Annotated in this window: 211 protein-coding genes, 1 tRNA gene and 1 riboswitch (2 of these 213 cut by a window edge); of the genes, 84 read left to right on the top strand and 128 right to left on the bottom strand. The window is 63.4% G+C overall.

Annotated elements, in window-relative coordinates; genetic code table 11:
* The 4 genes from CK215_RS05900 to CK215_RS05915 form a co-directional block, all read right to left on the bottom strand.
* Positions 1-1,212: the 5' portion of an ABC transporter ATP-binding protein gene (locus tag CK215_RS05900; protein WP_095800339.1), read on the bottom strand. The gene continues 405 nt to the left of window position 1, outside the view; the window shows 1,212 of its 1,617 coding nt (coding positions 1-1,212); it begins with the start codon at positions 1,210-1,212; the stop codon falls past the left edge of the window.
* 17 nt (positions 1,213-1,229) lie between these two features.
* On the bottom strand, positions 1,230-2,354 hold the full coding sequence (locus CK215_RS05905; protein WP_095830383.1) for an ABC transporter permease subunit: 1,125 nt from the start codon (positions 2,352-2,354) through the stop codon (positions 1,230-1,232).
* Positions 2,347-3,270, bottom strand: coding sequence for an ABC transporter permease subunit (locus CK215_RS05910; protein WP_095830384.1), 924 nt, complete (start codon positions 3,268-3,270; stop codon positions 2,347-2,349). The genes CK215_RS05905 and CK215_RS05910 overlap by 8 nt, the downstream gene beginning before the upstream one ends.
* A 174-nt stretch (positions 3,271-3,444) precedes the next feature.
* Entirely contained in the window at positions 3,445-5,037 is a 1,593-nt protein-coding gene (locus CK215_RS05915) for a peptide ABC transporter substrate-binding protein (RefSeq protein WP_095777925.1), read from the bottom strand.
* 291 nt (positions 5,038-5,328) lie between these two features.
* Between CK215_RS05915 and CK215_RS05920 the strand changes: the two genes are divergently transcribed.
* Together CK215_RS05920 and CK215_RS05925 are read left to right on the top strand one after the other, a co-directional pair.
* Complete coding sequence (locus CK215_RS05920; protein ID WP_095830385.1) at positions 5,329-5,775, top strand: TadE/TadG family type IV pilus assembly protein; 447 nt, start codon at positions 5,329-5,331, stop codon at positions 5,773-5,775.
* Positions 5,776-5,798: 23 nt separating this feature from the next.
* Positions 5,799-7,592 (top strand): pilus assembly protein TadG-related protein, encoded by a 1,794-nt coding sequence (locus CK215_RS05925; RefSeq protein WP_348628585.1) that lies wholly within the window; start codon positions 5,799-5,801, stop codon positions 7,590-7,592.
* Positions 7,593-7,598: 6 nt separating this feature from the next.
* On the opposite strand, the gene CK215_RS05930 is transcribed toward CK215_RS05925, so the two are convergent.
* The 10 genes from CK215_RS05930 to CK215_RS05975 form a co-directional block, all read right to left on the bottom strand.
* Complete coding sequence (locus tag CK215_RS05930; protein ID WP_095830387.1) at positions 7,599-9,242, bottom strand: alpha-glucosidase family protein; 1,644 nt, start codon at positions 9,240-9,242, stop codon at positions 7,599-7,601.
* Complete coding sequence (gene glgX, locus CK215_RS05935) at positions 9,242-11,242, bottom strand: glycogen debranching protein GlgX (RefSeq protein WP_095830388.1); 2,001 nt, start codon at positions 11,240-11,242, stop codon at positions 9,242-9,244. The genes CK215_RS05930 and glgX overlap by 1 nt, the downstream gene beginning before the upstream one ends.
* A gap of 196 nt (positions 11,243-11,438) precedes the next feature.
* The gene (locus CK215_RS05940; protein WP_095830389.1) at positions 11,439-13,067 is read right to left on the bottom strand and encodes an alpha-D-glucose phosphate-specific phosphoglucomutase; all 1,629 of its coding nucleotides are present in this window, start codon (positions 13,065-13,067) and stop codon (positions 11,439-11,441) included.
* A 3-nt stretch (positions 13,068-13,070) separates the two neighbouring features.
* The gene (glgA, locus tag CK215_RS05945) at positions 13,071-14,516 is read right to left on the bottom strand and encodes a glycogen synthase GlgA (RefSeq protein ID WP_095830390.1); all 1,446 of its coding nucleotides are present in this window, start codon (positions 14,514-14,516) and stop codon (positions 13,071-13,073) included.
* Positions 14,517-14,582: 66 nt separating this feature from the next.
* A complete protein-coding gene (gene glgC / locus CK215_RS05950; protein ID WP_066997781.1) occupies positions 14,583-15,848 on the bottom strand; it encodes a glucose-1-phosphate adenylyltransferase in 1,266 nt (421 codons plus the stop codon).
* Between the two features lie 14 nt (positions 15,849-15,862).
* Positions 15,863-18,097, bottom strand: a complete 2,235-nt coding sequence (gene glgB, locus CK215_RS05955; protein ID WP_095830391.1) for a 1,4-alpha-glucan branching protein GlgB — start codon at positions 18,095-18,097, stop codon at positions 15,863-15,865.
* A gap of 115 nt (positions 18,098-18,212) precedes the next feature.
* Positions 18,213-20,675 (bottom strand): glycogen/starch/alpha-glucan phosphorylase, encoded by a 2,463-nt coding sequence (locus CK215_RS05960; protein WP_095830392.1) that lies wholly within the window; start codon positions 20,673-20,675, stop codon positions 18,213-18,215.
* A gap of 147 nt (positions 20,676-20,822) precedes the next feature.
* On the bottom strand, positions 20,823-21,605 hold the full coding sequence (locus CK215_RS05965; protein WP_066997791.1) for an ATP-binding cassette domain-containing protein: 783 nt from the start codon (positions 21,603-21,605) through the stop codon (positions 20,823-20,825).
* Between the two features lie 2 nt (positions 21,606-21,607).
* Positions 21,608-22,672: an ABC transporter permease gene (locus CK215_RS05970; RefSeq protein WP_066997793.1), complete on the bottom strand. Its 1,065-nt coding sequence runs from the start codon at positions 22,670-22,672 to the stop codon at positions 21,608-21,610.
* Positions 22,673-22,833: 161 nt separating this feature from the next.
* A complete protein-coding gene (locus CK215_RS05975; protein WP_066998169.1) occupies positions 22,834-23,868 on the bottom strand; it encodes a sugar ABC transporter substrate-binding protein in 1,035 nt (344 codons plus the stop codon).
* A gap of 212 nt (positions 23,869-24,080) precedes the next feature.
* On the opposite strand from CK215_RS05975, the gene CK215_RS05980 reads away from it, so the two are divergent.
* From CK215_RS05980 to CK215_RS05995, 4 genes are all read left to right on the top strand, one after another.
* Complete coding sequence (locus CK215_RS05980) at positions 24,081-25,307, top strand: ROK family transcriptional regulator (RefSeq protein WP_095781659.1); 1,227 nt, start codon at positions 24,081-24,083, stop codon at positions 25,305-25,307.
* A 2-nt stretch (positions 25,308-25,309) separates the two neighbouring features.
* Positions 25,310-25,756 carry an RbsD/FucU domain-containing protein gene (locus tag CK215_RS05985; protein ID WP_066997799.1) on the top strand — a complete coding sequence of 149 codons (447 nt, stop codon included), beginning with the start codon at positions 25,310-25,312 and terminating at the stop codon, positions 25,754-25,756.
* Positions 25,753-26,676, top strand: a complete 924-nt coding sequence (locus CK215_RS05990) for a carbohydrate kinase (protein WP_095830393.1) — start codon at positions 25,753-25,755, stop codon at positions 26,674-26,676. The genes CK215_RS05985 and CK215_RS05990 overlap by 4 nt, the downstream gene beginning before the upstream one ends.
* A gap of 252 nt (positions 26,677-26,928) precedes the next feature.
* A complete protein-coding gene (locus CK215_RS05995; protein ID WP_066997804.1) occupies positions 26,929-28,071 on the top strand; it encodes a DegT/DnrJ/EryC1/StrS aminotransferase family protein in 1,143 nt (380 codons plus the stop codon).
* A 20-nt stretch (positions 28,072-28,091) separates the two neighbouring features.
* Here CK215_RS05995 and cysQ read toward each other — a convergent pair whose 3' ends face one another.
* From cysQ to cysD, 3 genes are read right to left on the bottom strand one after another with little or no spacing between them, the layout of a single operon-like run.
* Complete coding sequence (gene cysQ / locus CK215_RS06000; RefSeq protein WP_170950252.1) at positions 28,092-28,877, bottom strand: 3'(2'),5'-bisphosphate nucleotidase CysQ; 786 nt, start codon at positions 28,875-28,877, stop codon at positions 28,092-28,094.
* 10 nt (positions 28,878-28,887) lie between these two features.
* The gene (gene cysN / locus CK215_RS06005) at positions 28,888-30,825 is read right to left on the bottom strand and encodes a sulfate adenylyltransferase subunit CysN (protein WP_066997807.1); all 1,938 of its coding nucleotides are present in this window, start codon (positions 30,823-30,825) and stop codon (positions 28,888-28,890) included.
* A gap of 2 nt (positions 30,826-30,827) precedes the next feature.
* Entirely contained in the window at positions 30,828-31,733 is a 906-nt protein-coding gene (cysD, locus tag CK215_RS06010; protein ID WP_066997810.1) for a sulfate adenylyltransferase subunit CysD, read from the bottom strand.
* Positions 31,734-32,187: 454 nt separating this feature from the next.
* On the opposite strand from cysD, the gene CK215_RS06015 reads away from it, so the two are divergent.
* Both CK215_RS06015 and CK215_RS06020 read left to right on the top strand, forming a co-directional pair.
* On the top strand, positions 32,188-33,477 hold the full coding sequence (locus tag CK215_RS06015; protein ID WP_095830395.1) for an O-antigen ligase: 1,290 nt from the start codon (positions 32,188-32,190) through the stop codon (positions 33,475-33,477).
* The gene (locus tag CK215_RS06020) at positions 33,474-34,409 is read left to right on the top strand and encodes an NAD-dependent epimerase/dehydratase family protein (protein ID WP_095830396.1); all 936 of its coding nucleotides are present in this window, start codon (positions 33,474-33,476) and stop codon (positions 34,407-34,409) included. The genes CK215_RS06015 and CK215_RS06020 overlap by 4 nt, the downstream gene beginning before the upstream one ends.
* On the opposite strand, the gene CK215_RS06025 is transcribed toward CK215_RS06020, so the two are convergent.
* The 14 genes from CK215_RS06025 to CK215_RS06090 all read right to left on the bottom strand — a co-directional run bounded on the left by CK215_RS06025 (position 34,397) and on the right by CK215_RS06090 (position 51,961).
* The gene (locus CK215_RS06025; protein WP_095830593.1) at positions 34,397-34,891 is read right to left on the bottom strand and encodes a sugar transferase; all 495 of its coding nucleotides are present in this window, start codon (positions 34,889-34,891) and stop codon (positions 34,397-34,399) included. The two genes, CK215_RS06020 and CK215_RS06025, sit on opposite strands and share 13 nt — an antisense overlap.
* Before the next feature lie 45 nt (positions 34,892-34,936).
* On the bottom strand, positions 34,937-35,848 hold the full coding sequence (locus tag CK215_RS06030) for a glycosyltransferase family 2 protein (protein WP_245418616.1): 912 nt from the start codon (positions 35,846-35,848) through the stop codon (positions 34,937-34,939).
* Positions 35,849-35,934: 86 nt separating this feature from the next.
* On the bottom strand, positions 35,935-37,971 hold the full coding sequence (locus CK215_RS06035) for a nucleoside-diphosphate sugar epimerase/dehydratase (protein WP_170950233.1): 2,037 nt from the start codon (positions 37,969-37,971) through the stop codon (positions 35,935-35,937).
* A 300-nt stretch (positions 37,972-38,271) separates the two neighbouring features.
* Positions 38,272-40,062, bottom strand: a complete 1,791-nt coding sequence (locus CK215_RS06040) for a sulfotransferase (RefSeq protein ID WP_095830398.1) — start codon at positions 40,060-40,062, stop codon at positions 38,272-38,274.
* A 5-nt stretch (positions 40,063-40,067) separates the two neighbouring features.
* Positions 40,068-41,555 carry an ABC transporter ATP-binding protein gene (locus CK215_RS06045; protein WP_095830399.1) on the bottom strand — a complete coding sequence of 496 codons (1,488 nt, stop codon included), beginning with the start codon at positions 41,553-41,555 and terminating at the stop codon, positions 40,068-40,070.
* Entirely contained in the window at positions 41,545-42,336 is a 792-nt protein-coding gene (locus tag CK215_RS06050) for an ABC transporter permease (RefSeq protein WP_095830400.1), read from the bottom strand. Before CK215_RS06050 ends, CK215_RS06045 begins: the two co-directional genes overlap by 11 nt.
* Positions 42,333-43,259: a class I SAM-dependent methyltransferase gene (locus tag CK215_RS06055; RefSeq protein ID WP_170950234.1), complete on the bottom strand. Its 927-nt coding sequence runs from the start codon at positions 43,257-43,259 to the stop codon at positions 42,333-42,335. Before CK215_RS06055 ends, CK215_RS06050 begins: the two co-directional genes overlap by 4 nt.
* 35 nt (positions 43,260-43,294) lie before the next feature.
* Positions 43,295-44,986 (bottom strand): rhamnan synthesis F family protein, encoded by a 1,692-nt coding sequence (locus tag CK215_RS06060; RefSeq protein ID WP_170950235.1) that lies wholly within the window; start codon positions 44,984-44,986, stop codon positions 43,295-43,297.
* Complete coding sequence (locus CK215_RS31600) at positions 44,979-47,645, bottom strand: glycoside hydrolase family 99-like domain-containing protein (RefSeq protein WP_210201666.1); 2,667 nt, start codon at positions 47,643-47,645, stop codon at positions 44,979-44,981. Before CK215_RS31600 ends, CK215_RS06060 begins: the two co-directional genes overlap by 8 nt.
* Positions 47,642-48,544, bottom strand: coding sequence for a dTDP-4-dehydrorhamnose reductase (rfbD, locus tag CK215_RS06070; protein WP_095830403.1), 903 nt, complete (start codon positions 48,542-48,544; stop codon positions 47,642-47,644). Before rfbD ends, CK215_RS31600 begins: the two co-directional genes overlap by 4 nt.
* Positions 48,541-49,707, bottom strand: coding sequence for a dTDP-glucose 4,6-dehydratase (gene rfbB / locus CK215_RS06075; RefSeq protein ID WP_245418639.1), 1,167 nt, complete (start codon positions 49,705-49,707; stop codon positions 48,541-48,543). Before rfbB ends, rfbD begins: the two co-directional genes overlap by 4 nt.
* Positions 49,708-49,718: 11 nt before the next feature.
* Positions 49,719-50,273: a dTDP-4-dehydrorhamnose 3,5-epimerase gene (gene rfbC / locus CK215_RS06080; protein WP_095777944.1), complete on the bottom strand. Its 555-nt coding sequence runs from the start codon at positions 50,271-50,273 to the stop codon at positions 49,719-49,721.
* On the bottom strand, positions 50,266-51,156 hold the full coding sequence (rfbA, locus tag CK215_RS06085; protein WP_095778025.1) for a glucose-1-phosphate thymidylyltransferase RfbA: 891 nt from the start codon (positions 51,154-51,156) through the stop codon (positions 50,266-50,268). The genes rfbC and rfbA overlap by 8 nt, the downstream gene beginning before the upstream one ends.
* 214 nt (positions 51,157-51,370) lie before the next feature.
* Positions 51,371-51,961, bottom strand: a complete 591-nt coding sequence (locus CK215_RS06090) for a biotin transporter BioY (protein WP_095823927.1) — start codon at positions 51,959-51,961, stop codon at positions 51,371-51,373.
* A 201-nt stretch (positions 51,962-52,162) separates the two neighbouring features.
* On the opposite strand from CK215_RS06090, the gene CK215_RS06095 reads away from it, so the two are divergent.
* Complete coding sequence (locus CK215_RS06095) at positions 52,163-53,071, top strand: MBL fold metallo-hydrolase (RefSeq protein WP_095781674.1); 909 nt, start codon at positions 52,163-52,165, stop codon at positions 53,069-53,071.
* A gap of 1 nt (position 53,072) precedes the next feature.
* Here CK215_RS06095 and CK215_RS06100 read toward each other — a convergent pair whose 3' ends face one another.
* Together CK215_RS06100 and CK215_RS06105 are read right to left on the bottom strand one after the other, a co-directional pair.
* A complete protein-coding gene (locus CK215_RS06100) occupies positions 53,073-53,858 on the bottom strand; it encodes a DUF1499 domain-containing protein (protein WP_095781961.1) in 786 nt (261 codons plus the stop codon).
* 79 nt (positions 53,859-53,937) lie between these two features.
* Complete coding sequence (locus CK215_RS06105; RefSeq protein WP_095830404.1) at positions 53,938-55,566, bottom strand: fatty-acid--CoA ligase; 1,629 nt, start codon at positions 55,564-55,566, stop codon at positions 53,938-53,940.
* Between the two features lie 195 nt (positions 55,567-55,761).
* Between CK215_RS06105 and CK215_RS06110 the strand changes: the two genes are divergently transcribed.
* Together CK215_RS06110 and CK215_RS06115 are read left to right on the top strand one after the other, a co-directional pair.
* A complete protein-coding gene (locus CK215_RS06110) occupies positions 55,762-56,118 on the top strand; it encodes a hypothetical protein (RefSeq protein WP_066997860.1) in 357 nt (118 codons plus the stop codon).
* Positions 56,119-56,278: 160 nt separating this feature from the next.
* Positions 56,279-56,668 carry a DUF427 domain-containing protein gene (locus tag CK215_RS06115; protein ID WP_095830405.1) on the top strand — a complete coding sequence of 130 codons (390 nt, stop codon included), beginning with the start codon at positions 56,279-56,281 and terminating at the stop codon, positions 56,666-56,668.
* A 75-nt stretch (positions 56,669-56,743) separates the two neighbouring features.
* Here the strand turns inward: CK215_RS06115 and CK215_RS06120 are convergent, their stop codons facing one another.
* From CK215_RS06120 to ppdK, 3 genes are all read right to left on the bottom strand, one after another.
* The gene (locus CK215_RS06120; protein WP_170950236.1) at positions 56,744-57,490 is read right to left on the bottom strand and encodes a polysaccharide deacetylase family protein; all 747 of its coding nucleotides are present in this window, start codon (positions 57,488-57,490) and stop codon (positions 56,744-56,746) included.
* Positions 57,491-57,642: 152 nt separating this feature from the next.
* Entirely contained in the window at positions 57,643-58,932 is a 1,290-nt protein-coding gene (locus CK215_RS06125; RefSeq protein WP_245418617.1) for a glycosyltransferase family 9 protein, read from the bottom strand.
* Entirely contained in the window at positions 58,868-61,552 is a 2,685-nt protein-coding gene (gene ppdK, locus CK215_RS06130; RefSeq protein ID WP_095830407.1) for a pyruvate, phosphate dikinase, read from the bottom strand. Before ppdK ends, CK215_RS06125 begins: the two co-directional genes overlap by 65 nt.
* Positions 61,553-61,769: 217 nt before the next feature.
* On the opposite strand from ppdK, the gene CK215_RS06135 reads away from it, so the two are divergent.
* The 4 genes from CK215_RS06135 to CK215_RS06150 all read left to right on the top strand — a co-directional run bounded on the left by CK215_RS06135 (position 61,770) and on the right by CK215_RS06150 (position 64,437).
* Positions 61,770-62,114, top strand: a complete 345-nt coding sequence (locus CK215_RS06135; protein ID WP_095830408.1) for a VOC family protein — start codon at positions 61,770-61,772, stop codon at positions 62,112-62,114.
* Positions 62,115-62,285: 171 nt separating this feature from the next.
* A tRNA-Gln gene (locus CK215_RS06140) sits at positions 62,286-62,360 on the top strand.
* A 360-nt stretch (positions 62,361-62,720) separates the two neighbouring features.
* Complete coding sequence (locus CK215_RS06145; RefSeq protein ID WP_245418618.1) at positions 62,721-63,668, top strand: ABC transporter substrate-binding protein; 948 nt, start codon at positions 62,721-62,723, stop codon at positions 63,666-63,668.
* Between the two features lie 133 nt (positions 63,669-63,801).
* Positions 63,802-64,437: a TetR/AcrR family transcriptional regulator gene (locus CK215_RS06150; RefSeq protein ID WP_095830597.1), complete on the top strand. Its 636-nt coding sequence runs from the start codon at positions 63,802-63,804 to the stop codon at positions 64,435-64,437.
* A gap of 61 nt (positions 64,438-64,498) precedes the next feature.
* Here the strand turns inward: CK215_RS06150 and CK215_RS06155 are convergent, their stop codons facing one another.
* From CK215_RS06155 to CK215_RS06165, 3 genes are read right to left on the bottom strand one after another with little or no spacing between them, the layout of a single operon-like run.
* A complete protein-coding gene (locus tag CK215_RS06155; protein ID WP_095830409.1) occupies positions 64,499-65,170 on the bottom strand; it encodes a 4-carboxy-4-hydroxy-2-oxoadipate aldolase/oxaloacetate decarboxylase in 672 nt (223 codons plus the stop codon).
* A gap of 36 nt (positions 65,171-65,206) precedes the next feature.
* A complete protein-coding gene (locus CK215_RS06160; RefSeq protein ID WP_095830598.1) occupies positions 65,207-66,229 on the bottom strand; it encodes an amidohydrolase family protein in 1,023 nt (340 codons plus the stop codon).
* Between the two features lie 19 nt (positions 66,230-66,248).
* Positions 66,249-67,343: an alcohol dehydrogenase catalytic domain-containing protein gene (locus CK215_RS06165; RefSeq protein ID WP_206517803.1), complete on the bottom strand. Its 1,095-nt coding sequence runs from the start codon at positions 67,341-67,343 to the stop codon at positions 66,249-66,251.
* A gap of 239 nt (positions 67,344-67,582) precedes the next feature.
* Between CK215_RS06165 and CK215_RS06170 the strand changes: the two genes are divergently transcribed.
* Positions 67,583-67,936: a DoxX family membrane protein gene (locus CK215_RS06170; protein ID WP_066997887.1), complete on the top strand. Its 354-nt coding sequence runs from the start codon at positions 67,583-67,585 to the stop codon at positions 67,934-67,936.
* A 28-nt stretch (positions 67,937-67,964) separates the two neighbouring features.
* A complete protein-coding gene (locus CK215_RS06175) occupies positions 67,965-68,504 on the top strand; it encodes a cupin domain-containing protein (RefSeq protein WP_095777956.1) in 540 nt (179 codons plus the stop codon).
* A gap of 56 nt (positions 68,505-68,560) precedes the next feature.
* Here the strand turns inward: CK215_RS06175 and CK215_RS06180 are convergent, their stop codons facing one another.
* Positions 68,561-69,460, bottom strand: coding sequence for a LysR family transcriptional regulator (locus CK215_RS06180; protein ID WP_095830411.1), 900 nt, complete (start codon positions 69,458-69,460; stop codon positions 68,561-68,563).
* Positions 69,461-69,567: 107 nt separating this feature from the next.
* On the opposite strand from CK215_RS06180, the gene CK215_RS06185 reads away from it, so the two are divergent.
* The 3 genes from CK215_RS06185 to CK215_RS06195 all read left to right on the top strand — a co-directional run bounded on the left by CK215_RS06185 (position 69,568) and on the right by CK215_RS06195 (position 72,853).
* On the top strand, positions 69,568-70,947 hold the full coding sequence (locus CK215_RS06185; protein WP_095777958.1) for an aminomethyltransferase family protein: 1,380 nt from the start codon (positions 69,568-69,570) through the stop codon (positions 70,945-70,947).
* Positions 70,948-71,103: 156 nt separating this feature from the next.
* On the top strand, positions 71,104-71,952 hold the full coding sequence (gene purU, locus CK215_RS06190; RefSeq protein WP_095781685.1) for a formyltetrahydrofolate deformylase: 849 nt from the start codon (positions 71,104-71,106) through the stop codon (positions 71,950-71,952).
* A 16-nt stretch (positions 71,953-71,968) separates the two neighbouring features.
* Positions 71,969-72,853: a methylenetetrahydrofolate reductase gene (locus CK215_RS06195; RefSeq protein WP_095830412.1), complete on the top strand. Its 885-nt coding sequence runs from the start codon at positions 71,969-71,971 to the stop codon at positions 72,851-72,853.
* Between the two features lie 183 nt (positions 72,854-73,036).
* On the opposite strand, the gene CK215_RS06200 is transcribed toward CK215_RS06195, so the two are convergent.
* Positions 73,037-73,621 (bottom strand): YceI family protein, encoded by a 585-nt coding sequence (locus tag CK215_RS06200; protein WP_095827120.1) that lies wholly within the window; start codon positions 73,619-73,621, stop codon positions 73,037-73,039.
* A gap of 34 nt (positions 73,622-73,655) precedes the next feature.
* The gene (locus CK215_RS06205; protein WP_141245457.1) at positions 73,656-74,393 is read right to left on the bottom strand and encodes a hypothetical protein; all 738 of its coding nucleotides are present in this window, start codon (positions 74,391-74,393) and stop codon (positions 73,656-73,658) included.
* Between the two features lie 443 nt (positions 74,394-74,836).
* On the opposite strand from CK215_RS06205, the gene CK215_RS06210 reads away from it, so the two are divergent.
* The 7 genes from CK215_RS06210 (at position 74,837) to CK215_RS06240 (ending at position 81,027) form a co-directional block, all read left to right on the top strand.
* Complete coding sequence (locus CK215_RS06210; RefSeq protein WP_066997917.1) at positions 74,837-75,631, top strand: ABC transporter ATP-binding protein; 795 nt, start codon at positions 74,837-74,839, stop codon at positions 75,629-75,631.
* The gene (locus tag CK215_RS06215; RefSeq protein WP_095830414.1) at positions 75,628-76,338 is read left to right on the top strand and encodes an ABC transporter ATP-binding protein; all 711 of its coding nucleotides are present in this window, start codon (positions 75,628-75,630) and stop codon (positions 76,336-76,338) included. The genes CK215_RS06210 and CK215_RS06215 overlap by 4 nt, the downstream gene beginning before the upstream one ends.
* A 1-nt stretch (position 76,339) precedes the next feature.
* Complete coding sequence (locus tag CK215_RS06220; protein WP_095830415.1) at positions 76,340-76,627, top strand: hypothetical protein; 288 nt, start codon at positions 76,340-76,342, stop codon at positions 76,625-76,627.
* Positions 76,624-77,505, top strand: coding sequence for a branched-chain amino acid ABC transporter permease (locus tag CK215_RS06225; protein WP_095830416.1), 882 nt, complete (start codon positions 76,624-76,626; stop codon positions 77,503-77,505). Before CK215_RS06220 ends, CK215_RS06225 begins: the two co-directional genes overlap by 4 nt.
* Positions 77,502-78,503, top strand: a complete 1,002-nt coding sequence (locus CK215_RS06230) for a branched-chain amino acid ABC transporter permease (protein ID WP_095830417.1) — start codon at positions 77,502-77,504, stop codon at positions 78,501-78,503. Before CK215_RS06225 ends, CK215_RS06230 begins: the two co-directional genes overlap by 4 nt.
* A gap of 8 nt (positions 78,504-78,511) precedes the next feature.
* Complete coding sequence (locus tag CK215_RS06235; RefSeq protein ID WP_245418619.1) at positions 78,512-79,726, top strand: ABC transporter substrate-binding protein; 1,215 nt, start codon at positions 78,512-78,514, stop codon at positions 79,724-79,726.
* Positions 79,727-80,037: 311 nt separating this feature from the next.
* Positions 80,038-81,027, top strand: a complete 990-nt coding sequence (locus CK215_RS06240; protein ID WP_095830419.1) for a membrane dipeptidase — start codon at positions 80,038-80,040, stop codon at positions 81,025-81,027.
* A 43-nt stretch (positions 81,028-81,070) separates the two neighbouring features.
* Here CK215_RS06240 and CK215_RS06245 read toward each other — a convergent pair whose 3' ends face one another.
* From CK215_RS06245 to CK215_RS06265, 6 genes are all read right to left on the bottom strand, one after another.
* The gene (locus CK215_RS06245; protein ID WP_245418620.1) at positions 81,071-81,697 is read right to left on the bottom strand and encodes an aspartate/glutamate racemase family protein; all 627 of its coding nucleotides are present in this window, start codon (positions 81,695-81,697) and stop codon (positions 81,071-81,073) included.
* 64 nt (positions 81,698-81,761) lie between these two features.
* A complete protein-coding gene (locus tag CK215_RS06250; protein ID WP_245418621.1) occupies positions 81,762-81,974 on the bottom strand; it encodes a hypothetical protein in 213 nt (70 codons plus the stop codon).
* A gap of 336 nt (positions 81,975-82,310) precedes the next feature.
* Positions 82,311-83,642, bottom strand: a complete 1,332-nt coding sequence (locus tag CK215_RS06255; protein ID WP_066997938.1) for an HlyD family type I secretion periplasmic adaptor subunit — start codon at positions 83,640-83,642, stop codon at positions 82,311-82,313.
* Entirely contained in the window at positions 83,635-85,368 is a 1,734-nt protein-coding gene (locus CK215_RS06260) for a type I secretion system permease/ATPase (protein ID WP_170950237.1), read from the bottom strand. Before CK215_RS06260 ends, CK215_RS06255 begins: the two co-directional genes overlap by 8 nt.
* A gap of 261 nt (positions 85,369-85,629) precedes the next feature.
* Positions 85,630-85,830 (bottom strand): hypothetical protein, encoded by a 201-nt coding sequence (locus CK215_RS30640; RefSeq protein WP_128373525.1) that lies wholly within the window; start codon positions 85,828-85,830, stop codon positions 85,630-85,632.
* Positions 85,831-85,954: 124 nt separating this feature from the next.
* The gene (locus CK215_RS06265; RefSeq protein WP_095830420.1) at positions 85,955-87,337 is read right to left on the bottom strand and encodes a calcium-binding protein; all 1,383 of its coding nucleotides are present in this window, start codon (positions 87,335-87,337) and stop codon (positions 85,955-85,957) included.
* A gap of 924 nt (positions 87,338-88,261) precedes the next feature.
* Between CK215_RS06265 and CK215_RS06270 the strand changes: the two genes are divergently transcribed.
* Positions 88,262-89,974: an HAD family hydrolase gene (locus CK215_RS06270; RefSeq protein WP_066997949.1), complete on the top strand. Its 1,713-nt coding sequence runs from the start codon at positions 88,262-88,264 to the stop codon at positions 89,972-89,974.
* A gap of 30 nt (positions 89,975-90,004) precedes the next feature.
* Here CK215_RS06270 and smc read toward each other — a convergent pair whose 3' ends face one another.
* The 3 genes from smc to CK215_RS06285 all read right to left on the bottom strand — a co-directional run bounded on the left by smc (position 90,005) and on the right by CK215_RS06285 (position 94,950).
* Entirely contained in the window at positions 90,005-93,463 is a 3,459-nt protein-coding gene (smc, locus tag CK215_RS06275) for a chromosome segregation protein SMC (RefSeq protein WP_095830421.1), read from the bottom strand.
* A 60-nt stretch (positions 93,464-93,523) separates the two neighbouring features.
* Positions 93,524-94,252: a DsbA family protein gene (locus CK215_RS06280; protein ID WP_067327871.1), complete on the bottom strand. Its 729-nt coding sequence runs from the start codon at positions 94,250-94,252 to the stop codon at positions 93,524-93,526.
* 197 nt (positions 94,253-94,449) lie between these two features.
* The gene (locus CK215_RS06285; protein WP_067327870.1) at positions 94,450-94,950 is read right to left on the bottom strand and encodes a DUF721 domain-containing protein; all 501 of its coding nucleotides are present in this window, start codon (positions 94,948-94,950) and stop codon (positions 94,450-94,452) included.
* Between the two features lie 31 nt (positions 94,951-94,981).
* On the opposite strand from CK215_RS06285, the gene mutY reads away from it, so the two are divergent.
* Positions 94,982-96,115, top strand: a complete 1,134-nt coding sequence (mutY, locus tag CK215_RS06290) for an A/G-specific adenine glycosylase (protein ID WP_095781695.1) — start codon at positions 94,982-94,984, stop codon at positions 96,113-96,115.
* A gap of 10 nt (positions 96,116-96,125) precedes the next feature.
* The gene (locus tag CK215_RS06295; RefSeq protein WP_095781696.1) at positions 96,126-96,737 is read left to right on the top strand and encodes an HAD-IA family hydrolase; all 612 of its coding nucleotides are present in this window, start codon (positions 96,126-96,128) and stop codon (positions 96,735-96,737) included.
* A gap of 45 nt (positions 96,738-96,782) precedes the next feature.
* On the opposite strand, the gene CK215_RS06300 is transcribed toward CK215_RS06295, so the two are convergent.
* Complete coding sequence (locus CK215_RS06300) at positions 96,783-97,916, bottom strand: site-specific DNA-methyltransferase (RefSeq protein ID WP_095781697.1); 1,134 nt, start codon at positions 97,914-97,916, stop codon at positions 96,783-96,785.
* Between the two features lie 175 nt (positions 97,917-98,091).
* Here CK215_RS06300 and CK215_RS06305 point away from each other — a divergent pair, with 175 nt between their 5' ends.
* Complete coding sequence (locus tag CK215_RS06305) at positions 98,092-98,781, top strand: HAD family phosphatase (protein ID WP_095827108.1); 690 nt, start codon at positions 98,092-98,094, stop codon at positions 98,779-98,781.
* 30 nt (positions 98,782-98,811) lie between these two features.
* On the opposite strand, the gene CK215_RS06310 is transcribed toward CK215_RS06305, so the two are convergent.
* Entirely contained in the window at positions 98,812-99,549 is a 738-nt protein-coding gene (locus tag CK215_RS06310) for a hypothetical protein (RefSeq protein WP_095830422.1), read from the bottom strand.
* A 128-nt stretch (positions 99,550-99,677) separates the two neighbouring features.
* Between CK215_RS06310 and thrC the strand changes: the two genes are divergently transcribed.
* From thrC to CK215_RS06330, 4 genes are read left to right on the top strand one after another with little or no spacing between them, the layout of a single operon-like run.
* Entirely contained in the window at positions 99,678-101,075 is a 1,398-nt protein-coding gene (gene thrC, locus CK215_RS06315) for a threonine synthase (RefSeq protein WP_095830599.1), read from the top strand.
* 14 nt (positions 101,076-101,089) lie between these two features.
* On the top strand, positions 101,090-102,382 hold the full coding sequence (locus CK215_RS06320) for a pitrilysin family protein (protein ID WP_095781699.1): 1,293 nt from the start codon (positions 101,090-101,092) through the stop codon (positions 102,380-102,382).
* A 16-nt stretch (positions 102,383-102,398) separates the two neighbouring features.
* Positions 102,399-102,995, top strand: a complete 597-nt coding sequence (locus tag CK215_RS06325; RefSeq protein WP_066997979.1) for a GNAT family protein — start codon at positions 102,399-102,401, stop codon at positions 102,993-102,995.
* A 3-nt stretch (positions 102,996-102,998) separates the two neighbouring features.
* Positions 102,999-105,887, top strand: coding sequence for an EAL domain-containing protein (locus tag CK215_RS06330; protein ID WP_095830423.1), 2,889 nt, complete (start codon positions 102,999-103,001; stop codon positions 105,885-105,887).
* A 139-nt stretch (positions 105,888-106,026) separates the two neighbouring features.
* Here CK215_RS06330 and CK215_RS06335 read toward each other — a convergent pair whose 3' ends face one another.
* Positions 106,027-106,635: a YqgE/AlgH family protein gene (locus CK215_RS06335; protein WP_095830424.1), complete on the bottom strand. Its 609-nt coding sequence runs from the start codon at positions 106,633-106,635 to the stop codon at positions 106,027-106,029.
* Positions 106,636-106,762: 127 nt separating this feature from the next.
* Here CK215_RS06335 and CK215_RS06340 point away from each other — a divergent pair, with 127 nt between their 5' ends.
* From CK215_RS06340 to CK215_RS06350, 3 genes are all read left to right on the top strand, one after another.
* Positions 106,763-107,569: a protein-disulfide reductase DsbD domain-containing protein gene (locus tag CK215_RS06340; protein ID WP_095830425.1), complete on the top strand. Its 807-nt coding sequence runs from the start codon at positions 106,763-106,765 to the stop codon at positions 107,567-107,569.
* 139 nt (positions 107,570-107,708) lie between these two features.
* Positions 107,709-108,191 (top strand): peroxiredoxin, encoded by a 483-nt coding sequence (locus CK215_RS06345; RefSeq protein WP_095830600.1) that lies wholly within the window; start codon positions 107,709-107,711, stop codon positions 108,189-108,191.
* Positions 108,191-108,667 (top strand): DUF2938 domain-containing protein, encoded by a 477-nt coding sequence (locus tag CK215_RS06350; RefSeq protein WP_095830426.1) that lies wholly within the window; start codon positions 108,191-108,193, stop codon positions 108,665-108,667. The genes CK215_RS06345 and CK215_RS06350 overlap by 1 nt, the downstream gene beginning before the upstream one ends.
* 13 nt (positions 108,668-108,680) lie before the next feature.
* Here CK215_RS06350 and rnhA read toward each other — a convergent pair whose 3' ends face one another.
* The 11 genes from rnhA to coxB form a co-directional block, all read right to left on the bottom strand.
* Entirely contained in the window at positions 108,681-109,214 is a 534-nt protein-coding gene (gene rnhA, locus CK215_RS06355) for a ribonuclease HI (protein ID WP_095830427.1), read from the bottom strand.
* The gene (locus CK215_RS06360) at positions 109,211-110,173 is read right to left on the bottom strand and encodes a homoserine kinase (protein ID WP_095830428.1); all 963 of its coding nucleotides are present in this window, start codon (positions 110,171-110,173) and stop codon (positions 109,211-109,213) included. Before CK215_RS06360 ends, rnhA begins: the two co-directional genes overlap by 4 nt.
* Before the next feature lie 6 nt (positions 110,174-110,179).
* Positions 110,180-111,184: a 4-hydroxy-3-methylbut-2-enyl diphosphate reductase gene (ispH, locus tag CK215_RS06365; protein ID WP_095781704.1), complete on the bottom strand. Its 1,005-nt coding sequence runs from the start codon at positions 111,182-111,184 to the stop codon at positions 110,180-110,182.
* Positions 111,185-111,257: 73 nt separating this feature from the next.
* Positions 111,258-112,013, bottom strand: coding sequence for an SURF1 family protein (locus tag CK215_RS06370; RefSeq protein WP_164748251.1), 756 nt, complete (start codon positions 112,011-112,013; stop codon positions 111,258-111,260).
* Positions 112,010-112,396, bottom strand: coding sequence for a DUF983 domain-containing protein (locus tag CK215_RS06375; protein WP_066998004.1), 387 nt, complete (start codon positions 112,394-112,396; stop codon positions 112,010-112,012). Before CK215_RS06375 ends, CK215_RS06370 begins: the two co-directional genes overlap by 4 nt.
* A gap of 81 nt (positions 112,397-112,477) precedes the next feature.
* Positions 112,478-113,359 (bottom strand): cytochrome c oxidase subunit 3, encoded by an 882-nt coding sequence (locus CK215_RS06380; RefSeq protein ID WP_066998007.1) that lies wholly within the window; start codon positions 113,357-113,359, stop codon positions 112,478-112,480.
* Between the two features lies 1 nt (position 113,360).
* Complete coding sequence (locus tag CK215_RS06385; protein ID WP_095830429.1) at positions 113,361-113,987, bottom strand: cytochrome c oxidase assembly protein; 627 nt, start codon at positions 113,985-113,987, stop codon at positions 113,361-113,363.
* A 7-nt stretch (positions 113,988-113,994) separates the two neighbouring features.
* Positions 113,995-114,177: a hypothetical protein gene (locus CK215_RS06390; protein ID WP_095830430.1), complete on the bottom strand. Its 183-nt coding sequence runs from the start codon at positions 114,175-114,177 to the stop codon at positions 113,995-113,997.
* Positions 114,174-115,118, bottom strand: a complete 945-nt coding sequence (locus tag CK215_RS06395; RefSeq protein WP_095830431.1) for a heme o synthase — start codon at positions 115,116-115,118, stop codon at positions 114,174-114,176. The genes CK215_RS06390 and CK215_RS06395 overlap by 4 nt, the downstream gene beginning before the upstream one ends.
* A 69-nt stretch (positions 115,119-115,187) precedes the next feature.
* Positions 115,188-116,837 (bottom strand): cytochrome c oxidase subunit I, encoded by a 1,650-nt coding sequence (ctaD, locus tag CK215_RS06400; protein WP_066998019.1) that lies wholly within the window; start codon positions 116,835-116,837, stop codon positions 115,188-115,190.
* A 38-nt stretch (positions 116,838-116,875) separates the two neighbouring features.
* On the bottom strand, positions 116,876-117,748 hold the full coding sequence (gene coxB / locus CK215_RS06405; protein WP_245299655.1) for a cytochrome c oxidase subunit II: 873 nt from the start codon (positions 117,746-117,748) through the stop codon (positions 116,876-116,878).
* 339 nt (positions 117,749-118,087) lie between these two features.
* Between coxB and CK215_RS06410 the strand changes: the two genes are divergently transcribed.
* From CK215_RS06410 to CK215_RS06425, 4 genes are all read left to right on the top strand, one after another.
* The gene (locus CK215_RS06410) at positions 118,088-118,621 is read left to right on the top strand and encodes an invasion associated locus B family protein (RefSeq protein ID WP_066998026.1); all 534 of its coding nucleotides are present in this window, start codon (positions 118,088-118,090) and stop codon (positions 118,619-118,621) included.
* A 131-nt stretch (positions 118,622-118,752) separates the two neighbouring features.
* Entirely contained in the window at positions 118,753-120,165 is a 1,413-nt protein-coding gene (gene tldD / locus CK215_RS06415; RefSeq protein ID WP_095830432.1) for a metalloprotease TldD, read from the top strand.
* Positions 120,166-120,244: 79 nt separating this feature from the next.
* A complete protein-coding gene (locus tag CK215_RS06420; protein WP_095830433.1) occupies positions 120,245-120,520 on the top strand; it encodes an AbrB/MazE/SpoVT family DNA-binding domain-containing protein in 276 nt (91 codons plus the stop codon).
* 256 nt (positions 120,521-120,776) lie between these two features.
* Entirely contained in the window at positions 120,777-121,370 is a 594-nt protein-coding gene (locus CK215_RS06425; RefSeq protein ID WP_245418640.1) for a transglutaminase-like cysteine peptidase, read from the top strand.
* Between the two features lie 155 nt (positions 121,371-121,525).
* Here CK215_RS06425 and CK215_RS06430 read toward each other — a convergent pair whose 3' ends face one another.
* From CK215_RS06430 to CK215_RS06440, 3 genes are all read right to left on the bottom strand, one after another.
* The gene (locus CK215_RS06430; RefSeq protein ID WP_245418622.1) at positions 121,526-124,237 is read right to left on the bottom strand and encodes a caspase domain-containing protein; all 2,712 of its coding nucleotides are present in this window, start codon (positions 124,235-124,237) and stop codon (positions 121,526-121,528) included.
* A gap of 144 nt (positions 124,238-124,381) precedes the next feature.
* Positions 124,382-125,623, bottom strand: coding sequence for a class I SAM-dependent RNA methyltransferase (locus CK215_RS06435; RefSeq protein WP_095777987.1), 1,242 nt, complete (start codon positions 125,621-125,623; stop codon positions 124,382-124,384).
* A complete protein-coding gene (locus CK215_RS06440; RefSeq protein WP_095830435.1) occupies positions 125,620-126,393 on the bottom strand; it encodes a TlyA family RNA methyltransferase in 774 nt (257 codons plus the stop codon). Before CK215_RS06440 ends, CK215_RS06435 begins: the two co-directional genes overlap by 4 nt.
* 114 nt (positions 126,394-126,507) lie before the next feature.
* On the opposite strand from CK215_RS06440, the gene CK215_RS06445 reads away from it, so the two are divergent.
* The gene (locus tag CK215_RS06445) at positions 126,508-126,909 is read left to right on the top strand and encodes a GFA family protein (protein WP_095777989.1); all 402 of its coding nucleotides are present in this window, start codon (positions 126,508-126,510) and stop codon (positions 126,907-126,909) included.
* Here the strand turns inward: CK215_RS06445 and CK215_RS06450 are convergent.
* From CK215_RS06450 to CK215_RS06475, 6 genes are all read right to left on the bottom strand, one after another.
* Positions 126,906-127,190, bottom strand: coding sequence for a hypothetical protein (locus CK215_RS06450; protein WP_095781712.1), 285 nt, complete (start codon positions 127,188-127,190; stop codon positions 126,906-126,908). The two genes, CK215_RS06445 and CK215_RS06450, sit on opposite strands and share 4 nt — an antisense overlap.
* 150 nt (positions 127,191-127,340) lie before the next feature.
* On the bottom strand, positions 127,341-129,254 hold the full coding sequence (gene dxs, locus CK215_RS06455) for a 1-deoxy-D-xylulose-5-phosphate synthase (RefSeq protein ID WP_095830436.1): 1,914 nt from the start codon (positions 129,252-129,254) through the stop codon (positions 127,341-127,343).
* A 132-nt stretch (positions 129,255-129,386) separates the two neighbouring features.
* Entirely contained in the window at positions 129,387-130,307 is a 921-nt protein-coding gene (locus CK215_RS06460) for a pirin family protein (RefSeq protein ID WP_095777992.1), read from the bottom strand.
* Between the two features lie 8 nt (positions 130,308-130,315).
* On the bottom strand, positions 130,316-130,582 hold the full coding sequence (locus CK215_RS06465; protein ID WP_066998050.1) for a DUF2277 domain-containing protein: 267 nt from the start codon (positions 130,580-130,582) through the stop codon (positions 130,316-130,318).
* Positions 130,583-130,773: 191 nt separating this feature from the next.
* Positions 130,774-131,025: an exodeoxyribonuclease VII small subunit gene (locus CK215_RS06470; protein WP_095778033.1), complete on the bottom strand. Its 252-nt coding sequence runs from the start codon at positions 131,023-131,025 to the stop codon at positions 130,774-130,776.
* Between the two features lie 3 nt (positions 131,026-131,028).
* Complete coding sequence (locus CK215_RS06475; protein ID WP_095830437.1) at positions 131,029-131,955, bottom strand: histone deacetylase family protein; 927 nt, start codon at positions 131,953-131,955, stop codon at positions 131,029-131,031.
* Between the two features lie 114 nt (positions 131,956-132,069).
* A riboswitch (cobalamin riboswitch) is annotated at positions 132,070-132,248 on the top strand.
* Between the two features lie 42 nt (positions 132,249-132,290).
* Between CK215_RS06475 and bluB the strand changes: the two genes are divergently transcribed.
* Positions 132,291-133,028, top strand: coding sequence for a 5,6-dimethylbenzimidazole synthase (bluB, locus tag CK215_RS06480; protein ID WP_066998056.1), 738 nt, complete (start codon positions 132,291-132,293; stop codon positions 133,026-133,028).
* A gap of 30 nt (positions 133,029-133,058) precedes the next feature.
* Here the strand turns inward: bluB and CK215_RS06485 are convergent, their stop codons facing one another.
* On the bottom strand, positions 133,059-134,039 hold the full coding sequence (locus tag CK215_RS06485; protein ID WP_066998059.1) for a hypothetical protein: 981 nt from the start codon (positions 134,037-134,039) through the stop codon (positions 133,059-133,061).
* Positions 134,040-134,183: 144 nt separating this feature from the next.
* Complete coding sequence (locus tag CK215_RS06490; RefSeq protein WP_066998060.1) at positions 134,184-134,774, bottom strand: TetR/AcrR family transcriptional regulator; 591 nt, start codon at positions 134,772-134,774, stop codon at positions 134,184-134,186.
* Between the two features lie 121 nt (positions 134,775-134,895).
* Here CK215_RS06490 and CK215_RS06495 point away from each other — a divergent pair, with 121 nt between their 5' ends.
* Positions 134,896-136,119 (top strand): MFS transporter, encoded by a 1,224-nt coding sequence (locus tag CK215_RS06495; protein ID WP_095830438.1) that lies wholly within the window; start codon positions 134,896-134,898, stop codon positions 136,117-136,119.
* Between the two features lie 25 nt (positions 136,120-136,144).
* Here the strand turns inward: CK215_RS06495 and CK215_RS06500 are convergent, their stop codons facing one another.
* From CK215_RS06500 to aroC, 3 genes are all read right to left on the bottom strand, one after another.
* Positions 136,145-136,681 (bottom strand): GNAT family N-acetyltransferase, encoded by a 537-nt coding sequence (locus CK215_RS06500; protein WP_095830439.1) that lies wholly within the window; start codon positions 136,679-136,681, stop codon positions 136,145-136,147.
* Between the two features lie 32 nt (positions 136,682-136,713).
* Positions 136,714-137,814 carry a 3,4-dihydroxy-2-butanone-4-phosphate synthase gene (ribB, locus tag CK215_RS06505; RefSeq protein WP_095830440.1) on the bottom strand — a complete coding sequence of 367 codons (1,101 nt, stop codon included), beginning with the start codon at positions 137,812-137,814 and terminating at the stop codon, positions 136,714-136,716.
* 101 nt (positions 137,815-137,915) lie between these two features.
* The gene (aroC, locus tag CK215_RS06510; protein ID WP_066998072.1) at positions 137,916-139,016 is read right to left on the bottom strand and encodes a chorismate synthase; all 1,101 of its coding nucleotides are present in this window, start codon (positions 139,014-139,016) and stop codon (positions 137,916-137,918) included.
* A gap of 212 nt (positions 139,017-139,228) precedes the next feature.
* On the opposite strand from aroC, the gene CK215_RS06515 reads away from it, so the two are divergent.
* Positions 139,229-139,486 carry a DUF1344 domain-containing protein gene (locus tag CK215_RS06515; RefSeq protein WP_066998075.1) on the top strand — a complete coding sequence of 86 codons (258 nt, stop codon included), beginning with the start codon at positions 139,229-139,231 and terminating at the stop codon, positions 139,484-139,486.
* 207 nt (positions 139,487-139,693) lie between these two features.
* Here the strand turns inward: CK215_RS06515 and CK215_RS06520 are convergent, their stop codons facing one another.
* The 4 genes from CK215_RS06520 to CK215_RS06535 all read right to left on the bottom strand — a co-directional run bounded on the left by CK215_RS06520 (position 139,694) and on the right by CK215_RS06535 (position 142,750).
* Positions 139,694-140,281 carry a histidine phosphatase family protein gene (locus tag CK215_RS06520; RefSeq protein WP_095800309.1) on the bottom strand — a complete coding sequence of 196 codons (588 nt, stop codon included), beginning with the start codon at positions 140,279-140,281 and terminating at the stop codon, positions 139,694-139,696.
* A gap of 52 nt (positions 140,282-140,333) precedes the next feature.
* Positions 140,334-141,152 carry an enoyl-ACP reductase FabI gene (gene fabI / locus CK215_RS06525; protein WP_059186698.1) on the bottom strand — a complete coding sequence of 273 codons (819 nt, stop codon included), beginning with the start codon at positions 141,150-141,152 and terminating at the stop codon, positions 140,334-140,336.
* A gap of 107 nt (positions 141,153-141,259) precedes the next feature.
* A complete protein-coding gene (locus CK215_RS06530) occupies positions 141,260-142,186 on the bottom strand; it encodes a J domain-containing protein (protein ID WP_095830441.1) in 927 nt (308 codons plus the stop codon).
* A gap of 99 nt (positions 142,187-142,285) precedes the next feature.
* Positions 142,286-142,750: an RT0821/Lpp0805 family surface protein gene (locus CK215_RS06535; RefSeq protein WP_067327836.1), complete on the bottom strand. Its 465-nt coding sequence runs from the start codon at positions 142,748-142,750 to the stop codon at positions 142,286-142,288.
* A gap of 40 nt (positions 142,751-142,790) precedes the next feature.
* On the opposite strand from CK215_RS06535, the gene pdxH reads away from it, so the two are divergent.
* On the top strand, positions 142,791-143,408 hold the full coding sequence (gene pdxH / locus CK215_RS06540; protein ID WP_095830442.1) for a pyridoxamine 5'-phosphate oxidase: 618 nt from the start codon (positions 142,791-142,793) through the stop codon (positions 143,406-143,408).
* Between the two features lie 22 nt (positions 143,409-143,430).
* Here the strand turns inward: pdxH and CK215_RS06545 are convergent, their stop codons facing one another.
* Positions 143,431-144,183: a crotonase/enoyl-CoA hydratase family protein gene (locus tag CK215_RS06545; RefSeq protein WP_095778004.1), complete on the bottom strand. Its 753-nt coding sequence runs from the start codon at positions 144,181-144,183 to the stop codon at positions 143,431-143,433.
* 27 nt (positions 144,184-144,210) lie between these two features.
* The gene (locus CK215_RS06550) at positions 144,211-145,977 is read right to left on the bottom strand and encodes an acyl-CoA dehydrogenase (protein WP_095830443.1); all 1,767 of its coding nucleotides are present in this window, start codon (positions 145,975-145,977) and stop codon (positions 144,211-144,213) included.
* Positions 145,978-146,229: 252 nt separating this feature from the next.
* On the opposite strand from CK215_RS06550, the gene CK215_RS06555 reads away from it, so the two are divergent.
* Positions 146,230-147,390, top strand: coding sequence for a glycoside hydrolase family 25 protein (locus CK215_RS06555; protein ID WP_095830444.1), 1,161 nt, complete (start codon positions 146,230-146,232; stop codon positions 147,388-147,390).
* Between the two features lie 12 nt (positions 147,391-147,402).
* Here CK215_RS06555 and CK215_RS06560 read toward each other — a convergent pair whose 3' ends face one another.
* Positions 147,403-148,245, bottom strand: a complete 843-nt coding sequence (locus CK215_RS06560) for an AraC family transcriptional regulator (protein ID WP_095830601.1) — start codon at positions 148,243-148,245, stop codon at positions 147,403-147,405.
* 251 nt (positions 148,246-148,496) lie between these two features.
* Between CK215_RS06560 and CK215_RS06565 the strand changes: the two genes are divergently transcribed.
* The 6 genes from CK215_RS06565 to CK215_RS06590 all read left to right on the top strand — a co-directional run bounded on the left by CK215_RS06565 (position 148,497) and on the right by CK215_RS06590 (position 157,478).
* A complete protein-coding gene (locus tag CK215_RS06565) occupies positions 148,497-149,963 on the top strand; it encodes an alpha-glucosidase/alpha-galactosidase (protein WP_095830445.1) in 1,467 nt (488 codons plus the stop codon).
* 107 nt (positions 149,964-150,070) lie between these two features.
* The gene (locus CK215_RS06570) at positions 150,071-152,155 is read left to right on the top strand and encodes an ABC transporter substrate-binding protein (protein ID WP_095830446.1); all 2,085 of its coding nucleotides are present in this window, start codon (positions 150,071-150,073) and stop codon (positions 152,153-152,155) included.
* Positions 152,156-152,267: 112 nt separating this feature from the next.
* Positions 152,268-153,275 (top strand): ABC transporter permease, encoded by a 1,008-nt coding sequence (locus tag CK215_RS06575; RefSeq protein WP_095830447.1) that lies wholly within the window; start codon positions 152,268-152,270, stop codon positions 153,273-153,275.
* Positions 153,276-154,409 (top strand): ABC transporter permease, encoded by a 1,134-nt coding sequence (locus CK215_RS06580; protein WP_095827087.1) that lies wholly within the window; start codon positions 153,276-153,278, stop codon positions 154,407-154,409. It begins immediately after the preceding gene.
* 10 nt (positions 154,410-154,419) lie between these two features.
* Positions 154,420-156,090 carry an ABC transporter ATP-binding protein gene (locus CK215_RS06585; RefSeq protein ID WP_095830448.1) on the top strand — a complete coding sequence of 557 codons (1,671 nt, stop codon included), beginning with the start codon at positions 154,420-154,422 and terminating at the stop codon, positions 156,088-156,090.
* A 20-nt stretch (positions 156,091-156,110) separates the two neighbouring features.
* Positions 156,111-157,478, top strand: coding sequence for an alpha-glucosidase/alpha-galactosidase (locus CK215_RS06590; protein ID WP_095830449.1), 1,368 nt, complete (start codon positions 156,111-156,113; stop codon positions 157,476-157,478).
* A gap of 101 nt (positions 157,479-157,579) precedes the next feature.
* On the opposite strand, the gene purD is transcribed toward CK215_RS06590, so the two are convergent.
* Positions 157,580-158,860: a phosphoribosylamine--glycine ligase gene (gene purD / locus CK215_RS06595; protein ID WP_095830450.1), complete on the bottom strand. Its 1,281-nt coding sequence runs from the start codon at positions 158,858-158,860 to the stop codon at positions 157,580-157,582.
* A gap of 405 nt (positions 158,861-159,265) precedes the next feature.
* Between purD and ubiA the strand changes: the two genes are divergently transcribed.
* Positions 159,266-160,249 carry a 4-hydroxybenzoate octaprenyltransferase gene (ubiA, locus tag CK215_RS06600; RefSeq protein WP_095830451.1) on the top strand — a complete coding sequence of 328 codons (984 nt, stop codon included), beginning with the start codon at positions 159,266-159,268 and terminating at the stop codon, positions 160,247-160,249.
* Between the two features lie 163 nt (positions 160,250-160,412).
* Here the strand turns inward: ubiA and CK215_RS06605 are convergent, their stop codons facing one another.
* The 3 genes from CK215_RS06605 to CK215_RS06615 form a co-directional block, all read right to left on the bottom strand.
* Positions 160,413-160,979 carry a DUF6101 family protein gene (locus CK215_RS06605; protein WP_095776209.1) on the bottom strand — a complete coding sequence of 189 codons (567 nt, stop codon included), beginning with the start codon at positions 160,977-160,979 and terminating at the stop codon, positions 160,413-160,415.
* Between the two features lie 184 nt (positions 160,980-161,163).
* The gene (locus CK215_RS06610; protein ID WP_095830452.1) at positions 161,164-162,594 is read right to left on the bottom strand and encodes an FAD-binding oxidoreductase; all 1,431 of its coding nucleotides are present in this window, start codon (positions 162,592-162,594) and stop codon (positions 161,164-161,166) included.
* Between the two features lie 79 nt (positions 162,595-162,673).
* Complete coding sequence (locus CK215_RS06615; protein WP_170950240.1) at positions 162,674-163,636, bottom strand: L-threonylcarbamoyladenylate synthase; 963 nt, start codon at positions 163,634-163,636, stop codon at positions 162,674-162,676.
* A gap of 276 nt (positions 163,637-163,912) precedes the next feature.
* Here CK215_RS06615 and CK215_RS06620 point away from each other — a divergent pair, with 276 nt between their 5' ends.
* Positions 163,913-164,395, top strand: a complete 483-nt coding sequence (locus CK215_RS06620; RefSeq protein ID WP_066998986.1) for a hypothetical protein — start codon at positions 163,913-163,915, stop codon at positions 164,393-164,395.
* Between the two features lie 57 nt (positions 164,396-164,452).
* Here CK215_RS06620 and glyS read toward each other — a convergent pair whose 3' ends face one another.
* Positions 164,453-166,765, bottom strand: a complete 2,313-nt coding sequence (glyS, locus tag CK215_RS06625; RefSeq protein ID WP_095830454.1) for a glycine--tRNA ligase subunit beta — start codon at positions 166,763-166,765, stop codon at positions 164,453-164,455.
* A 69-nt stretch (positions 166,766-166,834) separates the two neighbouring features.
* The gene (locus tag CK215_RS06630; RefSeq protein WP_095781736.1) at positions 166,835-167,236 is read right to left on the bottom strand and encodes a DUF559 domain-containing protein; all 402 of its coding nucleotides are present in this window, start codon (positions 167,234-167,236) and stop codon (positions 166,835-166,837) included.
* 253 nt (positions 167,237-167,489) lie between these two features.
* Here CK215_RS06630 and CK215_RS06635 point away from each other — a divergent pair, with 253 nt between their 5' ends.
* Positions 167,490-167,672, top strand: a complete 183-nt coding sequence (locus CK215_RS06635) for a hypothetical protein (RefSeq protein ID WP_095776214.1) — start codon at positions 167,490-167,492, stop codon at positions 167,670-167,672.
* Here the strand turns inward: CK215_RS06635 and CK215_RS06640 are convergent.
* Positions 167,669-168,613, bottom strand: coding sequence for a glycine--tRNA ligase subunit alpha (locus CK215_RS06640; RefSeq protein WP_082954005.1), 945 nt, complete (start codon positions 168,611-168,613; stop codon positions 167,669-167,671). The genes CK215_RS06635 and CK215_RS06640 overlap by 4 nt on opposite strands.
* Positions 168,614-168,785: 172 nt before the next feature.
* Here CK215_RS06640 and CK215_RS06645 point away from each other — a divergent pair, with 172 nt between their 5' ends.
* Positions 168,786-169,247, top strand: coding sequence for a GNAT family N-acetyltransferase (locus CK215_RS06645; protein WP_066998995.1), 462 nt, complete (start codon positions 168,786-168,788; stop codon positions 169,245-169,247).
* Positions 169,248-169,297: 50 nt separating this feature from the next.
* Here the strand turns inward: CK215_RS06645 and CK215_RS06650 are convergent, their stop codons facing one another.
* The 5 genes from CK215_RS06650 to CK215_RS06670 all read right to left on the bottom strand — a co-directional run bounded on the left by CK215_RS06650 (position 169,298) and on the right by CK215_RS06670 (position 174,281).
* Positions 169,298-171,073: a tetratricopeptide repeat protein gene (locus tag CK215_RS06650; RefSeq protein ID WP_095830455.1), complete on the bottom strand. Its 1,776-nt coding sequence runs from the start codon at positions 171,071-171,073 to the stop codon at positions 169,298-169,300.
* A 187-nt stretch (positions 171,074-171,260) separates the two neighbouring features.
* On the bottom strand, positions 171,261-171,677 hold the full coding sequence (locus CK215_RS06655) for a DUF1284 domain-containing protein (RefSeq protein ID WP_066999000.1): 417 nt from the start codon (positions 171,675-171,677) through the stop codon (positions 171,261-171,263).
* Positions 171,674-172,282 (bottom strand): biotin transporter BioY, encoded by a 609-nt coding sequence (locus tag CK215_RS06660; protein WP_095830456.1) that lies wholly within the window; start codon positions 172,280-172,282, stop codon positions 171,674-171,676. Before CK215_RS06660 ends, CK215_RS06655 begins: the two co-directional genes overlap by 4 nt.
* Before the next feature lie 212 nt (positions 172,283-172,494).
* On the bottom strand, positions 172,495-173,160 hold the full coding sequence (locus CK215_RS06665) for a GntR family transcriptional regulator (protein ID WP_066999005.1): 666 nt from the start codon (positions 173,158-173,160) through the stop codon (positions 172,495-172,497).
* A 107-nt stretch (positions 173,161-173,267) separates the two neighbouring features.
* Complete coding sequence (locus CK215_RS06670) at positions 173,268-174,281, bottom strand: polyprenyl synthetase family protein (protein ID WP_066999009.1); 1,014 nt, start codon at positions 174,279-174,281, stop codon at positions 173,268-173,270.
* A 162-nt stretch (positions 174,282-174,443) separates the two neighbouring features.
* On the opposite strand from CK215_RS06670, the gene CK215_RS06675 reads away from it, so the two are divergent.
* From CK215_RS06675 to moaB, 6 genes are all read left to right on the top strand, one after another.
* The gene (locus CK215_RS06675; protein WP_066999078.1) at positions 174,444-174,668 is read left to right on the top strand and encodes a DUF2007 domain-containing protein; all 225 of its coding nucleotides are present in this window, start codon (positions 174,444-174,446) and stop codon (positions 174,666-174,668) included.
* On the top strand, positions 174,668-175,462 hold the full coding sequence (locus tag CK215_RS06680; RefSeq protein WP_170950241.1) for a methyltransferase: 795 nt from the start codon (positions 174,668-174,670) through the stop codon (positions 175,460-175,462). The genes CK215_RS06675 and CK215_RS06680 overlap by 1 nt, the downstream gene beginning before the upstream one ends.
* 108 nt (positions 175,463-175,570) lie before the next feature.
* Positions 175,571-176,428 carry a S49 family peptidase gene (locus CK215_RS06685; protein ID WP_066999014.1) on the top strand — a complete coding sequence of 286 codons (858 nt, stop codon included), beginning with the start codon at positions 175,571-175,573 and terminating at the stop codon, positions 176,426-176,428.
* An 83-nt stretch (positions 176,429-176,511) separates the two neighbouring features.
* A complete protein-coding gene (locus CK215_RS06690; protein ID WP_066999017.1) occupies positions 176,512-176,697 on the top strand; it encodes a hypothetical protein in 186 nt (61 codons plus the stop codon).
* Positions 176,698-176,723: 26 nt separating this feature from the next.
* A complete protein-coding gene (locus CK215_RS06695) occupies positions 176,724-177,605 on the top strand; it encodes a 4-(cytidine 5'-diphospho)-2-C-methyl-D-erythritol kinase (protein ID WP_095830457.1) in 882 nt (293 codons plus the stop codon).
* Positions 177,605-178,153 carry a molybdenum cofactor biosynthesis protein B gene (moaB, locus tag CK215_RS06700; RefSeq protein WP_095830458.1) on the top strand — a complete coding sequence of 183 codons (549 nt, stop codon included), beginning with the start codon at positions 177,605-177,607 and terminating at the stop codon, positions 178,151-178,153. Before CK215_RS06695 ends, moaB begins: the two co-directional genes overlap by 1 nt.
* A 14-nt stretch (positions 178,154-178,167) precedes the next feature.
* Here the strand turns inward: moaB and CK215_RS06705 are convergent, their stop codons facing one another.
* Both CK215_RS06705 and CK215_RS06710 read right to left on the bottom strand, forming a co-directional pair.
* Positions 178,168-179,142 carry a hypothetical protein gene (locus CK215_RS06705; protein ID WP_095830603.1) on the bottom strand — a complete coding sequence of 325 codons (975 nt, stop codon included), beginning with the start codon at positions 179,140-179,142 and terminating at the stop codon, positions 178,168-178,170.
* Positions 179,143-179,337: 195 nt separating this feature from the next.
* Positions 179,338-179,841 (bottom strand): glycosyltransferase, encoded by a 504-nt coding sequence (locus CK215_RS06710; RefSeq protein WP_095827074.1) that lies wholly within the window; start codon positions 179,839-179,841, stop codon positions 179,338-179,340.
* Between the two features lie 148 nt (positions 179,842-179,989).
* Between CK215_RS06710 and CK215_RS06715 the strand changes: the two genes are divergently transcribed.
* Together CK215_RS06715 and CK215_RS06720 are read left to right on the top strand one after the other, a co-directional pair.
* Entirely contained in the window at positions 179,990-181,144 is a 1,155-nt protein-coding gene (locus CK215_RS06715) for a PA0069 family radical SAM protein (protein WP_141245458.1), read from the top strand.
* A gap of 254 nt (positions 181,145-181,398) precedes the next feature.
* On the top strand, positions 181,399-182,097 hold the full coding sequence (locus CK215_RS06720) for a ribonuclease HII (RefSeq protein WP_095776222.1): 699 nt from the start codon (positions 181,399-181,401) through the stop codon (positions 182,095-182,097).
* A 219-nt stretch (positions 182,098-182,316) separates the two neighbouring features.
* Here the strand turns inward: CK215_RS06720 and CK215_RS06725 are convergent, their stop codons facing one another.
* The 7 genes from CK215_RS06725 to CK215_RS06755 all read right to left on the bottom strand — a co-directional run bounded on the left by CK215_RS06725 (position 182,317) and on the right by CK215_RS06755 (position 187,934).
* Positions 182,317-182,808 (bottom strand): F0F1 ATP synthase subunit B, encoded by a 492-nt coding sequence (locus CK215_RS06725; protein ID WP_095830459.1) that lies wholly within the window; start codon positions 182,806-182,808, stop codon positions 182,317-182,319.
* Between the two features lie 10 nt (positions 182,809-182,818).
* Positions 182,819-183,400, bottom strand: coding sequence for a F0F1 ATP synthase subunit B (locus tag CK215_RS06730; RefSeq protein ID WP_066999038.1), 582 nt, complete (start codon positions 183,398-183,400; stop codon positions 182,819-182,821).
* 62 nt (positions 183,401-183,462) lie between these two features.
* Entirely contained in the window at positions 183,463-183,687 is a 225-nt protein-coding gene (locus CK215_RS06735) for a F0F1 ATP synthase subunit C (RefSeq protein ID WP_066999040.1), read from the bottom strand.
* Between the two features lie 79 nt (positions 183,688-183,766).
* Positions 183,767-184,528: a F0F1 ATP synthase subunit A gene (locus tag CK215_RS06740; RefSeq protein ID WP_066999043.1), complete on the bottom strand. Its 762-nt coding sequence runs from the start codon at positions 184,526-184,528 to the stop codon at positions 183,767-183,769.
* A gap of 65 nt (positions 184,529-184,593) precedes the next feature.
* The gene (locus CK215_RS06745; RefSeq protein WP_066999046.1) at positions 184,594-184,986 is read right to left on the bottom strand and encodes an AtpZ/AtpI family protein; all 393 of its coding nucleotides are present in this window, start codon (positions 184,984-184,986) and stop codon (positions 184,594-184,596) included.
* 289 nt (positions 184,987-185,275) lie between these two features.
* Positions 185,276-186,457, bottom strand: a complete 1,182-nt coding sequence (locus CK215_RS06750; RefSeq protein ID WP_095781745.1) for a cell wall hydrolase — start codon at positions 186,455-186,457, stop codon at positions 185,276-185,278.
* Between the two features lie 88 nt (positions 186,458-186,545).
* Positions 186,546-187,934: an MFS transporter gene (locus tag CK215_RS06755; protein WP_245418623.1), complete on the bottom strand. Its 1,389-nt coding sequence runs from the start codon at positions 187,932-187,934 to the stop codon at positions 186,546-186,548.
* Between the two features lie 52 nt (positions 187,935-187,986).
* On the opposite strand from CK215_RS06755, the gene CK215_RS06760 reads away from it, so the two are divergent.
* Complete coding sequence (locus tag CK215_RS06760) at positions 187,987-188,904, top strand: LysR substrate-binding domain-containing protein (protein WP_095830604.1); 918 nt, start codon at positions 187,987-187,989, stop codon at positions 188,902-188,904.
* A 108-nt stretch (positions 188,905-189,012) separates the two neighbouring features.
* On the opposite strand, the gene der is transcribed toward CK215_RS06760, so the two are convergent.
* Both der and CK215_RS06770 read right to left on the bottom strand, forming a co-directional pair.
* Positions 189,013-190,443, bottom strand: a complete 1,431-nt coding sequence (der, locus tag CK215_RS06765) for a ribosome biogenesis GTPase Der (RefSeq protein ID WP_095830460.1) — start codon at positions 190,441-190,443, stop codon at positions 189,013-189,015.
* 6 nt (positions 190,444-190,449) lie between these two features.
* Entirely contained in the window at positions 190,450-191,115 is a 666-nt protein-coding gene (locus CK215_RS06770; protein ID WP_066999055.1) for a tetratricopeptide repeat protein, read from the bottom strand.
* A 202-nt stretch (positions 191,116-191,317) separates the two neighbouring features.
* Here CK215_RS06770 and CK215_RS06775 point away from each other — a divergent pair, with 202 nt between their 5' ends.
* Complete coding sequence (locus tag CK215_RS06775; RefSeq protein ID WP_095830461.1) at positions 191,318-192,322, top strand: polysaccharide deacetylase family protein; 1,005 nt, start codon at positions 191,318-191,320, stop codon at positions 192,320-192,322.
* 69 nt (positions 192,323-192,391) lie between these two features.
* Here the strand turns inward: CK215_RS06775 and sbmA are convergent, their stop codons facing one another.
* The 3 genes from sbmA to CK215_RS06790 form a co-directional block, all read right to left on the bottom strand.
* On the bottom strand, positions 192,392-193,651 hold the full coding sequence (gene sbmA / locus CK215_RS06780; RefSeq protein WP_066999060.1) for a peptide antibiotic transporter SbmA: 1,260 nt from the start codon (positions 193,649-193,651) through the stop codon (positions 192,392-192,394).
* A gap of 122 nt (positions 193,652-193,773) precedes the next feature.
* On the bottom strand, positions 193,774-194,934 hold the full coding sequence (locus tag CK215_RS06785) for a YbfB/YjiJ family MFS transporter (protein ID WP_095830462.1): 1,161 nt from the start codon (positions 194,932-194,934) through the stop codon (positions 193,774-193,776).
* Between the two features lie 72 nt (positions 194,935-195,006).
* Positions 195,007-195,204, bottom strand: a complete 198-nt coding sequence (locus tag CK215_RS06790; protein WP_066999065.1) for a hypothetical protein — start codon at positions 195,202-195,204, stop codon at positions 195,007-195,009.
* Between the two features lie 96 nt (positions 195,205-195,300).
* Between CK215_RS06790 and CK215_RS06795 the strand changes: the two genes are divergently transcribed.
* From CK215_RS06795 to CK215_RS06805, 3 genes are all read left to right on the top strand, one after another.
* Positions 195,301-196,215 (top strand): LysR substrate-binding domain-containing protein, encoded by a 915-nt coding sequence (locus CK215_RS06795; protein ID WP_095830463.1) that lies wholly within the window; start codon positions 195,301-195,303, stop codon positions 196,213-196,215.
* A gap of 140 nt (positions 196,216-196,355) precedes the next feature.
* Complete coding sequence (locus tag CK215_RS06800) at positions 196,356-197,612, top strand: aminopeptidase (RefSeq protein WP_066999089.1); 1,257 nt, start codon at positions 196,356-196,358, stop codon at positions 197,610-197,612.
* Positions 197,613-197,634: 22 nt separating this feature from the next.
* Entirely contained in the window at positions 197,635-197,982 is a 348-nt protein-coding gene (locus tag CK215_RS06805) for a DUF488 domain-containing protein (protein WP_095830464.1), read from the top strand.
* Positions 197,983-198,178: 196 nt separating this feature from the next.
* On the opposite strand, the gene CK215_RS06810 is transcribed toward CK215_RS06805, so the two are convergent.
* The 9 genes from CK215_RS06810 to CK215_RS06850 all read right to left on the bottom strand — a co-directional run bounded on the left by CK215_RS06810 (position 198,179) and on the right by CK215_RS06850 (position 207,254).
* On the bottom strand, positions 198,179-198,526 hold the full coding sequence (locus tag CK215_RS06810; RefSeq protein ID WP_095830465.1) for an ArsC family reductase: 348 nt from the start codon (positions 198,524-198,526) through the stop codon (positions 198,179-198,181).
* 184 nt (positions 198,527-198,710) lie between these two features.
* Positions 198,711-199,064, bottom strand: coding sequence for a nuclear transport factor 2 family protein (locus CK215_RS06815; RefSeq protein WP_066988871.1), 354 nt, complete (start codon positions 199,062-199,064; stop codon positions 198,711-198,713).
* A 107-nt stretch (positions 199,065-199,171) separates the two neighbouring features.
* Complete coding sequence (locus CK215_RS06820) at positions 199,172-200,149, bottom strand: 2-dehydropantoate 2-reductase (protein ID WP_095830466.1); 978 nt, start codon at positions 200,147-200,149, stop codon at positions 199,172-199,174.
* Positions 200,149-201,678 (bottom strand): acyl--CoA ligase, encoded by a 1,530-nt coding sequence (locus tag CK215_RS06825; RefSeq protein WP_095830467.1) that lies wholly within the window; start codon positions 201,676-201,678, stop codon positions 200,149-200,151. Before CK215_RS06825 ends, CK215_RS06820 begins: the two co-directional genes overlap by 1 nt.
* Positions 201,679-201,728: 50 nt before the next feature.
* Positions 201,729-203,315, bottom strand: coding sequence for a gamma-glutamyltransferase (ggt, locus tag CK215_RS06830; protein WP_095830468.1), 1,587 nt, complete (start codon positions 203,313-203,315; stop codon positions 201,729-201,731).
* 24 nt (positions 203,316-203,339) lie between these two features.
* Positions 203,340-204,140: an ABC transporter permease gene (locus CK215_RS06835; RefSeq protein ID WP_067327792.1), complete on the bottom strand. Its 801-nt coding sequence runs from the start codon at positions 204,138-204,140 to the stop codon at positions 203,340-203,342.
* Complete coding sequence (locus CK215_RS06840; protein WP_095830469.1) at positions 204,137-205,060, bottom strand: ABC transporter permease; 924 nt, start codon at positions 205,058-205,060, stop codon at positions 204,137-204,139. The genes CK215_RS06835 and CK215_RS06840 overlap by 4 nt, the downstream gene beginning before the upstream one ends.
* Positions 205,057-206,139 carry an ABC transporter ATP-binding protein gene (locus tag CK215_RS06845; RefSeq protein ID WP_095781972.1) on the bottom strand — a complete coding sequence of 361 codons (1,083 nt, stop codon included), beginning with the start codon at positions 206,137-206,139 and terminating at the stop codon, positions 205,057-205,059. Before CK215_RS06845 ends, CK215_RS06840 begins: the two co-directional genes overlap by 4 nt.
* Before the next feature lie 74 nt (positions 206,140-206,213).
* Positions 206,214-207,254 (bottom strand): ABC transporter substrate-binding protein, encoded by a 1,041-nt coding sequence (locus CK215_RS06850; protein ID WP_095830470.1) that lies wholly within the window; start codon positions 207,252-207,254, stop codon positions 206,214-206,216.
* Between the two features lie 226 nt (positions 207,255-207,480).
* Here CK215_RS06850 and CK215_RS06855 point away from each other — a divergent pair, with 226 nt between their 5' ends.
* A complete protein-coding gene (locus CK215_RS06855; RefSeq protein WP_066988885.1) occupies positions 207,481-208,182 on the top strand; it encodes a GntR family transcriptional regulator in 702 nt (233 codons plus the stop codon).
* 9 nt (positions 208,183-208,191) lie between these two features.
* Here CK215_RS06855 and CK215_RS06860 read toward each other — a convergent pair whose 3' ends face one another.
* From CK215_RS06860 to CK215_RS06885, 6 genes are all read right to left on the bottom strand, one after another.
* Positions 208,192-209,277: an ABC transporter ATP-binding protein gene (locus tag CK215_RS06860; RefSeq protein ID WP_095830471.1), complete on the bottom strand. Its 1,086-nt coding sequence runs from the start codon at positions 209,275-209,277 to the stop codon at positions 208,192-208,194.
* A complete protein-coding gene (locus tag CK215_RS06865; RefSeq protein ID WP_066988889.1) occupies positions 209,267-209,869 on the bottom strand; it encodes a cupin domain-containing protein in 603 nt (200 codons plus the stop codon). The genes CK215_RS06860 and CK215_RS06865 overlap by 11 nt, the downstream gene beginning before the upstream one ends.
* A gap of 205 nt (positions 209,870-210,074) precedes the next feature.
* Entirely contained in the window at positions 210,075-211,145 is a 1,071-nt protein-coding gene (locus CK215_RS06870; protein WP_095830472.1) for an ABC transporter substrate-binding protein, read from the bottom strand.
* 27 nt (positions 211,146-211,172) lie between these two features.
* Positions 211,173-211,994 (bottom strand): ABC transporter permease, encoded by an 822-nt coding sequence (locus CK215_RS06875; protein ID WP_067327787.1) that lies wholly within the window; start codon positions 211,992-211,994, stop codon positions 211,173-211,175.
* Positions 211,991-212,878 (bottom strand): ABC transporter permease, encoded by an 888-nt coding sequence (locus tag CK215_RS06880; RefSeq protein WP_095776234.1) that lies wholly within the window; start codon positions 212,876-212,878, stop codon positions 211,991-211,993. The genes CK215_RS06875 and CK215_RS06880 overlap by 4 nt, the downstream gene beginning before the upstream one ends.
* A 96-nt stretch (positions 212,879-212,974) precedes the next feature.
* Positions 212,975-214,255, bottom strand: coding sequence for an FAD-dependent oxidoreductase (locus tag CK215_RS06885; RefSeq protein ID WP_245418624.1), 1,281 nt, complete (start codon positions 214,253-214,255; stop codon positions 212,975-212,977).
* Between the two features lie 194 nt (positions 214,256-214,449).
* Here CK215_RS06885 and CK215_RS06890 point away from each other — a divergent pair, with 194 nt between their 5' ends.
* From CK215_RS06890 to CK215_RS06910, 5 genes are all read left to right on the top strand, one after another.
* A complete protein-coding gene (locus CK215_RS06890) occupies positions 214,450-215,607 on the top strand; it encodes a fumarylacetoacetate hydrolase family protein (protein ID WP_095830473.1) in 1,158 nt (385 codons plus the stop codon).
* A gap of 551 nt (positions 215,608-216,158) precedes the next feature.
* A complete protein-coding gene (locus CK215_RS06895) occupies positions 216,159-217,091 on the top strand; it encodes a substrate-binding domain-containing protein (RefSeq protein WP_095830474.1) in 933 nt (310 codons plus the stop codon).
* Between the two features lie 104 nt (positions 217,092-217,195).
* On the top strand, positions 217,196-218,182 hold the full coding sequence (locus CK215_RS06900; RefSeq protein WP_095830475.1) for an ABC transporter permease: 987 nt from the start codon (positions 217,196-217,198) through the stop codon (positions 218,180-218,182).
* Between the two features lie 5 nt (positions 218,183-218,187).
* On the top strand, positions 218,188-218,982 hold the full coding sequence (locus CK215_RS06905) for an ATP-binding cassette domain-containing protein (protein WP_095830605.1): 795 nt from the start codon (positions 218,188-218,190) through the stop codon (positions 218,980-218,982).
* A 58-nt stretch (positions 218,983-219,040) separates the two neighbouring features.
* Positions 219,041-220,063 carry a LacI family DNA-binding transcriptional regulator gene (locus tag CK215_RS06910; RefSeq protein WP_095827056.1) on the top strand — a complete coding sequence of 341 codons (1,023 nt, stop codon included), beginning with the start codon at positions 219,041-219,043 and terminating at the stop codon, positions 220,061-220,063.
* 392 nt (positions 220,064-220,455) lie between these two features.
* Here the strand turns inward: CK215_RS06910 and CK215_RS06920 are convergent, their stop codons facing one another.
* Positions 220,456-221,037: a TetR/AcrR family transcriptional regulator gene (locus CK215_RS06920; protein ID WP_066989382.1), complete on the bottom strand. Its 582-nt coding sequence runs from the start codon at positions 221,035-221,037 to the stop codon at positions 220,456-220,458.
* Between the two features lie 251 nt (positions 221,038-221,288).
* Here CK215_RS06920 and CK215_RS06925 point away from each other — a divergent pair, with 251 nt between their 5' ends.
* The 7 genes from CK215_RS06925 to CK215_RS06955 all read left to right on the top strand — a co-directional run.
* On the top strand, positions 221,289-221,525 hold the full coding sequence (locus CK215_RS06925) for a hypothetical protein (RefSeq protein WP_095830476.1): 237 nt from the start codon (positions 221,289-221,291) through the stop codon (positions 221,523-221,525).
* Positions 221,519-224,713 (top strand): multidrug efflux RND transporter permease subunit, encoded by a 3,195-nt coding sequence (locus tag CK215_RS06930; RefSeq protein WP_095830477.1) that lies wholly within the window; start codon positions 221,519-221,521, stop codon positions 224,711-224,713. Before CK215_RS06925 ends, CK215_RS06930 begins: the two co-directional genes overlap by 7 nt.
* A 14-nt stretch (positions 224,714-224,727) precedes the next feature.
* Positions 224,728-225,882: an efflux RND transporter periplasmic adaptor subunit gene (locus CK215_RS06935; RefSeq protein ID WP_095776656.1), complete on the top strand. Its 1,155-nt coding sequence runs from the start codon at positions 224,728-224,730 to the stop codon at positions 225,880-225,882.
* A 160-nt stretch (positions 225,883-226,042) separates the two neighbouring features.
* Positions 226,043-226,735, top strand: a complete 693-nt coding sequence (locus CK215_RS06940) for a GntR family transcriptional regulator (RefSeq protein WP_095827052.1) — start codon at positions 226,043-226,045, stop codon at positions 226,733-226,735.
* A 27-nt stretch (positions 226,736-226,762) separates the two neighbouring features.
* The gene (locus CK215_RS06945) at positions 226,763-227,866 is read left to right on the top strand and encodes a mandelate racemase/muconate lactonizing enzyme family protein (protein ID WP_095830478.1); all 1,104 of its coding nucleotides are present in this window, start codon (positions 226,763-226,765) and stop codon (positions 227,864-227,866) included.
* Positions 227,867-228,191: 325 nt separating this feature from the next.
* Complete coding sequence (locus tag CK215_RS06950) at positions 228,192-229,856, top strand: ABC transporter substrate-binding protein (RefSeq protein WP_066988912.1); 1,665 nt, start codon at positions 228,192-228,194, stop codon at positions 229,854-229,856.
* A 70-nt stretch (positions 229,857-229,926) separates the two neighbouring features.
* Positions 229,927-230,686: the 5' portion of an ABC transporter permease gene (locus tag CK215_RS06955; protein ID WP_082980280.1), read on the top strand. 194 nt of this gene lie beyond the right edge of the window; the window shows 760 of its 954 coding nt (coding positions 1-760); the start codon lies at positions 229,927-229,929; the stop codon falls past the right edge of the window.

Raw genomic sequence — 230,686 nt, forward strand, 5'->3', positions numbered from 1 at the left:
GGCACGCTGGTCGCGCTGCTTGCCCGTCAGCGAAGGCTCGTGCACCAAAAGCCCTTCGGTGATGACCTGGCCAACCGTCATGCGCGGCGACAGCGAGCCGAACGGATCCTGGAAGACGAGCTGCAATTCGCGCCGCAGCGGCCGCATCGCGTGGCGGTCGGCCTCTGAGATGTCGCGGTCGCCAAAGCGGATGACGCCGTCGCTGGGGAGCAGCCGCAGCAGCGCGCGGCCGAGCGTCGATTTGCCGGAGCCGGACTCGCCGACGATGCCGATCGTCTGGTTGCGCTTCAGCCGGATCGATATCTTGTCGACGGCCCGCAACATCAGCGGCTCGCCGCCGAGAAAACCACCGCCGATCTTGAAGACGACCTCGACGTTGCGGCCTTCGAGCAACACGGGCGAATTGGCGGGCGCGGCCGCCTTGGTGCCGGTCGGCTCGGCGGCGAGCAGCATCTTGGTGTAGGCGTGCTGCGGATTGGCGAAAAGCGCTTCCGCCTCGCCCTCTTCCACCACCTCGCCCTGGCGCATGACATAGACGCGGTCGGCGAAACGGCGGACGATGCCGAGATCATGGGTGATGAAGACGATCGCCATGCCGAGCTTGCGCTGCAGTTCGGCAAGCAGCATCAGGATCTGCGCCTGAATGGTGACGTCCAGCGCCGTCGTCGGCTCGTCGGCGATCAGAATATCGGGATCGTTCGCCAAAGCCATCGCGATCATGACGCGCTGGCGCTGGCCGCCCGACATTTCGTGCGGATAGGATTTCATCCGCCGCTCGGGATCGGGGATGTGCACCAGTCTCAACAGCTTCAGCGCCTCTTCACGCGCGGCCTGGGCGCTCAGGCCGCGATGGCGGCGGATCGGCTCGATGAGCTGGTTGCCGATGGTGTAGAGCGGATCGAGCGAGGTCATCGGCTCCTGGAAGATCATGCTGATCTTGCGGCCGCGAACCTTGTTGAGCTCGCTCTTGGTCATCTCCAGGAGGTTGCGGCCGCGGTAGTCGACCTGGCCGGTCGCTTCGCCATTGGAGGAAAGCAGGCTCATCGCGGCCATCATCGTCTGGCTCTTGCCGGATCCGGATTCGCCGACGACGGCGACGGTCTCGCCGGCATTGACCTTTATGCTGATGCCCTTCACCGCCTCGACGGTGCCGTCGAGGGTCTGGAAGCGGACGCGCAGGTCCTTGACGCTGAGGATCGTTTCGGAAGCCATGTCAGCGATCCCCATCCTTATCGATCTTTGGGGTCGAGCGCGTCGCGCAGGCCGTCGCCGACAAAGTTCAGCGCGAACAGCGTCGAAACGAGGAAGAAGGCCGGGAACAACAGCAGCCAGTTGGCATAGCCGATGTTCTTGGCACCGACCGAAATCAGCACGCCCCAACTGGTCATCGGCTCCTGCACGCCAAGCCCGAGGAAGGACAGGAAGCTTTCCAGGATGATGACCTGCGGCACCAGCAGCGTCATGTAGATCACCACCGGCCCGAGCAGGTTGGGGATGACGTGGCGCACGAGGATGCCGCGCTGGCCGACGCCCATCGCTTCCGCCGCCTGAACGTATTCTTGCCTGCGGATCGACAGCGCCTGGCCGCGCACGATGCGCGCCATGTCGAGCCACAGCACCGCCCCTACCGCCAGGAACATCAGCACGAAGTTGCGGCCGAAGAACACCACCAGCATGATGACGAAGAAGATGAAGGGCAGCGAGTAAAGCACGTCGACGATGCGCATCATCACCTCGTCGACCCTGCCGCCGGCAAAGCCGGCCGTCGCGCCGTAGATCACGCCGATGACGCCGGCGACGACACCGGCAAGCAGGCCGATCGCGAGCGATATGCGCCCGGCCATCAGCGTGCGAGACAACAGATCGCGCCCGGTGTTGTCGGTGCCGAAGAAGAAATATTGCTGCTTGACGGCCGAGCTCATGGTCATCTCGAGCCCATCGGGCGACTTGCTCTCGATCTTCGTGTCGTCGAAGGCGTCGGAGCGGTCGAGATAGCGGATATTGCGATCGTCGACCGGCTTCTTGGAGGTGACGGTGACGACGACGCGGCTGCCGTCCTGGTGCCACTCCTTGATGTCGACGCGCATGCGTTTGATCGCGTCGCTCAACGCGCCCTGGATCATGTCGGGCTTTGGATAGGCCGACAGGCTCGGCGGCGTGCGCACATAGTCGCCGTAGATGGTCGTGTATTCATGCGGCACGACCATAGGGCCAAATACGCTGGTGACGGCAATGAATGCCAGATAGTAGAGGCTGAACATGGCGGCGCGGTTGCGCTTCAGCCGCGCCCAGGCATTGCCCCAGAGCGAGCGGCCGACGATCGGCTCCGGAGCGGCTACGGCAAGCTCAGTCATAGCGCACCCTCGGATCGACGACCGCATAGAGAAGATCGACGATCAGGTTGAAAACGATGGTGAAGAGCGCGATCACCACCACGGTTCCCATGACCAGCGTGTAGTCGCGGTTGAGCGCGGCGTCGACGAAGTAGCGGCCGACGCCTGGAATGGAGAAGATGGTCTCGACGATGATCGAGCCGGTGAGCAGCGCCGCCGCCGCCGGACCGGTGAAGGAGACGATCGGCAGCACGGCGCCGCGCAACGCGTGCTTGACCACCACCGACCAGTCGGAGAGGCCGAGCGCGCGGGCGGTGCGGATGTGGTGCGAGCGCAGGCTCTCGATCATCGAGCCGCGCATCAGGCGGGCGACGATGGCGATCTGCGGCAGGGCGAGCGTCAGCACCGGCCCGACCTTGTTGATTAGGGCGCCGTCGCCCCAGCCGCCGATCGGCAACAGCTTCCAGGAAAGCCCGAAGACGAGCTGGATCACCGGCGCGGTGACGAAGGTGGGGATGGTGCTGCCGGCGGTGGCTAAGGCGATCACCGAATAGTCGACTATTTTATTTTGGTTGAGCGCCGCGATCGTGCCGAGGATCGAGCCCAGCAGCAGCGCCAGCACCAGCGCCGAGGTACCGATCTGCACCGAGATCGGCAGGCCCTTGGCGAAGAGTTCGGTGACGGTGAAATCCGGCAGGTTGTAGCTCGGTCCGAAACTGCCGCGCAAAAGATTGCCGAGATAGTGGAGATATTGCAGCCAGAGCGGATCGTCGAGGCCGAACTGGGCTTCGAGATTGGCCCTGATCTCGGGGCTCAAGCCCCGCTCCTGGTTGAACGGGCCGCCTGGCGCGACGCGGATCAGGAAGAACGCCACCGTCACGATGACGAACAGCGTCGGGATGGCGGTCAATAGCCGCCGGAAGACATAACGCAGCATCGGCGCCCCGCTTCAGCCAGGGCGACGGCTCTCCAGACGAGATCGTGGCGCGCTGGCATCTCTGATCTTCGCACCGCGATCGCCGAAAATCCAATGCGACTTTCGGCCCGGCACGACGACAGACCGCGGCCGCCGTTCCCTAAAAGAGAGCGGCGGCACGGCCAAGGTTCCTTGTCAGTCCTTGGAGATGAAGCGAGACGGATGAATGTCCATGACATTGTCCTCGAAGCCATGCAGCTTGGAGGAAACGATATCGTGGTAGCTGTAGTAGAGCAGCGGGATCTGGCCGACATCGTCGACAAGGATGCGCTCCGCTGCGGCGAGGTCCTTCATGCGCTCCTCAGGCTTGCCGCCGGCGGCGGCTGCCTTGTCCATGGCGGCTTCATAGGCAGGGCTGTTGTAGTTCGAGTAGTTGTTGCCGCTCGCCTTGCGCGAGATGCCGAGGAAGGTCTCCGGATCCTTGTAGTCGGCGATCCAGGCTGCGCGGGCGACGTCGTAGTTGCCCTTCTGCTCGAGGAAGCCATAGTGGGTCTTGGTGTCGGTGTTGAGCAGCGTCACCTCGATGCCGAGCGGCTTCAGCTGTTCCTGGATGGCGACCGCCGTGTTCTTGTGGTTCTCCGAGGTGTTGTAGCGGATCTCCATCTTCAACGGATGCTCGGGTGTATAGCCCAGCTTTTCCAGCACTTTCTTGGCCGCATCCTCGCGGTCGATCTGAGACATGTCGGCGTATTTTGCCAGTGCCGGCGTGTAGCCGTCGATGCCCGGAGGAACCATCGAATAGCCGGGCAGCATCGAGTTCTGCCAGACCTTCTCGGCGAGGAAGTCGCGATCGATCGCCATCGAGATGGCGTTGCGCAGCTCGACGTTGTCCCAAGGCGCCTTGTCGGTCTTGACCGCATAATAATAGGTGCCGAGATATGGCCCCACACGGATCTGGTCACCGAATTTGGTTTTGAGATCGGCGAGCTGTTCGGTCGGCAGGTCGCCATAGCTGTCGAGTTCGCCGGCCTCGAAGCGCTTCATCGCGGACGAGCGATCCTCGGTCGGGATGTAGTTGACCACGTCGAGCTTGACGCTCGCGGCGTCCCAGAACTTCGGGTTCTTGACCAGTTTCATGTGGTCGTTGGGAACCCACTCCGCCAGCGTATAGGCGCCGTTGGAGACCAGCTTGCCCGGTTTGATCCAGTCGGCGCCGAGCTTGTCGATCGAAGCCTTGTTGACCGGATAGGTCGCCTGGTGGGTCAGCATCTCCAGGAAGTAGGGCGTCGGAGCCTTCAGCGTGACTTGCAGGGTGTTGGCGTCGATCGCCTTCACGCCCATATCCTCGGCCTTGCCTTTCTTGGTGTTGAAGTCCTCGGCGCCTTTCACCGGATAGAGCATCGAGGCGTATTCTGCAGCGGTGGCCGGGTCTTCCAGCCGATGGAACGAGTAGACGAAGTCGTCCGCCGTCACCGGGCTGCCATCCGACCACAGGCCGTCCTTGCGCAGCTTGAAGGTGTAGACAGTGCCGTCGTCGGACACCGTCCAGCTTTCGGCGGCGCCCGGAATGAGGTTCGTCTTCGGGTCATGCATGACGAGGCCCTGGAACAGGTCGCGTATAATATCGGCCTCGTAGACGGTCGACGTCTTGTGCGGATCGACCGTCTCCGCCTCGGCAGCGGATCCGCGATTGTAGACGGTCTCGGCAAAGGCAGGCGTGTAGAAGGCACCGGTCGCCAAAGCCATCGTGGTGGCGAACACGGTCGCCTTCAGCAGGTTTTTCAGCATGAAGTTTCTCCCTTTGGGCGCGGCCCCTCAACCACGCCTTGAGTGTTGACGCCCCGGAACCGTCAACGGGTCCCTTTTTGAGCGCGCCGCCGGTTCCCTTCCGGCGGCTGGTGGCGGGAGACTAGACAGAGGAATATCTTATTTCAACTGCCCGCTGCTTGACGTTGAGTGAGCAGCGTTTCGCTAAAACAGCGATATCTAAAGCTTAGGCGTCCCGTTCAACTGTGTGCACCTTTCGGTTGTTCCAGCTGTTTTCTGTTTTTGCAAGCAGGTTTTGGCATTCTCCGGCCCATGCTGAAGGACCGAAATTTCCTTGCTCCTTGGTTCCGTTTCCGGACTGACGCCGCGGGCACGTCGGCGGTCGAATTCGCCATGCTGGCGCCGATCTTCATCCTGCTATTGCTCGGAATGGTTGCATACGGAATCTATTTCGGCGCCAGCCATTCGGTCCAGCAGATCGCCGCCGACGCGGCGCGAACGGCAATCGCCGGCCTCAACCAGACGGAGCGCCAGGCGCTGGTCACCGATTTCATCACCCATGACGTCGCGGGCTATGCTTTTGTCGACCCGAAAAAGCTGACGGTCGACGCCAAGGACAGTACCGTCGACGGCAGCCAGTTCATCGTTTCAGTCAGCTATGACGCGCGCGACCTGCCGATCTGGAGCCTGTTCCGGACGCTGCCGTTGCCGGGCACCACGATCCAGCGCCAGTCGACGATCCGGGTCGGAGGCATATGATGCGATACTCCGCGGGGAGAGTGATGGACGCTGCGCGACGGCTGATCGCCGATGGGCGCGCCAATTTCGCGGTTATGACCGCGCTCTGCACGCCAGTGGCGCTGACGCTGACGGCGTTCGCGATCGATGAGGGCTCGCTCTATAACGAACGCCGCGCCGCGCAGTCGATCGTCGACCTCGCCGCGATCACCGCCGCCGCCAACATCAACAAAGCCCAGCAAGCCGTACTGACGACGTTGAAGGACAACGGAATCACGTCCGTCGCCGTGCAGCAGCAGGGCACCAACATCGTGCCGACCGCCAGCAAGGCGGTTGTCGAGGTCGTGCCCGGACGCTATTCGGGGGTCAGTTCCATCGCGGCCGGCAGCCGCTTCGAAGCGGGCAAGCTGCCCTACAATGCCGTCCAGGTGTCGATGAAGAAGCTCGGCACGCTCTATTTCGCCGCTTCGGTGATGGCCCCGCCGGTGATCGGCACGAGAGCCACCGCAAGCGCCCAGCCCGCAGCAGCATTCTCGGTCGGATCGCGGCTCGCCAGCGTCAATGGCGGCGTCCTCAACGCGCTGCTCGGCGCGCTTCTGGGCGGCAACCTCTCGCTCAGCGTGATGGACTACAATTCGCTGATCTCGGCCGATGTCGACGTGCTCTCCTTCACCGATGCGCTGGCGACGCAGCTGCGTCTGACCGGTGTTACCTATTCGGACGTGCTCGGCTCGAAGGCAACGGTCGGCCAGATCGCCACCGCGATGGCCAACGTGCCCGGGCTCGACCGCACCGCCAAGCTCGCGCTGCAGACCATGGCCTCGAGCGCCACCAACTCGGTCAAGGTCCCGCTTGGCCATCTCGTCGACCTCGGCTCGGTAGGCAGTCTGGGGCTCGGACAGAAGCCCGCCGGGCTTTCGGTCAGCGCCAGCGCCATGAGCATGCTGAGCGCAGCCGCGGCGCTCGCCAACAGCACGAACCAGGTTACGGTCGACCTCGGGGCGACGATACCGGGACTGACATCGACGACGCTCCAGGTCGCCGTCGGCGAACCCATGCAATCGTCGCCATGGCTGGCGGTGGGAGAATTGGGCACGGTGGTGCGCACGGCGCAGACGCGCATCAAGCTCAATGCCAGCGTCGGGATTGGGAACGGGAACAACGGCAATGGCTTTGGCAACGGCACCGGAAATGGCACAGCCGGAATGAATTTGGGGGGCGGCGTCAAGCTGCTTGCCGTCAACCTGCCACTCAATATCGAGGTCGCCTATGCCGAAGCCAAGCTGACCGACATCAGCTGCCCGACCGGCCCCTCCAGCATCAAGGTCTCCATCGCCGCGCAGCCGGGCGTCGTCGCGGCCCATCTCGCCGACAGCAACGCCAGCGGCTTCGCGGATTTCGGCAAGCCGCAATCCTTCAGCGACGCCGACATCGCCGACGTCAGCCTCAAGATGATGCTGGCCAACCTCAATCTCCTGCAGATCAAGGGATCGTCGGCCTTCTCGGTCACCAACATGGCGCCGACGAATCTGACCTTCAGCGCCACTGAGATCGCCAACAAGGCTATCAAGACAGTGTCGACCAAGAACCTGACGCAGTCGCTCACCACCTCGCTGGTGAACAACCTCTCGCTGACGGTCAACGCGCTCGGCCTCGGCCTCGACGCGACCACGCTGCTCGGCACGGTGAAGCCGGCGGTGACGACGCTGCTCAATGGCGTCACCGCGCCGGTCGACAACCTCGTCTACAATGTGCTTGCGGTGCTTGGCGTGCATGTCGGCGAGGCCTATGTGCGGGTCACCGGCGCGACTTGCGGACGCTCGGTGCTGGTGCAGTAGCGACCGTCAGCCAATTCTCCCGACGAAGTACCCTACAGGCGGCAGCGCCAGCGCAGTTTCTCCGAGAACACCGCCAAGAACGCCGGCGACGTCTACGGCAAGAACCGTTATCTCGACATCGCTGATCTCGGCCGGCAGCGTCCAGTTCGCCGGCTCACCAGCGAAGTTGAAGACGCATAGCAAGTTCTCGTTTTCGCGCTGACGGATGAAAGCAAGCACATCGCCCTCCGCCCCTAGGAACCGGATCGAGCCGGCGATCAGCGCCGGATGGCGCTTGCGAAAAGCCAGCATCGAGCGATAGGCGGCAAGGACAGAACCGTCCTCGCCCCCCTGCACATCGACCGCGCGGGCGCGATGCGACGGCGGTACCGGCAGCCAGGGCTTACCCGCGGAGAAGCCACCAATTTCGGCCCCGGCCTCCCACACCATCGGGGTGCGGCAGCCGTCCCTGCCCCTCACGCCCGGCCAAAAACGGATGCCCAGCGGATCGCGCAGGTCCTCATAGGCAAGCTCAACTTCCTCCAGCCCAAGCTCCTCGCCCTGGTAGAGGCAGATCGAGCCGCGCAAGCAGGACAGCAGCGCGATCGCGAATTTCGCTACCGCATCAGGATTTTCGCCGGGCTGCGTCCAGCGGCTGACATGGCGCATGACGTCGTGGTTGGAGAAGGCCCAGCAGACCCAGCCGTCGGCAACCGCGTTCTCGAACGCCTCGACGCAGCCGCGCACATGGGCGGCCGAGAATTGCGGGCCGAGCAGGTCGAAAGTGTAGCACATCTGCAATTTGTCGCCGCCGGAGGTGTAGGCGGCGAGCGTCTGCAGCGAGCGCTCCTCGTCGCCCACTTCGCCGACGGCGGCACGGTCCGGATATTCGTCGAGCAACACGCGCAAGCGCTTCAGGAAATCGAGATTCTCGGGGCGCGTCTTGTCGAAGAGATGCTCCTGGAAGGCATAGGTGGTGGTGGCGACGTTGGTGCCGGCGACGCTTGAAGCCAGCGGCGGGTTGTCGCGCAGCCAGCGGTCGTGGACGTAGTAGTTCACGGTATCCAGCCGGAACCCGTCAACGCCGCGCTCCAGCCAGAAGCGCACGGTGTCAAGGACCGCATCCTGCACCTCCGGATCGTGGAAATTCAGATCCGGCTGCGAGGCGAGAAAATTGTGCATGTAGTATTGCCGGCGGGTGGCGTCCCACTCCCAGGCCGGCCCGCCGAACAGCGATTGCCAGTTGTTGGGCGCGCTGCCATCCGGCTTGGCGTCGGCCCAGACATACCAGTCCGCCTTGGCATTGTCGCGGCTGGCGCGGCTCTCGACAAACCATTCGTGCTTGTCGGACGAATGCGAGATCACCTGGTCGATGATGAGCTTGAGGCCAAGCCGGTGCGCCTCGGCGACCAGCGCGTCGAAATCCTCAAGTGTGCCGAACATCGGATCGACATCGCGATAGTCCGACACGTCATAGCCCATGTCGGCCATCGGCGACTTGAAGAAGGGCGAGAGCCAGACGGCGTCGACGCCGAGCGAAGCGACATGGGCAAGACGCGACGTTATTCCCTTGAGATCGCCGCTGCCGTCGCCGGTCGTATCCTGGAAGGAGCGCGGATAGATCTGGTAGATCACGCAGCCGCGCCACCATTCGGCATTGTCACCAGCCATTACGAACCCTTCCCGGCACGGGCCTTTCCGGCCGCCCTGCGCTCGATCATGAAATTGACGGTGCGGCCGGGCAGCGGCCGCGCAAGGTCGATCGCCCGCGTGTCGATCGCCGGACGCCACTCGTAGCCATGTCGCAGCGGCAAGGAGAAGACGCATTGGCGGCGGTCGCCATTGACCATGACGGCAAGGCGACCGCGCTGGCTATCGCCGAGGATCATGACGAGGCAGTGACGGCCGGGATCGTTCCAGTCGGCCTCGCCGAGCGGCACGCCGGTTTCGGTCAACCACTCGACGTCCGGGATTTCCATTCCGTCTGCAGCTTTGCCGGTCAGGAAATTCGTGTCGGATAACGGCGGAAAGGCACGGCGCAGTTGCGCAAGCGCTGCTGTGTACCGCTCCAGCGCCCGGTCGCGGCCGGCCCAGTCGAGCCAGGTGATGGCGTTGTCCTGCGCATAGGCGTTGTTGTTGCCCTTCTGTGTGCGGCCGAACTCGTCGCCGGCGGTCAGCATGATGGTGCCGCGCGAGGCAAAGAGCGTCGCAAGCAGCGCGCGCTGGTCATCGAAGCGGGCCTTGACGATTTCGGCGTCATCCGTCTCGCCCTCGACACCGTTGTTCCACGACAGATTGTCATTGTGGCCGTCGCGATTGTGCTCGCCATTGGCCGCATTGTGCTTCTTCTCATAGGCAACGATGTCGGCCAGCGTCATGCCGTCATGCGCGGCGATGAAATTGACGCTGCGGCTCACCGGCTGCCCCGCCCTGCCGAACACATCGGAGGAACCGGCAAGCCGCGTGGCTAAAGCGCCGATCGCGCCCGCGTCGCCGCGCCAGAATCGCCGGACGTCATCGCGATAGCGGTCGTTCCATTCGAGGTATGGCGGCCGGAAATTGCCGAGTTGGTAGCCGGTCGAGCCAATATCCCATGGCTCGGCGATCAGCACGCGGTCGGCGAGCATAGGGTCGCCGGCGATGGCTTCGAGAAGCGGCGCCTCCGGATCGAACGTGCCGTCAACGCGGCCGAGCACCGGCGCCAGATCGAAGCGGAAGCCGTCGACGCCGGCATGGCGGACGAAATGGCGCAGCGTATCGAGCACCATCCTCTGCACGACCGGGTGGTCGCAGGCGACGGTGTTGCCGGTGCCGGTGTCATTGGCCAGTCGGCCGTCCGGCATGTGCCGGTAATAGGTCCGGGCGTCGAGGCCGCGCAGCGACAGTGTCGGCCCGAGCCGGTCGCTTTCGCCGGTGTGGTTGAATACGAGGTCGAGGATCGTGCCGATACCCGCTTCACGCAGCGCCGCGACGGTATCGCGTAATTCGCTCCGGCCGTCCGGAGCCAGGCGGGGATCGAGCGCCATGAAGGTGACGGGGTTGTAGCCCCAGGCATTGTTTAGCCCCAGCGGCGGCAAATGGCGCTCGTCGATCGAGGCCGTGATCGGCATCAACTCGACGGCGGAAACGCCGAGACGCTTCAGATGCTCGACGACAGCCGGATGGGCAAGCGCCGCGATGGTGCCGCGCTGGGCCTCGGGGACGTCCGGATGCAGCCTGGTGAAGGAGCGGACGTTGAGTTCGTAAATCAGGCCGCCGGGCCGGAACAGCGGCGGCTGGGGCGGCTGCGGTTTGGGCAGGGAATGCGCAATTGCCTTTGGCATGAGCGAGGACGTGTCGGCGCCTTCATTGCGTTTGGCGGCCAGCCTCCAGTGATATTCGTATGGACGATCGACCTCGACGGCATACGGATCGATGAGAAGCTTGTTCGGATCGAACCAGAGGCCGCGCTCCGGCGCATAGTCGCCGTCGGCGCGAAAACCGTAACGCGTGCCGTTCCCAAGGCCGGGGACAAGGAGTGCATGCACGCCCTCGCCTTCCGGGTTGAGTTCCAGCCGGTCGATCTCGCGCGCGCCGCTGTCGTCGAAGAGCGAGACCCAAAGACGCCTGGCCGATGAGGACCAAACGGCAAAGCGGATGCCTTCAGGCGTGATGGTGGCGCCGAGGGTCATGCGGGCGTCTCCCCTTCTCCCCTTGTGGGAGAAGGTGGATCGGCGCGCAGCGCCGAGACGGACAAGGGGTGTTGGAAGGAATGAGGCGTCGATGTTCTGGACGCGGGTTTGCGCCAAGCTGGAGCATCCCTCATCCGTCCGAGCTTCGCTCGGCCACCTTCTCCGACAAGGGAAGAAGGGGAAATCCTCACCACTTTCAAGTAATCACGCTCGGCTTGTTGCGGCCGGTGTGGCTCTTGATGCCGGCGATGTCGTCGGCGGCGGCGATGAGGTCGGCGAGCGCTTCCTGCGTGTCGAGGTCGTGCCTCGCCTTGTCGGGCTCGTAACGCTCGATATAGACGCGCAGCGTGGCGCCGGAAGTGCCGGTGCCGGAGAGCCGGAACACGACGCGCGAGCCGCCCCCGAACAGGATCCTGATGCCCTGGTTTTTGCTCACCGAGCCGTCGACCGGATCATGATAGGCGAAGTCGTCGGCGCTGGCGATTTTCATGCCGCGTACGCTGGTGCCGGGCAGCGAGCCGAGCTTGGCGCGCAATTCGTCGACCAGTGCGTTGGCGCGGTCTGTCTCGACCTCCTCATAGTCGTGGCGCGAATAATAGTTGCGGCCGTAGCTTTCCCAGTGCTTGGTGACGATGTCCTTGCAGCTCTCGCCCCGCACAGCGAGGATGTTGAGCCACAGAAGCACGGCCCACAGCCCGTCCTTCTCGCGCACATGGTTGGAACCGGTGCCGGCGCTTTCCTCGCCGCAGATCGTCGCCATGCCGGCGTCGAGCAGATTGCCGAAAAACTTCCAGCCGGTCGGCGTCTCGTAGATGCCGACGCCGAGCTTCTCGGCGACGCGATCGGCCGCTCCGCTGGTCGGCATCGAGCGGGCAATGCCCTTCAGGCCTTCCTTGTAGCCGGGCGCCAGATGCGCGTTGGCGGCCAGCATCGCCACCGAATCCGAGGGCGTGACGAAGATGCCCTTGCCGATGATCAGGTTGCGGTCGCCGTCACCGTCGGAAGCGGCGCCGAAATCCGGCGCGTCCGGCCCCATCATCTCGTCATAGAGATGTTTGGCATGGACCAGGTTCGGATCGGGGTGATGGCCGCCGAAATCGGGCAGCGGCTTGAAATTGCGGCAGGTCCCGTTCGGGGCGCCGAGCCTACGCTCGAGGATCTCCTTGGCATAGGGGCCGGTCACCGCGTGCATGGCGTCGAAGCGCATGCGGAAGCCATATTTGAAATTGGCGCGGATGGCGTCGAAGTCGAACAGGCTCTCCATCAGCTCGGCATAGTCCTTGACCGGGTCGAACACCTCGACCGTCATGCCGCCGGCTTGGAAGGTGCCGATCGTGTCGATGTCGACGGTGCCGATGTCGGCGATCTTGAAGCTCGAGATCGTCTTGGTCTTTTCGAAGATCGCGTCGGTGATCTTCTCCGGCGCAGGGCCGCCATTGCCGGCATTGTATTTGATGCCGAAATCCTCGTGCGGGCCACCCGGATTGTGGCTGGCCGACAGGATGATGCCGCCAAAGGTCTTGTATTTGCGGATGATGTTGGACGCGGCTGGCGTCGACAGGATGCCGCCCTGCCCGACCATCACCTTGCCGAAGCCGTTCGCAGCGGCCATGGCGATGGCCGTCTGGATGACCTCGCGGTTGTAGAAACGGCCGTCGCCGCCGATCACCAGCGTCTTGCCCTGAAAACCCTCCAGAGCGTCGAAGATCGACTGGATGAAGTTCTCGGCATAGTGCTCCTGCTGGAAGACAGGCACCTTCTTGCGCAGGCCGGAGGTGCCGGGCTTCTGGTCGGTATAGGGTTTGGTGGGGACGGTCCGTATCATGCTTCAGGCAGCCCTTTTTGAAAGCAGCAAGCGATAGAGTTCGACATATTTCTCGGCGCTCTTGTCCCAGGAAACGTCGGCCTTCATGCCCTGGCGCTGGAGCGAGGCCCAGGCGGCTGGTCTGGCATGCGCTTCGACCAGGCGACGGATGGCGTGCAGGAGGGCGCCGCCATTGTTCGGCGCGAATTGGAAACCGGTGGCGACGCCGGCCGAAAGTGCCGCCTCGTTGGCGTCGATGATGGTGTCGGCGAGGCCGCCGGTGCGGGCGACGACCGGCACGCAGCCATAGCGCAATCCATAGAGCTGGGTCAGGCCGCAGGGCTCGAAGCGTGAAGGGATGACGATGGCGTCGCAACCGCCCTGCATGATGTGGGAGAGCGCCTCGTCATAGCCGATGACGACGCCGACGCGGCCGCGATGCCGCGCGGCCGCGGCGAGCAGCGAGCCTTCGAGGCCGGCATCGCCCGAGCCCAGAACCGCCAGCCGTGCTCCGCGCTGAACGATGCCGTCGACGACCGCGGCCAATATGTCCATGCCCTTCTGCCAGGTCAGACGGCTGACCACGCAGACGATCGGGCTGTCGTCAGGCTCGAGACTGAAACGGTCCTCCACGGCCTTGCGGTTCAGGGCGCGCGCTTCCAGCGTCTCGGCCGAGTAGTTGGCTACCAGGTGCTTGTCGGTCGCCGGGTTCCAGATGTCGACATCGATGCCGTTGACGATGCCGTAGAGGTCGACGGCGCGCATGTTGATCAGGCCGTCGAGGCCCATGCCGAATTCCGGCGAGCGGATTTCCTGCGCGTAGGTCGGGCTCACCGTGGTGATCGCCCAGGCGGCCTGCAGGCCGGCCTTGAGGAAGCCGACGCCGCCATAGTATTCGACGCCATCGAGCTGCATCGCCACGCCCGGCAGGCCGAGCTCGCCGAAAATGCCGGAGCCGAACTGTCCCTGAAAAGCAAGGTTGTGCACGGTGATCAGCGACGGCACGCCGATCGCGTTGCCGTAGCGCATATAGGCGAGCGTCATTGCCGACTGCCAGTCATGGGCATGCACGATATCTGGCTGGTAGCCGGAGATCGCGCCGCCGGCGATGTCGCCGCCGACCTGGCTCAGCGCCGCGAAGCGCCGCCAGTTGTCGGGCCAGTCGGAGCCGGAGGCGGTACCATAGGGCCCGCCCTGGCGGTCGAAAAGATGCGGCGCGTCGAGCACGAAGAGCTCGAGCTCGCCGATCTTGACCGCATGAACCGAAGCCTTGCCGCCCTGCAGCAGCGGGTACTGGTAGACGGCCTTCTTTTTCTTGAAGGCGTCCATCACCACCGGGTAGCCGGGGATGAGCGTGCGCATCGCCACGCCCTTGCTGGCGAGCGCGATCGGCAGGGCACCGGTCACGTCGGCAAGCCCGCCGGTCTTGATCAGCGGGAAGATTTCGGGCGTGACGGACAGAACCTGCATGCGCCTAAGATCCACGGCTAAAGTGACAGCTTGTTGATCAGGCTGACAACTTGCCGATCAACCCTATCAGGTTGACAGCTTGTTGATCATATCCTGAGTGATCAGGCATATGCCCTTTTCCGAAACGCGGAAGCGCTTGGCGTCGAGTGCCGCATCCTCGCCGACCACCAGTCCCTCCGGGATGTGGACGCCATGGTCGATGACGACGCGCTTGAGGCGCGCGTTGCGCCCAACCTGAACGTCGGGCAGCATCACCACTTCCTCGAGCTTCGAATAGGAATTGATGCGCGCGCCGGTGAAGATCAGGCTGCGGCGCAGCGATGCGCCGGAAACGATGCAGTCGCCGGACACCAGCGAGGAGATCGCCTCGCCGCGACGGCCGTCCTCGTCATGCACGAATTTGGCCGGCGGCTTCAATTCGGCATAGGTCCAGATCGGCCAATCCCGGTCGTAGAGATCGAGTTCGGGCGTGACATCGGTCAGGTCGATATTGGCTTCCCAATAGGCGTCCACCGTCCCGACGTCGCGCCAGTAAGGCTCCGACTCGTGCGAGGAGCGGACGCAGGATTTGGCGAAGCGGTGGGCGATCGCCTTACCGTGCTGGACGATGTAGGGGATGATGTCCTTGCCGAAGTCGCGGCTGGATCCTGGCTCGGCCGCGTCGCGGCGCAACTGCTCCATCAGGAACTTGGTCTTGAAGACATAGATGCCCATCGAGGCCAGCGCATGGTCCGGCTTGTCCGGTATGCCGGGCGGGTCGGCGGGTTTCTCGATGAAGGAGATGATGGTGTCCTTCTTGTCGACATGCATGACGCCGAAGCCGGTCGCCTCCATGCGCGGCACTTCGAGGCAGCCGACGGTGACATCGGCGCCGGCATCGACGTGCTGGCGCAGCATCAGCTCGTAATCCATCTTGTAGATGTGGTCGCCGGCTAGGATGACCATGTATTCGGGGCCATAGGCCTCGATGATATCGATGTTCTGGTAGACCGCATCCGCCGTGCCCTCGTACCACTGCGTTTCCGAGACGCGCTGCGAGGCGGGCAGGATGTCGAAGCTCTCGTTTCGTTCGGGGCGCAGGAAGTTCCAGCCACGCTGCAGGTGGCGGATCAGCGAGTGCGCCTTGTATTGGGTGGCGACGCCGAGACGGCGAATGCCGGAGTTGAGCGCATTGGACAGCGCAAAATCGATGATGCGCGTCTTGCCGCCGAAATAGACGGCGGGCTTGGCGCGCCGGTCGGTCAGCTCCTTGAGGCGGCTGCCGCGGCCGCCGGCCAGCACATAGGCCATGGCATCGCGCGCCAGCGGCTGGGTTCTCTTGATCTCTGCCATCGTTTGCCTCCCTCCTAAGCTGTCCGGACCTTTGCTTCGTCCGCGACGAATTCCAGCATGATCGTCGACAGCGGCGGCAAGAGCATCGTCGCCGACGTGCCGCCCCCTTCCCCGCTCGCCACGATCATGCCGCCATTGCCCATGCCGGAGCCGCCATACTCGGCGGCGTCAGTGTTGATGATCTCGCGCCACTCGCCCGCCTTCGGCAGCGGCACGCGATAGTTCTCGCGCGGCACCGGCGTGAAGTTGGAAATGACGGCGATCGGGTTGCCGTCCGGCGCGCTGCGCAGCCAGGCAAAGACGGAGTTGTCGCGATCGTCGACGATCAGCCAGGAGAAGCCTTCCGGCTCGCAGTCGCGTGCATGCAGCGCCGGGCGCGAACGGTAGAGGTAGTTCAAGTCCCGCACCGCCTGCCGGACGCCGCGGTGCGGGGCGTGCTCCAGCAGATTCCAGTCGAGCGCGCGTTCCTCGCTCCACTCGCGGCGCTGGGCGAATTCCTGGCCCATGAACAGGAGCTTCTTGCCGGGATAACCCCACATGAAGGCGTAGTAGGCGCGCAGCGTGGCAAATTTCTGCCAGTCGTCGCCTGCCATCTTGTGGAGCAGCGTGCCCTTGCCGTGCACGACCTCGTCATGGGAGAGCGGCAGCACGAAATTCTCGGAGAAAGCGTAGACAAGGCCGAAGGTGATGTCGTTGTGATGGTGCTTGCGGTAGATCGGCTCCTTGGAGAAATACTCCAGCGTGTCGTGCATGAAGCCCATGTTCCATTTGAAGCCGAAGCCGAGCCCACCTTCATGCACCGGCTGCGACACCTTAGGCCATGAGGTCGATTCTTCGGCGATCGTCATCACCCCGGGATGATGGCCGTAAAGCTCCTTGTTCATCTTCTGCAGGAAGCTGACCGCCTGCAAATTCTCGCGCCCGCCTTTCTCGTTGGGTATCCACTCGCCTGACCTGCGCGAATAATCGAGGTAGAGCATCGAGGCGACAGCGTCGACGCGCAAACCGTCGACATGGTATTTTTCGGCCCAGAACAGCGCGTTGTTGACGAGGAACGACACCACCTCGCGGCGGCCGAAATTGTAGATGGCGGTATTCCAGTCGGGGTGAAAACCCTGGCGCGGGTCGGCATGCTCGTAAAGCGCGGTGCCGTCGAACTTCACCAGCCCATGCTCGTCGACGGGGAAATGCGCCGGCACCCAGTCGAGGATGACGCCGACGCCGGCACGATGCGCACCGTCGACGAAGCGGGCGAAGCCGTCGGGATCGCCGAAGCGCGCGGTCGGCGCATAAAGGCCGGTCGTCTGGTAGCCCCAGGACGGATCGTAGGGGTGCTCCGAGATCGGAAGGAACTCGATATGCGTGAAGCCGGTTTCGACCACGTAGGGAATCAGCTGCGCGGCGAGCTCGTCCCAGGTGAGGAAGGTGCCGTCATCGCGCCGCTGCCACGAGCCGGCATGGACCTCGTAGATCGAGATCGCCTCGCGCCGCGGATCGGCCTTTTGCCAGAAGCTGCGATGCGCCTCGTCGCCCCATTGATGCGCCATCGGCGGCGCCGTCACCGAAGCGGTCGCCGGGCGCAGCTCGGACTCGAAGGCGAACGGATCGGCCTTGAGGGGCAGGCGCACGCCGTCGGGACCGATGATCTCGAACTTGTAAGGCTGGCCGGCGCCGAGGTCCGGAATGAACAGCTCCCAGATGCCGGTGTCCTTGCGGTCGCGCATGGTGTGCCGGCGGCCGTCCCAGTCGTTGAAGGCGCCAACCACCGAGACGCGCCGGGCATTGGGCGCCCATACCGCGAAATGCACGCCGGTGGCCCCCTCATGCTCGATGATATGGGCGCCGAGCTTGTCGAAGAGCCTCAGGTGCGAGCCCTCCGCCATGTAGTAGTCGTCCATCGGGCCCAGCACCGGGCCGAAGGAATAAGGGTCGGTCAGCCACCAGTCGCCGCCGGCATTCCTCGCGTGATAGCGCAACGGCTGACGCTTGCGGGTCGAAAGCTTGCCCTCGAAGAAGCCGGCATCGTTGCTGCGCACGAGTTCCCCGGCTTCCTTGCCAGTGAGCGTATAGGCGGTGACGCATTCGGCATTGGGCACGAAGCAGCGGGCGACAAAGCCCTTGCCGGCCGCGTGCACACCCAGAATTGCAAAGGGATCGCCATGCGTTCCGGCGACAATGGCCGCGACATCGCCGGCTGGCGCCAGTCCGTCCGGCCCGCTTGTTGCAGCGGTCGCGCGCGGCTTCCTCATCAGGCGGCGTCCCTCCCTGGGAACTATTCTGGTTTGTGCATATGTTGGCCCAAAACGGCTAGGCACTTTTGGGCGACATGCACGTCCACGTTGTCGGCGGCCTCATGCAATCACATCAGACAGGTACGTTCCAGATTTCTTTCGCGTATTGGCGAATGGTGCGATCGGACGAGAACCAGCCGACGCGGGCGACATTGCGGATGGCGCGCGCGTACCAGTCGGGACTGTTGCGCCAGACGTCGTCGACCTCGCGCTGGCAGGCGGCGTAGGAGTCGAAATCGGCCGCCACCATGAACCAGTCGCTCTGATAAAGGCCGTTCATGAGGTCGCGGTAGCGGTTGGGATCGTCAGGCGAGAAGACGCCGGAGGAGATCGCCGACACCGCCTGCGACAACTCCGGCGAGGACGCGATCACGCCGCGCGGATTGTAGCCGTTGTCGCGGCGTTCGGCGACCTCGGCGGTGGTGAGGCCGAAGATGAAGATGTTGTCGTCGCCGACGCGCTCCTTGATCTCGACATTGGCGCCGTCGAGCGTGCCGATGGTCAAGGCGCCGTTGAGGGCAAACTTCATGTTGCCGGTGCCGGAAGCCTCCATACCGGCGGTCGAGATCTGCTCGGAAAGATCGGCCGCCGGCATCATTACCTCGGCGAGGCTGACATTGTAGTTCGGCACGAACACAACCTTGAGCAGGCCGCGCGTCGAGGGATCGCCGTTGATCACCCGGGCGACGTCGTTGGCCAGTTTGATGATGAGCTTGGCGTTGTGGTAGCTCGGCGCCGCCTTGCCGCCGAAGAATTTAACCCGCGGCATCCAGTCCCGCTCGGGATGCGAGCGGATCTGGTCGTAGAGCGCGATCGCCTCCAGAATGTTGAGCAATTGGCGCTTGTATTCGTGGATGCGCTTGACCTGGATGTCGAACAGCGCTGAAGGATCGAGCCTGATGCCGAGCCGGTCGGCGACTAGGTTTGCAAGCCTCACCTTGTTCTGGCGCTTCACGGCGGCAAACTTCTCGCGGAAAGCGGAGTCGCCGGCAAGAGGATCGAGATCCTTGATCGCTTCGATGTCGTCCATGAAGCGGTTCCCGATCGCTTCGCGGGCAAGCGCGGTCAGGCCCGGATTGCACTGGATCAGCCAGCGCCTGGGCGTGATGCCGTTGGTCTTGTTGTTGATGCGGTCGGGATAGAGCTTGTGGAGATCGGCAAACACCGTCTCCTTCATCAGATCGGTGTGCAGCGCCGAGACGCCGTTGATCGAATGCGAGCCGACGAAAGCGAGGTTGCCCATGCGCACGCGGCGGTCGCCATTTTCCTGGATCAGCGAGATGCGGGCGATCTGCTCGCCCGAGAATTTTCCGGTGGCCCGCGCCTCCAGGAGAACCTGGGCGTTGATGGCGTAGACGATCTGCATGTGGCGCGGCAAGAGACGCTCGAACAGCGGCACCGGCCAGCTTTCCAACGCCTCCGGCAGCAGCGTGTGGTTGGTGTAGGCGAAGGTGCGCTTGGTGATGTCCCAGGCAAGGTCGAAATCCATGCCGTGAACGTCCATCAGAAGCCGCATCAGTTCCGGCACGGCGACGGCCGGATGGGTGTCGTTCAGGTGGATCGCGGCCTTGTCGGGCAACGACTTCAGGTCGCCGTACTGGCTGAGATGCCGCTGGACGATGTCCTGCAGCGAAGCAGTCGAGAAGAAATATTCCTGGCGCAGCCGGAGCTCCTGCCCGGCCATGTGCGAGTCGGCCGGATAGAGAACGCGCGACAGCGCGTCCGCCTTGTTGCTTTCGGCGAGCGCGCCGATGTGGTCGCCGGCATTGAACTTGTCGAGCAGAATCGGGTCGATCGGCATGCCGGACCAGAGCCGCAGCGTGTTGACGCGCTTGGCGCGCCAGCCCGCGACCGGCGTGTCATAAGCGACCGCCAGCACATGCTCGTTGGGCCTCCAGACATGGCGCTCCAGGCGGCCGTCCTTTGAGGTGATCGATTCCACGGAGCCGCCGAAGCCGACCTCGAAGGAACGTTCGCGCCGCTCGAACTCCCACGGGTTGCCGTGGTCGAGCCAGGTCTCCGGCAGCTCGACCTGCCAGCCGTCATGGATCTCCTGCCGGAACATGCCGTTGGCGTAGCGGATGCCGTAGCCGTGGGCGGGAATATCGACCGTTGCCATGCTTTCCATGAAGCAGGCGGCGAGCCGGCCGAGGCCGCCATTGCCGAGGGCTGCGTCCGGTTCAAGGCCGGCGATCAAGTCGAGATCCACGCCGAGCGAAGCCAGCGCCTCACGCATGTTCTCCATCAGGCCGAGATTGGAGAAGGCGTCGCGCATCAGGCGCCCGATGAGGAATTCGAGCGAGAGATAGTAAACGCGCTTTTCCTGCTGGTCGTAGGCTTCCTTGGTCGCCTGGATCCAGTGATCGACGACGCGGTCGCGCACCACCTTGATCGAGGCGGTCAGCCAGTCGTAGGGCGTTGCGACGGTGGTGTCCTTGCCGACCCGGTATTTGAGCGACATCAGGACTTCTTCGGCGAGCGTCCTGGGATCGGGGTGGTCGAGAGCGGGGGCTTCGATCGTCATGGCGGGTTTCATATCGCCTCTCGTTCGGTTGGCCTGATCATAGCGGCTTTCACCGTTTCTCCTACCCCAGTTTGCCGCGCTGCAGCATATAATGTTAAATCGATTTAGCGGAGTGTCCATCCGATGCACCTGCGGCCAATTACCATGGTGGGGCGGAGATCAGGCCGCCAGCGCGTCCTCCGGCGGCTTCTTGGCGCCGGTCATGAGCGCGACGGCATCCGACATCGAAATCTGCTTCGGATCGACGACGCACAGACGCCGTCCAAGCCGGTGGATGTGGATGCGATCGGCGACCTCGAAGACATGCGGCATGTTGTGCGAGATGAGCACGATCGGCAGGCCGCGCTTCTTGACGTCGAGGATTAGCTCGAGGACGCGGCGGCTTTCCTTGACGCCGAGCGCCGCCGTCGGTTCGTCCATGATCACCACCTTCGATCCGAAGGCGGCGGCGCGAGCCACGGCGACGCCCTGGCGCTGGCCGCCCGAGAGCGTCTCCACCGCCTGGCTGATGTTCTGGATGGTCATCAGGCCGAGTTCGGTCAGCTTGTCGCGGGCGCGCTTTTCCATCGCCGGACGATCCAGCATGCGAAACCAACTGCCGAGCGGACCCGGTTTGCGGATCTCGCGGCCGAGAAACATGTTGTCGGCGATCGACAGCGCCGGCGACAATGCCAGGTTCTGGTAGACGGTCTCGATCCCCGCCTCGCGGGCCTCGATGGGCGATTTGAACTGGACCTGCTTGCCGTCCAGCTCAATCACCCCTTCATCGGGATGCACGGCGCCGGAGATCGCCTTGATGAGCGTCGACTTGCCGGCGCCGTTGTCGCCGATCACGGCCAGGATTTCTCCCGGGTAGAGATCGAAGTCGCAGTTGTTGAGCGCGGTCACGCGGCCGTAGCGCTTGGTCAGACCGCGCGCGGTGAGAACAGCCTGCTGGGTCATGGTTACACCGAAACCTTTCTGATCCACTGGTCGATCGCCACGGCGCCGATAATCAGGACACCGGTGAGCAGCACTTTCCATTGCGGGTCAGCGCCCAGCATGTTGAGGCCCATCGAGACGACGCCGACGATCATGGCGCCGAACAGCGTGCCGAGGATGGAGCCGCGGCCGCCAAAGAGCGAGATGCCCCCGATCACGGTCGCGGTGATCGCTTGCAGATTGTAGTCGGTGACGGCGGCGGACGGCGAGATCGAGCCGTTGCGGCCGATCGACACCCAGGCAGCGAAGGCGGCGATCAGACCGGCAAGCGTATAGACGGCCATCAGCACAGACTTGGTCTGGATACCGGAGAGTTTCGCCGCTTCCGGGTCGTCGCCGACGGCATAGACATGGCGGCCCCACGCCGTGTGGTTGAGCACATACCACAACAGCAGCACCAACAGCACCATGGCGATGACGCCGGCCGTCAGCACGGCGGAGCCGACCCTGAAGCTCAGCGCGAAGAGATGCAGCAGCGGCGCCTGAGCGTCGACATCGGCGTCGCGGATCGTCTCATTGGCCGAGTAGATGAAATTGGTGGCCATGACGATGTTCCAGGTGCCCAGTGTCACGATGAAGGGCGGCAATTTCATATAGGCGACCAACAAGCCGTTGAGCATGCCGCAAACAGCGCCTGCGCCAAGCCCAAGCACCACGGCCAGGATTGTCGGCATGCCGTAGGTGATGGCGCAGTTGCCCATGACCACCGCCGAGATGACCATCACCACGCCGATCGAAAGATCGATGCCGGCGGTCAGGATGACCAGCGTCTGGGCAGCCCCCAGGATGCCGACGATGGCGATCTGCTGCAGGATCAGCGTCAGCGTGTAGGACGAAAAGAAGCGGCCGCCGATGGCAACGCCGAAGATGATGACCGACAGCACCAGCACGATCAGCGGCACCGCCGCCGGCGTGGAGTGCAGGAAATGCTGGGCGCGCTTGACGAACGACTTGCCGTGCTCGTCGAAGGCCGCGACGCTGGAGTCGCTGCCCGAAAGTACCTTCTCGAATTCCTGAATCTGAGACATGTATCCTCCCGTATGCGCACAGCCTTCTCATTGCTGCGCGCGCCGTCGACGCCTCTTCCGGTCTGTCGCCAGGATTGTCCGCGCTTGACGAAGGCGCATCGTCCACCCGATGCGGCCGGGGATCAAGCCCCCAGCCGCAAGCTTTGTGAACCGTCAGAGCGTCAGCCCCAGCACTTGGCGAGGCCTTCCTTGGTGTCGATCGACTTGACGCCGTTGGCCGGCTTGTCGGTGACGAGATTGACGCCGGTGTCGAAGAAGTTCTTCCCTTCGGTCGGCTTCGGCTTCGTTCCGTCCTTGGCAAATTTGGCGATCGCCTCGATGCCGAGCGCCGCCATCTGCAGCGGGTACTGCTGCGAGGTGGCGCCGATAACGCCCTCGGCAACCGACTTGACGCCCGGGCAGCCGCCGTCGACCGAAACGATCAGCACCTGCTTTTCCAGACCGACGGCCTTGAGCGCCTGGTAGGCACCGACTGCGGCCGGCTCGTTGATGGTGTGGATGACGTTGATGGTGTTGTCCTTTTGCAGGAGGTTCTCCATCGCCTTGCGGCCGCCTTCCTCATTGCCGTTGGTCACGTCGTGGCCGACGATGCGCGGATCGTCTTCGTCGCCGATTTTGTTGGGATCCTTCACGTCGATGCCGTAGCCCATCATGAAGCCCTGGTCGCGCAGAACGTCGACGGTCGGCTGCGAGGGAGTGAGGTCGAGGAAGCCGATCTTGGCGTCCTTGGCCTTGTCGCCGAGCGTGGCGGCGGCCCAGGCGCCGATCAGCTTGCCGGCCTCCAGATTGTCGGTGGCGAAGGTCGCATCGGCAGCGTCGATCGGATCGAGCGGCGTGTCGAGGGCGATCACCAGCAGGCCGGCGTCACGCGCCTTCTTCACCGTCGGCACGATGCCCTTGGTGTCAGAGGCGGTGATCAGGATGCCCTTGGCGCCGTCGGCGATGCAGCTCTCGATCGCCGCGACCTGGCTCTCGCTGTCGCCGTCGATCTTGCCGGCATAGGTCTTCAGGTCGACGCCGAGTTCCTTGGCCTTGGCGGTGGCGCCTTCCTTCATCTTCACGAAGAAGGGATTGGTGTCGGTCTTGGTGATCAGGCAGGCGCCGACGCCCGCAGCCGATGCGGACGAGGCGAATGCGAGCAGGCCCAGCCCGGCCGCCGCGAATACGGTGGACTTCAGCAGCGATTTCTTGGTCACGATTTCCTCCCAATGGAACCATTCCGGACGCCGGCCAACCCGGCGCCTCGAGCGCATCCAACCGTTTTTCCCAGCGTGGACGCCACCCCAAAAGACACCAGTCCGCATCATCTGTCAATAATTAAATCACTCTTATTTATTATTGACAGACTTGCGCTGTTCACTCATTCTGAACGAAAAGCCAGTGTGGGGAAACCGACGGGAGGAACAGGGTGGAGACCGGCATTGCGAGGCACGGTTCGCCCGAGGCTCTGGAGAGCCGGCTGCATCGCGGCACGAACCAGAGCGGCATGCGCGACCACAATGAAAGGCTGGTGCTGTCACTGGTGCGCCAGCATGGCAGCCTCGCCAAATCCGACATCGCGCGCATGACCGGGCTGTCGGCCCAGACGGTATCCGTCATCATGCGGGAGCTGGAAGAGGACAAGCTGCTCGTGCGCCAGGCGCCGCTGCGCGGCAAGATCGGCCAGCCGTCGATCCCGATGGCGCTCAATCCGGAAGGAGCTTTCTTCATCGGTCTCAAGATCGGCCGCCGCAGCGCCGAGCTGGTGCTGATCGACTTCCTCGGCAATGTGCGATCGATGCTGCAGAATTCCTATCGTTATCCGGCGCCGCGCGAGACGGTGGAGTTCGTCGGCGCTGGGATCAAACAAATGCGCGGCGAGCTGACACCGGCGCAGGACAAGCGCATCGCCGGGCTCGGGATCGCCATGCCGTTCGAGCTTTGGAGCTGGGCCGACACAGCCGGCGCGCCGCGCGAGATCATGGATGAATGGCGCCATCGCGACATCCGCGCCGACATCCAGTCCCAATGCGACTTTCCGGTCTATCTGCAGAACGACGCCACGTCCGCTTGCGGGGCAGAGCTCGTCTTCGGCCAGGCAGGCGCGGCGCGCGACTTCGTCTATTTCTATATCGGCGCCTTTGCCGGCGGCGGCATCGTGCTCAACGGCCGCCTGTTCGGCGGGCCGACCGGCAATGCCGGCGCCCTGGGTTCGATGCCGGTGCCCGGGCCGGACGGCAAGCCGACACAGCTTATCGATGTCGCCTCGATCGCCATGCTGGAAAAGGCGCTGAGCGCCAAGGGCATCGACGGCTCCTATCTGTGGACCTCGCCGCAGGAATGGGGCGAGATCGGCGCCGAGCTCGACGACTGGATCGCAAGTGCTGCACAAGCGCTGGCCTATGCGATCGTTGCCGCCTCGTCGGTCATCGATTTCGAGGCCGCGGTGATCGACGGCTGGATGCCGCTCGACGTGCGGCGGAGGCTTGTCGATGCGGTGACGGACGCGATCACCGGTATCGACGCCGAGGGGCTGAAGCTGCCGGTCGTACGCGAAGGAACGGTCGGCATCCATGCGCGGGCGCTTGGCGGCGCCAGCCTGCCGCTTTCCGAACGCTTCCTGATCGGACCGACGACGATTTCCAGGAGCGCCTGACCATGCTGATCGGCATTCCGTCGCTGCTCGGCCCGCAGCTTCTGGCGACGCTCAGGGCCATGGGCCATGGCGACGAGATCGCCATCGTCGACGGCAATTATCCGGCCGAGGAACAGGCGCGCAGGCTGATCCGCGCCGACGGCCATGCCGTCATTCCGGTGCTGGACGCCGTTTTGAGCGTGCTGCCGGTGGATGAGGCGGTGCCGGAGGCCCTGTTCCGCGCCTCGGTCAAAGGCGATCCGGCGCTCGCCGATCCCGTGCATCACGAGATGGAAGCGGTCTGCGCCAAACGCGCGCCGGGGCACAAGGTGATTGCGCTGGCGGGGGCCGACTTCTATGCACGCGTCAAGGCCGCGCATGCGATCGTCGCGACCAGCGAACCCAGGCTTTATGCCAACATCATCATCCGTAAGGGCGTGATCCATCCGCCGGAGACCGAGACACAATGATCCTCTGCTGTGGCGAAGCCCTGATCGACATGCTGCCGCGCACGACAGCGGAAGGCGAAGCGGCCTTCGCGCCTTATGTCGGCGGGGCGGTGTTCAACACGGCGATCGCGCTCGGGCGGCTGGGCGCTCCGGCAGGCTTCTTCTCGGGTCTCTCCTCCGACCTGTTCGGCGGCCAGCTCCGCGAGGCGCTGGGAGCCAGCAAGGTGAGCTCGACCTATGCGCACACCTCGCCCAAGCCGACCACGCTCGCCTTCGTGCGGCTCACCGATGGCCAGGCGACCTATACGTTCTACGACGAGAACACCGCCGGGCGCATGCTCGCCATCGAGGACCTGCCGAAGCTCGGCGCCGAGATCGAGGCGATGCTGTTCGGCGCGATCAGCCTGATCTCGGAACCGGCGGGATCGGCCTATGAGGAGTTCATGCGGCGCGAGCACAACAGCCGGGTGATGATGCTCGACCCCAACATCCGGCCGAACTTCATTCCGGACAAGGCCAAGCATCTGAGGCGCATCCGCGAGATGATGGCGATGGCCGACATCGTCAAACTGTCGGACGAAGACCTCAACTGGTTCGACGAAGCGGGCTCGCACGAGGAGGTCGTGCGCAACTGGCTGGACCGCGGTCCCAGCCTGATCGTCGTCACCCATGGCAGCGAAGGCGCCGTCGGCTACAGCAGGGAGCACAAGGTCACGGTGGTGCCGCGGAAGGTGAAGGTGGTCGACACGGTCGGCGCCGGCGACACCTTCAATGCCGGCATCCTTGCCTCGCTGCACGAGCAGGGTCTGCTCACCAAAGCAGCGATCGGCGGCCTCTCGGAGGAAGCCATCCGCAGCGCGCTGGAGCTTGGCGCCAGGGCCGCCGCCGTGACGGTATCTCGGGCCGGCGCCAACCCGCCATGGCGGCACGAAATCGCCTGATCGGCTGCCCGGTCTCGCCGGCGGTCCCCGCCGGAGCGATCACTTTATGTTTCGAAGGCCGGAAACAGCGCGACAAGAGCCGCTTCGAATACGCTTGGAAGCCCGGATTTCCGGCTTCTTCTGGCAATGCGCAGGCAGAAAACGGTAACAGGCTGCGACACTTGCGCAATTCGCCTTGGCCATGGGCGGCTTTTTCAGCCGTGGCAAGTCTGGTACCAGCGGGCCGGTTTACTGGCAGCATCTGAGGCCGACATGCAGTTCATCGATCTTGGCGCGCAGCGCGAACGAATCCGCGACCGGCTGAAGGCCGCGATCGACACGGTGGTCGAAGACGGCCGTTACATCCTCGGCCCGCAAGTCGCAGAATTCGAGAACAAGCTCGCGGCTTATGTCGGCGTCAAGCATGTGGTGGCCTGCGCCAACGGCACCGATGCGCTGCTTCTGCCGCTGTTTGCGGCCGGCATCGGTCCGGGCGATGCCGTGTTCGTGCCAAGCTTCACCTTCGCCGCGACGGCCGAAGTGGTGGCGCTCGCCAAGGCCGAGCCTGTCTTCGTCGACGTCGATCCCGACACCTACAACATCGATATCGCCAGCCTCGAGGCGGCGATCGACATGATCAAGAAGCAAGGAAGGCTGAAGCCGAAGGCGATCATCCCGGTCGACCTGTTTGGACTTGCCGCCGACTACGAGGCGATCATGGCGATCGCAAAGCGCGAGGGCCTGCTGGTGATCGAGGACGCCGCCCAGTCGATGGGCGGCTCGGCCGACGGCACGATGTGCGGCGCCTTCGGCCATGTCGGCTCGACCAGCTTCTATCCGGCCAAGCCGCTCGGCTGCTACGGCGATGGCGGCGCGATGTTCACCAATGATGCTGCGCTCGCCGACAAGCTGCGCTCCTTCGCCTTCCACGGCAAGGGCGAGACGCAGTACGACAACATCCGCGTCGGCATCAATTCCCGCCTCGACACGCTGCAGGCGGCGATCCTGATCGAGAAGCTCGCCATCCTCGAGGAGGAGATGGTGGCCCGCCAGGCGGTCGCCGACCGTTACGCCAATGGGCTTGGCGACATCGTCAAGGCATCACGCAATCTCGGCCACGGCCGCTCGGCCTGGGCACAATATGCCATCGAGACGCCGAAGCGCGACGGGTTGAAGGCGCATCTCGGCGAAAAAGGCATCCCGTCGGTCATCTATTACGTGAAGCCGCTGCACGAACAAATCGCCTACCGCGACTATCCGCGCACGCCGACCGGTCTTGCGGTTTCGGAAAAGCTGCCGAAGCAGATCCTCTGTCTGCCGATGCACGCCTATCTCAGCGAAGCCGACCAGGACAAGATCATCGAGACGATCCGCAATTATATCGGCTCCAACTCGGCGCAGGTCGCGGCTGCCTGATCTCCCCCTTCAGGAGGAGATTAAGCCTCCACGCCCTTCCCCGTCGCAATGAAGTACGGGTTGGCGAAATCCGTGTCAGTGGCCTGGTTGCGTTTGCCGTAGAGGAGCGGCTGGCCGTCCAGCGTGCGGGTCATGCCGCCGGCGGCGCGCAGCACCGCATCGCCGGCCGCCGTATCCCATTCCATGGTGCGACCGAAGCGCGGATAAACGTCGGCCTCGGCGGCGGCGAGCAGGCAGAATTTCAGCGACGAGCCTATCGAGACGATTTCGGTGGCGCCGAGATCGCGAATGAAGGCTTCGGTTTCCGGCGTGTTGTGCGAGCGGCTGGCGACGACAGCGAGCGGCGTGCCGCCTGCCCGCACGGTGACTGGCCGACGGCCGGCGACACGATAGTCGCCGTCAACGTCGATCGCTTCCGCCGTCCCCGGCCGACCGGAGAAGAAACGTCCTGTGCAAGGCGCGAACACGACGCCGACTTCCGGCACGCCGTGGCGCACCAGCGCAATGTTGACGGTGAAATCGGTGCGGCGGTTGACGAATTCCTTGGTGCCGTCGAGCGGATCGACGAGGAAGAAGGCGCCGTCGAGGTCGGGCGTGGCAATACCCGCCGCAACCTCCTCCTCGGCGACGCAAGGGATGTCCGGATAAGCGGCGCGCAGGCCGGCCAGGATAATCTTTTCGCTTTCGCGATCGGCTTCCGTCACCGGCGAAGAGTCGGACTTGCTGGCGACGGCGCAGCCTTCGTGGAAAACGCGCATCACCGCGCGGCCGGCATCGAGCGCGAGGCGCTCGAACACGCCAAGCATTGCCGCGTCGTCAGATGCCGCCGCCATCGTCATACTGCTCTTCGGCAACGTCGCGCTCCGTCAGCCAGTGTTCCAACGCTTCCGCCATCTCCTCGGGCGTCCTGCCGAGAGTCTTGAGGTGGATCTCGGGGTTCTCCGGCGTCTCGTAGGGAGAATCGACGCCGGTGAAGTTCTTGATCTCGCCGCTCAAGGCGCGGGCGTAAAGGCCCTTCGGGTCGCGGCGGGCGCATTCCTCGAACGGCGTGTCGACGAACACCTCTACGAATTCCCCCTCGCCCATCAGCTCGCGCGCCATGCGCCGCTCGGCGCTGAAGGGCGAAATGAACGAGACGATGACGATCAGGCCCGCATCGGCCATCAGCTTGGCCACTTCGGCGACGCGGCGGATGTTTTCGACCCGATCCGCGTCGGTGAAGCCGAGATCGCGGTTGAGGCCGTGGCGGACATTGTCGCCGTCGAGGATGTAGGTGTGGCGGCCGGACGCGAACAGCTTCCTCTCGAAAAGATTTGCGATGGTCGACTTGCCGGAACCGGACAGACCGGTGAACCAGAACACCGCCGGGCGCTGGTTTTTCAGGTCGGAGCGGCCGCGCTTGCCGACGTCGAGCGATTGCCAATGAATATTTTCGGCGCGGCGCAGCGAATGCAGGATCATGCCGGCGCCGACGGTGGCGTTGCTGATGCGGTCGATCAGGATGAAGGCGCCGGTCGTGCGGTTCTCGGCGAAGGGATCGAAGGCGATCGGCGCCCGGGTCGACAGGTTGCACACCCCGACCTCGTTGAGGTCGAGAGACTTCGCAGCCTCATGCGCGAAATCGTTGACGTTGACGCGGTATTTCAGATCGGTGACGGTCGCGCTCACCTGATCGGTTTCGGTGCGCAGGATATAGGACCGGCCGGGCAGCAGGGCCTGCTCGTCGAACCAGACCAGATTGGCGGCGAACTGGTCGGCGACCTGCGGACGTGCGGCCGGCGATACCAGCATGTTGCCGCGCGAAACCTCGACCTCGTCCTCGAGGACGAGCGTGATGGCCTGGCCGGCAACAGCCTGCTCAAGGTCGCCGCCATGCGCGACGATGCGCTTGACCCGGGAGGCCCTGCCCGACTTGGCGACCACGACCTCGTCGCCTTTGGAAACGGAACCGGATGCAATGGTTCCGGCAAAGCCGCGAAAATCGAGGTTGGGACGGTTCACATACTGGACGGGAAAGCGGAACGGCAATTCGATCGCGGCCTCGTCGACGGACACGGTTTCCAGATGCTCGATAAGCGACGGCCCGGAATACCAGGGCGTGCGCTCCGAGCGGCTGGTGACATTGTCGCCGAAGCGCGCCGACATCGGAATCGGCACGATACTGTTGAAGCCCAGGCTTTGCGCGAAGTCGCCGTAGTCGGCGACGATCCGGTCGAACACGGTCTTGTCGAAGCCGACGAGGTCGATCTTGTTGACGGCAAGGACGATGTGACGAATGCCGAGCAGCGAGGCGATGATCGAATGGCGCCGCGTCTGGCGCAGCACGCCCTGGCGCGCATCGATGAGCACGATGGCGAGGTCGGCGGTCGAAGCGCCCGTCGCCATGTTGCGCGTGTATTGCTCATGGCCGGGTGTGTCGGCGACGATGAACTTGCGCTTCGGGGTGGCGAAGAAGCGGTAGGCGACGTCGATTGTGATGCCCTGCTCGCGCTCGGCCTCCAGCCCGTCGACGAGCAGCGCGAAGTCGATGTCGTCGCCGGTGGTGCCGTGCTTGCGAGAATCGTTCTCCAACGCGGCGAGCTGGTCCTCGAAAATCTGCTTGGTATCGGACAGCAGCCGGCCGATCAGCGTCGACTTGCCGTCGTCGACCGAGCCGCAGGTGAGAAAGCGCAGCAGCGACTTCTTCTCCTGCGCGGCCATGTAGTCGCGGATCGAATCGGTCGGGGCGAGGCTCTTGGCCAGGATGTGGCGCATGCTCAGAAATACCCCTCGCGCTTCTTCTTTTCCATGGAACCTGCCTCGTCGCGGTCGATGAGGCGGCCCTGGCGCTCGGAGGTGCGGGCGGTCAGCATCTCGCCGACGATGGCTTCGAGCGTGTCGGCATCCGATTCTATGGCGCCCGTCAGCGGATAGCAGCCCAGCGTGCGGAAGCGCACGAGACGGTTCTCGATCTTCTCGCCGGGGCGCAGTTGCATGCGGTCATCGTCCTTCATGATGAGCATGCCGTCGCGTTCGACGACCGGCCGCTCCTTGGCGAAATAGAGCGGCACGATCGGGATGTTCTCCTGCAAGATATACTGCCAAATGTCGAGCTCGGTCCAGTTGGACAGGGGAAAGACGCGGATCGATTCACCCGGCGCGATCCGGGTGTTGAAGATCTTCCACATTTCCGGCCGCTGGTTCTTGGGATCCCAGGCATGCTGGGCATTGCGGAAGGAAAAGATGCGCTCCTTGGCGCGCGACTTCTCCTCGTCGCGACGGGCGCCGCCGAAGGCTGCGTCGAAGCCGTATTTGTCGAGCGCCTGGCGCAGCGCCACCGTCTTCATCACATGGGTGTGGGTGTTCGAGCCGTGATCGAAGGGGTTGATGCCGTCGCGCACCCCGTCTTCGTTGACATGAACAAGCAGGTCGAAGCCGAGCTTCTGCGCCATCTGATCGCGAAAGGCGATCATCTCACGGAACTTCCAGGTCGTGTCGACATGCAGGAAGGGAAATGGCGGCTTGGCGGGATAGAAGGCCTTCATCGCCAGATGCATCAGCACCGAGGAATCCTTGCCGACCGAATAGAGCATCACCGGCTTGGCGAAAGAGGCCGCAACCTCACGGAAGATGTGGATGGATTCGGCCTCTAGCCGCTGCAGATGGGTGAGCGCGATATTCATAAGCTATTGAGCGTTCTTTCGTGCCGGCCAGGCCTTGCAGCAGGCGATTGGCGCGGTTTGCTAAAACAGCCCGTCAAGCCCTGGACACTTGTCGCGGGCGTTCTAGCAGATCGCCATCGCCCATAACAATGCAAGACCCGCGCCGGGCACAGCGCTTTGGGAATGAATTTTCCAAGTGAGCTTGATAAGTCGGAAAATTCTCCCAGACAAGCCGAGCAATTGAAAGGGGCTGAACAAACCTATTTGCTTCGATCGGCTAGGTTGACTTCCAAGAGCTTTCGTCCACGCCGCCGATTTTTGGCTGGGCATCCTTCGGTCGCCCTATCGGAGATCGGAGCCAGCCGCTATACCGGCGCGGGAGCGGGCGAGGCGCGGCAGAACGGGATCGGTCAAGGCCAATTGTTCGGTACTCCGGCGGGTCTGCGCACAACCTGGAAGATTGCGAAGCAAGGCATTGAACCCGTTTACATCGCTTCGGCGCCATCTCACGCCGACACAGATCAACATCTATTTCTCGATCGTCTGCTTCTTCTCGCCGCCGGTGCTGGGATCGGTGGTCAGCTTCGTTTTCAACGGCGGCGCGCTCTGGTCCGTGGTTCTGCTCGCCATCAAACGGCGGCAGTTCAACATCGACCGGTCGATGGTGGCCATGACGGTGGCGATCTGTGCCTATTGCGCGGCCATCGTCCTTGCTTCGATCGTCAACGGCACGCTGGCGGCGGATCTGCGGTTGTTCCTGCCGCTGATCACTTTCCTCTTCTTTCCGATCTCCTATTCGACCTGGAGCATCACGGAAAAGACCGTGCTTGTGCGCATCGTCGTACTGGCGAGCGCCGCGGCATGTTTCGGCGCGCTGCTCCTCGCCGTCGTTCAGTATTACTGGATCGGCACCAGGGCCGAAGGGGGTGCCGGGAATGCCATCGTATTCGCGACGGTGACCTGCCTGGCCGCGGCGATGAGCCTCGCAGGCGCGCTGTCGGGGATCGAGAAGCGCTGGAAGCTGCTGACCCTCGCTGCGCTTGCGGGCAACTTGGCGGTGCTTTATTCGGGCTCCCGCATCATCTGGCTGGTGCTGCTGCTTGCGGGCATCGCCGTGCTCTCGATCAACCGGCGCCGGCTCAGCGGGTTGAAACTTGCGCGCATTGCGCTGATTGCCGGCGGCGCCTGCCTGCTGCTCGCCGCGATCGCGTTTCCCGTCATTGCCAATCGCGCTGACTTCCTTTTCAGCGACTTGGATGCGCTCACCACCAAGAACGACCATACGACGGCGCTTGGGCTGCGGGTGGCGATGTGGGAGATCGGCACGAACGCGTTTCACGAGGCTCCGATTTTCGGACATGGCATCACAGGCAGCCGGGCGCTGATGAAACAGGGTTTTCACGATCAATTCGGCATGGACGCAGGCTACAACCATTACCACAACGGTTTTCTGACCGCGGCGGTGCAGGCCGGTTTGTTAGGGGCGTTCGCCTTGGCGGCGATCTTCGTCGTCGCGGCCTGGAACGCGGCAAGAGCGCTGCGCCGCAGCGCCGGCCCAGCGGAACGGTTCGGCGCAACGATGATCATCGTCACCGTCGTCACCTATCTCATAGGCGGGCTGACCGGTATCCTGGTCGGCCAGGACCTTCTCGATTCGACGCTGATGGTGTTCCTGGTTTCGGGAACCTACCTGGCTTGCGGACGAACGGTGCCGCCGACCGGCAAGAGCGCAGCCATTCCTTCGGCTGCCGGCCGGCGAACATGAAGGTCCTGGTCACCGGGGCGACGGGGCTGATCGGGCGCCAGGTGACCGGCCGGCTGCGTCAGGCCGGCTTCGACATACGCATTGCGTCCCGCCGGCCAGAACGACTGCAGGCTGCGGGCGATGTCTTTGCGCTGCCCGGCGCCGATGCGCCGGACGACGCCTTCCTGGCGCTGATGCGCGAGGTGAGCCATGTCGTCCACTGCGCGGCGCTGAACAACGATCGGAACGCCAGCGACGCCGACTACCAGGCCGCCAATGCGACGCTGACCGCGCGGCTGGCCAAGGCCGCGGCCGCACGTTGCGGCGGGCGCTTCATCTTTCTCTCCTCGATCCGGGCCGTCGCCGGTCCCGGCTTCAGCGGCACGATCAACGAGGCGACGCCCCCTGCCCCGCAATGCGCCTATGGCCGCTCCAAACGCGACGGCGAGATCAGGATGATCGAGGCTTACGCCGGTCGCCCGGATGCCACGGCGCTGCGCCTGCCGCCCGTCTATGGCGAGGGCATGAGGGGCAACATGGCAGCGCTGATGCGGCTTGCCGACACCGCCCTGCCGCTGCCGACCGGCGTGCTGGCGGGTGTGCGCTCTCTGATCGCGTCCGACACCGCGGCGGGCGCGGTGCTGCACCTTGTCAGCCGTCCGGGACCGCTCTACCCGGCCTATGTCGCGGGCAACGCCGCCCCTCTTGCGACGTCCGAAATCATTGCCGCGTTCCGGCGTGGTTTCGGCCGTCCGCCGCGGCTTTTTCCCATGCCTGGGATGCCGCTGCGGCTGGCGGCAAGGCTGCTCGGCAGGCAGGCATCATGGCAAGCCTTGACCGCGACCCAGATCTGCGATCCGTCGCTGCTGGCCGCGGAAGGTTGGATGCCGGAAACCGATACGCTCGGCCGGCTCGAGGAACTGGCGCGAAGGGAGGCCGCTCAGGCCCGGTAGAATGTCCCCAGCAATATTCTGAGGTCGCGGCCGATCGAAGCGGCCTTCAGATAGGCTGCGTCGGTCTCGGCGCAGAGTTTCGGATCGGACATGTCGATGCCCTTGATCTGCGCCAGCCCGGTGATGCCCGGAAGCGCCGAGAGCACGCCCAGCCGCTGCCGGTAGCCGATCAGCTCCGTTTGCGTCGGCAGGCATGGACGGGGACCGACAAGGCTCATCTCGCCCTTGAGCACATTCCAGAGCTGCGGCAGCTCATCGATCTTGGTCGAGCGCAGCACCCTGCCCACCGCGGTGACCGACCCGGCAGGCGCCTCGTGCGTTGGCAAGGACGGGGTGTTGCGATGCATGGTGCGCAGCTTGTGGCAGGCAAAGACGGCGCCGCCCCGCCCGACGCGCGGCTGCGAAAAGATGGCCGGCCCGGGCGATGTCGCCCTGACCGCCAGCATAGCGATCAGCACAACGGGCGACGTAACCGCCAGCATGACGGCCGCGATAGTCAGGTCGAAAGCCCGCTTTGCCGTCACGGCTCAGATCCGCCGCCAAAGAAAGGCAAGGTAGAGGCCGAGCGTGCCCATCAGGGTCTGCCGGTAGACGCCGCTTTTGCCGAGCAGGCTGAAGCGCCTGATAGCATTGCCCTTGCGCGCCCTGATGAAGAGGCGAAGGCAACGTGCTGCATCGCGTGTGACGAGGTCGCGGTTGGCGGCAAGGCCTCTGAGATTGCTGTCCGTCCAGGTGGCGAACTGGCCCTGGAACAGCCGCCCGAGCCTCGAAAGCCTCGCCTTCCACGAGACGTTGGCGCCAACCAGGTTCGCCCCGTGCTGCCGGTATCTGACCAGCGGCCGCGGCTCGTAGCGGACCTTGCCGCCGGCGGCGGTCACGACGAGATAGGCCCACCAGTCATGGCTGACGAATTCGGCTCTTGCCGATGCCTTCGCCAGGAGGTCGCGCGCCGCGCGGTTGAAGAGCATGGTGTTGCCGCCGGCGATGCTCTGCACCAGGGCGTTGCGGAAGGATGGCGGGCGGCGGAACAGCGGCGAATGGCCCGCCGGGACGCCGGTCTCCGAAATGGTCGCCGTGCGCGAGCAGAACAGCAGCGGCATTGCCATATCCTCTTTCTCCATCCAGCGAATGGCGCTCTCCAGCCGGTCCGGCTCCCAGACATCGTCCTGGTCGCAAAAGGCGTAGTAATCGGCATCGACGCGCGGCTCGATGATCATCGAGCGGAAGTTGGCTGCGAAGCCGTTTCGCGGTCCCTGCACCACGGTAAGGGAGCCCTTGTTCCAGCGGGACCGCCACGCATCGAGGATCGCGAGGGTGGCGTCCGTCGAGCCGTCGTCGGAAACCCAGAGATCGACATGGGGCCACGACTGGTCGAGCAAGGACTGCAACTGCTCGCCGATAAAGGCGGCGCCATCCCTCGTGCCCATGAGAACGGCCACGCGCTGATCTTTTCCGGTCACTGCTTCAGAACCCGCAGGGCATTCGAACAGGCTTCAATAGCCAATTGCGGGAGGGCGGCACAGGCCTAACCGATCTGTCCAGCCGCCTTCGGCACCGCCCGCTCGGGCGCGCCGCCAATGCCTTGCCCTGCCCGGTTGAGCCCGGCCAGGATCGCGAGCGCCGCGGCCTTGTCCTGGTCCCGTATCGCGGCCACCAGCTCCAGCAGCGCGGCCTCGATCCTCCGCCACTCCACGACGTCGGTCCTGAGGCCGAAGATCTTAGCGATGTCGAGCTTGACGACCTCCTCGCCTTCGCCATGCAGCGCCTCGTGCAGCTTCTCGCCGGGCCTGATGCCGGTGAAGCGGATCGGAATGTCGGTATAGGGGCTTTTGCCGGCCATGCGGATCATGGTTTCGGCGACTTCGAGGATCGGCACGGGCTTGCCCATGTCGAGCATGTAGATGGCGTAGTCGTCCCTGCCCTGGCGCCGCTCGGCATCGGCGGCCGACATGATGACAAGATCGACGGCCTCGGCCACCGTCATGAAATAGCGCGTCATGCGCCGGTCGGTGATGGTGACCGGCCCGCCGGCCTCGATCTGCGCCTGGAAGATGGTCGCCACCGAGCCGTTGGAGCCGAAGACGTTGCCGAAGCGCACGGCGATGAACTTGGTGCCGGGACGATGCACAGTTGGGACGCCGGCATGGCGGCCGTTCAGCCCGCCGGCAGGGAAAGGCGACGGCGCGGCGTGCGTCTCATGCAGCGAGGAGACGATCTGCTCGGCCGCGCGCTTGGTGACGCCAAGCACCGAGCTCGGGTCGACGGCCTTGTCGCTGGAAATCAGCAGGAACTGCGGCACCCCGCATTCGGCCGCGACCTCGGCGCAGGCGAGCGTGCCGAAGACATTCGTTTCGATCGCCGCTTCCCAGTTCTCTTCCAGCAGCGGCACATGCTTCAGCGCCGCGGCGTGAAAGATGATCGCGGGTTTGAACTCGCTGACGAGGCGCATCATGTGCGGCCGGTCGGTGACATCGACGATGCGGCTTGCCAGCCGGTCGCGGTCTTTCTCGTCGATGATCTGATCGAGCTGGAAGATGCCGAACTCGGAATTGTCGGCCACCAGCACCGCCTCGGCGCCGAGCTCCAGCGCGCGCTTGACCAGCACACGGCCGATGGAGCCGGCCCCGCCGGTGACCAGCACGCGCTTGCCGCCGACGAAGGCGCCGATGCGCGCGATGTCGGTGGCGACCGCCGAGCGGCGCATGATGGTTTCCATCTCGACGGCATCGAGAACCAGCTTGCCGCCCTGCCCCAGTTCCGAAAGACCGGAGAACTGGACGACGGCGATGCCGCTGTGGCGGGCGACGCGGACCAGCTCGGCATAGTCCTCGATCTCGCGCTCGACTCCCTTGCCGAAGATCAGGAGGTCGAGGTTTTCCGTGCCCTTGACATATTCTTCCAGCACCTCGACCAGACGCGGCCGCAGCGCCACGACCGGAACGCCCTGGATCTGCGTGCCGAGCGGCGCGTCGGCTTCCGTGGCCATGATGCCGGCAATGGCATATTCGGCCGGCACCGCCGTGCGGGTGAAGCGGACGATCACGTCGGCCTCGCTCAGCCGGCCGATGAACAGCGCCTGCTTGATCGACGCATCGCCGGCGGCGCGGCGCAGGATGCGCCAGGACGCGCCGTCGCGCAGGAAGCGATAGTAGAGCCTGGGTGCCGAAATGATGGTGAAGGAGACCAGGAAGAAGACGATGAACTGGCGCTCGTTGAGACCGGCGACCGGCTGGAAAAAGGAGCGGTAGGCAATCGAGGCCAGATAGAGAACCACCGTCAGGCTGCCGCAGCCCTTCAGGATGTTGAAGAAGTCGGGCGTTGAGGCAAAGCGCCAGACGGTGCTGTAGAGGCCGCAAGTGCGAAACAGGAGATGGGCGAGGAGCACGATGAGCGCCCAGCAAGCCAGCCCGCCGGAGGAGAACGCATCGAAGGAAAGCCGCGACTGCGAGAGCGTGAGGCTGAGCGCCACCGCGATCAGGACCATGACGAGGTCCTGGACCATGATGATGGCGCGCCGCATCTTCGGTCGGAGGCCCGATACGGCTTCTACATAGGCGGTCATTGGGTAGTACTGAACTCCAGGCGCGGGAAATATTACCAGAACGGCGCGGGACAGAACACCGTCCACCCGCCACTCCAGATTGCAAATCCCCAACCCCGTTCACCGATTATGGCATTAGCGCGGAGTTGGGGGGAGAGCTAGGGGTTTTTTGGGGAGTGCGAGAGGGTCTCGATCGACATCCTGGACAACAGTACTGCGTAGCCGGAAATAACTTCGCGCAGGGATGCCTGTGTCCTTTGCCGCTGCAATTTATCGCAGCTTCATTTCCAATTCCATTTGTCCTGGTCCGCGACCCGAGCTTTAACTGCGTTCCCAAACGCCCAATTCTGCGGCCACATCGGCGCAAATTGTAGATATCGCAATAAGATCCTCCTCATCCAAAACATGACGTTTGGAGCGCGCACGCCCAGACGTGATGGGTTGACTTGGCGTACCAGCATCCCAGTTACCGAGGATCCGGCGTAACTGTGCCGGGGGATCGACAACCAAATCCTCGTACTTCACCAGCACATGATTTCCACGATCTTCGAGTATGCGTTCAGCAAGGTAGCGCCACAGCATGGCACGCCTGTTGGCCAAATTCTCAGTCTCCGCGATCGAACGCAGTTCCGCACTGCGGGCTGGCGAAATCCATGGATCGTTTGCATTTCCAACCGGTCGTACACTGGTGTCTGCATTAAGCAAATGCGGGAAGCTGGCCTTCCAAGACGCTATAGTGTCGATCGGATTGCGAACGCACACCGCGATGCGTGCCTCGGGCAGAACGCGGCGGATACGTGGCAAACTGGAAAGAAAGGCAAATGTATTCTTGGCAGCGAGTGTAAAATCCTCGTTGTCCACGGGGGGGACGTATGTTGAAAGCTCGTCGCGCACTGCAGTGTCGTTAATGACACTTCCATTCCATACCTTGTTGGTTATAGGCCGCCCTTCAGCAACCAATCTGCGGATTCGTCGCAAATAGGTGGCAAGACCCCAGGCGGGTCCCTGACCTAGCAGACTGGTCACCAATTCTGGCGTTTCGTTCAACGCCATGGCATTACTTAAGGTATCAACGAGTTGGCACAGATAGCTGGTGCCGCTCCTCGAAATTCCCGTTATGAGCAAGGTGTTGGGTTGAACATTCTCTCTGCCACCAGTACGTTTTCTCGACCCTAGAATCCCTGACCACTCAGAGTTGGCCTCAATCACCTTGCGGACCTCAGCAGACGCGCCAACATAATACTTCAATTCGGCAACTAACTTGGGTTCCTCCCGCAAAACCGTCGGCCAATGATAATGTGATAGTCGAACGTCTGGAAACAGCGATAACGGCATTAGATGCGTCGGATGGTTTTGTCTAAAATCCATCACTTGTGGTTTGATACCGAGGTTTTGAAAGGCGACGGCAAGGCCGAGTTGATCACTCCACAGGCGCCTATCCGGAAGGTTGTCCGCCAATCTTATTACGGCACTCAGGCGCTCCCATTCGTCGGCAAGTTTCTTCGCAAACGAACTCTCGACAACCATCACTCCGCTATTAAAAAATGGCAACGTATACTGGGTTGTTGCAGTCATTGGATATCGATAATCCGGAAAATCTAACCCGCAAACCGCATATATCCTCTTCCATACCTCGACATCATTCTCAAAAGGCGCGGCATCGGCTAACTTGATTCGTATACGATCCTTTCCTGGATGGCTAAAATCCGGTTCGCCCAGACACAAAATGTCAGAGTCCAAAAATGCCATAGTGGGACGAGCCACCGGCACACGCAGACAACTTATTTTATTAGCATGAGAAAATTCCCTGCCCCAGGCATTGACGATCGACTGCTGCCGGGCTCCTAAGAGCTTCAGTTGGAGTTTCGTCTCGGCACGTAGTTCACCCCACACCTCCGTCGGTCCTGGGACGCAGGCAATGAGTTCTATCGCATTTCCGCACCACCGGCGGAGCGACGCTGCGAGCAGCAATGCCTTAATTTCCCACTCACCGGCCTGACAGACGAATACGACCGAGACGTTCTCGTAATTTTGCGTTCCCGCTTGCGTCACCGGGCGCGTTTCTGAGAAGCTTTGACCAGAGCGAAGCCGTTTAAAAAAAGTTTCGAGCATCTTAGCTATGCTTTTGCACCAAATTCGCTCTCAGCCGAAACTGTCAACATAGGGTCAATGTTAAAAAAGCCGGTGCCAATCATATTCGGCTCCGCTGCGACACGAAAAAGTTCTGCATCTATAATTCTATGCATAACAAAGCCATCTCCGGCCACAGAACCAGTCACGCCACAATTTACCGCATAGGCACCAGGAAGAAATCCACACCCGAACTCGTACCGAACACGGCGAATGGAACCTCTTGATACCGATTTTATTTGTAGACCGATATCGCTCTTGGAATTGGCCCCCCCCAATCCGGTGCCATTCAAAGTCTTAACAAACATCCCAAATCCGACATTGTTGGCATCGACCGAGAAGCTAACAAGATACTCAAAAATGTAACGCTTTCCCAGTTGCAGCACGTTCACTCGCTCGCCGGACATGGTCAAAATGCGAGCGTCTTCAATGCGAGCACCCCGCTCCTCCAAATACACCGTCGATTGCGGAGTCAGTGCCGGATCGAAGTAATCAGCGTATTTCAGAACTCCTGTTGTCCTATCCTGGTGACGGTCGATACGCTCTCCGCTTGTGACTTCGCCAACTCCTGCTTCAGTCCCCGATCCTCCGGAGATTGCAGCCCTATTGAGTTCTTGATTCTGGTCGGACGCCCTCAGGATCCCAGCCGCCTCGACTATACTCGTTCGGATCTCGCTGGCGGCCTCTGGGCTCGCGTTGACTAGGCGCTGATACTGCGCCACTATCGTTTTAGGTCGGCCCTGCAGAATGAGTTCACCTGCATCCATTAGAATCGCTCTCGAGCACAGTTGCACGATGGTCTGGGCCCCGTGGCTCACGAAGAGGATAGTGCCGCCGTTATCCTTGATCTGCTCGATACGAGCAAAGCATTTGCGCTGAAAGGCTTCGTCGCCCACTGCAAGCGCTTCATCCACGACCAAGATGTCCGGGTCGACATTGATCGCCGTAGCAAATGCCAGCCGCACATACATGCCCGACGAATAGGTCTTGACCGGCTGGTCGATGAAGGAGCCAATGTCGGCAAAGCGCGCGATATCGTCGAAACGCCACTCCATCTCCTTGCGTGGGACACCAAGGATTGAGGCGTTGAGAAAAACGTTTTCGCGACCGGTGAACTCCGGATTGAAGCCAGCGCCGAGTTCCAGTAAAGCGGCGATGCGGCCATTGACCTCGACAGAGCCGCTGGTCGGCTGTAGCGTACCGCAGATGATCTGCAACAGCGTCGACTTCCCAGACCCGTTGCGGCCGATGATGCCGACCGTCTCGCCACGTCCGATCTCCAACGAGACACCCGATAGAGCCGCGAAATCGCGAAAATAGCGGCGAGGCGGGCGGCCAATCAGGCGCTCAAGACGGGGCACCACCATCTGCTTGAAACGATCCTCCGGCCGCTCGAACATGACATAATGTTTCGAGACGTCGCGCACGCGGATGGCAACGCCCGAACCCCGGAAGCCGGCCCTATCAGAGGACATCGGCAAAGCCCCTGCGGGTCTTCTGGAAGAATTGATAACCAAGCAAGGCAACTGCGATCGCCACAAGGGAATAATAACCCAGCGCCGGCCAATCCGGCGCCACGCCAAAGAGAACCACGTTGCGGAAACTCTCTACCGGGATTGCAAGAGGGTTGAGCGAAAGCCAAGGCCGTAGCCAAGACGGCAGAGCAGTCCTCTGGAAGAAAACCGGAGAGAGAAACATCGTCGCCGTCACCAACGGCGACACGATCTGGCTCATATCGCGGAAGTAGACACCGATCGACGCCAACGTCCACGCTACACCGAGCACCATCACGACAAACGGCGCGAACACCACAGGTGCAAGAAACACCGTAAGCGGAACACTACCGAAAACCACATAGGCGAAGACAAGCAGCACCACCAGACTAACAGCCGCATGAAACAACGCCGCGCCTACCGAAACCACCGGCAGCATCTGTATCGGGAAGACGATCTTTTTAACGTAGTTGGCGTTACCCACGATCAACCCTGGCGCCATTGAAATCACTTCCGCGAAAAACTGAAAGACGATCAACCCGCAAAACAGGACAACGGCAAACTCGCCAGTTGAATGCGTGGCGCTTTGCTGGTCCGGTGTCGTCCAGCGCGACTTCATAACAACTCCAAAAACAAACGTGTAAACAGCCAACATAAACAGAGGATTGAGCAACGACCACAAAAGCCCAAGTGTTGAGCCTCGGTAGCGGCCAGCAACCTCGCGGCGGATCAGTGATAGTGCCAATACCATAATATTATTCATTTTTTCTTGGCTATTAGAAATGTGCCTGACGCCAACTCAAATTGTTTGCCTTCGTTCAGCTCACAAACAAACGGTCTTTTCATGTCTTTAACCCCAAAGCCGATAAGGTCCTGCACCGTCAATTTCTCGAAGGAACTCTTTGTTTCTCCTGACAATCCGTTCGCCCATGAACTAAGAAACCAGCTAGCGACCCAAACTGGGTGGAAATAGAAGGGTACTGTATGGCTTATAACTTCGACGTCTTCTTTGAAGAGATTGCGAACCCCATCCTTCGTCATGTTGTAGTAATGATGAGGATATCCGTGGTACGGTTGCAGGAATGGCACGTGGACGAACATTTCTCCGCCAGGTTTAAGCACACGTGTCATTTCACGCGCCGCTGAAAAGGGATCCCTGACGTGTTCCAATACGGCATTTGAAATTACGAAGTCGAATGAGTTATCTTTAAAAGGCATCTTCTCCAGAATCGCAAGAACATCAGTTGTGGCATACGGGACAATTTCCAAATTTACAACGTTGTCATAATATACGGGTCTAAACCCGGCCCCCGCATCCAAGAAAAGTTTGTCTTGATTCGTATCGATTCTATTTTTGACGGACTCTACGTAATCATGCTGAGATACCGAGTCAGTTGGTACCACCCCCGCAATTTCAGCTAAATCATCCGGCAAACAATTATAACCACCGTTGGAAAGCCGATCCGGGGTTCCGTCCCACTGCAGCAAGTCAGCTAAGCGGGACATCTTCCTATTTCTGGCAGTTAAAATCGCACCGGTCCGAATAATCCGCCTGCTCTCCGTATGTCCAATAATCTCAAAATGGTAACGCCCACTTGAAAGCCGACCCTCTCGTACAGCTGCGGCCACATCCGGATTGGATTGAAGATATCCCTCCTCGTCAAAATTCTCAAAAGTGATCGGCATTGACGTCTCTAGCATTTCGCTTCTCACCTATTCCGCTACAGTACTGGGACATCGTTATCGACTGACGAGTGTCCTCGGATATCGCTCCCACCGAGAATGACGCTAGACGAGGTGAAGCCCTGGCTGCGTGCGACCTGGCAAAAGATCCTTTCTATGGCATGCGCTAGTGTGCCATCTTGCTGACCGTCTTCATGTTCGAAAGTCAGACTTGCTTCGGGAATATCCTTCAACGGCTCCAACGCTCTCGGCGCGAACCAAAACATTGAACCAGCGAAGAAGCCCAGCTCTAGGTCCTCCCCGGAGTCGACCGCAGCCATCTCGCTCAGCAGTCGGCGCATCGTTTCGCGGTTAGCGCCCCAGAAACGATCATTGCTAAGGTAGTAACGGTGCGGGCCGACTATGCCGACCTTACCGGACTTGATCAGATCCACGGACCGTAGGACCGTTAGGGAATCACCAGCGACCGATTGATATAACCGATCCCTCCAAAAGGAGCCGTTAGTGCTGTAGGTGCTCTTTTTGGAATGCATTTTTAGGACGGCATCATACCGATCCAGCACACCACTGCGATAGATCGAAACGAATGGACCGATATCGCGACCTCGATTCTCCGAGCAGTAGATCGAAACGCTCTGGGCCAACTTGGAAAAAATCGAAAATATCTCCGTAGCATCGCCTTCAAACGGTGTCGTAACATGGAGATCGAACGGCAAAACGATATTCTTCAAGAAGCGGTATATGTCAGGAATCATTTCCGCATAGTACAGATGCAAGACTACTGCGACACCAACTCCCCCAGCATTCGTTCGGCGCCAGCGCGCAAGCTTGAACGACGGAATAGGCCCACTATCTGATTTAAGGGCGGAAAGGTTGTCAGTTCCTCGATTATAGTTTAGACGGCTACGGCCAACCATTTCCTGCATCTCGCCAAGGCGACTTGGTTCGCAAAGTTTGTCGACAAACGACAGATCGACCTTGTGGGGATTGTCCCTCAACACCTCAAACTTGACGTAACCTAGTTGGCGCGCGATAAGCCCCGCCAAGTGGTGCACCGGGTTAAATTTCTGCGGCAGAGAGTGGACGTTGGAAACAGAAGATTGGGCGGCCACATATTTTTCTTCGCTGTCATGGACCCAGTAATCGTCGGCGCTGCCGAGCTTTACCAGGTCTGGTCGAAGCAAGGTTGTGACTTTGGCGTTGTTGCGCTTCAACCCAACGGACAGCCCAAGCTCAAATCTCGCGATCGTGTCAAATTTCGAACTCGTCGGCTCTATGCTCCCAAGGAATGCACGGAACCAAGCCTGCTCCAGAATGCACGGCCCCAAGAGCATCAAATATGATTGAATGTGCCACGAGAATTGCAGCGACTCAGTCGCCCCAACAACGTCGTGGCTATCGATCAGCTCCAACATCCTTCTCAAGGCATTACAAAAGGTATCGCGAGACAAGATCGCAAAGCTGGAATTTACCAGTAACGCGCTTCCAATCTGCCAATTTTCCAGGGCGAACGTCAGCCCGACACGATAACTGTAGAAATCATATCCGAAATTTGGACGAGTTATTACCGTAAGATTCGGGAAGCCTTCCACTAAATCAGGCTCGATTTTGCTAGTCGTTACCAGAACCGTACGATCGAACGTAGTTGAAAGACAAACCAGCAAATCTAAAATATTAGTCTCTACGGAATCGTTTGGGTCAAAATGAGCTACAATCGCCACCTTATCCATGGTAACTGCGCGCCTTCTCATGCCAACGGCGGTAGACGTATCTAGCGGCCGAATGCAATATGGGCCAGCTACGCAGGATAGTTGATGTTCTTACTGCCATTTGGCTGGGAGGAACGATGGTTGCGAGCGCCTCTTTCGGCAATGACGCGCCGGGAACTTCCTGATGTTCCGTTTGCGCAACGATCTCGTCGAACAGACGAGACCGGGCAGCATCAATACCAACGGGCTCGGTGCCTTCATCAAAGTACTTGCCGCGAAGTGTCTCCTCCAAATATGAGAGCCCCCATCGCTGGTCGGGCTCCAGATAGCACCCCTCACCCCATTCATTCCAAGCGTTTATGAATATAAAGCGGCTGTCCGGATCGGGATGGTCTTGCCGAGCTTGAAAGCGCAAGAAACGAAGCCATGCGCTGTAAAGCTTAGGAGTTGAATTAATAACTATGGTTGGGTTGTTTTGTCGGCGAGCCGTATTGTCCCAGCCTGGAATAATGCCTCTGAACATAGCGAAGGATTGCCTTGGGCGATTGGCGCTTTGGGCGATCATCTTGCGATAGTCAACTATGCCGCCAGAGAAATTCGGATTCGTCATAGAAGGAAATTCAGAGGGATGATTCTGAGGCCCGTTAAACTTATGAGGTGGGAATTCAACTAGAGAGTCAGCTTCAACTTCCTGAGGTGTAGATATATCGTAAAAATCCACCACGCTGATGTGGATACCAGGAAATCCATGAGCGACAACGCGATCTCGCCATATCGAAAACCAACGCTTAGGATCGGGTATGTCCTTCGCTCGATAGACCACTAACAGCGGTGCCCCGTTGATCTTGATGTACCTGTGGTCATTAAAGTAAGCAATCATTCCATCGATGAATGCTTCGGCGTCGCCCTCAGCGTATTTCTGGTGCAGCAAGATGTTTTTTGTATCGCCATCCCAAGCGCGGGTCCAATTTTCGTTAGCCCAACACAGACAGAATCTGAAATTTATGTCGCTCTTTATAAAAAGTTCAACCGGTTTTTCTAGAATCCTTCTACCGCTAAACCAATAGTGGTAAAAACAAAACCCATGCAGTCCATAGAGTTTTGCTAGCTCTACCTGCTCACGCATAACACCAGGGTGAGTAAGGTCGTAGTACCCGAGATCGCGTGGTATCTTTGGTTGGCTATGACTGGCGAAATTTGGAGTCGCGCGAGCCACATTCGTCCACTCAGTGAAACCCGGCCCCCACCATTCAGAATTCTCATTTACTCGATGGAATTGAGGGAGGTAAAACGCAATAAGCTTAGCTTCGTCGGTAAATACACTTACTGCCTCTTGCTTTTCTGGCTCCTTTGAAAAGGCTTGGTAGGACGGCGAATTAACATCGCTGTCCGGTACAAAGTTGGACGGTTCGTTGGACTGGGTCTCGAACGCTCGCCTTTCCGCCTGAAGGGCCTGTATTTCGTGATTTTGCTCATCAATAAGGATTTGCGCTTCTAGAAGTTTCCGCGATATATTTCTCGCCTCTCCTTTCAAGCGCTGCAGTTCAGCTTTTTCGGACACCAATTGCTCAGCCTGAATTTGAGCTTCCAAGGGCTTTTGCTCGTATTCCGACGTAAGCTTGGTAACCTCGGCGTCACGCTGTTCAGCCAATTGCTTTTGTGCAACCCTTTCTTGATTCAGCAATCTAAGACGCGCATCAATTTCGGGAAAGAACGCTTCCCCGAAAATTGGTGACATGGCGTCGAACTCGGCCTTGATGCGATAAAGATTCTCGAGCGCAACTGCGTCAGCATCGTCGGATTTCAGGACTGTCAAAGCCGCATAGGCATCTTTGACCCAGTCTACAATCCGCGGATCGGCTTGGAGCAAGTCCGCACTTGCGGCAAAATGTCGATGATCCGCCGAGAAATGCTCAGCGAGTAGCGTCTTCCACTCCGTTGGGGGGCGTGGCCAGTCGATGAAAAGAGAATTTGTAATCCCCTGGATCCCCGAGCGCCAATCGTCGAGCAAACCTTCATAGGACAAGAAGATGCGGGGCTGTCCCCGCGTCGCGCGCTCGGCATCCAGTTCATGGCGAAGCCAAAGAAGAGAACTGAAGCCTGCCGTAAATCCGTCCCGGTTCTTCAGTGAGGCGATCACGGCCAACGGATTGCGCGAGACCAGCGTGTAGCGAACTTCGACATGCATTCGTTCGAGAACTTCCGCATAGAGCGGCACGAAGCGCGAAATACGGGGCTCCTTCAGGACGAAAAGCGAGGCGCTGCCATATTCCTCGTCGACTATCCTAGCGATCTCGGCCTTGTAGAATTGCAGGCGCGCAGTCCCAAGGTCATTGACGTCGAACGAGCGCCAATCGTCCCAACTACTGCCGACCTCGGCGAGCATCTGGTCGTGCAGTTCGATCAGGCGTTGCGGCTCCCAATGTCCGGCGGGATTTGAGGGATTCGCCCCCAGCAAATTCTTCGGCAGTTCCGCCCCCAGCAGGCTGATCGCCCTCGTCAGCGCGCTCGTGCCCGAACGATGCATGCCGAGCACCATGATGCAGGTGCGCTTAGCCGGCCTGGCCCTCGCTGACTTGGTATTCGCCGGCTTGGCACCTGCGCGCTTCTTCGGCACGACTTGATCGGCCGGCTGCGGCTTCGCGCCGTGCAATTGCTCGGGGGACGGATTTTCGTTCATGCACTCAATGCCTGTTTCGTCTCGCCGCCCCCCAGCCGGCGAACCACGCTTTCCACCGCGACCCGCCACTCCGGCGCCGTCCACCCAAACACCCCCGCAAACTTCACGCTCGACAGCCGCGAGTTGGCCGGCCGCCTTGCCTTGGTTGGATAATCCACTGTCGCGATATCGCGCACGCGCGCATACGAGCCACCAAACGCCCGGCTTGTGTCGAGGATGTGACGGGCAAAGCCGCTCCAGTTGGTCTCGCCGCTGCCTGTCAGATGGTAGACACCGAAGGCGGCGAAATTCTTGTCGTGTCGCAGCCTCGCCGCCGCGTGCAGGATGGCGTCGGCGATGTCGAGCGCCGAGGTCGGATTGCCCCATTGGTCGGCGACGACCGAAATCTCGTCGCGGTCGCTAGCCAGCCTCAGCATCGTCTTGACGAAGTTCTTGCCGAACGGGCTGTAGACCCAGGCGGTGCGCAGGATGAGGTGGCGCGGGTTGGCGGCCGCCACGGCCTTTTCGCCGGCGAGTTTGGAGGCGCCGTAGACGCCGAGCGGGGCGGTCGCGTCGGTCTCGACATAGGCCTCGTCCTTGGCGCCGTCGAAGACATAGTCGGTCGACAAATGGATGACGGGAACGCCGAGCTCTGCTGCCGCCTCGGCCACCTTGCCGGCGCCGATGGCGTTGACCGCGAAGGCCAATTCCTTCTCGTCCTCGGCCTGGTCGACATTCGTATAGGCCGCGGCCGAAACCACGATGTCGGGCCTTGCCGCTGCCAGCGCCGCAAACACCGTCTCGGGACGCGCCAGGTCGAGCGCCGGCCGGCCGACCGCAACGACCTCGACATCCTTGCTGCCCCGCTCTATCAGGCTGGCGGCAACCTGGCCCTCGCGTCCGGTGACGGCAAGCCTCATGCGGCGCCCTCCCTGCTCTCGGCCTTCCCGTTTCCGCCCTTCCTGACCGGGCTGTTTTCGATCGCCGCGTCTTCCATCGGGCCGTTCTCGATCGGGCCGTTTTCCATTGGACCCTGGCCCAGCCGCTCGCCATTGTAGCGCTGCTCGCGGATCGGGGCCCACCACCATTTGTTGTCGAGATACCAATCGACCGTCCTCGCCAGGCCGCTGTCGAAATTCTCCCGCGGCGCCCAGCCGAGATCGCGCGCGATCTTGGAGGCGTCGATCGCGTAGCGGCGGTCATGACCGGGGCGGTCGGTGACGAAGGTGATCAGGTCGCGGTAGCTCTTGCCGCCGGCGCGCGGGCGCCTCAGATCGAGAAGATCGCAGATCGTCTCGACGACGCCGAGATTGGTGCGCTCGGAGTTGCCGCCGACATTGTAGCTCTCGCCCGGCCGCCCTTTCGTCGCCACCAGTTCCAGTGCCCGCGCGTGGTCCTCGACGAACAGCCAGTCGCGCACATTGGCGCCGGCGCCGTAAACCGGCAGCGGCTTCTCGTCGAGCGCGTTGAGGATGACCAACGGGATGAGCTTTTCGGGGAAATGGTAAGGGCCGTAATTGTTCGAGCAGTTGGAAAGCACCACCGGCAGGCCGTAGGTCTCATGCCAGGCGCGCACCAGATGGTCGGAAGCGGCTTTGGACGCCGAATAGGGCGAGGACGGCGCATAGGGCGTCTCCTCGACGAACATGCCGCCGTCGAAGGGCAGGTCGCCGAACACCTCGTCGGTCGAGACATGATGGAAGCGGAAGCCGGCCTTACGCTCCCCCGACAGCCCGCGCCAGTAGTCGAGCGCGGCGTTCAGGATGCGGTAGGTGCCAACGATGTTGGTCTCGATGAAGGCGCCGGGGCCGTCGATCGAGCGGTCGACATGGCTCTCGGCGGCGAGGTTCATGACGATGTCGATGTCGTCGCGGCGCAAAATCTCAAGCACCGCTCGCTCGTCGCAGATATCGGCCTGCTCGAAACGGTAATTATGCGCATTCTCGATCGGCCTAAGCGAAGCGAGGTTGCCGGCATAGGTCAGTTTGTCGAGATTGGTGACGCGGTGGGCCGGGTTGGCGCACAGATGCCGGCAGACGGCCGAGCCGATGAAGCCGGCGCCACCGGTGACCAGGAAATTCATGCCGCCCTCTCTCACGCAAACACCTCCGCCGTGGCGAGCAGAGGCGCCTTGCGATCCTTGTCCGAAAGCTGGAATCCGCCAGGGATCGCCGGCCATTCGATGCCGATTTCGGGATCGTCGAAGCGGATCGACCTGTCATGCCCGGGCGAATAGGTGTCGGTCACCTTGTACAGCACCTCCGTGTGCGGCACGAGCGTGACGAAGCCGTGCGCAAACCCTTTCGGCACCAGGATCTGGTTGCCCTTCTCAGCCGATATTTCCAGCGCCACCCACTTGCCGAACGTCGCCGAGGAACGGCGGATGTCGACCGCGACATCGAAGACGCTGCCGCTTATCACGCGCAGCAGCTTATCCTGGGCGCGCGGCCGCAACTGATAGTGCAGCCCGCGCAGCACGCCGGCGGCCGCGGAATAGGAGTGGTTGTCCTGCACGAAGGCGAGATCGATGCCGGCCTCGGCGAAACGCCCGGCATTCCAGGTCTCGCTGAAAAAACCGCGCGCGTCGCCGTGCCGCTTGGGCACGATCTCCAGCACACCGTCGAGGCCGAGCGGCCTGACCTCAAGCAAAGCGTTCCTCCGTCAGGTCGGCGGCCCGCTTGCGCAGATAGGCAGCGTACTCATTCTTGCCCAGGCGCGCCGCGCGCTCCAGAACCTTTTCAGCGTCGAGCCAACCCTGCTCCAGCGCTATCTCCTCCGGGCACGCGACCTTGATGCCTTGGCGATGCTCGATCGTGCGCACGAAAGACGATGCTTCGAGCAAGCTGTCATGCGTGCCCGTGTCCAGCCAGGCGTAACCCCTTCCGAGGCGGCGGACATGCAACTCACCACGCTCGAGATAGACATTGTTGATCGCCGTGATCTCGAGCTCGCCGCGCGCCGAAGGGCGGATCGTGGAAGCAATGTCGACGACATCATTGTCGTAGAAATAGAGACCGGTCACGGCCCAGTTGGACTTCGGCTTTTGCGGCTTCTCCTCGATCGTCAAAGCCTTGCCGGTGACCTTGTCGAAGGAGACCACGCCATAACGCTCCGGATCGTCGACATAGTAGGCGAAGACCGAGGCGCCGCCATCACGCGTCGCCGCCTCGCGGCAGAGTTGCGACAGGCCGCCGCCAAAATAGATGTTGTCACCGAGGATCATCGACACACTGTCCCTGCCGATGAAGTCGCGGCCGATGATGAAAGCCTCGGCAAGACCATTCGGCTGAGGCTGCTCGGCATAGGAAAGCTCCACACCGAATTCGGAACCGTCGCCCAGCAAAGCCTGAAAGACCGGCAAGTCACGCGGAGTTGAAATGACCAGAATCTGGCGAATTCCCGCAAGCATCAGCACGCTCAGCGGGTAGTAGATCATGGGTTTGTCGTAGATCGGCAGTATTTGCTTAGAAACCGCTAATGTTAGGGGATAGAGGCGTGTTCCGCTGCCACCGGCAAGGATAATTCCTTTCAACAAGCTCTCCTTGAACTACCGCGGCCCCCGCCTCGACGCCAAGTTGCCCGTGCTTATGTTTCGGGCACTGGCTTGTCAATTGTCGGCTTGATTTCTTCCCGACGCTATTTCACTGCTTTCTACATCCGGCATGCGGCGATTTCGAGCGAATCCGGCTGTGCCGCAAAAGGGGCCGGCGCCAAGCGCCCACCGGCCCTTTGTCATTTGGTCGCGATCAGGAGCGCTTGAGCAGCGCCCAGACCGCCGGCACCAGGCTCGCGGCCAGCGCCACCTTGATCAGGTCGCCGGCGATAAACGGCGCGACGCCGAACTGCCAGGACTTTTCCGGTCCGATGAGCGCCGCCAGCCAGGCAAAGCCCATCGTCATCATGACGATCTCGGCGGCAAGCATGGCGCCGAACAGCTTGAAGGGGTGGCGGTCCCAGCCGCGGTCGGCGGCCCAGCCGGCGATCGCCGCCATCACCACGAAGCCGGCAAGGTAGCCGCCGGTGGAGCCCAGCATATAAGCGATGCCGAGGCCCTTTTCCGGCGTGCCCTGGAACACCGGCAAACCAAAAGCGCCCTCGGCGAGGTAGAGAAGGAGCGTCGCGACGGCAAGACGCATGCCGAAGGCCGAGGCGATCAGCAGCACCGCAAGCGTCTGCAGCGAGATGTCGACCGGGCCCAACACCACTTTCGTCTTCGCCGACAGGGTGAGCAGGAGGGTTCCTGCAAGCGCCAGAAAGAGCTGGCTGGCAAGCCGGGCCGCGCCCTGGTCGGGCAGAGCGAGAGAAACGAGCGGGCGCATCGTGGTTGCAGTTGCCATGGTCTTCCCCATCGTGGCTGATTTGCTGTGTTTGAGGCGCGTCGCGGAGAAACGAGTTCAGGCGGCGCGCTTTGAGATTTCGTCCTGATGCGTGTCGTTCTCCCAAGACTGCTGCGCAGTTTTGGGCGACATGCATTGATTTTCCTATATTGGCTTCCGCAAGATGCGGCAATCATTTTGCCGCGAGCAGCAGGACCCGGCATGACGCTTGAATTCGACACACGCTTCGATCCTGCCTATGGCCAGGCGGTCACGGTCGCTGCGGACGTCCAGCGCGTCACAGCCCGGAACGCGAGCCCGTTCACCTTCCACGGCACCAACAGCTACCTCGTCGGCCGCGACACGCTGGCAGTGATCGATCCAGGGCCGGACGACGATGTGCACCTCGAAACACTGCTCACGGCGATCGACGGCAGGCCGGTCTGCCATATCTTCGTCAGTCATACCCACCGCGATCATTCGCCGCTCGCGGCGCGGCTGAAAGAACGCACGGGCGCTCCCGTGCTCGCCGAGGGCCCGCATCGGCCGGCGCGGCGGCTGCGCATCGGCGAGATCAATCCGCTGGATGCCAGCGCCGATTTGGGCTTCGTGCCCGACATTGCGCTGGCTGACGGCAGCCTTACCCATGGCGACGGCTGGGCGATCCGCACCGTGCTCACGCCAGGACATACCGCCAACCACGCGGCCTTTGCGCTGGAGGGCACAGGCATCCTGTTTTCGGCCGACCATGTCATGGCCTGGGCCACATCCATCGTGGCGCCGCCCGACGGGGCGATGGCCGACTATATGAAATCGCTCGACCGGCTGATCGAGCGCGACGACCGCCTGCTGTTGCCCGGCCATGGCGGGCCGGTGACCGCGCCGCGCAGCTTCATGCGCGGGCTGAAGATGCATCGCAAGATGCGCGAGCAGGCGATCCTGGAACGCATCCTGAGCGGCGACCGAACCATCAAGGAGATGGTCGCCGCGATCTATCGCGGCACCGACCAGCGGCTGCACGGCGCAGCCGGCCTTTCGGTTCTCGCGCATCTCGAGGACCTGGTGGCCCGCGGTCTCGTCGCCAGCGAAGGCGACCCGGCGATCGACGGCATTTTCAGGCCTGCCGGTTGACTCACTCGGCCGGCGCCGCGCCGACCTGGCCGGCGACCTCCTGATCGAGCTCGGCGAGGAAATCGGTGATACGGGCGGCATTGTCGCCCAAGTCATGACGCCCGTAGCGCGAGGCCGAACGCATGTCGACGACGACCGAATCGCCGTCGTCGGCGACGCGGATGGCCACATCTGCCGGCAGACCGAGCACGAAGCCTCTCGCGACCGCGGTGATCGTCGCCTCGCTCTGGCTGTTGATGTCGGGATAGGGCGCGGTCAGCTGCCAGTCCCGCCGGTCGAGCACGGTCTCGACAGCATCGACCACGGTTTCGAAGGGCAGGTTGTAGCTGCGCCCGCTAACCAGCGGATATGCTTCCGCCTGCAGGCTCTGCTCGCCGGGCGTCGGCGGCGACAGCGCGTTCATGTCGCTTGTCCGGTCGCTGGTGTCGAGCGCCGGCGGGTCGTCGACGTCGGTCGAAATGTCGCGCAGCGGCGGATAGACGGTCGCCCAGTAGGCGGCGATGCCGAAAGGCGCAAGCACCAGCACTGCCAGCAGGGCGCCGACGCTGAGATCGCGGCCGCCGCGGTCGCCGAAATTCCACAGCCTCGACAGTGCAAGCCCGGCGAGCAGCAGCGCGAGCGCCGCAAGCAGCGCAACGAGCGCCAGCACCCACAGGAAAGGCGGGGTGTCGACAAGGTCGAGCCGGTAGCCGGCAACGACGGTCAGCAAAAGGACGAGCGAGAATGCCCCGATCCGCCGCGACCAGCCGGCCGCCCTCGACGTCTGCCGTTCAGGAATTGTAGCCATCATCTGCCGCATTACCCCAGTCCGCATCGAGACTTAGAGCTTTTTGCGCCGGCCTTGAAGCCGAAAGATTTAACAATCCTCAATCCGTCGGCAGCCGATACTCCTTGAATTGCTGGCGCAAGGTGGTCTTCTGGATCTTGCCTGTCGCCGTGTGGGGAATCTCGCCGACGAAGGCGACGTCGTCGGGCATCCACCACTTGGCCACCTTGCCGCTCATGAAGGTCAGGATATCGCTCTTGCTCGGCTCCTTGCCCGGCTTGCGCACGACCACCAGCAGGGGGCGCTCGCCCCATTTGGAGTGCGGCACGCCGATGGCCGCCGCCTCCGCCACATCGGGATGGCCGACGGCCAGGTTCTCCAGATCGATGGTGGAGATCCACTCGCCGCCCGATTTGATGACATCCTTGGCGCGGTCGGTGATCTGCATATAGCCGCTGGCGTCGATATGGGCGACGTCGCCGGTGTCGAACCAGCCCTCGGCGTCGAACTGCTCGGCGCCGACGCCGCCGTAATAGGCGCGCGCGACCGCAGGGCCGCGAACTTTCAGACGCCCGAAGGTCTTGCCGTCCCAGGGCAGCGCGTTGTTCTCGTCGTCTGTCACCTTCATTTCAACGCCGAAGGGCGGGTGGCCCTGCTTGCCCTGGATATCGAGCCTGGCATCGCCGGTCAGCCCTTCATATTCCGGCTTCATGGTGCACAACGTGCCGAGTGGCGACATTTCGGTCATGCCCCAGGCATGCACCACCTGAACCTCGTATTTGTCCTGGAACTTGGCGGTGATGGCGCGCGGGCAGGAGGAACCGCCGATGACGACCTTATTGAGATAAGGCAGCTTCCTGCCGGTCTCCTCGAGATACTGCAGCAGCATCATCCATACCGTCGGCACAGCGGCGCTGAAAGTTACCTTTTCGATGTCGAGCAATTCGTAGATCGAGGCGCCGTCCATCTTGCAGCCTGGCATCACCAGCTTGGCCCCGATCATCGGCGCGGCCTGGCCGAGCCCCCAGGCATTGGCATGGAACATCGGCACCACGGGCAGGACGACGTCGCGCGTCGAAACGCCCATGGCATCGGGCATGGCGGCCATCATGGCGTGCAGCACGTTCGAGCGATGGCTGTAGACGACGCCCTTCGGATCGCCGGTCGTGCCCGACGTGTAGCACATGCCGGCAGCCGTGTTCTCGTCGAATGTCTTCCAGGCGAAGGCGCCGTCCGCCTCGGCAAGCCATTCCTCATAGGCGACAGCGTTCGGCAACGAGGTTTGCGGCATATGCGCCTGGTCGGTCAGCACGATCACCTGCCTGAGCGACCTGACCTGGCCGGCGATCTTTTCCAGCAGCGGCACGAAGGTCAGGTCGACGAAGATCGCCTTGTCCTCGGCGTCGTTCATGATCCAGGCGATCTGTTCGGGAAACAGGCGCGGATTGAGCGTGTGGTAGATCGCGCCGATCCCCATGATGCCGTACCAGGCCTCGATGTGGCGGGCGGTGTTCCAGGCAAGCGTTGCGATGCGGTCGCCGAGCCCGAAGCTGTCACGCTCCAGCCGCTGCGCTACTTTGAGCGCCCGATGACGGATGTCGGCAAAGGTGGTGCGCACGATCGGGCCTTCGATCGAGCGCGACACGACCTCGCGCCCGCCGTGCTGGCGTTCGGCGTGATCGATCAGCTTATGGCAGAGCAGCGGCCATTCCTGCATCAGTCCGAGCATCTCGGCTCCTCCCCTTTTTCGCGCTTTCGCGTCATTGTTTCACGCATTGTGGAATGATCCGGCGGATTGTCCAGCCACCATAAGTCCAAGGCGGTCGGATGGGCGGATGACCCGTGAAACCCGCCATAATCCGGCCATCGTCGCCGTTAAGATTCATTAATGGGCTGGGTGAGATTGGCGAATGGAGAGATTCGCATGGACGTGCAGCTCGATGAAAAAGCCCTCGAAAGCACGCTTGCCGAAAGTCTGGACGATCTGACGCCGGACTCCAAAACCGTTTCCGACGATGAATTTGCCGAAGTCGTCGGCGGCGCGCTGGAGGCCGTCGGCGGAACGCTGCTGTTCAAGATGTGCGTCGAGAATGACGGCGAAGGCCAGCATGTCGCTGCCGCAAGCGTCGGCGACGGCGGCAACCGCCAGTTCCTGCTGCTCACGCTGCCGACCGCCGGCGGCGCGCTGAAGGTCGAGACAGCGGCGAGAAGCAGCAATCCGGTCGCCGGCATCGCTGCCGCCTATGCCGGCCTCATGGACGCATTCCAGGCCGCCGCCTGACTGTCGGCGCCGGTTAGAACATTATTTCGCCTGCACGCGATTTTGCGTCATGGCGCTGCCTTGCGCGAGGCGTCGGGCCGACCCACCTTTGACGGACGAGAGCGGTTCCGAACGGAAAAACCGCCACGCACCTTCCTCAGACTGCTGAAGGAGACCCGTCTTGGACAAGCGCGCCAACCCCGCCCCCGGCTTTCAGCGCAATCCCGACAAGGTGATAACGATCGAGCCTTATCGCGGCGCCGTCACGGTCAGCGCCGGCGACGTCGTCATCGCCAGGTCAACCCGGGCCAGGCTCTTGTCGGAACCGCCCTACCCAGCGGTTTTTTACATCCCGTTCGACGATATCGACTTCAGCAAGCTCGCCAGGACCGAGCATTCGACGCATTGTCCCTACAAGGGCGACGCGAGCTATTGGAGCGTGCTGCCGGCCGGCGACAGCGGCAGGGACGCGATGTGGGCCTATGAGCAACCTTTCGACGAAATGGTCGACATCCGCGATCACGGCGCGTTCTATACGAGCAAGGTGACGGTCGAGACTAAGCCGGAGTGATAGACTGCGGCGGAAAGCATCGCGGATCTCCGAGGTCGCTGAGCCTCCCAACCGTCGTCATCAACCCCCCGCGGATCAATCCGTGGTGCCGTCGTTGCCGACGTCGTCGGCATCGTCCAGCCGAACGAAGGTCAGGCCCTTCTGCTTCAGGGCGAGCAGGCCCTGGACGACACCCTCGCCCGCGGCATGGGTCGGCTGGTTGATGTGAGCGATGATGACGTCGCCATCCTTGGCTGCGGCGATGCGCCGGGCGGTTTCCTTGGCGCCGAGCAGTGAGCCGCCGTCGCCATTGACGGAAAAGCCCGCGACCTTGAAGCCCAGCTTGCGGATCATGGCGATCGCCGACGGGCTGTATTCGGCGGTGGCGCCGCGAAACCATTTCGGCGGCGGGCCGCCGGCGCTCGCAAGCGCCGCGGCACCCGACTCGACCTCGGCCTGAACGGCATCTGGACTGCCGGCACTGCTGATGCCGTAGATCTTGCGGGGCGTGTCGACCGCCGGAATGTGGCGGCCACCGTGGTTTTCCAGTTCGAACAGATCAGGATGCGCGCGCATGATCCCGACAGCGGCGGCGTTGCGCTTCAGCCAGATGCCGGTGACGAAGATAGTCGCGGGAATTTTGTTTTCTACCAGGGCCGAAAGAATGCGCGTATCGGTCTTCCCGCCGCAGGCGTCCAGCGTGAGCGCGACACGGCCACCGCCGCCTTGCGGCGTCAGATGCAACGTCGGTTCGACCAGCGTCCCGGCATTGCCAGCAGAGACCACGACAAGCGATAGCGCGATCGCGCAAAGAGATTTTTGAAGCAAACCCGTCATTCCCATGCCCGGCCCGTCAAGCCGCTCAACCGCAAGATGGCGTCAACAAGACGCGCATCTAGGCGAAAATCGGAACGGTTCGCATCCGAAAAGCCACCGCGCGACAATTTGCATGGAGAGTAGCTGCAAAAGCTCAACACGCCTTTAGCAGACTTGAGCTAGACCGCCTGCTCAAGCGCCACGTCGGTACGCGCCAAAAGTTCGCGCACCGCCTCGACCACGGAATCCACTTCAAGGCGCCAGACACAGCATGCCTTGCTCGAATCGGTCCGACGGCACAGGTCCCCGCCGACGCAATCGCAGGGCATGGAGGGGCGCAACGAGATGCTGGGGACGCCGACCGGGCCCCATCGAACCGGATTGGTCCGGCCGAACAGACCGACGACCGGAGTGCCGGCTGCGGCCGCCATATGCATCGGGCCGCTCTCATTGCCGAGGAATAACCTGGCCTCCTTGAGCAGCGCCAGCAACGTTTCGAGCGAGAGCGTGCCGACCAGATTGACGACCGGCGTTTTCGCTGCCGCCATGATCTTGTCCGCCGCCTCGTGCTCATCAGGGCCGCCGATCAGCACAGCGTCCAGGCCAGTTTCGGACGATATCCGTTCGATCGCGGCCGCAAAGCGCTCCGGCTGCCAGCGACGCCCGATGAAGCTCGCCCCCGCATGCACCGCCACGAAGGCATTTGGCCGCAAATGATGCTTGCTCAGCAAGGCGAGCGCTTGCGTCGTTTCGAAGGGCAGCGGGCGGATAGCCGGTGCCCTGACGCGCAGGTCGACGCCGAGCACCTCGAGCGGCGACAAATAGCGGAAGAGATAATGCTTTTCGCCGAATCCGTACGGCTTCATCCTGACATTGGCAGGCTGACGCTCAAGCCAGCGCAGAGGTCGCTCCGTCGGATAGTGGCCGACACGAATCGGGGCACGGACCAATCCGGACACCAGCCGCGAAGTCTTCGAATCGGTGATGTCGATGACCATGTCGAAGCGGTGCCGCCGCAAGGTTCGCACAACCCGTACAAGCTCGCGCCCGCGCTGGAGCGGCGTGCCGCGCATGCCGGCACGGCTAAACGAAACGACCTCCGCTGCGATCCCATGCGCTGTTAGAAATCCAGCAAACCTGGGATCGCACAGGAACACGACCTTCACACCTGGATATTCGAGCTGAAGGTTCTTCGCCAAGGCAGAGGCAAGCACGATGTCGCCTATGAACTTGGTCTGCATGATCAGGATCGATCGGAAAGAGGTGGGGGAAATCTGCAACATCTGTTTCACGCCCCGAGTAATTCGGAACCAGAAACTGCCCAGGAACGATGTCGAGATTGAGAACCAGCGCGCGCACGTTCGCGTGAGTTTCCATACGAAATCGTAAGATGGAGCGCGCCGTTCAGGCGCGCTTTGCTCTTCCCTTCGCGGCCTCCACGGCCGCCTGGGCCGCAGCCAGCCGGGCAATCGGTACACGGTAAGGCGAGCATGACACATAGTCGAGGCCGACCTCTTCGCAGAAGCGGATCGAGGCCGGGTCGCCGCCATGCTCGCCGCAAATGCCGAGCTTGATGTCGGGTCGTGTTCCCTTGCCCTTTTCCGCCGCAATCCGCACCAGTTCGCCGACACCGTCGATGTCCAGCGAAACGAACGGATCCTGTTCGATGATACCTTTCTGCCGATAGGTTTCAAGGAAGGAGGCCGCATCGTCGCGCGAGATGCCGAAAGTCGTCTGGGTCAGATCGTTGGTGCCGAAGGAGAAGAACTCGGCCGCTTCGGCAATGACATGGGCGCGGATGGCTGCGCGCGGCAGCTCGATCATGGTGCCGGTAAGATAGTCGATCTTGGTGCCGGTCTCCTGCATGACGCTTTGCGCGACGGCATCGATGCGCGCCTTGACGTATTGCAGCTCCTTCACGAGGCCGACCAGCGGCACCATGATTTCGGGCACCACCAGCGCGCCGGCCTTGTGGCCGGCCTCGACCGCCGCCTCGAAAATGGCGCGTGCCTGCATCTCGGCGATCTCGGGATAAGAGACCGCCAGCCGGCAGCCGCGATGCCCGAGCATCGGATTGAACTCATGCAGCGCCTCGGTACGCTGCCTGAGCTTGTCCGCCGGCACATTCATGGCGGTCGCGACCTCGGCGAGCTCGGCGTCGGTCTTGGGCAGGAATTCGTGCAAGGGCGGGTCAAGCAGGCGGATCGTCACCGGCAAGCCCGCCATGATCTCGAACAGCTCTAGGAAATCCGAACGCTGCATCGGCAGAAGCTTGTCGAGCGCCGAGCGCCTGTCCTTCTCGGTGTCGGCCAGGATCATCTCGCGCATGGCGACGATGCGGTCGCCTTCGAAGAACATGTGCTCGGTGCGGCAAAGGCCAATGCCTTCGGCGCCGAAGGAGCGCGCCATGCGCGCGTCGAGCGGCGTCTCGGCATTTGTGCGCACCTTCATGCGGCGCGCGGCATCGGCCCATTCCATGATGGCGGCGAAGTCGCCGGACAGCTCCGGCTGCAGCATGGCGACGGCGCCCTTCAGCACCTGGCCGTTGCCGCCGTCGATGGTGATGATATCACCCTTGCGGAAGGTCTGGCCCATCGAGATCAGCGTGCCGGCCTTGTAGTCGACACGCAGCGAGCCGGCACCCGAGACGCAGGGCTTGCCCATGCCGCGCGCCACCACGGCGGCATGACTGGTCATGCCGCCGCGCGTGGTGAGGATGCCTTCGGCGGCATGCATGCCGTGGATGTCCTCCGGGCTGGTCTCGACGCGCACGAGAATGACCTTGCGGCCTTGCGCCTTGGCATCCTCGGCCTCACCGGAGGAGAAGACGATCTCGCCGGTGGCTGCGCCCGGCGAGGCCGGCAGGCCGACGCCGATCACGTCGCGCGCCGCCTTGGGATCGATGGTTGGATGCAGGAGTTGGTCGAGCGAGGCCGGGTCGATGCGGGCGACCGCCTCCTCTTTCGTGATCAGCCCGTCTTTGGCCATCTCGACGGCAATCCTGAGCGCCGCCTTGGCGGTGCGCTTGCCGGAGCGGGTCTGCAGCATCCACAATTTGCCGCGCTCGATGGTGAATTCGAGGTCCTGCATGTCGCGGTAATGCTTCTCCAGCCGGTCGGAAATATCGACGAAGGACTGGAAAGCTTCCGGCATCAGTTTCTGCAGCGAGGGCTTGTCAGAGCCCGCAGCGATGCGCGCGGCCTCGGTTATGTTCTGCGGCGTGCGGATGCCGGCCACCACGTCCTCGCCCTGCGCATTGACCAGGAATTCGCCATAGAGCTGCTTTTCGCCGGTCGAGGGATTGCGGGTGAAGGCAACGCCGGTGGCGGAGGTGTCGCCCATATTGCCGAACACCATGGCCTGGACGTTGACCGCCGTGCCCCAGCTTTCCGGGATGTCGTGCAGGCGACGGTAGGTGATGGCGCGGTTGTTCATCCAGCTCGAAAACACGGCGCCGATGGCGCCCCAGAGCTGCTCGCGCGGGTCCTGCGGGAACGGCTTGCCGAGCTCCTCCTCGACCTTGGCCTTGTAGAGCGCGATCACACCCTGCCATTCGATGGCCGTCAGTTCGGTGTCGAGCTCATGGCCGAGGCTCGCCTTCTGGTCCTCGAGAATTTCCTCGAAAACCTCGTGATCGAGGCCCATGACGACGTCGGAATACATCTGGATGAAGCGGCGGTAACTGTCATAGGCAAAGCGGGCATCGCCGGAATCGGCGGCAAGCGCCTCGACCGTCTCGTCGTTGAGGCCGAGATTGAGCACGGTATCCATCATGCCTGGCATCGAAGCGCGGGCGCCGGAGCGCACCGAGACCAGAAGCAGCTTCGACGGATCGCCGAAATTGCGGCCGGTGAGCCTGCCGATATGGTTGAGCGCCGCCAGGACATCCGCTTCAAGCGATGTCGGATAGGTGCGGCCGTTGGCGTAATAGGCATTGCAGACTTCAGTGGTGATGGTGAATCCCGGCGGCACCGGCAGGCCGAGGCTGCACATCTCGGCAAGGTTGGCGCCCTTGCCGCCGAGCAGGTTGCGATCACCGGCTCGGCCTTCAGCGGCACCGTCGCCGAAGGTGTAAACCCACTTGGTCATGCATGCCCTCCAGGTCCCTTGGAAGATAGACAACACCCGGGCCAAGGCCCGGTCCCCGCCCTTCCGATCCGAGCGATAAGATGCTGCAGTGCGAAAGGCAAGCGCCGGCAAAGCAAGCGCCGCGACTACAATCGATTAAGCAAAAGCTGCGTCAAAAAGACTTGCCGGTGTGAGTTACGCGCGATAGAACACAACAAGAACAAAGTGGAGTAGCGCGATGAAACTCGAGGGAAAACTTGACTATCTGGAACTTCCGGCCACCGGCGGCACGCTGGACAGCGTCAAATCCTTCTACAGCGCGGCGTTTTCCTGGTCTTTCACCGATTACGGGCCAACTTACTCCGCTTTTGCCGAGGGGCTCGACGGCGGCTTCCAGGCCGATGCGGGCGAAGCGCCCGCCAGACCGCTGCCCGTGCTCTATTCCGAAAACCTGGAGGAGACGCTGGAGGCCGTTGAAAATGCCGGAGGCAACATCGTCAAGCCGATCTTTTCCTTCCCAGGCGGCAGGCGGTTCCACTTCACCGACCCGGCCGGCAACGAGTTGGCCGTGTGGGGCGAATAGCCCGCAATTCCGGTCGCCGGATCGATCTCCCCTCCAGATTACGCCCGAACGCGGCGGCAATCCGCCGGCGCAGACATGCGGCAAGATTACTTTGGATGTCAGCGGTCCAAGCATTGAGCTTTCGACCGGCTCGTCCTATAAGGCCGCGCGCAGCGGGCACCGCCCGGCTGCTGGGGCGTCGCCAAGTGGTAAGGCATCGGTTTTTGGTACCGACATTCCCAGGTTCGAATCCTGGCGCCCCAGCCAACCATTTTTTATCTTTAGTTCAACGGTTTAGCTACACGATCAGGTCTTCGTCTAGGGCACTCGGCTAGGGCCTTGGATGCGTGGACCGGCAGCAAGAATCTGGCGTCCGGAACTGGACTTAAGAGAAGCGGCGCCGTTTAGGACCGCTTCGAATTCACCCATAGCATGTGCAGTATGGTGCCAAGGGGCCGTAGCCCCTGCTGGCCGCTTTTCGCGATCGAGAGCACGCGGACCAATTGTTCACGGTAGCTCAGTCAGCCGGGCTGCCAGGAAAAAAGCGTGGCCGATTGACATACCGATTAGAATTCCAATACCTGTAGTATTTAAATGCCCGGTGCTGAATACCGGCGGGAGGAGCCAATGGCCGAAAACATGACAGCTGATCCTTCCACGCCTGCCCAGCTTCGCCTCGCGGGCGGAGCGCAGGGGTTCAATTGGCTTCCGGTCTTCCTTGCGGACGAGTTGGGATTATTCGGCAAGCACGGCATTGCCATCGAATACAAGCGCTTCGGCAGCGTCGACAAGGCAACGGGAGCTGTCCTTGAGGGTGAGGCCGACCTTGCGATTACGCCGCCAGAAGGAGCAGTCGCGGACTTCGTGAACGGTGGAGAACTGCGCATTGTTGCGGCCAATGCAGTGCGGCTGCCGATGTCTCTCGTGGCGCGGCCAGAAATCGCCACCCTGGCGGACCTTCGAGGAAAGAGGATCGGCACGTCCTCGCTCACCGAAGGTACTGCGATTTATACGCAAATTGTGCTGGCTTCCCAAGGACTGCACTACCCCGCCGACTACGAATTCGTGCTTGCGGGTATTCATACCAAACGGTGGGAGGCGCTGCAGGCCGGGCGAGTCGACTGTGCTCCCCAGCCCGCGCCGTGGAACTTCCTAGCCGAGGACCAAGGCTACAAGCTGATCGGCGAGGTCAATGAATTCATACCCGAGATCCTCTTCACCGCGGTCATCGGCCGATCATCGTGGCTGCAAGCCAATCGAGATGTGGTCATACACTTCATCAACGCCCTGATTGAGGCCCATACGATCACCAATGAACCGGCACGGCAGGACGTAACATTGCCGATCTTCCAACGCATCACCACGCCGGAAAGCTCCACCCTGGCCAATCGTGGTCTAGGATACATGCGTGACATGGGCATGTGGCCGGACAAGCTGGCCGTGTCGGAAAACGCGTTGCGCACGACGATCGACCTGATGATCCGCGCGCATTTGCTCGATGAGGCCCTTCGGAGCCAAGCGCTGCACGCCTTCGATGCTGCTTACCTCAATGCCGCTTGCACCACTGTCGGCTGAACCCATCCTGCCGTGCACCAAAGCAATCCCGCAACTGACCCCTCACCTTCGCTTGCCCTTGGAGGTCGCCCACCCTAAGTTGCTTCCTCAGATACGCTGGGTATCCCGATACGTTCATTGGATGAATTCAAAGATGGCGCGACTGACCCGTGAACAAAGCCAAGCCTTGACGCGCGAAAAGCTTTTGGCCTCGGCCAGCGAGATGGTGGCCCGAGACGGCTATTCCGGCGCATCGATCGAGCGGATCGCAGAGGAGGCCGGCTTCTCGAAGGGGGCCTTCTACTCCAATTTCACGAACAAGGAAGACATCTTCCTGCAACTGCTGGAGCGCAACGCCGGCGGAGATGTGGTCGAACTGACCGAAAGGCTTCGCAGCGTTGACGAGCCGAAGGATGTCATCGAATCCATTTGCGAATGGGCCAACCAACGCGCCAAGGACAAGCGCTGGGGAACGCTGGCCATCGACCTGCTGCGCATCGCGCGCCGCGACAACACGCTGGAGGATCGGCACCTGCGCCTGTTCAGGGACCAGTGGGAAGGGCTGGGCAGGCTGTTGTCGGAGAAGCTGTTTCCGTATGGGGATGCGGAACCCCGGCCACTCTATGTCGGCGGTATCGTCCTCGAACTCGTCTATGGCGGCATGTCGAGTTTTATGGACGACAGGGCGCCCGGCGAAATGGTGCGGGTCGCGCTGACGTCGATGCACGAGGCTCATCTTTTTAGGCATAAGAACGGAAAGGCCGTGCGCAAGCGGACTGCAGCGTGCTGACGCGAACCATGCCACGCCACGTTGGAAGGCCGACCGATTCTCCTTCGTGGACGTCGGGTGCCTATTCGTAGACAAGTCCCTTCAAGCGCAGCCGTTCGCGCATTGAGTTGACGTCCAGGCTGAGCTTGCCTGCAGCGTAGAGGCGACGTTTGTCTTCCTCGGCCGCCTCCCGCTCTCGTGCCGTTCTCGCAACCAACTCGGCATTGGCACGGGGCACCACGCAGACGCCATCATCATCGGCGACGATCACGTCGCCAGGGCAGATGCGGGCACCGGCGCAGATGATCGGAAGCTGGCAATCGCACAGCGTCTCCTTAACTGTTCCCTGAGCGAAGATCGCCTTCGACCAGACCGGGAACTTCATCGCTCGCAAAGCAGCCACATCGCGCACGCCGGCATCGATCACGAGGCCTCGGATGCCGAGCGCCATCGCCGATTCAGCCAGAAGGTCGCCGAAAAATCCGTCTTCGCATGGAGAGATCGGAGTCACGACGAGCACATCGCCCGGCCGCGCCTGCTCCAATGCAACATGAATGGTCCAGTTGTCGCCCGGCGCCACCTCGCAGGTAAGCGCATTGCCGCCGATCCTGGCGCCGTCATAGATGGGACGCAGCCGCGAGGCCAGCAGCCCCTTGCGTCCCTGGGCCTCGTGAACGGTTGCCACCCCCAGCGCGCCCAGTGCGTCGCACACTTCGATCGGCGTACGTTCGGTGTTTGTCACGACTTTTGCCATTGATATCTCCAGAGATTCGTGCCTGGCCGGACCTCGCTAGCGACGCTGTCGCTTGAGCCTCTCGTCCAGCCGCGGGTAGACTTTGCGCGCATTGCCCTCGAACACTGCCGCGCGGTCGGCTTCGTCGAGGCCCAAAGCATCGATGTAACGGCGCGTGTCGTCGAAGTTGAAGCCGGTCAGCGGGTCAACCGCCTTGACCGCGCCCAGCAGTTCCGAGCCGAAGAGGATGTTGTCCGGACCGATCACGCGAAACAGCGTGTCGATCCCCGCCTGGTGGTAGACGCAGGTGTCGAAATAGACGTTGCGCATCAGGTGCGTGGCGAGATCCGGCTTTTCCATCATGATTGCCAGCCCGCGATAGCGGCCCCAGTGATAGGGAGCGGCGCCGCCGCCGTGGGGAATGATTAGCTTGAGGTCTGGGAAATCGCGAAACAGGTCGCCCTGGATCAGCTGCATGAACACGGTAGTGTCGGCATTGATGTAGTGCGCTCCGGTGGTGTGCAGGCAGGCCGAGCACGCGCCCGAGACATGGATCATGGCCGGCACCTGGAGCTCGACCATCTTCTCGAAGAGCGGATACCAGTAGCGGTCATAGATTGGCGGCGCGGACCAGAAGCCGCCGGACGGATCGGGGTTGAGATTGCAGCCGACGAAGCCGAGCTCGTCCACACAGCGCTCGAGTTCAGCCAGCACAGGAGCCAGGTCACCGCTCATCGACTGCGGCAGCTGGCAGACACCGGCAAAGTTCAGCGGGAACAGGTCCACGATGCGCGCAATGAGATCATTGGAGACACGGGACCATTCGGCATTCAGCGCAGCGCTGCCGACATGATGACCCATGCCCGAGGCCCGGGGCGACAAAATTGTCAGGTCCGAGCCGCGCTCCCGCTGAAGACGAAGCTGGTTGTCTTCGACGGTCGCGCGAAGCGTCTCGTCGCTTATGCCGGGATAGACCGGACCTGCGTCGCGCTGGCCCTCGGCAAACGCCACCTGGGCCTTGCGATAGGCATGATGCGCCGGGGGCTCGGTGGTGTAGTGACCGTGGCAGTCGATTATCATGGCATTCTCCAACCGCAGCTCAGGGCTCCAGCACGTAGTTGGTGAAGCCACCGTCGCCCGAGGCTACGCCGTTGATCGCCTCATTGATCTGGTCCAGCGGATAGGTGCGGGCTTCCAGCACGGACAGGTCGACCGCCCCGGACCGGACCAGCTCGGCTATCTCGATACCCTCCGCGGTGCTGAGCCAGGCCGAACCGGTGAGCACCATCGAATTGTCCATCCACCATTTGGTGTTGAACAGCATGTCGGCGCCCGTACCGCCGATGTTCACGATGGTGCCGCCGCGTTTGACGCCCATCATCGCGTCCCTCATGGCGTTGACGTCAGCCACCGCGCCAAGGCTGTCGAGCATGAAATCCGCGCCGGAGTGGTGCTTGGAGCGCACCCAGTCCGCGACCTTGCCGTCCAGGCTGGAAAAAATCTCGATCCGGTTCGGCGCGAGGCGCTTCAGCTTTTCCAGCAATGGCTTGCCGCGCGCGACCGCATAGATGGTGGAAATCCCCATGGCGAGCGCGAACATGGTGGCGCCGACACCCAGCGTGCCGGTCGCGCCGTTGATGATCAGCGACTTGCCCGCAAGGTTGCCCAGCTTCTTGAGCGCCGAATAGGACGTGCCGAGATAGCCCATGCGGGCAGCCTGCGGAAACGTCATATTGTCGGGTATCTTGACGATGGCGCTCTGGGGCGCGCGCATGAATTGAGCGAAGCCGCCGCCGGGATAGCGCTTGTAGATTTCGAGGCTGTTGCGATTGAACCCGAAATATCCGGCGAAGGTGAAGTAGTCGCACTTCATCTGGTTGCCGCTGGCGCAGGCGTGGCAGGCACCGCACGAACGCAACGGATTGACGTAGACGCGGTCTCCGGGCTTCAAGGCAACGACCTGCTCGCCCACTTCGTGCACGATGCCGGCGGGGTCAAGGCCAAACGTCGCGGGCTTGGGAGGCAGCGGCTGGTGAGGATACCAGTTCTCCCAGTTGTTCAGCACGTTGGCGAGGTTCGGGACCATACCGCAGGCTTTGACCTCGACCACGACATCTGTTCCGCACGCTCGAGGCTTGGCGATCTCCTCGATCCGCATTGGTTCGTTTACCGCATGCAACCGTGCGGCGCGCATCATCACTGTCACGATGTTCCTCCTCAAATACCGCCAACCGGATCGAGTTGACATTCCGATTGGACTGTGGATACCGTATAGTATCTGGATTGGGTGACGCAAGACCCGATTTGCGGTGTCGGTACCAACCATCGCTGCTGCCCTCGGGCCTACGCTCGATTTCGCAGGGTGGCTGGCGGCCAAAACCGGGCCCGCTCACAACGACTGCAGGCGTCACGCTGCTGGGGAGGAGACGTACAATGCCGTTCGAGTTGCAGCCTCAGGACTGCCTGAGGATCCTATGTGGAGTCTGGTTCCTGCCGCATCTGATCGGGAAGGTCAGGAACTTCGATAAGGCGCCGGTTACATTTGAGAAGGCCGGTCTGAAGCCTGGCAAGGCATTCCTTGTCCTGACAATCGTCCTCGAGGTGCTTGCCGCGCTCGGCATGATTTTCAACGTCTATTCGAAAGCAGCAACCGGTTGCGCGATCGTCGTGCTGCTCGGAGCAGCCTACGCAGTGGTGAAGATCAACGGCGCCAAATGGCGCTGGCAGCAGATGGGACCGGAGTTCCCGCTTTTTTGGGCGCTCGCTTGCCTCATCTCGGCACTGTGACTTTGAACATCTACCTGGGAGGTTTCATATGAAGGTTCGGCGCGTCGTCACTGGCAGGGACAACGCCGGCAAGTCAGTGGTCGTCAGCGACGGCCCCTCCCCTGGGGAAATGGTCCTGCGCCACACGCCAGGTTTCGTATCGTCGCCACAGTGGAAAATCGAGGGGGCGCCAGAGCTGGGGAGCATCGACTACAAGGACCCCATGGAGACGACCGGCACCATGGTCATGCCGGCAGGCGGATCATCGTTCTGGATCATTACTTTCCCTCCGGACAGCGTCTACATTTCATCGGAATGGGATCCCGCGGTGGCCGGTCCCGAACTCATCGAGGCATCACCTGGCATTGCCGAGCGGATGGAGCCGGACAGCCCTGGCATGCACCAGACCCCGACCGTCGACTACGTCACGGTGGTCAGGGGCAGACTGATCCTGGAACTCGATGCCGGCAGGACTGTCGAGCTAAATGCCGGTGACACCGTGGTCCAGCAGGGCACTCGTCACGCATGGCGCAATCCAGGCGACCAGCCGGCGACGATCTCCGTGATCATGCTCGGCGCCACTGTCTGACGCGGCGGTTACCATCCCAGAGAGACCACACCAGCCTCGGCTGGGCTTCGGACCGCTCAGATCGTTGCCGCCACGTCGGCGAGGATCTGGCGCGTCCACGCATGCAGGCCCGAATAGTGAGAACGCTCGGTCCAATACATGTCGATCTGGATCAGCACCTCGAGGGGGAAAGGTTTTAACGTCAACTTGTCCGAAAGCCGGCGGGCCAGGCGATAGGGAATGGTCGCGACCAGCTCCGTGCCCCGGATCAATGCTTCGAGATTGTCGTGGCTCGGCACGATCACGCTCGGCGTAATCCTGACGTCGATTGCCCGAAGCGCCGCGAAGTACAACGCCTCCCACTGGCCATTGTGGGTCACGGCGATATGCCGCGTCTGCCGGTAGCGATCCATCGTCAGTTCGCCGGCCGCAAGCGGATGGCTGCAATCCATGATGCAAGCGTAGCGGTCGGTGAAGAGTTTACGCCGGTAGTAGATATCGCCGAAAATCGCCACCGGGCCGAGCACGATATCGCAAATGTTTTCCTTGAGCTGCTGCTTGCCGTGCACGGCGGATTCAAAAATGTTGACCGCGATCTGGGGCGCCTGCTGCTGGACCTGGCGCACGAAGGCCGGCATCAGGAACATACGCTCGTGATGGTTACAGGAGATCGTCACGCTGCCCGTGGACGTAGCGGGATCAAAACCTTGCAGAGAGGACAACGCCTGCATGCGCTCGAGGACATCGCGCGCTTCCTGGGCGAGTTGACGGCATTTGTCGGTCGACAGGATCGAGTTGCCCTGCCGAACGAATATCGGGTCGTTGAAGGCCTTTCGAAGCCGCTTGATCGAATAGCTGATCGTCGACTGGTTGACGCCGAGGCGCTCCGACGCCTCTGAAAAGGACCGGCAGTCGTTGACCATGACCAATGCCTGCAAAGCACTCAGGTCGATCTGGGCAAGTTCCTCCGACAGCATGGCGCCTACTTTCTATGCAAAATTTCGATCACCTGTATCGAACCTATTGGGTTGTTAGATGTCCTGCAAGGGCTTAGCCGGAAAGGAGCTGCACAGGAGGATTGAAAATGGCTGCTAATCTCGAACAGAAGATCGCTGACGCTGGAAGCGCCCAAACCATGCTCTGGGAATCGCAGAGCCCGCCGATCGTCAGCACGCCGGTGACGCCGGAATTCACCAACTGGCGCGACGAACAGCTCGCTTGGCGCAGCAACGCCGTGCTCTATGACCAGTCGCACCATCTCGCCGACCTGAACATCCGCGGCAAGGATGCGCTGAAGCTCATCCGCGACACGGCGATCAACAGCGTTGAATACTTTCCCGTCAACGCCGCGAAGCAGTATGTAGCGGTCAACGACGAGGGCCAGCTCATCGGCGACAACATCCTGTTCCGCTATGAGGAAGACGAATTCCAGGCGGTGGGCATTCCGCCGACGATCAACTGGCTTCAGTATCATGCCGAGACCGGCGGTTATGACGTCGAGCTTGTGCGGGACAATCCGTCCTATGCCCGCAAGGGAAATCCGCTGTGCTACCGCTACGAGATCCAGGGACCTGGCGCGTTCAACGTGATCCGGGAACTCATCGGCGGCGAGCCGCCGGATGTGAAGTTCTTCCACGGCACCCGCTTCACGATCGCCGGCAAGATGGTCCGCGCGCTTCGCCACGGCATGGCGGGCGAACCAGGCTTCGAGTTCGTCGGGCCCTGGGCCGATCATGAGGTCGTTCGGGCCGCTCTGCTCGAGGCGGGCAAAAAGCACAACATGATTCAGGTCGGCGGCCGGGCGTACCTGACCAACTCGCTCGAGTCCGGATGGCTTCCGCGCCCGTTGCCGGCGTTCTACTCGGGCAAGAGCACGGCGGGCTTCCGCAAGTGGCTTGCCGCGGACGAGATCGATGCCAATGTGTCTCTAGGCGGAAGCTTCTTTTCCGAGAACATCGAGGACTATTATTTCTCGCCCTACGACGTGGGCTACGGAAAGATCGTCAAATTCGACCACGACTTCATCGGCCGCAAGGCGCTCGAGGCCCAGGTCGCCGACGGCCAGACCACGGCCAACCGCAAGGTGACGCTGCAGTGGAACGGCGACGACGTCGCCAAGGCGTGGGCCTCGATGTACCAGCCAGGTGTCGGAGCGAAGTTCATCAACCTTCCGATCGCCCACTACGCGACCTATCACTACGACCGGGTCGAGGCGCCAAACGGAAGCTTGGCCGGGCGTTCGCTTCATACCGGATACTCGGCCAACTACCGTTCGATGATGTCGATCGCGGTCGTGGATGCGGCAGTGGCAGAGCCTGGCACCGAACTGGTGGTGGTCTGGGGCGAGCCCAAGCCATCCTCCAAGGTGCAGGTTGAAGACCACGTGCAGTTCAAGATCCGCGCCACCGTCCACCCGGCGCCGATCGACGCGCACGCACGCACCAGCTATCGCAAGAACGCCTAAGCCGCACGCCTGAACCGAGGGCGGCATCACCGCCGCCCTCCCCTCACGGCAATCGCACCCGACGACAACAGACTGGCGGGACCTCCTGCCGGTGTCGCTTTGCGACGCGAGAAACCGCCTTGCCCTTCAGCTCGGCCGTCAACCCGGAGACCGGGTATGGAAAAGTCCTATCTGCTTACGCTCCAATGCAAGAACCGGCCGGGCATCGTCGCCGGCGTGGCGAGCCGTTTGGCAGCACATGGCGCCAACATCACCGCGGCCCAGCAATTCGACGACCCCGAAACGGATCGGTTCTTCATGAGGGTAGCGTTCGATTTGCCTTCGCCCCTCGATGATCTCGCCGGGCGTTTTTCCGAGGAGGTCAACCGCTTCGGCCTGCAATGGACATTGCGGCCCCAGAACCTGCCCCGCAAGGTTCTGCTGCTTGTCTCGAAATTCGACCACTGCCTGGTAGACCTGCTTTACCGCCAACGACTGGGCGAGTTGCCAATGCAGGTTGTCGCCATCGTCTCCAACCATCCGCGAGAAGGTCTCAACCTCGCCTCCGACGACGCCATTCCCTTCCACCACTTCCCGATCAGCCATGAGACCAAGGCCGCCCAGGAGGCGAAGATCAAGCGCGTGATCGAAGATAGCGGCGCCGAGCTTATCGTGCTGGCCCGCTATATGCAGATCCTATCCGACGACTTCTCAGCCTATCTCTCCGGCCGCTGCATCAACATCCACCATTCTTTCCTGCCGGGGTTCAAGGGCGCCAAGCCCTATCACCAGGCGCATGAGCGCGGCGTGAAGATGATCGGAGCAACGGCGCACTACGTCACCGAAGACTTGGACGAGGGTCCGATCATCGCCCAGGACGTCGAACATGTGACCCATGCCGACACGCCCGAGGACCTCGTTCGCAAGGGTCGGGACATCGAACGCCGCGTGCTGGCCCGCGCGGTCGCCTTCCACCTTCAGGATCGGGTCTTGCTCAATGGACGCAAGACCGTCGTCTTCGGCTAACAACGGAGCCACGCGCATGGAAAAAGCTGCTATCCGCCCCTCCGCTATCGACGCCTCGATCGAGATGGCGCCAAGCCAGGTGATCGACTCCCCTGACTTGCCGGGCCTTTTCCCGTCGGGGGTCCGGGTCTACATCACCGATATCGGCCTGGCGGACACGCCGACCCTGGTCAAGGCAGCGCGGCGCGTCGCGGACCTTGGCTACACCGCGGTTCCCCATATGGCCGCTCGCCGACTGACCACGCGCCAAGCGCTGGAAACGCGGGTGAAGGCTTTGGCTGAGGAAGCGGGTGTCCGCGACTTGCTCATCATCGGCGGCGACGTGGCTACCCCAGCCGGTTCATTTTCCTCCTCTTTCGAGGTGCTCGAGACTGGTTTCGTCGACAGGTACGGCATCACCGAGGTCGGTGTAGCCGGCCATCCGGAAGGCAGTCGCGACTTTGGCGACGAGGCGGCGATTGCAGCGCTCCGGATGAAGAGCGCCTGGGCCGAGCGGACCGGGGCAAAGATGCGTGTCGTCACCCAATTTGGCTTCGACGCGGACAAGTTCATCGCCTGGGCGGACGGCCTGGCGGTTTCCGGGGTGGACCTGCCGATCCATCTTGGCGTGGCCGGTCCCGCCAAGATCACGACCTTGCTAAAATACGCCGCCTTGTGCGGCGTCGGCAATTCGCTGAGTTTCTTGAAAAAGCGCAGCGCCTCGCTTGCCGCCCTTGCCACCAGTCACTCGCCGGAGAGCTTCGTCGGCCCGATCGAGCACCATGTGCGGGCAAAGCCGGAGTCGGCAATCGCGCTGCTGCATGTCTTTCCGTTTGGCGGCATCAAGAATACGGCCAGGTGGCTCTACGAGCGTGGCTCGTGGCAAGGCCTCGAAGCCGACGATCGCTCGTCGATCGCTTAAGCGCGTAGTTGCCTCCCGAGAGCCGAGCCAGACCATGGCGCGCCGATCGTCGGCGCGCCACGGTCTCTCGTTGCCGCGACATGGGCGAATGTTGCGGCACGATTGCTACGCGCAGCCTATCAGTCAGCACCGCCGGACATCCGCGAGGACGTCCGGCGCGCCCAGGACAACGCGAAGCCGCCGTCAGCTGCGGCCGCGCCCCTCCGTTTCAATGCGCAGCGTGACCTCGTCCCCGATCAGGGGAAGATTGGCCGTCATGCCGAAGTCGCTGCGCTTCAACTTGGCAGTCGCGCTGAAGCCGGCCTCAAGACTGCCGTCCCACGGGTTCTTGCCTTGGCCGTTGAAGGTCACGTCGAGCGTCACCGGCTTGGTCACACCGGCGATGGTGAGATCGCCCGTGATGGTGCCCTGCTTGTCGCTCGACTTGGTGAATTTGGTGCCGACGAAGGTGATGTCCGGAAACTCGGTGGCATTGAACCAGTCGGCGCCCTGGATGTCGCTATCGCGCTGGGCATTGTTGGTGGAGATGCTGGACACCTTGACCTTGGCCTGCAGCTTGCTGGCCTCAGGCGCGTCCTTGTCGAAGGTGAATTCCCCGGAGAACTCTTTTGCAACGCCGATGACGTTGGAGAAGCCGAGATGATTGATGAAGAACACGATGCCGGAATGAACCGGATCGATGTCGAACGTGATCGGCTGTGCGGTTGCCGGCCCGATTGGCGCCGATGCGAGTGCAGCTAGCAAAGCTAGTTTCAGTCTGTAGTTCATTCCATCCTCCTTTGTTGATGCACGAAAAGCGAATTCACAGCGGAAGGCTGAACCCCTTCCGTGCCAGCATCACTGCGACTGCCGCGACGGCCGGCACCAGGCAAAACCCTGCGAAGACGAACGTGGCGAGTGCAGGGGTTTTCTGATCGAGACGATCGAGGATCACGCGGCAGGCCGAAGGGACCAGGAAAAGCAGCAGGAGCACCGCAAGGGCGAGAAGGTCGATCTTACGAGTGATCAGCGCGACGGTCTGCGCCACAGCCATCATGCCCGCCGCTCCGCCGAGCAAGGATGCCCATCCGAAGCGGTAATTCGGCCGGGACAGGTGCCCAACCACGATGCCGGCGATGCCAAAGGCGACGCCAAGAGACAGTTGCAGGCTGGATGATGAAGCCCCCATGAAGGCAATGGGAGCAAAGCCTGCGCTGGCAACCGCGAGCATGATCGCAGGGCGCAGGCCTGATCCCTCATCGGGATAGTCAGCTTCCCGATGAAGCGCATATAGCGCTGCCGCTGCGGCCAGAGCGGCGACAACCAGGTCGAGAGGCTGCGCCAGGGCAATCGTATCGCCGATGTAAGCTGCTGAGGCGACCGGCATTGCCGCCAACAGCAACTGTCCGAGCCTGCGGCTGCCTGTCCATTCCGTCGCCACGCCCAGGATCGATCCAACCGCCGCCAGGTAGAACACCTTGTTGACGGCGCCGACCGGAGGGAAGGAGGGAAGGCGATTGTAGGTCAACCAGTAGGACAGGAAGAAGCCGAGCGGGATCAAGAGATCGTACCAACGGCGATCGACGCGCCCCCATCGCATCAGGCCGCTCAAGGCGAACGACAAAAGGCCGCAAATGGCGACCGCCAGCATAACGGCCTCCTGCGGCGATCGGGCAACGCCAATCACGTCGCATTACCGTTGTTGGCTACAGGATAGCGGGCACACGCTTGCGGCACCTTGCGGCAGGATGAAGTCACACCGTCCTCCCCGGTCTGAGTTCTCCATGACCGGCCCTTCCGGATACCGGTCAGATTTCAAATACCAAAGCGTATCTCACTAACCTTGTCAATCCAACTGGACAGCTGGCCGGAACCCGCCTCGCCTTAGTGCAGGTGCACCGGCGAAGTCGGTTGACATACGACTCAGACTTCAAATACTATATGGTATCTAAAGTGGGACAGACGCGGAAGCGCCGGTTCCGCTGACACGCCTGGGAGGAGTGCGTGGCTGTGCAGGAACATATCAGCGCCTATTTGCCTGTGCTCGCGGCGGATGGCGTATCGGTCAGCTTCGGAGGCGTGCAGGCGCTCGACAATGTCTCGCTCGACGTCGGCGATGGCGAGATTTGCGGCTTGATCGGCCCGAATGGCGCGGGCAAGACCACCTTCCTGAATGCCATCACCTGCCTTGCACGCCTTCAACGCGGCACCGTAGAGCTGTCGGGTCGGATAATCTCCAATTCGGCGGTGCGCGACATCATCGGTCTAGGGATCGCTCGGACATTCCAAAACGTCGGCGTATACGGCTCGCTGAGCGTCCTGGAGAACGTCATGCTCGGCGCACACCACAAGATGGGTGGAAAAGTCGCGCGTGCCCTTCTCAATCCCTTCGGTGCGTGGGCCGAGGAGAAGACGGTCCGCCGCAAGGCTGAATCAATTCTGGATGAATTGGGAATGGCCGCATTATCGAGCGTGCGCGCCGACTCCCTGCCCTATCCCTTGCAAAAGCGGATGGAGATCGCACGCGCCCTGGCGGCCGAGCCCAAGCTCCTGTTGCTGGATGAGCCGGCCGGCGGACTGACCCATGGCGAGGTCACCGAATTCGGCACCCTCGTCAATACGATCCGGCATAGCCGCAGGCTCTCGATCCTCCTGATCGAGCATCACATGGGTCTGGTGATGAGCCTGTGCGACCGGATCCATGTGTTCCACCTCGGTCGAAATCTGGCGTCAGGACGCCCCGAAGAAATCAGGACCAATGAAGCCGTCATCGGCGCCTACCTCGGGAGGAGCACGTGAGACTGCTTGACGTCCGCAATCTCTCGGCCTCCTACGGCAAGGTACGGGCGCTTTTTGACTGCTCGCTCGCAATCGCGCAGAACGAATTCGTCGTCCTGCTCGGCGCCAATGGCGCGGGAAAAACCACTTTGCTGCGCGCGCTTTCGGGCACGATCCGCTCGTCCGGCGAGATCGCCTATATGGGAGGCGACTTGCAAAAGATGGCGCCGGAACGGCGTCTGCAACGCGGCTTAGCGCAGATTCCCCAGGGCAGAGGCACTTTCACGGAATTCACCGTCGACGAGAATCTGACGCTGGGCGCCACAATCGTCTCCGATGCCCGCCAGGTCCGACAGGACAAGGAGCGGTGGTACGATCGCTTTCCGCGATTGCGCGAACGCCGCTCCCAACTGGCCGGCAATCTGAGCGGAGGCGAGCAGCAGATGCTCGCGGTTGCGCGAGCGCTCATGTCGCGGCCAAAACTGTTGCTATGCGACGAGCCGTCATTGGGTCTCGCGCCCGTCATCACGCGCGAAATATTCGGGATCTTCAAGGAACTCCGCGACATCGATGGGTTGACGCTCCTGGTCGTGGAGCAGAACGCGGACCTGTCGCTCAAGTTCGCCGACCGCGCCTATGTCATCGAGGCCGGGCATATCGTGGCCGGCGGCTCAGCCGGCGCGATACTTGCAAATGAGCATATCCAGAAATCTTACCTTGGGGACTAACGTGGCGACGTTTCACCAGATTATTGTTTGCGGCATTGCCCCAGGCGCTGTCTACGCCGTGCTGGTGATTGCCCTCGTGCTGGTCTCGCGTCTTACAAGGCGGGCGTCGGCCGACCGCCTCGATGCAGCCTCCTTCATCGACATTCACGATACCGCCGGACTGCCATTCCTGATCGTGGTAACCGCCATTTCCCCGTCCTCAAACGCCAGGGTTCCCTTGGCCAAGGCTCTCAGATCGAAGGCGCGCAGGTCGACGGCCTCGGCGTTGCAGTTGGGAGGCTGGGCTTGACCCTTTTCGTGCAAATCGTCCTCAGCGGTCTTGCCACCGGCGCGATCTATGCGGCTCTTGCCCTAGCGCTGGTGTTGATCTTTCGCGCCACCAACGTCGTCAATTTCGGTCAAGGCGAAATGGCGACTTTCTCGGCATACTGCACCTGGCAGCTATGCCTGTGGGGCCTGCCATTATGGCTTTCGATTGCAATCGGCCTGGCCGGTTCCTTTGTGCTGGGTATCTTGGCGTTTCGGGTCTTCGTCCGCCCGCTCCTGGCAGCACCAGTCGAGGCGACAGTGGTCGTCACGCTCGGCATGTTTGTGCTCTTCCAGGCGATGGTGACGTGGCTCTGGGGCGCCGAGCAGAAGCCGTTCCCCAGCCTTTTTCCCGAAGGCAGCTTCAGCCTCGGTGACGTACGGGTGCTGGCTTCGTCGGCCGGCACCTTGCTGATCCTCATTGTCCTGGCCGCGGCCATTGCCTCCCTCTTCGCCTTCACAAGGCTTGGGCTCTCCATGCGTGCCGCGGCCTTCGACCGCGTTCGCAGCGTTCTGGTGGGCATCAACGTCGAGCGCATGCTGATGCTCGGCTGGGGTTTCGCCGCGGCGATCGGAATGATCGCGGCGGTGCTGGTCGCGCCACGGCTGTTTTTGAGCCCGACCATGATGACCCCGATCCTTTTCTACGGCCTTGCCGCGGCAACCGTTGGCGGCTGGGACAGTCCGCTCGGCGCGATAGCCGGAGGCCTTCTGGTGGGCGTCAGCGAGAGCCTTGGCGCCAACTACATCGGCTTTCTGGGTGCGGACATGCGCATCGCGGTCCCGATCGGGCTCACCCTTTTCGTCCTGCTGGTCAAGCCGGTCGGTCTGTTCGGCTCACAGAAGGTCACCAAGCTATGAGCAACGACATTCGGCGCACGGTCGCGGCAAGCGTTGGGTTTGTGCTGGTCGCCGCATTGCTGCCGGCCACTTTGTCAGGCTTCCAGTTGCAGCAGGTGAGCATCGCCATCTCCTATGCGGTCGCCATTCTTGGCCTCAACCTGCTTATGGGGTTTGCCGGGCAGATCTGCCTCGCCCAGGGGACGCTGTTCGGCATCGGCGCCTACGTCACCGCCATCTTGAACGCGACCTACGGCGTCCACCCGTTGGCGACCCTGCCTGCGGCGGCTGTTTTTACCGCGCTGGCCGGTCTCGTCGTCGGACTGCCGGCCCTGCGTCTGCAGGGGCTGCAACTTGCGATCATCACGTTTGGTGTCGCGGCGGCCTTTCCGCAGCTTCTGTTGAAGCTCGGCAGTTGGACGGGCGGAGTCTCCGGCTTGCCGATCGATTCCCTGGAGCCGCCTGCGTTCCTGGCCGATTACTCCGAGCTCTGGCTCTATCTGGTGTCGCTGGGGTGCGCCTGCGTCGCGGCATTCATCGTCTATCTCGTTCTCCTCGGCGACGTCGGCCGCGCGCTCCAGGCGCAACGGGACAGTCCGCAGATCGCGGAGGCTCTCGGCGTCAACCTGACCAAGACCAAGCTGTGGGCGTTCGCCATCAGCTCTGCGCTCGCTGGCCTTGGCGGCGGCGTCTTCGCGATCCTCAACGGCTTCATCAGCCCGCAGTCCTTTCTCGCCCCACTTTCCATCACCATCGTGATCGGGAGCATCGTCGGCGGCTCGACAAGCATTGTCGGCGCCTTCATCGGCGGGCTGTTCATCACCTTCGTCCCGACATGGACGTCCAACATCAATCTCGCACTCGGCAACGTCATCTACGCGCTGGCACTGATCGGCATCATGCTTCTGGCGCGCGGAGGGGTTGCCGGTCTGCTGGAGAGACTCGCCGCTGCCTTGAAGGCGCGGTCGAACGCCAACGGCAAAGCCGGATCAATGAGCCAATTAGGGAGGAAGTTATGAGACCATGTATGCCAAGAATGCTTGCGACGGCGGCAATACTTGCGCTGGCCGTCGGTGTCGCTCCGGCGAAAGCTGACGAGACACCGGGCATCACCGACAGCACCGTCAAGATCGGCATCACCGGTCCGCTCACCGGTCCCGTCGCCGTCGTCGGCGCGGTCGCAGAAGGCATCCGCGCCCGGGTCGAGGCCGCCAATTCCCACGGCGGCGTCAAGATGTCCGACGGCAAGACCCGCAAGATCGAGCTCGTGATCAAGGACGACATGCTCGATCCGCAGCGAACGCTTGCGAACGTGCGCGAGATGGTGGAGCAGGACAAAGTCTTCGCCCTTGTCGGCACGGCTGCCACGCCGAACAATGTCGCCATCGGACGCTATATCGAACAACGCAAAGTGCCCAATGTCTTCATGTATTCAGGCGTCCACAAGCTGAACGCGCCGCACGAGGAAATAGGGTTCGTCCCGGCCTTCTCGACCGAGGCGGCGTCGTTCGCCACTTATCTGAAGGACAACAAGCCCGAGGCAAAGGTCGCGCTCCTCTATCTCAACACCGAGACCGGCGAAACCTTCATGAAGGCCTTCGACCAGGCCATCGACGGCTCAGGCGTCAAGGTCGTCGATCGGCAACCGGTGACTTGGCAGGATCCGACCGTCGAAACGCAACTGACAGCGCTCAAGGCTTCCGGCGCCGATACGCTGGTGATCATCGCCGCGCCGCAACAAGGCGGTGAAGCAATCCGCTTCCAGGCCGAGAGCGGCTGGAAGCCGCTGACGCTCGTCACCAACCTTTCCTCGGCCTACCCGATCCTGCAGGCGGTGGGGCTCGAGAACGCCAAGGGCATCATCACCTCGAATTTCCTGAAACCGATCGTTAGCCCGGAAAAAACCGGTGACGCGGGTATCGACCAGTATCTGGACGATATCGCCGCGGCCAAGGTCAACTTCGTCTTCGCCAACACCATCGGACAGGTCGGCTACGCGACCGGCGATGCTCTTGTGAAGGCGCTCGAGCACATGAAGAAGCCGACCCGGGCTGAGCTCCTCGACACCGTCTTCAACATGCAGAAGTGGGACGATCCACTGTTGCTGGACGGGATCAAGCTGAACACCAAAGCCGGCTCCGATATTTTCCCGATTGAGGCACTGCAGCTCTATCAGTTCGACGGGCAGAAGTACGTGCCTGTTGGCAAGCTTCTGGATTTCGAGGGCAAGACGGAAGAGTAACGGACGATCGACACAGGTTGCTGCCGGCTGCGAGCGTCCGCGTTTTGCGGGCGCCTTTCTCGCGAGGACGAATTTCGATTTGTTTGAGCGATTCGTGAGCCGACAATATCGTCGGCAGTCCTATCTGCGATCCGTTTTGCCGGAAGTCATTCGGCAGAAGATGCTGGCGAAGGCGAATCCGGATTCCGTTGCGCGTGACGGCAGATCCAGCTTCAGGCAGTTTGCACCTGCTCTGCGTACCGGACGCAACTTCCCCATTCTAGCCAGTATGGTAGAGATTGGGGCTGGTGCAAATTCCGGTACGAACGGCAATGAACCTTCAAACCAGAGCCCGGTCCATTCTCGATAGCGAAGTCGTCTGGGACGCCCATTCCGGCTTCATGCCGGATCCTGCCGCGGACTTGAACAACCTGCGGATCTGGCGAGACGCCGGTGTCGACTATCTGTCCATCGATGTCGGGTTCGATCTGCTGCCCTGGGAAATGACGGTAACCAATCTCAGCTGCTTCCGCCACTGGATCCTGGCGCGTCCCGCCGACTACGTGCTCGTCTCGTCGGCCGACGAAATCCTCGCTGCTAAGGCGCAAGGCAAGCTGGCGGTCACCTTTGACATCGAAGGCATGAATGCCCTGGACGGCCGGATTGAGATGGTCGAGTTCTATCATGGCCTTGGCGTGCGCCAGATGCTTTTCGCCTATAACCGCAACAACCTTGCCGGCGGCGGATGCCATGACGAAGACCCGGGTCTGACCGCGTTCGGTCGGCAGGTGATCGACGAGATGAACCGCCTCGGCATGTTCGTGGATGTGAGCCACACCGGCTATCGCACCACCATGGACGTGATGGAGTACACGGACCGGCCAGTCATCTTCTCGCACTCCAATCCGAAAGCGCTCTGCGCCCACGGTCGCAACATCACGGACGAGCAGATCAAGGCCTGCGCCCGCACCGGCGGCATCGTCGGCGTCGTCGGGCTCAGCCGTTTCCTTGGCGAGGCGCGCACCGATTCCGAACGGCTGGCCGACCATGTCGAATATCTGATCGATCTCGCTGGCCCACGCCATGTTGGCGTCGGCCTCGACCATGCTTTCCCGGTCGAGATCGAAGGCATCGACGACATCATCGCCAGCAATCCGCATTTCTGGCCGAAGAGCGAATATGCGGGAGAAACGACCTATTCGGCACCAGCCCAAATGAAAGAGCTGACCGAGGTTCTGCTTCGTCGCGGTCAGCCGGAAGGAGCGGTCCGCGACGTCATAGGCGGCAACTTCATGCGCCTTGCCCGGGAAATCTGGAAATAGCCACCGGAGCAGCTGTCGAGCGCTCCGTGGGACCTTCTTTTGGTCAGGCGGGTTGGTCCGCGCCAAGAAGGACGCGCAGCTTCGCGACGGCCGCATCCGGACTGGTCGATACGGGGATGTTCGTCGCCGCTTTGACCGCATCCCGCGCGCGCGCCATGGAGAACTGTGCCAAGACGATCGCATCGAAATCCTTCAGCTTGGCGGCTTCAGCCGCGATCAGCCGGTTGTGGGTTTCCACGTCTCCTGCACGCACCGCCTCGATCGCGCCCGGCACGAAATAGCTCGTGATGGTGGCAGCTTGGCCCATACGGGCGGCTTCGTCCCGGAACTCCTGCTCCATTCCTTCCCTCGACGGCGGGAAAGTGTAGAGCATTGCGGTGCGGCCGCCACGGCGGATCGCCATCTCAAACATGGCCTCGTTCGGTTTCAGGACCGGAACGTCCAGCTTCGCCGCGGCCTGTTCGATCGCTTGCCCGAACGCCGAGCAGGTGAACAGCACGGCATCGCTTCCAATCGAACGGGCATAGCTGGCCAAGGCCTCGATGCGCCGGATCATGTCGCTCGTCAGGTCAGCGGTTTTGGCGCGGTCCACTGCCAGGCTGTCCTCGAGGATATTGACGGTTTCGACGCCAGGCCATCGCGTTTCGAACGCCGATCTGATCGACTCCATCGAGATGGGCGTGGCATGGATCAGGGCAATGCGAGGCTGTGACGTCATTGTGCGAGACCGAATGTTAAACGAGGCCGCCCCGAGAGCAAGCGGCGTTGGTTACCAATGAATATTTCGCGGCTGCCGCCGCGAAGACCCATACGCTCTCGGCAGGGATCCGCGCCCATACATTGCGCGAGGCAAGTTGCCGCGCGCCGTGCGCTTTGGCGACGAAGTCGCCACGGCGCAGACGGTACTCCCACTTGTCGCCGGGATAGATGCTGTCATCGAGATGCATCTCGATGCCGTCCGGGTGCAAGGGACCGCGGCTGTTGAAACTGACTTCGAGATCGAGACTCTGGCGATGGACGGGATCATCCCGCTTATCCTTTCGAGACCAGCTCACCATGGCAAGGAAGGAGGAAGGCGACCGCAGCCCAATAGGTGATGGTCCTTGCCTTCGATCACGTGGCGAGACAGCCACTACAAAGCCCGTCGCCTCGAGCGCTACGAGCGTGCGACGTTTTGGCCGTGAAAACCGAGGACCGTGACTGGCCGAACCACGGTTGCGCATAATCCGGCGGAAGAGTTCCACTTCGGGTAATGTTGAAGGCCGCAGGAGGCAGGATCGGGCCTATCTTTCCCGAAACGCGCGCTGGAACGAGTCCACTAGTGGCTTGGTCAGATAGCTCAGAAAGGTTCGCTCGCCGGTTGAAATGAAGGTTTCGACCGGCATGCCTGGGTAGATCTGCTCGGGCTTGACCTGCGGTGGCAGCTTGTCGGCCATCTTAAGCCGCACGGTGTAATAGGGCTGTCCAGTGCTGGGAGTGGTCAGCCGGTCCGCCGAAATGTAGAACACCTTTCCCGGCACTTTTGGTGTGGTCCGCGCGTTCAGGGCTGTGAACATCATGTTCGCGCCTTGGCCGACTCGGATAGAATCGATGTCTTCAGGCTTGATCTTTGCCTCGACGATAAGTTCCTTCGTCGGCAGGAGCTCCATCGCAGGCTCGCCAGCACGAATGACGCTGCCTTCGGAATTGTAGAGAGAGCGGACGATGATGCCGTCCGCCGGGGCACGAATGGTCGTTCGGACCAGGACCGATCGAGCGGCGTTGATTTGTTCCTCAAGGTCGGCCACCTCTACCCGGGCCTTGTTCAATTCCGTGACGGCATCCTCGACCCGGGTGGTTGTTAGTCTTTCAATCTGCTGGCGCGCTTCCACGATCTGGGTGGCCGCGCTGGCGATTTGCGCCTCCAGCGATCCCTCCTGACCTACCAACTCGGCGGTGCTACGCAGAAGATCGGTGTATTCGGAACGATTTGTCAGTCCCTTGTCGAGCAAGTGCTTTTTGCGTTCCGTCTCGGCATTGACGATCGCGAGCTGGTTTGCCGCAGCATCCTTTTGCGCCTTCAAGCCGGCAACAGCTTCCCGAAGGGCTGCCACCCGTTCCCTAAGGATCTCCTGATCTGCGCCATAGCGCGCTAGCCGAGCCCGGAACTCCTTGGTTTGCTCTGCAAAGACGTCACTGAATTCGGACGCGTCTGAGTAGGCGCCTAAATCGCGGGGCAGGACGATTTTCTCCAAGCCGTCCCGTTCTGCCTCGAGCCGCGCGATCTCGGCCTTTTGTGCGACCCACTGTTTGAGGACTCGGTTGAGCTGCGACTGCGCCACCGTTGGATCGAGCACGATCAGCGCCTGCCCTCGTAAGACTCTGTCACCCTCTCGAGCTTTGACGCTGCTGACCACGCCACCTTCGAGATGCTGGATCATGACATTCTGTCCAGCTGCTGCAATCACTCCTGGCGCGATCGTTGCTCCGGCAATCGGCGCCATTGCGCCCCAGAATACGAAGCCAAGCAAGAAAACGGACACGCTTGCATACCCCGCCAGCGTGATGCGATCTGTGCGCGTATCGACGTTGCGCTGCCAGCTATACGTCCTGGCGCCGATGGCTTGGCTAGTCATTAGCGACCTTTATCTCGCCTCGAGCAGATGAGGGGAAAGGCACCACTCCTTCGCGCGACTGAGAGGCTGCGGGCCACCCCGCCTGGGCCCGTCGCTCGACAAGTCTATCGAGCACGCCCTTGGTCAAACCGTAGATCTCGACCTGGCCATTGCGTAGCATCAATACGCGATCGCATTTGGAAGCGAGAGAGGGCCGATGGGTTATGACAAGCACGGTCGTTTTTCGTGAACGCGCCCCGCTGATCGCGCGCTCGAGCGCGGCTTCGCCGTTGGAATCGAGATTTGCATTGGGCTCGTCGAGAACCAGCACCTTGGGATCGCCGTAGAAGGCCCGAGCAAGCCCGATGCGTTGACGCTCGCCACCCGAAAGGCGAACGCCGGTCGGGCCGATCAGCGTCGAGTAGCCATCCCTCTGACCCAGGATGAGCTCATGCACTTGGGCCCGCTGGGCTGCTTGAACCAACTTCTCGCTGGGCGCATTCGGTTCGAACCGCGCGATATTTTGCGCGATGGTTCCCGGGAAGAGTTCCACATCTTGCGGCAGGTAACCAATATGGCGGCCGAGTTGTTCCGGGTCCCAGTTCCGAATATCGCCGCCGTCGATCCGGATCGCCCCCGAGCGGGGCGCGATCGCACCGACGATGAGGCGCGCCAGAGTCGATTTTCCAGCCTGGCTCGGCCCTACAATCGCGACTGTCTCGCCGGCGGCGACCTCAAAGGTCAAGCGCTTGATCAGCGGCAGCGAGCCGTCGGCCGCGCCCGGAAGATGATAGACTATTTGCTCCACGCTTAGCGCTCCTTCAGGAGCCGGCAATGCTACGTTTTCCTGGTTGTCGAGCCCGGACCGGAGAGCTGAAAGCCTCTTCCAGGCAAGATTGGCGTCGATGATCTGCCGCCAACTCCCAATGATCTGATCAAGAGGTTGCAGAGCGCGCGCCGAAATCATCGAGGACGCAAATATCATACCGGCGGTCATCTCGTTGTGGAGAACCAGATAAGCGCCGGCCCCCAATATCGCGATCTGCAGTGTCGAACGAGTGGTGCGCGATACACCGCCATAAAACGAATTGATGCGAGCGAGCCCATCCGAGGCGTGTAGAGAGCCGGAAAAACGGGTGCCCCAGAATTCTATCGCGTTGGACACCATGCCAAGTGCGCGAACGGTTTCGAAGTTTCGGGCGAAAGCCTGCGCCGAATTCATCGAGGCGTTGAGACTCTCCGCCGCCTCCTTGCCAGGTCGCGAGCTCGCGACCTGGTTCAGAATGGCGATGGCGACCATGAGAACCGCTCCGACGATCGTCACAAGGAAGAGCAGCGGATGGATGAAATAGAGCAGGCCCACGAAGATCGGCCCGAAAGGAAGGTCGAAGAGAAAGAAAATGGTCCTCGAAGCGATGAAGCCTCGCAGGGTGGCCAAGTCGCGCAAGGCTTGAACATCGCCGAGGCCAGCGCGGGGGCCACTCATTGCAGCGAGAAAAGACGATGTGCCCAACGAGACATCCAGTCGCGCCGCGAGCCGGCTTGCGTATACACCCCGCACGACTTCGAGCACGCCGAAGAGCAAGAGCGTCGAAAGCGCAAGCAATGTTAGGTAGGTGAGCGTGTCCAAATTGGCGGCGGGCAAAACCCGATCATAGACCTGCAGCATGTAGAGAGGCAGAACTAGCACCAGGGTGTTCATCACCGCGGAGAACAGGCCCATTTCGACCACGCTCTTCGACAGCACCCTTCTATTCGTGTAACTGGGCATCCCCGAAATCGTCTCTTTTGGTTAAGGGATCATTTTAGACAATGTTTATATATCATGCCAAGCAGCCGCGCTATCGGTTGCGACCTTTTGACAGCCTAGCCTTACGTTCATCGGAAGTTATCCACCGGTCATCCAGTTCGGCTGGGACGCCAGGAACCACCAATCCAGGATGGCGCTAAGCGTCTGATTCTCACTCAGAGAATTGAAGCGTCCAAACCTCAAAACTGCCTTAGTCAGCTAATCGCTTGCTGGCAGTGAAAATGACGTCTGCGAACGAGGCGGCGTGAAACTCAAGTTGCTAAATGTTTCCAATAATAGCGTCGCCGCCGCAGTAAGCTGGCCGCCGATAATGGTGTCGCCGCCATCGGCCCGATCGGTTTGGATGGTGATGGCAGCGCCGACTGCAAAGGCCGGCGCATGCGCATCCGCGGCGATCAATGCGGCCGACGTTTATGGCAACTTGATCGGCGTCCGCCGCCTTTCTGATCGGTGACCGTCGGAACCAGGCACGGCGGGGGGCGCGCCCGCCCCTCGCCATGCCATGGTCCGATCGCATGAACGATCAAACGACGAATACGTCGTGATAGGTCAGTGCCGCTCCGGGCTCCAGGTGGGCGATTTCCACCTGGGGGGCCGATTTCGAGCCGTCGGGATCATAGGACAAGACGCCCGTGGCCCGGTTGTAGAGCAGGTGATCGTTGCTATGGGTGGCGTGTTCTCGCAACTCGAAATACGACGAGTTCACCTGCGTCGGGCTGGACGAGGAACCGGCGCCGAGTTGGGTGAAGACGGCGTTGTCGAGATAGAGTGCGTCGTTTACCGCGTCGAAGTCGGTCAGTGTGTCGACATTGCCCGCGTCATAGGCGGTGTCAAACACAAAGGTGTCGTGGCCCGCGCCACCGGTCAGCACGTCGTTGCCACCCTTGCCCCGCAATGTGTCGTTGCCAGCCAGGCCATCAAAGGTATCGGCCGCGGCAGTGCCGACAAATGTATCGTTCCCGGTCGTTCCGTGGGTCGGGTCCGTCGGCAGGGTCGGAGATGACGGTAGCGGGTCGGTCGGCACGGTCGGAGATGACGGTAGCGGGTCCGTCCCGTCATGGGCTGCGTGCCAGGCTGCCTTGGCGTGGGCCCAATAGTCGCGGGCCGCCTGGCCCTGAAGGACCGTCCAGCCGGCGGGCGGCATTGGATAATCCGCCGGCAGCGGCGTGTCGGAGAGGTTGAGATAGTAATTGCCGTGCGACTCGACCGTCTTGTCCCAAGCCCGCTGCACCCGTTCCAAGCCGTTGTGGTTAACGTCGGTGATCGCCACCACGCAGTCGATAAAGTGCAGGCTGGGCACGATATCGGCAGCGCCTGTGCCCTTGTCGAGTTTGAATGGCGAACCGTGGGTCATCTCGCCTTTGCGAAGGTACTCTCCCATGCCTAGAAGCATGCCATCCATGGTGACCGAGTTGTCAGACCCATCCACGTCACCATCGCCAAGGCTCACTCCGGAAAACACGTGGTCGAACAGCGAATCCCGGATGGTGCCGCCGATGACGTCGTCGTCCTCGACCGCGTCGTCTCGTGAGTTGCCGACATAGGTATCCTCGATAAGGAAGGTGCCAGTGCCGCCGACACGGATGCCATCCCAGGGCTTGGTGATCGTCCAGTCGTCGATGACAAAGCTGTGGGCTGAATTCACGCGGACTGCGGCGGAGTTGACGTAAACGTCCTCCCAGGCGCCGGTTTGGGAGACCGTGCCGTTGATCGTGCCGCCCGACGCCACGAGGTTGTCGCCGGGGTTGACGACCGCGAAGGGATAGAGGTTGGTGGAGCTTCCCTGATTGGCGACAATCCACGAGGCTTTGCTGGCATCGATAGTGGTGTCGGCGGGGAGACCGGATGCTTTATATTGGCGGTAGCCGTAGTCACCGCTCAAGACAATGGTATTCGTATCGGCCATTCTTGGCGACCTTTCACACCCCCACCCTTTCTGCCCAACATGCCTGAAGCCCGAATGGCTCGCGGCCAAAAGAGCCCAGGTTAGCGGTATGGAGCAAATCACAAAATTTAAAAAAAGTGTCTCAAAATGTAACAATATATCTCTCGCGGGAATTGGGTGGCGCGGCGATTTCAGCGCGGATTCTCTTCAGTGGTCTCAACGCGGCTTTCGACCCCTTCACCTCCGAAACCCACCGGCCTCGCAGGAGCAGTCCATGAGCGGAGACTGTGCGCACGAGTTCCATCGTTGCAAATCATCGAAATCCGGACGATTGGCGAGACGATCAAATTCGTCCGTGAGTTATGGGGCAAGAACGCACGCCGGGATGTCGAGCGCCCGGCAATGAACTGACCGATATTTGCGTCAGCTCGACATCACGCTGTCTCAATATGAAGTGGAAGTCCGTGCTCTGGTCGCGGCGAGCGGTGGGGCAGGTCCCTCGACAATATCTGCCCGACCTCCTATATGCTTCGCGCAAAAGCACGGAGAAAAGGGTGTGTCCCGAGAGCGTGACGTGCTTATGTGGCGCGAAGCCGGGAAACTTGCGTTATCTGGCGATTATGAAGGATGGCTTGCCATCGAATGGGAGCTTCGTAGCAGAGGATTCTCACGCGCCAAGCTGCTGTTCGATAACGACCGGGTCCGAAAAAAATTGGATGAGATCTGCAAGAGGGCACAGGAGCAACGCGCCGACCCCAAACGGACCTAAAGACCAGAAGCGCCCCGCCTTTCCAGAACCCAGCCAACCTTCTCTCTCCGATGAATTGCATTTCTCCAAGCCTGGTTCGCGCCAGGGAGGCGAAAGCGCCGGCCTAAACCTTTTCCGCCGACAGACGTTGTTTGTTCCAGACGGACCGAGCGACCGGCAGCGGAGAGGATCACCCGATGTATTTCATGGCACTGGCCACCGACTACGACGGCACGCTGGCGCATGACGGACTGGTCACCGCCAGCACGCTGTCGGCGCTGAAGAAGCTGAAGAAGTCCGGCCGCAAGCTCATCCTGGTCACCGGCCGCGAACTGCCCGATCTCAAGGAGGTGTTTCCGGAGGTCGGGCTGTTCGACAAGGTGGTGGCCGAAAACGGCGCGCTGATCTACACGCCGGCGAGCGAGGAAGAGCAAACGATCTCGCCCTCGCCTTCCGCCGATTTCGTCGACAGACTGAAGAAGCGCGACGTCAAGCCGCTCTCGGTCGGCCGCTCGATCGTTGCTACCTGGGAGCCGCACCAGGCCACCGTGCTCGACGTCATCAAGGAGCTCGGCCTTGAGCTGGAGATCATCTTCAACAAGGGCGCGGTGATGATCCTGCCCTCAGGCATCAACAAGGCCACCGGACTGGCGGCTGCGCTCAAGGACCTCAGATTGTCGCCGCATAATGTGGTGGGTATCGGCGACGCCGAGAACGACCACGCCTTCCTCAGGGCTTCGGGTTGCAGCGTCGCCGTCGCCAACGCACTGCCCGCCGTGAAGGAAACCGCCGACCTCGTCACCAGGGAGGCGCGCGGCAAGGGTGTCGAAGAACTGATCGGCAAGCTGATAAAGCAGGATCATCTGATAGCTCGCAAGCGCTTGCGCGGCGTCCTGCTGGGAACTGCCAACGGCAAGAAGGTTTATCTGTCGCCCGTCGAGACCGTTCTGATCGCCGGAAGCTCCGGTATCGGCAAGTCGACATTGGCCACAGCGCTCACCGAGCGGCTTGCCGAACAGGGATTGCAGTTCTGCATTTTCGATCCCGAGGGCGACTATGACGGACTGGAGGGCGCCGTTCCGCTAGGTGATGGCTCGACTACACCCAGCAAGGAGCAATTGCTGGAGCTGATCGAAAAGCCTGGCACCAATATCGTGGTCAACGGGCTGGCGCTGAAGGTCGACGAGCGGCCCGACTTCTTTGCCGAATTGCTGCCAGGCCTCGGCAGCGTCCGCTACCGCACGGCAAGGCCGCATTGGCTGATCATCGACGAGGCGCATCACCTTCTGCCCAGGCGCCGCGAGGACACGCGCGCGGTGCTGTCGCTCGAGCTGCCGGGCACGGTGCTGATCACCGTGCATCCGGAAGCGATTTCGACCGGGGTCCTGCGCCTGGTGACGGCGGTCATCGCGCTCGGTCCGAAGGCGAAGAGCGTGATCAAGACCTTCTGCAAGGAGGCCGGGCTGGAGGCGCCCAAGAGCATTCCTTCGCCGAAGGGTGACCGGGTCCTGCTATGGCGGCCGCAAGACGGCAAGAAGCCGTTCACGGTCAAGGCGATCGAACCCGACCAATCGCTGAAGCGGCACAGCCGCAAATATGCCGAAGGCGAGCTCGACGAGGCCGGCAGTTTCTATTTCACGGGGCCGGAAAAGGCGATGAACCTCAGAGCCCACAATCTGATCATTTTCGCCCAAATGGCGGAAGGCATCGACGACAAGACCTGGGAATACCACCTGCGCGCTGGCGACTATTCCAAATGGTTCCGCCAACAGATCAGGGACAAGGAACTCGCCCGCGAGACGTCAGAGGCCGAGAAGGACAAGAGCCTATCGCCCGAGGAGAGCCGCAAGCGCGTGCTGGAGGCCGTGCGCCGGCGTTACACGGCGCCAGCCACGGCACCGGAGACGTAACTCAGTCGGTTCCGGGCGCCAAGCCCGCCCTCAACTCGCCTCGCGCATCGCCTCAGCGGCCTGCAGGTCGACCGAGACCAGCTGGCTGACGCCCTGCTCGGCCATGGTGACGCCGAACAGCCGGTCCATGCGCGCCATGGTGATCGGGTTGTGGGTGATGATGACGAAGCGGGTCTCGGTGGTCTTCGACATCTCGTCCATCAGGTTGCAGAAGCGCTCGACATTGTGGTCGTCGAGCGGCGCGTCGACTTCGTCGAGCACGCAGATCGGTGCCGGGTTGGTGAGGAAGACGGCGAAGATCAGCGACATTGCGGTGAGCGCCTGCTCGCCGCCGGAGAGCAGCGTCATGGTCTGCGGCTTCTTGCCGGGCGGCCGGGCGAGGATTTCGAGGCCGGCTTCCAGCGGATCTTCGGACTCGATCAGCTGCAATTCGGCCGTGCCGCCACCGAAGAGATGTGCAAACAGCCGCTGGAAATGGCCGTTGACCACCTCAAAGGCCGACAGCAGGCGTTCACGGCCCTCGCGGTTGAGGCTCTGGATCGCTTGGCGCAGTTTTCTGATCGCCTCTATGATGTCCTCGCGCTCGGACACGATGATTTCCAGGCGGTCCGACAGCTCCCTCTGTTCTTCCTCGGCGCGCAGATTGACGGCCCCTAGCCGCTCGCGCTCGATCTTCAGCCGGTCGAGCTGGCGCTCGACCTCGGCCATGTCCGGCATCGGGTCGTCGGTCTCTAGCCCGGTATGCTTGATGACGAGATGCGGCGGCGTGTTCAGCGCTTCCTGGATGCGAGCCTCGACCTCGGCGCGGCGTTCGTCGGCCGCGGTCAGCCGCTCCTCGGCGCGGACGCGGGTCTCGCGCGCTTCGGCAAGCGACTGGATCGCCGCGGTCGCCGCCTTGTCGAGCTCGGCTTGCTTGGTCTCCGCTTCCTGCAGGCGATCGCCGGCGGCCTGGCGCAGCGCCTCGGCCTCGGAAAGCTGACTCAACAGCGCACGGCGCTTGGCGTCGATCTCGTCGGGCGCGTCGGCCAGCCGCTCGCGCTCAGCTTCGGCCTCAGCCTTGCGCTCGCCAAGCGCGGCGATCTGCGTCGAGGCGTTTTCGGCCCGCTCCAGCCAGTTCTTGCGCTCGGTGCCGATCGCGTCGAGCCGGCGCATGCGCGCTTCGGCCTCGCGCCGTAGGCCGTCATGCACGGCGCGCGTATCGGCAAGCGTGGCGCGGTCGCGAGCTACACTGGCGGAGGCCTGCTCGAGCTGGAGCTGCAGGTCGCCGAGATCGGGCGCGTCCCTGAGCATCTCCTCGGCTTCGAGGAAAGCGGCTTGCGTCTCTTCATGGCTGTCGACGATGCGCGCGCGGGCGTCATCCAAGGCAGCACGGCGGCTGGCCAGCTCGCCGCCGGCCTTCTCGGCCTCGGCTAGCGCGTCACGGGCGGCGTCCAGTGCGTGCTGGGCATCGCGGCCGGCCTGACGCGCGTTGCGCTCGGCCTCGCTCGCCTGGCGCATCGCCTGCTCGGCGCGCGCCAGCGCCTCCTCGGCCTCGCGCACGACGCGGGTCGCCTGCACGGCCTCGGCATCGAGCTCCGCCAGGCGGTTCTTCTGCGCCAGCCGCTGCGCGGCAGCGGTCGGCGCATCGGCGCTGGCCGTCAAGCCGTCCCAGCGCCAGAGCGCGCCGTCGCGGCTGACCAGCCGCTGGCCGGGCGCGAGCTGCGCTTGAAGGCGACGGCCATCGGCGGCGTCGACGATGCCGATCTGCGCCAGGCGGCGGGCAAGCTGTGCCGGCGCGCGGACCACACTCGCCAGGCTCCTCACGCCTTCAGGCAGCGCCGCGTCACCCGGTTTAACCGCGCTCTCGCCCCAATGCACCGGGGCGCTGCGGTCGAGCGGCACGTCGAGGTCCTCGCCGAGCGCGGCGCCAAGTGCCGTCTCGTAGCCGCGCTCGACGCTGATCTGCTCCAGCACCGAAGGGAAGAGATCGCCGCTCGCGGCGTTGAGTATCTTGGCCAGCGTGCGCGCTTCCGTCTCGATGCGCTGCAATTCGGCCTTGGCATCCTGCAGAGGCGGACGCGCAGCACTTTCGGCGGCGCGCGCCTCGGCGACCGCCTGCTCGGCGGCGATGGCACCCAGTTCGCTCTCTTCCAGGCGGGCAAGCGCGTCCTCGACCAGCAGCCGCTTCTCGGCGGGATCGGGCAGGCCGGAAATGCGCGCCACAATATCGGAGAGCTCGCGATCGACCTCGGCAAGCTGACGTGCGAAGCGGTCGCGGCGCTCGGCGGTCTCACGCAAAGTGCGCTCGATCTGGTGGCGCGAGGCGGCCGCCTCGGCGCGTTCGGCAGTCAGCGCGGCCAGCCTGGCTTCGCTCTGCGAGAGCGTCGCGCCGGCCTGCTCGAAGGCGGCGCGGGTGGTGGCTTCGCGCTCGGCAGCACCTGCATTGTCCGAATTGAGCTCGGCTTCCTCGGTGCGGAGACGCTCGAGAATGTCGGCATTGTCGCGCACCATCCGCTCCTCGCGGGCGATGTCTGCATCGAGCTGCTGCAGGCGCCGCTCCAGCTCCGCCTGGCGCGAGCGGATGCGGCCGGCCTCTTCTTCGATCTGCGTTTTGGCGATCGACAGGCGCTGAAAGGCCGCCGCTGCGGCCGCTTCGGCGTCGCGCAGGTCGGGCAGGCGGTGGGCGGCGATGCCCTGCTCCCTCGCAGCGGCCATCTGGGCTGCGGCGCGGTCACCGACCAGCGTGGTCGCAACGGCAAGCGCCGAACGCGCTTCGCCTTCCTGGGTTTTGGCCAGTGTCCAGCGCAGATGCAGAAGCGTCGCCTCGGCCTTGCGGATGTCGGCCGACAGGTTCTTGAAGCGCGAAGCCTGGCGCGCCTGGCGCTTCAGGCTGTCGATCTGGCTTTCCAACTCGCCGACGACATCGTCAAGCCGTTCGAGGTTTTGTTCGGCCGCCTTCAGCCGAAGCTCGGCCTCGTGCCGGCGCGTGTGCAGGCCGGAGATACCGGCGGCTTCTTCGAGCAGCGCCCGGCGCGCCTGGGGCTTGGCCTGGATCAGCTCGCCGATGCGGCCCTGGCCGACCATGGACGGCGAGCGCGCGCCGGTCGACTGGTCGGCGAAGAGCAGTTGCACGTCCTTGGCACGCGCTTCCTTGCCGTTGATGCGGTAGAGCGAGCCCGCCTCGCGCTCGATGCGGCGCGACACCTGCAATTCATCGGCGTCGTTGAAGGCGGCGGGCGCCGTGCGGTCCGAATTGTCAAGGAAAAGCGTGACTTCGGCGGTGTTGCGCGCCGGCCGCGCGCCGGAGCCGGAAAAGATCACGTCGTCCATGCCTGACGCGCGCATGTTCTTGTAGGAACTTTCGCCCATCACCCAGCGCAGCGCCTCGACAAGGTTGGACTTGCCGCAGCCGTTCGGCCCGACAATGCCGGTCAGCCCGCGTTCGATGACGAACTCGCCGGGCTCGACGAAGGACTTGAAACCGAGGAGGCGAAGGCGCGAGAACTTCATTCGCGCCGCTCCGCAAAGACCAATATGCCGAAGCCAAGCAGCTTCGGCGCGGCCTGGACGTCAGAGCAGAGGGTCGATGATGGCCGACATTTCCTCAATCGACATCGCCCCTTTGTAGGTCTTTCCGTTGATGAAGAAGGTCGGCGTCGAGTCGACCTTGAACTCGTCCGCTCCGCGTTTCTGGACTGCTCTCACATCGTCCAGAAGCTTCTGGTCCGTCAAGCAGGCCTCAAATGACTCCTGTGTAAAACCGGCGAGCTTGGAAATCTGCAGCAGCGCTTCCTTGGTGTTGCTGACGCCAACCCAGCTCGGCTGCTGCTTGAACAACACGTCCACCATGGCGAAATAGTTGTCCTTGGCGCAGCGCGCCAGCATGAAGCCGGCCTCGGCGCTCGGGTCGAAGGGGAATTCGCGCAGGATATAGCGCACCTTGCCCGTGTCGATGTATTTCGACTTCAGCTCAGGGAAGGTTGTGTCGTTGAAATGCGCGCAATGCGGGCAGGTCATCGAGGCATATTCGACGATGGTGACCTTGGCGTCGTCCTTGCCGAGCTGCTTGTCGGGCAAAGCGCCGGGCTTGAGCAGTTCCGCCATGTCGACGGTGCCCTGCGCTTCCGGCACCTGAGCGGCCGCGGGCGTGGCAGGCTTGGCTGGCGTCGACGGATTGGCGGGCTTCACATCGGCCGCCTTTGCCTCTTCACCCGAGTCGCTGCACGCGGCAAGCAGCGCCACTGCCGGAACGGCGGCCAGCGTGGTCAGAAGGTTTCTGCGAGACAAAGAGCGGTTCATGCGAATCACCTGATATCGGTTGGATTTTGCAATGCAAGGGCTAGAAAAGGCGAGAGTTGGCGCGAATTAAGGCATCGGCATCCCCAATCCAATCGCCAAATTTTTCGGGCGCGATCACGAATATGCGATATTGACGACAATTTTGCAGCGCGCTCCACGACTTTTCCCGAAACCGCCGGAACTTTCGGGAGACATGCTCAGGGCTTTTTTTGTCCGAGGATGGTCGCGCCGAGCCGCTCGAGCGAAGCGCGCAAGCCATCATCCTCGATCTTGCCGACCGTTCGCGCCAGCTTCGATTTCTCGGCCTCGCTGAGAGGCCGCGGTTGCGGTTTCGGCCGCGCTTTCGCCGAAAGGACCGGCTTCTGCAGGATCTTGATGCGGCCTATGGCGTTGAAACCCAGGAAGGCGTTGACGCGGTTGATGACCTCGCCCGCCTCATGCTGAAGATGCAGCGCCGCCATGCCTTCGCAGGCAATGATCAGCACCGCCGGCTCGAACGGATCGTCCTCATGCAGGCGGCGCGGCCACTGGATCTTTTCCGGGCGCGAGTGGCTGGCCAGGCGCGGCCCGGCGATCTCTTCCCAGGACTGCACCAGTCCGATCGAGATGCCGGCGCGCTTCTTCAGGACAGGATCGAGGATCTCGGTAGCGAGATCGCTCACCGGAACGGGATTGCCGAAGGGCCTTTTCCCTGCCATGTGCGTTCTCCGATCCTAACTCACCCGATCAATGGCACCGCAAGACCAGACCCGCAAGGCCGCAGCCGAGAAGTGCGTATCCGGAGATAGCAGCATCGCCGTCCGCCTGCTTGCCTGGTACGACGCGCATCACCGCGACCTGCCCTGGCGCGTGACGCCGAGTGCGTTCTCGCGTGGGACAAAACCCGACCCTTATCGCGTCTGGCTCTCCGAGGTCATGCTGCAGCAGACCACGGTCGAGGCGGTGAAAGCCTATTTCCGGACGTTTGTCGAGAAATGGCCGACCGTCGAGGCGCTGGCGGCAGAGCCGGCCGAGGACGTCATGAAGGCCTGGGCCGGGCTCGGCTATTACTCGAGGGCACGCAATCTCAAAGCCTGCGCCGATCTCGTGGCGCAGCGGGGGGGCCGCTTTCCCGACACCGAGGCCGGATTGAAGGAATTGCCGGGCATCGGCGCCTACACGGCGGCCGCCATCGCGGCGATCGCCTTCGACCGGCCTGCCGCAGTCGTCGACGGCAATGTCGAGCGTGTCATCTCGCGGCTCTATTCGGTGGAGACGCCGCTCAGCGAGGCCAAGCCGGAAATCCGAGCGCTGGTCGAGAAGCTCGTGCCACGGGCGAGGCCCGGCGATTTCGCCCAGGCGATGATGGATCTCGGCGCCACGATCTGCACGCCGCGGCGGCCGCGCTGCATGCTGTGCCCGCTGCGCGAGGATTGCAGCGCGATCCTGTCAGGCGATCCGGAGCGTTTTCCAGTCCGCCTGCCCAAGGGCGACAAGCCGCTCAGGCGCGGTGCTGCCTTTGTCGCTCAACGCGATGACGGCGCCATCCTGCTGCGCAAACGGCCCGACAAGGGGCTGCTCGGCGGCATGACCGAGGTGCCGACCACGGCGTGGACGGCGCGGGCCGACGGCGCTACGACGGCGGACGCAGCGCCCATTTCGGCCGACTGGCGGCGCGCCGGGCGGATCGGCCATGTCTTCACCCATTTCGCGCTCGAACTCGACGTCTTCCATGCCCACATCAGGGGTGATGCGCCCAACGGGCATTTCTGGTCGCTAGCCCACGAAATTCCCGGGGAAGCGCTGCCCACCGTCATGAAAAAGGTAATCGAGGCAGCGATACCGGGCGCAACCAAAAAGCAAGCCCCGCTGCGCCCGCGTTGAAAGGACCGCAATGACTGACATCCGCCACATCGTGTTCGATATCGGCAAGGTGCTGATCCACTACGATCCGGACCTTCCGTTCAGCCGGCTGATCCCGGATGCCGAGGAGCGGAAATGGTTCTTCGACAATGTCTGCACCAGCGCCTGGAACATCGAGCAGGATCGGGGCCGCACCTGGCAAGACGCCGAGGCGCTGCTGATCGCCGAACACCCCGATCACGCCGAGAACATCCGCAACTTCCGCCGCTGCTGGCACGAGATGGTGCCGCATGCCTATGACGACAGCGTCGCCATCATGGTCGGCCTGATCGACAGGGGCCGCGATGTGACCATGCTGACCAATTTCGCCGCCGACACGTTCGCCGAAGCCCGCCGGCGCTTCGACTTTCTCAATCGGCCGCGCGGCGTCACCGTCTCGGGCGAGATCGGCCTGATCAAGCCGGATCAGGCCATCTACGACCGTCACGTCGCATCCTTCGACCTGGAGCCGGCCGCCACACTCTTCATCGACGACAGCCAGAAGAATGTCGACGGCGCCAAGACCGCCGGCTGGCAGGCGGTGCTGTTCACCGAGGCCAAGGCGCTTCAAGCGGATCTTGAACGGCTCGGGATTGCGGCCTGAACTGAATCACTTGCAGCAATCGGTTGAGCTTTCGATTCAAGCGGATCAGCCGCCTGCCCGCTCCATTCCGAGGCGGGCGATGCGGCGCAATTCGTCGATCGGGGTGAGGCCGCCGCTGCGCTCATAGTGCCAGAAGGTCCAGCCGTTGCAGGCGTCCAAACCCTGCACCTCGGCGCCGATCTTGTGGATCGAGCCGGCGCTGTCGCCGATGGCCAGCGTGCCGTCGGCGCGCACTTTTGCAGCCCAGCGCTTCTTGGCGTCGTAAAGTGTGGCGCCCGGCGCCACCAGGCCGGTGTCGATCAGGCTTATGAAGGCGACGCGCGGCTCGGCGCGCTTGCCGGACAGCACGGTGAGGTCGGCCTCATCCAGCGGGCGCACGGCGGCGATGCGCTCATTGGCGGCATCGATGTAGGATTGCTCGCGCTCGATGCCGACGAAGTGACGGCCGAGGCGCTTGGCGACCGCACCCGTGGTGCCCGAGCCGAAGAAGGGATCGAGCACGACATCGCCCGGCTTGGTCGAGGCCATCATGATGCGGGCCAGCAACGCTTCCGGCTTCTGCGTGGGATGCAGCTTGTTGCCGTTCTCGTCCTTCAGGCGCTCGGCGCCGGTGCAGATCGGGAACAGCCAGTCAGAGCGCATCTGCAAATCGTCATTCGAGGCCTTTAGCGCTTCGTAGTTGAAGGTGTAGCCCTTGGACTTCTGGTCGCGCGAGGCCCAGATCATCGTCTCATGCGCGTTCTGGAAGCGGCGGCCGCGGAAATTCGGCATCGGGTTGGTCTTGCGCCAGACGACGTCGTTCAGGATCCAGAAGCCGAGATCCTGCATCCTGGCACCGACGCGGAAGATGTTGTGGTAGGAGCCAATCACCCAGATCGTGCCATTGGGCTTCAGCACGCGTCGCGCGGCAAGCAGCCAGGCGCGGGTGAAGGCGTCATAGGCCTCAAAACTCTCGAACCGGTCCCAGTCGTCGTCGACGGCGTCCACCTTGGACTGGTCGGGCCGATGCAGATCGCCGTCGAGTTGCAGGTTGTAAGGCGGATCGGCGAAGATGACGTCGATCGACTTTTCCGGCAGCCTGTCGAGGGTGGCGACGCAATCGCCTTTGAGGATCGTGTCCAGCCATTCGGACTGCTGGGGAGCGTGGGAAAGCTCGTCGAGAAGACGCACGGCAGACATCAAAACACCCAAAGCACACGTTACGGTTTACTGGCCGTTATGGTTACCGATCAGCGTAAACATTCGGTGAAGGTCGAGCGAGAGCCTGCGCCACCGATTTGCGAACACCGGCCCATTGGTGTATGCCGCGCCGCTTGGGCCAGTCAGGCCATTTTCCTCCCAGCTTCGGATTGCCATGCCCCAGCCAGACCTTGTCATTTTCGATTGCGACGGCGTGCTCGTCGATTCCGAGATCATCGCCGCGCGCGTCGAGGCCGAGCTTCTGACATCGGCCGGATACGAAATTTCGGCGGAGGAGCTTGCCGAGACCTATGCCGGGCTGACTTTCAAGGACATCCTGATGCGGGTCGAGGAAAAATCTCACCTTCCCTTCCAGGCCTCGCTGATCGACCGCGCCGAGGAACTCGTCGATCGCAAGCTGCGCAGCGACGTGCGCATCATCGACGGCGCACGCGAGGCGGTGGCGGCGGTGACCACGCCGCGCGCCGTCTGCTCCAATTCGCGCACCGAGCGGATCGAGTTCATGCTTGAAAAGGTGCGCCTGCTGCCCTTCTTCGCCGGCCGCATCTTTTCGGGGCTCGACATCCCCAGCAAGAAGACCAAGCCGGCACCGGACGTGTTCCTCTATGCCGCCGAACAGCTCGGCGCCAACCCGAAGAACACTTTCGTCATCGAGGATTCGGTGCACGGCGTCACCGGCGCCAGGACGGCGGGCATGCGCGTCATCGGCTTCACCGGCGCCGGGCACAGCTATCCCGGCCATGCCGACGCGCTGACCGAAGCGGGCGCCGAAACCGTCATCCGCCGTTTGGCGGAACTCGGCAGCACGATTGCGGCATTGTCGGAGTGGTCGGAGGACGCCTAACCGCGGAAGCGCGATTGGCGGCGAACCAGATCAGTTTGTCGCCGCCGCGGCGACGCGCTTCTTCCTCTTGGCCTTGGACTTGTCCGTCGCTGCCGGCGCGTTCTCGTCATAGCCGGCATAGGCTTGGTAGTCGCGGGCGGTCGGCTCCGGCACCACGACGTTGGTGTCGGTGAAGACGAACTGCGTCGCGGCAGACGGATCGGTGACCTGCACCTGATACTGATGAAGCTGCGAATAGAGCACGTCAGGCCCATGTTGGACCGCGATGCGGATCGGCATCGTCACGGTACCGGGCGTGAACAGCGGTCCCGGCACGACCTTACCGGCCACCGCGATCTTCATCGTCAGCTGGCCGTTTTCGTGAATGCAGTCGCGCGTCACATCGGTGATCGAGGCCTGGTAAATGATCTTGGCGGGATCGCGATTGGGGTCGACGGGTTGACCGTTGGGTCCGGTCTGTGCGGCTGCCTGGGCTTCAGCGTCCGCCGCAGCATCGACTTTCCTTTTCTTCGTCTTGGCAGCGGTGCCCTTGGCATAGGTATTGAAGAAGGCGGTGCCGTCGCGCAGCGTCACTTTCGGGCAGTAGGCGCGCAACTGGCTGGCAAGCACCTTGGGGTCCTGCGGCGGTGGCGGCGCGGTCGGGTCCTTCTTGCTGAAGCCGAAGTTCAAAATGCCATTGTCGCTCGATTGGCAGCCTGCGGCGGCAAGCATAAAGCCGGTGAGCGCCAGACCCGCGACAACACGGCGGTTGATCGAATAAAACCTCATGAACTGCACTTCCCTCTCACAAAGCCGGTGACGTATATCAACGCCGCGGCGAAAATGCGACTGAGCCGGCTCGGAAAATTAACCAATTTGCCGTGGATGACGCGGCCGGCAGCAATGGGTTCTTGACGATGCAATATGTGAGTACCCGCGGGGATGCGCCCGTGCTTGGATTTTCGGACGCGGTGCTGGCCGGACTGGCGCGCGACGGCGGGCTTTACCTGCCGCGCGAATGGCCGCAGTTCTCGTCCGCCAATATTCGCGCCATGCGCGGCCTCGCCTATCCCGACCTTGCCATCCGCGTCTTGACACCCTTCCTCGGCGGCGAGATCGCCGCACCCGTCTTCGAACGGCTGGTGCGTGAAGCCTACGCGACTTTCCGGCACGATGCGGTCTGCCCGCTGGTGCAGACGGGCAAAAACACCTTCATCCTCGAGCTCTTCCACGGCCCGACGCTGGCCTTCAAGGACGTTGCGATGCAGCTGCTCGCGCGGCTGATGGACCATGTGCTGGCCGAACGGGGCAACCGCGCGACCATCGTCGGCGCCACCTCCGGCGACACCGGGGGCGCGGCAATAGACGCCTTCGCCGGCCGCGACCGCACCGATATCTTCATCCTTTTCCCCAACGGCAAGGTCTCGCCGGTGCAGCAGCGGCAGATGACGACGTCGAGCGCGGCGAACGTGCACGCGCTGTCGATCGAAGGCAATTTCGACGATTGCCAGGGCCTGGTGAAGGACATGTTCAACGACCACGGCTTCCGCGACAGGGTGTCGCTGTCGGGCGTCAACTCGATCAACTGGGCCCGCATCATGGCCCAGATCGTCTATTACTTCTCTTCGGCGCTGGCGCTCGGCGCGCCCGACCGGCCGGTGTCATTCACCGTGCCGACCGGCAATTTCGGCGATATTTTCGCCGGTTATGCCGCCAAGCGAATGGGACTGCCGGTCGAGCGGCTGATCATCGCCACCAACGACAACGACATATTGGCGCGCACGCTTGCAAGCGGCGAATACCGCACCAAGGGCGTGTTCGCCACCACCTCGCCGTCGATGGACATCCAGGTGTCCTCGAACTTCGAGCGCCTGCTGTTCGAGGCGGCGGGCCGGGATGCCGCGACGGTCAGGCGCTATATGAACGGGCTGAAGCAGTCCGGCGCCTTTACCGTCGAAGCGGGCGAAATGGCGAGGATCCGTGCGGAGTTCGACGCCGGCCGCGCCAGCGTCGACGAGGTCGCGGCAACCATCCGCCAGACGCTTGAAGCGAGCAGCTATCTGCTCGATCCGCACACGGCCGCCGCTATGCACGTTGCGGCCGGCCATATGTCGGGCGCCGTGCCCATGGTGGTTCTCGGCACCGCGCATCCGGCCAAATTCCCGGCGGCGGTCGAGGCCGCCAGCGGCGTTACGCCAGCGCTGCCTGCCTGGCTCGCCGGCTTGATGACAGCCGACGAAAAGTACACCATACTTCCATCCGAGCTGAAAATGGTGGAAGAATACGTGAGCCGCCACACGCGGGCGGCCCGTTAGGGAGTAGTTGCCATATGGGTGTTGAGGTAAGCCGTCTGTCGAACGGCCTGACGGTCGCCACCGAAACCCTTCCAAGCCTCGAATCCGTTGCCCTTGGCGCCTGGGTCAAGTCGGGCGCACGCAATGAGCGCGATGAAGAACACGGCATGGCCCATCTGCTCGAGCACATGGCTTTCAAGGGAACGAAACGGCGCAGCGCCTTCGAGATCGCCTCTGAAATCGAGAATGTCGGCGGCGAGATCAACGCCGCCACCAGCGTCGAGACGACCTCCTACTACGCCAGGGTGCTTTCCGCCGACGTGCCGCTGGCGGTCGACATCCTGGCCGACATCCTGCAGGAATCGGAGTTCGATCCGGAGGAACTGGAGCGCGAGCAGCATGTGATCCTGCAGGAGATCGGCGCCGCGCACGACACACCCGACGACATCGTCTTCGACCGTTTCACCGAAACCGCCTTCCGCCACCAGACCATCGGCCGCTCGATCCTCGGCACGCCGGAGACGGTCAAATCCTTCACCTCCAGGCAGCTGCACGATTTCATCGAACGGCAATATGGCGCCGAGCGCATGGTGATCGTGGCCGCCGGCGACATCAAGCACGACAATTTCGTGCGTGAGGTGGAAAAGCAGCTTGGTGGCTTCCGCGCCAAGGCCACCAGCAACATCCCGCAATATGCGCAATATGTCGGCGGCGACTTCCGCGAGGACCGCGACCTGATGGATGCGCAGATCGTGCTCGGCTTCGAGGGCCGCGCCTACCATGTGCGCGACTTCTACGCCTCGCAGGTGCTGTCGATGATCCTCGGCGGCGGCATGTCGTCGAGGCTGTTCCAGGAAGTGCGCGAGAAGCGCGGCCTGTGCTATTCGGTCTATGCCTTCCACTGGGGCTTTTCCGACACCGGCATTTTCGGTGTGCATGCGGCGACCGGACAGAGTGATATCGCCAAGCTGGTGCCGGTCATCATCGACGAATTGCAGAAGGCCGGGGAAAGCATCCAGCAGGATGAGCTCGACCGCGCACGCGCGCAATATCGGGCCGGCCTCATCATGTCGGCCGAAAGCCCGGCAAGCCGCGCCTCGCAGATCGCCAGGCAGTTGCTGCTGTTCGGGCGGCCGATCGCCAAGGAGGAGTTGATGGAGCGGCTGGCGGCGCTGACCGTTGAGCGGCTGACCGATCTCTCCTCGCGGCTGTTCTCGACCAAGCCGACGCTGACGGCGGTCGGCCCCGTGGGCACGCTGGCGCCCTACGAGGCGATCCTCGAATCGCTTGCGGGCCCGCAGACGACGGCTCGCAGGCTCGCCGTCTAACCTTCGTTCCAAAGTCGTGTTCGCGCTTCCTTTCTTTCGCCGCGACCTGCCGGCACTGAAGGGCGAAAAGGTCACGTTGCGCGTGCCTTTGACCAACGACTACCGCGAATGGTCGACGCTGCGCGGCGAAAGCCGCGCCTTTCTGGAGCCATGGGAGCCGCGTTGGCAGCCTGACGAGCTCGACCGCACCGCTTGGCGGCTGCGCATCGGCCGCTACCGCGAGGACTATGCGCAAGGCACGGCCATTGCCTTCTTCATCTTCGAGAAGTCGAGCGGCAAGCTCGCCGGCGGCATCACGCTCGGCAACATCCGCCACGGTGTCGCGCAAAGCGGCCACATCGGCTACTGGATCGGCGAGCGCTTCGGCGGCCGTGGACTGATGACCGACGCGGTCAAGGTGGTGTCGCGTTTTGCCTTCGATACGCTGCGGTTGCACCGGATCGAGGCTGCCTGTATTCCCGACAACGCACGGTCGATCCGCGTGCTTGAAAAAGCCGGATTCCGGCGCGAAGGACTTCTCAGATCCTATCTCCGGATCAACGGCATCTGGCAGGATCACTACCTCTACGCCCGGATCGCGGACGATCCGCCGGGTGATGGAACGAAGGGCTGATATGTGACGACTTTTTCGCGAATCGCGTCGCTGTTCGCCCTCATCCTGGCGCTCTTCGTCACGCTTTCAGCGGTTGCGCCGGCATTGGCCGTCGAGCCGATCAAGATTGCCCGCGACGACAAGGCGCTCGACCTTTCGGGCGCAGTCGAGATCTACCGGAACCAGGGCGAGAATTTCCAGGTCTCGACCGCGCCCGGCCCCGACGGCATCGTGCGGCGCATCGAGGTCGAGGCCAATGACGCGCGCTCGACCGGCGACTGGGCGGTGTTCGCGCTCGCCAACACCACCGACCAGCAGCTCGACAGGCTGATCGTCGCGCCGCATTTCCGCCTGGTGAATTCCGGTATCTTCTGGCCCGATCTCGGCTCGACGCGCATCGCGGCGATCACGCCCAGCGAAGGCTTCGCGCTCGACCGCCAGACCAGCCCCGACGCCGATGTGTTCCGAGTGACGCTCAACCCCGGAACGGTCGTCACCTTCATCGCCGAGCTCGCCTCGCCCAAGCTGCCGCAGGTCTATCTGTGGGACCCGGAATCCTACAAGGACTCGGTCAATTCCTACACGCTGTTCCGCGGCATCGTCATCGGCATCGCCGGCCTCTTGGCGCTGTTCCTGACCATCCTGTTCGTCGTCAAGGGAACCTCGATGTTCCCGGCCACCGCCGCCCTTGCCTGGGCGGTGCTCGCCTATATCTGCGTCGATTTCGGCTTCCTCAACAAGGTCATCGAAATCTCGCCCGGCAACGAGCAGATGTGGCGGGCCGGCACCGAGGTGGCGCTTGCGGGTACCTTCGTGGTGTTCCTGTTCGCCTATCTCAACCTCAACCGATGGCACGGCCATTTCAGCTATGGCGCGCTGGTCTGGATCCTCGGGCTGCTGCTGATTGCCGGCGTGGCCATCGTCGATCCGGCGGTCGCCGCCGGCATCGCCCGCATCTCGTTTGCCGCCACCGCGCTCACCGGCCTCGGCCTCATCATCTTCCTCGGAATTCGCGGCTATGACCGCGCGATCATGCTGGTGCCGAGCTGGGTGATGGTGCTGCTCTGGCTATGCGGCTCGTGGATGGCGATCACCGGCATGCTGGACAACGACATCGCCCAGCCGGCGCTCGGCGGCGGCCTGATCCTGATCATCCTGTTGATCGGCTTCACCGTCATGCAGCACGCTTTTGCCGGCGGCGCGCTGCACCAGGGCCTGTTTTCCGACCTCGAGCGCCAGGCGCTTGCAGTCGCCGGCTCGGGCGACATCGTGTGGGACTGGGACGTGCTGCGCGACCGCGTGGTGACCAAGCCCGACATCAGCCTGCAGCTCGGCCTTGCCCCCAACAGCCTTTCGGGCGCGGCCCGCAACTGGCTGCCGGTGCTGCATGCCGACGACCGCGACACCTTCCGCACCACGCTGGACGTGGTGCTGGAGCATCGCCGCGGCCGTGTGGCCCAGAATTTCCGCCTGCGCGGCGCCGACGGGCATTATCATTGGTTCGCGCTGCGCGCCCGTCCCGTGATCGGGTCGGATGGCGAGGTGATCCGCTGCGTCGGCACCATGGTCGACGTGACCGAGCAGAAGAAGTCCGAGGAAAGGCTGCTGCACGACGCCGTGCACGACAACCTGACCGGCCTGCCTAACCGCGAGCTGTTCATGAACCGGCTGGAGGCGATCATCTCGATCGCCCGCACCGAGGACAAGGTGCGCCCGACCGTCTTCGTCATCGACATCGACCGTTTCAAACAGGTCAATGACGGGCTCGGCATTTCGGCCGGCGACACCATCCTGCTGACCATCGCGCGCCGGCTGCACCGGCTTTTGAAGCCCAAGGATTCGCTGTCGCGCTTTGCCGGCGACCAGTTCGCGCTGATGCTGCTTTCGGAACAGGATCCGGCCCGCATCGCCGCCATGGCCGATGCCATCAAGCATGCGATCAACAATCCGATCACCTTTGCCAAGCGCGAGATCGTGCTCACCGCCTCGATCGGCCTGATCACCTGGACGACGGCGCAAACCTCGTCGGAGGACATGGTCAAGGACGCCGAGCTTGCCATGCATCAGGCCAAGCGTTTCGGCGGAGACAGGATCGAGCCGTTCCGGCCGGCCTTCCGCACCGTCGGCACCGACCGGCTGCAGTTCGAATCGGACCTTCGCCGCGCCATCGAGCGGCGCGAATTCACGCTTGCCTACCAGCCGATCGTGCGGCTGGAGGATGGCAGCGTCGCCGGCTTCGAGGCGCTGCTCAGATGGGATCATCCGCGGCGCGGCATGATCCCGCCGGGAGACTTCATCCCGGTGGCTGAGAATTGCGGCCTGATCGTGCAGCTCGGCCTGTTCGCCATGCAGCAGGCGGCCGAGGATCTGGCGGCCTGGCAGAAGCAGATCGGCGACGCGCCGCTGTCGGTTTCGGTCAACCTCTCCAGCCGGCAGCTCATCCGCCGCGACCTGGTCAGCGACGTGCGCTCCGTCATTGCGCGGGCCAACTTGAAGCCGCGCTGCTTCCGGCTCGAACTCACCGAATCGCTGGTGATGGACAATCCCGAGCAGACCGCGCATGTGCTGACCAAGCTTAAGCAACTCGGCATCGGACTGTCGCTCGACGATTTCGGCACCGGCTATTCATCGCTCTCCTACCTGACGCGCTTCCCCTTCGACACGATCAAGATCGACAAGAGCTTCGTCGACGACGCAACGCCGAAACGTGCGGTGCTGCTCAAGTCCATGGTCAACATGGCCCATGAGCTTGGCCTGTCGGTCGTCGCCGAAGGCATCTCCGACGAGAGCGACGCGCTGGAGCTGCGCCAGATGGGCTGCGAATATGTCCAGAGCTTCATGTTCGGCGCGCCGATGCCCGGCGAACTGGTGCTGAAGACGCTGAGGGAGCAATACCCGCTCACGCAGGCTTAGAGGGCTTTGCTTCGGCGCTTACGAACTGCGGTGACCTTCCAACTCGTCATCACCCTAATCGCTCAGAGCGTCGCCATTCCTCAGAGCTGATGACGAAGCCAAGGCGGGTTCGACCAGTCCCGCAGGTCGGCAAAGGTGTTTAGGCGTGCCCCGCGGCGGCGCTCAAATGGGCGAGATCGATGCCGATCGAGGCAAGGATGCGATCGTATTTGCGCTCGATGTCGGCGTCGAACAGCAGCTCAGGCGTCGCCGGGCAGGTCAGCCAGCCATTCTCGGCGATCTCGCTTTCGAGCTGGCCTGCGCCCCAGCCGGAATAGCCGAGCGCCATCAGCGCATGACGCGGCCCGCGACCCGTCGAGATGGCGCGCAGGATGTCGACCGTAGCGGTCAGGCAGATGTCGTCGGAGACGTTGAGCGAGGATTCCACGCGATAGTCGCCGGAATGCAGCACGAAGCCGCGGCTGCGGTCGACAGGCCCGCCATTGCGCACGACGAAATCGCGGGCATGCGCCGGCAAGCGGATTGCTTCTTGCTCGTTCACGATGCCAAGCTGCACCAGAAGGTCGGGGAACAGCATCTGCTGCGTCTGATTGATGATCAGGCCCATGGCGCCCTCGTCGCTGTGGGCACAGATATAGATGACGGAGCGCGTGAAGCGGTCGTCCTTCATGCCAGGCATGGCAATCAGGAACTGATCGTCGAGAAAGCCGCGTCCGGCCGTCTTCTTTTTGTGATGCAACAAGTCCATGGAGCTGAGGGTAACCCGTTTCCGCGGCGCCGAAAAGATGGTCAGGCTGCCCGATGTCACGCAAATATGATACCTGCAGGAACATGAAATCATTGCGCGGCCAAGAACGGGCGATCAAATCACCGTCATGCGATACCTGAATATTGTGGCGCTCGGCGCCGTCGTCGGCCTGGCAGCGGGGCAGCCGGCCGAGGCATCATCCTCGGCCTGGTACAACAGCGAAGGCGGCAAGGTGCGGCTGGTGACCAGCGGCAAGCCGGACGAGGCGGGCAAGATCCACGGCGTGCTCGACATCGCGCTGAAGCCAGGCTGGAAAACCTATTGGCGCGATCCCGGCGACGCCGGTGTGCCGCCGCAGATCGACATCTCGGCCAGCACCAACATCGCAGATGCAAAGCTGTCGTTTCCGCCGCCGCAGCGCCACGACGACGGCTACGGCAAATGGGCCGGCTACGACCGTCCCGTATCGCTGCCGGTGACCTTCACGCTGTCGGCGCCCGACCAGCCGGCGACGATCGATGCCAACGTCTTTCTCGGCATTTGCGAGACGATCTGCATTCCGGTGCAGACGCGGCTCAGCGTCGATCCTGCTTCCGATCCGGACAACGCCACCGACGCGGCGCTGGTGAAGACGGCGCTTGCAACGCTCCCTGGCCCGGCGCGACCTGATTTCGGTATCCGCGTGCTGCCCGGCGATCACGAGACGCTCATCGTCGAGGCGCATTCGCCCGGCGATGCCGATTCCGTCGACTTTTTCATCGCGGGGGAGCGCGACTATATGTTCGGCGCGCCGGTGCGCAGCGAGAAGGACGGCAAGCTTGTTTTCACCGTGCCGATCCTCGACCGGCCGTCAGCGGCGCCCACGGACGGCGGGCTCTACTACACGCTGACAAGCGCCGAAGGTGCGGTGGACGGGTTGCTGCCTTTCCCCTGAGCCAATTCGTCGTGGAGCCGCAATTCCGGATGGAAAACCGCTGGGCACTTTTCCTGGCATTGCTCTGAACGGTTGCGGAATGCGGCCCGGTTCGATATCGCAGGCACAGATCCTTCCCAATCTCCCGAACGAGGAAACCATGACCATTTCGGTTGGCGAAAAACTGCCCGAAGCGACTTTCAAGGTGATGACCGCCGATGGCGCCAAGCCAATGACCAGCGCCGATATTTTCGCCGGCAAGAAGGTGGTGCTGTTCGGCGTTCCCGGCGCCTTCACGCCAACCTGCAGCAACAACCATCTGCCGGGCTATCTCGAGAACCACGACGCCATCGTGGCGCGCGGCGTCGACACTATCGCGGTCGTCTCGGTCAACGACGTCCATGTCATGGGCGCCTGGGCACGTTTCACCGGTGGCGAAGGCAAGATCCTCTATCTCGCCGACGGGAGCGGAGACTTCGCCAAGTCGGTCGGACTCGACAACGACCTTTCCGCGAACGGCATGGGGCTGCGCTCGAAGCGCTTTTCGATGATCGTCGATGACAGCAAGGTCGTGGCTCTCAATGTCGAAGCCAAGCCGGGCGTCGACGAGAGCGGGGCGGCCAAAATCCTCGAGCAGCTCTGATGCTCGACATTGTCTGGCGCGCCATCGCGATCGGCATCGGCGCCACGGTCTTCATGGACGTCTGGGCGATTATCCTCAACAAGGCGTTCGGGCTGCCGCGGCCGAATTGGGGCATGGTCGGCCGCTGGGTCCGGCATCTGACCGAGAAGGTCTTCCATGACGATATCAGTCAGGCCGCGCCGTATACGCATGAAAAGGCGCTGGGCTGGGCATTCCACTATCTCGTCGGAATTCTCTACGGCGTGATCCTGGTCGTGCTGGCGGGAACGGGCTGGCTGGCGGCGCCGACCTTCCTGCCGGCCTTCATCCTCGGCATCGTCACCGTCGGCGCCGGCTGGTTCCTGCTCGCGCCCGGCATGGGTGCCGGCTGGGCAGCATCCAGGACGCCCAACCCGATGCTGGTGCGCGCGCTCAACCTCGTCTCGCACACGGTGTTCGCCCTTGGCCTGTTCTCCACGGCGCTGGCGATCCGGTAGAGGGTCAGGCGCGTCAATAGCTCTGGGTCGAGCGTCGGGGCGCGAGCTTCCTGGCCGGAGCGCCTTCCGGCTGCGGCGCAGCCGCAACCGGTGCTGGCCGCGCCTGCTTCGGCTTGAACGGCGCCATGCCTTGCCTTGCCAGTTCGTCGGCGCGCTCGTTCTCCGGGTGGCCGGCATGGCCCTTCACCCAATGCCAGATAACCTTGTGGCGCCTGTTGGCTTCGTCGAGCGCCTGCCAGAGCTCACCGTTCTTGACCGGCTTCCTCTCGCCGGTTTTCCAGCCGTTCTTCTTCCAGCCATGGATCCATTTGGAAATGCCGTCCATGACGTATTTGCTGTCCGTATAGAGATCTACCGTGCAGGGCTCCTTCAGCGCATCGAGCGCGCTGATGGCGGCAAGCAGTTCCATGCGGTTGTTGGTGGTCTCGGCCTCGCCGCCCGACAGCTCCTTGGTGACGCCGTTATAGCGCAGCACCGCGCCCCAGCCGCCCGGCCCGGGATTGCCCGAGCAGGCGCCGTCGGTGAAGATCTCGATTTGCTTGTTCATGTCAGTCCGTATTCGGATGGAGACTTGATCGCCCGGTGGAAGCGCATGCGGCGGATATATTCGGTCGGATCGCGCTTCATCACCAGCCCACCGTTAGGAATGGTCAGCCAATCATAAAGCCTGGTCAGCATGAAGCGTAGCGCCGAGCCGCGCGCCAGCATCGGCAGCGCCGCTTTTTCCTCGCCCTCAAGCGGCCTCACCGACTGGTAGCCGGCAAGCAGCGCCGCCCCTTTGGTGAGGTTGAAGGAAAAGTCCTTCTCGAAGCACCAGGCGTTGAGGCACGTGGCGACATCATAGGCATAGAGGTCGTCGCAGGCGAAATAGAAATCGATCAGCCCCGACAGCTTCTCGCCAAGGAAGAAGACATTGTCCGGGAAGAGATCCGCGTGGATGATGCCTTGTGGCAGGCGGGTCGGCCAGTTGCGCCCAAAATCCAAGAAGTCCGCGTCGACTTCGGCCGCGAGCCCCGGCTCGACCTCGTCGGCGCGATCGCGCGACGCCGCCCAGAGCTTGCGCCAGCCGTCGATGGCAAGCGCGTTCGGCCGCTTCATCGGGAAATCCCGCCCGGCGAGATGGAGCGCGGCCAACGCCTTGCCGACCTCGCCGCAATGCGCTGCCGTCGGGCGCCTCAGCGACAGGCCCTCGAGAAAGGTGATGATGACGGCCGGCCGGCCGGCGAGCGTGCCGATGACGGTTCCGTCATGCGCGGTGACCGGAAGCGGGCAGGAAATGCCTTTTCGCGCGAGATGGCCCATCAGGCCGAGGAAAAAGGGCAGATCGGCCTTGTCGACGCGCTTCTCGTAGAGCGTCAATATGTAGGAACCGGTGGAAGCATGGACGAGAAAATTCGAGTTCTCGGTCCCTTCGGCGATGCCCTTGTAGGACAGGAGCTCGCCCACCGGATAGGCTTTCAGAAACGCGCTGAGCTCGTTTTCGTTGACGTCGGTGTAGACGGCCATCTGGGCTTACGCGGCTCCGTTGACGAAGGCCATGTCGGCCGCCGTCAGTTCGACATCGCGCAACACCCGCATCACCGGAAAATCCTCCGTTTCCGTGGCCGTGATGGCCAGATCGATGGTGACGTCGAAGCGTTGCCGGAACGCGTCGATGATCTCGTCGACGATGATTTCCGGCGCCGACGCGCCGGCTGACAGGCCGAGCGTCGAAATCCTGCCGATCTCATTCCACGGAATTTCGGAGGCCCGCTGCACGAGAAGCGACATCGCGGCGCCCGCGCGCTCCGCCACTTCGACAAGACGCCGCGAGTTGGACGAGTTCGGCGCGCCGACGACGAGGAAAAGGTCGGCGCCGGCGGCCGTCTCCTTCACCGCCTCCTGGCGGTTGGTGGTGGCGTAGCAGATCGATTCGGCGGCCGGGGCGTGAAGCTCGGGGAAACGCTCTTGCAGCGCCCGGATGATGCCGGCGGTGTCCTCGACCGACAGCGTCGTCTGGGTGACGAAGCCAAGCGCAGCCGGGTCTGCCGGCACGAAGCTTGCCGCATCCGCCTCGGTCTCGATAAGGGTCACGGCTCCTTCCGGCAACTGGCCCATCGTGCCGATCACTTCCGGATGGCCGGCATGGCCGATCAGGAGCACATGGCGGCCGAGCCGCTGGTGCCGCATCGCCTGCTTGTGCACCTTCGACACCAGCGGACAGGTGGCATCGAGGTAGAACAGGTTGCGCGCCTCGGCGTCGGCCGGCACCGATTTCGGCACCCCATGCGCGGAAAAGACGACCGGCGACTGACGATGCTCGGGCGGGATCTCGGACAATTCCTCGATGAACACCGCGCCCAGGCTCTGCAGCCCCTCGACGACATAGCGGTTGTGCACGATCTCATGGCGGACATAGACCGGCGCGCCGTATTTCTTCAGCGCCAGCACGACGATCTGGATGGCACGGTCGACGCCGGCGCAGAAGCCGCGCGGCTGGCAAAGCCTGATCGTCAGCGGTGGCTTTTTTTCAATCATCAAAACGGGCCGGTTCAGTCGGAAAGCTGAAGGCGAAATGAGGCGTGCACCCCTGCCCTGTCAAGAGCGGCGCTCACTCCTCCTTCGCCGGGCGGCGAAGCCTGAGGATCAGCACCGCGGCAAGGGCGGCGGCAAGGCCATACCAGGTGACGGCATATTGCAGGTGGTTGTTCGGCAGATCGATGATGGTGACGCCGCCGACCGGCAGACCGCCGGGGTTAGGGGTCTTGTCGGCATCGATGAAGAAGGGCACCAGCACGGCTCCCGCTGGCAGCCCGGCGCTCGAGGCCATGACGTCGCGGTCCTTCCAGTAGAAGATGTTCTTGGCGACGTCGTTGTCGGGCAGCATCATCGAGGGTTTTTCGGGCAGCGGATTGCGGGCAAGCCCGGTCACCGTCACCGTGCCGGCGACCTCGCCCTGCTTCCGCTTGGCAGGATCCTTGAGATCGTAAGGCACGAAGCCGCGGTTGACGAGCACGAAGCGGCCGTCGTCGAGCCGCAGGGGCGTGTAGACATTGAAGCCCGTGTCGCCTTCCCAAGTGGCAAAGAAATGCCGTTCGCCCTGGTGCAGGAAAGTGCCGGTCACCGTCACCGGCGTGTAGTCGACATCGTGTGTGGCGGCGAATTCTTTCTCGACATCGGTCAGTGGCAAAGGTGCCGCATGGGTGCGCTTGTCGATGGTATCGATCAGCCCTTCCTTCCAGTGCAAGCGCTGGACCTGCCACGTGCCGAGGCCGAGGAGAATGGCGAACAGGACAAGGCCGATCCCAAGCAGCAGCGCCGAGCGCGGCCGCGAAGCGCCGGCAGTCGAGGAGGTCGCATCGCTCATTGGCCGCTGTCCAGCCTGCCTTCCGCGGCCTTCTTGGAATATTGCAGGGTGATCAGCACGCCCTTGATCAGGCGCAGCGCCGCCAGGCTCAGCACCAGCGCCAGCGGTATCCACAAAATGAAATGCAGCCAGAGCGGCGGGCTCAGCGACACTTCCATCCACAGCGCCAGGCCGACGACGATGAAGCCGATGATCAGGATGACGAAGACCGCCGGACCGTCGCCGGCATCGGCAAAGGAATAGTCGAGGCCGCAATTGTAGCAGCGCTTGCCGACGGTGAGGAAGCCGGAGAACAGCTTGCCCTCGCCGCAGCGCGGGCAATGGCCGCGCAGCCCGGCCGAGATCGGGTCGACGGGTGGCCAGATCGCCTTGTCTTCGCTCATGTCCGCACCGTAGACCCGTTCGGTCAAAAAGATAAGGCGGCCACGTCGCCGCAGCCGCCTCGTGAACTCAATCCATCGGTCTCAGTGGGCTTCGATTACCGCGCCGCTCGAGGCCCAGACATAGATCGCGGTGAACAGGAACAGCCAGACCACGTCGACGAAGTGCCAGTACCAGGCGGCCGCCTCGAAGCCGAAATGCTGCTTCGGGGTGAAATCGCCCCGCATCGCCCGGATCAGGCAGACGAGCAGGAAGATGGTGCCGATGATGACGTGGAAGCCGTGGAAGCCGGTCGCCATGAAGAAGGTGGCGCCGTAGATCGAGTCCTTGAAGCCGAACGGAGCGTGCATGTACTCGTAGGCCTGCACCATGGTGAACAGCATGCCGAGGCCGACGGTCAGGATCAGGCCGTTGATCAGGCCCTTGCGGTCGCCGTGCAGCAGCGAGTGGTGCGCCCAGGTCACCGTCGTGCCCGACAGAAGCAGGATGATGGTGTTGTAGAGCGGCAGGTGGAAGGGATCGAGAACCTCCAGACCTTTTGGCGGCCAAACGCCGCCCGTGAAGGTGGTGCGGGCATATTGCGCGGCCTCGCCCGGGAATAGGCTGGCGTCGAAGAAGGCCCAGAACCAGGCGACGAAGAACATCACCTCGGAGGCGATGAACATGATCATGCCGTAGCGCAGGTGCAGCGAAACGACGCGCGTGTGGTGGCCCTCATGCGCTTCCTTGATGGTGTCCGACCACCAGGCGAACATCGTGTAGAGCACGATGATCAGGCCGATGAAAAACAGCCACGGATTGGCTATGTTGTGGCCGAATATTGGGAAGCTGCCGGCCTTCAGATACTGCATCAGGCAAACGCCGCCGACGGCCGTGACCAATGCGCCGATCGAGCCCAGGAAAGGCCAAGGGCTGGGATTGACGAGATGGTAGTCGTGGTTCGGTTTTGCGTGCGCGTCTGCCATATCAACCCCCGAGGCTTGCTTCGGAATCTGGAACTTTGTTGCTGCTGCCAGCGGTCGGCGCGGACGACGCGACTGGCTGCTTCTTTTCGACCGGGAACATGGTGTAGGACAGGGTGATGGTCTTCAAGTCCTTCAGTTCCGGCACGTTGACGATGTCTGGATCGACATAGAACACGACCGGCATGTCCAGCGTCTCACCGGGCTTGAGCGTCGTGTCGGTGAAGCAGAAGCACTCCACCTTGTTGAAATAGGCGCCGGCCATTTCCGGCTGCACATTGAAGGAGGCGCGCCCGGTGATGGAGCGATCGAACTTGTTGGTGGCGCTGTAATGCGCCTGCGTGGTCTCGCCGATCTTGATCGTCACCGAGCGCGCGACGGGCTCGAACTGCCACGGAATGCCGTTGGTGTTGGCGTCGAAGCGGATGGTGATGTCGCGGTCGAGCACGCGACCGGCATATTGCTTCTCGGCGCGCTGCGTCGTGCCGCCATAGCCGGTGACCTGGCAGAACATCTTGTAGAGCGGGACCGCCGCATAGGCCATCCCGACCATGCCGGTGAAGAAGGCAAGGCAGACCGCCACGACGATGCGGTTGCTGTTCTTCCCGATGGGTCCGGTCTCGCCGCTCATCGCCGCCTCACATCAAATTCGTCGGTATCAGGCCGGAGGCATGGTGGCCGAAGCGCACGATGGTGGCGATGTAGAAGATGATGACGAGCGCGGCCAGCGCGACGCCGATGGCAACGGAGCGGCTGCGCCGCGCCTTCCGCTGGCGTTCGGTCAAGGTGACCAGTTCGAGGTTCTTGTCGGTCACGATCATGCTCCCCCCATGACGAGGGCACGCCCGACCACGCTGTCGACGAGATAGGCGGCAAAGATTGCGAAGAGATAGAGCAGCGAATAGCCGAACAGCGCCTTGGCCGGCTTCATCGCGCGGTCGGCATCGCTCATGTCCAGCACCTTCCAGGAATACCAGACGAAGCCCAGGCCGAGCAGAACGGAAACCGCGCCATAGGCGGCGGTGGTGTAGCCGAGCAGCCATGGCAACACGCCAACCGGCGCCAGGATCAGCGCGTAGGCAAAGATCTGGCGGCGGGTCGAGGCGTGCCCGGCGACGTTCGGCATCATCGGGATGCCGGCGCGGGCGTAGTCGTCCGACTTGAACAGCGCCAGCGCCCAGAAATGCGGCGGCGTCCACAGGAAGATGATCAGGAAAAGAATCAGGCTTTCGAGGCTGACCGATCCGGTCACCGCCGCCCAGCCGATCACCGGCGGGATGGCGCCGGCGGCGCCGCCGATGACGATGTTCTGCGGCGTCCAGCGCTTCAGCCACATCGTGTAGATGACGGCGTAGAAGAAGATGGTGAAGGCAAGAAGCGCCGCCGACAGCCAGTTGATGAGCACGCCCAGCGTCATCACCGACAGCGCGGAGAGCACGAGGCCGAAGCTCAGCGCCTCACCCGGCGTGACGCGCCCGGCCGGCACCGGACGGCTCGCGGTCCTGGTCATGACCGCATCGATATCGGCGTCGTACCACATGTTGAGAGCGCCCGAGGCGCCGGCGCCGATGGCAATCGCCAGGATCGCGATCACCGCCAGCAGCGGATTGATGGCGACCGGCGCCGCGACCATGCCGACAAAGGCCGTGAAGACGACCAGCGACATCACGCGCGGCTTGAGGAGGGCGAAGAAATCGCCCGCGGTGGCTTCCGACATGCGAAAGCCAACTTCCTCCATCAATTTGTGGTCGGCAAGGGCCATGCGTACTTAAAGTCCATCATTCCGTTGGCCAGGACCGCCGGGCGAGCCGGCGGTCCTGTATCTGCGGCCTTACTTGATCTTCGGCAGCTGTTCCCACTGGTGGAACGGCGGCGGCGAGGGCAGCTGCCATTCGAGCGTGGTGGCACCCTCGCCCCACGGATTGGCGCCCGCGACGCGCTTCTTCTGGAAGGCCTCGAACACGCCATAGAGGAAGATCGCAACGCCGACGGCGGCGATGTAGGAGCCGTAGGACGAGATCATGTTCCAGCCGGCAAACGCATCCGGATAGTCGACAGTGCGGCGCGGCATGCCGGCAAGGCCGAGGAAGTGCTGCGGGAAGAAGATCAGGTTGACGCCGACGAAGGTGACCCAGAAGTGGGTGTTGGCGATCACCGGCGAGTACATGTAGCCGGTCATCTTCGGGAACCAGTAGTACCAGCCGGCGAAGATGGCGAACACGGCGCCCAGCGACAGCACGTAGTGGAAGTGGGCGATCACGAAATAGGTGTCGTGCAGCGAGCGGTCGAGGCCGGCATTTGCCAGCTGAACGCCGGTGACGCCACCGATCGTGAACAGGAAGATGAAGCCCAGCGCCCACAGCATCGGCGGCTTGAAGGAGATCGAGCCGCCCCACATCGTGGCGATCCAGGAGAAGATCTTCACGCCCGTCGGAACCGCGATGACCATGGTGGCGAACACGAAATAGCGCTGCGTGTCGAGCGACAGGCCGGTCGTGTACATGTGGTGCGCCCAGACGATGAAGCCGACGGCGCCGATCGCGACCATGGCGTAGGCCATGCCGAGATAGCCGAAGACCGGCTTCTTCGAGAAGGTCGAGACGATGTGGCTAACGATGCCGAAGCCCGGCAGGATCAGGATGTACACCTCGGGATGGCCGAAGAACCAGAACAGGTGCTGGAAGAGCAGCGGGTCGCCGCCCTGGTCCGGCACGAAGAAGGCGGTGCCGAAGTTGCGATCGGTGAGCAGCATGGTGATGGCGCCCGCCAGAACCGGCAGCGACAAGAGCAGCAGGAAGGCCGTGATCAGCACCGCCCAGGCGAACAGCGGCATCTTGTGCATGGTCATGCCAGGCGCGCGCATGTTGAAGATGGTGGTGATGAAATTGATCGCACCGAGAATCGACGAGGCGCCGGCGATGTGGAGCGACAGAATCGCAAGGTCCATTGCGGGGCCCGGCTGGCCGGATGTCGAGAGCGGCGGATAGATCGTCCAGCCGCCGCCGACGCCGAAGGCGCCGGGCGCGCTCGGTACGAACATCGAGCCGAGCAGCAGGAGGAAGGCCGGCGGCAGCAGCCAGAAGGAGATGTTGTTCATGCGCGGGAAGGCCATGTCCGGCGCGCCGATCATGATCGGCACCATCCAGTTGGCGAAGCCGCCGATGAGCGCCGGCATCACCATGAAGAAGATCATGATCAGGCCGTGCGCGGCGCCGAAGGCATTGTACATGCTCTTGCCGCCGTCGATGGCGGCATCACCCTGCATGCCGTAGACCATCTGCGCCAGACCGCTGAAGATCTGGATGCCCGGCTCCTGCAGCTCCATGCGGATGGCGACCGAAAGCGCGCCGCCGATAATCCCGGCCATGATCGCGAAGATCAGGTAGAGCGTGCCGATGTCCTTGTGGTTGGTCGAGTAGACCCAGCGGACCCAGCCATGCGGCCTGTGGTCGTGGTGGTCGTGAGCTGCAGCCTCTGCCATATTCCGCTCCGTTCCCTAATTCTTGCTAACCCGCGGCGTCAGTTGCCGGCGGCCGCTACCTTGTTGGTACCATCGATCTCGGCCATCAGCGCCTTGTTGGCGGCGGGCACGTCGGTCTTGGCCGTCTCCAGCCAGGTCTTGAACTGCGCGTCGGAGACGACGCGAACCGCGATCGGCATAAAGGCGTGATCCTTGCCGCAGAGCTGCGAGCACTGGCCGTAATAGAGGCCTTCCTTCTCCGCCTTGAACCAGGTCTCGTTGGTGCGGCCGGGCACGGCATCCATCTTGATGCCGAAGGACGGCACGGCGAAGGAGTGGATGACGTCGGTGGCGGTGATCAGCACGCGAGTCATGGTGTTGACCGGCACCACCAGCTCATTGTCGACGGCGAGCAGGCGCGGATAGAGGTTGCGGTCTTCCTTGCCGGCCTTGGCGCGGTCACCGTCCTGAAGGATCGCCGAGTTGAAGGAGAAGCTCTTGTCGACCTGGTATTCGTAGTCCCAATTCCATTGGTTCCCGGTCGCCTTGACGGTCAGCTTGGCTTCTTCCGGCGGGGTATACTGCGCGGTGAGCAGTTGGAACGAGGGGATGGCGATGAGCAGCAGCACGATGACCGGGCCGACGGTCCAGATCACCTCGATCAGCGTGTTGTGGCTGGTCCGGGAAGGAACCGGGTTGGCGCTCGCGCGGAACCGCAGGATGACATAGGCGAGCAGGACCAGCACCAGCAGGGTGATGACCACGATGAATACGAAGGTGTAGTTTCCGAACCATTCGATTTGCCGCATCATGTCGGTCGCAGGCGCCTGGAAGGCGGTTTCCCATGGCCGCGGCTGATCCGCATAGGCGGATGCGCTGGAGAGGAGCGTGCCCGCGGCCGCAGCACCTGCCAGAAGTCTGGCGCTTGCCATGAATTTTCTCATCGCCCTCTCGTCTCCCACTTCCTGCAATCGGATCGCACCAATAACGAACGACGCCGGGATGGGGAATCCCGGTCTGTCCCTAAGGTGGTTCAAACCATACTCTATTTCCCTCCGCAAGGAAGGAGCGGGCGAAACCGTGCGGCATTTTTGCGCGCAGCCCGAAGGGCATCCCCGACCATCGCCGCCCCCGCGCCGGGCGGTCGCAATTCGGGCGAATTTGCTCTGGAAAAGCGCGTAATTGCCGGTATCTGGGCGGGCTGGCGACGGTCTCGTCCTTTACTTGGCCTTGGCGCAGCTTAAAGTGCCGTGATTCGCAATGGAGCCGTTATGACTTCCTGGCTTTCGAGACCCTTGGCGAAGGTTATCTTCCTTGCCGCCTCGCTTAGCGCCAGTGTGGCGAACGCCGCGCCACCGCAGACCGCGGCGCCGCCCAGCGGCACGGTCAAGTCGACGCATGGCGCGTGGTCGATCATCTGCGACACGCCGGCCGGCGCAACCTCCGAGCAATGCGTGATGATGCAGAACGTCGTCGCCGAGGACCGTCCGGAGATGGGGCTTTCCGTCGTGGTGCTGCGCACCGCCGACAACAAGGCGGAGATCCTGCGGGTGCTGGCACCGCTCGGCGTGCTCCTGCCCAACGGGCTCGGCCTCAATGTCGACGGCAAGGACATCGGCCGCGCCTATTTCGTGCGCTGCTTCCAGGACGGCTGCTACGCGGAAGTGATCCTCGAGAAGCCACTGCTCGACACGCTGAAGAACGGCACGTCGGCCACCTTCATCGTATTCCAGACGCCGGAGGAAGGCATCGGCATTCCGGTCGATCTGAAGGGATTCGCCGAAGGCTTCTCGGCTCTGCCCTAAGTCCAGCGGCGGCAACGCGGCCGCCAGTCGGCTCGGGGCGATGACGATCGCGTGTGAAGGCCGGCGATTGTCTTGACCTCACTTCGCCCCTACATCGGGGGAATGCGAAACCGCCAGCGGACAGCCCTGCCATGAACAGCCTGATCGGCCAATTCGACATTTCCGACGACCGCGTCAAAGAGATCGTCGCCGATACCATCAAGGGCGCCGACGACGGCGAACTGTTCCTCGAATACAGCGAGAACGAAGCGCTGATGTTCGACAACGGCCGGCTGAAGACTGCGAATTTCAACACCGACCAGGGTTTCGGGCTGCGCGCCGTCGCCGGCGAGGCGAGCGGCTATGCCCATTCGAGCGACCTGTCGGAAGCCTCGCTGCTGCGCGCCGCCGATGCCGTCTCCGCGGTCAAGGGCGGCTATTCCGGAATGCTTGCCGCAGCGCCCGCGCGCACCAATCGCCAGCTTTACGGCGACGAGAATCCCATCCCCTCGCCCAGTTTCGAGGCCAAGGCGAAGCTGTTGCAGGAGATCGACGCCTGGCTGCGCGCCGCCGATCCGCGCGTGCGCCAGGTGACGGCTTCGCTCGCCGCCTCGTGGCAGCATGTCGAGATCGTGCGCGGCGACGGCCAGGTGGTGCGCGATATCCGCCCGCTGGTCAGGATGAACGTCTCGGTGGTGGTCGGCGATGGCGACCGCCAGGAGAGCGGCTCCCACGGAATGGGCGGCCGCAAGAGCTTTGGCGAGTTCCTCACCGAGGAGAGTTGGAAGCACGCCGCGCGCGAGGCGCTGCGACAGGCGCTGGTCAATCTCGAGGCCGTTCCGGCGCCGGCAGGCACATTCGACATCGTGCTTTCCAGCGGCTGGCCGGGCGTGATGCTGCACGAGGCTGTCGGCCATGGCCTCGAGGGCGACTTCAACCGCAAGAAAACATCCGCCTTCGCCGGCCTGATGGGCAGCCAAGTAGCGGCAAAGGGCGTCACCGTCGTCGACGACGGCACGATCGCCGAGCGGCGCGGCTCGCTTACCGTGGACGATGAAGGCACGCCTTCGGCGCGCAATGTGCTGATCGAGGACGGCAAGCTGGTCGGCTACATGCAGGACCGCCAGAATGCGCGGCTGATGGGCATGAAGGCGACCGGCAACGGCCGGCGCGAAGGCTATGCCCACCAGCCGATGCCGCGCATGACCAACACCTACATGACCTCGGGCGATACCGCGCCGGAAGAGATCATCGCCTCGGTCAAGAACGGCATCTATGCCGTCTCCTTCGGCGGCGGCCAGGTCGACATCACCTCAGGCAAGTTCGTGTTCGGCTGCACCGAGGCCTACATGATCGAGGACGGCAAGGTGACGCAGCCGATCAAGGGCGCAATGCTGATCGGCAACGGGCCGGACGCCATGCACCGCGTCACCATGGTCGGCAACGACATGAAACTCGACAACGGCATCGGCATGTGCGGCAAGGCCGGACAGGGCGTGCCAGTCGGGGTCGGCCAGCCGCATTTGAGGATGAACCAGATGACGGTGGGCGGCACCAGGGTTTGAGCACGCTCAATCCGGCAGGTTTGAATAGCACTCCGCCGCTTGAGTATCTTACCTGTGTCTTACATGGGGTAAGCTTGCGATGGCTGGTGCCGAAAAACTCATAACCACCGTCTCGACCAAGGGACAAGTGATCCTCCCCAGCGCGATCCGGAAACGGAGGGACTGGGGTGCCGGCACACGTCTGCAGGTCGAAGACACACCAGACGGTGTTCTTCTGAAGCAAGTGCCGGCCTTCACCCCGACGCGACCGGAAGACGTGGTTGGCCTGCTGCCGCACCGCGGCAAGCAGAAGACGCTTGAAGAGATGAACGCGAGTGTCCTTGCCGAAGCGCGGCGGCGCCATGCTCGCAATTGATCCCAACCTTGTCGTCAGATACCTGACGAACGACCATCCTGAACGGTCACCTCGATCCGGCCGGAAAGCTCACACCTAGCTACCCGCCGGAGCGCGAACACAATCGTGTTAGCAGATTATTAATTGTTCAATTGCTTTGGCCGACGCTTCCGACTTAACTATCAGGAGTCTTCTCGTTGCGGTGGTGTTGGCAGTGCTGCGTTCCCCTGGCGTCCTGACCTCTTCATTCCTCCTTGGCCTTTGCTCATTGATCGGTGTGACGTCGCTTTGCGTCGACACGGCGGCGGCGCAGTCGACATTGTTCAAGCGGCCATCGAGTCCGGTCGACCTGCGCTCCGCCGCAGTGGGAGGACGTACCAGCGTCCCTTATGGCTGGATCGATTTCTGCCACCGCCGGCCGAAAGAGTGCAAAGTGCCTGCCCTGCAGCCGGCGAACGTCAAGCTGACCGCGCAGAACATGCGAACCCTCAAGCGCATAAACCAGAAGGCGAACCGCGCCATCAAGCCCGTCAGCAACTATGATCACTGGGGCACGATGATGGACCATTGGGACTATCCGGTGGACGGCAAGGGCGACTGCAAGATCTACGCGCTCTACAAGCGCAAGCTTCTCATGGAAGCGGGATTTCCCCGCCAGGCGCTGCTGATGACGGTGGTGCGCGACCTGAACAACGAAGGGCACACCATCCTGACCGTGAAGACCGACAAGGGCGATCTCGTGCTCGACAATCTGGTCGACGAAGTCCGGCCCTGGAACGCGACCGGCTATTATTTCTTGAAGCGTCAGTCGCAGCAAAACCCGAATATTTGGGTGTCGATCAATCAGCGCGGCGGCACGCCGAAAACCTGACGGATGCCGTCAGGCCCGCAGACCGAGCGGCCTGGACAGCCGAGGCATCCCGCTTTTGACGGTTGAGACGACGCTGCAAACCGGCGCCCCTGCCTTGCACGTTCATGCCGAAAAATCGGCTCGCAAAGGTAAGGCGCCGGCTCGACCGCGCCGGCCTACTGGTTGCAGGCCGGCTCGCCCTGCTGTCCGCAAGAGAGCTTCTTCTTGGGCTGCGGCTTCTCCCGGGGGAGACGCCGCTCTTGCATCTGCGGCCTCGGCTGCGAACGCAATTCCGGGCGTGGCTCCGACCTCTGCCGCCGCAGCACCTGCTCGTTAGGCCTTTCCTGCCTGAACTGGCGCTGCGCGTTCTGGTTCGGCCTGTTGACCTTGAAGTCGCGCTGGACGGTGACCTCCCGGCCGGCGGAACCTTCTTCGTTTTGCAGCCGGCGCAACGTCCTGCGCCTGTCGTTCCCGCTGGCCGAGCCCTGTTTCTCGTCGGAGAACACGGTCGGATTGTTCCTCCTGAACCGCTTCTGCACGGCCGGTCCATTGTCGGGTGGCCCACCACTAACGCTCGGCAGTCTGCGGAACTTCTTGCTCTTCGTATTAGCCGAGCCCTGGTTTTCATCAGAGAACACGTCGGGATTGTTCTTTCTGAGCCGCTCGCGCACGCTCGGCCGGTTCTCAGCCGGCATCCGGTCGACGGTAGGCAGCTTGCGGACCTTCCTGCCCTTGTTGCTCGCGGCGGCCGAACCTTGATCGTTCGGTTCGACCACGGACTGGCCTGCGGACAAATCCTTGCGCGTCAGCTTCCTCGGCTTGCCACTGCTCCGTTCGGATAAAGCCTTGGGACTGTTCTGCCTGAACTTCTCCCGCGCGCTCTGCCCGTTGTCGGCCGGCATGCCGTTGATGGCGGGCAGGTTGCGGAGCTTTTTGCCCCTCTTCCGATCCGTGTCCTGCTTCCCGGTCCTGTCGGGACCGGCAGTTCCCGTCGCCTCTTGGTTGCCGCCCGAGACGCCTTGCCTGCCGGGTTGCCTCTTCAATTTGTTGCCGCGCAAGTTCTGGCCGTCGGGCGCCGGCTTGCCGTTGACCAGCGGCAGCCTCTTGCCATCGGCTCCAGGCAAAGCGTGATCGGTTGAGAGCTTGCCGGTTCTGGACGAGGTCTCCGGCGAGGTGTCAGGCTGCTGGCGCTGGATAACACGCTGACCAGGCTTCGGCGGCAGGGCGCCCTGTTGCTGCTGATTGGATGTGGCCTGACGGAACTTGGCCGCCCTCTTCTGCAGAAGCGGCGGCAGGGGAACCTTGGCCGCCAGCGCATCGGCGCGGCCACCAACGGCGCCTTCCATCGTCTTCTGGGCTGTACGGCGGTCAAGCTGAACACGGGCGCTCGGCTGCGCGGCCCGATCGATGGTCTCGTTTTTGATCGTCGTGTTGATGGTGTTGATGACCGTCGTGTTGTGGATGTTGTTGAAGATGATGGCGTTCGGCGGCGGCACGACGTGGCGCGGCGGGTTGATGAATACGGGGATCGGCACGAATACCGGCGTCGGCAGGACGAACACTTCGATCGGCGGCGGAGGTGGCGGAAGCACGATGAAATCCGGCGGCGGCGGCGGCAGGAAGATCACCGTGATCGGCGGCGGCGGTTCGAAGTCGAAATCGGGATCGTCGAAATAGAGCACCGGACGGTCGATATAGATGATTTCCTCCTCCGGCGGCGGGGGCAAATCATATTCATAGACGGTGAACTCCTCCGGCGGCTCCAGGGCAGCGTCGAAATGTTCGAGACGCCGTCGCGCGTCCCAGGCATGCGGACCACGCGGATAGCGCTGCAGATAAGACCAGTAGGCCTCCGGCGTGTCCTCCAGCCAGGTCTCGCGCCAGGTGATCGCCTCGCGCCGCGCAGCGATAATGGCGCGCACGCGCTTAGCCATCGGATCATGTGGATAGGCGACGAGGAAATCCTCGTAGCCGCGCATAGTGTCGCGGTCGAGAGCCGCGATATAAGCGTCACGAGCGTCGAAATCCCGGATCGCCCTGGTCCGATTGGAGCGGGATTCGGCCTCCGAAACCTTGGGCGCGGGCGCGTCCGCGGCACGGTCGAAGAAGACGAAAGGCGCGGTGATCTTCGAGGCATGCCACGGAACTTCCGCGCCTTGCGTCATCTCGTTGACGCGCAGCCGCGTGCGGTCGAACACCTCCTCAAGCGACAACCCGCCCTCGCGTATCATTTCGGCGAGCGCCTGAGCATAGGCGCCGTAAGGGCCCTTGCCTTCCGGCGCGACCGTTCCCGGAGCCGCGTTGAACGCAATCAGCATGTTCGGGTCGGGATCGACAAGCGCGAGACCACCGGCCAGGGGCTGGCTCATCTTGGGCAAGGCATCAGGCCGCGCCGCGTCGAGCACGACGATGTTTACCTTCGTCGGCAATCCGGCCAACGACCGGGTGACATCGGAGAACCGCATTGCCTGAAGCGGCACGTCGGCTGGACTGGCGATCTGGGCATCGACCGGAAGAAAGTAGTTCTCCCCCTCGAACTGCACGCCGTGGCCGGCAAGATAGACGAAGACGACCGCGTCGGGACCGGCGGCGGAAACCTTGCCGAGAAAATCGCGCAGCGCGCCGCGCAGCGAGTCCTGATCGACATCGCGCGCGCCGACGACGTCGAACCCTGCCGCCTGCAGGGTCTGCGCGATCAGGCCGGCGTCATTGGCGGCAGTCGCGAGCTCGCCGGACTGATAGGCGCCGTTGCCGATGACGAAGGCGAGACGTTTTTGCTCTTGCGCGAGCGCACCGGTCGCGGACGCGGCGCCAAAAGCGATGAGAACGATGAGGCTGAGGAATTTTAGAAGCGTCTGCATGGCAATGCGCTGTCCGTTATCCGCCATCCGCCATCCGCTTATTTCAGTAACGCCGAAAGAGCAGGAATGTTTCCCTAACAGCGCAAAACTAAGACCTCCAAGAAGGCGGCTTTAGGGCGCAAATTTCGGAAAAGAGAGGCTTCAAGTTTCTTGCGAACCGGCTCTCGCGGACTACCGGCGCCGCTTCGGCTTCTCCAGCAGCGCGACGGCCTCGACATGCGGCGACCACAGGAACTGGTCGATCGGCGTCACGCTCTTCAGTTGATAGCCGCCGTCGATGAGGATGCGCAGATCCCGCGCCAGCGTCGTCGGATTGCAGGAGACGGCCGCGACCAGCGGCACGTCTGAGCGGGCGATCTGCTTGGACTGATCCTCCGCGCCGGCGCGCGGTGGATCGAAGACGAGGCCGTCGAAGCCGCTCAACTCCTTGAAGGTCAGCGGCCTGCGGAAGAGGTCGCGACGCTCGCTGGTCACGCGCTTCAAGCCGCTGGCGAAGCGGGAGGCACGGTCGAGCGCGGCAAGCGCCGGGGCGTCTCCCTCCACGGCGTGGACCTCCGACTTCGCCGCCAGCCGGAGCGCGAAGCTGCCGCAGCCGGCGAACAGGTCGGCGACCTTCTTGGCACGCGACAGGTGCTGGCAGACGAGACCGGCCATCGTCTGCTCGGCGGCCTCCGTCGCCTGAAGAAAGGCGCCGGGCGGCAGGGCGACGGCGACCGAGCCGAACTGCACCACCGGCTTCTTCGGCTCCACGATCACCTCGCCGTCTATCGAAAGCCTCGCCAAGCCCGCGGCCATCACGAAATTGGAAGCGATGCGGCGCTGGTTTTCGCCGAGCTTGCCCGCGTCATGGACGGCGACATCGAGGCCGGACGCCGTCGCGGTGACGGTCATGTGGAAGGCTTTCGGCGTCGCGCAGACCAGTCCTGCCAGCCTTCGCAGAGGATCGAGCGCATCAACGATTGCCGGCAACGAGATCGGGCATTCCTCGATAGGAATGATCTCGGAGGAGAGCGCGCGCACGAAGCCGAGCAGCATGCCGGCCTCGGTGCGCCGAGCGCTGAAGACGACGCGGCGGCGCGTGTGCGGCGCGCAAGGCACCAGCGCGTCGATCTGACGAGCGATGCCCTTGATCTTGAGCGCCTGCACCACCCGTTCGCGCTTCCACTGCCGGTAGCCGTCGGCCTCGAAATGCTGCAACGCGCAGCCGCCGCATTCGGTGAAGTGTCGGCAGGGCGGATCAACCCTACGCGGTGAAGCCTCAACAACCGACATCAGCGTCGCGCGGTCCTTCTGGCGCGCGGCGGTGACCGTCTCGCCAGGCAGCGTGAACGGGATGAAGACCTCGCCGCCATCGGCACCGGCGATGCCGTCGCCCTGCGAACCGAGCCTTGTGATGGTGAAGCGCGCGCTCATGGCGATGCCGCGTCCTTGATCGCGGCGAGCAGGAACTCGCGGTTGCCGTCGCCGCCCTCGATCGGCGATGGATGCAGCCCGAGCACGCGCCAGCCCGGCATGCCGGCAAGCCAGTCGCGCAAACCGGCGGCGATGCGCTCGGCCTCGCTCGGGTCCTTGAGCAGTCCGCCCTTGCCGATCGCCTCGCGACCCGCCTCGAATTGCGGCTTGACGAGAAGCAGCGCCCTGGCGCCCTCGCCCGCCAAGGCCAGCGCCGGCGGCAGCGCCAGCTTCAGCGAGATGAAGCTGACATCGCAGACCAGGAAGTCCGGAACGCGGTCGCCAAGATCGGCGGCGGTCAGGTCCCGCGCATTCAGCTCTTCAATGACCGTGACCCGCCGATCGGCGGCAATTTCCGGGTTCATCTGGCCGTGACCGACATCGATCGCCGTGACATGGGTAGCGCCACGCTCGAGCAGCACCTGGGTGAAGCCGCCGGTCGAGGCGCCGATATCGAGCGCCTCATGCCCAGAGGGATCGAGGCCGAAATGGTCTAGGCCGGCAATCAGCTTCAGCGCCGCGCGCGACACATAGGCCTGCGCCGGATCGTCGACGGCAACGACGCAGTGTGGCGCCACGGGCTGGCCCGGCTTGCGGGCGACTGCGCCGTCGACGGTGACGGTGCCGCGTTCGATCGCGTCGCGGGCGCGGGAACGGCTGGCGAACAGGCCACGTGCGACGAGCAGTTCGTCGAGACGCGGACGCGCGCTGGCGGGCAGAGTGGAACTCATCGGCCTTCATTGGCGAAAGCCGGCGGCGAAGGCAATGGCAGCCCTGTTGAATATGGCGCGGGGCACGGCAGAATGCCGGCGCCGAAAGTCCGCTCACCCGGTCGAGGAAGAGCCATGCTGAAGGGAACATGCCATTGCGGCGCCGCGCACTGGACGCTGGAAGGCGATCCGGGATCGATCACCGCCTGCAACTGCACCCTTTGCCGCCGCTACGGCACGCTCTGGGCCTATGACTATGTCGACGAGCGCATCCGCATCGCAGGTCCGACGAGTTCCTACAGGAGGGTCGAGGTGGCCGAGCCCGCGCTGGAAATCCTGTTCTGTCCGAAATGCGCCTGTGTGCTCGCCTGGCGCGGGTTGCGCCCCGGCTCGAGCGGCCGCACTCGCATCGCCGTCAATATCAGGCTGGCCCCGCCGGAGGCGGTCGCCGACCTGCCGATCGAGCATTTCGACGGCCTCGAAACGTTCGACGACCTGCCGCGCGACGGCCGCTGCGTGCGCGATATGTGGTTTTAGAAAATAGTCCGCGAGACCGGGCGCTCGACCGCCGGCATCAGGCCGTCATTGTTGGAGGCCTGCTCGCGCGGCTCAGCCGGAGCTGGCGCTGTCGGCGCGGCTTCCGGCAGCACCACCAGTTGGGGAGCCTGCTTGTAGGAAAAGCCGCCGCGGATGTTGCCCATCTTGCCGGCGACGATGTCCATCACCGCCTTTTCGAGGTTGCGGTCGTAACGCGTTTCGGCTGCCATCGGAGCGGCCATGGCACTCAGCAAGGCCATGCCGCAAAGGAACGATTTCATTGTTCTTATCCCTTGCCTACGACCAGGGTCTTAGCAGGGCGCCCGTTGAAAATCGGCCAAAAGACAAGGTAACCGAACGGCCAAATGAAAACCTAAACAAACAGTTGCAGCCGCAGCCGGCAGACTCAATCGGAGAGCTGAGTTTTCGATTCAGGCGCGCTGCGCCTGCATGCCATGGCCGAGTGCGGCGAAGACCGTCCGCACGATGCCGGTCGTGTCGAGGCCCGCGTCGGCATACATCTTCTCAGGCTTGGCATGATCGGTGAACTCGTCCGGCAAGACCAGCGGGCGCACCTTGAGGCCGTTTTCCAACAGGCCTTCATGGGCAAGGAAATGCAGCACCTGGCTGGCGAAGCCGCCGACCGCGCCCTCCTCGACCGTGACGAGAACCTCATGCGAGCGCGCGAGGCGGCGGATGAGATCCTCGTCCAGCGGCTTGGCGAAGCGAGCGTCGGCAACGGTGGTCGAAAGGCCTGCGGCGCCGAGCTCCTCGGCGGCCAGCAGGCAATCCTGCAGCCGCGTGCCGAACGAGAGCAGCGCCACCTTGGTGCCTTCCTTGAGAATGCGGCCTTTGCCGATCTCGAGCACTGAGCCGCGCTCCGGCATGTCGACGCCGACGCCGTTGCCGCGCGGATAGCGGAAGGCGGTCGGGCCGCCGTCGTAGTCGGCTGCCGTGCGCACCATATGGCGAAGCTCCGCCTCATCGGCGGCGGCCATGACGACGAAGCCAGGCAGCGAGGCGAGGAAGGTCGTGTCGAAGGCGCCGCAGTGCGTGGCGCCGTCGGCGCCGACGAAGCCGGCGCGGTCGATCGGGAAGCGCACCGGCAGTTTCTGGATCGCCACGTCGTGCACCACCTGGTCGTAGGCGCGCTGCAGGAAGGTCGAATAGATGGCGGCGAAAGGCTTGTAGCCTTCGGTGGCGAGGCCAGCGGCGAAAGTCACCGCATGCTGCTCGGCAATGCCGACATCGAAGGTTCGGGCCGGGAACACCTCGCCGAAGAGGTCGAGGCCGGTGCCACTCGGCATGGCGGCGGTGATCGCCACGATTCGTTCGTCCTCGCGCGCCTCCTGGATCAGGCTCTCGGCGAAGACCTTGGTGTAGCTCGGCGCGTTGGCCGGCGCTTTCGCCTGCGCGCCGGTGATGACGTCGAACTTGTTGACGCCGTGATACTTGTCGGCGGCGGCCTCCGCCGGCCCGTAGCCTTTGCCCTTCTGGGTGACGACATGGATCAGAATGGGCCCGTCGCCATTATCGCGGACGTTCTTCAGCACCGGGATCAGGTGCTCCAAATTGTGTCCATCGATCGGGCCGATGTGGAAGAATCCCATCTCCTCGAACAGCGTGCCGCCGGTGACGTAACCGCGCGCGTGCTCGACGGCGCGGGTGATGGCGCTGTCGGCGCGCTTGCCGAGATAGGAGGTCAGCTTCTTGCCGAAATCGCGCAGGCCGAGATAAGTCTTGCCGGAGGCAAGCCTCGCCAGATAGGCGCTCATCGCGCCGGTCGGCGGGGCGATCGACATGTCGTTGTCGTTGAGGATGACGATCAGGCGGGCATTGAGCGCGCCGGCGTTGTTCATCGCCTCATAGGCCATCCCGGCGGACATGGCGCCGTCGCCGATGACGGCGATGACATTGTTGCGGCCGCCCGAAAGGTCGCGGCCCATCGCCATGCCGAGGCCGGCCGAAATCGAAGTCGAGGAATGCGCTGCGCCGAAGGGGTCGTATTCGCTCTCTGCGCGCCGGGTGAAGCCGGAGAGACCGCCTTCCTGGCGAAGCGTGCGGATGCGGTCGCGGCGGCCGGTCAGGATCTTGTGCGGATAGGCCTGGTGGCCAACGTCCCAGATCAGCCGGTCTTCCGGCGTGTTGAAGACATAGTGCAGCGCAACCGTAAGCTCGACGACGCCGAGACCGGCGCCAAGATGGCCGCCGGTGTGCGACACCGCGTCGATCAGCTCCGCGCGCAGTTCGGTCGCCAGCTGCGGCAGCTCGCTTTCATCAAGCGCCCGCAAATCCGCGGGAATGCGGACTTTGTCGAGGAGCGGCGTGTCAGGCTTCGGGTTCACTCTGGGACGGCCTGTCAACTTAACCTTGGGTTAACCTTCAAATATGCGCTTTGCTATGCGCGAGATAGGCTGACGGCGCGCCAATGTAAATGCGTGTCAGTGACGCGCCCGGCGCAGAATGTCCATTCTGCGCTAACCTTCCGGCAGCGGAATGAATTCTTCCTCATCGCCAGGAACGATATCGAAGCGGCCCGTCTTCCATTCTTCCTTGGCCTGCTCGATGCGTTCTTTCGAGGACGAAACGAAATTCCACCAGATATAACGCTTGGAGCCCAGCGACGCTCCGCCGAACAGCATGAAATGCGCGCCGCGCTCGGACGACACGACGATTTCCTCGCCCGGTTTGAACACCAAAAGCCGCTCGGCCGGGAAACGGTCGCCGGCAATCGAAACCTCGCCCTCCAGCGTGTAGATGGCGCGTTCCTCGGCGTCGCCGGGGATTTTGACGCTGGCGCCCGCCGCCAGCCGCAGATCGGCATAGAGCGTTTCCGAGGCGGTCGCGACGGGCGAGCGCAGCCCGGAAAATTCGCCGATGACGACGCGGCCGCTAACGCCCTCGGCATCGATTTCGGGCAGTTGGACGACCGACGTGTTCGCGAACACCGGGGCGATTTCTTCCTTGCTGTCCGGCAGCGCCAGCCAGGTTTGCAGGCCGGAAATCGACATCGGCGCGCCGCGCAATTCCTCGGGCGTGCGCTCGGAATGAACGATGCCGCGGCCGGCGGTCATCAAATTCACGTCGCCCGGCGCGATCACCATTTCGGTGCCGAGCGAGTCGCGATGCCTGATCTTGCCGTCGAACAGATAGGTGACGGTGGACAGCCCGATATGCGGATGCGGGCGCACGTCGATCGCGTGGCCGGCACGCAGGATGGCCGGGCCCATGCGGTCGAAGAAGATGAACGGACCGACCAGCCTGCGTTTCGCCGTCGGCAAGGCGCGGCGAACCTCGAAGCCACCAATGTCCTTGGCGTTGGGAATGACCATCAACTCGATCTGGTCGCAGGCGAAGGCGTCGCCGGCCTCGGGATCGTTGCCCGGAAAGAAGCTCATGACCGGCGTCAGGCGAAGCGGAGCGCGGATCGGGCCTTCGCCTTGGCGGCCTCTTCCTCGCGGTTGCGCGGATGCTGGGTGGTTTCGAGGCTGTCAAGCAGCTCGCGCGCGGCGGCGGCGATCGCCTCGACGGCGTGGTTGAAGGCATGCTCGTTGCGCTTGGACGGCTTGGTCGCGCCGCTCAGCTTGCGCACGAACTGCAGCGCCGCGTCATGGACCTCGTCGTCGGTCGCCGGCGGATCGAAGTTGAACAGGGTCTTGATGTTTCGGCACATGCTTTAACTCCTTACCTGCTTTCTGCCCGAACCGGTCTGACATTGTGCACCGAGGTGTGTTGAGATTCAGGTCAGACCGAGCCGAAAATGGCGGGTTCCGAGAACCGGACCGGAGCGTACTTGAAGGACGTGAGCACCGGAACCGCAGAAAGCCGCGTTTGCAGGCGGCCTCACCTGAATATCAATACACCTCACTCGGCGTCGAGCGGCTCCGTTCCAACCGGCTTGCCGTCGCGCGAGAGCCTGATCTTCTCGACCTTGTCCTCGGCGGCCTTGAGCAAGCGGTCGCAATGAGCCTTCAGCGCCTCGCCGCGCTCGTAGATCTTGATCGACTGGTCGAGCGGAACGTCGCCGCGCTCCAGATCATCGACGATCTTCTCCAGCGCGTCGAGCGCCTGTTCGAAGCTCATCGCCTTGACGTCTTGGTTAGCTTCATCAGCCATCATTCATCCCTTCATCAGCCGCCCGACATGGGCGGCGACCGAAAATGCCAATCCTTGCAGATCGTAACCGCCCTCCAGCAGGCTGACGAGCCGGTTGCCGCTGTGGCGCCCGGCGCGCTCCATCAGCTGGCCGGTCGCCCAGTCGAAATCATCCTCGGTCAGGTTGATCGCGGCCAGCGGATCGCGATGGTGCGCATCGAAACCGGCGGAAATGATGATCAGATCCGGCTGGAAGGCGTCGATCGACGGCAGCACGCGCGACAGGAAGGCGTCGCGGAACGTGTCGCTGCCGGTGCTCGGCGCAAGCGGCGCGTTGACGATGTTGCCGGCGCCGGTCTCGCTCTTGGCACCGGTGCCCGGATAAAGCGGCATCTGGTGGGTCGAGCAATAGAGCACCGACGGATCGTCCCAGAAAATGTCCTGCGTGCCGTTGCCGTGATGCACATCCCAATCGACGATGGCGACGCGCTCGGCCAGATGCTTCTCCTGCGCATAACGGGCGGCGATCGCCGCGGTGTTGAACAGGCAAAAGCCCATCGCGGTCGCTTTTTCGGCGTGATGGCCGGGCGGACGCGCGGCAACGAAGACATTGGCGGCACGGCCCTCGAACACATCGTCGACGGCGGCGTTCGCCGCGCCGATCGCCGTCACCGCCGCATGCCAGCTTTTCGGGCTGGCGCTGGTGTCGGCATCGATCGAGACGATCCCCGTCTCGGGAATCGCAGCGCGGACACGGCCGACGAAATCCTCCGGATGCGCGTAAAGGATAGTCGCCTCGTCGCCTTCCGGCGCCTCGACGCGGTCGAGGGCCGAAAAAGCCTCGTCGTCGAGCACGCGCTCGATGGCGCGCAAACGGTCGGGCCGCTCGGGGTGGCCGGGCGGCGTGAGGTGTTCCAGGAATACCGGATGAGTGTAGAGACGAGTGGTCATGGCGCCTAATCTAGGCACCTGTCGCACGGATAGCCATGTTTCAGCGCCGAATGATTGGGGAAATCGCGCCCAATCGTGTCGCTGGCGGCATTGGCCCGGCTTCGGCTTCGCGATAAGGTCGCGTCGCTGCCTGGTGCCCGCAACGCGGGAGAATCGGGAACACGGTTGAAATCCGTGGCGTGCCCAACGCTGTGAGGGGGACCGCGCCGGCAAACGCCACTGTCCCAGACGGGAAGGCGCCGGATGCGGGTCGATCCCGAGCCAGAAGACCGGCCCGGCAGACATGGTCATCCGCATGGTCAGGCGGAGGACTGCTTATCGCAAGGGGACAAGCGATGCAGGCACGAACAGCCGCCGCCGGCGGCGATGACTTTGACCAATTGGCGCGCGACGCCGTCTACCGAGCCATGTTCACCCGGCGCGACGTGCGCAGCCATTTCCTTGCCGACGATCTCGACGACAGCGTTTTGGCGCGGCTGCTCACCGCGGCACACCACGCGCCGTCGGTCGGCTACATGCAGCCCTGGAACTTCATCGTCATCCGGGACGCCACAAGGCGGCGGCAGGTGCGCGACCTGTTTTTGGCCGCGCGCGAACAGGAACTGCCGGCGATCGAGGTGGAGCGGCGGGCGCTCTACCGCAAGCTGAAGCTCGAGGGCATCTGCGAAAGCGCGCTCAACCTCTGCATCACCTGCGACCGCCAGCGCTCGAAGAACTCGCCGCTCGGGCGCTGGCACAATCCGGAGATGGACCTCTACAGCACCGTCTGCGCGGTGCAGAATTTCTGGCTCGCGGCGCGGGCGGAAGGCGTCGGGGTCGGCTGGGTGAGCATCATCGAGCCCGAAGCGCTGAAGCGACTGCTGTCGATCCCCGAGCACGTCACGCCGATCGCCTATCTCTGCGTCGGCCGCGTCTCGGAATTCGCGCCGAGGCCCGACCTCGAAGCGCATGGCTGGGGCAAGCGCCTGCCGCTGCCCGAGTTGGTGATGAGCGAGACCTTTTGCGGCGCCGGCGAGGCGCCGCTCAAATCGGCGATCGCTCGCCTTGGTTCCCGTGAAGGGGCGAAGCCGTGATCAGGCGGCCTTCGTGGCCGGGGCTGCTGCTCAAGCGGTCCTTGGCGAATCCCAGCGCGAGCCGCCGAAGGGGCTGAGCGCCTTGTCGCGCAATTCCCTGAACTTGGACGAGGCTTCGGCCAGGCGCCGGTCCCATTCCGGATTGGGGACCTGGCCCTCGATGGTGGCGAAGTAGACCTGCATCAGCGAAGCGATGGCGAAGGGCTCGATGAAAGCCGCCTTGAAGGCCCAGGCGAAGACGATGGCCAACACGAAGGCCCAGCCGGCAAGCTGGCCCGGCATGGCCCAGAGGATCGCGGCGGCGGGCGCCAGCATCAAAAGGAAGATGACGAAGGAAACGCCCCACATGATCACCGCCAGCCAGACGGCGTTCTTGACCATCAACTTGCCGTTCTGCGCGTAGAGCACGACGCCTTGCCTGGCGGTCTCGAAAGGCGAGTTGGAATTGGTGCGGATGTTGTAGCCGAGGATGATCTCGTCGACATAGGTCAGCGACAGGCGGATGACGGTATTGATGAAGCTCACCAGACCGCTTAAGCCTGGAATGGGTAGGAACGCAGCAACGCCGCCGATCAGCCCTGTGATGGCGCGGATGGCGCCTTTCACCAGCTGGTCGACGACGAAAAGGATGTTGGCCTCGGCGAAGCGCTTCGTCACCACTTCGCGCGCATAGGCGATCTGGCCCTGGCCGTCGGGAACGTCCTGCCCGTCGATCAGATGGACCATGACGGCGATATGGCCTGCCTTGAGCACATAGAGAATGTATTCGCGGATCCAGTAGACGGCGATCGAGACCACGCCGAAGCCGACCACCCCACCCCACAAGGCAAAGGACATCGGCCCGTCCGGATCGGTCGAGATGTGGCCGACGCCGTAACCGACGCTGGCGCCGGTGCCGGTCGCTGTTATGTAGGCCACCGTGATGCCGAAATAGACGATGATGCGAAAGACGATGAACGGCCACGTCCGCATCATGATGGACACCGACCGGCCGATGCTGAAGTCCCACATGGCCCCGACCCTCCGCCTCAGAGAATTGGCGGGAGAGGATGCGCTCGCTCCTGCCAAAGTCAATGTCGGAGGGATTTTGAGCGGGGGACAATTGTCTGAGGCAGCGCGGACCCGAGTGATTGCCCGCAACGCCGCGACCGGATGCTATTTGGTTTTCAGGCCTTCCAGCAGCTGCTTGAACGCCGCCACAACCTTCTTCGACGTCGCTTCCGGATCCTTGGCATTGGCGATGCGCTGCGAGGCCTGGCTACTGGCGCCGTTGATGAGCCGCGCTGCGGTCTCGGGATCGAGATCGGGAACGACGACGCCCTCCTCCTGCAGCTTTGACAGGTGATCGGTCATTGAAGCCGTGCAGGCGCTGGCGTTGGGCCACTGAGCCGGATCGCCGAGCACGGCCGGGCCGTCCCTGAACATGATGCGCTGGATTTCCGGCTCAAGCGCCATCTCGATATAGGTGGTGCATTCGTCGACGAAATGCTGCCAGCGAGTAGGCGCCCGCGAGGCCACCTCGTTCACCCGCGCCGCCATCTCGGCGTCGATTTCGGCGATCACCGCCTGCAGGAGCCCCTTCTTGTCGCCGAAATGATGATAGAGCGCGCCGCGCGTCAGACCCGCCGAAGCGGTGAAATCGTCCATCGAGGCCTCGGCATAGCCGATCGTGCCGAAGGCATGGCGCGCGGCCGCGATCAGCTTGGCGCGCGTCTCGGCGATCATCTCCTTGCGGGGTTTGTGCATGGCTCCTGGCCTTATTCACATACGCGTCGTATGCTAATTGACATACGCGACGTATGAACTATTTGACATTCATACGCTGCGTATGTAGTTGCGGCGCCTTCCCTTGTCGAGGAACGGGACCATGCGAAACCCATATTCGGAAATCTTTCGGGCTCCTGGCACGAAGAGCTTCGCCGCGGCAGCCTTCATCGCCCGGCTGCCGATCGCCATGGCGCCGATCGGTATTGTGGCGATGCTGTCGCAAACGCATGGCGAGTACTGGCTGGCCGGCGCCGTCTCGGCCACATACGCTTTGGTCAACGCCTTCCTGTCGCCGCAGGTCTCGCGGCTGGTCGACCGCCTCGGCCAGAGCCGGATTGCAGTGCCGACGACACTTGTCTCGGCGCTTGCCTTCGCGACCTTGATCGTCGCGGCCAACCAGCACTGGCCGGTGTGGACCTTGTTCCTATCGTCGCTGCTTGCCGCCTTAATGCCGAGCATCCCGGCGCTGGTCAGGGCGCGCTGGACCGAGATTTTTCGCGACCGCCCCGAGCTCAATACGGCCTTCGCCTTCGAATCGGCCGCGGACGAGCTGGTCTATGTCGCTGGGGCATCGCTGTCGGTGGGCTTGAGCGCCGCGCTGTTCCCGGAAGCCGGGATGGTGGTGAGCACCTTGCTGCTCGCCTTCGGCTCGGCGGCATTCCTGCTGCAGCGTCCGACGGAACCGCCCATTCGCCCGGCCGAGGATGGCGCGGCCGGTTCGGCGATCCGCCTGCGGCCGGTGCAGATCATCACCGTCGCGCTGATCTTCGTCGGCGCGACCTTCGCAACCACGGAAGTCACCACCGTTGCCATTACCGAAGAGCTCGGCCAGCCCGAAGCAGCCAGCCTCGTCATCGGCGTCTATGCACTGGGATCCTTCGTGCTCGGCATCATCGTCGGCGCGCTCAGCCTGCGCACGCCGCTGCAACGCCAACTCGCGATAGCGGTCGCCGTCATCGCGCTTACCACTCTGCCGCTGCTTCTTGCCGACACGGTGCCGACGCTGGCGCTTGCCGTGTTCGTCAGCGGCGTTGCCATCTCGCCGACCTTCATCACCGCCTTTGGACTGATCGAACGCCACGTGCCGGCGGCAATGCTCACGGAAGGCGTGACCTGGGTGACCACCGGGATCGGCATCGGCATGGCGCTTGGCTCCTTCGCCGCCGGCTGGATGGTCGACACTTTTGGACCGCAGAACGGGTTCTGGGTGTCGGTGGCGGCAGGCTCGGTCGCTTTGGTCACCGTGCTCGCCGGCCAGTGTCGGCTGGCGACGCCGGACTGCGCCCCGGATGAATGCGAAGCGGCGATTGTTCCGGCTGGATGATACCGATGCATCCGGTGCTGGCTGGCTATATGTCCTGCTTTGGAACGAACTTCGCCGCCGGGAATGCGTAAAGCCCCGTCGGCGCGCCATGGAGCATGATCTCCCGCTCGAAGACGAAGCCGCATTTCTCCAGCACGCGCCGCGATGCCGGATTGGCGGGACGCGCCAGTGCGATCACCCGACCGGCGCGCAAGGGGCCGAAAGCCGCGTGCAAGCTCCCCCGAACCAGTTCCGTCGCGTAGCCATGCCCCCAGGTCTCGGGGTGAAGATGATAGGACAGGTTCAGCCCATCGAAATCGCTCGATAAGGTGACGCCGCCGAAGCCGATCAGTTTCTCATTGGCTTCGACCGCCCAGCGACCAAATCCGTGCTTCTCCCAATGATCGATGTCGCGAGCGAGCCTTGCGGCACTCTGCTGCGGCGTGTCCGGCGTCGGGTCGGGGCGATGCGCCACCAGTTCGGGGCGCGAGAAAAGATCGGCCAGAAACTCCAGATCCGCCTGTTTGGGCCGGCGCAGCAGCAGTCGTTCGGTCTGCTGGCTGACAGGCAATGGCGCGGCCATCGTTTTTCTCCGTCGCCCTGTCGGCCGAAACGTCAGAGAATTTCCGTCTTGGCGATGTGAATGCCGAATCCTTCGAGCCCGACATAGTGGCGCTCGCGCGAGGCGATCAGGTTGATCGAGGAGATGCCGAGATCCTTGAGGATCTGCGCTCCGAGCCCGATCTCGCGCCACTCGTTCTCGCGCCGGCGCGCCTCTTCGTGATCCTCGCGGTCGCCGCTCTGGGGCCGCTTGCGCTCCTGATGGGCGACGCCGACCGAGCCTTCGCGCAGGTAGACGATGACGCCACGCTTGCGCTCGCCCATCGCCTCCATGATGTGGTCCAAGCGGTGGCTGGTGCCGAAGACGTCGGTGACGACGTCTTCCGAATGCAGCCGCACCGGCACCTCCTCGCCGTCGCGGATGTCGCCAAAGACGACCGCGACATGGTGCATGGAATCCCAGGGCAGCATGTAGGTGAAGACCTGCGCCTTGCCGCCGGGCGTCTCGATGTCGGAGCAGGCGACGCGCTCGACCAGCGTTTCTTTGCGCTGGCGATAGGCGATGAGATCGGCGACCGAAACCTGCTTCAGCCCGTGCTGCGCGGCGAAAGCCTGCACCTCAGGTCCACGCTTGACGGTGCCGTCGTCGTTGACCAGTTCGGAGATGACGCCGATCGGCGGCAGCCCGGCGAGTTTGCACAGGTCGACAGCGGCTTCCGTATGGCCCGAGCGCATCAAGACACCGCCTTCGCGCGCGATCAGCGGGAAGATGTGGCCGGGCCGCACGAAGTCGGAGGCACCAACATTGCCATTGGCGAGGTTACGCACGGTGAGCGTGCGGTCGTCCGCCGAAATACCCGTCGTGGTGCCGTGCTTGAAGTCGACGCTGACGGTAAAAGCCGTGGTGTGGGCGGAATCATTGTCGGCCACCATGGGCGCAAGGTTCAGCCGCCTTGCGTCCTCGCGCAGCATCGGCGTGCAGACGATGCCGGAGGTGTTGCGGACGATGAAGGCCATCTTTTCCGGCGTGCAGTGCACGGCGGCAACGATCAGGTCGCCCTCGTTCTCGCGCCCGTCATCGTCCATGACGACGACGATCTCGCCGCGCTCGAAAGCGCGGATCGCTTCGACGATCTTCTTCTGGTCGTATGGCATGGACGCTCGCTAGCTCGCTTGGGGAATAGGGCAGTAAGGGAGTAGGGAAAAGGAAAAAGTTTGGCGTCGCCGAATGCGACGTAACATACTCACCTACTGCCTTACTGCCTTCCCGTCTGTCCTCTATGCCGCAGATAATGATCCGCAATCGCGCAGGCAACCATGGCTTCGCCGATCGGCACGGCGCGGATGCCGACGCAGGGATCGTGGCGGCCCTTGGTCATGACCTCGACGTCCTTGCCGTCCTTGTCGATCGATTTCCGCGGTGTCAGGATCGAGGAGGTCGGCTTGACGGCGAAGCGGGCGACGATCGCCTGGCCGGTCGAGATGCCGCCGAGGATGCCGCCGGCATTGTTGGACAAAAACACCGGCTTGCCGTCATTGCCGATCCGCATCTCGTCGGCATTCTCTTCGCCGGTGATGCGGGCGGCTTCGAAGCCGTTGCCGATCTCGACGCCCTTGACGGCGTTGATCGACATCAGGCCGGAGGCGATGTCCTGGTCGAGCTTGGCATAGATCGGCGCGCCGAGGCCCGCCGGCACACCTTCGGCGACGATCTCGATCACCGCGCCGACCGACGAGCCGGCCTTGCGAATGCCGTCGAGATAGGCGGCAAAGACCGGAACCGAGGCCGGGTCAGGGGTGAAAAACGGGTTTTCCGCATCGCCGATGAAATTCCAGTTCCAATTGGCGCGATCGATCGACTTTTCACCCATCGAGACCAGGGCGCCGCGCACCACCATGCCCGGCACCACCTTGCGTGCCAGCGCGCCGGCCGCCACTCTGGCTGCCGTCTCGCGCGCCGAGGAGCGGCCGCCGCCGCGATGGTCGCGCAACCCGTATTTGATCTCATAGGTGTAATCGGCATGGCCCGGCCGGTACTGGCGCGCGATCTCGCCGTAGTCCTTGGAGCGCTGATCGACATTCTCGATCAGCATCGAGATCGGCGTGCCGGTGGTGATCATCGTCTCGCCGTCCTCGTCGAGGATGAAGCCGGAGAGGATCTTGACCTCGTCCGGCTCGCGGCGCTGGGTGACGAAGCGCGACTGGCCCGGGCGGCGCCGGTCGAGCTCGGCCTGGATGTCCTCGCGCTTGAAGCGGATCCCGGGCGGGCAGCCGTCGACAACGCAGCCAAGAGCGGCGCCATGGCTTTCACCCCAGGTGGTGACGCGGAAAAGATGGCCGAAGGTGTTGTGAGACATGGAAAAAACGCCCTGCCCGGCGCGGACCCGGTTCGCCGGTTCAAGCGTGCCTTCTATTGGCGTTTTCCACAGCGGTCAAACGGTGATCGGATGCATCAATCTGTGATCTGGAGGATTTAGTTTTGACACATTCGGTTGGTTTCTGCTCTCTTCCATCCGCCGTTGAGGATCCGCCGTTGCTCATGCCGGCGCAATGACCAAAGAGGACGACGATGCGTACCCTGATTGGCGCCGCCTGCGCCATGTTGCTCATTTCCACCGCTGCCGCGTTCGCCGGCCAGACCGAAGGCTTGATCAAGAAGGTCGACAAGGACACGCTGACGCTGACGCTGGACGACGGAAAGTCCTACAAGCTCAACGCCGAAACCGATCTCGACGCGCTGAAGCCCGGCATGGATATCGTCCTCGCCTACGACGTGACCAATGGCGAGAATGTCGTGACCGATATGCAGCTGCCGGACAGCGACTAGGATCATCTGCGCCGCGAGGTCTTGGCGGACGGCGCAGTACGTTGGTAGCAGTACGTTGGTAGAGGACACCTTTGCCAATAGTCCGAGCGCCCAACGCTTCGTCATCCTGGAGCGAAGTAAGGGGCGCAGCGACGCAAACGCAGATTCCGGGATGGCGACGTTCGAGGCCTTCGGCCGACCTCCAACACACGGCCTGAAACGCAGGCCCTACAGCCACTCCAGGGTGCGGCCCTCGAGCCGTAGCAGGCGGTCCTGCGGTACGTCGAGGCTGGCGGCTTCCTGCTTGGAAATGCCGGTGACGAAGCGGAAGAAGCAGCGCATGATCCCGCCATGGGTGACGCAGACGGTCGGCTGGCGAAGCGCGTCGAACCAGGGTTTTATCCGCTCGAGCAGCATCTCGTAGCTTTCGGCGCCCTCGCCGGGCGGCTGGAAATCCCACTTCGCAGCGCGGCGGCTTTTGGTCGAACCCGGGACACGCTTTTCGAGTTCGGCAAAGGTGAAACCCTGCCAGTCGCCGAAGCTTAGCTCCACCAAGCGCGGATCGGTGCGATAGGCGAGCGGGTCGAGACCCATCGCCGCGCGCATCAGCTCCATCGTCTCGCGCGTGCGCCGCATCGGGCTGGCGACAAAGTCGAAATCCGCAGCGTTTCCGATAAGGTCCGCCAACCGTCGGCCGTTTTGCGTCGCCTGCTCGCGGCCAAGTTCGTTGATATCGGTATCCGCCTGGCCTTGCAGCCGACCCTCGGCGTTCCACTGCGTCTGGCCGTGGCGCGCGATGTAGACGAGCGGATACATCAGGTCTCCGGAGGTCGGGCCAGGGCCTGGACGAATAGACAGGCGGAGAGAACTAGTCCTTGACGGTCGAGATGTCGGGCGCGTCGACCGCCTTCATGCCGACGACATGGTAGCCGGAATCGACGTGATGGACCTCGCCGGTCACGCCGCGCGACAGGTCCGACAGGAAGTAGACGCCGGAATCGCCGACCTCTTCTTGCGTCACCGTCTGCTTAAGCGGCGCGTTGTACTCGTTCCATTTGAGGATGTAGCGGAAGTCGCCGATGCCGGAGGCGGCAAGGGTCTTGATCGGGCCGGCCGAGATGGCGTTGACGCGGATCTTCTTGGCGCCGAGGTCGACGGCGAGATAGCGCACGCTGGCCTCGAGCGCCGCCTTGGCGACGCCCATGACGTTGTAGTGAGGCATAACCTTCTCGGCGCCGTAATAGGTCAGCGTCAGCAGCGAGCCGCCTTCGCTCATCAGCGGCTCGGCGCGCTTGGCGATGGTGGTGAAGGAAAACACCGAAATATCCATGGTGCGCAGGAAATTATCGCGCGTCGTCTCGACATAACGGCCGGTCAGCTCGTCCTTGTCCGAGAAGGCGATGGCATGGACGAGGAAGTCGAGCTTGCCCCAGTGCTTGGCGATGTCGGCAAAGACTGCGTCCAGGCTTTCCGGATCGGTCACGTCGCAATGGCCGGCGACATGCGCGTTGAGTTCCGCCGCCAGCGGCTCGACGCGCTTCTTGAACGCCTCGCCCTGATAGGTCAGCGCGATTTCGGCGCCGTGATCGACGCAAGCCTTGGCGATGCCGAAAGCGATCGACCGATTGTTTGCGACGCCAAGGATGAGGCCTCGCTTACCGGCCATCAGGCCCTGTCCACCCGCCATGTGCGCAATTCTCCGCAAGAATGTCTGCTTTGTGGAGCCCTATCGCACAGGCACAGGGCCCCTTCAAGCGTCGAAAACAGACTGGCTTGAGGAGAAAACCGCTTCGATCAGCCTTTCCGCTTACGCATCAGGACTTCGAGATCGGCGTCTCCACCCTCCGGCAGCATCAGCCGCACATGGGCGTAGAGATCGCCATGGCCACCTACTTTTTCCGGCAGGCCCCTGCCCTTCAGGCGCAACACCTTGTCCGAGCTCGACCATGCGGGAACGTTGACCGCGAGCTTGCCGGTCGGCGTCTCGACGGCCACCTTGGCGCCGAGCACCGCGTCGGCGAGTTCGATAGGCAGGTCGACATGCAGGTCGCGGCCCTCGATGCGATAGCGCGGATGGCGGCGAATGTGAATTTTGACCAGCGCGTCGCCCGGCTGGCCGGGCCCCTGCTCGCCCTGACCCTTCAGGCGGATGGTCTGGCCCTCCTCGACATAGGCGGGAAGCTTGACCGCCATCTTGCGGCCGTCAGGGAACATCGCCGTCACCTTCTCCGCGGTGGCCGCCTCTTCGACGGTGATGTCCAGCGTGACATTGAGGTCGGGCGCCTGGACCGGCTGGCGACGGTCGCCACGGCCTGGACCCCGCCCACCCGAAAAGGCCTCCCCGAAGATCTGGCTGAAGATATCGCTGTTGCCGTCGAATGGATCGCCGCCCGGACGACCGGTGCGGAATTCGAAATGCGCCCCGCCCGGGCCCTGCTGACGGCGGAACCCGGCAAACGGATCGCCGCCGGGCGCGCCCTCGAAGCCTTGGAATCTCGGCTTGCCGTCGGCGTCGATCTCGCCGCGATCGTAAGCTGCGCGGCGCTTCTCGTCGCCGACGATCTCATAGGCCTGGTTGGCGGCCGCAAAACGCTCTTTCGCCTTCGGATCATTCGGATTCTGGTCCGGATGATGCTGCTTGGCGAGCTTGCGGTACGCCGATTTTATTTCCTTGGCCGAGGCGTTCTTGGCAACGCCCAGCACCTCATAGGGGTCGCGCATGCTTCCTGCCTGAAAGAGAGATTGGGTCCACAGTTGCCCTCTATATGCGCTCGCATAGGAAGAAATTCCAGTGGTGCAAGATGCCAATGGAGAGTGAAATTAGAGCGCCTTGAACTCCTGCATGCGCCAGCCTCCGGCGTCGGCAATGCAGAGCTCGCCCTGGTACATGGCGACGCCATCGAAACTTTCCCGCGTCGCGTTGAAGCGGCGGCAGGTCAAGCCGCCATCCTTGAGTTCCACCAGCTCGGTGATCGAGCCGCGCGAGCCGGTGCCGGCATTGGCCCATGGCACCGCCTGGCCGCCGAGCTCCTGGATGTCGGCGGAAGACACCGCATTGCCAATCGTGGTCTGGTCCGAGTCGTTGTCGCTGCTTGCCGGCACGGCGGGCGCGGACGGCGCGCTGGAGGTGATGATCGAGCGGTCAACCTCCGCCTTCTCGAGGCTGAAGCCGCCGGCGCCACAGGCCGCGAGCGGAAGCGCCAATGTCAGCAACGCAGCCTTGGCGCTGGCCGAAGCAATAACGCTCCATTGCCCGCTGTCAAAAGCTTGCGCGATACGCGACAATCGGCGAACTCCTCCCGCAACGTTAAAAATTTGGAAAACTATGAACGAAAGTGAGTTAACAAGCGGTGACTTCGCCGAGGCTTTGGAGCCGTTCCGGCTGTTTGCCGAGTGGCTGGACGACGCCGTCAAGAGCGAGATCAACGACCCCAACGGCGTTGCGTTGGCAACCGTCGACGCCGACGGCATGCCGGATGTGCGGATGGTGCTGCTCAAGGGGTTGGACGAAAGGGGATTTGTCTTCTACACGAATTTCGAGAGCGCCAAGGGCCGCGAGATTCTTGGCAGCATGAAGGCGGCGATGTGCTTCCACTGGAAATCGCTGCGCCGCCAGGTGCGCGTGCGCGGGCCGGTGGAGATCGTCAGCGACGCCGAGGCCGACGCCTATTATGCGACGCGGCCGCGCGGCAGCCGCATCGGCGCCTGGGCCTCGAAACAGTCGCGGCCGCTGGAAAGCCGCTTCGCGCTGGAGAAGGCGGTGGCCGAATACACGGCGCGCTATGCGATCGGCGAAATCCCGCGGCCGAAACACTGGTCGGGCTTCCGCATCCTGCCGCAGACGATCGAGTTCTGGCACGACCGGCCGTTCCGGCTGCATGACCGCATCGTGTTCTCGAAAAACGACGCCGGCGGCTGGGACAAGACGCGGCTCTACCCCTGATGTCGCCGAGAGCGGAGATTTTTCAGCCTTTCTTGCGGGTCATGAAGGCGGTCAACGCGGCGCGCGCCTCGTCGGACTTCAGCCGCTCGCGGAAATGCTCGCTCTCGAGCTTGATGCGGGCGACGAGTTCCTCGCGCGGCTCACGCATCAGATCGCGGGCAATCTTAAGCGCCTGCGGCGGCTTGGCGGCGATCTCGGCCGCCGCAGCCAGCACCGCGCCTTCCAGCTCGTCTTCCACGACCACATCGTAGATCAGGCCGGCGGCCTTGGCGCGCTCAGCCGAAAAACCTTCGCCGAGACCGAGCAGCGCGAAGGCGCCCTGGCGGCCGAGGATCTGCGGCGCGAGCAGGCTGGAGCCGGCCTCCGGCACCAGGCCGAGGTCGACGAAGGGGGTGCGGAAGAGCGTGCGCGGCGTGGCGAAGGTCAGGTCGCAATGCAGATTGAGCGTGGTGCCGATGCCCACCGCTATGCCATCGACACCCGAGACCATCGGCTTCTCCGCCTTGGCCAGCGCCATCAGGAAATCCCACACCTCATTCCCGCCCTCGCCGCCGGTGGCGATCACCAGGAAATCCGCAAGATCGTTGCCGGCGGAAAAGGCACCAGGCACGCCGAGGAAGACATGGACGCGAACCGTCGGATCGGCGTCACCTTCAGAAAGGGCGGCCGACATTTTCGCGTACATGGCACGTGTCAGCGCATTCTTCTTCTCAGGCCGGTTCATGCGGATGATCTGCACGGCGCCCCGGCGCTCGATGAGGATATGGTCGGTCACGATCGGTTCCTTCGGCTGACTGGCTGTTCAGGCGATCAGCGCCTTGCCGGCGGCGGCGAGGCTTTCGGCGCCGTCGATGACGCGCTCCTTGAGCGCGCGCGTCTCGCCTAGGAGGTTTTCGGCAAAGAAGCGGCAAAGCGCGACTCGGCCGCGGTCGGCTAGGCCGCCCTGCGCCAGATAAGCGCCGCCCGCGGCGAGCGAGATCAGGCGCAGATAGGGCGTGGCGCCAGCCATCGCGGCATCGGCCTTGCCGTCGGCCATCAGCCTTTGCAAGAAGCGGGTCGCCTCGTCGAGATCGGCAAGCGCGCGATCGAGATTGTCGGCGGTGCGGCCGAAACCCTCGATGTTGGAGGTGCGCACCGCATCGGCCATCGCTTTCAATTCGCCGATATAGCGATGCACGTGCTCGCCGCCGCCGAGCGGCAATTTTCGCGAGACGAGGTCGATCGCCTGGATGCCGTTGGTGCCTTCATAGATCGGCGCGATGCGGGCGTCGCGATAGAGGGCCGCCGCGCCCGTCTCCTCGATAAAGCCCATGCCGCCATGCACCTGGATCCCCAGCGAAGCGACCTCGACGCCGACATCGGTCGAAAAGGCTTTTGCCAGCGGCGTCAAGAGATTGGCGCGGTCGCGCCAGTTAGCGGCGGCCTCGCCCTCGGCGACACGGGCACGGTCGATGGCGTGCGCGCAGGAATAGGCGATAGCACGCGCGATCTGCGTCAGCGCCTGCATGGTGAGAAGATTGCGCTGCACGTCCGGGTGATGGACGATCGGCGCCATGCCGGACCCTGAATAATCAGATGCCTTGCCCTGCCGGCGCTCATTGGCATAGGCGATCGCCTTCTGCGTGGCGGTTTCGGCCACTGCAACGCCCTGCATGCCGACGGCAAGGCGAGCGTTGTTCATCATCGTGAACATGCAGGCCAACCCCTTGTTCTCCTCGCCGATCAGCCAGCCGATGGCGCCGGGCGTCATGCCCGCAAAACCGTCGCCATAGATCATGGTGCAGGTCGGCGAAGCGTGGATGCCGAGCTTGTGCTCGAGGCCGGAACAGAAGACGTCGTTGCGGGCGCCGAGCGAGCCATCGTCATCGACCAGGAACTTCGGCACCAGGAAGAGCGAGATGCCGCGCGTGCCGGCGGGCGCGTCGGGCAGCCTAGCCAGCACCAGATGCACGATGTTGTCGGTGAAATCGTGCTCGCCATAGGTGATGAATATCTTCTGGCCGAAGATGCGATAGGTGCCGTCGGCGTCAGGCTCGGCACGGGTGCGCAAAGCGGCGAGGTCCGAGCCCGCCTGCGGCTCGGTCAGGTTCATCGTGCCCATCCACTCGCCCGAGACGAGCTTGGCGAGGTATTTGGCCTTCAGCGCCTCGGAGGCGTGCTTGTCGAGCGCCTCGACCGCGCCCATGGTGAGCGTCGGGCCGATGCCGAAGGCCATGGCGGCGGAGTTCCACATTTCGAGCGCGGCGACGCCGAGCATGGTGGGCAGGCCCTGGCCGCCATATTCGGCCGGCCCGGACAGCGCGTTCCAGCCGCCTTCGATCCAGCGCCGGTAAAGCTCCTTCCAGCCGGGCGGCGTGGTGACAGAAGCGCCATCCAACACCGCGCCATGCTCGTCGCCGATCTTGTAGAGCGGCGCAACCTCCTCGCTGGCGAAACGCCCCGCCTCGGCCAGGATCGCGTCGACCAGGTCCTCGCCGAGGTCGCCGAAGGTGCCGTCGTCCAGCGCCGGCTTCAGGCCGGCTACCTGCTTCAGCGTGAAGGCGATGCCCTCGACCGGTGCGCGATACATTGTGCCTGCTTCTCCTCCAGTGCGGCCAACCGTAGTCGCGTAGCCGAAGCGAGGCCATCCATACTTGGGGTTGGCCTGCGTCCTTCTTTTTTTGCGTAAACGTCAAACACGCGGATTTTGCAAGCGTAGACTTCGTCATCCACGGGCGGAGAGGTTCAGTCGCTGTTCCGGCGCTGAACACGTCGCGGTTTGACAGCACTTCCTTAACCATAGCGGTTCAGGATCGTCCTCTGGTCAGTGGGGACACCCTGATTGAAAAAGCCGGCGCGCCCTCTTCGCCGCCTGGCGCTTCTCGCGGCTGCGGTTGCGCTGGGCACGGCGGCAAAGGCCTCGGATTTCTCCGAGCCGTGGAAGAATGCCGACCGCGCGCTGGTGATCGACGCCTACGAATATAACTCCATCGACTGGGCTGAGCTTGCCACCGACAAACGCATCGTCGGCTTCATAAACAAGGCGTCCGACGGGCTGCCGCCGCCCTATTTCTGCTTCGGCGACGAGACCGAGGTGAAGCTCTGCAAGGCGCTGTGGAAGCGCCATGCGGTGACGCGCGAGCTTTTCCAGACGCGCAAGGTGGTGGCGAAGGCGCTCGGCCTGAAATGGGGCGCCTATCACCTCGCCCGCCCCGGCAATCCGGTCGAGCAGGCCAACAATTTCATCGATTTCGCCGAGCCGGCGCCGGACGATCTCATTGCCCTCGACATCGAGGGCATCGATCCCGCGCAATGGATGTCTCTCGAGGACGCGGAAGAATTCGTGCGCCAGGTGCATCGCCGCCTCGGCCGCTTCCCGTTGCTCTACTCGAACGGCAAGACCGCCCAGTACATCGCCGACAACCGTTACACCTACCGGCTGTTGTCGCGGCTGCCGCTCTGGTATGCGCGCTACAAGCCGGACATCGACGTGCATTTCCCGATGGGCAACTGGCAGGGTTACGCGCTCTGGCAGTTCGCGGCAAAGGCGAATTGCGGCCGCTTCAGCTGCCCCTATCGCGTGCCGGGCACGCCCAACGACATCGACGTGAGCGTCGCGCCGATGAAAGCCGATGAGTTGCGTCAGCAATGGGCCTTTGGCGGCCTGATCGACGTGCCGGCGGATTACCTCGCCTCGATCCCGGTGCCGATCCCGCGCGAAGCGGGCCTCGCCGGCAAGGTCACCATCACCTATGCCGATGTGGCGACGCCGCCGACCATCGAGGAAATGGTCGCGGTGCTCGGCGCGCGCTGGGAGAAATTCCGCGACGGTTTCCGCATGCCGGTGGTCAAGACCGTGCCGCAGCGCCCGAGCTTCGGCATCGTGCAATATGTCGCCTGGAAACGAGCCGGACAGCGCACGCCCGAACAGCTCGACGCCGCCTTCGCGGCCGCCGATCCGGTCAGCACCGCATCGACGACGCTCGACCACCTCAGGCAGTAGTCAACGGCAGCGTCAACGATGATTGCCCAGGCTGGCATACATGCCGGTGGTGCGGAACTGTGTGGGCGTGATGCCGTAGCAGCGGCGAAACACCTTGGAAAAGTAGTTGGGGTCGTCGAAACCGCACAGAACAGCGACTTCCTTGACCGGCAGGAAATCGGTCTTGGTCAGCAGCTTGGCGGCGCGCTGCAGCCGCTGCTGCAGGACGAATTCGGCCGGCGGCAATCCTTCGCTCTCGGCGAAGCAGCGCGAGAAATGGGCGCGGCTGAGGCCGCTGATTTCGACCAGTTCCGCCACCGGCAGCGGCTTGTCGAGATTGGCGCTTATGTGATCGATGACCGGCTGCATGGCGCTCTGCTTTTCGGCGAAGGCGTGCGAGCCGAAGACATCGTCGTAAAGCGCCATCGCCGCCTCATAGGCGATCGCCGAGGCCGCGCCCGGCGAGGCGGCGCCCTTGATCAGGCGCAGGCTGCAATCGGCAAGGTGATCGATGGTCGCCGGCTGCAGCCGGAACACGGGACCTGAGACGCTGAGGATCGACTTGTGGACGCGGAGCGCCTCCTCGCCGTTCATCGAGATCCAGAAATATTCCCAGCGGTCGCCCTTGGCCAGCCAGTAGCGATGGTTGTGCGGCACCAGCACCAGCAGCGTATCGCTCGCCTGCAGGCGGTAACTGCGGCTTTCATAGCGCAATTGCCCGGTGCCGCTGATCGTATGCTGGAGCACGGTAAACGGGGTCTGGCCGCGCTTTCGCCCGTCCCAGTCGTAAGTCTCGTCCTCGCGCACCTCGTAGCCGGTGCTGGTCGGCATGGCGTGCAGGCGCTGGCGCCCGCGCGGCAGCGAGATCGTGCGCATCAGCTTTCCATTGGCGATCAGATCCTGCAGCACAAAATTACCCTCGAAAGCATAATCCTTCTCTGGCCGCGCTGGCGAATAAGCGCATAATCCGGCTCACTCAAGAACGGGAAAGACCCGCGGACGAGGAGCGGGCGGGAGGAGAAAGAGCTGGATTTCCGGCTCCACATGGCGAGCGCGCCTGCCGGCGCGCGGCCATACCCTCCCTTGCTGCTCCTTGCCTAACATTCGATTGGATCGAGGTGAAGGTGATGAGCTTCAAAATCGCTATTATTGGCGCCGGCAGCGTCGGCTTCACCAAGAAGCTGTTCACCGACATTCTCTGCGTGCCCGAATTCAAGGACATCGAATTCGCGCTGACCGACATCAGCGAGCACAATCTCGGGATGATCCAGGCGATCCTCGATCGGATCGTGGAAGCAAACGGGCTGCCGACCAAAGTGACGGCGACGACCGACCGCCGCAAGGCGCTGGAAGGCGCGCGCTACATCATCAGCTGCGTGCGCGTCGGCGGCCTCGAAGCCTATGCCGACGACATCCGCATCCCGCTGAAATACGGCATCGACCAATGCGTCGGCGACACGATCTGCGCCGGCGGCATCCTCTACGGCCAGCGCAACATCCCGGTGATCCTCGACTTCTGCAAGGACATCCGCGAGGTAGCCGAGACCGACGCCAAGTTCCTGAACTACGCCAACCCGATGGCGATGAACACCTGGGCCGCGATCGAATACGGCAAGGTCGACACGGTCGGGCTCTGCCACGGCGTGCAGCACGGCGCCGAACAGATCGCCGAGGTGCTCGGCGCGAAGTCGCCCAGGGAGCTCGACTATGTCTGCTCCGGCATCAACCACCAGACCTGGTTCATCGAGCTCAGGCTGAACGGCCGCGCGATCGGCAAGGACGAGCTGGTCGCCGCCTTCGAAGCGCATCCGGTCTATTCGAAGCAGGAGAAGCTGCGCATCGACGTGCTGAAGCGCTTCGGCGTGTATTCGACCGAAAGCAACGGGCATCTGTCCGAATACCTGCCCTGGTACCGCAAGCGCCCCGACGAGATCACACGCTGGATCGACATGTCGGACTGGATCCATGGCGAGACCGGCGGCTATCTCCGCTACTCGACCGAGACCCGCAATTGGTTCGAAACCGAGTATCCGCAGTTCCTCGAAGCGGCGTCGAAGCCGATCGACCCGGCGAGGCGCTCCAACGAGCATGCCAGCCACATTCTCGAGGCGCTGGAAACAAACCGCGTCTATCGCGGCCATTTCAACGTCAAGAACAACGGCGTGATCACCAACCTGCCGCAGGACGCCATCATCGAGTCGCCCGGCTTCGTCGATCGGTTCGGCATCAACATGGCCGCCGGCATCACGCTGCCCGAGGCATGCGCCGCCACCTGCATGTCATCGATCAACGTCCAGCGCATGTCGGTGCATGCCGCCATCGCCGGCGACATCGATCTTTTGAAGCTCGCCATGCTGCACGATCCGCTGGTCGGCGCGGTGTCGACGCCGGAGGAGGTCTGGCAGATGGTGGACGAGATGGTCGTCGCCCAGGCCGCCTGGCTGCCGCAATATGCCGACGCCGTGCCGGCGGCAAAGGAGCGGCTTGCGAAGTCGAAGGTCAAGACCCGCGAATGGGCGGGCGCGGCGCGGCGCAACGTCCGCTCGATCGATGAACTGCGCGCCGAAAAGGCGGCACTGAAACAGGCCGGCTGAGATTTCGGGCAGGCGGACCTGCAGGAGGCAGACCGCCGAAACGGCCCTCAAAATAAAGATCGAGCGGCGGGCAAGCAGCAGACGTTCAAAACATCTGGGAGGAGACAATGAGGAACTTACACAGAATTGGCATTGCCGCCGGACTGGTGCTCGGCGTATCTATTCCGGCGCTCACCGCTTTCGCTTCGGAACCGACGATCCCGCCGGAGCCGGCGACATTCCCGGCCGAAGGCAAGATCCATTATGTGGCGCGCGACTCCATCCTGGAGTTCAAGGCGCTGCCCGAATACCACGAGCCGGACTGGGTGACGGAGAAATACGTCAAGACCGGCAAGCTGCCGCCGCTCAAGGACAGGCTGCCCAAGGAACCGCTGGTCTTCAAGACCGCCAACATGCCGGACGGCATCGGCGTCTATGGTGACACGATGCGCCATGTCATCGGCGGCAGGCCGGAAGGCTGGAACTACGGTGCCGGCCAGACGCAAGGCTGGGGCGGCATCGACATCGCGCTTTCCGAATGTCTGACACGCACCGCGCCGCTGTTCCAGGTCGACGCAAAGGACACCGAGCCGCTGCCGAACCTCGCCAAGAGCTGGGAATGGTCGAAAGACGGCCACAAGCTGACCATGCATCTCGTCGAAGGCGCCAAATGGTCGGACGGCGTGCCCTTCAACGCCGACGACGTCATGTTCTACTGGGACGACGAGGTCGTCGACCCCAACGTGTCGCCGCTCAACGGGGCGACGCCCGAAACCTTCGGCGTCGGCACGACGCTCAAGAAGATCGACGACTACACCGTCGAATGGACGTTCAAGGAAGCGTTTCCGAGGCAATATCTCTATGCGATGGCCTACGGCACCTTCTGCCCCGGCCCGGCGCACATTTTGAAGCCGCAGCATCCGAAATATTCGAAGAACACCTACGACCAGTTCAAGAACGCCTTCCCGCCGGAATACATGAACATGCCGGTGATGGGCGCCTGGGTGCCGGTCGAATACCGCCCGGACGACATCATCGTCATGCGGCGCAATCCTTACTACTGGAAGGTCGACGAGAAGGGGAACCAACTGCCTTATCTCAACGAGCTGCAATACAAGCTCTCGACCTGGGCAGATCGCGACGTCCAGGCCGTCGCAGGCTCGGGCGACTTCTCCAATCTCGAGCAGCCCGAGAACTTCGTCGCCTCGCTGAAGCGCGCGGCTGACAAGAACGCGCCGGCACGGCTTGCCTTCGGTCCGCGGCTCATCGGCTACAATCTGCGTATGAATTTTTCCGCCAATGGCTGGGGCAACCCGGACGAGCGAGGCCAAGCGATCCGCGAATTGAACCGCAACGAGGATTTCCGCAAGGCCGTAACCATGGCGATCGACCGCAAGGCGCTCGGCGACTCGCTGGTCAAGGGACCGTTCACCGCCATCTATCCCGGCGGCTTCTCCTCCGGCACCAGCTTCTATGACCGCAAGTCGACGGTTTATTACCCGTTCGATCTCCAAGGGGCCAAGGCCGAGCTCGCCAAGGCCGGTCTCAAGGATACCGACGGCGACGGCTTCGTGAACTTCCCGGCGGGCACCGCCGGCGGCAAGAACGTCGAGATCGTGATGCTGGTCAACAATGACTACACCACCGACAAGAGCCTTGCCGAGGGCGTCGTGGCGCAGATGGAGAAGCTTGGGCTGAGGGTCGTGCTCAACGGGGTCAACGGCACGCAGCGCGACGCGATCCAGTATTCCGGCCGCTTCGACTGGCTGATCCGGCGCAATGACCAGGAGCTCACCTCCGTTGTGCAGAACACGGAGCAACTCGCTCCGGTCGGTCCCAAGACCAGTTGGAACCATCGCGCGCCTGAAAGCGGCGAAGTCGACCTGATGCCGTTCGAGAAGGACCTCGTCGACATCGTGAACAAGTTCGTCACGACGCAGGACAACGACCAGCGCGCCGACCTGATGAAGAAGTTCCAGAAGATCTCGACCGAGCACGTCTACAATGTCGGGCTGACGGAATATCCCGGCGCGCTGATCGTCAACAAGCGCTTCTCCAACATCCCGCAGGGAACGCCGATCTTCATGTTCAACTGGGCCGAGGATTCGATCATCCGCGAACGCGTCTTCGTCGCAGCCGACAAACAGGCGAAATATGAGCTCTTCCCCGACGAGCTTCCCGGCAAGCCCGGAGACAAGGGGCCGATGAACTAGTTAACCTCCCTGACGAAGAGAACTCCGGTCGCGCCAGCTGGCGCGGCCGGACAAAGCCAAATCTCCGGTAGCGCCCAGGGAGCGACCGGCCAGCAAAGGAAGCCGACCATCCATGTTGCGATTCCTGCTCATGCGCATAGCGTCGGCGCTTCCCGTGCTCGCCATCTTGAGCCTGGTCACCTTCGCCATCATCCAGGCGCCGCCGGGCGACTATGCCGACTATATCAAATCGCAGCTCATCAACCAGGGCGGCGCCTCCTATGCCGAGGCGGATGCACAGGCCCAGGCCTACCGGAAAGAACACGGCCTCGATAAGCCGCTGCCCGTTCAGTATCTCAACTGGATCGGCGGCATCGTCACGCGCGGCGATTTCGGCTACAGCCTCTACTACAACAGGCCGGTGGCGGACGTGGTCGGCGAGCGCCTGCCGCGCACGCTGCTCCTGGCGCTGGTCTGCCACCTGCTCGCCTCGGTGCTGGGCATAAGCTTCGGCATTTGGGCGGCGACCCGCCAGTGTTCCTGGATCGACTCGACGCTCTCGGCCATCTCCTTCCTCGGCATGACGGTGCCGCGCTTCCTGATGGCGCTGATCATCGTCTACCTGCTGGTCTTCCAGTTCAACGTGTCGGAGATCGGCAGCTTCTTCTCGCCGCGATATGGCGGCGCGCCATGGTCGTGGGCAAAATTCCTCGACCTGGTCAAGCATGTCTGGCCGGTGGTGGCGATCGCGACCTTCGGCGGGCTCGCCTACAATATGCGCGTCATGCGCGGCAACCTGCTCGACACGCTCAACGCGCAATATGTCGAGACGGCCAAAGCCAAGGGCCTGACTGGCGGCGCCGTCGTGATGCGCCATGCCGTGCCCAATGCGCTGCATCCATTGGTCATGTATCAAGGCGTGGTGCTGCCCTACATGCTGACCGGCGAGATCGAGACGGCGATCATCTTCGCGCTGCCGACCGTCGGGCCGGCGATCGTGGGCTCGATGGCGGTGGGCGATGTCTATGTGACCGCAACCTTCATGATGGTTCTGTCGGCGACGCTGATCGTCGGCAACATCATCGCCGACATGCTGCTGGTCCTGCTCGACCCCCGCGTGCGCCAGTTCGGGGAGCACTAGATGCTGGCCCGCGATCCCTCACCCCCGCCACCCGCCGAAGGAGCCGCGATTCCGGCCGCGCATGGCAACGAGAGCTACATCGCGCTTGTCTGGCGCCGGCTGAAGCGCTCCTGGACCGGCATGGCCGGGCTATGCCTGGTCGTGCTGCTGCTTCTCATGACCCTGTTCGCGGAATTCCTCGCGCCTCTTGACCCGAAAGCGACCGATATCGCCTTCGCGCCGCCGCAGATGGCTAGCTTTCACGACAAGGACGGCAACTTCGTCGCGCGGCCAAGAATTTACGCGCTGGCCGAATCGACCGACCTCGACCCGGTGACCTTCCAGCCGATCGTCGGCCCCGATTACGATCATCCACGACTGCTCGGCTTCTTCGTCGAGGGCGCGCCCTACAAACTCTTCGGCCTCATCCCGGCGAACCGGCATTTCTTCGGCTCGATGGACGGCCAGCCGGTGCATTTCCTCGGCACCGACAAGTTCGGCCGTGATGTGCTGTCGCGCGCCATCCATGGTTCGCGCGTCTCGCTGATGATCGCGCTGACGGTGGTCTTCATAATCACCGTGATCGGAACCAGTGTCGGCATGGTGTCCGGCTATTTCGGCGGCCGGTTCGATGTCTGGATGCAGCGCTTCGTCGAACTGGTGCTCGCCTTCCCGCAACTGCCGCTTTACCTGGCGCTGACGACGCTGATCCCGGTCACCGCGCCGACCAATGTCTTTCTCGCCTTCGTCATCATCGTCATGTCGGCGCTTGGCTGGGCGCAGATGTCGCGCGAAGTACGCGGCAAGACGCTGGCGCTGGCGCGCATCGACTATGTGCGCGCCGCCATGGCGGTGGGCGCCACCGATCGGCGCATCATCATCCAGCACATCTTTCCCAATGTGATGAGCCACGTGATCGTCGCCGTGACGCTGGCGATCCCAACGGTGGTGCTTCTGGAATCCTTCCTCGGCTTCCTCGGCTTCGCGGTGAAGCCACCGCTGATCTCCTGGGGACTGATGCTGCAGGACACCGCGACCTATTCGGTCATCGGCACCTATCCCTGGATCCTGTCGCCGGTCGGCTTCGTGCTGGTCACCGTCTTTGCCTTCAACGCGCTGGGCGACGGCCTGCGCGATGCCGTCGATCCCTATTGAGGTGGCAGAAATGACGACGATCGCGCTTGCCCAATCCTTCGCACCCGCCGTCCGGCTCGACCATGACGGACGCCACGACCAGCCGGTCATCGACGCCCGCAACATCGAAGTCGCCTTCAAGGTCGAGCACGGCATCGTCGAGGCGGTTAAGGACGTCTCGTTCCAACTCTATCGCGGTGAGACGATCGCGATCGTCGGCGAATCCGGTTCCGGCAAATCGGTGACCGCGCGCACCGTCATGGGGCTCTTGTCGCGGCGGGCAACGGTATCGCCGAGGTCAAGCGTCGACTATCTCGGACAGAACATTCTGAAATTCGCCGAGAGCGCCCGGCGCAAGCTGCGCGGCAACCGTATCTCGATGATCTTCCAGGAGCCGATGAGCTCGCTCAACCCGATCTATTCGGTCGGCAGCCAGATCGTCGAAGCGATCAGGGTGCACCGCAAGGTGAGCCGCAAAGAGGCCTGGGCGCGAGCGCTCGAGCTTTTGCGGCATGTCCAGATTCCCGAACCCGAAGCACGCCTCAAGCAGTATCCGCACCAGCTCTCCGGTGGCCAGCGGCAGCGCGTCATGATCGCCATGGCCTTGGCCAACGAGCCCGATGTGCTGATCGCCGACGAGCCGACCACCGCGCTCGACGTCACCGTCCAGGCGCAGATCCTCAACCTGATCCGCAATCTGCAGAAAGAAATGCGGATGGCGGTGGTTCTGATCACGCACGATCTTACCGTCGTGCGCAAATTCTCCGACTATGTCTATGTCATGCAGCATGGCGAAATGCGCGAGCATAACGTCACCGAGCGGCTCTTCGCCGATCCGCAGCATCCCTACACAAAGCGGCTGCTCGCATCCCAACCACACGGCAGGCCGAAGCCGCTGCCCGAAAAGTCCAGCACGATCCTCGAGGCGAACGGCGTGCGCGTCTGTTTCACGCTGCGGCACGGCACGTTCCTGAAGCCGGACTGGCGCGAGTTGGTCGCGGTCGACGATCTCGACCTCAAACTTTGCCGTCACGAGACGCTGGGCCTGGTCGGCGAATCCGGTTCCGGCAAGACCACTTTCGGCCAGGCGCTGCTTCGGCTGCTCGACGCGAGGCGCGGCGAGATCCGTTTCGACGGCCAGCCGATCCAGGATCTCACGCGCGCCGAGATGCGGCCGCTGCGCTCGCGCATGCAGATCGTCTTCCAGGATCCGTTCTCCTCGCTCAACCCGCGCATGACGATCGGCCAGATCATCGAGGAAGGCTTGGTCGTGAACAGGATCGGGGCCACACGGCGCGAGCGGATCGAGCGGGTGCGTGAGGCGCTGGTCAGCGCCGGCATGCCCGGCGACATCCTGTCGCGGTTTCCGCACGAATTTTCGGGCGGCCAGCGGCAGCGCATCGCGATCGCGCGGGCCATCGCGCTGGAGCCGGAATTTATCCTGCTCGACGAGCCGACATCGGCGCTCGATCTTTCCGTCCAGGCGCAGATCATCGACCTGCTGCGCAAGCTGCAGGACGAGCGCGGCTTGAGCTATCTCTTCATCTCGCACGACCTCAAGGTGGTGCGGGCGCTCTGCCACCGCGTGATCGTCATGCAGCACGGCAAGATCGTCGAACAGGGGCCCGTAGACGAGGTCCTCACCAGTCCCAAGACCGCCTACACCGAACGGCTCGTCCGGGCCGCCTTCGACGTGGCGTGACCATATTCCGGAGGCTCACAGTGGCAAGAAATCCCAGGATCACCTTCATCGGCGCCGGCTCGACGGTGTTCATGAAGAACATTGTCGGCGACGTGCTGCAGCGCCCGGCGCTGTCGGGCGCGACGATCGCTTTGATGGACATCAACCCGCAGCGGCTGGAAGAGAGCGCCGTCGTCGTCAACAAGCTGATCGCGACCCTCGGCGTGAAGGCGAAGGCCGAGACCTATTTCGACCAACGCCAGGCGCTGTCCGGCGCCGATTTCGTCGTCGTCGCCTTCCAGATCGGCGGTTACGAGCCCTGCACCGTCACCGACTTCGAGGTGCCGAAGAAATATGGCCTGCGCCAGACGATCGCCGACACGCTCGGCGTCGGCGGCATCATGCGGGGCCTGAGGACGGTGCCGCATCTGTGGAGGATCTGCGAGGACATGCTCGCCGTCTGCCCCGACGCGATCATGCTGCAATACGTCAACCCAATGGCGATCAACACCTGGGCGATCGCCGCGAAATTCCCCCAGATCAAACAGGTTGGGCTCTGCCATTCGGTGCAGGGCACGGCGATGGAGCTGGCGCACGACCTCGACCTTCCCTATGAGGAGATCCGCTACCGCGCAGCTGGCATCAACCACATGGCGTTTTACCTCAAGTTCGAGCATCGCCAGCCGGACGGCTCCTACCGCGACCTCTATCCCGACCTTGTCCGCGCCTATCGCGAAGGCCGCGCGCCGAAGCCCGGCTGGAACCCGCGCTGCCCCAACAAGGTGCGCTACGAGATGCTGACCCGGCTCGGCTATTTCGTCACCGAAAGCTCGGAGCATTTCGCCGAATACACGCCCTATTTCATCAAGGAAGGTCGCCCCGACCTGATCGAGAAATACGGCATCCCGCTTGACGAATATCCGAAGCGGTGCATCGAGCAGATCGAGCGCTGGAAGGGCCAGGCGGAGGCCTACCGCTCGGCCGACCGGATCGAGGTCGAGCAATCAAAGGAATATGCCTCCTCGATCATGAACTCGGTTTGGACCGGCGAGCCGTCGGTCGTCTACGGCAATGTCCGCAACAATGGCTGCATCACCTCGCTGCCTTTCGATTGCGCGGCGGAAGTGCCGTGCCTGGTCGACGCGTCGGGCATCCAGCCCACTTACATTGGCGACCTGCCGCCGCAGCTGACGGCCCTGATCCGTACCAACATCAATGTCCAGGAGCTGACGGTGCGGGCGCTGATGAGCGAGAGCCGCGAGCACATCTACCACGCGGCGATGATGGACCCGCACACGGCGGCCGAGCTCGATCTCGATCAGATCTGGTCGCTGGTCGACGACCTGCTTGCAGCGCATGGCGACTGGTTGCCGGCCTGGGCGCGACCGGGCAAAAGCAAGGCTGCCTGATTAGAGCAATTTCAGAAAAAGTGTGAAGCGGTTTTCGTCGGAAACTGCGTCAAAACAAATAGACGGGAGATTTCGCCGTTTCCGTGAAACGGTGAGATGTCCTATTTGCCGGTCTGCTCGCGGTCGACGGCGCGCCAGCCGATGTCGTGGCGGCAGAAACCCTGCGGCCAGTCGATACGGTCGATCGCCGCGTAGGCCTTTTTTTGTGCCTCCCCGACGGTGGTGCCGGTTGCCGTGACGTTGAGCACGCGGCCGCCATTGGCGACGAGCGCGCCGCCGTTGATGGCGGTGCCGGCATGGAAGATTTCGGCGCCGTCGCTGGCGGCCTCGTCGAGACCGCGGATCACCGAGCCCTTTTCCGGCGTGCCGGGATAACCCCTCGCCGCCATCACCACGGTCAGTGCCGCGTCGTCGCTCCAGCGGGCAGACATATGCGCGAGCTGGCCGTCGACAGCAGCGTTGAGCAGGACGAGCAGGTCGTCCTTCAGCCGCATCATCAGCACCTGGCATTCGGGATCGCCGAAGCGGGTGTTGTACTCGATCAGCTTGGGGCCTTGGTCGGTGATCATCAAACCGGCGAAGAGGATGCCGGCGAAAGGCGCGCCGAGATTGGCCATGCCGCGCATCGTCGGCTCGATGATCTCGCGCATGGTGCGCTCGGTCATGTCGGGCGTCATCACCGGCGCCGGCGAATAGGCGCCCATGCCGCCGGTGTTCGGACCGGTATCGCCGTCGCCGACGCGCTTATGGTCCTGCGCGGTGCCGAAGCGCAGCGCGGTGGCGCCGTCGCATAGGCAGAAGAAGCTCGCCTCCTCGCCGGTCAGATATTCCTCGACGACCACCTCGGCGCCGGCGGAGCCAAAAGCGCCGTCGAAACAGGCCTCGAGCGCGGCAAGCGCCTCCTCCAGCGTCATGGCGATGGTGACGCCCTTGCCGGCGGCAAGCCCGTCAGCCTTGATGACGATCGGCGCGCCCGTCTTTTCGACATAGGCCTTGGCCGCGGCGAGATCGCCGAAGCGGCCATAGGCGGCGGTCGGGATGTTGAACTTGGCGCAAAGATCCTTGGTGAAGCCCTTCGAGCCTTCGAGCCGCGCCGCCGCCCTGGAGGGGCCGAAGACGCGGATGCCCCAGGCGCGCAAATCATCGGCAATGCCGGCCACCAGCGGCCCTTCCGGACCGACGACGACGAGGTCGATCTTCTTCTCCTGGCAGAAGGCGGCCACAGTGGAGTGGTCGGCGATGTCCAGCTTGACCAGTTCGGCGAAACGGCCGATGCCGGGATTGCCGGGCGAAGCATAGAGCTTCGTCAGCAGCGGCGACGCGGCGATCTTCCAGGCAAGCGCATGTTCGCGGCCGCCGGAGCCGAGAAGAAGAACGTTCATGGCCACCTCTTGCTGATCGTCTCCCCGAACCCGCTATTGGTCCAAGGGCGACGGGTCAAGGCGTGTTGGCGTTTTGGGGGGCGATTGCACACGGGAAGATTGCCCACATCAAGACGCAATGAGGCAATTTGCCGGCTAGGGAACCGATCCCGCCCGGCCCAATCCAAAGCCGACTCAGCTCCGGAAAACGAGGGGGAACCAGTCCTCGCGCAACTTCTGGCCGGCCCTCATGTGCTTCCCAGCAGCGCATTGTTCTCGCCCACAACGCGCGCCTGCGGCCTATCGAAGGCGTAACTCGCCTTCATCGAGACAGCGACAGCATGGTTCGCCAGTCACGATGTTTTCACTGGCTGAGCGACAACGCGGCTGCTTGACGGCGCTTATCGCTGCTGCCACTCCAGCACGATGGAAACCATCCAGTCGAAAGCAGCCCAGGGCCGCGTCGCGGACGCGCCGAGCGGCCATTGGGTTTACCGAGTGCTGCCGCGCTGGCTGTGGCCTTATGCGCAGCTTGCGCGCTGGGACCGGCCGATCGGCTGGCAGCTGCTCTTGTGGCCCTGCTGGTGGTCGGCGGCTCTTGCGGCCAGCGCCTATCCGCGGCCGACGGATCCGCTGCTGACGCTGTTGCCTGCGCCCTGGTACCTGTTCCTGTTTTTCATCGGCGCCGTCGCCATGCGCGGCGCCGGCTGCACCTACAACGACATCGTCGACGAAGACATCGACAACCAGGTCGAGCGCACCCGCTCGCGGCCGCTGCCGGCCGGCAAGGTGACGCGCCGCCAAGCCTGGGCGTTTCTGATCATCCAGGCGCTGGTCGGGCTCGGAGTGCTTTTGCAGTTCAACAGCTTCGCCATTCCGCTCGGCATCGCCTCGCTGGCGATTGTCGCGATCTACCCGTTCATGAAGCGCATCACCAACTGGCCGCAATTGGTGCTCGGGCTCGCCTTCTCCTGGGGCGCGCTGATGGGCTGGGCGGTCGAGTTCGGCGATCTCGATGGCCCCGCCATCATGCTTTACATCGGCTCGATCCTGTGGGTGATCGGCTACGATACGATCTACGCGCATCAGGACAAGGAAGACGACGCCATCGTCGGCGTGCGCTCGACCGCACGCCTGTTCGGCGACAACACCAAGACCTGGCTCACCGGGCTTTATGGCGGCACGCTCGTCTGCTTCGCCATCGCCTTTGCCTCGGCTCAAGTGCCGATGCCGGCGCTGGCCGGGCTGATCGCCGCCGGCGCGCATATGGCGCGCCAGATCTTCCGGCTCGACATCAACGATCCCGATCAGTGCCTGAAGCTGTTCAAGTCGAACAACCAGGTCGGCTGGCTGATTTTTCTGGGGCTGATCGGCGGGGCGTTTTGGGTGGTGCTGAAGCCGCTGGTGTAGCGCCTCTCCTTCTCCCTTTGTCGTGGGAGAAGGTGGCTCGGCGCGCAGGGCCGAGACGGTTGACGGTGTTCCAGCGGAGTGAGAGCTCGGCGTTTCCTGGAAAACCCCTCATCCATCGCCTTCGGCGACACCTTCTCCCACAGGGGGAAGGGAAGGATCGCGGCTATTCGCGCGCGATAATCTCCTCACCGCCGACGACGAGACGCAGGCCGAGATTGCCGGTCCTGCGGCGGGCGAGGAAGCGCGGGCGGCGCATGTTGGAGACACGGCCCTTGCGGCGGTCCTGCGGCGGCAGGGCCTTGATGGCGGCGCCGAGCGATTCCTCCAGCGTGCGGGCGACGCCGTCGGCCTCGATCAGAAGCATCGGCAGGCGATAGGCGTCGGCCCAGGCGCGCCAATCGGCGGCGACGTCGTCGAGATCGTCGGCGACCAAAAGCGGCACCGACAGCATCGGATCATTGTGCAAAAGTTCCAAGGTCACGGTGACATTGCCGTCCGGATCCTCCATGGCGCGGGCGGCGACACCACGGAAGGCATTGGCGGGCAGCGCGATGATCGCCGGCACGCCGCTCATCTCCAGCGTGCGGCGGATAACGGCGCCGCGCTGGTCGATGGTGAAGGTTACATCGCCATAGTCGTCGCGCGTGGCATAGCTTACCATCTGCGGCAGGCGAAACGGGTCGAGACGCATGTTGCGCCCCGCCCAGACTGGCTTCAGTCCAGTGTTCATCGAATGCCTTCCTGTTTCTCCTGAGGGCCGTTTTCCGGTTCTCTCCGGGCCGGTTTTTCCGGCCTCGTTATGCGGGAAACATTAGCGCTCGCTTCTTACCGCCGCGCTTAAGAAAGTCAGTTAAATTTTGCTGATCGGAGCCGATGGTTATCGGAATGCGACCAGCCACAAGATATTGGAAGAATTAGATAACCTTACCGGGATTCATGATGCCGGCCGGGTCGAAGGCCGCCTTCACCCGGCGCATCAGATCGATCGCCATTGGCGGGGCCGTGGCGATCAGCTCGTCGCGCTTCAATTGGCCGATGCCGTGCTCGGCCGAGATCGAGCCGTGGAAGGAACGCACGACATCGTGCACGGCCTTGTTCATCGGGTGGTAGAGCTCGAGGAACGGGTCGTCCTGCCAATCCAGAGGGCGAGAGATGTTGTAGTGAAGATTGCCGTCGCCCATGTGGCCGAAGCAGACGACGCGGGCGCCGGGACAGACAGTCTGGACCACGCCTGCCGCCTTTTCGATGAACTCCGGGATCGAGGCGATCGGCACCGAGATGTCGTGCTTGATCGAGGCGCCCTCCGGCTTCTGGCATTCGGGCAGCGTCTCGCGGAAATTCCAGAAGGCGTCGCCCTGGGCAAGACTTGCCGACACCACCGCATCGCCGACGATGCCCTGCTCGAGGCCGGCCGAAAGAATCTCCTCGATCAGCGCCTTGCCATCTTCTTCCGAGCGACCTGAAGAGACCTGCATCAGGGCATACCACGGCCAGTCATCCGCCAGCGGTCGGGTGATCCCTTGCCCATGCTTAAGCGTGAAGTCGTAAGGCCGTTTGGCGATCAGCTCGAAAGCCGTGAGCGAAGCACCGGCGCGATCCATCGCCAAGCTGAACAGCGAGAGCGCTGCCTGGGGCGACGACAGGCCGGCGAAGGCAACCTCCCTGCCCTTCGGCTTCGGAAAGAGCTTCAGCACCGCGGCGGTGATGACGCCGAGGGTGCCCTCGGCGCCGACGAAGAGGTTTTTCAGATCGTAGCCGGTGTTGTCCTTCTTCAGCTTGCGCAGATCGTCGAACACTTCGCCGGTCGGCAGCACCACTTCGACGCCGAGGCAAAGCTCGCGCGCATTGCCATAGGCAAGCACGCCGGTGCCCCCGGCATTGGAAGAGAGATTGCCGCCGATCTGGCAGGAGCCTTGGGCTGCAAGCGACAGCGGGAACAGCCGGTCGGCAGCGTCGGCCGCTTCCTGGAGGGTTTGCAGGATGACGCCGGCCTCGGCGGTGATGGTGTTCGACAGGACATCGATTTCGCGGATGCGGTTCAGCCGCGACAGCGAGAGCACGATGTCGCGGCCGGACTTGTCCGGCACTTGGGCGCCGACCAGCCCGGTGTTGCCGCTCTGCGGCACGACCGGCGTGCCGGTCTCGGTCGCGAGCCGCATGATGCGGCTCACTTCCTCGACGCTGCCCGGCCTCAGCGCCAGCGGTGTCCGGCCATGCCAGAGGCCGCGCCGCTCGGTGACGTAGGGCGCGATGTCAGCCTGATCGCGCAGCGCGTATCTGTCGCCGACAATGGCAGCGAAGCGGTCGATGAGGGCAGGATCGAGGTCGAAGGGCTGGTCGTTCATGCGCCCAAGCCTAGAGCAATTCCAGGAAAAGTGTGAAGCGGTTTTCCGTCCGGAATTGCGTCAAAACAAAGAGATAGGCTCAGTCGATCTTGTCACGCGGGGCGGCGGCGCGCGCGAGCCGGTCGTTGATCGCCTCGCCCAAGCCGTCGGCCGGGATCGGCTCGACGGCGATCGTGGCCGCGCCGCTGCGGTCGAGCGCCTGCATATAGGCGAAAAGATTGGCGGCGGCCTCCCGCAGATCGCCCGCCTCGGAAAGATTGCGCAGCGCCACGGCATCCCGCCAGCCTTCAGCGCGAGCGCGGCCGAAGGCGAGCAGCGCCTCGCCGCTGGCGAGCTTGCCGACATTGAGCCGCATCGATGCGCCCGGCGCGTAATGCGAGGCGAGCATGCCGGGCGCCTGGATTCCGGCAGCGCCGCGGATCACCTCAACGTCGGCGACCGCTTCAATGTCCCGGGCAGCAATGCCGCCGGGTCGTAGCAGACGCAGCTTGCCGTCTTCGATCTTGACGATCGTCGATTCCAGGCCGACGGGCGTCGCGCCGCCGTCGACCACCAGCTTGATCTTCTCGCCGAGATCAGCCGCCACGGCCTCGGCCGTCGTGGCGCTGATCCTGCCGGAGGAATTGGCGCTGGGCGCCGCGAGCGGCCGGCCCAATCTCGCGATCAGCTCGCCGCCGAAGCCTCTCGGCATGCGCAGCGCGATCGTGTCAAGCCCGGCTGTGACGAGCGGATGGATGCCGTTTTCCGCGCCCTGCGGCAACACCAGCGTCAGCGGACCGGGCCAGAAAGCTTCCGCCAGCTTTGTTGACAATAGATCGAATGTAGCAATGCGGTTTGCCATGGCGAGGTCGGCGACGTGGGCGATCAGCGGGTTGAAGCGCGGGCGACCCTTGGCCTCGAAGATACGCGCCATGGCAGCCCCATTCGTGGCGTCACCTGCCAGTCCGTAAACGGTCTCGGTCGGGATGGCGACAACATCGCCGCCTTCGAGCAGCGCCAGCGCCCTTTCCATCGCCTCGCCGACGCCAAGTATCTCAGCCAAATTCACCACCGATCCTGAACATGCCGGTCCCGTAATACGGCATGGCAGCAGGGGCAAGGGCGCGCATTGGCGATTTATCAATCCCTAAAATGTTAAGTTTCCGCGCAAGCCGGCATCAATTCGCCGACGCTAGGGTGCGGATTTCCGGTTGGTGGGCGGAGAGTTGTCGTGATGCGTATGTCTTGCTTCGATGCAATTGCGAACGGAAAGCTGTTACGTCGCTTTCCTGGAATTGCTCTAGGAGCGGTCGTTATCGGTCTTCTGGCGACGAGCGGCTTGGCACAGGCTTCGTCCATCGTCGTGCTCGGCGCGGCGACCTCGACGCCATCCATTGTCAGGCTGGCCGCGATCGAGCCCGGCAAGGCTACACCGTCAGTTGTGGCGCTCGGCGAGCCGGTGCCAGCCGTCACCGATGAGAAAGTAGCCGCGATCCCGGAGAAATCCGGACAGAGGCACGCGCAAACGCCGACGATCATTCGCGGCGGCATCGTCGGCGGCGCCTCGGCGACGCCCGCGGCGACTGCCCCGGCCAAAGAGGCCGCGACACCGGCAAACGGCACCGCGCCCGCCGCCACGCCTCCCAACGGAACGGCTGCGGCCACGCCCCCCAACGGCACGGCTCAGGCTGCCGCCAACGGCGATACCAAAGCTTCCGAGAACAACCCCGCCACGACGGCAACCGCGTCTGACGGCGAGACCCAACCGGAAGTCCAACCGGAAGCTGCCCCGACGCCGCCGCGCTTCAGCAAGGCGATGTAGGCGCGACGGCCTCCCGCGCCTTACGGAGCATTCAGCTTCCGACCGGCATTCTGGCTGTCAGCCGACGATTTTTGAAAAATCGGCGACCTGGTCGGTGGCGGCGCGGATGCGGGCAAGCAGGGCCAGGCGGTTGGCGCGCACGGCCTGATCCTCATCATTCACGAGAACCCCTTCAAAGAATGAATCAACCGGTTCACGCAAAACGCTAAGCGTCAGCATGGCGGCGGAAAAATCTTCGTTTTGAATCGCTTGGCCGGCTGCCTTCTCGGCCTGATTCACCGCGGCCGACAGCTTCTTTTCCGCATCTTCGCGGAACAGCGCCGGCTCAACTATCTCGGCGACCCGTGTTTTCTTCTTCTCCTCGGCAGCCAGGATGTTGGCGGCGCGCTTGGTACCGGCGAGCAGGTTCTTGCCATCCTCCGTGTCGAGGAACTTGCCCAGCGCCTCGACGCGGCGAACGATCTGCAGAAAGTCGTCGGACTGCGGCGTGATGACGGCGTCGATCAGATCGTATCGTGCACCGCTTTCGCGGAGATATACCTTGAGGCGGTCATGGAAGAAGCCGAGGAGATCCGAAATTTGTGCGACATCGCCGGCGAAGTTCGCAAAGGCCTTGGCGAAGACCGATGTCAGTCCGAGGCGAATGCGGTTCTCGATCAGGATCCGGACCACGCCGAGTGCAGCTCTTCTGAGCGCGAACGGATCCTTGCTGCCTGTCGGCTTTTCATCAATCGCCCAGAAGCCGGTCAGCGTATCGAGCTTGTCGGCCAGCGCGACAGCAACCGACACCGGGTCGGTCGGCACCCGGTCGGACGGGCCTTGCGGCTTGTAGTGCTCCTCGGCGGCCGCGGCCACCGACGGATGCTCACCCTGGAGCAGCGCATATTTGCGGCCCATGGCGCCCTGCAATTCCGGGAACTCGCCTACCACCTCGGTCTGCAGGTCGGCCTTGGCGAGCACGGCGGCGCGGGCGACGAGCGCGGTAATCTCCCCCCTCGAGGGGGAGATGTCGCCAGAGGCGACAGAGGGGGTCGTCTCGCGTGGAGTGCCAACCACTTCCCTCTTCGAAAGGCCAGAATGCGTCGCACCAGCCGAAGCAATCCCCTCTGGCCTGCCGGCCATCTCCCCCTCAAGGGGGGAGATCGACTTCGCCACCGTCGGCGCCAATTCTTCGGCCAAGCGCTTGATGCGCTCGACCCGGGCGCCCTGCGTGCCAAGCTTGGCATGGAAGGTCACATTGAGATGGTCAAGGCGCGCCATGCGCTGGTCGAGCGGCTTCTTTAGATCCAGCTCGAACTTCGCCGCCGACTCTTGCAGCGTGCCGAGGTCGGGCAGATCGCCCTGGTCGGTCTTCCAGAAATAGAGGGCGTCTGAGAGACGCGCCCGCACCACCTTGCCATTGCCGTAGGCGATCTCTTTGCCGCCGTCCTTCGCCTCGATATTGGCAACCAGGATGAAGCGGTTCGACAGATCTTCGCCCGCGCCCTGCGGCCGGGTGACGAAGCATTTCTGATTGGCGCGAATGGTTAGGCGAATGACCTCGGCCGGGATGGTGAGAAAATCCTGCTCGAACTCGCCCATCAGCACGACCGGCCATTCGACCAGGCCGGAGACCTCTTCCAGCAGGCCCTCGTCCTCGACGAGGTCGAGGCCGTTGGCGAAGGCGACATTGCGGGCATCGGCCAGGATGATCTCCTTGCGCCGGTCGGCATCAAGCACGACCTTGGCCGCTTCGAGCTTCGCCACATAGTCGTCGAAGCGGCGCACGGTGATCGGGCCCGGTGCATGGAAGCGGTGGCCGTAGGTGACGTTGCCGGAGCGGATGCCGTCGATCTCGAAATCGACCACCACCGGCTCCTCGGTCTCCGGGCCGAAGGTGCAGACGATCGATTGCAGCGGCCGCACCCAGCGCAGCGAGCCGGGCTTGGCCGAGGCCGCGCCCCAGCGCATCGATTTCGGCCAGGGAAAGTTCTTGATGATGCCCGGCACCAGCTCGGCGATGATCTCTTCCGCCGCCCTGCCCGGCTTCGAGATGTGGGCGACGTAGAAGTCGCCCTTCTTGGGATCGGAATGGACATGCGCCTCGGCGATCGACGAAAGGCCGGCCTTGCGCAGAAAACCCTGCACCGCCTGGTCGGGCGCGGTGGTCGAGGGGCCCTTGATCTCCTCGCGAATGTCCTTCGAGCGCGCCGTCAGCCCGCGCACGTCCAGCGCCAGGCGGCGCGGCGTCCAGTATTCGCGCGCCGCCTCGTAGGTCAGACCCGCCTCGACCAAGCCGTCGGTCAGCATCTTGCGAAGATCGCCGGCCGCCTTGCGCTGCATGCGCGCGGGGATTTCTTCCGAGCGGAGTTCTAGGAGTAGGTCAGGCATCAGTTAGCTCCTTACCCCTCCCTTGATGGGGAGGGTCGGCGCGCGGCGCCGGGGTGGGGTGGCGGCGTTTCAGCCGCCAGCACCTTCGGCACCATCGCGCAGACCAAGGTGTGATTTTCGTTCTTCCACAGCCGCATAGATTGTATCGAGAACGGAATCCAGTTCGTTTTTTATCTCGTGGTTCCAGAAGCGGACGACGCGATAGCCCTGGCTCTCAAACCATCTCGTTCGGGCTGCATCATGGCACTGCTGGCCATCAAAGCCATGTTGGAAGCAATCCACCTCGATGATCAGCTTCAGCCGATGGGAGATAAAGTCAGGATAGTAACCGCCAACCGACGCTTGTCGACGAAAGTGCGTTCCTTCGACCGGAATACGCCAGAGGTGCCGCCACAGCCTGCGTTCCTCCTCGGTCATTGCCGCGCGCAGCCTTCGTGCGGACTGCAGCTTGAACCGATCAAGTTTTGGCATAGGGAAGCGCCCGTCACCCCCACCCGCCGCTTCGCGGCGACCTCCCCCATCAAGGGGGAGGTAGAGGGCGCATAGCAACTCGGCTCGCGCCTGTCACCCTGCCTGCCGGTCGGCAGTTCGAGCTATTTCAGGAAATTTTCAGTTCTTTGTCGGGACGACGCGAGCCCACCCGTCATAAGAACAGACACCCCATGAACCAAACGCAGTGCTGAAGCGACCAACGCTCAGACGGAGAACTATTGGCTGAACGATCATGAAGACGGCATCGAGAATCCTGCAGGTCCTGGCACTGAGCGCCTGCTTCGCCGCCCAGATGCATGGCACATTCTCGATGCCGGGCGTGCGACAGGCACTGCGCACGATCGATGCCGCGACAGTCCAGATCACGTTGCCGATGGCAGCCGCCGCCGAGATCGCCAGCGTGACTTTGGGCTAAGTCGCCAGGCCGCCCGCGCGCGTCTGCAGGAACGCCTCTCCGCAAGCCTTGGCAAGGTTGCGCACGCGCAGAATGTAGCTCTGGCGCTCGGTCACGGAAATCACGCCGCGGGCGTCAAGCAGATTGAAGACGTGGCTGGCCTTGATGCACTGGTCATAGGCGGGGAAAACCAGACGGTGCATCGACGAATTGTCGTTCGACGCCGGCGCGCCGGCGGCGAGCAGCGCCTTGCACTCGGCTTCGGCGTCCTCGAAATGCCGAAGCAGCATCGCCGTGTTGGCGAATTCGAAGTTGTGGCGCGAATATTCCTGCTCGGCCTGCAGGAACACGTCGCCGTAGGTGACCTTCTCAGGCCCCTCGCGGCCGTTGAAATTCAAGTCATAGACATTGTCGACGCCCTGCACATACATGGCGAGGCGCTCGAGCCCATAGGTGAGCTCGCCCGCCACCGGCGCGCATTCGATGCCGCAGACCTGCTGGAAATAGGTGAACTGCGACACTTCCATGCCGTCGCACCAGCACTCCCAGCCGAGGCCCCAGGCACCCAGCGTCGGGCTTTCCCAATCGTCCTCGACGAAGCGGATGTCATGCAGCAGCGGATCGACGCCGATGGCTTCCAGCGATCCGAGATAGAGCTCCTGCAGGTTCGGCGGGTTCGGCTTCAGGATCACCTGATATTGATAGTAATGCTGCAGCCGGTTCGGGTTCTCGCCGTAGCGGCCGTCCTTCGGCCGGCGCGACGGCTGCACGTAAGCCGCGTTCCAGCGCAACGGGCCGAGCGCGCGCAAAGTGGTGGCGGGGTGGAAGGTGCCGGCGCCGACTTCCATGTCGTAGGGCTGCAGGATGACGCAGCCGTAAGCTGCCCAGTAGTTGTGCAAGGTCAGGATCAGCCCCTGGAAGGAGCGGCTGGGATGCATGTGGGCAGGGATCTCGACGGTCACGGCGGCCTCGGAAAGCGCTGGGAGTGGGCTTTCCCTAGTTGCCGGGCCGGCAAGCGTCAAGGCACGGCGCCGCATCGAGGAGAGGTTGAACGCTTTGCCGGCGGCTGGCCCATTGAAGGCCGCTCACGCGGGCCGTTTGCTTCGGTGAGCCGCAACGACAAAGGTTCCCGCCATGCCTGGTCAACTCACTGTCCGCCCCGTCACCCAGCAGGACTACGAGCAGTGGCTGCCGCTCTGGGACGGCTACAACGAATTCTACGGCCGCTCGGGCGAGACCGCGCTTGCCGGCGAGATCACCCAGATGACCTGGTCGCGCTTCTTCGACGCTTACGAGCCGGTGCATGCTCTGGTGGCCGAGCGCGACGGCAAGCTTCTCGGCCTCGTCCATTATCTCTACCACCGCTCGACCACGGCGATCGCGCCGAACTGCTATCTGCAGGATCTCTTCACCTCACAAGCCGCGCGCGGCCAAGGCGTCGGCCGGGCGCTGATCGAAGGCGTTTACGAGCGCGCCAAAGCCGCGGGCTCGGGTCGCGTCTACTGGCTGACGCATGAGACCAACCACACCGCCATGCAGCTCTATGACAGGATCGGCGAGCGCTCGGGGTTCGTCGTCTACCGCAAGATGTTTTGAAAACGTTGCGGGGCCCAAAAGGGCCCCGCCAAACTGCAGAATTGTGCGCCTCAGCCCTTCGGCGCCGCGGGCGGGACCGGTTTCACCTTCGGCGTTTCCTGCGCCGTGTTGGACTCGATCGGCGGCAGGCCCTTCAGCAGCTTCTGCTGCAAGGTGGCGAGCACATCCGGGTCCGGCTTCAGGTCGCGTGCCTGGGTCCACTGGAAGGTCGCTTCCAGCTTGCGGCCGACGCGCCAATAGGCGTCGCCCAGATGGTCATTGAGAACCGGATCCTCGGGCTTCAGCGATACGGCGCGCTCCATTTCGCGCACGGCGTCGTCGAAGCGGCCGAGGCGGTAATAGGCCCAGCCAAGCGAGTCGACGATGTAGCCGTCGCTTGGCCTGAGATCCACGGCCTTCTGGATCATCGCCAGGCCTTCCTTGAGGTTCATGTTCATGTCGACCCAGGAATAGCCGAGATAGTTCAGAACCTGCGGCTGGTCGGGCTGCAGCTCCAGAGCCTTGCGGAAATTGGGCTCGGCCTTCGGCCATTCCTTCAGCCGCTCATAGGCGATGCCGCGCTGGTAGAAGATGTTCCAGTTGGCGGCGGCCGGCGTCTTCAACTGTTCGACCGCCTTGTCGTAGAGATTGGCAGCCGAACGGTAGTCCTCCTTCGAGGAGTAGACGCCGCCAAGCGCCAGGTAGCCGCGCATGTCGGTCGGGTGCGCATCGACATAGCCCTTGAGATGCGCGATGGCTTCGTCGTGACGGTCGATGTCGGCAAGGTTCAGGCCAAGCTGCAGCTCAGAAAGCTCCTTCAATGGCGAGGAGGCCGGAATACGCCGATAGAGCGCGATCGCGCCTTCGCCGTCCTTCAGCTGCTCGGCGACGGCGGCGAGCTGCACGAGGGCGGCGTCGCTGTCCGGCTTCAGCGCCAGCGCATATTGCAGATAGAGCCTCACGAAAGGCTCGCCGCCGCCACGGTTGAGCGCGGTGGCGAGGTCGAGCAGGATTTCCGAGGCCCCGTCGGCCGGGGTAGCGACCAGGGGCTCGATCTTGTCGCCCTTGCTGATCCTGTCGCGCAGCGTGGTGATTTCGAGCTTGCCAGGCGCGAAGGCTTCGGCCTGGTTCAGCACCGCCATCGCCTTTGTCTTGTCGCCCTTGCGGGCGAGGAACGAGGCATAGGCCTGGGCATTGCGCATCCACGTCTCGGGCGCGGAGCCGCCGGCGGCGGTATCGGCCAGGGTGGCGGCGTAGATCTCATCGGCCTTGGGGGAAAGGCCGGCGGCGTCGGCGATGAGGGCGCGATGGAAGGACTTGAACAGGCCGAACCAGTCCGGCCCCTTCAGCTTATCGATCGAAGCCATCGCCTCGGAGGCATCGCCCGCGCCTTCCTTGGCCCAACCGTCCATGACGCCGGAGAGCAGCCGGTCGAGATCGGATTCGAGCGACAGCTTCAGCCAGTACTGAGCCTTGGCGTAGTCCTTCTTGTGGAAGGAATCGACCGCAAGCGCCAGACGCGAGAAGCGCTCGACATCGGGAACTTCCTTGAGCTTGTCGGCATAGACCAGCGATTCCTCGAAGCGGCCCTGGGCGACCAGCGCCAGCATGAGGCTCTGCTGCAGCTCGGTGTCATTGGGGGCAAAGGCCAGCGCCTGCTTGTAATAGGCGATGGCATTGTCGAGATCGTTGTCGCTTTCGGCAATATGGGCGGCAAGATAGGCGCCCGAAAAGGACGTGATCTGGACCGGTTGGGAGTTTTCCTTGGCATGGGCAGGCAGCACCGACAGCGCCACACCCGTTAAAAATGCCAGCCTCGTCAGCCAGCGCGCACGTCCTTGCCGCATTGTATCCCTTTCAGCCAGACGCGATCCCCCCTTGGCGGACCGCCCACAGAGTCGATGTTTTCCCGACAAAGCATGGCCTTTTTGGGGTCAGGCTTCAATCCGCAGCGAATCACAATGCAATCATCGGCTTAAAAAATACGGCGTGCGTCCAAAAAAGTCCGGCGCGGGAAGCCGCAGACAGCGCCGCCTAAAGACGCGTATCTTGGAATCCGCTGAGGGCAACCGCGCTGCACAGGTTGGACCATTCGCAGCCCGAGCACGCCTGACGCGTCAGGCCGGAGGAAAACGCCTTGCGCATCGGCGCCAGGCTAGAGGCATCCAACACGAGCCGGTCGCCGGCCTGGACGGACCGGCCGAGGAGAGCGCCGACGTCGCGCGCCGCGAGCCCGTCGCGCTCGGCGGCGCCTTCGCCCAGGCAGTGCGGCTCGGGCTCGACCAGCATCGGGGTGCAGATGTCGTCCGGCCCCGACACGATCAGGACCGCCTCGCCGTCGCCCAGCCGCTTCACCACCTTGTCGTAATTGGCGGTGAAAGCGGGCGAGTAGCCTTTGCCGACATAGGTCAGCAGGCAGAGCAGATGATGGGCGCGCAGCCTGACGGTCATTGCGTCTTTGACGAGCGGTCGCGCGGTTCGGCCCGATAGGTGGAAAAGAGCTTCAGCGTTGCGGCGCCCAGCGCCGACTTCAGGAGGCCGCCGACAATGAAGGGCAGGAAGCCGAAGGTGATGGCCTTCTCGGCGCCGATCATGGCGGCAAGCCAGGCCGTGCCGAGAACCAGGCACAGAAGATTGCCGATGAGCATGGCGGCGAAGGCAAGCATCACCCGATTGCCGTTCCAGCCGCGCTCGGCCAGCCAGCCGACGATCGCACCGACGATCGGGAAGGAGAAGAGATAGCCGCCGGTCGGGCCCATAAAATGCTGCACGCCGGCCGCACCGCCGGCCAGAACCGGGAAGCCGGCGGCACCCTCGACCAGCCAGGCCGCGATGGTGAGCGCGCCGAAGCGCCAGCCATAGAGCGCACCGACCAGCGTCACCGCGAAGGTCTGCATGGTCACCGGAACCGGCACCATCGGCACCTCGATGTAGGACGACAGCGCCAGGAACAGCGAGCCGAGGACGACGGCGCCGAACTGCCAGGCAACGGAGCGGCTGTGCAGTTGGAGCGGGCTGAAGGAAGACTGGCGGGTCGAAACGGCGATGTTTGTCACGGTGAGGTGGTCCCTGGTTGAGTTGAAATTATAGATAATTCCTGCAATCGATCTATTATCGAATCCACATTTTTGCGGAGATGGCAAGCGCTGCCTTGCGGAGGCAGATCGCAGGAGCAATGAGGCTCAGCCATTCACCGGGCATTGGGGCACCCAAACCGACATTTGACTGCTACGGAGCGCAGAAAGGCAGCTGTGTCTGTGTTCTCGCGTTAGCCGACGATGGCGAAGGCGTCGCGAGTCCTGCCGGAAGCGGTCTTGACCGGTTTTTGGCCGATCCATTGCACATGCCGGCCGAGCGTGGCGGCGGCCGATTCCGTGTTGCCTTGCCTCAGCGCGCTCAGGATCGCCCGGTGATCCTGATCGGTGCGGGTCTCCCATTCGGAGCGCCAGGCGGCGAACAGGAAACGCGCGCTTGCGGCATGCAGGTCGTCGATGGTGGAAAGCAGGCGCGGCATGTTGCAGGGCGTCAAGATCAAGCGGTGGAAGGTGCGATTGGCCTCCTCCCAGGAGCGGACATCGCGGGATTTGTCGCCCGCCTTGGTCGCCTCCTCGGCGCGGTCGAGGATCGCCGGCGTCAGATGCGGCGCGGCGTGGCGCAGCGCCAGCACTTCGAGCGCCGCGCGCATCTCGGCCACTTCCCTGACCTCGCCGAGGTCGAAAGCGGCCACACGCACGCCGCGGCGCGGCTCGCTGATCGCCAGACCTTGCGCCTCGAGGCGGCGGAAGGCCTCGCGCACCGGCACGTGGCTGGTGCCGAATTCCTCGGCGACATGGTCCTGGCGCAGCCGCGATCCGGGCTCGATAACGCCCGAAATGATGCGGTCCGCCAGTTCCTTGCTGATGCGGACGGCGATCGTGTCCTCTGTGGTGGCCATGTTTTATAGATAATTTGCTGAGCTGCCGTTTGTCGAGACGGCCAGAGCGGAATCACATGCGCCCGCCCGGCGGACGCCAGGCGATGCCAAGGAGAACCGACAGGCGCTCAGTTGACGCGGCTGATGCAGAAATCGATGACGTCGATCAGCGCCGATTTCTGCGGCGTCGCCTCCAGCGGCGCGAGCGCGTCGCGGGCGATCTCGCCGAAGTGACGGGCGCGACCGATCGTATCGGCGATGGCGCCATGGCGGGTCATCAGACCGATCGCCTTTTCGAGCCCGGCATCGTCGGCGGCATTTTCCTCGATGGCGCGCTTCCAGAAGGTGCGCTCGGCCTTGGTGCCCCGCCGATAGGCGAGGATCACCGGCAGCGTCACCTTGCCCTCGCGGAAATCGTCGCCGACATTCTTGCCGAGGTCCTTGCTGGAGCCGCCATAGTCCAGCGCGTCGTCTATGAGCTGGAAGGCAAGGCCGAGATTCATGCCATAGGAGCGCAGAGCCGCCCGGTCGGTGCGGGAAGCGAGCGCGATCACCGGACCGACCTCGGCGGCGGCCGAGAACAGGGCGGCGGTCTTGGCCTTGATGACGGCGAAGTGCTCGTCCTCGGTGGTCTCCAGATTCTTGGCAGCCGCAAGCTGCATCACCTCGCCCTCGGCGATGATGGAGGCGGCGCTCGACAGGATGTCGAGAGCCTCCAGCGAGCCAACTTCGACCATCATGCGAAAAGCCTGGCCGAGCAGGAAGTCGCCGACCAGCACGCTCGCCTGGTTGCCCCAGATCATGCGCGCCGTCTTCTTGCCGCGGCGAAGCGCGCTCTCGTCGACGACGTCATCGTGGAGCAGCGTCGCGGTGTGCATGAATTCGACTGCGGTGGCGAGCTTGACGTGCCCCTCGCCCGCATAGCCGAACATCTGGGCGGCGGCGAGCGTCAGCATCGGCCGCAGCCGCTTGCCGCCGGACGAGATCAGGTGGTTGGCGACCTCCGGGATCATCTCGACGTCGGAGCCGGCCTTCGACAGGATCAGCTCGTTGACCCGTCCCATGTCGGCTGCCGTCAGGTCGATGAGATCCTGGATGGAAGCAGGTTCCCGCTTGCCTTCGATATTCAGAACGACACCCACCACGATCACTCCCGTCTCATTGACGCGCCCGACAACACCCTGGTCCCGGTGGGACTCTAGGTCGGCACAACCGCGCACGGCAAGAGGCGAATTGGCGCGGTTTGGCTGGCGCTGGGCGGCCCCGGCGTTTACATGAGCGCCGCAACCTGCGATTTTCATTCCATGATCGAGCTTGTCCGCACCAACGACGCCGTCCTCATCTCCTTCGTCGAATCGCTCATGCGCGACGCCGGCATCGCCTGCTTCGTCGCCGACCAGAACATGAGCGTGCTCGACGGATCGATCGGCATCCTGCCCAGGCGCGTCATGGTCGATGCCGAGAAAGCCGATGCCGCACGGCGCATCCTGAAGGATGCCGGCATCGAGAACGAGATCCGCCGGCAATAATGGCAGCATCAACCGCCCTCGCCCCGGACACGCCGGCCCACACGGTCGACGCCTTCCATCGCGGGCGCTTCTGGCTGGTGCAGCCGCGACAAGGCCACCGTGCCGGCATGGACGCCATGATGCTGGCGGCTGCCGTCCCATCCGGCTTTTCCGGCCGGCTCGCCGATTTCGGCGCGGGCGCCGGTGCGGCGACGCTCGCTGTGCTGTCGCGCTGCCCTTTGGCACACGCGGTTCTGGTCGAGCGTTCCGCGGAGATGGCGGCCTTTGCCGCGGCCACGCTTGCCCACCCCGGGAACGCGCATCTCGGCGACCGCGCCTCGGTGCTTAAGGCCGACGTCACGCTTGCGGGACGGGCACGGCACGGAGCCGGACTTGCCGACAATTCGTTCGACTTCGTCGTCATGAACCCGCCCTTCAACGCGGCGCAAGACCGCGCAACGCCGGACGCGCTGCGCAGAGAAGCGCATGTCGCGGAGGACGGCCTGTTCGAGCGCTGGATCAGAAGTGCGGCCGCCGTCGTCAAGCCGCGCGGCGGACTGGCGGCGATTGCGCGGCCGGAGCAGCTTGTCGCCATCGTGGATGCGATGGAAGGCCGCTTCGGCGATGCCGAGATGCTCTGCGTGCACCCACGCCCAGACGCGGCGGCGATCCGCATCGTCGTCAGGGCGGTGCTCGGCGCGCGCGGAAAACTGTCGATCCGGCCTCCGCTCACCTTGCACGGCGCATCCGGCAACGAGCCGACGGAGCGGACCGAAATGATCAACAACGGGCTGGCGTCGCTGTTCGGCGATTGATCAGAGGCCGGCGATGCGGCATTGCCGTTGCGCGGCGAATTCCTACATGCCCGGGAGCAAGGATGAGGTCTGACCTTGCTCTAGCATCTCTTGTGGAGACAAGCTTTCGTGAAACGCTTCTTCAACCGCCTGCTGCCGAAATCCTGGCGCTCGACAGTCGTCACCATTCCGGTCATCCGGCTGCATGGCACGATCATGCCCGGCGGCGGCCAGTTCCGGCCAAGCCTGTCGCTCGCCTCGACGGCCGGGCTCATCGAGAAGGCGTTCGGCTTCGACGCGCCGGCGGTTGCGATTTCGATCAACTCGCCGGGCGGCTCGCCGGTGCAGTCGCGGCTGATCTTCAAGCGCATCCGCGACCTGGCGGCAGAGAAGGACAGACGAGTGCTCGTCTTCGTCGAGGATGTGGCGGCCTCCGGCGGCTACATGATCGCAATCGCCGGTGACGAGATATTCGCCGACCCTTCCTCGATCGTTGGCTCGATCGGCGTCGTCTCCGCCTCCTTCGGCTTCCCGGAGCTGATGAAGAAGATCGGCATCGAGCGGCGCGTCCACACCGCGGGCCAGAACAAGGCCGTACTCGACCCCTTCAAGCCGGAAAAGAGGGAAGACGTCGAGCGGCTGAAAGCCTTGCAGCTCGAAGTGCACGAGACCTTCATCGATCTCGTCAAGGAACGGCGCGGCACCAAGCTCAAGGACGACCCGGATCTGTTCACCGGACTGTTCTGGACCGCCAAAAAGGGTCTCGAGCTCGGCCTCGTCGATGCGCTGGGCGACATGCGCAGCGTGCTCAAGACCCGTTTCGGCGAAAAGACGCAGCTCAGGCTGATCACCGCGCCGCGCGGGCTTTTCGGCCGTTTCGGCTTGTTCGGATCGCGTTTTTCGGCGCCGGACATCGCCGCGGCCGCGGCCAGCGGCGTCATCGATGCGGCGGAAGAGCGCGCGCTGTGGGCGCGCTTCGGGCTTTGAAAAAGCCATGATTGCGTCTAGCATGGCCGCTTGACCGACCCATCCGGCCGGCCTTGCCGCGAGAACGCGGGAGGAGTTGTGAGATGCCGCAGATCATTTTCTTCGTTGTCGTCGGCGCCGCCGCCTATTTCGGTTATCGCGCTTTCGTACGCGAGGCCGAGCGCGTGACGGCCAAGATCCGGCGCACCGAGAAGCAGGCGGCCAACGGCACGATGGGAACGCTGGTCAAGGATCCGAAGACCGGCGAGTACCGTCTGGCCAAGGACTGAACACCATCTCGCCAGCAGCCGACATTCTGGAGGCAGAGGCCAAGTCCCAGACATGGCTTGCGCCTGCCAAGATCAACCTCGCGCTGCACGTCACCGGACGGCGCGCCGACGGTTACCACCTGCTCGATAGCCTTGCCGTGTTCACGCGCTTCGGCGACCGGCTCGAGATCGAGCTGGCGCAAGACGATGCGTTTTCGGTGTCTGGCCCCTTCGCCGCCGGCGTGCCAATCGATGGCGACAATCTGGTACTCAAAGCGCGCGACGCGCTGCGGCGGGAAGCCGGCGCGCAACAGACGCCACCAGTCGCCATCCGGCTGGAAAAGAACCTGCCGGTCGCTTCCGGCGTCGGCGGCGGCTCGAGCGACGCGGCGGCGGCGCTCAACGGCCTTTCGCGCCTCTGGAAGCTCGACATCGGGGAGGCGGGGCTGGCGCGGATCGGGCTGACGCTCGGCGCCGATCTCCCGATGTGCCTCAAGGCAAGGCCGCTCCTTGCGCGCGGCATTGGCGATGCACTTTCGCCGCTGACGGAGTTTCCGGCGCTGGCGCTGGTCCTCGTCAACCCGGGCGTGGCCGTTTCGACATCCGAAGTGTTCAAAGCGCTTTCCAAACCTGACAATGAGGCATTGCCGCCGCTGCCCGCCCGCCTCGATTTTCACGGCATACGCAATTGGCTGGACACGACGCGGAACGATCTCGAACCTGCCGCTCGCGCCATCCAACCGGCGATCGGCGATGCGCTCAAGGCGCTGAAGAAAGCGGGAGCCGCCTTTGCCCGCATGTCGGGCTCCGGCGCTACCTGCTTCGGCCTGTTCGAGACTGGCAATGTCGCCAAGCGCGCGGCGATCGACATCCGCCGCCGCCATCCCGGTTGGTTCGTGGCCGCGACGCGCAGCATGGAGACCGACTGATGGCCAACGAAAGCCGCCCCTTCATCCCGGTGCGCATCGCGGTGCTGACCGTTTCCGACACGCGCAGCCTAGCCGAGGACAAATCGGGGCAGATATTGGCCGACCGCATCGCAGAGGCTGGCCATGTATTGGCCACTCGCGACATCGTGACCGACGACCGCGAGAAGATCCGCGAAAAAGTGCTCGCCTGGTCGAAGGATGAAACGGTGGACGTCGTCATCACCACGGGCGGCACCGGCTTCACGGGGCGAGACGTCACGCCGGACGCGCTGGAGCCGATTTTCGAAAAGCGCATGGACGGCTTTTCGGAAGTCTTCCACCGGATTTCCTATGACAAGATCGGCACATCGACGATCCAGAGCCGGGCGACCGGCGGCGTCGTCAACGCCACCTTTATCTTCGTGCTGCCGGGCTCGCCCGGCGCGTGCAAGGATGCTTGGGACGGCATCATCAAGGCGCAGCTCGACTACCGGCACATGCCCTGCAACTTCGTCGAGATCATGCCGCGGCTGGACGAGCACCTCAGGCGCGGCGGCAAGCTGGAGTAGCGGCCCCGTCCGGCTCAGCGGATGACCGGCTCGCCGTGGAAGCGGCGGCGCGACGGCCGCGAGACGCCGAAGCCGATTTCCATCATCAGCCGCGGCGTATGCGTCGGCACCGTTCCCATATGGAAGCCGAACGGATCCTCGACGAAGCCGAGGCCCGCCTCGCCCGTCAGCGTCACAGGGCTTTCCGGACCGTAGACGTCCAGCACGTCTTCCGCGGGGTGGCCGACCAGAAGCGTGAGCTGGTGCTTGAGCGCGCGGCGCCTGTGGCTGCCGCGGACATAGACATGCGGGCCGGTGCCGGCGTCGACCGGCACCAGATAGAAGAAGAATTTCAGCATCCGCCAATCGTCGAGATCGAAATGGTATTTGCCGAGCGAGGCGAGATTCTTGTCGGCATCCGAGGCCTTGCCGGTCGGAAAGCTCCACCACACGCGCGTCGTGATCAGTTTCGCCTGGCCGCCGAGATAGTGCTGCGCGACCTCGAGGAGCAGCGGATCCCGCTGGATGGCAAGCGCCGCCGGGCAATCGAGAATGCGTTCGAAATAATGCCCGCTGAGCAGCGAGCGGCCGAAACGCTTCTCCGCCTCGGCATGGTCGCCCGGCATGAATTCGAGACGGCGGTCGAAATTGCCGAAACAGGGCGTGCGTTGCGCAAAAACGGCGATCTCCTCATGGATCGCCGGCGGCAGCGTGAACCCCGAAAACAGTCCATCGGAGCGAAGCGCCGCGACCACCGCCTCGCGATCGACTCCGGCAAACATCGTCTCTCCCGCATTGTCGAGCGGGCGGACGCGTCTGGCGCCTAGCCAGTGCATGCGGCGCCCCGGCATGGTGCGCGCCAGCACGAACATCGGCAGCCAGGCCGGATTTTCGCGTAGATCTTTCAGATAGGTCGGGATGCGCACGGCGATGCGCCTGAACAGGCTGCCATTGCGGGCGATCGCCTCGAGGTTGGCCGCGCCTGAATTATCTGGAGTACCAAGGTTCATCGGGTTCCTCGTATGCATGGCGTCCATCGAAGCGCCAGCCGTCTGCCGCTTCATCGTCACCCAATCCCGATTGTCCCGCTTCAAGCAGATGCTAATTCACCGCAGTTTTTTGTGCAATGCACAATAGAATGGGCCGGCAAAAGTTTGGCGACCTCTTCTATCTTCTCGCCTTCTGGAGAGAAGGAGGGCATGCGCTCACTTCGGCGGCGCCACCCAGATTTCGGCATTCAGCCTTCTGGTGGCGAGGCCGCGCGCCAGAGCTTCGGCGCTGCGGGCGCTTTTCGCCAGCACCGTGGCCTGGCGCTTGCTGATGACAAGCCCTTCCTCCAGAGCCCGGTTGCCCGAAAAAACCCGGACCAGAAACGGCATGCGATTGCCGCGGGCGCGTGAAAAACGCGCCGGCATCGTCTGCCTCGCCGCGTGAGCGACGACGTCGTCGATCCAGCCTTCGGCGAGCCGGGCGCCGGGTTCCAGAAGCAGCAGCCAGTCGCCCTTGGCCTGGCCGATGCCCGTTGCGATGCCGCCGGCCACGAGGTGGCAGCCGGCATGCTCGGCGACGCGATGCGTCTGGTCGGTCGAGCCGGTGTCGCAGACGATGACGTCGCGCACGACGCCCTCGACCGCGCCGCCGATCAACGAGGCCAGCGTGCGGGCAAGGCCTTCTTCGTCGTTCCTGGTTTCGATGAGGACGCTGAGCATTTTAGCCGAATAGCGGAAAGCGCGGCGCTGCGCCAGTTGCGCTTTCTGAACGAGAAAGTTCTTGCTTTGTTCTCATTGGTAAAATACGAATAGTTTCATGAACAGAGCGATTCGACAGCCTGCCGACAGTCCCTGGGAGAGGGCGAAAATGGAACAGATCGTGCGCGCCGACATTGCCGCTTTCGGAGCAGGCAGAGCCGAGATGGCAAATGCAATGATAGAACAGAGCGGCATGCGCGTGCGGCCGGACCGCAATCGCGGACGCTCCGCGGGCATCAATCCGTCCGGCCGCTTCGAGCCGGTCAGCCGGCATGTGTTCGACGATGGCTGGAACTCGCTGGAGGAACTGCCGCCGTTCAAGACGGAGGTGCAGGTCGAGAAGCCGCGCACCATCATCACGCGCAACGAGTCGCCGGACATTTCCTTCGATCGTTCGATCAATCCCTATCGCGGCTGCGAGCATGGCTGCGTCTACTGCTTTGCCAGGCCAACGCATTCCTTCATGGGCCTGTCGCCGGGGCTCGATTTCGAATCCAAGCTCTTTGCCAAGCCCGATGCGGCGCGTATGCTGGACAGGGAATTGTCGAAGCCCGGCTACCAGCCGCGCACCATCGCCATCGGCACCAACACCGATCCCTACCAGCCGATCGAAAAGCAATACCGGATCATGCGCGAGATCCTGGAGGTGCTGGAGGCGCGTGGCCATCCGGTCGGCATCGTCACCAAGTCGGCACTGGTGACGCGCGATATCGACATCCTGTCGCGCATGGCCGAACGCGGCCTCGCCAAGGTGGCGCTGTCGGTGACGACGCTCGACCGCATGCTGGCGAGAACCATGGAGCCGCGCGCCTCGACGCCGACAAAGCGGCTGGAAGCGATAAGGCAGCTTTCGGATGCCGGCGTCCCCGCCTCGGTGATGGTGGCGCCGATCATTCCCGGCCTCACCGATCCGGAGATGGAGCGCATCCTCGATTCGGCGCGCGCCGCCGGCGCCAGGGAGGCAGGCTATGTCGTGCTGCGTCTGCCGCTCGAGGTGGCGCCGATCTTCAAGGACTGGCTCTTGCGCCATTATCCGGATCGCTACCGGCATGTGATTTCGCTGATCCGCTCGATGCGCGACGGCAAGGACTACGATTCGGAATGGGGCAAGCGCATGAAGGGCGCCGGACCCTATGCCTGGCAGATCGGCCGGCGCTTCGAGATCGCCGCCAAGCGGCTCGGCCTCAATGCCGAGCGGCGGCAGCTTCGGACCGACCAATTCGTCGCAGGCTCCGGCGTCGGCGAGCAGTTGATGCTGCTGTGAAGACGATGCCGCCGCGAAGGCCGGCGCCAAGGCAACTCCGGAGGCAGACTTTTGCGCCCGGATTGCGATCCGCTAACCCTCTGTTTTGATGTAACTTCGTACGGAAGGCCCGCTACGCACTCTTCCTGGAATTGCTCAAGAATCAACGTCCGGCCCAGTCCCCCGGCCGTGAGACGGTGCCCTCCCGGTCCGACGCCCCATCCGACCCGGAGGGACTTGCGGAGAATCGGAGCCGATGCGAACCTCGCCGCACCATGGCTCGCGCGCGTTCCGATTCTCCGCTTCTCTTCGAAATGGTCGAGAAGCCCGACTTCTCGATTGAAACGAAAGCGATGGCCGAGGGGCTGTGGCCGGTAGCGGGGATGGACGAGGCGGGCCGCGGGCCGCTTGCCGGTCCGGTGGTGGCCGCGGCCGTGGTGCTCAACCCGGCCAACATTCCCGAAGGGCTCGACGATTCCAAGCGCCTCACCCATCTGCAGCGCGAGGCGCTGTTCCTCAAAATCCTGGGCTCGGCGCTCAGCGTCTCGATGGCCTCGATCAGCGCCGAAGGCATCGACAACAGCAACATTCTGAAAGCCAGCCTGGAAGCGATGCGCCGCGCCGCCGCTGGCCTGTCGCTGCCGCCCAAACTGGCGCTGGCGGACGGTCGCGACGTGCCGCCAGGGCTCACCTGCGAGGGCCGCGCGCTGATCAAGGGCGACCAGCGCTCGCAGTCTATCGCCGCCGCCTCGATCATCGCCAAGGTGATGCGCGACCGCATGATGTGCGGCTGCGGCGGCCATCATGAGCATTACGGCTTCGAAATGCATATGGGCTACGCGACGGTCCGCCACCGGACCGCGATCGAGGCGCATGGCCCGGTGGCGCGACTGCACAGGGCGTCGTTCGCGCCGTTCCGGTTGGGCGGCGTCGAGGTGGCGGAAGCGGAAGAGAGCTTCGAGGGAATAGATTAATCTCCTCCTTGAGGGGGAAATGGCCGGCAGGCGGAGGGGGCGTCGCGCGTGAAGCACCGACGCCCTCTTTTAGTCGCACAAGGGTCGAGCTCTACGCGCAACGACCCCCTCTGTCGCCTTCGGCGACATCTCCCCCTCAAGAGGGGAGATTATTCGCGCCCAAAACAAAAAAGCCGCCGGGTTGCCCAGGCGGCTTCATGTCAGCAACGGCAGAGCCGCTCAGTTCAGCTTGGCCTTCACGTCCTGCAGCGCCGACTTGAACAAATCGGCGCCGGCCTTGGCGTCGACCTTGGCGGCGAGCAGCGCACGGGCGGCCTCGACGGCGATGTCGACGGCGCTGGCACGCACCTCGCCGATCGCTTCGCGTTCGGCCTGGCTGATCTTCTGCTCGGCAAGCGCCGTGCGCCGGGCGACGTAGTCCTCGGTCTTCTTATGCGCCTCGGAAGCAAGGATCTCGGCCTCGCGCTTGGCGGCGGCGACGATGTCGGCGGCCTCCTTCTCGGCTTCCTTGCGCTTCTGCTGGTATTGGCCGAGCAGCTGCTGGGCCTCTTCGCGCAGGCGGCGCGCTTCCTCGAGTTCGCTGCTGATCTTGGCCGCGCGGGAATCGAGCGACTTTGCGAGCATGCCCGGCACCTTCAGATAGATGACGGCGCCGAGGAAGATGATCAGGGCAATGGTGGCCCAGAGCGTGGCAAGTGATGTGGCGTCCATGATGGCCTCCTCACCGGGTCGCGGATTTGACCGCGGCCGAAATCTCGGCCTTGTCGGTCTTGCCGCCGACCAGCGCCTCGACGATGGCCGACGTGGTGTCCTCGGCTATCGTGCCGACTTCCTTCATCGCCTTGGCCTTGATCGAGGCGATGCTCGCCTCGGCTTCGCCGAGCTTCTTCTCGAGTTCCGCCTCGAGCTTCTTGCGCGTGCTTTCGGCTTCGCTCTTGGCGGCGTCGCTCGCCTGCTGGCCGATCTTGTTGGCGTTGGCCTTAGCTTCCGCCAATTCCTGCTCATAGGCGGCAACGGCAGCGTCCGCCTCGCCCTTCAGCCTGGCGGCGTGGTCGAGATCCTGGGTGATGCGATCGTTGCGGACATCGATGATACCGCCGATGCGCGGCATCACAACCCGCTTCAGGAACAAATAGAAGAGCCCGAAGGTGATGACGAGCCACAGGATCTGCGACGGGAAGGTCTCGGCATTGAACGGCGGGAACGTGCCATGCTCCTCGGCAGGCACGGCGGTGCCCGCATGCGTATCGCCCTCGGCCGTGGCCGGCGCGGATTCTTGCGCAAAGGCAGATGTCACGAACATCTCATTCCCCTGTCCATACGGCGGGGCCGCACCATGCGGCCCCTTTCGTCAGCGCGTGGTTCTTACCTGAAGACCAGCAGCAGCGCGATGAGGAGCGAGAAGATGCCCAGCGCTTCGGTCACGGCGAAGCCGAAGATCAGGCGGCCGAACTGGCCGTCAGCGGCCGACGGGTTGCGGAGCGCACCCGAGAGATAGCTGCCGAAGATGTTGCCGAGGCCGATGCCGGCGCCGCCCATGCCGATGCAGGCGATACCAGCGCCGATAGCAGCTGCTGCAGTTGCGTCCATTTCAAAACTCCTGTGGTTTTCGTAATCGTTGCGGTTGGTACGTGGGGTATGCTGGCGCCGGGGCGCCGGTGAAAATCGATCAGTGGCTCGGGTGCAGAGCGTCGTTCAGATACATGCAGGTCAGCACCGCGAAGACGTAGGCCTGCAGGAAGGCGACCAGCAGTTCCAGCGCCGTCAGGGCAACCGCCATGGCGAGCGGCAGGACCGAGCCGGCGATGCCGACCGCACCCAGCGCGCTGAGGCTGACGACGAAGCCCGAAAACACTTTCAGCGTGATGTGGCCGGCCAGCATGTTGGCGAAAAGACGAACCGAGAGGCTGACCGGACGCGAGACAAAGGAAATGACTTCGATCGCCACCACTAGCGGCATCAGATAGCCAGGCACGCCATGCGGCACGAACAGCTTGAGGAAGCCGAGGCCGTGCTTGGCGAAGCCGTAGACGATGACGGTGCCAATGACCAGGATCGCCAGCGTGAAGGTGACGATGATGTGGCTGGTGACGGTGAAGAAATAAGGGAACAGGCCGATCAGATTGGCGACCAGCACGAACATGAACAGCGAGAACACCAGCGGGAAGAACTGCATGCCCTGCTTGCCCGCCGCATCGCGCAGCATGTTGCCGACGAACTCATAGGCCATTTCCGAGACCGACTGCAGGCGGCCAGGAATGAGGGCGCGGCTGGCGGTGCTCATGTAGAGGAAAGCGGAAGCGACGGCGATCGTCACGACCATGAACAGAGCGGAGTTGGTGAAAGAAATGTCGTAGCCGCCGATATGAAGCGGGATGATCGGATGGATCTGGAACTGGTGGATCGGATCGACCTGGTCAGCAGCAGCCACTTTAAATCCCCGTCAAAGCCACAACCGGCTTCTTAAGTTTCTTTCGCGCCTTGCGGCGCCTTACTTCAGTCCTTCGGTTCGGGCGGCTTGCCGCCCTGGCCGAATTCCGATGCAAGTCCCGACGAACGCAGGACATTGAGTATACCGGCGCCAAAACCCAGCAGCAGGCCGACGATCAGACCCCAGGGCGCGATTCCCGCCAAGCGGTCGATGATCCAGCCCAGGCCGACACCAACCACCACTCCGGCGATGAACTCGCTGGACAGTTTCAGGGCCTGACCGTAACCGGTCGCAGCTTTCGCTTCGTCTTTCCCCTCGAGCCGGTCCGTGCGTCTTGATGCAAGCGATGCTTCAAGCTCGCGCCGGCGGCGCTCAAGTTCGTCGTCGCGGATGGTGGCTTCTGGCTGCCTGCCGCGGCCGGTTTCTCCGGTTCCGTCTGGCCCGTTTTTGTCGGCCATCGCAACCCCCCTGCCCGGGCAGACGATCACCGTCCGTCCGCTTCTAAAGTCGCCGGCAACATAGTTAGCGGGTCCGCGCCCGTCAAGCCACGGGCCGAACTTCAAAGCGATGTATTTTCCCGTTTCAAATCAACGACTTATCCGGGTGCGACATCGTGCCCGTCACGCCTGTGCGAGGACTCGGCGCGAATCCGGGCGGCAAGCCGCTCCGATCGGTGCGCGCAGCAAGCGAGAAAGAGCGTTGCCGCGGGTGCCGATCAAGCGGCTCAGTTCGACCCGCCTAAGCGGCTCAGCTCCAGCCGCCGCCATAGGTGCGATAGAAGATGTGCAGGCCGATCCTGGTCATGCGCTGCATGGCGCGCGCCCAGCCCGGATGAACGTAGTTGGCGTAGTAATGCGTCGAGGATCCGACCTCGGGGATGAAGATCTTGCCGGCGGTCACCGCCATGGCGACATCCTGGGCGGTCTTGTACGCGACCGGGTCGCTGATGCGCTTCTTCCTGCCGTCGCAGGCGAAGGAGAACTGGCAGCGGTTGAACCAGTTGTCGTTCTGGTAGACGACGCCGCAGATCGTCTTCGGATAGGCAGGGTTGCGGACGCGGTTGAGGATCACCTGCGCCACCGCGGCCTGGCCGCGCACCGGTTCGCTGCGCGCCTCAAAATAGATGCCCTTGGCGAGGCACTCCTGTTCCGGCTTGGAGAAGACGGCCGCCGGCAGCGGGTTCTGCATCCAGGCGTGATCGCCCTTGCCCATCGGCGGAATGAAGCGGCCGTCGTTCGCATCGTCCTGCAGCAGAGCCTCAAAAGGTGAGGCCTTGGCATAGTCCGGCGCCGACTGGGCATAGGCGGTGGCGAGGATATCCGGCTTGTCGTTGTTGACGAGAGCGATGAGAGCCGCCGGCAAATCCGGATCGGGCTTCTTGTCCTCGCGGATGTGGAAGGCCTGGGCGATCTGGATTTCCTTGCCCTTGATGCCGGGCTTGGCGAAAGTCAGCTTCAGGCCGCTGTCCATCGCCGGACGGAGCAGCGAGGAGGTACGCTCGAAGATGGAGCCGGCGCTGAAATTCTTCGGCGGCGCAACCGGCGACACCTGGACGAGGCGGCCCTTCTTGTCGGCGCGCACGACTCGGTCCTCATCGGGCGTAGCGCCGGCGACATTGCCCTTGCCGCGGAGCGCCACCGTGCCAACGCCAGGCAGGTCCACGCCGGAGCCGGAGATCGAGCCCGTGGCGGCCGAATCGACGAACGGCATCTCGGCGGCGTGCACCGAGCCGGCGACGGATTTTTCGACATAGGCATTCCAGCGATGGCTGGGCGACTCCAGCCCGGACACGAGGCTTGCCATATCCTGGTAAGCGACGACGGACGGAAAGCCGACCCAGAAGCCGAGCCCCAGAACCAAAGGAGGAAGGAAGGAACGTTTATTCGCAACGGCGGCGGCGACGAGCCGCGTAAGAACGCGTCGATGCACGGAACTCTCCAGAAACGCTACTGACCCCGGAGAGCCAAAATGAAGCATTAACCTTGATGGGGGGTTAACGGCACCGATCGTGTTTTTTTCATGTTGCAGATAGGCCGGCCTCCGCCAGCTGTGGAAAGCCGGCGAAAACGTCAGGCCGTGCGCAGAAAGATCGGCCATGCGATCGCCGCACAGATCGCGCCGCCAGCCACACGTCCGGCCATGCGAAGAGAAGCAGAAGCCAGGGAATGGCGATCGGCACAAGGCAGAAGCCGACAAAGACCAGAGTGTTGGCGAGGCTGAGCGCGGTGCCGACATGGCCGGCACCGGCAAGTGTCGCAAGCTCGGTATAGGCAACGCCATGCCAGGCCGAGACGCAGATGCCGGCTACGATCACCATAGGGGGCAGGAGCAACAGCAGCGACGGCTGCCTGGCCGCAGCGATGGCCAGAATCCATAGCACCAGGAAGGCCAGCGCGCTCAGCGCGCTGCAGAACCTCAGGAACGGCCTTCGGTTGCGGTGGCGGTCGGTGAAGCGACCGCTCCAGACGCGCATCGCCATGGCGCCCGTCTGCACGGCGGCGAGGGTGGCGCTGGTTACCCATGTGCCCATGCCGGCAAAGTCGTGCAGGAAGACGGAGGCAAAGGTGAGCACCGCCACCTGCGGGAAGCAGAGCAGGCCGATAGCTGCCGAGATGCGCCAGACCTCGATGTTGCGCAGCGGCGCCGGGCCGCTCGTGACGGCGGCGGCATGCGCGTCGCCTTGCGTCGGCGATTCGTGCAGCCAGCGCCAGGCAAAGAAAGCCGAGAGCGCGGAGAGAGCCGCCAGCAGGCCGAAGACGGCGGCAAAGCCCAGGCCCAGGGCCAGCGACGGCAGGACGAGCGCGCCCAACCCGCCGCCAAGCGGCACCGCCGTCTGCCTGATGCTCATTGCGAAGCCGCGCTCGCCTTCGCCGAACCAGCCCATGATGGCGCGGCCGCTGGAGCCGTTGACGCTGCCGCCGAGCAGGCCTGCAACGAGCAGGCTGGCCGAAAGCAGCACGACACCGGGAGCGGCTGTTTTCGTCGGCACGACGAGGATTGCCATGGCAAAAAGCCACATGGCGGTCGCGCCGAGCCCGGTCAGCAGCACGCGGCGGTCGCCCAGCGGTCGGTGAGCACGCCCCAGGGCAGTTTTGAGCGCCACGCCGAGGCCGAGCAGACCGAGCGGAGCGCCGAGCGAGGCATTGTCGAGATGGTAACCCTGGCGCATCACCACAGCGGTTGCCGGGATGCCGGAGAAGGTAGCGGAGAAGCCGGCATTGGCGGCGACGCCGATGCCGAGCACTTTCCATCGATGGGTGGGCCCGAAGGCGCGGCCAGCCGAAGCGGCGGCGCCTGCCGCGGGCCGCCGGCAATCGTTGCGAGTTACGATGGCGGACATGATCTCGTATTCCTTCTGCGCCGGTCGATCGGTCTTGACCGGGCGGATGTAGCGCCATAGTTTCATCCATTAAATCAGGAAGTTTTTGATCGATAATCCTGAAAAAAAGGACGATCTCATGCGACGCGTCACATTCGACCTCGACGTGCTCAGGACCTTCGTCACCGGAATGGAGCTTGGCAGTTTCGCCAAGGCGGCCGAGCGGCTCGGCCGCTCGACCTCTGCCGTCAGCGCGCAGTTGAAGAAGCTGGAAGAACAGGCGGCGACCCCGGTCTTCCGCAAGGCAGGGCGCGGCCTGACGCTTACCGAAGCCGGCGAGACGATGCTCGGCTACGCGCGGCGCCTCATCGAGCTCAATGACGAGGCGGCCTCAGCTATCCGCGACGTCGAGCTGGAAGGCTGGGTGCGGCTCGGCCTGCAGGAGGACTTGGGCGAGGCCGTGCTGCCGGAGGTGCTCGGCCGGTTTGCCCGTGCGCATCCCAAGGTCCGGATCGAAGCGCGGATCGGACGCAGCCATGAGCTCGCCGAGCGCGTCGTCTCAGGCAGCCTCGACATCGCGCTGGCCTGGCACCACGGCACGATCCTGCCCTACAGCCGGCATGTCGCCGAGGTGCAGGCGCGCTGGATCGGCCCGGCGAAACCGATGCAAGCCGGCCACGATGGTGAAGCGCTGCCGCTGGTGTTGTTCGAGGCGCCGTGCCTGCTGCGCACCGTGGCGACCGAGACGCTCGACCGCGCCGGCCTCACCTGGCGCATGGCGTTCTCGAGTCCCAGCCTCGGCGGCATCTGGGCGGCGGTCGCGGCGGGTCTCGGGCTGACGATCCGCACCGATATCGGCCTGCCGGCCACTGTCAGGGCGATCGCGCCGGGCGTGCTCGGCCTGCCGCCCCTGCCGACGATGGCGCTGCATCTGCACCAGAAGGATGCCGAGCTCGATCCGGTGGCGGCACGGCTGGCAGAGATATTGCTGGAGGCGGCGCTGGATACGCTGCCGGAGGGAGCGCGAATCGGTAAGGGGTTGCGAGCGGTCGCGTAGGTTCCAAGCCATTCTTCATCCTCGAGCGGAGCAAGGAGCGAAGCGACACGGCACAGACCCGTGAATGACGACGGGAGGGGGCGCTGCCCACCCTTGCCCACAAAGGGCTCAGCGCTTCTTCGCCCGACCCGCGAAAGGATTCTCCGACGTGCGCAACGCCATGCGGATCGGCACGCCGGGCATGTCGAAAGCCTCGCGCAGGCTGTTCGACAGGTAGCGGACATAGGATTGCGGCATCGCGTCCGGGCGCGAGCAGGAGACGACGAAACCCGGCGGCCGGGTTTTTGCCTGCGTGACATATTTGATCTTCAGCCGGCGGCCGGCGACGGCGGGCGGCGGATGATGCGCCAGAATGCCTTCCAGCCAGCGGTTGAGCTTGCCGGTCGAGACGCGGCTGTTCCAGACCTTGTGCGTCTTGATGACGGCGTCCATCAGCCGATCGAGGCCGCGCCCGGTCTCGGCAGAGACCGTCACCGCCTGAATGCCGCGCACTTGGGGAAGCAACCGCTCGGTCTTTTCGCGCAGCTCGGCCAGAAGCTCCTGCGGGTTGTCGATCAAGTCCCATTTGTTGAAGGCGATCACCGGCGCGCGGCCCTCGCGAATGATCAGGTCGGCGATTTGCAGGTCCTGCTTCTCGAAGGGGATGGTGGCGTCGAGCACGATGATGACGATCTCGGCGAAGCGGATAGCGCGCAGGCCATCCTGCACCGAAAGCTTCTCGAGCTTTTCCTGGACTTTGGACTTGCGCCGCATGCCGGCGGTGTCGAACAGCTTTATCCGGCGGCCGCGCCAGTCCCAGTCGACCGAGATGGAATCGCGGGTGATGCCGGCCTCGGGTCCGGTCAGCAGCCGCTCCTCGCCGATCAGCGCATTGATCAGCGTCGACTTGCCGGCATTGGGGCGGCCGACCACGGCTATGCGCAGCGGCTTGGTCTCGTCATAGGCCGGCTCGGCGTCGGGGTCGGCGATATCCTCGCCGATCAGCACCTCGCTCACGGCGATCTCGTCGCCCGGCTGTTGCTCGTCCTCGCCGAAGGCGCGTTCCTCGCCGAGTGCCGCGATCACCGCATCGCGCAGATCGGGCATGCCCTGGCCATGCTCGGCCGAGACGGGGATCGGCTCGCCGAGGCCGAGTTCCCAGGCTTCCAGCATGCCGCCTTGCGCGCCTCGCGCTTCCGCCTTGTTGGCCACCAGCACCACCGGCTTGCCGGATTTGCGGACCACGTCGGCGAAGGTCCGGTCGTCGGGCATCAGGCCCGACTTGGCATCGACGGTGAAGAAGATCAGGTCGGCCTCGCGGATGGCGATCTCGGTCTGCTGGCGCATGCGGCCGGGCAGCGTCGAGGCCGCCGCATCCTCGAAGCCGGCGGTGTCGATGACGTCGAAGTGAAGATCGTAAAGCTTGGCGGCATGGACGCGACGATCGCGCGTCACGCCCGGCGTGTCGTCGACAAGCGCCAGCTTCTTTCCCACCAGCCGATTGAAAAGAGTCGATTTGCCGACGTTAGGCCGGCCGATAATGGCGACTTTGAACGTCATCCGGGGTCACGAAGCGTTGCCCGACCCGCGGATCAGCTCGGACATCAACTGCGCCCGCTGGCGCGCATTGCGCGGGGCGCCGTCATCCGAAGCGATCTGGTCGAACAGTTTCAGCGCATCCGCCGACTTGCCTTCCTTCCAGGCGGCAAGGCCGAGCGCCTCACGCGCCGAGCTGCGCAGCGGATTGGTGTCGGCGGTGAGCGCCTCGACACGGCTGGAGACATCGGCAAACGAGCCGTGGTCGACCAGCAGCAGCGCCGCTCTCAGCCTCGCCATGTCGCGGATGCCTGCGGGAATGGCGCTGTCGGCCGCGACCGCATCGAAATCCTTGACGGCGGCGTCGACGTCTCCCTTGTCGGCCTTGACGGTCGCCGCCCGCATGCGGGCGAGCAGCGGATAGGCGCCATAGCCATCCTTTTCCAGCTGATCGAGAGCGGCGATCGCCTCGTCGTTCTTGCCGTCATTGGCGAGCTTGAGCGCCTGCGAGAAGGCATCGCCCGACCGGTTGGCGCGGGTCTCGTCCCAGTAGCGGTAGCCGACGAAGGCGGCAGTCGCCACCACGATCAGGATCGCGGCACCGAGCAGGGCCGGACCAAAGCGGTCCCACAGCGCCTGCGCCTGCTCGCGACGAATCTCTTCGTTGACTTCGCGGATAAAACTGTCGTCCGACATCAATCAAAAACCATTGCGGCCCCGGAACGGAGCGCTTCTTGAGCCCCGCGTTTTAGCGAAATTTCGTCGGCATGGAAGGGGGATCGCCGGAAAATCGGCGGAGACTCCCAGTGCCCCACAGGCCTTGCCGGAACGCATCGATGCTACATTTGGGCGATAGACGGCTTTCCTACAGCCCCAAAGGTTGCCCAAAAGGTTGCCAGTGCCACGTTCGTTCCGCGCCCTTGCGTTCAGCCTCGCCTGGCTTGGCTCCGTTGGCACGGGGCTTGCCGATCCGCCGAAACCGATGGCGGCGAAACCAAAGCAGATCGTGCTTATCTCCTTCGACAGCGCACGCGAGATCTCGCAATGGGAGCGCAGCCGCGCGCTGGCAAAGCGCACCGGCGCGCATTTCACGTATTTTCTGTCCTGCGTCTTCCTGCTCTCGCCGAAAACGCGCGCCGAGTACGTCGCGCCCGGCAAGGGTGCCGGCAAATCGAATATCGGCTTCGCCGCCTCGGAGCAGGATGTCGCGGACCGGCTGCAACAGATCCGGCTCGCGGCCGCCGAAGGTCACGACATCGGCAGTCATGCCTGCGGACATTTCGACGGCAAGGGCTGGAGCAAGGCCAACTGGCTGGCAGAGTTCTCGGCGTTCCGCCGCGTCCTCGAAAATGCCTATGCTATCAACGGCATTTCGCCCGAGCCCTCTGGCTGGCGTGAATTCGCCCGCCATGCCGTGATCGGTTTTCGCGCGCCGTACCTCTCGACCGGCAAGGCGCTTTACGAAGCGCTGCCCGAGGCCGGCTTCCAATATGACGCAAGCGGTGTCTCGAACGGCTCTGCCCTGCCGCGCGCAAAGAACGGCACCACCCGCTTTGCATTGCCGCAGATTCCGGAAGGGCCGAAGTCGAAGCGGGTGGTCGCCATGGACTACAACCTCTATGTTCGCCATTCGGGCGGCTTCGAGAAGCCGTCGATGGCGGGCGTGTTCGCCGACCGCGCCTATCGGGCGTTTCGCGCAGCCTTCGATGCGCAATACAACGGCAAACGACTTCCGCTGGAGCTCGGCTTCCACTTCACGCAGATGAATGCCGGCGCCTACTGGAACGCGCTGGAGCGCTTCGCGGATGAGGTCTGCGTCATGCAGCAGGTCGAGTGCATCAGCTTCGGCGACTATGTGGCGCGGCAGCGCTCTGGCGAAGCACAGGTTGCCGTGGGCGGCTGAGCCGCCCACTTCCAATCTCTTGCCTGGGCGCAATCCCGGACGGAAAGGCGTTCCGCAATTGTTCCGAGTTCAGGCCGGATCCTCCGCGCTCTGCCGCGCGAGATAACGCTGGTCGATGTCTGGCAGCGGCTCGCCTTCCAGCGTCGCCTCGAAGGCGCGCAGGCGCTTGTGCACTGACTGCAGCTCGACGATGGTCGACCAGGAATTCAACAGGAACTGCAGCGAATTCGTCACCTTGCCGAAGGCGTTCGAAATCTGGTTCAGCGCACCGAAGGTGATCTTGTGCGCAACCAGCGAGGGCCCGAGGATCAGCAGCGAGAAGATGTTGTCGGCCTGCAGGTAGGTGTACCGGACGACGTTGAAATAGATGTAGTGGAAATAGAGCCTGAAGTAGTTGCGGCGCACATTGTCGAACAGTTCCGTCGTCGTCGCCGGCTGCGCCCGGTCGGGATGATCTTCGCCGTAGACGAGTTCCTTGCGATAGGCGGCCTCGACGCGCTGGTTGCGGAACTGGAGGCCCGGCAGCTTGATGCCGGCGAGCATCACCGAGGCCGTGCCGAATATGCACCACCCCAGCGCGGCAACGACCAGGGGCTGCGGCACCGCGCCCAGGATCGGCAACTCGGTGATGTGCGCTTGCAGCTGGATCATCACCGGCAGGAAGGCGATGAGGGTCATGATCGACTGGACGAAGCTCGAGCCCAGGTCCTCCATGATCTGCGAGAAGCGCATCGTATCTTCCTGGATGCGCTGCGAAGCGCCCTCGATGTGGCGCAGCCGGCCCCAGTTCGCCATGAAGTAGTCGTTCATCGCCGTGCGCCAGCGGAAGATCCAGTGGCTGACGATAAAGGCGTTGACCACCTGCACGTTCATGCCGACCAGCGCCAGCCAGGAGAAGTCGGCCAACCCCCTGTAGAACTCGATGTCAGTCGATGGCGTCGTTCCCGACATCAGCCCCTGGACATAATCGAAGAAAGGTCCGTACCAGTTGTTGACGGCGACGCTGACCTGCACGTTGAAATAGATGAAGAAGAGAATGACGGCGGTCATCAGGATCGACCAGTTCTGCCACGGATGCGGAGCATACCAGCTCCAGAACGCGTAGAAGATCGCCACACAGGCCACGAAGTACATGTAGAACCACAAGAACGGCTTCGACCATAGAACCGCGATGCCGATGATGGGCGGCGCACCCGCAGCCGCCGGCGGCATGCCGAGGATGGCGCCCAGCTGTTCGCCGCCGAAGAACCAGAACAGGATCGCCGCAAGGCTCCAGAGGGCGGCCGAGGTGAAGAAAAGCTTCGGCTGCGGGAAGAAGGATACGAACACTGTGGCGGGTTTCCTCGGTCTGACCGCAAATCAGCGGCGTTGCTGTTCGGCGGGCATAAGGTCACACATTACTGGGAAAGAAAATGCCCGGCCCGGCGCCCGGCACCGAACAAGACCACAAATCATGGCGATTTTGGTGCGGCCGACCAGGCAACGACGCCGGAGACCAGCAGAGCGGCAGCCGCCATTGTCGAGGCGAGCACATAATTGCCCGAGGCCTGGGCGAGCAAGCCGGCGGCAATCGGACCGATGATCTGGCCGAGGCCGAAGGCGGCGGTCATCACCGCGAAGATGCGGCGCGGCGCCTGCGGCGCAAGCTGCCTTGCTGCCTGCAGGCCGAACGCGGTGATGGCGATGAACGTGCCGCCGAGCAATATGGCAGCCAGAAGCGGCCCGCTGAAACCTTTGACGACGACGCTGGCGATGACGCCGACCACTTCGACCAGGCAGCTCACGGCATAGGCCGTATAAAGCCCGATCCTGCCGGCGAGCTTTTGCCAGAACCAGGTCGAGGGGAAGCCGGCAAGACCGGCGATCATCCAGACCGAGGCCTCGAAGACACGTCCGCCGCCGTCCTGGCGAACGATGGCGACCAGAAAAGTGGCCGTCACCACATAGCCCAAGCCGAACAGCCCATAGGCAAGGATTATCTTCGTCAGCGATCTATCCTTCGGCAACGCCGGTTCAGGCCCATCGACGCCATTGGTGGGCGTGGCGGAGCCCGCGAGGATCGCGACGAGGAGCAGGCCGACAGCGGAAATTGCTCCCGACCATAGCCAGCCCGCGGGCCAGCCGGCATGGGCCGTGACGAGGGTGGCCAGCAGCGCCGAGGACGCCGCAATGCCCAGGCCGACACCGCCGAAATGCAGCGCTTGCAAGTCGCCACGGCCTGCCTTTGCAAGATGGCTGAAGACGATTGACGACATGAAAACCATGACGAAGGCGCTGGCTAGGCCGGCGAGAAAACGAATGGCGAGGAAAGCGGCCATCGTCTCGTTCAGTCCCATCAGAGCCGCGAGCACGGCGCTCGCGGCAAGGCTTGCGAACATCAGCAGACGCTCGCGGCCATGCGCCCAGCCGCCGGCTGCGGCAAGCGCGCCAATGAGATAGCCTAGATAGTTGGCGGAAGCGATCCAGCCGGCGTCTGCCGGCGTCAGGTGCAACTCTTCCATCATGCCGGGCAGGATCGGGGTGTAGACGAAGCGGCCGATGCCCATGGCGACGGCGAGAGCCGTCATGCCGGCGAGGGCAAGGCGCAAGGGAGATGGCGAAGCGGCTTTCATTGCAGCGCAGCATAAATGTGTGCACGTGCGAAACAATGCGATTGCGTTGGGCCAGGCCGGCTTGGCCCGCCTTCAGCGGCAAGCCGTCTCGTACACCGTGCGGCCGGCCGTGAGCCGGAACGGCATATCGCCGAGCTCGCGCTCCGACATGGCGTCCAGCACCGGATGCGACAGAGGATCGACCGTCCAGCGGGCGATCTCGCCGTCCTCCTGCCAAGCCTGTCTTGGCTCAGCGCCGGAAAGCCCCTTCAGCAAAGAGAAAATCTTCATCGACCTGCCTCCAAAGCCCGGTTTGCCTCGCTAGAATCCGCTTTTCTTTGGCACGTTTCAATTGAGATTTGGAACCAGCCAGTTTAGAAAAACTGGATGACGATCCTGAACCGTGTCCACCTCAATGGCTTGCGTGCCGTCGAAACCGTTGTCCGCGTTGGATCGCTTGCCGCGGCGGCTGCCGAACTCAATGTCTCGATCAGCGCCGTCAGCCAGCAGATCAAGCGCACGGAAAACCAGCTGGGGCAGGCGCTGTTCGAGCGGACGTCCGGCGGACTCGTGCCGACGGAATTCGGGGTCGTTTTCACGGCCCGGCTGAGCGCCGGCTTCCGCGAGCTTGCGCAAGCGGTGGCGTTGGCCGGCGAGGCAACGGAATGCACCCTGGTTGTGTCGGTGGCGCCCGCCTTCGCCTCGAAATGGCTGTTGCCCAGGCTGTCGCGGCATTTTGCCCGCCATCCCAACGTGCTCTTGCGCATAGACGCTTCAGGCAGGCTCGCCGATCTCGACCATTCCGATATCGACATTGCGATTCGGATGGGCGACGGCGCTTGGCCGGGAGTAAACGCGGAACTGCTTTTGGCGCAGGAAGTGTTTCCGGTCTGCGTACCAGCGATCGCGGCCAAGCTGAACTCGATCGAGGACCTGGCGCGGACCTGCGCCATCACCGACGAGCGGGCAATGATCAGCTGGGATAGCTGGTTCAAGGCGGCCGGCGTCGAGCCGGTCACTTTCCAAAAAGGCGCGCGCTTCACCGATCCGATGCTCTGCCTGGAATCTGCAATCGCCGGCCATGGCGTGATGCTCGCCTGGCAATTGCTGACCGCCGATGCGCTGGCCGATGGCCGGCTGGTCGCCCCCTTCGGGGTGCGAGTTGAAAGCGGGCTCGGCTACTGGATGGTGACCTCGGCCACCAAAAGCGAAAGCCGAAAGGTGCGCGACTTCAAGGCTTGGGTCCGCGAGGAGATCGAAGCGACCATGGCGCAGATCCGGGCGCTCGACAGCGCCGCCTGAGCTCGTTTGAGCATGATCTTGTCCGAACACCGCCATGCACTTTTCGCGATCATGCCTGGAGGCCCAGTTGATCGCGGTGGAAAGGCCAGGCGCAGCGGTCTATGTAAGGACCAGACCCCAAAAACATGGCAGGCAGGATCATGACCACACATTCGCGCGGCGTCTCGGCAACCATCGACCCGGTGAAGCTCGACAGGCTGGCCGAAGTCGCCGTCAAGGTCGGGCTGCAGCTGCAGCCGGGACAGGACCTGGTGCTGACGTCCTCGATCGCGGCGCTGCCGCTGACCCGGCGCATCGTCGAGCATGCCTATAAGGCCGGCGCCGGGCTGGTGACGCCGATCTTCAACGACGACGAGATCACGCTGGCGCGTTTCCGCTATGGCGCCGACGCCGGCTTCGACCGCGCCGCCGGCTGGCTTTACGAAGGCATGGCGAAAGCCTTCGCCAACAATGCGGCGCGGCTTGCGGTGCGCGGCGAGGATCCGTCTCTGCTGTCGGCGCAGGACCCGGCCAGGGTGGCGCGCGCCAACAAGGCGAATTCGATGGCGTACCAGCCGGCGCTCGAAAAAATCACCGGTTTCGACATCAACTGGAACATCGTCGCATATCCGGATGTTGCCTGGGCTCGCCAAGTGTTCCCGGGCGAGCCCGACGATGTTGCGGTGGTGAGGCTCGCCGACGCGATCTTCTCGGCCTCGCGCGTCGATGTCGAGGATCCGATCGGCAACTGGAAGGCGCACAACGCGGCCTTGGCCGAGCGCACGAAATGGCTGAACGAGCACAATTTCGACGCACTGCATTTCACCGGACCGGGCACCGACCTCACCGTCGGCCTGGCGGAAGGTCATGAGTGGATGGGCGGCGCTTCGACGGCGAAGAACGGCATCACCTGCAATCCGAACATCCCGACCGAGGAAGTCTTCACCACGCCGCATGCGAGGCGCGTCGAAGGCCATGTTTCCTCGACCAAGCCGCTCTCCTACCAGGGCACGCTGATCGACGAGATCTCGGTGCGCTTCGAGGTCGGTCGGATCGTCGAGGCCAAGGCCTCGAAGGGCGAGGACGTTCTGAAAAAGGTGCTGGACACCGACGAGGGCGCGCGCCGGCTCGGCGAAGTGGCGCTGGTGCCGCATTCCTCGCCGATCTCGAAGAGCGGGCTGCTGTTCTTCAACACGCTGTTCGACGAGAACGCCGCCTGCCACATCGCGCTGGGACAGTGCTATTCGAAGTGCTTCGTCAACGGCGCCTCGCTCAGCCAGGACGAGATTGCCGAGCGCGGCGGCAACAAGAGTTTCATCCACATCGACTGGATGATCGGCTCGGACAAGATCGACATCGACGGCGTCGGCAAGGACGGCAGCCGCGTGCCGGTGATGCGCAAGGGCGAATGGGCCTGAGAGACCCGACGCGGAGACAGCCTTGGACGTAGCGGTAAAGCGCGTCTACGAAGCGCCGGAGAGGAGCGACGGCCAGCGGGTGCTTGTCGACCGCGTCTGGCCGCGCGGCGTCTCCAAGAAGGACGCCGCGCTGGACCTTTGGCTGAAGAAGATCGCGCCGAGCACCGAACTGCGCAAATGGTTCGGGCATGATCTCGAACGATGGCCGGAGTTCCAGAAGCGGTACCGCGCCGAGCTGGACGGCAACGAGGAAGCTGTGGCGCAGCTGCGAGAACTGCTGCGCCACGGCAAGGTGACGCTGCTCTTCGGCGCGCATGACGAGGCGCATAACAATGCGGTGGCGTTGATGGGGTATTTGCGGAGGGAGTAACCTCTCTCTCGTCGTCATCCTCGGGCTTGACCCGAGGATCCATGCCGTGACTGTCACCGAAGGACGCAACGGAGCAGAACTCTTAACCGCACAACGCTCTAGCGTCGCGGCATGGATCCTAGGGTCTGCGCGCGCCGCTTCGCTCCTTGCTCCGCCCTAGGATGACGAGGGGATAATGTGCCGCGCCTGCCGAATCCTACTTCACCGCCTCTTCATAAACATCCGGCTTGAAGCCAACCAGGATGCGGCCACCCACCTCCAGCACGGGCCGCTTGATCATAGTTGGCTTGGCCAGCATCAGCATCTTCGCTTTCTTCTCGTCGAGCGCTTCCTTGTCCTTCTCCGGCAGTTCGCGAAAAGTCGTGCTGCCCTTGTTGAGCAGTCTTTCCCAGCCGACCTTATCGACCCAGCCATCCAGCCTTTCTGCCTCGATCCCTTTGGCGCGGTAGTCATGGAAGCGGTAGGGAAGGTCGCGGCTCTCCAGCCAGACGCGCGCCTTCTTGATCGTGTCGCATGTGGTGATGCCGTACATAGTGATCGTCAATTCGGACCTCGGGCGAATGGATTGCGAATCTGGCCGAATCCTAGGCTTGCCCTGCCCGCTTTGCCAGCGTGACTACGTGAAGACGATTTGGCGCTCTCCATGGCGGCCGGAATATCATCTTGGCCGCCGTGTCTGATTTTCAGATCCTGCAACGAAGATTCGGAATGCCAGACGCCGATCGCCTTCAATAGTAGAAGCGCTCTTCGCTGATCTTGCCGTTCTTGACCGTATAGAGGCCAACCTCATCCATTTTGACGCGTTCGCCGGTAGATTTGGGCGTCACGTCAAAGGTGAAGCGCAAGGCGAACTGGTCGCCATTGACGTAGGGGCCCTCGATCGAGCCGCCGTGAACCTCATGGTTCGCTTCCCACCATTCGCCCTTCTGCTTTACGGCGTCCCTGCCGCTGCAAACGGCCATGGGCCCTTCCATCGCCTCGTAGCTGACGATGTTGTCGGCATTGTATTTCGCGGCAGCGCCGCGGTTGTCGCCCTGCTTGAGGAGTTCGGTGAAATGCTTGGCGACTTCGGCAGTGGTCATGATTTCCTCCCGGTTTGGACAGACCCGAGATAGGGAGCTCCCTCGTGACCTGCCATCGCCGAAGCGTCGGTAGCTGACAAATCGTGTCAGGATCGAATGCCGGTCTGCTAATAACACCCGCGCTCGATCGCCAGCCGGCGCACCAGCGCCAGCACGGTGTCGATGGCCGGCGTCGGCTGGCCGGTCAGGCGGCCAAGCTCCTGCACTGCCGTGACCAGCGCGTCGACCTCCATCGGGCGGCCGCGTTCGAGGTCCTGCAACATCGAGGTCTTGTGCCCGCCGACATCGCCGGCGCCCTTGATGCGCCGGTCGACGGGGATCAGGAAGCGCACGTCGAGTCGCTCGCCAATCGCCTGCGCCTCCAGCATCATGGCGCGGGCGACGGCCCGCGTGCCTTCATCGGCGACGATCGCCGCAAGCGTGCTGCCGGTCAGCGCCGAGATCGGGTTGAACGAGAGATTGCCCCAAAGCTTCACCCAGATTTCCGACCGTATGTCCTCGCGGACCGGCGCCTGCAGCCCGGCCTTGACCATCTCGCGCGCCAGCACACTCACCCGCTCGCTTTTTTCGCCCGAAGGCTCGCCGAGCGAAAAGCGCGTGCCCTCGACATGGCGGATCCGCCCGGGCGCATCGACCTCGACGGCCGGATAGACGACGGAGCCGATGATGCGCTCAGGCCCGATGGTCTCCCAGATCTTTCCGCCGGAATCGACCGCATCAAGCCGCGTGCCTTCGAGCGCGCCGCCGGCCTTGTAGAAGTACCACCAGGGCACGCCGTTCTGCATGGAGACGACGGCTGTCCTCTCGCCCAGCAGCGGTGCAATCTCGTCCAGCGCCGGCGCCAGAGAATGCGCTTTCAGCGCCAGCACCACGTAATCCTGAATGCCGAGTTCTTCGGCCGTGGCCGCTGCTCTCACCCGGGCGATCGTCTCCTTGCCGTCCTCGATCAGGCGTAGGCCATCGGCCTGGATCGCTTCGAGATGCGCGCCGCGCGCGACGATCGACAGATCGACGCGGCCGGCAATCGCCAGCTTGGCGGCGAGATAGCCGCCGATGGCGCCGGCGCCGAAGACTGTAATGCGCATCAGCTCAAACCGAGTTTTGCCGCGAGGCCTATGCGCTGCAATTTGCCGGTGGCGCCCTTCGGGATCTCGTCCAGGATCACCACCTTGCGCGGCACCTTGAAATCGGCGAGCCGAGTCGCGGCAAAGCCGCGAATGTCGGCCTCGCTGGCGCTCTGGCCTTCCCGCAGCACGACAGCGGCAGCCACTTCCTCGCCGAGCTTGTCATGCGGCATGGCGAAGGTGACGACCTGCGCCACCGCCGGATGATCCATCAGCACGCCATCGACCTCGAGCGGCGAGATCTTTTCGCCGCCGCGATTGATGATCTCCTTCAGCCGGCCGGTGACGCGCAGATAATTGTCCTCGTCCAGCACGCCCTGGTCGCCGGTGTGGAACCAGCCATGCGCGAAGGCGCTGGCATTGGCGTCCGGATTCTTCTCGTAGCCGGCGGTGACGTTCGGGCCGCGAATGACGACCTCGCCGATCTCGCCGGGCTCGAGCAGCCTTCCATCCGGCGCCATGACGGCCACTTCCGGTCCGGCCGAGGCTCCGACGCTGCCCGGCTTGCGCAGTCCGGGTGGCAGCCGGTTGGACGCCATCTGGTGCGCCGCCTCGGTCATGCCGTAGGCCTCGATCACCGGGCAGCCGAAAGTCGCCTCCAGCTCTGCCATGACCTGCGCCGGGAGTGAGGCCGACGACGAGCGGATGAAACGCAGCTTCGCTTCGGCCAGTTGCTCGGGATTGCGCGCGGCGCGCGGCAGGATCGCCTGGTGCATTGTCGGCACCGCGGTATACCAGGTTGGCTTCGCTTCGGAGAGCCATTGGAAAAAGCGCAGCGCGTTGAAGCCCGGCGTGCAGAAGACGCTGGCGCCGGCGGCGAGCGAGGACAGCACCGCCGCGATCAGCCCGTGGATGTGAAACAGCGGCATGATGTTGAGGCAGCGGTCAGCCGAGCCCAGGCCCAGCGTGGCGCCGATATGCGCGGCCGAGGCGGCGAGGTTGGCGTGGCTGAGCGGCACCAGCTTCGGCCGCGATGTAGTGCCGGAGGTATGCAGAAGGAGAGCGGTGTCGCTGTCTTCGGCCAAGCCGGAGGCAACCGGCGGCCCGACCGGGCCGCCCTCGATGGTGAAGATGCCGGCCGGCGCGCCTTCAGGCACCGCCAGCCGCAGCACCGCAATGCCGAGGCGTTCGGCAACTTCGACCGAGGGTCCTTGCTCGTCCTTGCCGACAAGGATCGCCTTGACGCCGATGTCGCTGAGATAGAAATCGAGCTCGTCGGCCCGGTAGGCCGGATTGAGCGGCGCGGTGGACGCGGCGGCGGCGACCGCGATGAAGGCCGTTGCCATCTCCGGGCCGTTCGGGAGCACGATGGCAACGCGGTCGCCACGGCCGATGCCGAGCGTGTTGAGCCGAGTCACGGTCTCTTGGATCAGACGCCGCAGCCCGCCATGCGAGAGGACTGTCCGGTTTGGCGCGGCGATGGCTGGCGCATTTTCGGCGCCGGGCGCGAGGCGATGAGCAAGATCAAAGGGTTTTTCGCTTGTTGTCATGGTTCCAGACTATGTTTCGAACGATCGGCCTATGTCCAGCAAAGGGCTGCTCAGTATCCGAGCGCCAAGCCGTCCTTGCGCGGATCGGAGGCGCCGGTCAGCGTGCCTTTTTCCCAATCGATGAGCACCGCCTGCCCGCCGCCGAGCGGATGGTCTGGCTCGACAACACGATGGCCGCGGCGGCGCAGGCCTTCGATCGTATCGGGACGCACGCTTCGCTCGGCTTCCACGACGTCGTGATTGTAAAAGACGCGCGGCGCATCCAAGGCCTGCTGCGGATCCATGCCGAAGTCGATCATGTTGGTCAAAAGATGGACATGGCCGAAGGGCTGATAGCCGCCGCCCATGACGCCGAAGGGCATCACGGCACGGCCGTCCCTCACCATCATGCCCGGCATGATCGTGTGCATCGGCCGCTTGCCCGGCGCTATTGCGTTCGGATGCTTCGGATCGAGCCGGAACGAAGTGCCGCGGTTCTGCAGCACGACGCCGGTCTTCGGACCGACGACGCCGCTGCCGAAGGAATAATAGGTCGAGTTGATGAAGCTCACCGCATTCCGGTCGCGGTCGACGACGGTGATGTAGACCGTGTCGCTGCCCGGCAAATCGACGCGCGGCAAATGCGTCATGGCGCGTTCGCGGTCGATGGCGGCGCGCAGCCGGTCGGCATAGACGGCCGACAAAAGCTCCTTCACCGGGACTGCGACATGATCCTGGTCGCCGAGAAATGTATCGCGGTCGCGGTAGGCGAGCCTCCCGGCCTCGATCTCCAGATGCAGGCGCTCGGCGCCATTGGGGTCGAGCCCGCCGAGTTCAAAACCGGAGAGCACGTTCAGCATCAAAAGCGCGGTCAGGCCCTGATTGTTGGGTGGCATCTGATGGATGCCGTAGCCCTTGTAGGAGATGCCGACCGGGGTCTTGTAGTCGCCTCGGGTCGAAGCGAAGTCGTCCAGCGTGTGCAGCCCGCCGAGTTGGCGCAGGCGGCCGACGATGTCCTCGGCCACCGCACCCTCGTAGAAGCCGGCACGACCTTTGCTGGCGATGATGCGCAGCGTTTCGACAAGCTCCGGCTGGCGATGCACGTCGCCGGCCCGGGGTGGCTTGCCGCCAGGCAGGAAGATGCGCGCCGCCACCTCGTCGGCCGACAGGTCGGTCTCGGGATCTTTCCAGTCGAAGGCGACGCGGTCGTGCACGACATAGCCGTTTTCGGCATAGCGGATCGCTGGCGCCAGCGCGTCGGCGATGCCCTTGCGGCCATGGTCCTGCAGCAGCCTGCACCAGGCATCGACGGCGCCAGGGACGGTGACGGCGTGAGGACCCTGCTTCGGAAGCTCGCTGAAGCCGTTCTCCAGATACCAGTCGACGGTTGCTGCCTTGGGCGCACGGCCCGAGCCGTTGAAGGCGATCACATTGCCCTCGCCTTTCGGGCAATAGAGCACGAAGCAGTCGCCGCCGATACCGGTCGACTGCGGCTCGACCACGGCTTGCACGGCCGCGGCGCAGACGGCGGCGTCCATCGCATTGCCGCCGGACCGCAACATGTCGATGGCGGCAAGTGTGGCGAGCGGATGCGAGGTCGCGGCCATGGCTTCGGTGGCGCGGACCGGCGAGCGGCCTGGAAACTGGAAATCACGCATTCTGTTCGAGGTATCCCTGTATTCTCAACGTCCGCGGCCGAAAAGCTGGGCGGCGGACAACAAGACGATCGATAGCACGATCAGGCAAGTCGAAATGGCGGCAATCGTCGGATCGATCTGGTCGCGCAATGCATTGAACATGCGGCGCGTCAGCGTCGTGGTCTCACCGCCCGAGATGAAGAGCGACACCACCACCTCGTCGAAGGAGGTGATGAAGGCAAAGAGCGCGCCCGAGACGATCGAGAAGCGCAACTGCGGCATGGTCACCTGGAAAAAGGCCGCGAAGCGGCCGGCGCCAAGGCTGCGCGCCACCATCTCCTGGTTCATGTCGTAAGAGCGCAGCCCCGACAGGACGGTGAGCACGACCAGCGGCAACGCCTGGACGGTGTGGGCGATGACGAGGCCGGTCAGCGTGTTGTTGAGGCCGATGCGGGCATAGAGGAAGAAAGTGCCGATGCCGATCAGGATGACCGGAATGATCAGCGACGCCGTGAGCAGCGCATTGATGGCGCCGGTCAGCCTGAGCGTGCCGGCGTTGATGGCATAGGCAGCTGCGGTGCCGAGCGGCGTCGCCACGATCGCGGTCATCACCGCCACCTTCACCGAGACAATGGTTGCGTCGCGCCATTCGACGGAACCGAAATAGCTCTCATACCAGCGCAGCGACCATTGCTCGGGCGGGAACTGCAGCAGCGTCGAGCCGGAGAAGGACATGATGACGATAATCACCGAGGGCGCGATCAAAAACAGCATGACGAGGCCGCCGAGCAGATAGAGCCAGAGGCGTTGCCAATGCGTTATAGGCAGGCTGCTTTCCGCGCTCATCGCTGGCTCCAAACGCCGGTGGCGCGCGCGCCGAGCAGCCACTGGAACAAGCCGAGCAGCGCCAGCGTGACGGCAAGCAGCACGACGCCGAGCGCAGCACCCGCGCCCCAGTTCGAGTAGAGGCTGGTCGCCTGCTCCATGCGCATCGCCCACATGATGACCTTGCCGCCGCCCATCAGCGCCGGCGTGACGAAAAAGCCGAGGCAAAGCACGAAGACGATGACCACGCCAGAGGCGAGGCCCGGCAGCGATAGCGGGAAAAAGATCTGCCGGAAGGTGGCGGCGGGGCTGGCGCCGAGATTCATGCCGGCGCGCAGGCAGTCGACATCGATGGTCTTCATCGAAGCATAGAGCGGCAGCACCAGGAAGGGCAGCATGATGTGGGTCATGCCGATGACGACGCCGGCGAAATTGTTGGCGAGCGGCAGCGGCTGGCCGATCACGCCGAGATCGATCAGCCAATTGTTGATCAGCCCCTTGCGCTGCAAAATGACCAGCCAGGCATAGGTGCGCACCAGCACCGAGGTCCAGAACGGCAGGATGACGAAGATCAGGCAGATCGAGGCGGCGCGACGCGGCAGCTGTGACAGCATATAGGCCAGCGGGTAGCCGAACAGCACGCAGGCGCCGGTGACAACAAAGGCAGCCTTGAAGGTGGTCGCGAAGGTCTTGATGTAGGACGCCTGCTCGAAGAAGCGCGCGTAATTGGCGAGGCTGAGCTGGCCGCTCTCGTCGAACAGCGACAGCCAGAACAGCCAGCCGATCGGCACAATAATGACGGCAAAGACTAAGAACAGCCCGGGCGACAGCAGTGCCAGCAGTCCCAGCGCCTGGCGCCTGGCATCCGAGCGCAACGCCCTGGCGTTGAGTTCCCCGTCCTGCCGGACGGCGTGACCAAGACTGGCGGACCCGATGCTCATTGATCCGTCACCAGCACGACGTCCTGGGCATCGATGCCAAGCGTGATCGGCTCGCCCGGCGCCGGCAGCTTCGCCAGCACGTCGCTGCGACAATAGTCGCGCAGCGTCACCTGGCGGCCGTCGCGAAGCGTCGCGTAGCAGATGAAGCTGTCGCCCTGATAGATGACATCGCCGACCGTTGCCGGCAGCGCGTTGACGGGACGTGCCTGATCCGCGTCGGCGAGCAGCCGCAATTTCTCCGGCCGCACCACCATCAAGTGCCGACCGGCGGACGGCGCCGGGTCATTCATGCGCAGCTTCCGATCCTCATACCAGACGCTGCCGTTGCGGCATTCGACCGGGATGAAATTGGATTCGCCGATGAAGCCGGCGACGAACTTCGTCTTAGGCCGGGCGTAGAGCACCTCGGGCTGGTCGATCTGCTCGATGCGCCCGGCATTCATGACCGCAATGCGATCGGACATGGTGATCGCCTCGCGCTGGTCATGCGTGACGTAGACCGTCGTCATGCCGAGCCGCCGATGCAGGTTGCGCAGTTCGATCTGCATGTGCTCGCGTAAGCCTTTGTCGAGCGCCGACAGCGGCTCGTCCATCAGCACGATGCGCGGCTCGAAGACGATGGCACGGGCCAAAGCCACGCGCTGGCGCTGGCCGCCGGAAAGCTGGTCGACGCGGCGCTCGCCGAGACCTTTCAGCTGCACCAGGTCCAGCGCCCGCTCGACACGCTCGGCCGTTTCCGCCGCCGATACGCGCCGCTGCTTCAGCGGAAAGGCGATGTTGTGGAAGACGTTCATGTGGGGAAATAGCGCATAGTTCTGGAACACCATGCCGATGTTGCGCTTGTGTGGCGGCATGGTGATGATCTCCTCGCCGCCGACCTTGATCGAGCCGGCATTGGCTCGCACAAATCCGGCCAGGATCATCAGCAGCGTGGTCTTTCCCGACCCCGACGGACCGAGCAGCGTCAGGAATTCACCGGCCGCGACATCGAGGCTGAGATCGCTCAGGATGGAGAGCGCCCCGAAGCGCTTCTCGATACCATGGATGCCGATGGGGAGCGCTGACGGCGCAAGAGACAAGAGCATCTCCTTCAACTCCGGATCATTGATAGCGGGGGAGCAGCGCCTCGGCGCGCCGCTCCGCCCCGCAGTCGTTATTGCTGGATCAGGTTGTTGAACTTCTCGGTCGCCTCGACGAGGTTGTCGCGCCAGAACTCGGGATCCTGAAGCACCTGCTTCTTGACGTTATCGGGCGCGGAGTTGATGTCCTTGATGCGCTCCTGCGGGATCTTGCCGGTCTCGAAGGCCTTCTCGTTGGCCGGGCCGTTGTCGACATAGAGCGGCAGATTGGCCTGGAGGTCGGGGCTGACGAACTTGGCCAGCGCTTTCATCGCGAGGTCCTTGTTCTTCGAGCCCTTCGGGATGACCATGCAGTCGGCGGTAAGCACACCCTGGTCGAAGGAGAAGCTGACGGGTGCGCCTTCCTTCCTCAGGGTGCCGGCGCGGCCGTTCCAGATGCTCGCCATATCGACCTCACCGTCCTTGACGAGCTGCATGGCCTGCGCGCCCGAGGTCCACCAAGCGTCGATGTGACCCTTGACCTTGTCGACGGATTGCAGCGCGCCGTCGATGTCGACCGGATAGACCTTGTCGATCGGAGTGCCTTTGGCGAGCGCCGCGACGCTCAGTGTCTCCGTCGCCTGGCTGCCGGAGAGCGCCCGCCGGCCCGGGAACTTTTCCACGTCCCAGAAATCGGCCCAGGTCTTCGGTCCCTTGTCGCCGAAAACATCGGTCCGGTAGATCAGCACGACGGACGTGTAGGAGATGCCAACCCAGTCGTCATGGACGAGCTTCGGGTTGATGCCGCTCTTGTCGATGACGTTGTAGTCGAGCTTTTCGAACAGGCCCTCCTTGGAACCGCGCGCGCATTCGTCGGCGCCAAGCTCGGTGATGTCCCATTTCACCGCATTGCCGGTGACCTGCAGGCGCACGTCGTCGAGGCCGTTTGTGGTGTCCTGCTTGATGGTGATGCCGAGCTCCTTGGCCGTCGGATCGAAGAAGGCCTTGGTCTGTGCCTCCTGATAGGTGCCGCCCCATGAGGCGACGGTGATGGTGTCGGCGGCCGAGGCCGGAACGGCGGCCGAGGCCAGCAGGCCGGCTACGACCAGACCGTGAATGCAAAGTCTCTTCGTCATTTTCGCTTCTCCAACCGATGTTCCCATTATCGTTGATTTGGTATGCGAATTTGTATACAATTTTGAGTGTAATTCTCCGGAAGTCGATGTCAACATGTGCCGAGCGTTTTTTGGGCGGCGATGAGTTGAGGCTTCGGGGCGGGAGCGTTTGATACGGCCCTGTTTCAAGCAGGAGCCAAAAGGCACTAGACTGCGAATCCGTGACTGACCGTTGGAGGCGGGACGCTTGAGCAAGGAGAGAAAGAACACGCTGCGCGATTCGGTGTTCGAGAAGCTGAAGGCGTTGATCATCACCGGCCAGATCCCGCCAGGCGGCCGCGTGACCGAGAACGAGATCGCCGAGCGCCTGAAGGTGAGCCGCACGCCGGTGCGCGAAGCCTTCAACCGTCTCGAGCGCGACGGCCTGGTGATCGGACGTCCGCGCCAGGGCTATATTGTTGCCGAGTTCAACCTGACCATGTTCCGCGAGGCCTTCGACATTCGCGAGCTGCTCGACGGGCGCGCGACCGAGCTGGCAGCGGCGAACGCGACCGCCGCCGACAAGGCGCGGCTGCGCGACATGCTCGCCGAATGCGAACGGCTGGCGGCAATCCCCGACCGCAGCACACGAGAGAAATTCGAGGAACTGCAGGTCGGCATCGATCTGCACCGGGTGATCGCCGAGATCAGCGGCAACGAGATGCTGCACGGCATGCTTTGCGGCATCCTCGACAAATGCCAGCAATATGTGTGGACCGAGCTTCTGTGGCTGGACGAGTGGAAGCTCACCCGCGAGGAGCATACGGGCATCGTCGACGCGATCTGCGCCGGTGATGTCGCTCTAGCCGGCGAGCGCGCTCGCGCCCATGTGCGCGGCTCGCGCGAGAACATCCTGCGCCTGCTGCAGGCCAAGTCCGATTATCAGGGCTTTTTCGCCAAGGCTTCGTGAGGCCGGCGATCAGTTCGAGAGCACAGGGCAGTTGGCGCCACGCCGCAGGCTGATGTGCGCTACGTCGCCGATGCTGAATCGAAAACCGTCGGCGCGGCGTGGGGCATCGATGACGATTGCAGTCCCCTGCCCCAGTTCGACGTGAAGGCGCAGCGTGCGACCGTGGAAGACGATGCCACTCACCCGCGCCGGCGCGGTGCCTTCGGCGGCCTCGATGGCCGCCACAAGATCCTCCGGACGAACGCCGATGGTTCGTGCGTCGCCGACAGCCGGTGTCTCGCCGGTTTCCAGTATGGCCTCCAGCGGCAGCTCGCCGGCGGTAAAGCGCAGCCGCTCGCCGTCGCACCCGACAAAGCGTGACTGCAGGAGATTCATGGTGCCGATGAAGGAGGCGACGAACCGCGTCGCCGGACGGTCGTAAAGCGTCGCGGGCGGCGCGATCTGCTCGATGCGGCCCTTGTTCATGACGACGATGCGGTCGGAAATCGACAGCGCCTCGGTCTGGTCGTGCGTGACCATGACGAAGGTGGTGCCGAGCCGGGACTGAAGCCGCTTGAGCTCGACCTGCATCTGCTCGCGCAGATGCGCGTCGAGGGCCGACAGCGGCTCGTCGAGCAAGAGCACACGCGGCTCGCAGACGATGGCGCGGGCAAGCGCGACGCGCTGGCGCTGACCGCCCGACAGTTCGGAGATGCGGGCGCGCAGCTTGTCGGCTAGGCCGACCATGTCAAGCGCCTGACCGACGCGCTTGGCCTGCTCGGTACCGGACAGTTTGCGCAGCGAGAGGCCGAAGCCGACATTCGCCGCGACGTCCATATGCGGGAACAGCGCATAGTCCTGAAAGACGGTGTTGACCGGACGGTCGAAGGGCCTCAGACCGGTGATGTCACCGCCTTCGAGCAGCACTTTGCCGCTGGTCGGGCTCTCGAAGCCGGCGATGACGCGCAGGCTCGTCGTCTTGCCGCAGCCTGAGGGGCCGAGCAGGGTCAGGAACTCGCCCGCCGCAATGTCGAGATCGACCGCATCGAGCCCGACCACGCCGCCCGGGAAGACCTTCGAGACGTTCTCTAGACGAACGAGCGCGTCAGGCGCCATCGCGCACCTCGGAGGGTTTTGTCGTGTTGACCCACAGGATCTGGCAGCGCTCGGCGCCCGGATTGCGGAAGGCATGCAGCAGCGTGCTCTTAAAGCCAAAGCTGTCGCCGGCCTTCAGCACATAGGCCGTGGCGTCAACCACCAGCTCGACCTCGCCCGTCATCACGAAGCCGAATTCGTGGCCGGCATGTGCATAAGCTTCGGCGGTGCCGCCGCCGGCCTCGACCGTCACCAGCATTCCGGTGAGTGTGGCGGCGGGCGGCGACAGCAGCGCCTTGGCGATGCCCTCGGACTTGACCGGGATTGCGCGCCGCTTGTCGGCGCGCACGCAATAGAGGTCGTTGACCGCTTCATCGCCGTCGGCGATCAGGGCCGAGGGCTCGATGTCGAGGGCGGCGGCCAGCGGCCAGATCACCTTGACGCGCAGCGAGGACATGCCGCGCTCGATCTGGCTGAGCGCGCCGATCGATATGCCGGCCTTGGCGGCGAGCTCGGCCAGCGACAGCTTGCGCTCGAGCCTCAGCGCCCGCACGCGCCGGCCGACACGCACGTCGGCATCGTCCTTCGGTTTTGCCTCGTCAACAATGTCCATCAAATAGTCCTTGTTGTCTTTCCACCGGTGCGGCGCAGCGCCGCCAAGCCCCCCTTCTCCCCTTGTGGGAGAAGGTGTCGCCGAAGGCGACGGATGAGGGGTGTTCCAGCGAAGTAAGACGTCGGCGTTCCCTGGATCACCCCTCATCCGTCTCGGCGCTGCGCGCCGATCCACCTTCTCCCACAAGGGGAGAAGGCAAGTGCGCTCAGCCGCCGGCTTTCACCTTCTCGAACATCTTGGCGACGTCGTCGTTCTGCTTCATCGGTCCGGTGAAGATCGTGCTCTTCAGCATCACGTCGGGATCCGCCGGCAGCTGCAGCTTGTCCAGCTCGTCTTTCGACACGCCGGCGAAGGCGGTCGAAAGCGAGCTGCCATAGCCGTAGGACTGGATGAGGTACTTGCCCGAATCGGCGTCGAGCCGGCTGTTGATGAAGTCATAGGCGAGATCGACGTTCTTGGCGTTCTTCAGCATGACGAAGCCGCAGGCCCAGGTGAGCATGCCTTCCTTCGGCTTCATGAACTCGACCGGCACGCCCTGCTTCTTGAGCGACGTGGCCGACGCGTTCCAGGTCATGGCGGCGACCAACTGGCCGCTGGCCAGCGCCTGCTCGACCGAGGTCATGTCGGTGGTGTAGCTCGACAGCAGCGGCCGCTGCTCGCGCAGTTTCGCCGCGACTTTTTCCATCTGCTCCGGCGTCATGTCGAAGGGGTTCACGCCTGCCAGAAGTGCCGCGACGATCGGCGTGTCATGCACGGCGTCGATGGTCGCCATGCGGCCGGCATATTGCTTGTCCCACAAAAGGTTCCAGCTCGCCTCGGGGTTCTTGACCAGATCGGTGCGGTATAGGATCGAGGTGTTGCCCCAGTCCCACGGCACCATCCAGACCTTGCCGTCGCCGGCCTGCAGGTCGGGCAGGTTCTTGAACACCGGGAAGATCGAATCCCAGTTCTTGATGCGCTTGGTGTCGATCGGCTGCAGCAGGCCTTCCTTGTTCCAGCGCGCCACCTTGTCGTAGCAGGGATGGGCGATGTCGGGCCGGAAGCCGGCCTTGACCTTGGTGAAGGCATCGTCGTCATCGCCGAAGATCGTGGCCTCGACGCCGTCCGGATGCGCGGTGAGGAAGCTCTTGTTGAAGTCGGGCAGCTCGTAGCCCGACCAGGTGAAATATTGCAGCTTGTCGGCAGCCAAAGCGACGGTCGACGACAGCGCCAGGGCGAGTGCGGCTAGGCCCGCGCGGGCTTTGTATCCCGTGATCGATTTCAGGTGGACTGTCATTTTCGTTCTCCTCTTTCTTGTTGTGGTTCAGGCTGGATTGCGGCGCGCGGCGCCGAGGCCGCGATGGCGCAGGATCTCGGCGAGGGTGGCGATGACGAAGGACACGGCCAGGATCACCGTTCCGAGCGCCATCACCGTCGGCAGCGAACGCGGGAAGCGCAGTTGGCTCCAGATGTAGAGCGGCAGCGTCGGCTCGGTGCCGGCGAGGAAGAAGACGACGATGAACTCGTCGAAGGAGGTCAGGAAGGCGAGCATGAAGGCCGACAGCACCGCCGGCAGGCTGAGCGGAAGCATGACGCGCCGGAACGTTGTCCAGTCCGACGCCCCAAGGTCGAGCGCCGCCTCGCGAATGGTCTTTGGGATCGCCGCGAATCGGCTGCGCATCACCACCACCGTCGTCGGCAGCGCCACCAGGATATGGCCGAGCACAATTGCGACGCGCGACGGGCCGAGGCCAATGAGATTGACCAGGATCAAGAGCGAGATGCCGACGATGACGCCGGGGATCAGGATCGGCAGCCGGGCTATGGCACTGATCGTAGCCGCGAGCGGCGAGCGGCCGTAGAGGTCCATATAGGAAACGGTGATGCCGCATAGCGTTGCCCCCGAGGCAGCAACGACACCGATGACGAGACTGTTGGCCAAAGCGCCGGAGAGCGCCGGATTGCCGTAGAGGGTCTCGTACCAACCGAGCGTGAAGCCCTGCAGCGGAAACGCCGCCTGGATGGAATCGTTGAAGGAAAACAGCGGGATCAAAAGGATAGGCAGATAGAGGAAGACGAGATAGGCAAGCACATAGAGGCCGAGCCAGCGGCCGCCCGCATTTGCCTCTTTGCGCGCCGCGCTCATGTGCGGCTGCCAAACCGGCGGTCGGCGCCGCGCGCGACCAGGACCACGCACAGGATGACCAGCATGACGCAGACCGAGAGGGCCGCGCCGAACGGCCAGTCATTGGCCTTGCCGAATTGCGACTGGATCAGCGTGCCGATCATGGTGCTGGCCGGGCCGCCGACCATAGCCGGCGTGACATAGTCGCCGACGGTCGGCACGAAGACGACGAGAGCCGCCGCCAGTACGCCCGGCATCGAATTGGGCAGCACGACGCGGCGGAACGACGTGAACGGGCGCGCGCCGAGATCGGAGGCGGCTTCGAGCAGCGATTTCGGGATGGTATCCAGCGCCACGTAGATGGGCAGGATGGCGAAAGGCGCGTAGGCGTGCGCAAGCGTCACCACCACCGCCGCCGGCGTGTTGAGGAAGGCGAGCGTCGGCTCCGACCAGAGACCGCTTTCGATGAAAGCCGAGTTCAGCACGCCGTTGTAGGCAAGCACGATCTTCCAGGCAAAGACGCGCAAAAGGTAGCTGGTCCAGAACGGCAGCGTGACCAGGAAGAGCAGCAGGTTGCGCCGGCGGCCGGCATGGAAGGCGAGGTAGTAGGCGACCGGATATGCAGTAGCGACGGTGGCGAGCGTCACCAGGCCGGCGATGACCAGCGAGCGCAGCGTCACCGTCCAGTAGAGCGGATCGGTGGCCACAGTTACGAAGTTTGCCGCCGTCAGGCCGGCGCCGAGCAGCGAGCCGTCGTTGCTCCTGAAGGCAAGGAAGAGCACCAGGCCGAGGGCAAAGAGGATGAGGAAGAAAGTGACCAGCCCGCCGGGCAACAGCATGGCAAAGCGGAAGACCGGCGAGATGCGGGTTTCCGGCGATGGCCGCGCTGCAACGATGGTGGACATCTGCTAGCTGCCCATCGGATTTTTGAAATCAGCTAATGATTTTTCATATTCATGAAACTGTCAAGCTAAATCGGTGATGCGCTGCCGCGTTCAACTTCAGCGCTCGAGGGCATCCAGCATCCGATACCAGGCGATGGTGGCGGCAACGCCGACCTGGCGGAAGGCGTGGAACGGGATCGGCCGGATCGGCGACAGCGGGAAAGGCAATTGACTGACGTCGCCGGTCGCGAGGTAACCCGCAATGCGCTTGCCCAGCGCGCTCATCAGCCCGACGCCCCTGCCCTGGCAACCGACCACGGCAAGCAGGTCCTTTTCCGGCTCATGCAGGTGCGGGAGATGATCCGGGGTCATCGCCACACGACCGAACCAGCGCTTTTCGATGGCGATGCCGGAAAGCGCCGGATAGAGGCGCAGCAGCGCGCGTTCGCAATGCGCCCAGTCGGCCGCGCTTGAAGGCAGGGCCATGCGGCCGCGTCCACCCAACACCATCCGGCCATCAGGGCTCTTGCGGTAATAGATCAAGATGCGGCGGGAATCGGAAACGGCTTGCCCGCCGGGCAGGATGCTTGCGGCAAGCTCCGCCGGCAGCGGTGCCGTGGCGATCTGGAAGGAATGCAGCGGCACGATTGTTTGCGCGAGGCCGGGCAGCAGGCCATCCGTATAGGCGTTGGTGGCGAGTACGACCCTCGTCGCGCGCAGTTCGGCGCCGCCTTGCGTGGAGACCCGCCAGACGCCGGCTTCCTTGGTGAGCCTCACCACCCGCTGCTGCTCGGCGATCCCGGCGCCGACGGCAGAGGCGACGCGGGCAAGCTCGAGCGTGTAGGACAGCGGATCGATGACGCCGGCGCGGCGGTCGAGCCAGCCACCGAGATAGCCCTTGGCGCCGGTCATCGCGGCGATCTCGGCCCGGTCGAGCAGCTTGACGTCGGCGCCGCGCGCCCGCCATTGCCGGTCGCGGCTGGCTACGGCCTTCAAGGCCGTTTCGGTATGCGCGGCCTGGATCCAGCCATTGCGCGTGAACGGCACCGCAAGCTTCTCGTCACGGATCACATCGAACACCGCGTCGGCCGTCGAAGCGGCGAAGTCGACCAGGGCCTCGCCGCGCTCCTTGCCAAAGTGCTCGAGCAGACATTCGGGATCATATTTGAGGCCGGGAATGACCTGGCCGCCGTTCAAGCCCGACGCGCCCTGCCCGATCGCACCGGCATCCAGCACCTGGACGGAAAGACCGGCCCGGGCCGCATGCAAGGCGGTCGACAGACCCATGATGCCGCCGCCGACGATCACCGCGTCGAGGGTGCCGTCGCTCGACAGCTCGGACTGGAACGCCGGAGCTGTTCGCGGCTTTTGCCAGACCGGATCGGAAAAGGTGGGCAATTGGTCACCTGAGGCGCTGGAGCTCGTGAAAATCCTATTGCTGATTTCATGAATTTGAAAGAGGACCCGATGGGCCAGTCCGCGCTTGGCTATGTGACAGCATGCCATTGACTCATAACCTCGCCATCGACGGGATAGACGTTTGCATTAAATCCGGGGAAAGTGCCGCGCGACAATCGAGAGGACAGAAGACCATGACCGATTTAACCCGCCTCCCTGGCGACGGCCTTTTCGTCGGCCGCGCCAGGACCAGCGAAGCCTCCCATCCGCTGGTGGTCACGGTGCGCGCAGGCGAGGTCATCGACATCACGTCGAACGCGGCGCCTACTGTGCGCGACCTCTGCGAGCTGAAGGACCCGGCCGACTACGTGCGCTCGGCCCGGGGCAAGGCGATCGGCACACTGGAAGACATCGCAGCCAACAGCTTCGAAGCTCAGCGCGATGCCAAGAAGCCGATCCTGCTCTCCCCAGTCGACCTGCAGGCGGTGAAGGCTTCCGGCGTCACCTTCGTCGTCAGCCTGCTCGAGCGCGTCATCGAGGAGCAGGCGCGCGGCTCGGCGGAAAAGGCCGACGCGATCCGCGCCGACATCGCCGGGCTGATCGGCCACGATCTCTCCAAGCTCAAGCCCGGCTCGCCGGAAGCGATGGAGATCAAGGCCAAGCTGATTTCGCGCGGCGCCTGGTCGCAATATCTGGAAGTGGGCATCGGCCCGGACGCCGAGATCTTCACCAAATGCCAGCCGATGGCCTCCGTCGGCTTCGGCGCCGATGTCGGGCTGCATCCGGTCTCCACCTGGAACAATCCGGAGCCGGAGATCGCCATGATCGCCGACAGCTCCGGCCGCATCGTCGGCGCCACGCTCGGCAATGACGTCAATCTGCGCGACGTCGAGGGGCGTTCGGCGCTGCTGCTCGGCAAGGCCAAGGACAACAATGCTTCCGCCTCGCTCGGACCTTTCATTCGGCTCTTCGACGAGACCTTTTCCATCGCCGACGTGAAGCGCGCCACGGTGCGGCTCAGCGTCGAGGGGGAGGACGGTTTTTCGCTGGAGGGCGCAAGCTCGATGGCGGAGATCAGCCGCTCGCCGGAAGAGCTGGTCAAAGCCGCGATAGGACCGCATCACCAGTACCCGGACGGGCTGGCGCTCTACCTTGGTACCATGTTCGTGCCTTCGAAGGATCGCGGCGAGAAGGGCAAGGGTTTTACGCACAAGATCGGCGACATCGTCACCATCTCGTCGGAAAAACTTGGCGCACTTGTCAACCGCGTGCGGCTGTCGCCCGACTGCCCGCACTGGACCTACGGCGCCAGCCACCTGATGCGCGACCTGGCCAAGGCGGGCCTGTTCTAGCGCGGCATAAATTCTATCTTATTCTGATGTATAGATAGCACACCGTAAAAAGGTACATTGCTATAAGTACAATAGCCAAAAAATAACCGAAAAGAGTCTCAAACAAAGCAAACAATAATATGCCAATCATCACCGAAATTACCTGGAATGGCAGCAAGCGTCGCCTGGCGTGCATTTCACTTCCCACTTAGCTGATACGAGACGCGCTACATTCCAGGCATTGTCATGACTGTCCTCGCATCGCCCGCCAGGGGATCGGTAGCAAATCCGTGATCGGCTGTTAAGAGCGAGGGCCGCTGCCGGGAGGCCAATCCGCGCAGCGAATGGGCCGATCGCATGGCTTGCCCGCGAAAATCATCGCAGCTGATGCAATCTGATGGGATTGCTGATGGCGTGCGCGCCTGAGCCGACATCCATTGACGATGGAGGCTTGCCAGCGGCCGAAAAAGGGAATGCTCTAGAGGCACCCGGTCGGCGCGGGCAGGAGATGCGCTCCTCGAGGATCGTATCGCGCCTAATGTGGAGGTGGTTTTCAACATGGGAGGAAATCGATGCTTTCGAGGCTGAGACTGTTCGTGCTTGGCTTGATCGCGGCAATCGCCATTCCGGCGATGGCTGAGGCCAAGACCTTCTACTGGATTTCGCATGGCGGGCCGGCCGATCCGGTCTGGACCTACTTCCTGGCCGGGGCCAAGCAATGGGCGACCGACACCGGCAACAAGGTGAACACCTCGTTCCACAATAACGATGTTGCCTCGCAGCAGGAGGCCGTCCGCGCCGCCATCTCGGCCAAGGCCGACGGCATCGTCACCACCAGCCCGGATCCGGGCAGCCTCGTCGAGATCGTCAAGGAGGCCCGCGCGGCCAACATCCCGATCATCAACTTCAACACGCCCGACCCGAAGGCCAACTTCAACGCCTATGTCGGCGGCGACAACGTCACCTTCGGCAAGCATTGGGCGCAGTATCTGGTCGACAAGGGCCTGGTGAAGAAGGGCGACTTCGTGTGGATGCCGGTCGAGGTGCCCGGCGCCACTTATGGCGTGCAGGAAGAGGAAGGCATCAAGAGCGTGTTCGAGCCGCTCGGCATCACCTATGAGGTGACCGAGGCGACGCTCGACCAGGCCGAAGTGATCAACCGCATGGTCGATTATCTCACCGCCCACAAGGGCAAGGTGAAGGCGATCATCGGCCTCGGCGACCTCGTCACCGGCTCGGTCAAGCGCGTCTTCGACCAGGTCGGCGTCAAGCCGGGCGAAATCCCGGTCGTCGGCTGGGGCAACTCGCTCGACACCACCCAGGAAGTGCTGAACGGCTATGTCAACGCCGCGCAGTGGCAGGACCCGCAGGCGACCAGCTACATCGCGCTTTCGATGGCGGCGATGGCGTCTGCCGGCATTCCTCCGGGCTTCAACGTCATCACCGGCGCACTCTATGAAAAGGATACCGCCGGCGTCTATGACAAGATCCTGTCCGGCAAGTAATTGTTGGCATCAGCGGTCGCGGCTTTCGGGCCGCGATCGCTTCCTGGACCACCGAGTCCTGCCTGATCGCAGCGGGCTCGCCAATCATTGACATCGCGGGCCCAATGGAAAACCGTTCCTTCATCCAGAGTTTCATCGCGCGGCCGGAATTCGGGCCGCTGGTGCTGCTGATCGTCGAGCTCGTCGTCTTCTGGGGCATCAACCCGGATTTCCTGTCGCCGCAGAACATCTCCAACATCCTCGCCTTCACCGTCGAGCTCGGGCTGATCGCGCTGGCAATGACCTTGCTGATGACGTCGGGCGAATTCGACCTCTCGGTCGGCTCGCTGTTCGGCTTCTCGCCGGTGCTAATGTGGACGCTGTTCAACGGCGGGGTCACCTCGCTGGAGATGGGCTTAGCCATCGCGCTGGTGGTCGCGGCCTTGATCGGGCTTATCAATGGCTGGTTCGTCACCCAGCTCAAGATCCCGTCCTTCCTGGTCACGCTCGGCATGCTGCTCGTCGTGCGCGGCACCGCGCTTTTCGTCACCGACGGCTTTCCGCAGCGCACCTGGAGCGCCGAAGGCAGCTGGCTTGCGGACATCCTGGTCGGCGACTTCTACATCGGCCCGTTCCGCATCTATGCCTCGCTGTTCTGGTTCATCGGCGCCGCGATCGCGCTCGGTTATGTGCTGACGCAAAGCCGCACCGGCAACTGGATCCAGGCGGCCGGCGGCAATCCCAACGCGGCGCGCGCCCGCGGCGTCAATGTCAGCCGGGTCAAGATCGGCCTGTTCATCCTGTCGGCGGTGATGGCCTCGCTCGCTGGCGTGATCTCGTCGCTGCGCACCTCGGCCGCCAATCCGAACAGCGGCACCGGCTACGAGCTCGAGGTCATCGCCATGGTGGTCATCGGCGGCACGGCGCTGACTGGCGGCCGCGGCACCATTATCGGTACGGTGCTCGGCATCCTGATCCTGCGCGTCATGCGCAACGGCATCGTGCTGATCGGCGTGCCGGGACTCGCCTACAACATCTTCATTGGCGCGATCATCCTCGGGATGATGGCGCTGCACTCATGGCTCGAACGCCGGCACCAGGCAGGGACTTGAAGACGATGGCCGAGCCTCTGATCCGCATGACGAACATCCGCAAGTCCTATGGGCGCGTACAGGCGCTGGTGGACGCCAACTTCCACGTCAACGAAAAGGAGATCGTCGGCCTGCTCGGCGACAACGGCGCTGGCAAGTCGACACTGATCAAGGTGCTGTCGGGCGCGGTGCCGCTGACCAGCGGCGACATTTTCGTGCGCGGCAAGAAGGTGAATTTCCGACGCACCAGCGACGCGATCGCTGAGGGCATCGAGACGATCTATCAGGACTCCGCGCTCGTCACGCAGCTGTCGATCGCCCGCAACCTGTTCCTGGGGCGCGAGCCGATCAAACCGCCGCGTTTCCTCAATCGCATGGACCAGGAGGCGATGAACACGGTGGCACGCGACCTGCTCAAGCAGGTCGGCATCTCCAAAAACATCCCGCCGACGACGCCGATCGGCTCGCTGTCAGGCGGCGAGCGGCAAGCAGTGGCGATCGCGCGCGCCATGCATTTCGACAGCGACCTCATCATCCTCGACGAGCCGACCAACAATCTCGGCGTCGCCGAGACGCAAGGGGTGTTGAGCTTCGTGCGCGGCGCCCGCGATTCCGGCCACTCCTGCATCTTCATCGCACACAACATCCACCATGTCTTCCAGGTCGTCGACCGCATCGTGGTGATGCGGCGCGGCAAGGTGGTGGCCGATGATATCGATCCGAAGAAGACCACAGTCGCGGACGTCGAACGCGTCATCACCGGCATGTCGGACAAGGAGATCCGCGATGCGATTTCCGACGGCCCGCAGCCGCATGGCTGATTTGGCCTGACTTCGATTTGGCTGACAGGGGCTCGCATCCCACCCTATGACCGGACCCATGAAAGCGACCGTAGCCGACATCGCCAGAAGCTGCGGCTTGTCGACCGCGACGGTAGACCGAGTGCTCAACAACAGGCCGGGCGCAAGCGCGGCCAACCGGCAGCGCGTCTTGGAGGCGGCAAAGCAGCTCGGCTATCTGCCGACGCTCGATCAAGTCGTGCTGCCGTCGAAGCCGGCGCATCTCGAATTCTTCCTGCCGATCGGCAGCAACGCCTTCATGGCCGACCTTGCCCATCATATCGAGGACTATGCAGGGCGCCTGCCGCTGGTCGCCTCCTGCCGCATCCACAATCTCGCCGGCATCTCGCCGGGCGCGCTGCAGGGCGCGATCGAGAACCTCTCGCTCAAGGCCAATGGCGTCGGCGTCATCGCCGTCGACCATCCACGCACGCGCAACATTTTGCGCGAGCTGGTCGAGGCCGGCATTCGGCTGGTCACGCTGGTTTCCGATGTGCCCGCGGCCCCTCGCTCGGCGTATGTCGGCATCGACAACCGGGTTGCCGGACGCACGGCGGCGCTGCTGATGGGCCGCTTCCTTGGCGGCCGGATCGGGCACCTCGCGATGGTCGTTGGCTCGCGCTCCTACCGCGGCCACGAGGAGCGCGAGATGGGTTTCCGCTCGGTGCTCGCAGAAGAGTTCCCCAATCTCACCGTCTCCAGCGCCGTCGAGATCAACGACGAGCCCGACGCCAGCTACAGCGCGACCATGAAGGCCTTGCACAACGAACCGGAACTGCTCGGCATCTACTGCGTCGGCGCCGGACGCTCCGGCGTGGCCAAGGCGTTGCTCGAAGCCAGGCCGCGCAGAAAGCCCGTCTTCATCTGCCATGACCTGACCAGGGAAACACGCCGCTATCTGGTCGACGATCTCGCCGACGTGGTCATCGACCAGAACGCGCGGCTGATTGCCGAGCAAGCAGTGATCCGCCTGCTCGGCTCGATCGCCTCGTCGGCACCGTACCTGACCAAAAAATTCATCGAGCCCCGGCTGATCATGAAGGAAAACGTGCCGGTGCAGTAGGCGCGAATGGCACCATGCCGTCGCCTCACTGATTTGTCAGACGATTGATCCGGCAAATCTGCACACCAGCTATGCACGTTTCGCAGTTGCCGAATGGTTGGGCAAATCGTAATTATTGCGGCGTCGGATGTCTTCCTCCTCCCAGACACCGGCGCTGAATGCGGTGCTCCTCCTCCCGCGCCGTATTCGAAATCGAAGCCCGCTGCCTCCTCCTCCCGGCAGCGGGCTTTTTCTTTGCCTATACTTAAGCCGAGCGCCCCTCACCCGGATATTGCCTTGCAATTCGGGGAATTCGACTTCTCCCCGAGGGAAGAGGAGATCGTTGGTGCCGCCCCAAACCTCTGCTCCCCTCGGGGAGAAAGGTGGCCCGAAGGGGCGGATGAGGGATGTGGTCAGCGTGCCCGGAACGAGGCGATCAGGCTTTCGGCCATGCGCACGAACTGCGCGCTCGGGCCCTCGGCGCCAACGCTCTGCATCGAGACGCGCGCGCCTTCGAGCAGCAGCGATAGCGTATCGGCGAGCAGCTCGGCCTGGCCGATGCCGGCATCGCGGCAGAGCGCAACCAGCTTTTCGCGCTGGGCTTCCTTCAGTTCCTTGATGACGCGCCGTGCCGGGTGATCGGTCTCGGTGAGCTCGACGGCGGCATTGGCCATGTCGCAGCCGCGACTGTCGGCGCTAAGCAGTTCCGAAGCCTTGCGGACCCAGGCATGCAACTGCGCGAGCTTGTCGCCGGGATGCTCGGCCTCGAACTCGTCCCATATCCTTGAAGCCTTCGCCGCCGTGGCGCGCAGGCATTCGATGATCAGATCGTCCTTGGATTCGAAATGACGATAGAGCGTCATCTTGTTGGTGCCGGCAGCCTCCGTGATGGCGTCGACGCCCACACCCTTGATGCCGTGCTTGTGGAACATGTCCTGCGCCGTTTCCAGGATCCGATCCCGGGGGCGGGAACGCTCCGCAACGCCGTCAGTCATCATGCTCTCCTTTCGTCGTTTCCAAAAAAACCGAGGTCACCTCTTGACTAGGGTGTTACCGGTCTGTAACTTTCAGATGTTACTTACTGGTAACACCTATATCACTCCTCGTCAAACGACAAAGGCCCACCGATAGCTCTGCCAGAGTGAGATAGGACAAAAAAGCTGCCTGTCATGCGGCTTCGGCCGGTGAAAACGAAAAAAAGCGGTCCGTGATCATCCGATGCGGGCCGCAGCAAGGAGCCGCTCCTATGCAAAAGCGCAAAGACCTGACGATCGACGAAGCCATCCGGGATCCGATGATCCGGCTGGTGATGAAGGCTGATGGGGTCGATCCCGCCGCCTTCGAACGGATGCTGCGCTCGCGCGCCGCGGAACAGGCGCCGGACGATGTCCTGCCATCCTTCCTGGAGGATTCCGGCTCCGTCCGGGCCCGGCGCCTGCGCCATTTTGCAAAACCGTTCGGCGAGGCGTCCGCGTCATGGTGAACTTCTTCATCCACCGCCCGATCTTCGCGTCGGCGATCGCCATCATCATGGTGCTCGCCGGTACGATCGCCTATTTCCTGCTGCCGGTCTCGCAGTTCCCCGACATCACGCCCCCGCAGGTCGTGGTCAGCGCCCATTATCCAGGCGCCAGCGCGCAGGTGGTGGCCGATACGGTCACCACGCCGCTGGAGCAGCAGATCAACGGCGTGCAAGGCATGACCTATATGTCGTCGACGAGCTCGAATGACGGCTCCTCGACCATCACCATCACATTCGACGTCGGCTATCCGCTGAGCACGGCGGCCGTCGACGTCCAGAACCGCGTCTCGCAGGCCGCATCCTCCCTGCCGGCCATCGTCAACCAGGGCGGCGTCACGATCAAGAAGCAGAACCCGAACTTCGTTCTGATCGTCGACCTCACCTCGCCCGACGGCTCGGTCGATCCGGTAGCGCTGAGCAACCTCGCCTATCTCCAGGTCGTCGATCCGCTGAAGCGGCTGCCCGGCGTCGGCGACGTGCAGATTTTCGGCGAACGGCGCTATTCGATGCGCGTCTGGCTCGATCCGGACAAACTGGCCAATCTCGGCATCACCGCCGTCGATGTGCAGAACGCCATTTCCGAGCAGAACGTGCAGGTGGCGGCGGGCAAGATCGGCCAATCGCCGGCGCCGGCCGGCACCGCCTTCGAGATGCAGGTCAATGCGGTCGGCCGTTTGAGCGACCCGAAGGAATTCGGCGACATCGTCGTGCGCGCCAACTCGCAGAACGGCTCGCTCGTGCGTCTGCGCGACGTCGCCCGCATCGAGCTCGGCGCGCTGCAATATTCGTCATCGGCCTTCTTCGGCAAGGACCCGACCGTGGTGCTCGCCGTCTACCAGATGCCCGGCTCCAACGCGCTCGACCTGCAGCAGCGGGTCAAGGACAAGATGCAAGAATTGTCGGCGCGCTTCCCGAAGGGCGTTCACTACGCCATGCACTACGATACGACGCGCTTCGTCTCGGCCTCGATGCATGACGTGCTGATCACGCTCGGCGAAGCGCTGGTGCTGGTGGTGGCTGTCGTCTTCATCTTCCTGCAGAGCTGGCGCACCACCATCATCCCGACCATCGCCATCCCGGTGTCGTTGATCGCGACTCTGGCGGTGATGTACATGCTGGGCTTCTCGCTCAATATGCTCTCGCTGCTCGGCATGGTGCTGGCGATCGGCCTCGTCGTCGACGACGCCATCGTCGTGGTCGAGAATGTCGAGCGGCAGCTGGAAGCCGGCCTCAAGCCGCTGGCCGCGACGCGCGCGGCGATGGCCGAAGTGACTGGCCCAATCATCGCCACCACCGCGGTGCTGATGGCGGTGTTCATCCCGGTCGCCTTCATTCCCGGCGTTTCGGGACGGCTCTACAACCAGTTCGCGCTTACCGTCGCGATCTCGGTCGGCATCTCCGCCTTCAACTCGCTGACGCTGAGCCCGGCGCTGAGCGCCGCGTTCCTGCGCCATCGCGGCGGAACGCAGTTCGTGCTGTTCCGCTGGTTCAATGCCGGCTTCGACTGGCTGTCGCATGCCTACGCGCATGGCGTGCGCATTCTGATCCGGCTGCGCTGGGCCATGCTCGGCCTGTTCGCGGCGGGCCTGGTCGCCACCTATTTCGTCTGGCAGAAGCTGCCCTCGACCTTCCTTCCGGTGGAGGATCAGGGTTATTTCTTCGTCGTCATCCAGCTGCCGGACGGCGCTTCGCTGGAGCGCACCGACGCGGTGGCGCAGAAGGCGCGCGACATCCTGCAGAACACGCCCGGCGTCGACATCGTCGGCTCGATCAGCGGCCTGAACTTCCTTACCAGCGCCGCGCAATCGAACTCGGCGGTGGAGTTCGCCATCCTGAAGCCGTGGGACGAACGCGGGCCCGACCAGAACGCCTCGAAGCTGGTGGCCGAGGTGCGCAACAAGTTGCTGCAGATACCGGAGGCGTTTGCGCTCTCCTTCGATCCACCCTCGATCCCGGGCCTCGGCACGACCGGCGGCTTCGAATTCCAGGTGGAAGACCTTTCGGGCCGCGGCAGCGCCGCGCTCAACGAGGTCACGCAGGCGCTGATCGCGGAAGCACGCAAGCAGCCGGAGCTCAATCCGCAGCAGCTGTTCTCGTCCTTCTCGACCTCGACGCCGCAGTTCAACTACGACCTCGACCGCAGCAAGGCGAAGCTGCTCGGCCTCAACCTGCCCGACGTGTTCAACACGCTGCAGATCTATCTCGGCTCCCTCTACGTCAACGACTTCAACCTTTTCGGCCGCACCTTCCGGGTGACGATTCAGGCCGACAAGGACGCGCGCGGAAACGCGAACGACATCTCGCGCCTCTACGTGCGCAATGCGTCCGGCGGGATGGTGCCGCTGAGCACACTGGGCAAGCTGGTGCCGATCGTCGGTCCCGAGACCGTGCCGCATTACAACAACAATGCATCCGCCCTCATCAACGGCGGCGCGGCGCCAGGCTTCTCGTCCGGACAAGCGGTCGCGGCCATGGAGCGGGCGGCGGCAAACGTGCTGCCGCGGGACTTCGGCTATGAATGGACCGGCATCACCTATCAGGAGCTCCAAGCCGGATCGATCGCCTCGATCGTGTTCGGCCTGGCGATCGTGTTCGTCTTCCTGATCCTGGCGGCGCAGTATGAAAGCTGGGCGATGCCCTTCATGGTGCTACTCGCCGTGCCGCTCGCTTTATTCGGCGCCTTCGTGGTGCTCTTGCTGCGCGGCATGCAGATCGACGTCTACTCGCAGATCGGTTTCGTCATGCTGATCGGCCTGGCGGCGAAGAACGCGATCCTGATCGTCGAGTTCGCCCGACGGCGCCGCGAGGAAGGCCTGACCATCGTCGAGGCGGCGATGGAAGCCGCGCGGCTGAGGCTGCGGCCGATCCTGATGACGGCCTTCGCCTTCATCCTCGGCGTGCTGCCGCTGATGTTCGCGACCGGCGCGGGCGCCGCCAGCCGGCAGTCGATCGGCACCACCGTCTTCGGCGGCATGGTGGCGGCGACGATCCTGTCGCTGGTCTTCGTGCCGGTCTTCTACGCGGTGATCGAGAAGCTGCGCGAGCGCGGCGGCGAGAGCGAACCTGCCGCGGGGCCTCAACATGCCCCGCACCAACAAGAGATTGAACCGACCGCCGAGCCCGTCCGGCTCGCCCAGGCGGCCGAATAGGATTGGAGACCAACATGCGTAAATGGAAAATCGCTTTGGGAACGGCGGTCGCGCTGGGCGCAATCTCGGTGGCAAGCGTGCACCTGCTCGACATGGGCAATCTCAGCCTCAGCGCCAGCACTGCGGGCGCGGCACCTGCGCCCAAGGCGTTCGTCATGCCGGTGCCGGTGGTGAACGTCGTCAAGAGGACGCTGCCGATCTATCTCGACTACGCCGCACGCGTCGAGCCGATCCGAAACATCACCCTGCAGGCGCGCGTGCCGGGCTATCTGCAGGAGCAGACGGCGCAGGACGGCAGCGACGTCAAGCAGGGCGACCTGCTTTACCGGATCGCGCCCGAGGACTACCAGGCAGCGCTCGACCAGGCCAAGGCGCAGGTGCAGCGCGACGCGGCAGCGCTCGATTACGCGCGGTCCAACCTCGGCCGTGGCACCGACCTTGCCAAGGCCGGGTACCTCGCCAAGGACAGCTTCGACCAGCGCACCAGCAACTTGCGCACGGCCGAAGCCGCCCTTGCGGTCGACCAGGCGGCGGTGCGGACGGCCGAGCTCAATCTCGGCTATGCCGAGATCAAGGCACCGTTCTCCGGACGGATCGGCCGCAACCAAGCCTCGGTCGGCACCCTGGTGAGCGTCGCCGGCACGGTTCTCAACACGCTGGTGCAGCTCGACCCGATCTACGTCACCTTCAATCCGAGCGAGACCGACCTCGTAGAGATCGAGCAGGCGAAGGCCAACGGTCCGATTGCGGTCGACGTGCTGTTGCCCGGTGAGACCGAGCCCAGCCAGAAGGGCGAGCTCACCTTCATCGACAACACGATCGATCATTCGACCGGCACGATCACCGCGCGGGCGACGATCGGCAACGCCAAGTTCACGCTGCTGCCCGGGCAGTATGTGCGCGTGCGGCTGCATGTGAAGGAGCAGCCCAATACGCTGATGGTGCCGCAGGTGGCGCTGGGTTCCAGCCAGCTCGGCAAATATCTGTACGTCCTCGGCAAAGACAACACTGTAGACCAGAAGCTGGTGTCGCTCGGCCCGACCGACGGCGATCTGATTTCCGTCACCTCAGGCATCTCCGAGAGCGACCAGGTGATCACCGGCAATTTGCAGAAGATCGGACCCGGAATGCCGGTTTCTCCCTTGCCGGAAACGAAACCGGCCAGCTGATAATCCCCCATCAGTCCCGGTCCGACGGCGCCCTCGACACCCACATCGAGGGCGCCGTTTTGTTTGCGCGCCTGCCATCCGCGAAAAAACGATAGTCACCCTCTTGTTGGATTGTCGACAATCTGCTTGTCTTGCGGTCGGTTCATCCGGAGTGGCCCACATGTCAAAGCTGGATTTCAGTCCGATCGCGGATACGACGCGCAGGGCCGAGATCGTCGCGCTGCTCAGGCGCGCCATTCTGACCGGCCAGCTGGAGCCTGGGCAGAAGCTCAACGAACTCCGCATCTCCGAGCAGATGCGGGTAAGCCGCGCGCCGCTGCGCGAGGCGATGCGCGAGCTGGTGCAGGAAGGTATCCTGACCAGCATTCCCTATGCCGGAACCTTCGTCGTCGACGTCACCGCCAAGGACATCGTCGACGCCTATTCCCTCAACAAGGTGCTCGACGACTTCGCCATCGAGCTCGCCTGGCCGCAGCGCGACCAGCGCTTCTTCGACGAGCTCGACCGCCGCCACGAAGCGGTGAAGCAGGCGACCCGGGCGCTCGACACCACGCGCCAGATCGAGACGGCGCTGCAGCTGCACGGGCTGGTCTATGAGTGGGCCGACAATTCGGTGCTGCTCGAAACCTGGCAGCGGCTGACCAGCCGGCTGCAAATGTATTTCGCCCTGCACCAGCGTGCGCGGAACGAGCCGGTACCGGCCGAGGACCTGCACGAAACCTATGTGGCGCTGCTCAAGGGCACGGACATGCGCGCCGCCCAGCGCCATGCCCGCGAGCATATCGACAACGATTTCGAAGCGCTTCTTGCCTATGCGCGCAGCCTCGAAAAGCGCGCATCGAAGGGCGCCTGACAAACCCGCGGACAAACGGACACAAACGTGAAGATCAAGAGCATAAAAGCCTACCATGTCGTGCAGCCCTTCGTGGACGGGCCCTACCGCATGTCCAAGGGCCGGGTCGCCGACTGTTTCGATGCGGTGATCGTCGCCATCACTTCCGACACAGGCGTGACCGGCTGGGGCGAGATGGCGCCGCTCGGCAATTTCTACTCGGCCGCGTTTCCCGCGGGAACGCGCGCGGGCGTGCCGGAGATCGCGCCGCATCTCATCGGCCATGACCCGCGCGGGCTGGCCGGCATCGGCAGGTTGATGGACACGGTGTTCAAGGGCCATCCCTACGTCAAAGCCGCGCTTGACATGGCTTGCTGGGATCTCGCCGCCCGTGCGGCCGACGTGCCGTTGGTAGCGATGCTCGGCGGCCGCGAGAGCGAGACGGCGGAACTTTACCGGGTCGTGACCCACGGCACGGTCGACCAGATGGCGGCACTTGCCAAGCGCATCGTTGCCGAAGGCTACCATCGGCTGCAGGTCAAGGTCGGCGGCAATGTCCGTGACGACATCGAGCGCGTGAGCGCCGTCGCATCAGCCGTGCCGAAGGGCACGGTGATCTTCTGCGACGCCAATGCCGGCTGGACGCCCTACCAGGCGCGCCAGTTCGCCGATGCCACGCGCGGCATCGACTACACATTCGAACAGCCCTGCTCGACGATCGAGGAGAACATGTCGGTGCGCCGCATGCTCGACAAGCCGATGGTGCTCGACGAATCCGTCACCTCGCTGGACGAGATGCTGGAAATCCATCGCCGTGGCGCCGCCGATGGGCTGACGCTGAAGATCTCGCGCCTCGGCGGCGTGACCCAGACGCGGCTGATCCGCGACGTCGCCGTCGATCTCGGTTTCATGATCACCGTCGAAGACACCGGCGGCGCGGAGATCGACACCGCCGCGATGGCGCATCTGTCGCTGTCGACGCCGGAAGAGCGCCGTCTGCATGCCATCGCCTTCCACGAATGGGTGACGGTACGCACCGCCTCCAACAAGCCGCCGGTCGCGGGCAGCCGCATGGGCATTCCCGACGGCCCCGGGCTCGGCATCGACGTGGTGCCGGACCTGCTCGGCAAGCCCTTCTTCGAGATCGGCTGAGATGAAGATCGGGAGCAGCGCCGCAACGCCGATCGCGCTAGCAGGCTTTTCGCTGAGCTGAACTGGGAGATCGCCAAAAGGAAAGGAGACCGGCAAATATCGAATCGAGGCGGCCACGATTTCGATCGGGGCTGCACGCCCGAGCTAGGCATGCATCAAGAAAATCTGACTTTTCCGCTTCAAGGAGCGGATGGACCGGACCAAACTGCATGTTACAGTTCGTTCGACTGAATTCTTGACGATGGCCGGGACCGGAGAACTCCACGGAACGTCGTCAACCGGAATGCACTCGCCAACCACAAGAACTGGGGAAGGGTTTAGACCCATGAGCAAGAACTACCGCGTCCTCGATCTCATCCGGCGCAACCGCACGCCGCTCGAAAATCACCTCATCGACGGCCTCATCGACGGCCGCGTCAGCCGCCGCGATTTCGTGCGCCACGGCAGCCTGCTCGGCCTGTCGCTGCCGCTTCTCGGCCGCATCGGCATGGCCGCCGGCTTCGGCGCCGCGCCCTCGCTTGCCCGCGCCCAGGGCGCGCCGGGCGCCACCATCCGCGTCGGCAGCAGCGTGCCGGCCGCCGCGATCGACCCGGTCACCATCGCCGACGCCGGCGGCCTGCTCGTCATGCAGCAGGTCGCCGAATTCCTCTGCGTCGACGGCCCCGACCTGGTGCTCAAGCCGGCACTGGCCGAAAGCTGGAAGCCGAATGCCGATGGCTCGGTGTGGACCTTCACGCTGCGCAAGGGCGTCAAGTTCCACTCAGGTGGCGAGATGAAGGCCGAGGACGTTGTGGCCAGCATCGACCGGCTTGCCGATCCCGCCAACTCCTCCAACGCGCTGTCGGTGTTCAGCGGCATCCTCTCGAAGGGCGCCAGCAAGAAGGTCGACGACTACACGGTGGAATTCCATCTCGACGCGCCGAACGGCAACTTCCCCTATATGCTGTCGTCCGACAACTACAACGCCGTCATCATCCCGGCGAGCTACAAGGGCGATTACGAAAAGAGCTTCGACGGCACCGGACCGTTCAAGCTGGAGAAGTACACGCCCAAAGTCGGCGCCTCCTTCGTTCGCAATGAGAACTACTGGGGCGAAAAGGCCCTGCCGGAGCGCACCGAATTCACCTTCTTCACCGACATCCAGCCGCAGATCCTGGCGCTACAGGGCGGCCAGATCGACATCATCAATCAGATGCCGGTGCTGGCGGGCGTCGCCGTCCTCAACGACCCGAACGTGAACGTCATCAGCCTGAAATCGTCGGCGCATCAGCAACTGCATCTACGCTGCGACGACGGTCCGATGAAGGACCCGCGGGTACGCCGCGCCATCGCGCTCAGCATCGATCGCAAGAAGTTGGTCGCCGGCCTGATGAAAGGCCGCGCCCAGGAAGGCAATGACAGCCCGTTCGCCGGGGTCTATCCGTCGACGGACACCAGCGTGCCGCAGCGCGAGCAGGACATCGCGCAGGCCAAGCAGCTGATGGAAGCGGCCGGCGCCGGCAAGGGGTTCAAAATAACGCTGACCACCGAGCGCTATCTGGAAATCCCCGAATACGCGCAGCTGATCCAGAACTGGGTCAAGGAGATCGGTATCGAGCTCGAGCTCAACATCCTCGACCAGAGCGCCTATTACGGCGATGCGGTGTTCGGCAAATCGAACTGGCTGGATTCGGTGATGGGCATCACCGACTACGGCCACCGCGGCGTGCCGAACGTCTATCTCGCGGCGCCATTGAAGAGCGAAGGCACCTGGAATGCCGCGCATTTCAAGAACAAGGACTATGACCAGCTGGCGACCAGCTATATCGCGGCCCTCGACCTCGAGGCGCAGAAGGCTGCAGCCGGCAAGATCCAGAAGCTGCTGCTCGAGGAAACGCCGGTGATCTTCGGCTATTTCTACGACTACCTGACTGCGACGGCGAAAGGCGTGGCGGGCGTGCAGCCCACCGCCATGTCGCAGCTGTTCCTCGAAAAGGCTTCGAAAGCCTGACGCGAGGGAGCAAGCTTCTCCCTGACAGCCGGCTCTCGACGGAGAGCCGGCTCCAATAGGAGTATTCGCCATCCTCGGCTTCCTCACCCGGCGCCTGGCTCTGTCGCTCGTGACGCTGTTCCTGCTCAGCGTCATGGTGTTCCTGGGCGGCCAGGTGCTGCCCGGCAATGTCGGGCGCGCGATATTGGGGCCGTTTGCCGACCAGCGCGCCGTCGACGCGCTCAATCACTCGCTCGGCGTCGACCGGCCGCTGCTCGTCCAGTACGGAAGCTGGATCTGGAACTTCCTTCATGGCGACATGGGCACGTCCTACATTTTCCGCGCGCCGGTGGCGCCCTTCGTCATCGACGCTTTGGGCAATTCGATGAAGCTGGCGCTCGTCGCCTTCGTGCTGGTGGTGCCGATCGGCATCCTCGGCGGTGTCATCGCCGCGCTCAACCTCAACCGGCCGCTCGACCGCATCATCAGCCTCGGCGGATTGTCGGTGACGGTGCTGCCCGAGTTCGTCACCGGCATCATCCTGATCCTGATCTTCGGCGTCTGGCTGCGCTGGCTGCCGATCGCGGCGGCCTGGCCGAAGGGTGCCGGCGTCTTCACCCAGCTCTATTATCTCATCCTGCCGTCGCTGCCGCTGTTTCTGGTCCTGTTCGGCTATATCGCTCGCATGGCGCGGTCGGGGATGATCGAGGCGCTCGATTCCGACTATACGCGCACCGCGGTGCTTAAAGGTCTGCCCTGGCGTACGGTGATCTGGCGGCATGTGCTGCGCAACGCGCTATTGCCGACCATCACCGTCATCGCAACCCAGACCGGCTACCTCATCGGCGGCC

The sequence above is a fragment of the Mesorhizobium sp. WSM3864 genome, assembly GCF_002294955.1.
Classification (GTDB): Bacteria; Pseudomonadota; Alphaproteobacteria; order Rhizobiales; family Rhizobiaceae; genus Mesorhizobium.

Coding starts and splice junctions, on each gene's coding strand:
- CK215_RS06895 (WP_095830474.1), top strand. CDS start 216,159: ATGCTTTCGAGGCTGAGACTGTTCGTGCTTGGCTTGATCGCGGCAATC.
- purU (WP_095781685.1), top strand. CDS start 71,104: ATGGAAAAGTCCTATCTGCTTACGCTCCAATGCAAGAACCGGCCGGGC.
- mutY (WP_095781695.1), top strand. CDS start 94,982: ATGGCACCGCAAGACCAGACCCGCAAGGCCGCAGCCGAGAAGTGCGTA.
- CK215_RS06235 (WP_245418619.1), top strand. CDS start 78,512: ATGCCAAGAATGCTTGCGACGGCGGCAATACTTGCGCTGGCCGTCGGT.
- CK215_RS06705 (WP_095830603.1), bottom strand. CDS start 179,142: ATGAACCTTGGTACTCCAGATAATTCAGGCGCGGCCAACCTCGAGGCG.
- CK215_RS31600 (WP_210201666.1), bottom strand. CDS start 47,645: ATGAACGAAAATCCGTCCCCCGAGCAATTGCACGGCGCGAAGCCGCAG.
- CK215_RS06930 (WP_095830477.1), top strand. CDS start 221,519: ATGGTGAACTTCTTCATCCACCGCCCGATCTTCGCGTCGGCGATCGCC.
- CK215_RS06120 (WP_170950236.1), bottom strand. CDS start 57,490: ATGGGAATGACGGGTTTGCTTCAAAAATCTCTTTGCGCGATCGCGCTA.
- CK215_RS06720 (WP_095776222.1), top strand. CDS start 181,399: ATGGCTCGCGCGCGTTCCGATTCTCCGCTTCTCTTCGAAATGGTCGAG.
- CK215_RS06715 (WP_141245458.1), top strand. CDS start 179,990: ATGGAACAGATCGTGCGCGCCGACATTGCCGCTTTCGGAGCAGGCAGA.
- CK215_RS06650 (WP_095830455.1), bottom strand. CDS start 171,073: ATGCGGCAAGGACGTGCGCGCTGGCTGACGAGGCTGGCATTTTTAACG.
- CK215_RS06690 (WP_066999017.1), top strand. CDS start 176,512: ATGCCGCAGATCATTTTCTTCGTTGTCGTCGGCGCCGCCGCCTATTTC.
- CK215_RS06145 (WP_245418618.1), top strand. CDS start 62,721: ATGGCCGAAAACATGACAGCTGATCCTTCCACGCCTGCCCAGCTTCGC.
- CK215_RS06530 (WP_095830441.1), bottom strand. CDS start 142,186: ATGCGCGACCCCTATGAGGTGCTGGGCGTTGCCAAGAACGCCTCGGCC.
- CK215_RS06345 (WP_095830600.1), top strand. CDS start 107,709: ATGACCATTTCGGTTGGCGAAAAACTGCCCGAAGCGACTTTCAAGGTG.
- CK215_RS06245 (WP_245418620.1), bottom strand. CDS start 81,697: ATGGAGTCGATCAGATCGGCGTTCGAAACGCGATGGCCTGGCGTCGAA.
- rfbB (WP_245418639.1), bottom strand. CDS start 49,707: ATGAATTTCCTGGTCACCGGTGGCGCCGGCTTCATCGGCTCGGCCGTC.
- CK215_RS06730 (WP_066999038.1), bottom strand. CDS start 183,400: ATGTTCGTGACATCTGCCTTTGCGCAAGAATCCGCGCCGGCCACGGCC.
- CK215_RS06335 (WP_095830424.1), bottom strand. CDS start 106,635: ATGGACTTGTTGCATCACAAAAAGAAGACGGCCGGACGCGGCTTTCTC.
- CK215_RS06430 (WP_245418622.1), bottom strand. CDS start 124,237: ATGGCGGATAACGGACAGCGCATTGCCATGCAGACGCTTCTAAAATTC.
- smc (WP_095830421.1), bottom strand. CDS start 93,463: ATGAAGTTCTCGCGCCTTCGCCTCCTCGGTTTCAAGTCCTTCGTCGAG.
- CK215_RS06100 (WP_095781961.1), bottom strand. CDS start 53,858: ATGGCTACAATTCCTGAACGGCAGACGTCGAGGGCGGCCGGCTGGTCG.
- CK215_RS06840 (WP_095830469.1), bottom strand. CDS start 205,060: ATGAGCATCGGGTCCGCCAGTCTTGGTCACGCCGTCCGGCAGGACGGG.
- CK215_RS06465 (WP_066998050.1), bottom strand. CDS start 130,582: ATGTGCCGAAACATCAAGACCCTGTTCAACTTCGATCCGCCGGCGACC.
- ctaD (WP_066998019.1), bottom strand. CDS start 116,837: ATGGCAGAGGCTGCAGCTCACGACCACCACGACCACAGGCCGCATGGC.
- CK215_RS06280 (WP_067327871.1), bottom strand. CDS start 94,252: ATGAACCGCTCTTTGTCTCGCAGAAACCTTCTGACCACGCTGGCCGCC.
- CK215_RS06800 (WP_066999089.1), top strand. CDS start 196,356: ATGACCACACATTCGCGCGGCGTCTCGGCAACCATCGACCCGGTGAAG.
- CK215_RS06820 (WP_095830466.1), bottom strand. CDS start 200,149: ATGCGCATTACAGTCTTCGGCGCCGGCGCCATCGGCGGCTATCTCGCC.
- glgA (WP_095830390.1), bottom strand. CDS start 14,516: ATGCAGGTTCTGTCCGTCACGCCCGAAATCTTCCCGCTGATCAAGACC.
- CK215_RS06900 (WP_095830475.1), top strand. CDS start 217,196: ATGGAAAACCGTTCCTTCATCCAGAGTTTCATCGCGCGGCCGGAATTC.
- CK215_RS06875 (WP_067327787.1), bottom strand. CDS start 211,994: ATGAGCGCGGCGCGCAAAGAGGCAAATGCGGGCGGCCGCTGGCTCGGC.
- CK215_RS05995 (WP_066997804.1), top strand. CDS start 26,929: ATGCAGTTCATCGATCTTGGCGCGCAGCGCGAACGAATCCGCGACCGG.
- CK215_RS06450 (WP_095781712.1), bottom strand. CDS start 127,190: ATGAAATCGTTCCTTTGCGGCATGGCCTTGCTGAGTGCCATGGCCGCT.
- cysD (WP_066997810.1), bottom strand. CDS start 31,733: ATGAATATCGCGCTCACCCATCTGCAGCGGCTAGAGGCCGAATCCATC.
- rfbD (WP_095830403.1), bottom strand. CDS start 48,544: ATGAGGCTTGCCGTCACCGGACGCGAGGGCCAGGTTGCCGCCAGCCTG.
- CK215_RS06760 (WP_095830604.1), top strand. CDS start 187,987: ATGCGACGCGTCACATTCGACCTCGACGTGCTCAGGACCTTCGTCACC.
- CK215_RS06360 (WP_095830428.1), bottom strand. CDS start 110,173: ATGGCCGTCTACACCGACGTCAACGAAAACGAGCTCAGCGCGTTTCTG.
- CK215_RS06390 (WP_095830430.1), bottom strand. CDS start 114,177: ATGATCGTGACCGACAAGAACCTCGAACTGGTCACCTTGACCGAACGC.
- CK215_RS06835 (WP_067327792.1), bottom strand. CDS start 204,140: ATGAGCGCGGAAAGCAGCCTGCCTATAACGCATTGGCAACGCCTCTGG.
- CK215_RS06865 (WP_066988889.1), bottom strand. CDS start 209,869: ATGGACATTGTTGACGAGGCAAAACCGAAGGACGATGCCGACGTGCGT.
- CK215_RS06735 (WP_066999040.1), bottom strand. CDS start 183,687: ATGGACGCAACTGCAGCAGCTGCTATCGGCGCTGGTATCGCCTGCATC.
- CK215_RS06185 (WP_095777958.1), top strand. CDS start 69,568: ATGGCTGCTAATCTCGAACAGAAGATCGCTGACGCTGGAAGCGCCCAA.
- CK215_RS06635 (WP_095776214.1), top strand. CDS start 167,490: ATGAAGACGGCATCGAGAATCCTGCAGGTCCTGGCACTGAGCGCCTGC.
- CK215_RS06675 (WP_066999078.1), top strand. CDS start 174,444: ATGATCGAGCTTGTCCGCACCAACGACGCCGTCCTCATCTCCTTCGTC.
- CK215_RS06440 (WP_095830435.1), bottom strand. CDS start 126,393: ATGAGTTCCACTCTGCCCGCCAGCGCGCGTCCGCGTCTCGACGAACTG.
- glyS (WP_095830454.1), bottom strand. CDS start 166,765: ATGCCTGACCTACTCCTAGAACTCCGCTCGGAAGAAATCCCCGCGCGC.
- der (WP_095830460.1), bottom strand. CDS start 190,443: ATGACGTTCAAAGTCGCCATTATCGGCCGGCCTAACGTCGGCAAATCG.
- CK215_RS06305 (WP_095827108.1), top strand. CDS start 98,092: ATGCCCCAGCCAGACCTTGTCATTTTCGATTGCGACGGCGTGCTCGTC.
- CK215_RS06195 (WP_095830412.1), top strand. CDS start 71,969: ATGGAAAAAGCTGCTATCCGCCCCTCCGCTATCGACGCCTCGATCGAG.
- moaB (WP_095830458.1), top strand. CDS start 177,605: ATGGCCAACGAAAGCCGCCCCTTCATCCCGGTGCGCATCGCGGTGCTG.
- CK215_RS06240 (WP_095830419.1), top strand. CDS start 80,038: ATGAACCTTCAAACCAGAGCCCGGTCCATTCTCGATAGCGAAGTCGTC.
- CK215_RS06395 (WP_095830431.1), bottom strand. CDS start 115,118: ATGGCCCTTGCCGACCACAAATTGATGGAGGAAGTTGGCTTTCGCATG.
- CK215_RS06665 (WP_066999005.1), bottom strand. CDS start 173,160: ATGGCCACCACAGAGGACACGATCGCCGTCCGCATCAGCAAGGAACTG.
- CK215_RS06815 (WP_066988871.1), bottom strand. CDS start 199,064: ATGACCACTGCCGAAGTCGCCAAGCATTTCACCGAACTCCTCAAGCAG.
- CK215_RS06175 (WP_095777956.1), top strand. CDS start 67,965: ATGAAGGTTCGGCGCGTCGTCACTGGCAGGGACAACGCCGGCAAGTCA.
- CK215_RS05985 (WP_066997799.1), top strand. CDS start 25,310: ATGCTGATCGGCATTCCGTCGCTGCTCGGCCCGCAGCTTCTGGCGACG.
- ubiA (WP_095830451.1), top strand. CDS start 159,266: ATGGAAACCATCCAGTCGAAAGCAGCCCAGGGCCGCGTCGCGGACGCG.
- CK215_RS06105 (WP_095830404.1), bottom strand. CDS start 55,566: ATGCTCGGACTGATGCAGGAATGGCCGCTGCTCTGCCATAAGCTGATC.
- CK215_RS06890 (WP_095830473.1), top strand. CDS start 214,450: ATGACCGATTTAACCCGCCTCCCTGGCGACGGCCTTTTCGTCGGCCGC.
- CK215_RS06515 (WP_066998075.1), top strand. CDS start 139,229: ATGCGTACCCTGATTGGCGCCGCCTGCGCCATGTTGCTCATTTCCACC.
- CK215_RS06340 (WP_095830425.1), top strand. CDS start 106,763: ATGCGATACCTGAATATTGTGGCGCTCGGCGCCGTCGTCGGCCTGGCA.
- CK215_RS06180 (WP_095830411.1), bottom strand. CDS start 69,460: ATGCTGTCGGAGGAACTTGCCCAGATCGACCTGAGTGCTTTGCAGGCA.
- glgB (WP_095830391.1), bottom strand. CDS start 18,097: ATGAGGAAGCCGCGCGCGACCGCTGCAACAAGCGGGCCGGACGGACTG.
- CK215_RS06470 (WP_095778033.1), bottom strand. CDS start 131,025: ATGGCTGATGAAGCTAACCAAGACGTCAAGGCGATGAGCTTCGAACAG.
- CK215_RS06150 (WP_095830597.1), top strand. CDS start 63,802: ATGGCGCGACTGACCCGTGAACAAAGCCAAGCCTTGACGCGCGAAAAG.
- CK215_RS05970 (WP_066997793.1), bottom strand. CDS start 22,672: ATGTCTCAGATTCAGGAATTCGAGAAGGTACTTTCGGGCAGCGACTCC.
- CK215_RS06860 (WP_095830471.1), bottom strand. CDS start 209,277: ATGGCGCCTGACGCGCTCGTTCGTCTAGAGAACGTCTCGAAGGTCTTC.
- CK215_RS06520 (WP_095800309.1), bottom strand. CDS start 140,281: ATGTATCCGCTCGTCTACATCGCGCGCCACGGCCAGACGCAGTGGAAC.
- CK215_RS06610 (WP_095830452.1), bottom strand. CDS start 162,594: ATGAACGACCAGCCCTTCGACCTCGATCCTGCCCTCATCGACCGCTTC.
- tldD (WP_095830432.1), top strand. CDS start 118,753: ATGAACAGCCTGATCGGCCAATTCGACATTTCCGACGACCGCGTCAAA.
- pdxH (WP_095830442.1), top strand. CDS start 142,791: ATGAACGAAAGTGAGTTAACAAGCGGTGACTTCGCCGAGGCTTTGGAG.
- CK215_RS06265 (WP_095830420.1), bottom strand. CDS start 87,337: ATGGCCGATACGAATACCATTGTCTTGAGCGGTGACTACGGCTACCGC.
- ispH (WP_095781704.1), bottom strand. CDS start 111,184: ATGATTGAAAAAAAGCCACCGCTGACGATCAGGCTTTGCCAGCCGCGC.
- CK215_RS05925 (WP_348628585.1), top strand. CDS start 5,799: ATGGACGCTGCGCGACGGCTGATCGCCGATGGGCGCGCCAATTTCGCG.
- rnhA (WP_095830427.1), bottom strand. CDS start 109,214: ATGAACAAGCAAATCGAGATCTTCACCGACGGCGCCTGCTCGGGCAAT.
- purD (WP_095830450.1), bottom strand. CDS start 158,860: ATGAACGTTCTTCTTCTCGGCTCCGGCGGCCGCGAACATGCGCTTGCC.
- CK215_RS06135 (WP_095830408.1), top strand. CDS start 61,770: ATGAAACTCGAGGGAAAACTTGACTATCTGGAACTTCCGGCCACCGGC.
- CK215_RS06110 (WP_066997860.1), top strand. CDS start 55,762: ATGGACGTGCAGCTCGATGAAAAAGCCCTCGAAAGCACGCTTGCCGAA.
- CK215_RS06605 (WP_095776209.1), bottom strand. CDS start 160,979: ATGAACACTGGACTGAAGCCAGTCTGGGCGGGGCGCAACATGCGTCTC.
- CK215_RS06025 (WP_095830593.1), bottom strand. CDS start 34,891: ATGCTGGCGGTTACGTCGCCCGTTGTGCTGATCGCTATGCTGGCGGTC.
- CK215_RS05990 (WP_095830393.1), top strand. CDS start 25,753: ATGATCCTCTGCTGTGGCGAAGCCCTGATCGACATGCTGCCGCGCACG.
- CK215_RS06745 (WP_066999046.1), bottom strand. CDS start 184,986: ATGGCCGACAAAAACGGGCCAGACGGAACCGGAGAAACCGGCCGCGGC.
- CK215_RS06905 (WP_095830605.1), top strand. CDS start 218,188: ATGGCCGAGCCTCTGATCCGCATGACGAACATCCGCAAGTCCTATGGG.
- CK215_RS06725 (WP_095830459.1), bottom strand. CDS start 182,808: ATGGACGCCACATCACTTGCCACGCTCTGGGCCACCATTGCCCTGATC.
- CK215_RS06375 (WP_066998004.1), bottom strand. CDS start 112,396: ATGAGCGAAGACAAGGCGATCTGGCCACCCGTCGACCCGATCTCGGCC.
- CK215_RS06925 (WP_095830476.1), top strand. CDS start 221,289: ATGCAAAAGCGCAAAGACCTGACGATCGACGAAGCCATCCGGGATCCG.
- CK215_RS06940 (WP_095827052.1), top strand. CDS start 226,043: ATGTCAAAGCTGGATTTCAGTCCGATCGCGGATACGACGCGCAGGGCC.
- CK215_RS06580 (WP_095827087.1), top strand. CDS start 153,276: ATGCTGGCCCGCGATCCCTCACCCCCGCCACCCGCCGAAGGAGCCGCG.
- CK215_RS06910 (WP_095827056.1), top strand. CDS start 219,041: ATGAAAGCGACCGTAGCCGACATCGCCAGAAGCTGCGGCTTGTCGACC.
- CK215_RS06655 (WP_066999000.1), bottom strand. CDS start 171,677: ATGACCGTCAGGCTGCGCGCCCATCATCTGCTCTGCCTGCTGACCTAT.
- CK215_RS06880 (WP_095776234.1), bottom strand. CDS start 212,878: ATGTCCACCATCGTTGCAGCGCGGCCATCGCCGGAAACCCGCATCTCG.
- CK215_RS06550 (WP_095830443.1), bottom strand. CDS start 145,977: ATGTATCGCGCACCGGTCGAGGGCATCGCCTTCACGCTGAAGCAGGTA.
- CK215_RS06420 (WP_095830433.1), top strand. CDS start 120,245: ATGGCTGGTGCCGAAAAACTCATAACCACCGTCTCGACCAAGGGACAA.
- CK215_RS06460 (WP_095777992.1), bottom strand. CDS start 130,307: ATGAGCTTCTTTCCGGGCAACGATCCCGAGGCCGGCGACGCCTTCGCC.
- fabI (WP_059186698.1), bottom strand. CDS start 141,152: ATGGCGGGTGGACAGGGCCTGATGGCCGGTAAGCGAGGCCTCATCCTT.
- thrC (WP_095830599.1), top strand. CDS start 99,678: ATGCAATATGTGAGTACCCGCGGGGATGCGCCCGTGCTTGGATTTTCG.
- CK215_RS06035 (WP_170950233.1), bottom strand. CDS start 37,971: ATGACCGCCTATGTAGAAGCCGTATCGGGCCTCCGACCGAAGATGCGG.
- CK215_RS06475 (WP_095830437.1), bottom strand. CDS start 131,955: ATGACCACTCGTCTCTACACTCATCCGGTATTCCTGGAACACCTCACG.
- CK215_RS06920 (WP_066989382.1), bottom strand. CDS start 221,037: ATGACTGACGGCGTTGCGGAGCGTTCCCGCCCCCGGGATCGGATCCTG.
- bluB (WP_066998056.1), top strand. CDS start 132,291: ATGCAGGCACGAACAGCCGCCGCCGGCGGCGATGACTTTGACCAATTG.
- CK215_RS06255 (WP_066997938.1), bottom strand. CDS start 83,642: ATGACTAGCCAAGCCATCGGCGCCAGGACGTATAGCTGGCAGCGCAAC.
- CK215_RS06055 (WP_170950234.1), bottom strand. CDS start 43,259: ATGCCGATCACTTTTGAGAATTTTGACGAGGAGGGATATCTTCAATCC.
- glgC (WP_066997781.1), bottom strand. CDS start 15,848: ATGGCAGAGATCAAGAGAACCCAGCCGCTGGCGCGCGATGCCATGGCC.
- CK215_RS06045 (WP_095830399.1), bottom strand. CDS start 41,555: ATGTCCTCTGATAGGGCCGGCTTCCGGGGTTCGGGCGTTGCCATCCGC.
- CK215_RS06630 (WP_095781736.1), bottom strand. CDS start 167,236: ATGCCAAAACTTGATCGGTTCAAGCTGCAGTCCGCACGAAGGCTGCGC.
- CK215_RS06040 (WP_095830398.1), bottom strand. CDS start 40,062: ATGCTCGAAACTTTTTTTAAACGGCTTCGCTCTGGTCAAAGCTTCTCA.
- CK215_RS06575 (WP_095830447.1), top strand. CDS start 152,268: ATGTTGCGATTCCTGCTCATGCGCATAGCGTCGGCGCTTCCCGTGCTC.
- CK215_RS06790 (WP_066999065.1), bottom strand. CDS start 195,204: ATGAAGATTTTCTCTTTGCTGAAGGGGCTTTCCGGCGCTGAGCCAAGA.
- cysQ (WP_170950252.1), bottom strand. CDS start 28,877: ATGCTTGGCGTGTTCGAGCGCCTCGCGCTCGATGCCGGCCGCGCGGTG.
- CK215_RS05960 (WP_095830392.1), bottom strand. CDS start 20,675: ATGAAACCCGCCATGACGATCGAAGCCCCCGCTCTCGACCACCCCGAT.
- CK215_RS06310 (WP_095830422.1), bottom strand. CDS start 99,549: ATGAGGTTTTATTCGATCAACCGCCGTGTTGTCGCGGGTCTGGCGCTC.
- CK215_RS06565 (WP_095830445.1), top strand. CDS start 148,497: ATGAGCTTCAAAATCGCTATTATTGGCGCCGGCAGCGTCGGCTTCACC.
- CK215_RS06160 (WP_095830598.1), bottom strand. CDS start 66,229: ATGATAATCGACTGCCACGGTCACTACACCACCGAGCCCCCGGCGCAT.
- CK215_RS06570 (WP_095830446.1), top strand. CDS start 150,071: ATGAGGAACTTACACAGAATTGGCATTGCCGCCGGACTGGTGCTCGGC.
- CK215_RS06410 (WP_066998026.1), top strand. CDS start 118,088: ATGACTTCCTGGCTTTCGAGACCCTTGGCGAAGGTTATCTTCCTTGCC.
- CK215_RS06230 (WP_095830417.1), top strand. CDS start 77,502: ATGAGCAACGACATTCGGCGCACGGTCGCGGCAAGCGTTGGGTTTGTG.
- CK215_RS05965 (WP_066997791.1), bottom strand. CDS start 21,605: ATGACCCAGCAGGCTGTTCTCACCGCGCGCGGTCTGACCAAGCGCTAC.
- CK215_RS06490 (WP_066998060.1), bottom strand. CDS start 134,774: ATGCACAAACCCCGCAAGGAGATGATCGCCGAGACGCGCGCCAAGCTG.
- CK215_RS06850 (WP_095830470.1), bottom strand. CDS start 207,254: ATGACGAAGAGACTTTGCATTCACGGTCTGGTCGTAGCCGGCCTGCTG.
- CK215_RS05920 (WP_095830385.1), top strand. CDS start 5,329: ATGCTGAAGGACCGAAATTTCCTTGCTCCTTGGTTCCGTTTCCGGACT.
- ppdK (WP_095830407.1), bottom strand. CDS start 61,552: ATGACCAAGTGGGTTTACACCTTCGGCGACGGTGCCGCTGAAGGCCGA.
- CK215_RS06060 (WP_170950235.1), bottom strand. CDS start 44,986: ATGGATAAGGTGGCGATTGTAGCTCATTTTGACCCAAACGATTCCGTA.
- CK215_RS06485 (WP_066998059.1), bottom strand. CDS start 134,039: ATGTGGGACTTCAGCATCGGCCGGTCGGTGTCCATCATGATGCGGACG.
- cysN (WP_066997807.1), bottom strand. CDS start 30,825: ATGCGCCACATCCTGGCCAAGAGCCTCGCCCCGACCGATTCGATCCGC.
- ggt (WP_095830468.1), bottom strand. CDS start 203,315: ATGCGTGATTTCCAGTTTCCAGGCCGCTCGCCGGTCCGCGCCACCGAA.
- CK215_RS06500 (WP_095830439.1), bottom strand. CDS start 136,681: ATGGCCGCGCCATTGCCTGTCAGCCAGCAGACCGAACGACTGCTGCTG.
- CK215_RS06770 (WP_066999055.1), bottom strand. CDS start 191,115: ATGTCGGACGACAGTTTTATCCGCGAAGTCAACGAAGAGATTCGTCGC.
- CK215_RS06250 (WP_245418621.1), bottom strand. CDS start 81,974: ATGCATCTCGATGACAGCATCTATCCCGGCGACAAGTGGGAGTACCGT.
- CK215_RS06495 (WP_095830438.1), top strand. CDS start 134,896: ATGCGAAACCCATATTCGGAAATCTTTCGGGCTCCTGGCACGAAGAGC.
- CK215_RS06680 (WP_170950241.1), top strand. CDS start 174,668: ATGGCAGCATCAACCGCCCTCGCCCCGGACACGCCGGCCCACACGGTC.
- CK215_RS06445 (WP_095777989.1), top strand. CDS start 126,508: ATGCTGAAGGGAACATGCCATTGCGGCGCCGCGCACTGGACGCTGGAA.
- CK215_RS06585 (WP_095830448.1), top strand. CDS start 154,420: ATGACGACGATCGCGCTTGCCCAATCCTTCGCACCCGCCGTCCGGCTC.
- CK215_RS06295 (WP_095781696.1), top strand. CDS start 96,126: ATGACTGACATCCGCCACATCGTGTTCGATATCGGCAAGGTGCTGATC.
- CK215_RS06380 (WP_066998007.1), bottom strand. CDS start 113,359: ATGGCAGACGCGCACGCAAAACCGAACCACGACTACCATCTCGTCAAT.
- CK215_RS06560 (WP_095830601.1), bottom strand. CDS start 148,245: ATGCGCACGATCTCGCTGCCGCGCGGGCGCCAGCGCCTGCACGCCATG.
- CK215_RS06285 (WP_067327870.1), bottom strand. CDS start 94,950: ATGGCAGGGAAAAGGCCCTTCGGCAATCCCGTTCCGGTGAGCGATCTC.
- CK215_RS06385 (WP_095830429.1), bottom strand. CDS start 113,987: ATGAGCGGCGAGACCGGACCCATCGGGAAGAACAGCAACCGCATCGTC.
- CK215_RS06370 (WP_164748251.1), bottom strand. CDS start 112,013: ATGAGCGATGCGACCTCCTCGACTGCCGGCGCTTCGCGGCCGCGCTCG.
- CK215_RS06320 (WP_095781699.1), top strand. CDS start 101,090: ATGGGTGTTGAGGTAAGCCGTCTGTCGAACGGCCTGACGGTCGCCACC.
- coxB (WP_245299655.1), bottom strand. CDS start 117,748: ATGGCAAGCGCCAGACTTCTGGCAGGTGCTGCGGCCGCGGGCACGCTC.
- CK215_RS06300 (WP_095781697.1), bottom strand. CDS start 97,916: ATGTCTGCCGTGCGTCTTCTCGACGAGCTTTCCCACGCTCCCCAGCAG.
- CK215_RS06270 (WP_066997949.1), top strand. CDS start 88,262: ATGTATTTCATGGCACTGGCCACCGACTACGACGGCACGCTGGCGCAT.
- CK215_RS05905 (WP_095830383.1), bottom strand. CDS start 2,354: ATGACTGAGCTTGCCGTAGCCGCTCCGGAGCCGATCGTCGGCCGCTCG.
- CK215_RS05930 (WP_095830387.1), bottom strand. CDS start 9,242: ATGGCTGGTGACAATGCCGAATGGTGGCGCGGCTGCGTGATCTACCAG.
- CK215_RS06710 (WP_095827074.1), bottom strand. CDS start 179,841: ATGCTCAGCGTCCTCATCGAAACCAGGAACGACGAAGAAGGCCTTGCC.
- CK215_RS05910 (WP_095830384.1), bottom strand. CDS start 3,270: ATGCTGCGTTATGTCTTCCGGCGGCTATTGACCGCCATCCCGACGCTG.
- CK215_RS06200 (WP_095827120.1), bottom strand. CDS start 73,621: ATGAACTACAGACTGAAACTAGCTTTGCTAGCTGCACTCGCATCGGCG.
- CK215_RS06755 (WP_245418623.1), bottom strand. CDS start 187,934: ATGAAACTATGGCGCTACATCCGCCCGGTCAAGACCGATCGACCGGCG.
- CK215_RS06870 (WP_095830472.1), bottom strand. CDS start 211,145: ATGACAGTCCACCTGAAATCGATCACGGGATACAAAGCCCGCGCGGGC.
- CK215_RS06350 (WP_095830426.1), top strand. CDS start 108,191: ATGCTCGACATTGTCTGGCGCGCCATCGCGATCGGCATCGGCGCCACG.
- CK215_RS05940 (WP_095830389.1), bottom strand. CDS start 13,067: ATGATACGGACCGTCCCCACCAAACCCTATACCGACCAGAAGCCCGGC.
- CK215_RS06795 (WP_095830463.1), top strand. CDS start 195,301: ATGACGATCCTGAACCGTGTCCACCTCAATGGCTTGCGTGCCGTCGAA.
- CK215_RS05915 (WP_095777925.1), bottom strand. CDS start 5,037: ATGCTGAAAAACCTGCTGAAGGCGACCGTGTTCGCCACCACGATGGCT.
- CK215_RS06825 (WP_095830467.1), bottom strand. CDS start 201,678: ATGACAACAAGCGAAAAACCCTTTGATCTTGCTCATCGCCTCGCGCCC.
- CK215_RS06090 (WP_095823927.1), bottom strand. CDS start 51,961: ATGGCAACTGCAACCACGATGCGCCCGCTCGTTTCTCTCGCTCTGCCC.
- glgX (WP_095830388.1), bottom strand. CDS start 11,242: ATGACCCTCGGCGCCACCATCACGCCTGAAGGCATCCGCTTTGCCGTT.
- CK215_RS06165 (WP_206517803.1), bottom strand. CDS start 67,343: ATGCGCGCCGCACGGTTGCATGCGGTAAACGAACCAATGCGGATCGAG.
- CK215_RS06935 (WP_095776656.1), top strand. CDS start 224,728: ATGCGTAAATGGAAAATCGCTTTGGGAACGGCGGTCGCGCTGGGCGCA.
- CK215_RS06050 (WP_095830400.1), bottom strand. CDS start 42,336: ATGAATAATATTATGGTATTGGCACTATCACTGATCCGCCGCGAGGTT.
- CK215_RS06950 (WP_066988912.1), top strand. CDS start 228,192: ATGAGCAAGAACTACCGCGTCCTCGATCTCATCCGGCGCAACCGCACG.
- aroC (WP_066998072.1), bottom strand. CDS start 139,016: ATGTCTCACAACACCTTCGGCCATCTTTTCCGCGTCACCACCTGGGGT.
- CK215_RS06020 (WP_095830396.1), top strand. CDS start 33,474: ATGAAGGTCCTGGTCACCGGGGCGACGGGGCTGATCGGGCGCCAGGTG.
- ribB (WP_095830440.1), bottom strand. CDS start 137,814: ATGCCATACGACCAGAAGAAGATCGTCGAAGCGATCCGCGCTTTCGAG.
- CK215_RS06645 (WP_066998995.1), top strand. CDS start 168,786: ATGCCTGGTCAACTCACTGTCCGCCCCGTCACCCAGCAGGACTACGAG.
- CK215_RS06435 (WP_095777987.1), bottom strand. CDS start 125,623: ATGAGCGCGCGCTTCACCATCACAAGGCTCGGTTCGCAGGGCGACGGC.
- CK215_RS06095 (WP_095781674.1), top strand. CDS start 52,163: ATGACGCTTGAATTCGACACACGCTTCGATCCTGCCTATGGCCAGGCG.
- CK215_RS06785 (WP_095830462.1), bottom strand. CDS start 194,934: ATGAAAGCCGCTTCGCCATCTCCCTTGCGCCTTGCCCTCGCCGGCATG.
- CK215_RS06155 (WP_095830409.1), bottom strand. CDS start 65,170: ATGGCAAAAGTCGTGACAAACACCGAACGTACGCCGATCGAAGTGTGC.
- CK215_RS06170 (WP_066997887.1), top strand. CDS start 67,583: ATGCCGTTCGAGTTGCAGCCTCAGGACTGCCTGAGGATCCTATGTGGA.